This window comes from Neorhizobium galegae (assembly GCF_017877055.1).
Lineage (GTDB): Bacteria > Pseudomonadota > Alphaproteobacteria > Rhizobiales > Rhizobiaceae > Neorhizobium > Neorhizobium galegae_D.
Genome location: NZ_JAGIPG010000001.1, coordinates 1,646,940 through 1,870,941, shown reverse-complemented (window position 1 = coordinate 1,870,941; position 224,002 = coordinate 1,646,940). Strand labels below are relative to the sequence as shown.

Here is a 224,002-nt window from a genome sequence, read left to right as displayed (position 1 = left end):
CCGATTCCTGCAGAACGGCGGTCCGGACGCTGACGACGGTGACGTTGCCGCGGATATGTAAGCGGTCCAGCCGCTTCCGGAATTTCTCCCACCGCTGATTTTGAACCGGCTGCGCATGCAAAGATGCGCGGCCGGTTTCTCGTTCGGTTAGGCGGTCGGCGGCTGGACAGTTGTGGGTGTGGGCGATACAAGCCTTTGGTTTTCGAATAATAGGACCGCATCCGGCGGTAAAAAGGGCGTAGCATGAGCGGCGTGAATGAAATCCGGTCGACCTTCCTCGACTATTTCCGAAAGAACGGACACGAGGTCGTCTCCTCCAGTCCGCTGGTGCCGCGCAACGATCCGACGCTGATGTTCACCAATGCCGGCATGGTGCAATTCAAGAACGTGTTCACCGGCCTCGAGAAGCGCCCCTATTCGACGGCGGCAACGGCACAGAAATGCGTTCGCGCCGGCGGCAAGCACAACGACCTCGACAATGTGGGCTATACCGCCCGCCACCATACCTTCTTCGAAATGCTCGGCAATTTCTCCTTCGGCGATTATTTCAAGGAGCGTGCCATCGAGCTTGCCTGGAACCTGATCACCAAGGAGTTCGGCCTCGACGCCAAGCGTCTCCTGGTGACGGTTTATCACACCGACGATGAGGCTTTCGGCCTCTGGAAGAAGATCGCCGGCCTTTCGGACGACAGGATCATCCGCATTCCGACCAGCGACAATTTCTGGGCGATGGGCGATACCGGTCCCTGCGGCCCGTGCTCGGAAATCTTCTATGACCATGGCGACCATATCTGGGGCGGCCCTCCCGGTTCGCCGGAAGAGGACGGCGACCGGTTCATCGAGATCTGGAACCTCGTCTTCATGCAGTATGAGCAGGTGACGAAGGAAGAGCGCATCGACCTGCCGCGCCCGTCGATCGATACCGGCATGGGCCTGGAGCGTGTTGCGGCCGTGCTGCAGGGCCAGCACGACAATTACGACATCGACCTGTTCCGCGCGCTGATCTCGGCCTCGGAAGAGGCGACCGGCGTCAAGGCGGAAGGCGAGCATCGCGGCAGCCACCGCGTCATCGCCGACCACCTGCGGTCTTCCGCATTCCTGATCGCCGACGGCGTGCTGCCGTCGAACGAGGGCCGTGGTTATGTGCTTCGCCGCATCATGCGCCGCGCCATGCGCCATGCGCAGCTGCTCGGCGCCCGCGATCCGCTGCTCTGGAAACTGCTGCCGGCCCTGATCCAGCAGATGGGACGCGCCTATCCGGAACTGGTGCGTGCGGAATCGCTGATTTCGGAAACGCTGAAGCTCGAGGAAAACCGCTTCCGCAAGACGCTGGAGCGCGGTCTTTCACTGCTCTCGGATGCGACGAACACCCTTCACAAGGGCGACATGCTGGATGGCGAGACGGCCTTCAAGCTCTATGATACCTATGGCTTCCCGCTCGATCTGACGCAGGATGCCTTGCGCGCCCGCGAGATTGGCGTCGATATTTCCGGCTTTACGGACGCCATGGAGCGCCAGAAGGCCGAAGCCCGCTCCCATTGGACCGGCTCCGGTGACAAGGCCACCGAGACGATCTGGTTCGAGCTCAAGGAAAAGCACGGCGCGACCGAATTCCTCGGCTACGACATGGAAATGGCCGAAGGCGTGGTGCAGGCGATCGTCCGCGACGGCAAGGCCGTCGACAGCGCTTCGGCCGGCGAGCAGGTGCAGGTCGTCGTCAACCAGACGCCGTTCTACGGCGAATCCGGCGGCCAAATGGGCGATACCGGGGTGATCTCGACCGACAATGGCAAGCTCGATGTCTCTGATACCCAGAAAAAGGGCGAGGGCCTGTTCGTCCACGTCGCGACCGTCGCTGAGGGCACGTTGAAGGTCGGCGACGCGGTGGCGCTGACGGTCGATCATGCCCGCCGTTCCCGCCTGCGTTCCAACCATTCGGCTACTCACCTTCTGCATGAGGCGCTGCGTGAAGTGCTCGGCACCCATGTGGCCCAGAAGGGTTCGCTGGTTGCGCCCGAGCGGCTACGCTTCGACGTCTCGCATCCGAAGCCGATGTCGGCAGAGGAGTTGCAGAAGGTCGAGGACATGGCAAATGCCATCATCCTGCAGAATGCGCCGGTCACGACCCGGCTGATGAGCGTCGACGACGCGATCGCGGAGGGCGCCATGGCGCTGTTCGGCGAAAAATACGGTGATGAAGTTCGCGTCGTTGCGATGGGCAAGGCGATCGAAGGCCCCAAGGCCGGCAAGCCCTATTCGGTCGAACTCTGCGGCGGCACGCATGTCAACGCGACCGGCGATATCGGCCTTGTCCGCATTCTCGGCGAAAGCGCCGTCGGCGCCGGTGTTCGCCGCGTCGAGGCGGTGACGGGCGAGGCGGCGCGGACCTATCTCGCCGAACAGGACGAGCGCGTGAAGACGCTCGCAGGTGCCTTGAAGGTGCAGCCGGCGGAATTGGTTTCGCGCGTCGAAGCGCTGATCGACGAACGCCGCAAGCTCGAGAAGGAACTGGCGGACGCCAGGCGCAGGCTTGCCATGGGCGGCGGGCAGGGCGGTTCGGCCGGTGATTTCAAGGAGATCGGCGGCATCAAGTTCATGGGCAAGGCGCTGAACGGCATCGACGCCAAGGACCTGAAGGGCCTGGCGGATGAAGGCAAGGCGAGCCTCGGCTCCGGCGTCGTCACGCTGATCGGCGTTTCGGAAGACGGCAAGGCAAGCGCCGTGGTTGCGGTCACGCCTGACCTGGTCGATCGCTTCAGCGCCGTGGACCTGGTCCGCATCGCATCCGTGGCTCTCGGCGGCAAGGGCGGCGGTGGCCGTCCCGACATGGCCCAGGCCGGTGGACCCGATGGCGCCAAGGCGAGCGAGGCGCTCGACGCGGTGGCGGCCGCTCTCGACGCCTGACGTCAAACACCGGAAGCGGGCATTGCCCGCTTTTCGGTTTCAAAGGAAGACCAATGGGCGTGATGGCCAAGATCGACGACGAACTGGACGAGGTCGAAAACGGCCTCGTGCCTGCGCTCTTTCGGGACGCGCCGAGTTCCGTCTCGTTCAACAAGCTGCGCAAGCGCCTGCTCCGGCAGGTCCGCCAGGCCTTCGATGATTTCGGCATGCTGAATGGCCAGAAGCGCTGGCTGGTCGGCCTGTCCGGCGGCAAGGATTCCTATTCGCTGCTCGCCGTGCTGCTCGACCTGCAATGGCGCGGCCTGCTGCCAGTCGAGCTGATTGCCTGCAATCTCGACCAGGGCCAGCCGAACTTCCCGAAGCATATATTGCCGGAATACCTCGCCTCGATCGGCGTGAAGCACCGCATCGAATATCGCGATACCTATTCGATCGTGAAGGAAAAGGTGCCGGAAGGCGCCACCTATTGCTCGCTCTGTTCAAGGCTGCGGCGCGGCAACCTTTACCGCATCGCCCGCGAAGAGGGCTGTGACGCCTTGGTGCTCGGCCACCACCGCGAAGATATCCTCGAGACCTTCTTCATGAATTTCTTCCACGGTGGCAGGCTTGCCGGCATGCCGGCCAAGCTGTTGAACGACGAAGGCAATGTGATGGTGCTGAGGCCGCTCGCCTATTGCGCCGAGGACGATCTGGCGAAATTCGCCGCCGCCATGCAGTTCCCGATCATCCCGTGTGATCTCTGCGGCTCGCAGGATGGCCTGCAGCGCAATGCGATGAAGGCGATGCTTGCCGACATCGAGGCGCGCATGCCGGGCCGCAAGGATACGATGTTGCGCGCACTCGGCCACGTGAACCCGTCGCACCTGCTTGATCCGAAACTCTTCGATTTCTCCGGCCTGCAAGCCGTTCAAAGCCTCTGAATTCCTCTCGAACCCCGCCTTCACGTACCAATCCCCCAAGAGACCGTTGTCATGACCCTTCCGCTCGACATCACGAAGCTTGCCGATCTTCTGCGCCTTGCCGCCAAGGCCGAAATCCTGCCGCGTTTCCGGCGGCTCGGCAGCGGCGATGTCCGTTCAAAGAGCGAGCCGTCCGACCTGGTAACCGAGGCCGACGAGGCCGCCGAGCGGATGATCCGCCGGGAGCTGGAGGCCTTTGCGCCCGGTGCGCTCTTCGTCGGCGAGGAATCGGTGGCGGCCGATCCGTCGCTGCTCGCCAAGCTCGCCGATGCGGAATTCGCGGTGGTCGTCGATCCGGTCGACGGCACGTTCAATTTCGCTTCCGGCATCCCGGCCTTCGGCGTCATGGCCTCGGTCGTCTGGAAGGGCGAGACGGTCGCCGGCATCATCTACGATCCGATGGGCGACGACTGGGTCATGGCGGAAAGGGGCGCCGGCGCGTTCATGAGGCGGCCTGACGGCGAGGCGATCCGGCTTTCGGTCGCCGACGCCCGGCCGATAGAAGCCATGATCGGCATGGCGTCGCCCGGATATTTCTTCGGCGGCGAGCGGGAGCGGATCCTTGGCAATCTCGCCAAGGTCCGGTTCTTCGCCAACTATCGCTGCTCGGCCCATGAATACCGCACCTTTGCCGGTGGGCACGTGCAGTTCGTGCTCTACAACAAGCTGATGCCCTGGGACCATCTGGCCGGCACGCTGATCGGCACGGAGGCGGGCGGTTACGTGGCGCGCTTCGACGGTTCGCCCTATATGCCGCACCATGTCGACGGGGGCCTGCTGCTCGCCACCGACAAGGAAAGCTGGCAGATGCTGCGCCACGAGATCATCGGCCACTGAAACAACACCACCGACAAGAAAAAGGCCGGATCGCTCCGGCCTTTTTCGTTGGGGACTGTATCTCAGATCTTCGGATTATGCGGCTGGAAGAGTTTTCCCTTTTCGGCGATCAGCACGAAGATCAGTCCGATGATCGAGACGGTGAAGAAGCCTGCGACCAGGGGCAGTGCCGTACCGTTGAAGGCCTGGCCGATCGCGACGCCGATCAGCGCGCCCCCGACTGTGCTCATGAAGCCGAGCACGGCGGACGCCGTTCCGGCGACATGGCCGAGCGGCTCCATGGCGAGCGAATTGAAGTTCGAGCCGATCCAGCCGAACTGGAACATGGCAAGCCCGAAAAACACGATGAAGATCACGAGCGGCATGGGTTGAGGCCCGAAGATCTGCACGAGCATCCAGACGAATGTGATGCCGATAAAGCCAAGCAGCGAGCCGTGCGAAAGGCGCCGCATGCCGAAGCGCCCGACAAACCGGGCGTTCAGGAAGGATGCGGCAGACATGAACACCGCCACGCAGGCGAAGACCAGCGGAAACCAGACGCCCACGTCGTAGATCCCGACATAAATCTGTTGGGCCGAATTGATGAAGCCGAACATGGCGCCGAAAATGAATGTACTGGCAATCGTGTAGCAGAGGGCGAGACGATTGGTCAGAACCATCTGGAAGGCGTGCAAAATCGAGGAAATGGTGAAGGGACGCACATCGGCCGGATCAAGCGTTTCCGGAAGGCGCGAATACATCCAGAAGCCGATACAGAGCGAGGCGACTGCCATGAACACGAAGATCAGGTGCCAGTTGCCGAACAGCATGATGACCTGGCCCGTGGCCGGCGCGATGACCGGCACGACCATGAAGACCATCATGATCAGCGACATGACTTCCGCCATGGCGCGGCCACCGTATACGTCGCGCACGATCGAAATGGAAATCACCCGGGTTGCGGCCGCTCCTGCACCCTGGATGAAGCGAAGGACCAGCAGCGCTCCGAATGATGGCGCGATGACGGCGCCGACCGCGCAGACGAAATAGAGGCCGAGGCCGAAGAGCATCGGGTTCCTGCGACCGAAACGGTCGGAGATCGATCCATAGATGATCTGCGCGGCGCCGAGGCCGAAGAGATAGGCCGAAACGACATATTGCCGATGGTTTTCATTGACGACGCCGAGCGAGGCGCCGATTTCCTGCAGGCCGGGGAGCATGATGTCGATGGCAAGCGAATTGATGGCCATCAGCATCGCCATCATCGCGATGAATTCGACCCGACCCATGCCGCGCAGGCGGGCCGGGGCCGGTTGTGAAGAATTGGTCACAGCAGTTTCCTAAAACAACGTGAAAGGCGCCGTTGGGGGCGGCGCCTTGAAAATGTCTTCTAAAAATCCCGGGCCGGAGCCCGGAAAATCTCAGGCCGCGCCGCGGACGCTGATGCCCTGTTCCTGCAGATGAGTCTGCAGTTCGCCGGATTGGAACATCTCGCGGACGATATCGCAACCGCCGATGAACTCGCCCTTGACGTAAAGCTGCGGAATGGTCGGCCAGTTGGAATAGTCCTTGATGCCCTGGCGGATTTCCGCATCGGCGAGGACGTTGACGCCCTTGTAGTCCAGGCCGAGATAGTCGAGAATCTGCACGACCTGGCCCGAGAAACCACACTGCGGGAACTGCGGGGTGCCCTTCATGAAGAGAACCACGTCATTGGTCTTCACTTCGTTGGCGATAAAATCGGTAATTCCGCTCATGTCCTATCCTTTCACATGCGGTTTCAAGGGCCGCTGCGCTGCGTCATTTCCCTTAAATAGCAATGTGGCATCGGGAATTCCAGCGGAATAGTCCGCAGGAACGCTGCTTATTGCTTAGCATCGCTGCCGTCTACCCGGAAGCCGGGTACATCGGGGTCACCGGCTGCGCTGCTTGCTGCGGCTTGCCGTCGTGCGCCGGCGGCTCACCTGTTTCGTCGCCGGCTTCGCCGCACGGCTGCTTGTGGCCTTGGTGTGTACGGTCTTCTTGGCGAAACGTCCGGTCGTGGCCGAGCGGATCTGCCGCTTCTTGCGTTTGGCCGGTGTGCGGCCATGCGACTTGCCGAGAAGTTCCTTCAGGGCAGTTTCGACGAGGCCGGTAACGATCTCCTTGATCAGGTCAGCCATCGCTCACTCCGCCGGAGCCGAAGTCTGCAATGCCAGCGCATGCAGAACGCCGCCCATATTGCCCTTCAGAGCCTCGTAGACCATCTGGTGCTGCTGCACCCGGCTTTTCCCCCGGAACGCTTCCGCCACCACTTCCGCGGCATAGTGGTCGCCGTCGCCGGCAAGATCCCGGATGGTGACCTTGGCACCGGGAATGCCGGCCTTGATCAGGTCTTCGATTTCACCGGGTCTCATAGCCATGACGTCATCCCTTTTCTCTCCGCGGGACTCAAAACCGCGGAACCTTTTGTCAGGATACACTGCCTCAAAGCTGCTCTCCGGTCAAAGCTGGATCGAAGAGCTCCGCCTCAATGGTGCAAGAATACGTGTTTCATCTTATGGAGGCTGGCTTTGGCTCGGGTTCTGAGCGGTGGAAGGTGCTGCGTGCGGGAGAAGCGGAAAAGCCAGACGGAACTCAGGGTCAGGATCATGAAACCGTAGGATTCAATGCTCTCCTCCATCACGACAATGTCGAAATGCTCGGCAAGCTGGCTGCAGGCGAGAACGGCGGCAACCAGGCCCAGCGGCCAGGAAAGGCGCGGATGAATGGCCCGCAGGATGCCGCCTCTGTGACGGTATTCGAACACGATGGTCGCAATCAGCAGGACGAGAACAGCAGCGGCGATAATAATCGGCAGCCATGTCTTCGACACACAATAAACTGTCATACTTCCACGGCATACTGGCATCTCGCGCATGAAGAAGACGACGGAGATGCAGGCCGTCGTAATTGCGACGAAACGCGCAAGTATCCTCGTCCCCAAGGCCGCCATCACGGCAAAGAGGGCGGTGATGGCAAGCGATGCAGACTGAAGGTCTTCGATGGGGCCATCCTCATCGAAGATGTCGTGGGTGGTCATCCCCATCTTCGAAAAAATCATCCAGGCCAGAACGTTCAGGCAAAGGGTGATGATCAATGCATCGAGCCAGATGCGCCTGTAGTGCCAGGCCGGGCCCGATGACCTCAACCAGGTCAAAATCGGCATAAGCATTTTTGCGCGCTTAGTTCCTATGTCAGAAAACAGCGATGCTTACCCGGACAGCCCGAGTCCATCAATCCCTTGCGCTTCACGTTTGTTCACGCGTGCAGATAAACCGCGATCCCTGGACCGCGGCAAATCGCCCCGATACGTTGGTCCGGGTATCAGGCCATGAAGGCCGGGAACCAGCTTTCGTGCGCCTCCGTGAGCTGCAAGACCGCAACGTTGACGAGGTCGTCGACCACGAGGCTGTCGCCCGCGACCGTACCGAGCGTGCGGAAGGGCACACCCGCGCCTTCGGCATTCGCCTGCACGAAATTGGCGAGATCGGCCGGTACTGCGATCACGTAGCGGGCCTGGTCTTCGCCAAACAACAGCCCGTGCGCCGGGCCGCGCTGTTCCTTGAGGCTGACCTTCATGCCCTTGGCCGACGCCATCGCCATTTCGGCAAGCGTGATCGCAAGGCCGCCCGAGGAAATGTCGTGGCAGGCCGTCACCTGGCCATTGCGGATGAGCGAACGGACGAAATCGCCGTTGCGGCGCTCGGCCTTCAGATCGACTTCCGGGGCCGGGCCGTCGATCGTGTCGAGAATGTCGCGCAGATAGACCGACGAGCCGAGATGGCTGCCGTCAGTGCCGATCATGATCAGCTTGTCGCCGTCATTGGCAGAACCGATCTTCGCCATCTTCTGCCAGTCGGGCAGCAGGCCGACGCCGGCAATCGTCGGGGTCGGCAGGATTGCGACGCCGTTGGTCTCGTTGTAGAGCGACACGTTGCCGGAAACGATCGGGAAATCGAGCGCCCTGCAGGCCTCGCCGATGCCCTTGATGGCGCCGACCAGCTGGCCCATGATTTCCGGCTTTTCCGGATTGCCGAAATTGAGGTTGTCGGTGGCCGCGAGCGGCTCGGCGCCGGTAGCGACGATATTGCGCCAGCATTCGGCGACCGCCTGCTTGCCGCCTTCGAACGGATCGGCCTCGACATAACGCGGAGTGACGTCGGAGGAGAAGGCGAGTGCCTTGGTTGGATGGGTCTCGATACGCACGACGCCGGCATCGCCGCCCGGGCGCTGCAGCGAATTGCCCTGGATCAGCGTGTCATACTGCTCCCAGACCCAGCGGCGGCTGGACTGGTTGGCCGAACCGATGAGCTTCAACAAGGCTTGGTTATAGTCAGCGGGTGCCGCGACCTGCGAGGCGGGCAGGGGCGCACGAACACTCGACTGGACCCACGGCCGATCGTATTCCGGGGCCTGGTCGCCGAGATCCTTGATCGGCAGGTCGGCGACTTCTTCGCCCTGATGCAGGACGCGGAAGCGCAGGTCGTCGGTGGTCTTGCCGACGATGGCGAAATCGAGGCCCCACTTGACGAAGATCGCCTTGGCCTGATCTTCCTTTTCCGGCTGCAGCACCATGAGCATGCGCTCCTGGCTTTCCGACAGCATCATTTCGTAGGCCGTCATCCGGTCCTCGCGCACCGGCACCTTGTCGAGGTCGAGTTCGATGCCGAGATCGCCCTTGGCACCCATTTCGACGGCCGAGCAGGTGAGACCGGCGGCACCCATGTCCTGGATGGCGATCACCGCGCCGGTCGCCATCAGTTCGAGGCAGGCTTCCAGCAGGCACTTTTCGGTGAAGGGGTCGCCGACCTGAACGGTCGGGCGCTTCTCCTCGATGGATTCGTCGAATTCGGCTGATGCCATCGTGGCTCCGCCGACACCGTCGCGGCCGGTCTTGGCGCCGAGATAGACGACCGGCAGACCGACGCCCTTGGCTTCCGACAGGAAGATCGCGTTGGACTTGGCAAGCCCGGCCGCAAACGCATTGACCAGGATATTGCCGTTGTAGCGCGGATCGAACTCCACTTCGCCGCCGACCGTCGGCACACCGAAGGAATTGCCGTAACCGCCGACGCCGGCAACGACGCCGGACACAAGATGCTTGGTTTTCGGGTGATCGGGCGCACCGAAGCGCAGCGCGTTCATCGCCGCGATCGGGCGGGCGCCCATCGTGAAGACGTCACGCAGGATGCCGCCGACACCCGTCGCGGCGCCCTGGTAGGGCTCGATATAGGACGGGTGGTTGTGGCTCTCCATCTTGAAGACGACGCAATCGCCATCGTCGATGTCGACGACGCCGGCATTCTCGCCTGGCCCTTGGATGACGCGCGGCCCCTTGGTCGGCAGCGTTCGCAGCCACTTCTTGGAGGATTTGTAGGAGCAGTGTTCGTTCCACATGGCCGAGAAGATGCCGAGTTCCGTGAAAGTTGGCTCACGACCGATCAGATCGAGAATCCGCTGATATTCGTCGGGCTTCAGGCCATGCGAGGCGACGAGTTCGGGGGTGATCGCGATACTGTTCGGAATGGTCATGATCTTCTCTGGATTGAAGGGCCAAGCTCTTGGCGCTCTTTAACCTATGTCGTTAAGCGGCGCGACAGGAAAATACTGCTATGCAGCACTACCGCGTTGCGGCCGGAAAACAAAAAGCGCCGGAAAACCGGCGCCTCAGTTAGAAAATACACTATCTGGATCAGAACTTGTAGCCGACCGCGATGCCTGCGTAGGAGAGGCCGTCGTTGTGATCGCACAGATCGGCGTTCGAAGAGTGCTCGACGGTCGCAAGAACGCGCCAGTTGTTGGTGATGTTGTAACCGAGGCCGAGCGACTCATGGAAGAGCACATGGCAGCCGAGCTTCGGACCGTCGTTCGGCTTGTCGAGGTTGCCGTTGTTGAAGGCGCCGCCGAAGCCGAGATCGACGAAGATCTTGTCGGTGATCGGTGCCGTCCAGGTGAAGCCCGCAAAGACCTGGCTCGCTTCGCCCGCCGTCGACACGATCGCGCCGACATGGACGCGCGGACGCAGCATGTGGTCCATGAAGCTCTGGGCATGGCGCTGGTCGAAGGGGTCGAAGAAGACGGTGGCGGACGGGAATGCGCCTTTCTCGAACGTGCTCTTGCTCTGGATGGAACCGGAAACGCCGATTCGCACTTCGTCGAACAGCCGCTCCTGCGCAAAGGCCGTAGAAGACAGCGTCGACGCCGCCAGGACTGCACCGACCACGGATCCGAAAAATGCCTTGTTCATTCCATCGCCCTCATACGCGCCGCGATTTTTGCGGCTGGCGCGATCCCGATACGGGCCGCCCGCTTCTCGATGACGAAAGTGGTACAATGGCGGGTGGCGCCCGTCCAGCGCCGGTTCACAGACCGTTATGACTTGTGGCGAAAAAACGCAAAGATTCGGGCGGGCCGGTGCAGAGCTGCAACAGATTGTTTACAGAGGTGTAAATTCAAATGGTTAATATCAGCAGCCACTCGCGCCGCGGGCCCAGCGCAACACGTCGCGCTTGATTCTCTCGCCATCCGGGCCGCTCATCATCGGACCGAACGCATCGAGGCGGGCCGGATTGCCTTCCGCCTGCACCACCAGCATCGGGCGCGACTCGGGACTGTTGCGCGGCACGGCGAGAATGCGCGGCCGGCCGGAGAAGGAGTTGAGTTCCGGTGCCAGCCGATAGGGCTTGAAGGCCGCGTCGCCCGACTTGAACCAGCAGCTATTGGCGGCGAGCGCCACGCGCTCCATCGTCGGCAGCGCCGCACGGTTCGCCGTCACCGCCGCCGGGCGTTCCGATTGGCAGGCGGAAAGCGCCACGCCAAGGGCGGCGAGAGGAAATGCACAGAGCAGGCGATAAGTGAACGGCATCAAGCGTCCTGACGTGGTTTCGATCGTTCGGGGATCGATCCGGATAAGATGAAGGTTCAGGCAGTCGCGGCGATCACATCGAGCGCCGAGGCGAAAATCCCGCGCCCGTCATTGCCGCCATGAGCGGCTTCGATCAGGTTTTCCGGATGCGGCATCATGCCGAGCACGTTGCCGCGAGTGTTCATGACGCCTGCGATGTCGTTGAGCGAGCCGTTCGGGTTGGTGCCTTCGGCATAACGGAAGACGATTTCGCCGCGATCTTCCATGCCAGCCAGGGTGTCCGGATCGACGAAATAGTTGCCATCGTGATGGGCGACCGGGCAGCGTAGCACCTGGCCCTTCTCATAGGCCCGGGTGAAATCCGTATCGGCATTCACCACTTCGAGCTTCACTTCCTTGCAGACGAATTTCAGCGAGGAATTGCGCATCAATGCGCCGGGCAGCATGCCGGCTTCGACCAAAATCTGGAAGCCGTTGCAGACACCGAGCACCTTGACGCCCTTGTCGGCCTTGTCCCTGATCGCCTGCATGACCGGCATGCGGGCCGCGATCGCTCCGCAGCGCAGGTAGTCGCCATAGGAGAAACCGCCCGGGATGACGATCAGGTCGACATCATCCGGAATATTGGTCTCTGTCTGCCAGATGGTGATCGGCGCCTTGCCTGAAATCTTGGTGAGGGCGGCGATCATGTCGCGATCGCGATTGAGACCGGGAAGCTGAACGACGGCGGATTTCATGGGTGCGGTTCAAACCTTGCCTGGGCCTCGGCGAGCTCGCGCAGTTCGAGGCGGTTTTCGATACGGTCGAGTCGATTTTCAATATGCCCAACGGTGACGCGAAGATTGTTCATATCCCCTTGGAGAACGTGAAGTTGTCCTCTTAAGGTCATGTGGTCGGCTCGCAACTCACCAATTGATAGTTCGACTTTATCAAATCGCTGATGAATCTTCTTGAGAAGCTCATACATCAATTCACTTGTGATCTCGGCCATCACATACTCCGCAACCGTCAGTCGAGAGCGATAGTATAATTCTCAATCACAGTGTTTGCCAGAAGCTTCTCGCACATGGCTTTCAGGTCCGCCTCGGCCTTCGCCTTGTCGGCGCCTTCGAGTTCCAGGTCGAAGACCTTGCCCTGGCGGACATGGCCGACGCCGGAAAAACCGAGACTGCCGAGCGCACCTTCGATGGCCTTGCCCTGCGGATCGAGAACGCCATTCTTGAGCGTGACCGTTACGCGTGCCTTGATCACTGATCCAACCCCCAGATTTACTTGACGAGAACCGGCCCGGTCCCGCGGATCGGTTCGTTTTCATTGATGATGCCAAGACGCCGCGCGACTTCCGAATAGGCTTCCACGAGCCCGCCGAGATCGCGCCGGAAACGGTCCTTGTCCATCTTTTCGCGGGTCTCGATATCCCAGAGGCGGCAGCTGTCCGGCGAGATTTCGTCGGCAAGGATGATGCGCATCATGTCGCCTTCGAACAGGCGGCCGCATTCTATCTTGAAGTCGACGAGCTGGATGCCGACGCCGAGGAAGAGCCCCGTGAGGAAGTCGTTGACCCGGATGGCGAGCCCCATGATGTCGTCGAGTTCGGCGGGGTTTGCCCAGCCGAAAGCGGTGATGTGTTCCTCGGAGACCATCGGGTCGGCGAGCGCATCGGACTTATAGTAGAACTCGATGATCGAGCGCGGCAGGACCATGCCTTCCTCGATGCCGAGGCGGGTCGAGAGGGAGCCGGCGGCGACGTTGCGCACCACGATCTCGAGCGGAATCATCTCCACTTCCTTGATCAGCTGTTCGCGCATGTTCAGCCGGCGGATGAAATGCGTCGGGATGCCGATCTTGTTCAGGTGGGTGAAGAGGTATTCCGAGATACGGTTGTTGAGGACGCCCTTGCCGTCGATGACGTCATGTTTCTTCTTGTTGAAGGCGGTGGCGTCGTCCTTGAAAAACTGGATGAGCGTGCCGGGCTCGGGGCCTTCATAAAGGATTTTGGCCTTGCCTTCGTAGATACGGCGGCGACGGTTCATGATTCTTGTCTCGTTGTTGGCGCCCCTGATGGACGCAATGGATGATGTTGAGCGGTCCCTTATCGGAAAAGAACGGGTTTCACAATGCGGGGCTCCAAAACCTTTGTGGGCGAGGGGTTGGCGAAGCTCAACCAGGAATCAGTGAGCTTCAGATTACACGGGTTCTCGAAGGTTTTGCTCTAACAACTGGGGTGTCCGGGCCGAAAGGGCGGTAATAAACAGGAAAAGCAGGGACCCATGACATATATGCTCTTTGTGACAGGACCAAAGCCGTTGAGGACCGATTTACCTGTAACCAAAGCTTGCGGTTTCGCGCGCAAACTCGCCGCAGGGGCTGATGGGCCTCTAGGCCGCATCGAGGCGCCTATGCCCACGATTTGGGATTTTCCACCCTCGACGGCAAGGCTCGGCAGGACTTAGCCATCAAATTGCGTCATGATTTCGACGCGGCCGGTGTCGCAATTCCAGGTGACGAGCTGCGCGTGGCGATGCCAGACCTGCTTCCCTCAAGGCAGAATTCGCATTCGTCAATTGCCTGCCACGATTCCGCTTCCGTCTGGACCGGAATCGACAGCCCGCCGATTGCGCTTGGCTCGTCTTTTGATTAATGGGTCCCATATAAGTTCACTTTGGGAGACCCGAGATGAGTGGCCTCAGCGATCGCGAAAAAGCCTTTGAAAACAAGTTTGCCCTGGACCAGGAATTGAAGTTCAAGGCGCTCGCCCGCCGCAACAAGCTCGTCGGCCTCTGGGCTGCCGGTCTGCTTGGCAAGGCGGATGCTGACGCTTATGCAAAGGAAGTCGTCGTTGCTGACTTCGAGGAAGCGGGCGACGAGGACGTATTCCGCAAGCTGCGCAGCGATCTCGATGCCGCCGGCGTCTCCATCTCCGACCAGGATATCCGCACCAAGATGGTGGAGCTTCTGGCTCAGGCAGTCGATCAGATCGAGAACCAGTAAGCTGCATTTCATCAGCTTTTCTTTCTGCGCATAAAATCGGGTTCTCAGCCGCCGGTGGGATGCCGCTTGCGGCTGTCTGGCTGTGGGCTTTCGTTGAGACGCCAGCGGCCGGAAAGGACGAAATCCGGAATGCCACCGCGCGGCATCGGCCTTGCGAGCGCATACCCCTGCAGGACGTCGCAGCCGAGATCGCGCAGGATACGAATCTGTTCCGTTGTCTCGACGCCTTCCGCGACAACCTCGATATTCAGCGATTTGCCGATCTCGATGATCGATCCGACCATCTTCCGCCGCTTTCGCGACTGCGAGACAAGGCGGACCAGTTCGCGGTCGATCTTCAGAGCACGCGGATTGAGCCGCAGGAGACCGATGATCGAGGCGTGACCGGTGCCGAAATCGTCGATTTCGATCTCGATGCCGAGCTTCCTGATGTGTGCCAGGTTCCTCAGGACATCCTCGTCGCAGTCGTCGAGGAAGATCGATTCGAGCAGCTCGAAGGATACCGTGCCCGGCTCGATCTTGAGTTTCTTGAGCTTGCGCGACAGCGAGGCATCGCGCAGCCGCCGGTAGGAAACGTTGACCGAAAGTTTTGGGATCGAAAGGCCATGCGCGCGCCATTCCCGGAAATCGGCAAGTGCCCTGTCGAGTATGGTCCCGTCGATCACCGAGACGACGTCGAGCTCCTCGGCCATATCGAGGAACTTGTCGGGCGAGAGGATGCCGCGTACCGGGTGCATCCATCGCGCCAGCGTTTCGACGCCGGTGATCTCCAGCGTCTGCGCATCGAACTGCAGCTGATAATACGGGATGAATTCGTCGCGCTCGAGAGCAAGAAGGATCTCGTCTGAAATGCGCTTGGTGCTGATGATCTCGTTCTGGGTCTCGGCTGAGAAGAATTCATGCCGGTTGCGGCCGCGGTTCTTGGCCCTGTAGAGGGCGATATCGGCGTTGAGGAGAAGCTGTCTCGCATCGATATCCGCTCCCGTGTGGCAGGCGATGCCGATGCTGGCGCCGAAACGGCAGTCGTGGCCCTCGTAGGATACCGGCTTGCGCAATTCCCTGATGATGCGGTCGGCCAGATGCGAAAGCTTGCGCGGCGATCCTTCGAATTTCGACAGGATGACGAATTCGTCGCCGCCAATACGGGCGACGAAATCCCCCTTGCGGATCGTGCCCTTGAGGATTTTGGCTGCATGCTTCAGCATCATGTCGCCGGCACTGTGGCCAAGTGTGTCGTTGATCTGCTTGAAGCGGTCGAGGTCGATGTGGAGGATCGCGATACCGTGTCCGTCGCGAGCGCATTCCGCCGCCACGCGGTCCAGCATCTCGTCGAGGTAACGCCTGTTCGGAAGATCGGTCAGGTAGTCGTGCATCGCATTGTGCTCGATGCTGGTGCGGGCGTCCTCAAGTTCGCGGTTGCGGGCCTCGGCAAGGGTCTTTGCCCGTTCGAGTTCGCGGTGAAGCGTCACATCGGCCGTCACGTCCCAGTTGGCGCCGACCATTTTCTGGTGACCGTTGCCGTCGACGAAAGACATGGTGCGCGTGCGCACGACGCGTTCGGAGCCGTCCCGCAGTATCACGCGGTATTGGTCCGAGAAGCGTTTGCCTTCCTCGATATTGGCGAGGACGTTTGCCTGAACGCGTGCGGCATCGTCCGGATGCAGGAAACTCTCCCAGAGCCCGCCGATCTTCACTTCCTCGCTTTTTGCCAGCCCATAGATCCGGAACATCCGTTCGTCCCAGTCGACCTCGCCGGTGGAGAAGTCGGATTCGTAGACGCCGATGCCGGATATTTCGAGCGCCATGTCGAGTCGCCGCGACATCTGCGCGGTCTGCTCTTCCGAGGCCTTGCGTGCCGTAATGTCCGTGTCCGTTCCAACGACACGGGTCGCCTTGCCGTTTGCGTCCCATTCGACGCAGGCACCTCGGCATTCGATCCAGACCCAATGCCCCTGCTTGTGGCGTTCGCGATAGTCGAAGACGGCATAGGCCGGGTCGCCGGCATTCTGCCGATCCATCGCGTGGATGACCCGCTCACGGTCGTCAGGATGCACAAGCTTCAGCCATTCCTCGGTGCTGGCGGCCAGCGGATCTTCCGGCGACATTCCGCGGATCTGCCGCCACACTGGCGAGTAATATTTCTGGCCCGTCGCGTAGTTATGGTCCCAGACACCTGAGACAGAGCTGACCAGCGCGTTGTTCCAGCGGCTTTCGCGTTCTGCAAGTTCTTCGAACTGCAGCCTTTGGTCGGTGATGTCCGTCAGGTGTGCCGCAAACAGGCACTGGCCTTTGAAATTTCTTCCGAGCGGCGTGATGGTCGCCACCACCCATCGCTGCGAATCGGCCGGGCTCATGACGCGCAGTTCGAGGCGTTCCGCCGGGGAATCGATGTTCAGGCCCTGGATCGCCCGGAGGATCCTGTCTTGGTCATCGCGATGCAGGAGGGCCGACAAGGCAGTCGGTGGCCGGCCTTCGCCGATCCATTCGCGTTTGAATGTGCTGTTTGCGAACAGCAGCCGAGCAGCATGATCGATGATGGCAATCGGGAAAGGAGCTGCCTGGAATACCGTCTCAAGAACGCCGATCTCGTCTCCCGGGCCGGAGTCCAATAGGCGTGAGAGAACATTTGACGGCATCGGCACAGCCTGGCGCGCTAGAAAACGAGCGCGCACCTTAGCAAGTGTCAATTAAGTCCAGCTTAAAAATGCTGTTCGAATTGACGCACCCGGAAATTATGGGTCAACGCCTATTCCGTCGTATTTTCAAGACTTCAGGCGGCTGATGAACTGGGCAAATACCATCGTGCCTTCCGGCCAAGGGCCGTGGCCGGAATCCTGGTTGATGTGACCCGCTTCCCCGGCATCGACCAGCATCGAACCCCAGGCGGAAGCGATGTCGTCGGCGTGTTCGTAGGAGCCGAAGGGATCGTTGCGGCTTGCGACGGTCAGCGACGGGAAGGGAAGCGGATCACGCGGGTAGGGGCCGAACGTCTGCAGGTGCTTGGGCCGGATGGACGGATTGTCCACTTCCGGCGGGGCCACGAAAAAAGCGCCGGCCACCGGTTTCGTGAACAGCGGAACTGCATGAATGACGGTCGGGATGCCGAGCGAATGGGCGACGATGACGACCGGCCGCGTCGCACGGTTCACCTCTTCGGCGACACGTGTGACCCAGTTCTCGCGCACCGGCTTCGACCATTCCTCCTGCTCGACCCGGCGGGCCGTCGTGAGTTTCTGCTCCCAACGGGTCTGCCAGTGATGCGGCCCGGAATTGGTATAGCCGGGGACGATCAATATGTCTGCTTCAGATGCCTTCATGACGCCTATCTGTGTTCGCAGAGGGTCAAGATCAAGCCTCGCCGAAGACCCGGCGGAAGATCGTGTCCACGTGTTTGGTGTGATAGCCGAGGTCGAATTTTTCGCGCAGGTCTTCTTCGGAAAGTGCGGCACGGACTTCCTGGTCCGCCAGCAGCTCCTCGAGGAAATCCTTGCCTTCTTCCCAGACCTTCATCGCGTTGCGCTGCACGAGACGATAGGCGTCCTCTCGGGAGACGCCGGCCTGCGTAAGGGCAAGCAGAACCCGCTGAGAGTGAACAAGTCCACGGAACTTGTTCATGTTCTTCATCATGTTCTCGGGATAGACGAGCAGCTTGTCGATCACGCTGGTCATGCGCGCCAGGGCGAAATCGAGCGTTACCGTCGCGTCCGGGCCGATCATCCGCTCGACCGAGGAATGGGAAATGTCCCGCTCGTGCCAGAGTGCCACGTTCTCCATGGCCGGCAACGCGTAGGAGCGCACCATGCGGGCAAGGCCCGTCAGGTTTTCGGTCAGCACCGGATTGCGCTTGTGCGGCATGGCCGACGAGCCCTTCTGGCCCGGCGAGAAAAACTCTTCCGCTTCGAGGACTTCGGTGCGCTGCAGGTGGCGGACCTCGATCGACAGCCGTTCGATCGACGAGGCGATGACGCCGAGGATCGCAAAATACATGGCGTGGCGGTCGCGCGGGATGACCTGGGTGGAGACCGGTTCCGGCTTCAGGCCCAGGGCGGCGGCGACGTGTTCCTCGACACGGGGGTCGATGTTGGCGAAGGTACCGACGGCGCCGGAAATCGCGCAGGTGGCGATCTCGTCGCGGGCCTCGAGCAGGCGGGTCTTGTTGCGGTCGAATTCCGCATAGGCCTGTGCGAGCTTGACGCCAAACGTCGTGGGCTCGGCATGAATGCCATGGCTGCGGCCGATCGTGACCGTGTCCTTGTGCTCGAAGGCGCGGCGCTTCAGCGCTTCGAGCAGCTTGTCGATATCGGCCAGCAGGAGGTCCGTGGCGCGCACCAGCTGGACGCTGAAGCAGGTGTCGAGCACGTCGGAGGACGTCATGCCCTGATGGATGAAGCGGCTGTCGGGACCGACGAATTCGGCAAGATGGGTGAGGAAGGCGATGACGTCATGCTTGGTGACGGCTTCGATCTCGTCGATGCGCGCGACGTCGAACGTGGCCGATCCACCCTTTGCCCAGATCGTCTCCGCTGCCGACTTCGGGATCACGCCGATCGCCGCCAGCGCGTCGCAGGCGTGAGCCTCGATCTCGAACCAGATGCGGAACTTGGTTTCGGGCGACCAGATGGCGACCATTTCGGGCCGCGAGTAACGGGGGATCATGGGCTTGTCGTTTCCTTCACGTGTGTTGGCTGCGCTGTAGCAAGAAGCGCGGCCAAGCTCAAGTTTTTGAGGCAATCAAACAGGATCAGGGCGCGGTCTTGACCGGAACGGCGATCCAGCGTCCGTTCTGGCCCTCGAAGCCGGCGCTGAGGACCATGATGAACGCGACTTCGACCGGAGCGCCTTCGAGCGAAGAGCCGCTGACGACACCAGCGAGCCGGTAACCGGTGACGCAGCCGCGTGAGGCCGGAATGCGCTGGTCTTCGTGGACCACGTCGTTGACGGGCTTCCCGTTCCGTTCGGTAAAGCGAAGGCGCAAGGAGACCGTCTTTTCGACTATGCCTTCACATTGCGGGCCGAGCGGCTGCGGGACCTCGTCGAGGACGAGCGTATTGGCTTCTCCGACCGGCGGGACGGCCGCAACGCTGCGATAGCGCAGCTGATGGGGATCGTTGCCGATCTCGGTGATCGGGTTGAAGGCCACGAGTTCACCTGGATGATTGGCGAGCTCGTGGGTTTCGACCATCACATCCGCGTCGTTGTGGACCTGCCAGCGGGCTTTGGCGATCGTCGCCCCATCCTCCTCCAGCCGGACCCGGAACGGTGTTCCCGGCAGGTAGGTATCCTTGTTGAGGTCGAGCGCGTAGATATTGGCATAGGGAAAGCCGGATCCGTCCTGGATGCCGTATTCCTCGAAGGCGAAAACGGCGCCGTCGGAGGAAAAGCCGATCGGGCGGACGCTTGCGATATCGGCAGCGGATGTGGAACCGGCGAACAACATCGCCGCAAATGCCGGAACCGAAGATCGCAAGGCTGATATCATCTGCGTCCGTCCTCCGCCGCGGCTTTCAGCCGCGCGATGTTCTCACGATAGGCCGCGATTCCATCGCCTTTGTAAACCGCTGATCCTGCAACGAAGACATTGGCGCCCGCAGCGGTTGCGGCGCCGATCGTCTCGGCGGTAATGCCGCCATCGACTTCCAGCTCGATCGGCCGGCTGCCGATCATCGCCTTGGCAGCGCGTATCTTGTCGGTCATCGCGGGAATGAACTTCTGGCCGCCGAAGCCCGGATTGACGCTCATGATCAGGATCAGGTCGATATCGTCCAGCACGTTTTCGATCGCCGAGAGCGGCGTTGCCGGGTTGAGCGTGACGCCGACCTTCTTGCCGAGCGAGCGGATCGTCTGAAGCGAGCGGTGCAGGTGCGGCCCGGCCTCGACATGCACGGTAATGCCGTCGCATCCGGCCTTGGCGAAGGCTTCGAGGTAAGGATCGGCCGGCGAGATCATCAGGTGGCAGTCGAAAAAGGCGGTGGTGTAAGGTCGCAGAGACTTGATGACGTCAGGTCCGAACGAGATGTTCGGCACGAAATGCCCGTCCATCACGTCGAGATGGACCCATTCGGCTCCCGCATCGACGGCGTCGCGCACTTCCTGGCCAAGCTTTGAAAAATCGGCCGCGAGAATGGACGGGGCGATACGGATCGGCAGGGCGGTGGCGAGCGTCATGGGTCGAAAGTCTCCGGTTGTCGACGGTCCCTCTAACATCGCGGCGTGGGCGGAACAATCGTTAGTCTGTCGCCGGACGCGAGAGGACGAACGTGGATCCCCGCCATTCGAGCAGGCGGAACGGATTGTCCTTCAGTTCATGACCGCGATCGAAGGCGATCGGGCCGATCACGGTATTGAAGGAGCGGCTGCCGATCGTCTGTGCCAGGGGCTGGCCTGCCGCCGCAGTCACCGCCTGGTGAACAAGCTCGGTCGCGGCATAGGCTGGCAACATGTAGCCGTCCGCGTCGATATTTTTCGCGCGCAAGGCTGCGACAGCGGGAGCCGCGGATGGCAAGGCGGCATAATCCGGGAGCGCGACTGCCAGAACCCCGTCGCGTAAGGGCACCGGACGGTTGGCCGCACGCAGGTTATCGCCGCCCAGCAAGGTGAGGGGAAAGTTTTCGGAAGCGCCGTCGCGGGCGATGATCGCCATGTCGTTGCGGTCGCCGCCGACGAACACATGGCTTGCACCCGCCTTGGCGAGACGACGCACCAGCGCCACCTGCTGTTCCTGGCCAGGTCGGAACGTGTCGGTGAAGATCGGCGTGATGCCCATTGGTTCGAGATGCTGGCGGATTGCGCTGGCAAGCTCGCGGCCGTAGATCGTGCCGTCCTCGACCAGGGCGATCGGCTCCGCCTTCCAGATGCCGAGGATGGTTTCGGACAGTTTCTTCGCCTCGTCGCCTTCGGCCGGCGCCATGCGGAAGAACGGCCAGCCGTTGCGCAGCGTGTCTTCCATCAGGATCTTCGAGCGTACAGAGATGGTAATGGCCGGGATCCGTGCGGCCTTCAGCAGCGGCAATGCTGTGGAGAGCGTCTCGACGCAGAGGAAGCCGACAGCGGCGGACACTTTCGCGTTGGTGAGGCTCCTGGCGGCGGCAGTGCCACCGTTTTCGTCACAGCTTTCGTCGATCTCGATGAGGGTGTCGCCGCCGGCTTCCGCGGCTGCACGTGCGCCCTGAAAGACCTGGGTGCCGAGCGGTGCGTATGGGCCGGAGCGCGGCGCGACGACTCCGATCACTGCCGCCGGTGCCGATCCGCATCCGAGAAACGAAGCCAGCAGTCCGGCGATGATGAAACGTCGTGCTGTCATGTTTTTCCTGGGATTCTCTCTCGAAGGGACATTTAGCTTTCTCATCGCAGCCGTCAAAGAGAATCGGCTTTTGAAAGTAAAAAGCCGCAACTCCGGTGGACATCAAGGGTTTTTGCCACCATATCTCGAAGAGTAATGCGGGACTGACAGCAGCCCCCGGATGCCTTTCAAGAGATGCCTTTGACGGACCAGCCTTTCCTCGACCCCGTCCACTATCGGAACGGCATGGCACGATATGCTGGCCACGTCCAGGTTGTAACGACGGAATTCGAAGGCGTGCGGCGCGGCGTAACAGTGACGGCAGCCTGCTCGGTCTCGGACAATCCTCCGACCGTGCTTGTCTGCCTCAACGGCAGCAACGTGAACAATGCCATCTTCGAAAGGAGCGGCGTCTTTGCTTTGAATTCGCTCGCGGCGCATCATCAGGCGCTTGCGACGGGCTTTGCGGGGTTGAGCGGCATTCCCGCCGAAGAGCGGTTTGCACTCGGAGATTGGAAGACGCTGGTGACCGGCGCTCCTGTTCTTGCCGATGCCGTCGTCAGCTTCGATTGCCGGCTGACCGACATAAAACGGGTTTCGACCCATTTCGTCATGTTCGGCGAGGTGAGGGCCATGCATTTCGGCGAGGCGAACCCCTCGCTCATCTATCTGGATCGCGGCTTTCGTAGCTTATAGGATGCCGTTTGAAAGGGTGTGATCATGCCTGAAGGAAAAACGAGCTCTCTACCAACCTCGATCGACGAGACGATCGCGCTTTTGGGCGCCGAGGACTATCTTGCCGGGCGCTCGCTCGGCACGGTGATCTTCCTGGCGCTGAAGATGAAACGCCCGCTCTTCCTCGAAGGCGAAGCCGGCGTCGGCAAGACCGAGATCGCCAAGACGCTGGCCAAGGCTCTGAACCGGCCGCTGATCCGGCTGCAATGCTACGAGGGCCTCGATATCTCCTCGGCGGTCTACGAATGGAATTATCCGGCCCAGATGTTGGACATCCGCCTTTCGGAGGCCTCCGGTATCAGGGATCGCACCCGCATCGAGGCGGACCTCTTTTCCGAACGCCACCTGATCCGTCGGCCGGTGCTGCAGGCGCTTGGCCAGCCGGGCGGCCCGGCGCCGGTCTTCCTGATCGACGAGCTCGACCGCACGGACGAGGCCTTCGAAGCCTTCCTGCTGGAGGTGCTATCGGATTTCCAGGTGACGATCCCGGAACTTGGGACGATCAAGGCCGCAGAGCCGCCGATCGTCATCATCACCACCAACCGCACCCGTGAAATCCACGATGCGCTGAAGCGGCGCTGCCTCTATCACTGGGTCGATTATCCGGATGCGGCACAGGAACTGGAGATCATCCGCCGCAAGGTGCCGCAATGCTCCGAAACCCTGTCGCGGCAGGTGGTCGCCTATGTGCAGAGGCTGCGGACAGTCGACCTCTTCAAGAACCCGGGCGTGGCCGAAACCATCGACTGGGCGACGGCGCTGACCGAGCTCGACCGGATCGCGCTCGATCCGGAGACGATCGCCGATACGCTTGGGACTCTTTTGAAATATCAGGACGATATCGCCCGAATCAAAGGCGGAGAAGGCGAACGGGTGCTTTCCGAAGTGAAGGCCGAATTGCTGGCGGCAGGATAGGGGCCATGGCAGGCTTGAGCGACGACGGAATGATCGTGCCCCCGGTTCCGGCCGGCGCTGACGGGTTCGGTGTGGGGAGATCAGGCGATGATGGCCGGCTCGCCGACAACCTCGTCTATTTTTCCCGCGTACTGCGCCGTGCCGGGCTGAAGACTGGCCCTGCCGCTGCCGCCGATGCGATAGCAGCGGTCGATGCGATCGGCATCGGTTCGCGCGAGGAATTCCACGCGGCGCTGTCTGCAGTCTTCGTCAGGCGCCACGAGGACCAGCCGGTCTTCGACGAGGCCTTTCGCCTGTTCTGGCGTTCCCGCGATCTGGTCGGCAAGATGATCGCGATGATGTCGCCGAAGGCAGCCGACAATCGCGAAAGGGAAAAGCAGAAGGCCGGCGCCACCCGCGTCAGCGAGGCGCTGACGGCCGACCAGCCGGAGACCCCAAACCGCAAGAAACCGCCGGAGATCGAAGTAGACTCCCGATTCACGACCTCCGCAGGCGAAATCCTCAAGCGCATGGATTTCGCCCAGATGAGCGCGGCCGAGCTGACTGAGGCCCGGCGCCAGCTGATGAAGCTCGCTCTGCCCCTGGACAAGGTGGCGACGCGGCGGTTCCGGCCGTCAAGCCGCCCGCCGAGGATCGACCCGCGCGCCACCATGCGCCAGGCGATGAAGAGTGGCGGCGATCTCATTCTGCCGCGGTTCCGCGAGCGAAAGACGGCCCCGCCGCCACTGGTCGTGCTTGCCGATATTTCCGGCTCGATGAGCCAGTACACCCGCATCTTCCTGCATTTCCTGCATGCGTTGACCGAAAAGCGCGCCCGGGTGCATACCTTCCTGTTCGGCACTCGGCTGACCAACGTCACCCGTCAGATGCGCCGCCGCGATCCGGACGAGGCGCTGGCCGGCTGCACTGATGCGGTGCGCGACTGGTCCGGCGGAACGAGGATCGGCGCGACGCTTGCCGAATTCAACCGGCTCTGGTCCCGCCGCGTGCTGGGGCAGGGGGCCGTCGTGCTGCTCATCACCGACGGTCTTGAGCGGGAGGGCGTCGAGGAACTGGAACGGGAGATGGACAGGCTGCATCGCTCCTGCCGCCGACTGATCTGGCTGAACCCGCTGTTGCGGTTCGATGGTTTCGAGGCACGGGCGCGTGGCGTGCGCGCCATGCTGCCGCATGTGGACGAGTTTCGCGCCGTCCATAATCTGCAGTCGCTCGCCGATTTGGCGATTGCGTTGTCGGGTGATCACACAAAGGCCGCGGACCCGCGGCGCTATATTGACATGAGGAGGGTCGCATGACTGTTTCCGAAATTCTGGACCCGTTGCTGACCGCCGAGAGCTGGAAGCAGGCCGGCCGCAACGTGGCGATTGCAACCGTGATCGAGACCTGGGGCTCGGCTCCGCGGCCGACCGGAAGCCATCTTGTCATCGACGGCGATGGCAATTTCGAAGGCTCCGTCTCCGGCGGATGCGTTGAGGGCGCTGTCATCACGGAGGCGCTCGACGTGATCGAGAGCGGCGCCCCGAAGATGCTGGAATTCGGCGTTGCCGACGAGACCGCGTGGCGGGTCGGCCTGTCCTGCGGCGGCCGAATCCGGGTTTACGTGGAAAGGCTCGGCTGATGCAGCTCGAAGCACTGACGAAGCTTAACGCCGCCAGGCGTTCCCGCAGGGCTGCCGTGGTCGTGACCGATCTTGCCGGCGATGATGCGCGGGTGATCCTCGAAGGCGAGGCCACATCCGGCCCGCTCGGAGAGGAGATCGCCAAGGCGTTCCGCAGCGGCAAGGCGGGAACGGTCGAGGTCGAAGGGCAGTCGCTGTTCCTCAACGTCCATCTGCCGCCGCCGCGCATCGTGGTGATCGGGGCCGTGCATATCAGCCAGGCGCTCGCCCGCCTGGCCCCGGTTGCAGGATATGACCTGACGATCATCGATCCGCGTACGGCTTTTGCGACCGAAGAACGTTTCGAGGGCGTCGCGCTGATTGCCGACTGGCCGGAAGACGTGTTGAAGGATCGCCCGCTTGACGCCTATACAGCACTGGCGGCCGTCACCCACGATCCGAAGATCGATGATTTCCCGCTCTCGGAAGCGCTGCGGGTCGGGTGCTTCTACGTCGGCGCGCTCGGCAGCCGGAAGACCCATGCGAAGCGTGTGGAGCGGCTGAAGGAATTGGGCCGCACCGACAACGAGATCGGCCGCATTGCCGCACCGATCGGCCTTGACATAGGCGCCGCGAGCCCCGCCGAGATCGCGCTCGCCACGCTTGCCCAGATCGTCCAGGCTTTTCGCCGGCGCGATCTCGTCACCGTAGGGTGACCCTATGAAATACGGGACGTTCGTGCTCGGTGAAGCGGAAGGCGTAGTGCTGGCGCACAGCATCAGACTGCCCGCCGGCCGCATGTCGAAGGGGCAGATACTGTCGCGGGAGGATATCGCCCGGCTTTCGGAAGAAGGCGTCGCATCGGTCGTCGCGGTCCGGCTCGATCCCGGCGACATGCTGGAGGATGATGCGGCCCAGGCGATTGCCGATGCGATCACGCCGGACAATCTGCGGTTCTCGGAGGCGACGACTGGCCGCGTCAACATCTATGCCAGGCTGGATGGTCTTTTTGTCGCCGACAAGAGGGTGGTCGACGCGCTGAACCGCATCGATCCGGCGATCACGCTTGCCTGTCTTGCCGACCATGTGGCGGTGCGCGCCGGCGACATGGTGGCGACCGTCAAGATCATCCCGCTTGCCGTCGGCGGCGTGAAGGTCGCTGAAGCCGTGGCACTGCTGGCAGAATCGGTCGCCTTCGAGGTAAAAGCCTTCAGTCCCCGTGCGGTGACGCTGGTCGCAACCGAGCTTCCTTCGCTGAAAGTGTCGGTCATGGATCGGACCGCGAAGCTGCTGGAGCAGAGGCTCGCGCCATCCGGTAGCCGGCTAATAAAAGAAATCCGCATTCCCCATTCCACCGAACGCCTTGCCGAGGTTCTTCAACAGCTTCGACCCGAAGAAATTGATGAGCCGGCTATGATTATCGTCTTCGGCGCCTCGGCGGTGGCCGATCCGGACGATGTCATTCCCGCAGCCATCCGACGCGCGGGCGGTGAGGTGGACCAGGTCGGCATGCCCGTCGACCCCGGAAATCTTCTGGTTCTCGGGCGGATCGGCAAGGTCCCGGTGCTGGGTGCCCCGGGCTGTGCCCGTTCGCCGAAGGAAAACGGTTTCGACTGGGTGCTGAACCGACTGACGGCCGGCGAGACGCCGACCTCCTTCGATATTACCGGCATGGGCGTCGGCGGGCTGTTGATGGAGATCCCGACCCGCCCGCGCCCGCGCGATGCCACGGCGGAAAAGGCAGCGACCCTATCGGTCGGCGCCTTGATGCTCGCTGCCGGTCAGGCGCGGCGCATGGGCAAGGACGGGCCGCACAAGCTGCTCGCCGAATTCGACGGCATTCCGCTTGTCCGCCGCACGGCAGAGAGGGTGCTGGCGTCGGAGGCTTCGCCGGTCGTCGCGGTGACCGGCCATCGGCGCGATGAGATCGAGACGGCGCTTGCCGGCCTCGATCTGCGCCCTCATTTCAATCCGGACTATGGGTCCGGCATGGCAAGCTCGCTGGTTGCCGGGTTTTCAAGCTCGGAATTGGCCTCGAAGGACGGCATCCTGGTCATGCTTGCCGACATGCCGGGCGTCACCACGGAGCATCTGAACATGCTGATCGCCGCTTTCCGGGAGGCTGGCGGCGGTGTCGTGGTCCGTTCGGTATCGGACGGGAAACGCGGCAACCCGATCATTCTTCCGCGGATCGCCTATGATGCCGTGTTGCGGCTGGAAGGCGATGTCGGCGCCCGTGCGATCATCGAGACCTCCGGACTTTCGGTGATCGACGTGGATATAGGCCCCGCAGCGCATCTGGACGTGGATACGCCGGAAGCGGTGACAGCCGCCGGCGGGATTTTGAAAAGGTAGCCGAATGGACAATTCCGACATCGAGGACATGTTCGAGGGGCTCGGCCCGGTCTCGATTCGCCGCATGTTCGGTGGCAAGGGCATCTATCACGATGGTTTGATCGTCGCGATCGATCTGCGCGGCGAGGTCATGCTGAAGGCGGATGCGGTCAGCGCGCCGGAATTCGAAGCGGCCGGTGCCAGGCAGTGGTTCTATGAGGGAAAGAAGGGGAAACCGGTGCTGATGCCCTATTGGTCGGTGCCGGAGGACGCTTTCGACGATCCCGACGAGATGCGCAAATGGGTGCGGCTCGCATTCGACGCGGCCGTGCGTGCCAACTCGAAATCCTGAACCTAGCCCCCCAGTGCTAGATTTAGCATCTTGCTCGACAGAATGCGAAGCGCATACCGTCAGCCTCGTATTGAGGGGCGTGGCTGCCGAATCTCTCGATCAGGGACACGCCCGGAAATTTTGTCAAAATGATTTCATCAAGATGGCCGCTTCGGTTCTCCGGGGCGGCTTTCGTTCATGATCACTTGGGGAGATGCGCGAAGGCCCTGGCGGAAAAGGCCGAAAGTGGCTGAGGCGGGTTGTGGGGATCGAACCAACCGATGTCCGACAGTTTGTCGGGCTCTGTGAGCGAAGGCTCGCCCGCGAAATCTCGGGTAATATAAATCAGCGAAATCCAGTGCTGCCGGTCGGCCTGGATGATCTCTTCGGTCATGCAGAGAAAGTCGACCTTGCCGATCGTAAGGCCGGTTTCCTCTTGCCCCTCGCGGCGGGCTGCTTCCGACGAAGGCTCCATCGCGTCGACCTTGCCGCCGACAATGTTCCAGAAGCCCGCTTCCGGCGCCTTGAGGCGACGGCAAAGCAGGACTTTGCCGTCGCCGCGCAGGATGACAAGCCCGGCACCGACGCCAGGGAAATCAATGCCGGGTGTGGCCACGGAAATTTAAGCCTTGGCGGCGTTCGCGACGATCAGCATGAAGGCCGGGATATCGTCGCCGAAACCGACCGGGGTCGGGCCGTCGTCGTGGTCGCGGTGGTAACGCTGGCGACGCTCGCGATTGTCGTCGTTTGCGGGTGCCGGTGCAGGCGTCGGCCGCGAATTGCGGTTGCCGCCGTTGTTCTGCGGCTTCCTGTCTGCCTTGCGTTCCGGTTTCACGGTTTCCACCCTAGCTTCCACAAATGCCTCTTCGACTGCTTCAATCGGATTATCTTGGATTCTCGTGTCAGCCTTGTGACTCGATTCGCCGCGCCCAGAATCCGCGCGTCCCGAATCGCTTCGTCTGCCGCGGCCGCGCTCCTTATCACGATCGCGGCCCTTGCGGCCACCGCGTTCGCTCTCATGGCTTTCCATCGGCGCCGGCAGGGCGGAGATGTCGCCGTTCAGCCATTCGATCTTCTCGTTGATGAGCTTCTCGATGGCGTCGAGATATTTGGTGTCGGAGCGAGTGACGAGTGTGAAGGCGCGGCCAGAGCGGCCGGCGCGTCCGGTCCGGCCGATGCGGTGGACATAGTCCTCCGCATGGATCGGGACGTCGAAATTGAAGACATGGCCGACATCCGGCAGGTCGAGGCCGCGTGCGGCAACATCGGAGGCGACCAGCAGCTGGATATTGCCGTCGCGGAAATTCTGCAGCATCGTCGTGCGCGAACGCTGGTCCATGTCGCCATGCAGCGCGCCGACCGAGAAACCGTGCCGTTCGAGCGAACGGAAAAGATCTGCCACGTCGACCTTGCGATTGCAGAAGATGATCGCGTTCTTGAGATCGTCCTGCGCCTTGATGAGCTCGCGCAGCACGGCGCGCTTCTCATAATCCTTGTTGTGCGAAGCGACGAGGCGCTGCGTCACCGTCTTGGCGGTCGATGAAGGCTTGGCGACTTCGATCCGCTCCGGGTTCTGCAGGAAGCGGTCGGCGAGCTTCTGGATTTCCGGAGGCATGGTCGCTGAGAAGAACAGCGTCTGGCGGGTGAACGGGATCATCTTGGCGATCCGCTCGATATCCGGGATGAAGCCCATGTCGAGCATGCGGTCGGCTTCGTCGATGACGAGAATTTCCACGCCGGTCATCAGCAGCTTGCCGCGCTCGCAATGGTCGAGCAGGCGGCCGGGCGTGCAGATCAGCACGTCGGCGCCACGTTCCAGCTTGCGGTCCTGATCGTCGAAGGACACGCCACCGATCAGAAGGGCGACGTTGAGCTTGTGGTTCTTGCCGTATTTTTCGAAATTTTCGGCGACCTGAGCGGCGAGCTCGCGGGTCGGCTCAAGGATCAGCGTGCGCGGCATGCGGGCGCGGGCGCGGCCCTTTTCCAGAAGCGTCAGCATCGGGAGAACGAAGGAGGCGGTCTTGCCCGTGCCTGTCTGCGCGATGCCGCAGATATCGCGGCGCTGCAGCGCATGCGGGATTGCCCCTGCCTGGATCGGCGTGGGGATCGTATAACCCGCGTCTGTGACAGCGGAGAGGACTTTCTGGCTCAGGCCAAGATCAGCAAATGTGGTCAAAGGGAATTCTGTTTCCGTTCCGGTTCTATACGAACACTATGGGAGTCGGCGCATGCTGGCCGGCAACTGGCCCGCGACATAGGACCAAAATGTCCAAAAGTCAAGGAAAGCAAGGCGATTGGCGACGGGATTGGTGAATGAAGATACTCGCTGAGCAAGCCGGCTACCGTTCCGGTGGCAAAGAATTGCCTTTTGAGGGGGAGCTTCCCTCAATTCAGATAGGTCGTGAGCTTCATGCCGGCGTTGAGGAAGTGAACGGGATCGATCGGATTGCCATCGCGGCGGACTTCGTAATGGACGTGCGGTCCGGTGGAGCGGCCGGTGGAGCCTGCTCTGCCGATGACATCACCCGCGGCCACTTCGTCGCCTTCCTTTACCAGAATTTTGGACATATGGCCGTAGCGCGTTGTGATGCCCTGGCCATGGTCGATCTCGACCATATTGCCATAACCACTGGCGGGACCGGCTGAAATCACCGTGCCGGAGCCGGTGCTTTTTACGTCGTCGCCGGTCGAGGCCTGAAAATCGATGCCCGCATGCAGCGCCAGCCGGCCAAGAAAGGGGTCAATACGGTTTCCGTAACGGCTGGTGACCGGACGGCCGGGAGCGGGATTGCCAAAGGGCAGGTCGCGCGCCGTCTCGCGCACGGCTTCCAGCCGGCTGAGTGCGGCATCGAGCTCGTCGAGCGAAGCATCGAAGGCACCGATATTGGTTTGCGGCGCGACATACGGGCCGCCAACGCCGTTCGTGGCCTCTTCCGTCACCTTGTCTGCGGATGCAACCTCGACGCCGGTCCGCTTCAGGATTGCGGCGATCGCGTCTGCGGTTTCCGAGGCGCCCGTCGTCAGGTTGGCGATCTTGGCAAGCTGTTCCTTCTCGATGGTCTTCAGTGACAGCGTCACTTTGGAAAAGACCCGGTCGGCCCTGTCGGCGATGTTTTCGCGCAACGGCGCATAACCGAGAGCGGTCGACGTCTGGAGCGGCGTTGCGGCGGTTTCGCCGGAAAGGAGTTTCTCGATCGCCTTGACGCCGCCGTTGCCACCGATAAGCGAGGCCTGACGTTCCTTGGCCGGAGGCTGGAGCATGGTCGGTGCCGGCGTCTCCGGTGCCGTGAGGCCGGACTCCTCGGCGCGGTTCAGAAGCGAGCCCAGTTTGCCGTGGCGCGAAAAGAGGGCGTTCTGCTGTTCCAGCAGCTTTTCGACCTTCTGCTCGACCACCTGCTGGTCGAGAAGCTGGCGCGAGGTGATGCGATCGACTTGCGCACGCAGCGCGGCGATCCGATCCTCGTAATCGTGCTGCATGCGAGCCTGCCGCGCCATGGTCGCGCCGATCAGGTCGTCGCGGATCACCAGATAGGAGGTCGCACCGAGATAGCCGATTGCGAAAACACCGAGGAAGCAGAAGGTCAATGCGGCCATCCACGGCCGGATGGTCATGTGGCGGATCGTTTCACCGCTGGCGAAAATGAGAACGTGCTGAGGTGCCCGTTTCCCAAACACCCGGTTTTCGGTTCCCTTCGCCACGCGGATCTCCCGGAGATGCGACTCGTTCGGCCGCTGTTCCTTTCGTGGGATTACACATGGATATGGTTAACGAACGCTTTAATCTGGCGCGTTCAGGCGTAGCTGGTGGACGTGAGAGACCGGTAGAACGACGGCGTCAAGCCGGCTTCCGCCCGGGCGATATCGTTGAACGGTGCCTTCAGCGCGCCGCGGAAGTTGGCACGCACGAGTTGCTGGAACGTCGCTGCCGGATCCTTGCGCTCGCGGGCGCAGAGAAAGCGGAACCATTTGGCGCCGATCGCCACATGACCCTTCTCGTCGTTGTAGATGACGTCGAGGATGGCAGCGCTTTCGAGATCACCGGTCTCGCGCATCTTGGCCTGCAGCGACGGCGTCACGTCGAGCCCGCGGGCTTCCAGAATGAGCGGCACGACGGCGAGGCGGGCGGTGAGGTCGTTACGGGTGGAGTGGGCCGCCTGCCAAAGGCCGTCATGGGCGGGCATGTCGCCATAGTCGGCTCCCATGTCGTTCAGCCGAGCCCGCACCATCCGGAAATGTTTCGCCTCTTCGAACGCCACCTGCATCCATCCGTCGAAGAAGGAATTCGGCACCGGCTCGGTCGCAAAGCGAGCAACGATGTCGAGCGCCAGGTCGACGGCATTGAGTTCGATATGGGCGATCGCATGCAGCGTCGCGATACGGCCGCTGGCGGTGTGCAGGGATCGTTTTCCCACAGCCTTCGGCGGCACGAGTTCGGGCTTTGCCGGCCGGCCGGGACGCCCGGGCAGGGGCGGATCGAGTGGAGAGCGCAGGGACAGCCGCCGCTCGAACCAGCGGGTGGCGGTCTCCTGCGCGAGCCGCGTCTTGATATCGAGATCGGCCGACAGGATTGCCGCCGTTGCGCCGCCTCTCAACGAGGTGATCGAAAACTCGCCGGCCATCGATTTGTCTCCTGCCTAAAGCGCCTTGAGGCTTTCGAGTACCGCCTCGGCATGGCCCGCCACCTTCACTTTCGGCCAGATCCGGGCGATGCGCCCGTCGGTTCCGATCAGGAAGGTCGTGCGCTCCACACCCATATAGGTGCGGCCATACATGCTCTTCTCCTTCCAGACCCCGTAGAGATTGGCAAGGGAGGTGTCCTCGTCGGCGGCGAGGATGATCGAAAGCGAGTGCTTCTTTGCGAACTTGTCATGCTTCTTGACGCTGTCGGGTGACACGCCGATGACCGGCGCACCCGCCTTTTCGAAATCGGCCAGGAGGCCCGTAAACGAGATCGCCTCCTTGGTGCAGGCCTCCGTGTCGTCCTTGGGATAGAAGTAGAGGACGACGGGTTTTCCCGAAAACGCCTTGAGGGAAACGGTGCCGCCGCCGTCGCGCGGAAGTTCGAAGTCCGGTGCGATGTCGCCAATGGTCAGGTCGGCCATGGATTTCCTTTCTTTCGCCGGTATCTTGAGTGATATTCGCCGCAATCGGTATATAGTAGCCCGCGCGACGTCCAGATCGGTCGCACCCGGATTTATCGCGAAAAGCAGAAAGATGAGTTCTCAACCTGATGTCGGAAATTCGCGGAGAAAGGGTCAGTTTCAGCCGGAAAGAACTCGTTCCGCTGCATGAATTGCCCTCCGCGCAGGTCGAGGATCCGCTCATCGTCCATTGCCCGCCACCAAGCCGGCGGGGCAGGCGATTCGGCAAGACGGTGCTGCTTTTCCTCCTGCTGGTGTTTCTCGCGGTCGGCAGCGCCGTTTTCGCGATCGAGGGCGGCATGGTCGACAGCATGCTTTCGTCGCGAGCCCAGAGCGCAATCAACAATGCCATCGGTCCGCGGTACGTCGCCACCGTCGGCTCGACCGCCATCCGGTTCGATTCGGGGTTGCGCCTTGCACTGGAGGCACGTGACGTCGATATCGTCGAACAGGCGACCGGCGAACACCTGAGCCGCGCCGGCGCCATGCGCATGGCGGTCGATCCGCTGGCGCTTCTCGGCGGTCGCGTGTCGATCAAGCATATGGAGGCGGAGCATATCCGTCTCGACACTGCGCAATTGCCATCCGGCGATCCGTTGCCGATCTCGGAAGTCCGCATCGACGCCATGCCGGCGCTGCTGGAAGAGATTTTCCAGCGCCTCGACGAAGCTCGTGCGCTCATCGAGCGAACCGGGACGGGCTCCGTCAGCATCGCCGGCATCGAAATCCTGCTGCCGGCAGCACCGGGGCGCAAGCCGATCGTGCTGGTCGTCGACGATCTCGAGCTGACGCAGAGCGTCGAAGGCGAGGTCGAGATCAACGGTGCGATCAGCCTCAACGGCCGCAAAGCGGTTCTCGTTGCAGCGTCGAAGACCGTCGAAGGGGTCACGTCGTCACTCTCGGCCAAACTGACCGGCCTCGAGGTGACATCTTTCATGCTGCAGCGAACCGAGGACGGTCGGCCGCGCGAGGGGATCGAAGGATCCCTCGATCTCGATCTTTCGGCGGTTCGTTCACGCGAGGCCGTAAAGCCGGCTATCACCGCGACGCTTCGCCAGTCCCCCGGCCACTTCTATTTCGACGGCATCCAGCAGACCTTGAGCGGCGCCAATATCAATGTGGCCTACGACTTCTCGAAGAATTCGATCGAGCTGTTGAAATCCGAGGCCCGTTTCGGACCGACCATCCTGCCGTTTACAGGCGCGGTGATCGATCTCAACCGGCTCAATCCGGACGACAAGCGTCCCGGTTTCGGTCTGGACGTTCTGATCAGCGGGGCAACAGCCGTTGGCGCCTCGACAAGCGAGCAGCCGGCGCGCTTCGATCTCAAGGCGAACGGGCGCTACCTGTCGGCCGATCGCGAGCTTCAGTTCGATGAAATGGCCGTTTCCAGTCCTCTCGGCCGTATGGCCGGCGCCCTGAAGGTGCGGTTCGGCAACCAGTCTCCCGAGATCAGTTTCGGGGCGCAGCTGCCGCATATGGAAGTCACCGGCGTCAAGCAGCTCTGGCCCTTCTGGATGGCGCGAAAACCGCGTGACTGGGTGATGGACAATATGTTCGGCGGCACCATTACCAACGGTTCGATCGCCGTCTTCATTCCGGCAGGCCGGATGAAGGGACCCGGCATTCCGATGGAACTCGACAAGAACGAGCTGCAGATCGGCTTTGATCTCGCCAATGCCCGTATCAATCTTCCCGGCGACGTGCCGCCGCTGCGTGATATCGACGGACGTTTCGACCTGAAGGGGGAGGTGATGCGGGTCGATGTCGCGCGCGCCTCCTCCTTCTTCCCGTCCGGTCGGTTCGTCGCCATCGAAGGCGGACGGTTCTCGATCCCGTCCACCTACGCCAAGCCGCTGATGGCGGACCTTTCGCTGAAGATTGCGGGGCCTGCCGATGCTATAACGGAGCTTGCGAATTTCCGGCCGATCAATGCGTTGAAGGGGACCGAGTTCAAGCCGGAGGATTTTTCCGGCCATGCACGCGTCGACCTCAAGGCCCGCATGGGCCTGATATTGGCTCACAACCCGCCAAAGCCCACCTGGAATGCCCATATCGAACTGGACGACGTCACGCTCGGCCCGCAGTTTTCCGGTCGCAAGATCGCCGGTCTGGATGGCACGCTCGATATCGACAACCAGACGGCGCGACTCGGAGCCAAGGGCACGATCGATAATGTACCGGCTGACATTACGCTGGTCGAACCGGTCGACCCGGCATCTCCGACAAAGCGCGAGCGGATCATCAAGGCCGTTCTCAACAACGATCAGCGGGAGAAACTCGCACCCGGTCTTTCCGAGGTGATCGACGGAACGGTGACGGCTCAGTTGACGCGGATCGACGAAACCCGCCAGGCGGTATCGCTCGACCTCAGCCGGGCCACTCTTTCCGTGCCATGGCTTGGCTGGACCAAGGGCGGGGGCATTCCGGCCAAGGCTCAATTCGAGCTGACCGATACAGGAGAGCGTACCGATATCCGCAATTTCGAACTCTCGGGCGACGGTTTTGGCGCGCGTGGCAGCCTTGCGCTCAATGGCGGCAGCCTGACGTCGGCGGACTTCTCGCATATGCAGCTCTCGCCATCCGACAACTATGCGGTGAGCGTCAAGCGTGCCAAGGGTAATTTCGACGTCTCGATCAGCGGCTCCGTCGTCGATATGCGACCTGTCGTCACCAAGATACGCGGAGGCGGAAAGAGCGGCAGCGGCGCCAAGCGCGGTGACGACGATACGAGCAACGCCACCGTGCGCGGCAAGCTCGACCGCATGATCGGATTCAACGACCAGACCCTCTCGAACGTGTCGTTCCTGTTTTCAAGCCGCGGCGGCAATATCTCGACGGCCGATTTTTCCGGGTCGACGGAAAGCGGGCAGGCGGTCGTCAGCGAGATGAATGCAGGCGACACGATCTCGATCACCAGCGGCGACGCCGGCGCCATCATCCGCTTCATGAACCTCTACGACAACATGCGCGGCGGGCTCTTGAACCTGCGCCTGAAGGCGCAGGGCGATGCCTGGACCGGTGCTATCGACCTGCGCAATTTCGCGCTGGTCAACGAGGCCAAGCTCCAGTCTCTCGTCGCGACGCCTGACCAGGAGGGTCGCACCCTGAGCACGGCCACGAAAAAGAACATCGACGTCAATTCGGCAAAATTCCAGCGCGGTTTTGCAAGCCTGCTTTATCGGAATGGCGCGTTCGCCATAGAAAACGGCGTGGTGCGCGGCGAGCAGATCGGTGCGACCTTCCAGGGCATGGTGCGCGATTCCAAGGGCAATATGGACATGACCGGGACGTTCATGCCGGCTTACGGCCTGAACCGTCTTTTCGGCGAGCTGCCGCTGATCGGCGCCATTCTCGGCAATGGCCGCGACCGCGGCCTGCTCGGCATTACCTTCAAGCTCGAAGGCCCTTTCGAGAAACCGAGGCTGACCGTCAATCCGCTGTCGCTGATCGCACCCGGCATCTTCCGGCAGATTTTCGAATTCCAATAAAAGGGGCCGCGAAAGCGGCCCGTTTCAATTCGCTGTCGAGACGCCCGGTTCAGGCCGGGCGCACCAGGATGTGCTTCTTCTTGCCGAGCGAAAGCTTGATGACGCCGTCGCCGGTGATTTCGCCGGTGCCGATGGTCATGCGTTCGTCGCTGACGGCCTGGTCGTTGATGCGCACGGCGCCGCCCTGGACGTGACGGCGTGCTTCGCCGTTCGAGCCGGCAAGGCCGGCGCGCACGATCAGCGACAGCAGGCCGATCCCGGCTTCGAGATCGGCAGTGGGAACCTCGACCGACGGCAGGTTTTCGGAAAGCCCGCCTTCCTCGAACGTCTTGCGGGCGGTCTCTGCTGCTTCTTCCGCAGCTGTGCGACCGTGCAGGATGGCCGTGATCTCGGTTGCGAGGATCTTCTTGACTTCGTTGATCTCCGAGCCGCCGAGCGCCGAAAGCCTGGCGATCTCGTCCATCGGCAGGGTCGTGTAAAGCTTCAGGAAGCGCGGGACGTCAGCATCCTCGGTGTTGCGCCAGTACTGCCAGAAATCATAGGCCGACAGCATGTCCGGGTTGAGCCAGATGGCGCCCGTCGCCGACTTGCCCATCTTGGCGCCGGAAGACGTGGTCAGGAGCGGCGAAGTCAGCGCGAAAAGCTGCTGCGTCCCCATGCGGTGACCGAGGTCGATGCCGTTGACGATATTGCCCCATTGGTCCGAGCCGCCCATCTGCAGCCGGCAGCCGGTCCGCTTGGCCAGTTCCACGAAGTCATAGGCCTGGAGGATCATGTAGTTGAATTCCAGGAAGGACAGCGACTGCTCGCGGTCGAGGCGCGTCTTGACGCTCTCGAACGACAACATCCGGTTGACCGAGAAGTGCCGGCCGACGTCGCGCAGGAATTCGAGGTAGTTGAGGCTGCGCAGCCAGTCTGCATTGTTGATCATCAGCGCTTGCCTCGGACCTTCGCCATAGGCGAGATAGTTCGAGAAGACGCGCTTGATCGAAGCGATATTGCTTTCGATCGTGTCGATGGTCATCAGCTGGCGTGCTTCGTCCTTGAACGAGGGGTCGCCGACCATGCCGGTGCCGCCGCCCATCAGGGAGATCGGCCGGTGGCCGGTCTTCTGCATCCAGTGCAGCATCATGATCTGGATCAGGCTGCCGGCGTGCAGGCTCGGCGCCGTTGGGTCGAAGCCGATATAGCCGGTGACGATTTCCTTCGAAAACAGTTCGTCGAGCCCGGTCTCGTCGGAGACCTGGTGGATGAAACCGCGCTCGTCGAGCGTGCGGAGGAAATCGGACTTGAACCTGGACATGATCTAACTCTGGCAGGATGGGTTTGGAATATGTGGCGCGCCTCTAGCACTGTTTTTGCCGGTAATCACTTCAAAAGTGATGTTGGATGTGATCAGCGCGACGAATGGACGGCGACCAACAAGAGGCCAGGCAATTTTCGCGGGACGCAATAGCGGGTGCGAGAAGGACAGGTTATGCATTAACGGTTTCTTGTTTCATGCGCTTTTAACATCCGGCCCGGACACGGTAACCGGGTGGTGTGCAGGTCTCCTGTGCTGATGGGCTGATGAACGGGGCTGCCTTTTTCCTCGCGGTGAATTTTATCATCGCCATATGCTTCGGCGCGGTTTTCGTTGTGGTTTCCACGCGTAGCCGCTCGCGGACGGCTGCCCTCTGGTTCGCTGCCGGTTTTACCGTCGCCTCGCTATCGGCAGTCTGTGAGTTGCTGGTGGCTTATGCGTACCTCACGAAATTCTGGGCAATCTGCGCCTTCGCATCGGTGATCGGCGGCATGACCTTGCTCAGGGTCGGTATCGGTACTCTCTACGGGCGGAAGATCGCGCCCGTCTGGGCGGGCTGTTTCCTGGTGACGGGCATCTGCCTCGACCTGCTGATCTACGACCTGCCGCGGGGAACGGCCGCTCATGCCTTTTCCTACCAGACACCCTTTGCATTGGCGCTCCTTTCGGGCGCGGCGGCGGTCTTTTCATCGACGCGCCGGCTGTTGATCGACCGGGCGCTCGGTTATCTGCTACTGGCGACCGGCCTGCATTTCTTCGCCAAGGCGAGTTTTGCCGTGATTGCGGGGGCGGGCACGACCGCCAAGGATTATATCGGTACCAACTACGCGCTGATCTCGCAAAGCTCGACGGCCGTGCTGATGGTCGCGGTCGGACTGACGCTGCTGTCGGTCCTTGTCCTGGAGATCATGGCGGACGAGCGCAGCAATTCGGAAAAGGATGCGCTTTCAGGTCTCGCCAATCGCCGCGGCTTCGAGAATGGCGTCAAGGCCGCCATGGCGCTGGCGCCGAAGGCCGCGCACGCGGTCATCATCTGCGATCTCGATCATTTCAAGCGCATCAACGATACCTATGGCCACCACGGTGGCGACCTGGTGATCCAGGCCTTCGGCGATCTGTTGCGGGCAAATGTTGCCAAGAATGCCGTGGTCGGCCGTATTGGCGGCGAGGAGTTCGCGATCTTCCTGCCGAGCACGACGCTCGATATGGCGACACTGTCTGCGCAGGCGCTCCGGGGCGGGACGATGGAGATTGCTGTAAGCGGGCTTCCGTCCACCTTCGCGTTGACCGCGAGTTTCGGCGTGGCGGAGCTTGCGCCGGGCGGCGATCTTGCAGGGGCGATGCGGGACGCCGATGCCGCTCTCTACGAGGCCAAGCGCTCCGGCCGCAACCGCGTCAGGCAGGCGCGGCATATCGGCTCTCCGCAACCGAAATCGATCAAAGCCGTCAAATGAAAATGGCCGCCGAGGCGGCCATTCCGACAGTTTTTACCAACAGTTCTCGAAGGCGATCAGCGAATGCGCTTGGCTGCCGGCTCCGGCACCAGTTCGCCGTTGAGACGGCGGTCGAGATAATCCTCGCATTCGCTCATCAGCGTGTCCACCTGACCGTTGAAGAAGTGATTGGCGCCGTCGACCATCCGATGGGTGATCAGAATGCCCTTCTGCGTCTTCAGCTTTTCCACGAGCCCGTTGACGTCCTTTTCGGGTGCCACCTTGTCGCTGTCGCCGTTGATGATCAGGCCGGATGACGGGCAGGGGGCGAGGAACGAGAAGTCGTAGATGTTCGGCTGCGGCGCGATCGACATGAAACCCTCGATCTCGGGACGGCGCATCAGCAGCTGCATGCCGATCCAGGCGCCGAAGGAATAACCGGCGACCCAACAGCTCTTCGAATCGGGATGCAGGCTCTGCACCCAGTCGAGCGCCGACGCTGCGTCCGAAAGCTCTCCGGCGCCGTGGTCGAATTCGCCCTGGCTGCGCCCGATACCGCGGAAATTGAACCGGAGTGTCGTAAAACCGCGCTTCTGGAACATGTAAAAGAGCTGGTAGACGATCTGGTTGTTCATCGTGCCGCCGAACTGCGGATGCGGGTGCAGGATGATGGCGATCGGGGCGCTCTTTTCCTTGGATGGCTGGTAACGACCTTCAAGGCGGCCGGCTGGGCCGTTGAAAATGACTTCGGGCATCGGTACTCCGGTCAATATGTTCAGGTTCCAAACGAGTATCACGTCGAGTTTGACTTGACGAAGACGCTCAGCTTTTCTAAACTCAGTTTAGAACCATTCGAAACTTTGGGCGGCATTCAGATGCGCGCCCGATGCGATGTCTCTTACGGCAAGGCTGACGGAAATTTCAAGGAAAATGCGGGTCCCCCGTCCGCCCATGTGTAATTCAACCTCTATCTAGAAACGGAAGCCGATCAGGCAATGGCGCTGAACCGCACATATCTGGACTGGAATGCGACCGCGCCCTTGAGTGCGCCGGCCCGCGCCGCCATGCTGGATGCGCTGCAATTGCCCGGCAATGCCTCGTCGGTCCACGGCGAGGGCAGGGCGGCCCGGGCCGCGGTCGACAAGGCGCGCCGGCAGGTTGCGGCGCTGGTCGGTGCGGAGCCTGCGCATGTGACGTTTGTCAGTGGCGCGACGGAAGCGGCCAATCATGTTCTGACCCCGGATTTCCGCATGGGCCGGGCGCCGCTGACGATGGGCCGTGTCTATGTCTCCGCGATCGAGCATCCGGCGATCCGGGAGGGCGGGCGTTTCGATCCTTCCCAGGTGACCGAAGTGCCGGTCACGCCAGCGGGTATCGTCGATCTTTCCGCACTTGAGGCGCTGCTGGCCGAACACGACCGAAGCGTCGGCATGCCGATGGTCGCCGTCATGCTGGTCAACAACGAGACCGGCATCGTCCAGCCCGTCGCAGAAGCAGGGGCCATCGCCCATGCCCATGGTGGCTTGATGGTGGTGGACGTTGTCCAGGCCGTCGGGCGCATTCCGGTGGACATCAATGTGCTGGATGCGGATTTTCTGATCCTGTCGTCGCACAAGATCGGTGGCCCGAAGGGCGTTGGCGCACTCGTCTCGCGTGGCGAAGTGCTGATGCCGAAGCCGTTGATCCGCGGCGGCGGCCAGGAAAAGGGTCATCGCTCCGGTACCGAGAATTTCCATGCCATTGTCGGCTTCGGCGCCGCGGCCCAGGCTGCCCGCGAGGATCTCGATGAACGCAATGCGGTGATAGAAGAGCTCCGCCACCGGCTGGAAGCGGGAATGCGTGAGGCTGCCCCCGATGCCATCATTCATGGCGAGGGAGTTTTGCGCGTAGCGAATACCTGCTTTTTTACTTTGCCGGGGCTGAAATCCGAAACAGGGCAGATCGCTTTCGATCTCGAAGGTATCGCGCTGTCCGCCGGCTCCGCTTGCTCGGCGGGAAAAGTCGGCGAGAGCCATGTTTTGACGGCGATGGGGCATGATCCGAAGCTCGGGGCCCTGCGGATTTCGCTCGGGGTCGGCACGACGCAAGACGATATCGCGCGGGCGCTTGCCGCCTTCGCCAAGATTGCCGGCCGGCGAAAACCGGCGGGCGAGGCGGCGTGACCGCCTTCAAAATTGCGCTTGCGCAAATTTCCGCTTGCCAAAAGGTGTGAAAACCGCCTTCTGGCGCCTACATAAGGGAGGCAATTGTCCCCCCGGATTGATGACAAGAATTGCCGGAATTTGAACCGGCAAGAATTGGAGTATGAACATGGCTGCCGTGCAGGAAACAATCGATCAGGTTCGCCTAATCGATGTGGACCAGTACAAATACGGTTTCGAGACCGTCATCGAAGTGGACAAGGCGCCAAAAGGTCTTTCGGAAGAGATCATCCGTTTCATCTCGGCCAAGAAGCAGGAGCCGGATTGGATGCTGGAATGGCGTCTCGACGCCTATCGCCGCTGGCTGACCATGGAAGAGCCCACCTGGGCGCGCGTCGAATATCCGAAGATCGATTTCAACGACCTCTATTATTACGCCGCGCCGAAAAGCACCGCTGGCCCGAAATCGCTTGAGGAAGTCGATCCGGAGCTGTTGAAGGTCTACGAGAAGCTCGGCATTCCGCTGCGCGAACAGGAAATTCTGGCTGGCGTGGAAACGCCGCGGGTCGCCGTCGACGCCGTCTTCGACTCCGTTTCGGTCGTCACCACCTTCAAGAAGGAACTGCAGAAGGCCGGCGTGATCTTCATGTCGATCTCCGAAGCGATCCGCGAGCACCCCGAACTCATCAAGAAGTACCTGGGCTCGGTCGTGCCGACTTCGGACAATTTCTATGCGACGCTGAACGCCGCCGTGTTCACCGACGGATCCTTCGTCTTCGTGCCGAAGGGCGTGCGGTGCCCGATGGAGCTTTCGACCTATTTCCGCATCAACGAGAAGAACACCGGCCAGTTCGAGCGCACGCTCATCATCGCCGAGGAAGGTTCTTACGTCTCCTATCTGGAAGGCTGCACGGCGCCGCAGCGCGACGAAAACCAGCTGCACGCCGCCGTGGTTGAACTGATCGCCCTCGACGACGCGGAGATCAAGTATTCGACGGTGCAGAATTGGTATCCGGGCGATGCCCAGGGCAAGGGCGGCATCTACAACTTCGTCACCAAGCGCGGCGATTGCCGTGGTGCCCGTTCGAAGATCTCCTGGACGCAGGTCGAGACCGGTTCGGCGATCACCTGGAAATATCCGAGCTGCATTCTTCGCGGCGACGACAGCCGCGGCGAGTTCTATTCGATCGCCGTTTCCAACGGTTATCAGCAGATCGACAGTGGCACCAAGATGATCCATCTCGGCAAGAACACGTCGAGCCGCATCATCTCCAAGGGCATTTCCGCCGGCAATTCGAACAACACCTATCGCGGTCAGGTCTCGATCAACCGCCGGGCCTCGAATGCCCGCAACTTCACCAATTGCGATAGTCTTCTGATCGGCGACCAGTGCGGTGCCCATACCGTGCCCTATATCGACGTGAAGAACGCATCGGCGCAGATCGAGCACGAGGCGACCACCTCGAAGATTTCCGAGGACCAGAAGTTCTACGTCATGCAGCGCGGCATTCCCGAAGAGGAGGCCATCGCGCTCATCGTCAACGGCTTCGTCAAGGACGTCATCCAGCAGTTGCCGATGGAATTCGCCGTCGAGGCCCAGAAGCTGATTGGCATCTCGCTCGAAGGCTCCGTGGGCTGATGGCCCGCTGTCCGAATATCGCGCACTGACGCGTCATCGAATAAATCCGGAAGGATAAGAAACATGCTTGAGATCAAGAACCTGCACGCCCGCATCGCCGAAGACGGCACCGAAATCATCCGCGGCCTGAACCTCACCGTGAAGGCCGGCGAAATCGCCGCCATCATGGGCCCGAACGGTTCCGGCAAGTCGACGCTCTCCTATATCCTGTCGGGCCGCCAGGATTACGAAGTCACCGAGGGCGATATCCTCTATAACGGCGAGAGCATTCTCGAACTCGACCCCGCTGAACGGGCCTCCAAGGGCATCTTCCTCGCCTTCCAGTATCCGCTCGAAATTCCGGGCGTCGCCACCATGCAGTTTCTGAAAGTAGCGATGAACGAGCAGCGCAAGGCGCGCGGCGAAGCGGAACTGACGACGCCGGACTTCATCCGCCGCGTCAAGGACGCTGCCGAAAAGCTGAAGATCGACCAGGCCATGCTGCGCCGTCCGCTGAACGTCGGTTTCTCCGGCGGCGAGAAGAAGCGCGCTGAGATCCTGCAGATGGCGCTGCTCGAGCCGAAACTTTGCATCCTCGACGAGACCGACAGCGGCCTCGACATCGATGCGCTGAAGATCGTCGCCGACGGTGTCAACGCGCTGAAGTCGCCGGATCGCGCCACGATCGTCATCACCCACTACCAGCGCCTGCTCGACTACATCGTGCCGGACACGGTCCACGTTCTCTACAAGGGCCAGATCATCCGCTCCGGCGACAAGGCGCTTGCGCTTGAGCTGGAAGAGAACGGCTATGCCGATATCATCGGAGAAGCGGCTTAAGCGGCCCAAGGGAAGGATGTTGTCATGAACATGCAGACGACAAGCCGTCTCACGGCTGCCGAAACCGCGTTGGTCGAAGCCTTCGGCGCCCAGATCGGCGAATTGCCGGGCAATGGCGCTGTCATCGGCACGCGTGACCGGCTTCTGGACGAGCTCAAGAAGGCCGGCCTGCCGACCCGCCGCATCGAGGCCTGGCATTATACCGACCTCAAGAACCTGCTGCGCAGCGTCCCCGACGCCGCGCTGGTTTCCGCCATCGATCCGATCGCGCCGCTGGTCGAGGGTTCGAAGGTCCTTTCGATCCTCCAGGGTGCGGCCGATGCGAAGGCTGCCGTGGACGGCGTCGAAATTGCGCTCTTCAAGGACAGGCTCGCCGACGGTTCGGCCGTTGCCGGCCTGACGGCGCTCGACAAGGATGACGCGATCGGCCGCATCAACGGCAGCTTCGTGCGCGATGGTTATGCGATCACGGTTCCGGCCAACGCCGAACTCGAAGCGCCGATCGAACTGCAGGCCCTGCATGCCGCGGGCCAGGTCCATACGCGCTTCCCGGTTTCGTTCGGTGCCGCATCCAGGGCGACGATCATTGAACGTCACCGGTCGGTGACGGAGGATGCCGCATTCGTGTCTTCGATCAGTGACATCACGCTGGAAGACGGCGCCGACATCACCTGGATCATCCTGCAGACCCAGGGTGCGGCGGACACCCATCTTGGCCAGATCCGAGTCCAGCTCGGCACCGACGCCAAGCTGCGCCTGTTTGTCATCAATGCCGGTGGCAAGCTGGTGCGCCAGGAACTGCGGATCGACGTGGTGGGCGAGGGCGCCGAACTGACGCTGCGCGGCGTCAACCTGCTCGGTGCCGAAAGCCATACCGACGTCACGCTGGTTCTCGGCCATAACGTGCCGAACACCAACTCGACGGAAATCATCCGCAACGTCGTGTTCGATCGCGCCAACGGCGTCTTCCAGGGCATGATCCGGGTCGCTCCCGACGCCCAGAAGACCGACGCCAAGATGTCCTGCAACACGCTGCTTCTGACCGACGATGGCGGGTTTTCGGCCAAGCCCGAGCTCGAAATCTTCGCCGACGACGTCGTTTGCGGCCATGGCGCGACGGTTGCCGATATCGAGAGCAGCCATCTCTTCTACCTGATGGCGCGCGGCGTTCCTGAAAACAAGGCGCGAGCCATGCTGGTCAACGCTTTCGTCGCCGAGATCGTCGAGGAACTCGAGGAAGAAAAGCTGGTCGAGGCGCTGGAAGGCGTCATCTCGGCCTGGCTTGAAAAGCATGCGTAAGATAGGGGCCTGACATGGACCAGAGCGCGCCGTCAACGACCTACGATGTGGAAGCGATCCGCCGGGATTTTCCGATCCTGTCGACGATGGTGCACGGCAAACCGCTGGTCTATCTCGACAACGGCGCCTCGGCCCAGAAACCGCAGGTGGTGATCGATGCGATCAGCCACGCCTATTCCAGCGAATATGCGAACGTCCATCGCGGCCTGCATTTCCTCTCGAATGCGGCGACCGAAGCCTATGAGGCGTCGCGCGAAAAGGTGCGCCGGTTCCTGAATGCCGGTTCGGTGGACGAGATCGTCTTCACCAAGAATTCGACCGAGGCGATCAACACGGTCGCCTACGGCTGGGGCATGCCGAATATCGGTGCCGACGACGAGATCGTCGTGACGATCATGGAGCACCATTCCAACATCGTGCCCTGGCATTTCATCCGCGAGCGGCAGGGCGCCAAGCTGGTCTGGGTGCCGGTCGACGACGAGGGTGCCTTCCATATCGAGGATTTCGAAAAATCTCTCACCGAAAAGACCAAGCTGGTCGCCATCACCCATATGTCGAACGCGCTCGGCACCGTGGTCCCGGTCAAGGAAGTCTGCCGCATTGCCCATGAGCGCGGTATTCCGGTGCTGATCGACGGCAGCCAAGGGGCCGTGCACATGCCGGTCGATGTGCGCGACATCGATTGCGACTGGTACGTGATGACCGGCCACAAGCTCTACGGCCCGTCAGGCATCGGCGTGCTCTACGGCAAGTCGGATCGGTTGAGGCAGATGCGGCCCTTCCAGGGCGGCGGCGAGATGATCGTCGAGGTCACCGAGGATATCGTCACCTACAACGACCCGCCGCACCGTTTCGAAGCCGGCACGCCGCCTATCGTCCAGGCGATCGGGCTCGGTTACGCGCTCGACTACATGGACAAGATCGGCCGCGCCGCGATCGCCCGCCACGAGGCGGATCTCGCCGCTTACGCAGCGGAACGCCTGCGCGCCATCAACTCGCTGCGCATCATCGGCAACGCGCCGGGCAAGGGTGGCATCTTCTCCTTCGAGCTTGCCGGCATCCATGCCCATGACGTGTCGATGGTGATCGACCGCAGGGGCGTGGCGGTTCGCGCCGGTACCCATTGTGCTATGCCGCTCTTGAAGCGGTTCGGTGTCACCTCCACATGCAGGGCATCGTTCGGCATGTACAATACCCGTGCCGAAGTGGATGCGCTGGCCGACGCGCTCGACTACGCCCGCAATTTCTTTGGCTAATTTCTTGTTTGGGGAGCCTTGTGATGGCTGTCGACGAAACGGAACTGAAATGGGATGCCCGGGAAGGGATCATCCAATCCGCCATCCCGGCCGATGAACTGGCGCGCCTGAGCGACGACATCATCGGAGCGCTGAAAACGGTCTACGATCCGGAAATCCCTGCCGACATTTTCGAGCTCGGTTTGATCTACAAGATCGACATCGAAGACGACCGCATGGTGAAGATCATGATGACGCTGACGGCACCCGGCTGCCCGGTCGCCGGCGAAATGCCGGGCTGGGTGGAAAACGCCGTCGGCGCCGTCGAAGGCGTGTCCGGCGTCGAAGTCGAGATGACCTTCGATCCGCCGTGGACGCCGGAGCGTATGTCCGAAGAAGCCCAGGTGGCTGTCGGCTGGTATTGATCGATTAATCGGTCGGTACTACATTTGAATCGTGAAACACCGGACCTTGAATCCGCGTGCGGAAGGAGAATGAGCCCATGGGCTTTGCAGTGATGACGATGACCGATGCCGCCGCGACCCGCGTCAAGCAGCTCGTCACCAATTCCGGGGCGGAGGCCAAGGGCCTGCGTGTCGGGATCAAGAAGGGCGGCTGCGCCGGCATGGAATACACGGTCGATCTCGTCACCGAGCCCAATGCCAAGGACGACATGATCGAGCATGACGGCGCGAACGTCTGGATCGAGCCGTCCGCCGTGCTTTATCTCCTCGGCACCCAGATGGATTTCGAAGTCACGCAGATGCGCTCAGGCTTCATCTTCGTCAATCCGAACCAGACGTCTGCCTGCGGTTGCGGCGAGTCGGTCGAGCTGAAGCCTGCGGATCTCGCTGCGCTCGCAAAGCAGCGCGAAGCCGAAGCCCGCGTCTGATTTCCCTTATGAATTGGTAAGATAGGCGAGGAGCGTTTCCATCGCTCTTCGCGCCGTGTCGACGTCGCCCGTCCGGATGGCGCGGATGACGGCGACATGCAGCGTGACCGCCTGGTCCATCCGCTCGACGGAGGCAGTCGAGAACCACTGCCGTCTGGAATGGGTCTGGAGCGGCGCCAGCGCAGACGTCAGAAACCGGTTGGGGCAGGCGTCCTCGAGAATATCGTCGAAACGCTTGTCGGCCTCCAGAAATCCGGGGATGTCTCCGGTCGCCGCAGCGGCGCCCATTGCCTTGGCGCAGTCGAGCAGGGCCGTGCGTTGTTCGTCGCTGGCATGCTCTGTGACCAGCGCTGCGACGACCGGTTCGAGCTGGCGCCGCACCTGCATGATGCTGTCGTGGTCGCTCTCGATGATCTCGCTGACCTGCAGTCCAACGCGCGGCCGCACCCGAATCAATCCCTGCCATTCAAGCTTCTGAATCGCTTCGCGCACCGGCGTCCGGCCCTGGCCCGCCAGACCGATGAGCTGCTTTTCCGTGACCAGCGCACCGGGCTGCAGCTTCATGGTGACGATCAGGTTTTCGAGCCGGTGATAGGCTTGCCGGCTGAGCGATTCCGCCTCGGATGCCATGCGCCTCACCTTTGCTGATATATCATAGCGTGCCATGTCGCATTGGGAATGGCAAGCGCGGGTGATATATCAGGAAAAGATATACAGTTGAATGGCATCGCTGCCGAAGGCCAAGCGACGCCTGATCATTCGTGGCGGAGCGCCTCGATCGGGTTGAGCTGCGCTGCGCGGCGGGCCGGAAAGTAGCCGAACACCATGCCAATCATTGCCGAGAAGGCAAACGCGAGCAGGATGATCGTCGGGCTGGCGACGAAGGGCACGCCGAGGAAGCTCACGACGCCATAGGCAAGCGCAAGGCCGGCAATGATGCCGCTGATGCCGCCGAAGATCGACAGCATCACCGCCTCGACGAGAAACTGGGTCAGCACCTGCCGCTCAAGGGCACCGATCGCGAGGCGAATGCCGATCTCGCGGGTGCGCTCGGTGACCGACACCAGCATGATGTTCATGATGCCGATGCCGCCAACCAGCAGGCTGACGGCCGCGACGGCGCCGAGGAGGCCGGTCAGAAGCACAGTCGTGCCGGTCATCGCCGCGGCGATCTGCGACATGTCGTTGACCGAGAAATCGTCCTCGCGGCCGATCGCGATCCTGCGCCGTTCGCGCAGCAGGCTTTCGACGTCCGACTGGACTTTTGTGGTCGCCACGCCGTCCTGCGCCGACAGGATGATGCTGCTGATCGTCGTCGTGCCGCCGATCCGCCGCTGGTGCAGCTTCAGCGGCATGATGACCGTGTCGTCCTGGTCGTCGCCCATGCCGGACTGACCCTTGACGGCAAGCACGCCGACGACCGGGCAGGCGACATTGCTGACGCGGATACTCTGCCCGACCGGGTTGGCCGCGCCAAACAGTTCCTTGCGCACCGTCTCCCCGATCATGCAGGCAGCCTGGCCGCCACGGTCCTCGTTGGCGAGGAATGACCGGCCGAGCGACAGATCCCAGTCCTGGGCGATCAGGTAGTCGTTGGTGGTGCCGATCACGCTCGAGGAATGGTTTGCGCCGCCCGCGATCACGGTCGCCGTTCCGCGGTTCAGCGGCGCCACGGCGCGAAGCCCGGTCACCTGTTCCTGGATCGCCAGGACATCCTTGTCGTTGAAGCGCTTGGCCTCGCTGCTGGCGCGTCCCGGTCCCCATTGGCCCGGACGGACGAAAAGCGTGTTGGTGCCGAGGCGGGAAAGCTCGGCCTGGACCTTCGCCGTCGTGCCATTGCCGACGGTCACCATGGCGATCACGGCCGCGACGCCGATCACCACGCCGAGCACGGTCAGGAAGGAGCGCAGCATGTTGCGGCTGATCGCCCGCCAGGCCAGTTTCGCCGTCTCAAAGAACATGGGTATGCTCCTTCACCTGCGCCTGGTCGGAGGCGAGATGGCCGTCGACGAACCGCAGGAGCCGCTTGCCATAGGCCGCGATGTCCTCCTCGTGAGTGACCATGATGACGGTAATGCCGTTGTCGCGATTGAGCCGGGTGATCAGTTCCATGATCTCGGCGCTGGTTCTGGTGTCGAGATTGCCGGTCGGTTCGTCGGCGAGCAGCACGGCGGGATCGGTGACGATGGCGCGTGCGATCGCCACGCGCTGCTGCTGACCTCCGGAAAGTTCCTGGCTCGTATGGCCTTCGCGGCCCTTGAGGCCCACCTGTTCCAGCGCGGTCATTGCCCGGCTGCGTCGCTCGCGGTGATCCATGCCGCGATAGACGAGAGGCAGTTCGACATTTTCAACGGCGGATGTGCGGGCGAGAAGGTTGAATCCCTGGAACACGAATCCGAGCATGTGACGCCGCAGCAGCGTCAGTTGCGCGCGGTCGAAGCCGCTCGTCGGAATGCCCTGGAACAGATATTCGCCGGATGAAGGGACGTCGAGCCCGCCGATAATGTTCATCGCCGTGGATTTGCCCGAGCCGGACGGACCCATGATCGATACGAACTCGCCCGCCGTGATCGACAGGTCTATACGGTCGAGAGCACGGATCGTCGCTTCGCCGTGCCCGTAGAATTTCGAGACCTGTCTGAAGGTGATGATGGGAGGGAGCGTCACCAAAACCCTCCTCAGTTCGCCCGGGCGACGGCGTCCGTGATCAGCAGATCGCCTTGCTTGACCTCGCCGGATTTCAGCACCGTGAACTGGCCGTCGGTCGGGCCCGTTTCGACCTGCACCCGCGTCGGCACGCCTGCGCGCAGGACCCAGACGGCACGGCCTGTACTCGAAGTAGCGTCGCCACCGCGATTGCCGCGCGGACGGGGCGGCGTGAACAGCCGGGTGAGGAAATTGCCGCGGCTGCGCGCGGTCGTCGGCGGCGAATAGCGCAGCGCCGCATTCGGCACGAGGAGCGCGTCGGTGACCGATTGCACGGTGATGTCCGCGGTTGCCGTCATGCCGGGGCGCAGCAGCAGATCGGCGTTGTCGACCGTCAGGATCGCCTTGTAGGTGACGACGTTGGAGACGGTTTCGGATGCAAAGCGCACCGCCTGGATGGTGGCCGGAAAATTACGATCGGGATAGGCGTCGACCGAGAATTTCGCCGTCTGGCCTTCCCGGACATGGCCGACATCCGCCTCGTCGACAGCGACCTGCAGTTCCATGCGCTTCAGGTCGCCGGCGATGGTAAAGAGCACCGGTGCATTCAGCGAGGAGGCGACGGTCGCGCCGGGGTCCACGTCGCGGGTCAGCACGATGCCATCGATGGGCGACACGATCTTGAGCTTCAGAAGGTTGAGCTCCGAGAGCCGTAGATTGGCTTCGGCTGAAAGAACGGAGGCCTCGTTGACGGCTTTGGTGGCAAGTGCCGAATCATAGGTGAATTTCGCCGCATCCAGTTCCTGCTGGGTCGAAATGCGGTTGCTGACGAGGCCGGTCAGGCGGTCGAGCGAATTCTTGGCCGAAGCCGCTTCCGCTTCGGCCTTCAGCACGTTGGCCTTTGCCGAAGCAAGTTGGGCGCGGGCGCTCTGAACGTCCGCTTCCTGCTTGTTGGTGTCGAGTTCGGCGAGCACGTCGCCCTGTTTGACCGCGCTGTTATAGCTGACATTGACCTTGCGGACGGTGCCGGACAGTTCGCTCGATATATCCACCTGATCCGTCGGCTGGACCGACCCGGTCGCCGTGACGATGACCGAGAGGCCCCCGCTCTTCGCCGGCTGGGTGGTGTAGTCGTAGCGCGGGCCGCTGCTGCCGAAATAGCTGTAGGCGACTGCCGCCGCAGCAACCAGTACGATAAGGACCGTCGGCCAGATCCAGCGGCGCTTCTTGCGCTGGTTTCCCGAAGCGGCCAGGATCGCGGCGAGATCGGGCGTGCCGCTGGTCTTTGTTGCCGGGTCGGATGTGTTCTGCACGTTCAACGGTTTGTCCTTTGCTGGGTAGCGATACAACCGGGGCTAAACTTCCCGCCGCGCCGTCATGCGGCGCAAATCCGTCGGAAGCGTGGTCGCCAGACGGAATTCGTCTTCTCTCTCAATGGCATAAAACCGGAAGCGGTAAAACTTAAATATCGGTAACCTGCGGCATTTAAGAATACCTGCCGTTTCACCATGCCTTAAGAGCCGGGTGGTAGTAATAACGCATCCAATGACGGGTAGAGGAGTAATGTTATGATTAAGAAATTCTCGGTGTTAGCTGGCGTTTACGCAGCTATTCTGATGTCAGCCGGTGCATCCAACGCCGCAGACGATCTTGTGTTCACCCTGATCAATAAAACCAAGGGTACACTCGAGCGCTTTTATACGTCGCCGGAAGGCGTGGATAACTGGGAAGAAGACGTTTTCGGCGATGACGTACTGGAGCCGGGCCAGAGCATCAAGATCACCATCCGCGATGGCCGCCGTTCCTGCAAATACGACATGCGCTTCGAATTCTCGGAGGATTCCAAGCTTGAAGACATGGAAGATACGCAGGACTTCTGCAAGATGGGCACTTATACCCTGCACCAATAGACCGGTTGTTCTCCGCGGGGGAGTTCGTGAATAGCTCCCACATTTTCGAAGAGCATGCATCGATATCTTCATTCACGCGTTGTCGAAACGCAGAAAAAGGAGATTTCCCATGATCGATGCTGCAAGAATCAAGGAACACGCCGAAGTCATCGGCGCGGATGGCGTTCATGTTGGAACGGTCGATCGCGTCGAAGGCAGCCGTATCAAGCTGACCAAAAAGGACAGCGGTGAGGGCGGCCATCGAGGCCACCATCACTTCATTCCGCTGGAACTGGTTGCCGATATCGAAGGCGACAGAGTTCGCCTGTCGGCAGACGGCGATGTCGCCGTGACATTCGAAGAGGAACAGGGCGGCAAGGCCGTTCACTGATCGGGTACAATGAAAAAGGCCGGCGCCTGGAAAGAGACACCGGCCTTTCGTATTTCAAATCCCGCGCGATCACTGCGTCGAGCCGGGAACGCCGAACCGTTCCGGCAGGAAGGCGGTCTCCGCCGGAGGGCCGTCGAGGCGATCCGACTTCGTGGTGGCGGTTGGTCCGGCGGGATGCATCAGAAGGGCAACGACAAGGCCGCCCGCAATGGCAGATCCCAAGGCAATCAGGACATTTCGGGCGTTCATGGCAACAGCTCCTCTATAGCCTGACAACACCCGGAAAACCGGAAAGTTCCGGCCGGTACCGAAGCCTTGAGATCAATGGCGCGCGACGGCAAATCAGGCCTTTTCCCGGGCCGTCTTGAGGGCGGTGGCCCACCAGGAAAGGTCGTCCAGCATCGTCTTCACGCCGGGTTCCAGATGGGCGAGTTCCGAGAGCGCCTTGCCCTGCTGCCAGACCGCGAAGAAGTCGGCGCCCTGGATGTGCACGCCCGGGCGGGTCGGGACCATCTGGAGTTCGACCGCGATCGTGCGGAAGTGTTCGACCGCACGGGCGCCGCCGACGCTGCCGTACCCGACGGCTGCCGCCGGCTTGCGGTTCCATTCCGGATAGGAATAGTCGAGCGCATTCTTGAGCGCTGCCGTGATCGAGCGGTTGTATTCGGCGATCACGAAGATATAGCCGTCAAATTCGGCAACCTTCTTCTGCCAGCGCTGGCCGACTTCGTTTTCGGTGGGAACCCAGGCATTCGATGCCTTTTCGTTGAAGAAAGGCAACGGGAAGTCGCGCAGATCGACGATCTCGAATTCCATGTCGTCGCGCTTGGACGCCGTATCATAGATCCAATGTGCCGGCTTGTCGCCGAACCGCGTGTCACGTGTGCTGCTGATGATAATCGCAATCTTTGGCTTGGCCATGAAAACCTCTCGTGTTTGGAAAATGGGTTGGGGCGGGACCGCAGGAATATGGCGGTGAGGCCGGAGCGGTCAAGCCGATCCGGGGGGCAGGCGGAAAAGATCAACCGCCTCACGCGATCGTGTCAGTTCTGGGACGAGAGCTCCATGGGAGAGGCTAGGATGTCGCCACCACCAAGCGACTGGTCGGCATATTTGAATGCCAGGATGCTGAGCACCGAAACGATCATGACCACGAATATTATGCGCATAAAGATGCTCCTTCGGCCGGGCAAACGTCCTTTGTCCACGAAGGTTCCGGCGCCGATTTCATCAGCAAATGGTAATTCACGCTTAAGTTTTGGTTAAGGCGAGATTGACTCTACCGTTACGGCGCACCTGACTTTCCGCAGGCGGCTCCCATCTAAGCCCGCATGACTGAGTTCCATAGGACGTGGATGAGGGCGGCCGCCGAAGCAAGGAGCTATCGGCGAATGTATATCTTGGCAGGCGAGATCGTGAGCAGCCAAGCCGCTCCCGGCGAATTGAAGAGAGCGGCCCGTCGGGTGTCTCGGGCTCTGGAGGACGTTGTCGACAAACCGATCGCCGATGCGCTGGTGCTTGCTCGGGCGAGGGCGAGGTTTGCAGAACTCGCCGCCGCCTTGGAGGGGAGTGTGGGCGGGACCAAACGACCTCCGCCCGGTCGCGACAACCGGGCGGCGCCAAGAAGATAGGGCGAGTCCGATGTTCAGCCGATCGAGAAGGGGACCGCGACGAAGGTCTGGTTCTCGCCACGCTGGATCAGCAGCAGGACGGACTTGCGCCCGGATTTGCCGGCTTCCGCGACCGCCGCCTTGGCTTCCTTCGCCGACTTCACAGGCTGCTGGTTGATCGAGACAATGATATCCCCGGGCTGCAGGCCGGCGTCGGCAGCCGGCTTGTCGGGTGCGACGCTCTCGATCACGGCACCGTTTTCCCGGCGCTGCAAGTTGAGCGCCTCGCGAATATCCGGCGTGAGGTCTGCAAGACCGATACCGATGGTCGGAACGCGCTGCGCACCCTGCGTGGACTTGTCACCATTGTCGGCGGAAGCCTGCTGCTGGTTGGGCTCGTTGCCGCCGACCGTGATGCTCAGAGTGCGGCTTTGACCCTGACGCCAGACTGTCAGGCCTTCTTTGGCGCCGGGCGTGAGGTCGGCGACCATGCGCGACAGGTCGCGAGGAGATTTGATCGCCTGTCCGCCGAGCGCGGTGATGACGTCGCCGGTCTGGATACCGGCCTTGGAAGCCGGCGTGTCGTCGTTGACATTGGCAACCAGCGCGCCTTCAGGCCTGTCGAGGCCTATGGCGCTTGCCACATCCGCCGTCACCGGCTGGATCTGTACTCCGATGAAGCCATGCTCGATCGTACCGTCCTTCATCAGCTTGGCGACGACTTTTTGAGCCTGGTCGGACGGGATGGCAAAGCCGACGCCGACGCTGCCGCCGTTCGGGGAATAGATCGCCGTGTTGATACCGACGACCTTGCCTTCGAGATCGACCAGCGGGCCACCGGAATTGCCGTGATTGATCGGCGCATCGATCTGGATGAAGTCGTCATAGGGGCCGCTGTGGAGATCGCGGCCGCGGGCCGAAACGATGCCGGCGGTGACGGTCGTGCCGATGCCGAACGGATTGCCGATCGCCAGAATCTGGTCGCCGGCATTGAGCTTGTCCGAATCGCCCCAGGCGATCGTCGCCAGCGGCTTCGGCGCGTTGATCTTGATGACGGCGAGATCGGATTTCGGATCGGCGCCAACGAGCTTGGCGGGGACTTCCGTTCCGTCGTCGAGGGTCACCTTGATATCGATCGCGTTGTCGATCACGTGGTTGTTGGTGACGATGTAGCCGTCGGCCGTGACGACAAAGCCGGAGCCGAGGGCTTCGGTTCTGGGGGCCTGACGCTGCTGCGGCATATGGCGCGGCATGGGAATGCCCTGCTGGCCGAAGAACTGCCGGAACTGCTCGTCGAACGGCGAGTTGTCGTCCGAGGCAACGTTCTGGGCCTTCATCGTGGTGGTGATGGTGACGACGGCCGGCTTGTCGGCCGAAACGATCGGCGCGAACGAACCACCCGGAGCGACGATGCCGGAAACGGAGCCGGCAGCAGCCGTTGCCGTAGTTGCAGCATGCGCCGCGTTGGTGCCGAGAATGACCGGCACGGAGAGCGGGACCGCAACGATGGCAGCGCTAAGAAGTGCCGCGATCCGATGTTTGCGAAGGATATTGGACATGGAGGTCTTCCTTTCAAATCTGCAGCCCTTGCGCCGGCAGGCGGCGCATTGGGGCGAAGAGGATCGAAGCTGCGCGATGAGCGCGGGCCGATCGGTTGGGGTTCTGGAGGTTTACGAAGCTGAAAAGCCAGCTTTGCGGGCAAGCCGTTGCATCGGAAAAACGATACACCGGGCAGCTGACGCGGCTTCGAACGCCTGGCTATCGAAGTCGAACGCCGGGCGGTCCGGTGAGGTGCATGACCGGGCAGGGCGCCGGCGACACGGGGGAAGGCTGGTTTATCGGGACGAGCGGGCGCATATCTGAGCTCCACCTTCGGCAAACGGTTGTGAAACTGGCTCTGCCGTCACGGCCTCTCCGGCCGTCGGCGTCATTCAGTCTTGAAGATAGAAATACGCCCCGAAGCCTCGAAGGTCAGCTTAATAATAAATAAGGTTTGGAAGGCCCCATCTGCCGAATTTTAGGCCAAATGCTCCGCTCCGGAGCCATCCTTCATCTCACGAGATAAGATATTTCAATGGTTTGGCGCCGCACCCGGAGTTTTCTTCCCACCGCAATTTGCTGCTGCAAACATAACCTGGCTGTAATGAATGGCGTTCGCCCTGAAGATGAGCAAATTGTAATGGGTGAAGGCGGGGCTTTTGGCGATGCAATTCAGCGTGCCGGATCTAAGGAAGGACGGCCGACGTGATCTCGTGGCAGCGACGTGACGTCAATCGGTCGCCCGACCCCGTTCTAAAGTTAACGGCAGTCGCGTCCTGATCGGCTTGTGACAGACCGGCCGGACTTCGTCCACCCACATTGTGACGAAGCAGGCGCAGCGATACCACCCGCCACGGGAACGAGACAGCGTGCGGAGCATTGGCCCATGCGCATCAGGCCACTGCAATCGCATTGATGTCTGGTTAAGTATCCGATTTAATTATGAATGTGGTGAGAGCGCAGGGATTCGAACCCTGGACCTACTGATTAAAAGTCAGTTGCTCTACCGACTGAGCTACGCTCTCCCGCGGCCGCGGGTGAGCGCGTCCTTGAAAGTGCGCGGAACATAGGCAGGTGCCCCCTTGCGGTCAACCCGCAAAAACAGCAAAAATGCGGCTATCTGCCGCTTTTCTGCGGCCATGCGAAAAGGTGATTGGCATTCGCCGCGTCCGGCCATTACCTCAAGCCTAAGACGCGGGCTCCCCGAAAGCCCGCCATCCGGAGCCACATGTGTCGATTGCCGAAATATCCCTGCTGAGCGCGCTTCTTGCCGGCGCATTGTCGTTTCTCTCTCCTTGCGTGCTGCCGCTCGTGCCACCCTATCTCTGTTATATGGCGGGCATTTCGGTCGAGCAGTTCCGCGGTGGTAGAGGGGCGGCGGTCATCGATTCGGGGGCCGGGACACGGCGGGCGGTACTCAAGTCGGCGCTGTTCTTCACGCTCGGTTTTGCGACCGTCTTCGTGGCGCTCGGGGCCGGCGCGTCGACGATCGGCGTGCTCCTGCGTCAGCATCTCGATCTCCTGTCGAAGCTCGGCGGCCTGATCATCATCGTCATGGGCCTGAATTTTCTGGGCGTCTTCCGGATAGGCCTTCTCGCCCGCGAGGCACGCTTCCAGGGCGGCGGCCAGCCGGCGACGCTCTCCGGCGCCTATGTCATGGGACTTGCCTTCGCTTTCGGCTGGACACCCTGTATCGGCCCGGTGCTCGGCGCGATCCTCGGCGTTGCCGCATCCCGCGATACAGTCGGCGAGGGGGCGGCACTGCTCGCCATCTATTCGCTGGGTCTCGCCGTGCCGTTCTGGATCGCCGCCGGCTTCTCGGGTGCCTTCATGCGGTTCCTCACTCGCTTCCGCCGCCATCTCGGCATGGTCGAGAAGGTCATGGGAGTCTTCCTGATTCTGACCGGGCTCGCTTTCATCTTCGGTTTCGTCACTTCGGCCGCAATCTGGTTCCAGCAGACCTTTCCAATCCTGATGCAAATCGGCTAACGGAAAGCGTCTTCCAATACGACCCGGTCTGCGGGCAGGGAACCGATGGCCGATATCATTGCATTGCTGTTGCCCTTCTTCGGCCTGATCTTCATCGGCTATCTGGCCGCGAGAGTGACGAAACAGCCGGCCGAAGCGCTCGGCTGGATGAATACGTTCATCATCTACGCGGCTCTGCCGGCGCTGTTCTTCAAGCTCGTTTCCCGCACGCCGGTCGAGCAGCTGACGCGAGCCGACTTCATCTTCGGCGAGATCGGCGCGACCTACCTGGTCTTCTTCGTTCTCTTCCTGATCGGCTTCTTTTTGCGTCGCAATTCGTTTGCCGATTGCACCATCCAGTCGTTTGCCGGCGCCTACGGCAATATCGGCTATATGGGGCCGGGCCTGGCGCTGCTGGCTTTCGGTGAGGCGGCAGCTGTGCCGGTGGCGCTGATCGTCTGCTTCGAGAACGCCGCGCATTTCATCGTCGCACCTGCGATGATGGCGGTGGCCGGCGGCGACAAACGCCCCGTCAGCCACGTGGTCGGCGATATCCTCCGGAAAGTCGTGCTGCACCCGTTCATCATCTCGACGGCGCTTGGATTCTGCTTCGCGGCATTTGCCGTCCAGCCCCCCGCCGCCTTCCAGCGGCTCATCGACTACCTCGCCCAGGCCGCGGCCCCTTGCGCGCTGTTTGCCATGGGGGTGACGCTGGCGCTCCGGCCGATCAAGCGCGTGCCGGTGGAGATCAGCTATATCGCGGTCTCCAAGCTGGTCGTGCTGCCGATGACCACCTATGCGGTCCTGTCGCTGATCGGCAATTTCGATCCCGTGTGGATCTATTCCGCGACCTTGCTTTCGGCGCTGCCGACGGCGACCAACGTTTTCGTCATCAGCCAGCAATACGGCGTCTGGCAGGAGAGGGCGTCGGCGAGCATCCTGATCATTACGGTCGCATCGGTGGCAACGCTGCCGGTGCTGCTTTACCTCATCAATTCCGGCACCTTACCGCCGGATCTCTTTCCGTAAGGCATCGACGACGGCCCGCAGGCCACGACCCGGTTCAATACCTTCCCGCATCAGCAGGTTGCGAAGCGGCGGGGCGTTGGTGAGGATGTGCAGTCCGGCGGCACGCAGCATCTGCACCGGCAGGAAATCCGACAGCAGCGAGCGGTTGAGGAGGTCGACGCCGACGGTGCGGCTGACGATGTCCGGCCCGCGGCGCCGGTTGAAGCGATCGCCTGCATCCGCCGGGATCGGGCGGTCGCCGGTAGCAACGAGCAGTTCCGAAAGCGCGATGATGTCGCGGAGTGAAAGGTTGAGGCCCTGCGCTCCGATCGGCGGAAAGGCATGCGCGGCCTCGCCGATCAGCGCCAGTCGACCCTTGCCGAACCTCTCCGCCATCAGGCTGGAAAGCGGCCACGCCTGTGCCTTGCCTTCAACCTTCACCTTGCCGAGCATCGACTGCATGCGGTCTTCGACCAGCCGCGACAAGTCCTCGGTTGGAAGCTCGACGAGACGGCGGGCTTCCTCCGGCTTCACCACCCAGACGAGGCTGGAGCGCAGGCCGGGCAGGGGAACCTGGGTGAACGGTCCGCTTTCCGTATGGACTTCGGTCGAAACATTGCCGTGCGGCAGGGTATGGGCGAAATTCAATACCACGGCCGACTGCGGATAGGACCAGCGGCGCACGCCGATGCCGGCCGTCTCCCGCGCCTTCGACTGACGTCCGTCCGCCCCCACGACGAAATCGGCGCTGGCAGTCGTGCCGTTCGACAGTGTCAGGATCACTCTTTCGGCCGAAAAATCGAAGGTTTCGACGATTTGAGCGACGTTGGTAACGTTGCGTTCTACTGCCACCGCCGCATCCAGCGTTTCCGACAGTGCCCGGTTCGGTATGTTGTAGCCGAAGGCGTAGAGGCCGACGTCTTGCGCCCGGAACTGCGCCGTCGGCGCGCGCAGCAGCCGCTTGGTACCGTCGACGATCTGCATGACCGAAAGCGGCGCGGCGGAAGGCGCGATCTCCTCCCAGACGCCAAGTCGTTCAAGAAAGCGAATGGAGTGATCCATCAGTGCGGTCGTACGCTCATCGGTTTTCTCGGGAGAAGGTGCGATGATCGCCACCTTGCGACCGGCACGCGCAAGCGCCAGTGCGGCAACCGATCCGGCCAGTCCCCCGCCCACCACGGCGATCTCGAAATGCTGCATGTCCGTCGTCCTGCTCTGCAAAATATACCTTCGATTATCTAGAGCTTCGCGGCGGGCATATCCATGGGGCACGGCAGCGCAGCATGGAAAAAGCAATGCTCTATGGCTTGCGACGGGGCCAAGCCGGTTGCAATGCGCGGTGATTGGCCGCATACCTCGCCCAATGTGGGAAAGGCGGGACTGACGTGTGATCAGACGAATCTTCAATTACAGAAAAGTTCCGTATGCCGAAATTCGCGCCTTCTCGGTTCACCTCCTGACGGCATCCGGTTCGTTTCTCGCTTTCCTCGGGGTCGTCGCGGCGGCCGAGCATCGCTTTGTCGACATGTTCTGGTGGCTGGGGCTGGCGCTCCTCGTCGATGGCATCGACGGACCGATCGCCCGCAAGGTGCGGGTCAAGGAGGTTCTGCCCAACTGGTCCGGCGATACGCTCGACAACATCATCGACTACGTGACCTACGTGCTGTTGCCGGCGTTTGCGCTTTACCAGAGCGGCATGATCGGCGAGCCCTGGTCCTTCGTCGCCGCGGGCGCGATCGTCGTATCGAGCGCGGTTTATTATGCCGACACGGGCATGAAGACGGACGAATACTTTTTCTCCGGCTTTCCGGTCGTCTGGAACATGGTCGTGTTCACGTTGTTCGTCATCGATGCGAGCGCAACGGCGGCTCTGGTCCTGGTCTCTGTATCGGTCGTCTTGACCTTCCTGCCGATCAATTTCCTGCATCCTGTCCGCGTTAAGCGGCTCCGACCGCTTAATCTGGCCATCTGCCTCATCTGGTGCGCGCTCGGCGGCTACTCGCTGCTCCTGCATTTCGAAACACCCGACTGGGTCGTCTACGGTGTCGTATTGAGCGGCATCTACCTCTATTGCTTTGGCGGTGTTCTGCAGCTTTTCCCTAGTCTTGGAAAATAGTTGGGCGGTCCGGAAACCCCCTTTTTTAATGTTGTGCGAAGCAACAAAAACGGTATCAATATCAGTCGAATGTCCGGAGTGATCGCCGGATGTCGTCAAAGTCAATACGCCGCGTTGCCCTGAAAAACCTCGAAGAAGGTAGGCCCGCGGTGAACGAGGGGGTTCAGTGACGTTATCCGAGGGTCCGGCGGCCGTTCCGCTTCTGTCGGTTCGAGGTTTGACCAAGCTTTTCGGCAGCTTCGCGGCTTGCAACGCGATCGATTTGGATATCGGCTCCGGTGAAATTCACGCATTGCTCGGTGAAAACGGCGCCGGCAAGTCCACGCTGGTAAAGATGCTCTTCGGCGTGTTGCAGCCAAGCGCCGGCCAGATCCTCTGGCAAGGTGCGCCGGTGACGATCGCCTCGCCGGGTGAGGCCCGTCATCTTGGCATCGGCATGGTCTTCCAGCATTTCTCGCTGTTCGAGGCGTTGACGGTGGCGGAAAACATCGCGCTGTCGCTCGACCCGAAGATTTCGCTTGCCAGGATATCGGACGAAGCGGCGTCGCTTTCCAAGGCATACGGCCTGCCGCTCGATCCTCAGGCGCATGTGGCGGACCTGTCCGTGGGCGAGCGCCAGCGCATCGAGATCGTCCGGGCGCTGCTTCAGAATCCCAAGCTGATCATTCTCGACGAGCCGACTTCGGTCTTGACCCCCCAGGAGGCCGACCGGCTGTTCGAGACGCTGTTCAAGCTGAAGGCCGAGGGCCGATCGGTTCTCTATATCAGCCACAGGCTGGAGGAAGTGCGCCGCATCTGCGACCGCGCCACGGTCCTGCGCCACGGCAAGGTTACCGGCGCCTGCGATCCCAAACAGGAAACCCCAGCCTCGCTCGCCCGCATGATGGTGGGCTCCGACGTCGCCGAAGTCCATCGGGACAATGCGGCAGCACTCGGCGATATCTGCGTCGAGGTCAGCAATCTTTCGGTTCCGGCGCGTACACCCTTTGCCGTATCGCTCAAGAAAATCACCATGAAGGTTCGCGCCGGAGAGGTGCTGGCGATCGCCGGCGTTGCGGGCAATGGCCAGGGCGAACTCTTCGATGCGCTCTCGGGCGAATATCCGGTCGCCGAGGACGAGGCGATCCGCATCCGCGGCAAGGCGGTCGGCCGCACCGGGATCAACGGCCGCCGGCTGCTTGGCGCCGGGTTCGTGCCGGAAGAGCGCCATGGACACGCCGCCGTCTCCGCCATGGCGCTTTCGGACAATCTCCTGCTTGCCCGCAGCCAATCGGACAAGAAGGCCTTCCTGTCCGGCGGCGCCTTTTCCGTCATCCGCTTCGATGCGATCCGCTCCGCCACCCGCCGCATCTGCGAGGCGATGGACGTCCGCAAGAGCGGCGAGGATCCCCAGGCAGGCTCGCTCTCGGGGGGCAATCTCCAGAAATTCATCGTCGGGCGCGAGCTCGACCGGCAGCCCTCCGTGCTCGTCGTCAACCAGCCGACCTGGGGCGTCGACGCCGGTGCCGCAAGCCGCATCCGCCAGGCGTTGATCGATCTTGCCAAGTCGGGCTCGGCAGTCGTGGTGATCAGCCAGGACCTCGACGAGATTTTCGAAGTGGCAACCAATATCGCCGTGATCTCGGAAGGCTGCCTCTCCGAGCCCCATCCGGCCGGCACGCTGACGCTGGAACGCATCGGTCTGCTGATGGGCGGCGTCCATGAAAGCCACTCTGTTCCGGAGGCGGCGAATGCGCATTGAGCTCCAGAAGCGCGCCCGCGTCTCGACGCTGTTTTCGGTCCTGTCGCCGCTGCTGGCGCTCGCGCTGACGCTCGCCTTCGGCGCCATCATGTTCTGGCTGCTCGGCAAGAACCCGGTGAGCGCTCTCTACAGTTTCTTCGTCGAGCCGCTGCTGGAAGTCTGGTCGCTGCACGAACTGGCGATCAAGGCAGCACCCTTGATCCTGATCGCGGTCGGCCTGTCGGTCTGCTACCGGTCCAACAACTGGAATATCGGCGCCGAAGGCCAGTTCACCATCGGCGCGATCACCGGCTCGATCCTGCCCGTCATGTATCCCGCCTGGCACTCGCCGATCATCCTGCCGCTGATGCTGATCCTTGGCATGCTGGGCGGCGCGCTTTACGCCGGCATACCGGCGCTCCTGAAGACCCGTTTCAACACCAACGAGATTCTGACCAGCCTGATGCTGGTCTATATTGCCCAACTCTATCTCGACTGGTTGGTGCGCGGTCCCTGGCGCGATCCGCAGGGCAATAATTTCCCGATCACCAAGACGTTTCAGATCGAAGCCGTCGTGCCGGAAATTCTGTCCTCGTCCGGCCGTGCCCACTGGGCATTCATCTTTGCGATCGTGGCGGCCGTGGCGCTGTGGTTCATGATGCGCTTCATGCTGAAGGGCTTCGAGGTCTCGGTGCTCGGCCAGTCGGAGCGGGCAGGGCGCTTTGCCGGCTTTTCCGCCCGCCGCATGGTGTGGTTCTCGATGCTGCTGTCGGGTGCGCTCGCCGGCCTTGCCGGCATTTCGGAGGTTTCCGGCTCGATCGGTCATGTCCAGCCGGTCATCTCGCCTGGCTATGGTTTCACGGCGATCATCGTTGCCTTCCTTGGGCGGCTCAACCCTCTTGGGATCATCGCTTCAGGGCTCGTGCTGGCGCTGACCTATCTCGGCGGCGAGGCGGCGCAGCTGTCGATCGGCATTTCGGACAAGGTCAGCCGTGTCTTTCAAGGGTTGCTGCTCTTTTTCGTGCTCTCCTGCGATACGCTGATCCACTACAGGGTCCGACTGATCTTTGCGGGCACAAAAACGGCGGAGGTAAGGGGCTGATGTTCGAGGCGATCCTTCTCACCGTCATCACCGCATCGACCCCGCTGGTTCTCGCAGCCCTCGGCGAACTGGTGACCGAGCGCTCCGGCGTGCTGAACCTCGGCGTCGAGGGCATGATGATCATCGGCGCGGCCTGCGCCTTCGTGGCCGCGCAACTGACGGGCTCCCCTTATATCGGCATCCTCGCCGGCATTTTTGGGGGCGGGGTCTTCTCGCTGCTCTTCGGTTTCCTGACGCTGACGCTGGTGGCCAACCAGGTCGCGACCGGCCTTGCGCTCACCATCCTCGGTCTCGGGCTTTCCGGCCAGATCGGCGAGGCCTTCGTCGGCCAGCCGGGCATCAAGCTGCAGCCGATCGTTTTTCCGTTCCTTTCGGATATCCCGTTTTTCGGTCGCGTCCTCTTTCGCCAGGACCTGATCTTCTACGTATCGATCGCGCTTGTCGTCGGCATCAACTGGTTCCTGTTCAGGAGCCGGACCGGACTGAAGCTGCGGGCGATCGGCGACAGCCATGCCTCCGCCCATGCGCTCGGCATCAACGTCATCCGCACCCGCTACCTGGCGGTCATGTTCGGCGGCGCCTGTGCCGGACTTGCCGGGGCTCAGCTTTCGCTCGTCTACACGCCGCAATGGGTGGAGAACATGTCGGCCGGCCGTGGCTGGATCGCGCTGGCGCTCGTCGTGTTCGCCTCCTGGCGGCCATGGCGGATTTTGGCCGGCGGGTACCTATTCGGCGCCGTCGGGATCGGCCAGCTGCACGCGCAGATCGTGGCGCAGAACCTCGGCATCGTCATCCCGTCGCAGTTCCTGTCCGCACTTCCTTATGCGGCGACTATTGTGGTGCTGATCATCATTTCGCATAATCGTCGCACGACGCTGATCAATACGCCGGCCGCGCTCGGGAAACCCTTTGTCCCCGACCGGTGACCACGGAACCAAAAACAAAACGTCTTCAAGCCAATAGAGGTTAGGAAATGAAGAAGCTGATTATCGCCCTTGCCGCATCGGCCGCCCTGATGGGCGGTTTTTCGACCGGCGCCGAGGCCCAGGAGAAGAAGAAGGTCTGTTTCATCTACGTCGGTTCGAAGACGGATGGTGGCTGGACCCAGGCCCATGACCTCGGTCGCCAGCAGCTCGACAAGGCACTCGGCGCCAAGGTCGAAACGCCCTTCCTCGAAAACGTGCCGGAAGGCCCGGATGCAGAACGCGCCATCGAGCGCATGGCCCGCTCCGGCTGCTCGCTGGTCTTCACCACGTCCTTCGGCTTCATGGATGCCACCGTCAAGGTCGCCGCAAAATTCCCTGACATCAAGTTCGAGCATGCGACCGGTTTCAAGGCCGGGCCGAACCTCGCGACCTACAATTCGCGCTTCTACGAAGGCCGCTATATCCAGGGCCAGATCGCCGCGAAAATGTCGAAGAAGGGCGTCGCCGGCTACATCGCCTCCTTCCCGATCCCGGAAGTGGTGATGGGCATCAACGCCTTCGAACTCGGCGCCAAGTCGATCAACCCGAACTTCAAGCTGAAGGTCGTCTGGGCCAATACCTGGTTCGACCCCGGCAAGGAAGCCGATGCCGCCAAGGCGCTGATCGACCAGGGCGTCGACATCCTGACCCAGCACACGGACACCACCGCTCCGATGCAGGTCGCCGCCGAGCGCGGTATCCTCGCCTTCGGCCAGGCCTCCGACATGATCGCGGCAGGCCCGAAGACGCAGCTGACCGCGATCGTCGATACCTGGGGTGCCTACTACATCAAACGCACCAAGGCGCTGCTCGACGGTACCTGGAAGTCCGAGCAGATCTGGGACGGCCTGAAGGATGGCATCCTGACCATGGCGCCCTATACCAACATGCCGGACGACGTGAAGGCCATGGCGGAAGAGACCGAAGCCAAGATCAAGTCGGGCGAACTGCATCCGTTCACCGGCCCGATCAACAAGCAGGACGGCACGGCGTGGCTGGCCGCCGGCGAAAAGGCTCAGGACGGCGTTCTGCTCGGCATGAATTTCTACATCGAGGGTGTGGACGACAAGCTGCCGAAGTAAGGCGAAGCGGCCGGCGCAGCCGAGGAAACGATCAGGGAATCGGTTCGAACGCCGAGCGCCGGCATCTCAGCGCCGGCAATGGCGGGCATAGCAAGAAGGGGCGGTCCTCGGACCGCCCCTTCTGTTTCGACGTTTTTGATTTCAGGCTGCCAGCGAAGCGATATCGATGACGAAGCGGTAGCGCACGTCGCTCTTGATGACGCGCTCATAGGCTTCGTTGATATCCTGGATGTTGATCTTCTCGATTTCCGAAACGATGTTGTGTTCGCCGCAGAAATCCAGCATTTCCTGGGTTTCCTTGATCGAGCCGATCATCGAGCCGGACAGGCTCTTGCGGCCGCCGATGACCGAGAAGGCATGGACCGGGACCGCGTGTTCCGGGACGCCGACCAGCACCATCGAACCGTCGAATTTCAGAAGGCCGAGATAGGCGTTCCAGTCGATCGTCGTGCCGACCGTGCAGATGATCAGGTCGAACGTGCCCGCGAGCTTGGTGAAGGTCTCGGCGTCGCTGGTGGCGTAATAGGCGTCGGCGCCGAGCTTCAGGCCGTCGTCCTTCTTCGACAGGGTCTGGCTGAGGACCGTGACGTCGGCGCCCATTGCATGCGCCAGCTTGACGCCCATATGGCCGAGCCCGCCCATGCCGACGATCGCGACCTTCTTGCCGGGGCCGGCATTCCAGTGGCGCAGCGGCGAATAGAGAGTGATGCCGGCGCAGAGCAACGGGGCTGCGGCATCGAGCGGCAGGTTGTCCGGGATCGACAGGACATAACCTTCCTTGACGACCACGGAGTCGGAATAGCCGCCATAGGTCGGCGTCGAGCCGTCACCTTCGACGTCGTTATAGGTCTGCACGAGACCCGGCATGTAGTGTTCGTTGTCGAGGTCGCGGGTCGCGCAGCCGACGCAGCTGTCGACGAAGCAGCCGACGCCGACCTTGTCGCCGACCTTGTACTTCGAGACAGCCGAGCCGACCGCCGTCACCGTGCCGACGATCTCGTGGCCGGGAACCATCGGGTATTTCGAGAAACCCCATTCGTTGCGGGCCTGGTGGATGTCGGAATGGCAGACGCCGCAATACTGGATCGAGATGACGACGTCGTCGGCATTCGGTTCACGGCGCTCGAAGGTGAAGGGCGTCAGGGGTTTCGACGCGTCGGTCGCGGCATAGCCTTTTGCGATAGCCATGGGAGCTCCATTCATCTGTTGGGTTGGGAGGAAATTGGACGGCCGGACTATGCTCCGCCTACCCGCAAGGGTGTTAGACCGATCCTCTGAGCTTTTTGCATGATCCTGCAAAAAAATGAGGCGGCACGCTATTTGTGCGGCACGAAAGGCATCCTAACTAGGGCCAGTCGAGACGCCGTTCCACTTCCAGAAAGAGCCGCCAGCATGACCCTGCCTTTCAACCGCTATCAGGAGATCGCCTCGATTGCGGCACGTTTCGTGCCGGATGAAGGGGAATATCAGACCGATGTCGAGGGGCTGGTGATCAGCCGGCGCTCCACCCCCAGCGCCCCGTGCCACGGCAGTTACCGTCCCTGCCTCGCCATGGTCGTGCAGGGCAAGAAGAGCGTGCAGCTCGGCAGCGACAGGATCGATTACGGGCCGGGGTCCTATCTTCTGACGTCGCTCGATCTGCCCGTGACATGGCGCGTGGTCGAGGCAAGTCCGGAACTGCCGCATTTCTGCATGACGCTTGCGATCAACAGCGAAAAACTGCTCGACCTCCTGAGCCGCATCAACATGCAGAGGCCTTCGGCCGCCGCCGCGGCCCAGCGCGGCATCGTTGTCAACGACGCCACGCCGGAAATGTCCGATGCCGCCGTCCGGTTGCTGCGTTTGCTCGATAGTCCGAGCGACATCGCCGCGATGGCGCCGCTGATCGAGCAGGAGATCCTCTACCGCGTTCTTATCGGACCCGCCGGGGACCAGCTGGTCAACATGGCGATCGCCGACAGCCAGGGCAATCGCATCGCCCGCGCCATCGGATGGCTGCGCGAGAACTTTGCAAAGACGCTGCGCATCGAGGAGCTCGCCGAGCATGTCAACATGAGCGCCTCCTCGTTCCATCATCACTTCAAGTCGATCACGGCAATGACGCCGGTCCAGTATCAGAAACAGCTTCGGCTGCACGAGGCACGGCGGCTGATGTTGTTCGAGCGGCTGGATGCCGGCACGGCCGGGCATCGCGTCGGTTACCAGAGCCCGTCGCAATTCAGCCGCGAATACAGCCGCCTCTACGGCGCCTCGCCTGCGAGGGACGTAGAGGCTTTACTCGAGACCGCGGCTGCCGGCTGATCAGCCGGGGGAGCCGAGCGTCCTGTCGCTCCTGCATTGCGACAGCTTCACCTGCCTGAACGACAGGATTTCGACTATGTGTACATCATCCGTTTCGACGCGCATGCAGCCGCAGGCATAACCGTAATTCCCGTTCGTTCGCACATAGTCCCGCTCGGAAATATCCGGGATCAGATCCATGCCTTTCGGCTCGTCTTCGCTGCCCTGCGAACGGATGACCCACGTGCCTTCGGCATCGTCCAGCCACCAGTTGCCTGGCGTCGGGTTCTGGATCCAGCCGCAGCGGTTTTCGGCAGCATGGGCGAAGGCCGGCAGGGCAAGGAAAGCCAAGGCGGGGACGGTGCCGTATATCCGCTTCATGAAGGATCTCCTCTGATCATTCGGGCGCCTTGCATCGCCCTCAAGAAGCTCTAGCGCAAAATCGTTCCTCCTTGATGACCGCCCCCGAAGAACGGACTTGACGGCGGCGGCGGATGCTTTATACGGGCAGAACCGTACCGTACGGTACGCAAAAGGATTTAAAAACCGTGAGAGCCGATACCACCGACATGCCCGAATTTTCGCCGCGCCAGAACGCCGTTCTGGAGCAGGCGCTTCGGCTGCTCGTGGAAGGCGGCGAGAAGGCGCTGACGACGTCCGGTCTTGCCCGCGCCGCCAACTGCTCCAAGGAAAGCCTCTACAAATGGTTCGGCGACCGTGAAGGCCTGCTGGCGGCGATGATCGCCCATCAGGCGAGCAAGGTACGCACCTTCGAGCGCTCCGGCGAACGGCTGACCGCCGATCTCCTGCGTGACCACCTCGAACTTTTTGCCTGCGATCTGCTGCAAGTTCTGGCCGGCGACGTTTCGCTGGCGCTGAACCGGCTGGCGATCGGCCAGGCGGCCCGAGACGGATCGAAGCTCGGCAAGCTTCTGCTCGAACACGGCCGCCGACAGATCGACCGCCGCGCCATGGCGCTGATCGACCAGGGAAAAAGGGCAGGGCTGCTGCGTTTCGACAATGCGGACGCCGCCTATCATACGCTTTACGGCCTGATCGTTTCCGACCTGCATGTACGCATGCTGCTCGGCGAGCCAGGCCTCAAGGACAATGCGCGCCAGGCGGAGAGGGCGGTAGTTGCCTTTCTCGCGTTGCACGGCACGCAAAAACAATCGGCGGACACGCTCGGCGTCTCCGCTGGGCGATGACAGACATCAACAAACCTCAGCATAGGGAAGGGAAAAACGATGCGCGTTTATTATGATCGGGATGCCGACATCAATCTCATCAAGGCGAAGAACGTCGCCATCATCGGCTACGGGAGCCAGGGTCGTGCGCATGCGCTGAACCTCAAGGATTCGGGCGCCAAGAATGTCGTGATCGCGCTGAAAGCCGGTTCCGCGACCATCAAGAAGGCTGAAGCCGACGGCTTCAAGGTGATGACCGTCGCCGAAGCCGCCAAGTGGGCCGACCTGATGATGATGGCGACCCCGGACGAACTGCAGGCCGACATCTACAAGGCCGAGATTGCTGGCAACATCCGCGATGGCGCAGCCATCGCGTTTGCCCACGGTCTCAACATCCACTTCGGCCTGATCGAGCCGAAGGCTTCCGTCGACGTTGTGATGATCGCGCCGAAGGGCCCGGGCCACACGGTTCGCGGCGAATACCAGAAGGGCGGCGGCGTTCCCTGCCTCGTTGCCGTTCACCAGAACGCTTCCGGCAACGCGCTTGAACTCGCTCTCTCCTACGCCTGTGGCGTCGGCGGCGGCCGTTCCGGCATCATCGAAACCAACTTCCGAGAAGAATGCGAAACCGATCTCTTCGGCGAACAGGTCGTTCTCTGCGGCGGTCTCGTCGAACTGATCCGCGCCGGTTTCGAAACCCTGACTGAAGCCGGCTATGCGCCGGAAATGGCCTATTTCGAATGCCTGCACGAAGTGAAGCTGATCGTCGACCTGATCTATGAAGGCGGCATCGCCAACATGAACTACTCGATCTCGAACACAGCCGAGTGGGGCGAATACGTCACCGGTCCGCGCATCATCACCGAAGAAACCAAGGCCGAGATGAAGCGCGTCCTCAAGGATATCCAGACCGGCAAGTTCACCTCGGACTGGATGCAGGAATACCGCGCCGGCGGCTCGCGCTTCAAGGGCATCCGCCGCATGAACGACAGCCACCAGATCGAGGAAGTCGGCGCCAAGCTGCGCGGCATGATGCCCTGGATCGGCAAGAACAAGCTGGTCGATAAGAGCGTCAACTAAGACGAGTGCTCCGGGGCGGAATCATATTTCCGCCCCGGATTTTGAAATATACGTGACGTGCGGCAGGTTTTCGAAATGCCGGTCGCAGGTCAACAGATCGGCGTCCAGGAGCCTTGCTGTCGCGTAGATGATGGCGTCTGCGGTCGAGAGCTTGAAACGGAGAGAAGCTTCGGCGGCATCCCAGGCTATCTCGGTGCCGAGTTCAACGACGATGCATTCGGTCGTATAGGACATGAAGCGTTCGGCAGATTCCTCGCCCTTCTCCCTTGTCAACCATTTGCACATTTCCATTTGAACGATCGTCGGCACGATCAATTCGTGCGGTTCAGGTATCTCGTCCGCCAAGCGTGAAGCCAGGGAACTGTCGATCAGCCACTCGATCCATGCGGAACTGTCGACGATGCGCATTAGTAGCGATCGTTCCTGTCCCGATAATTGCTCGTGTCGGCGCCCTTTGCTATTCCTCTCAACTCGTCTCGCGTCGGCACCGGAACGAGAACGACGCTCTTGCCCTTAGGGATGAAGGCAAATTGCTGGCCAGCTTGCCAATTATGCTTTTCGCGAATCTCCTTGGGGATGGAGATCTGGAATTTGGAGGACAAGGTTGCTGTCGTCATAATCTTACCTTCGGTGGATCGATATGGTATCCGTAAGATAATGCCGTTGCGGGCAAAATCAAAGGCGAAAAAATCGCCGCAACTTAATAGGTCAGTCTTGCTGACCTATCGATCTTTGTGTAAAGATGGCGCATAGAAAATTGAAATAAGAGGAAACATCCCGTGCTTGATTGGGAACAACTCTTTGCGACGCGCTCCAGCCGCATGCGCGCCTCTGAAATCCGTGAACTGCTGAAGCTGCTCGACCAGCCGGATATCATCTCCTTCGCCGGCGGCATTCCGGATCCGGCGCTGTTTCCGGACGCGGCGTTCAAGGAAGCCTATTCGGATATTTTTTCCGGCCAGCAGGTCAACGCCGCGCTGCAATATTCTGTCAGCGAAGGCTACAAGCCGCTGCGCGAGTGGATCGCCAAGGACGTTGCCAAGATCGGCATCGACTGCACGCCTGACAACGTTTTCATCACCTCGGGTTCGCAGCAGGCGCTGGACTATCTCGGCAAGCTGTTCCTGTCGCCGAAGGATACGGCGCTGGTTACCTGGCCGACCTATCTCGGCGCACTTTCGGCTTTCAATGCCTATGAACCGAATTACGACCAGCTGTCGCTGAACGGCAATCGCACGCCGGAGGCTTACCGCGACACTGCGGCCAAGATCGGCGGCAGCGTCAAGTTCGCTTATTTGTCTGCGGATTTCTCCAATCCGACCGGCGAGACGGTTGATCTGGCCGGCCGCGAAAAGCTGCTGGCACTTGCCGACGAGCTCGATATCGCGATCCTCGAAGATGCCGCCTATCAGCATCTTCGGTATGACGGTGAGGCCATTCCGCCGATCATGGCGCTCGACATCGCCCGCCGGGGCGGTATCGAAAACACCCGCACCATCTACAGCGGCAGCTTCTCGAAGACGCTGGCGCCCGGTCTGCGCGTCGGCTTCGTGATCGCGGCGATGCCGGTCATCCGCAAGCTGGTGCTGATGAAGCAGGCCGCCGACCTGCATTCCTCGACGATCAACCAGATCGCTATCGAGCACGTCGCCTCGCGCGGTTTCGACGCCCAGGTCGCCAAGATCAGGGCAGTCTACAGCAAGCGTCGCGATGCGATGCTGGCGGCACTCGACAAGTATATGCCGAAGAACGCCACTTGGACGCGCCCGGAAGGCGGCATGTTCGTGTGGGTGACCTTGCCGGAAGGCATGGACGGCGCCGAACTGCTGGCAAAATCGATTGCCACGGAAAAGGTCGCCTTCGTTCCGGGCAAGGCGTTTTATGCGGACGGCAGCAATGCCAATACGCTGCGCATGAGCTTCTCCTGCGCCGACGAGACGATGATCGACGAGGGCATCAAGCGGCTCGGCCGCCTGATCTCCAACGCGATCCGCGCTGCTGCCTGATCGGTCGAAACATTCGAGCGTAAAAAAGCCTGCCGCAGAACGGCAGGCTTTTTGTTTACCGGACCTGCTTGTTCGGCAGTCCGTCAGTCGGCGGCCAGGACGATAAGCATGTCGCTGTCGGTATAGGTGGTCATTTCGGTGCGGGGCGGATTGACGACGACGCCGCCGAGGTTTCTGGCATCGGCATCGCCCGGGCGCTGGCGGCGATGGCCGATGGCGATTTCGCCGCGGCGAAGGGCCGCGAGCGCCACGGTGAAGAAGTTCACCGGCTTCGAGATATCGACATAGTCGCCCATCGGCCGCATGTAGATTTCGGAACCGGCCTCATCCAGAAGCTCGTCAAAGATCGCCGCCATGGATTCGTTTTCGGAGGCCTGGGCAAGCATAAGGCTGACAAGCTTGTTGCTGACGACGAAATCCTCGGCACGGGTGACTTCCGCAAGCTCGCGGTTACGCACGTCGATCATCTCGCTGACGACGCTGATATGCTTTCCGGCCGTCTCGCCGATCTTGCGGAGTTGCAGCAGAGTAATCAGCGTGCGGGTATCGGCCGATTGCGCCATCATACTGTCGCTATAGCCGAGCACCAGGACGTGGTCGTAGGAGGGGATATCGAGTGCGTCGAGCGCCGAACGGCTGCTGGTGTCGATCACCCGGTGTTCGACGGCGAGCAGAGCCTTGTCGAGGTCGAGCGATGCGATTTCGCCTTCGAATTCCGGTGTGTCGGCCGCAATCGTCAGCCGCGAGCCCGGCGCCACGTAGCGGGCAAGCTCGGTGGCGATGATCGGGCCGCGGCGGTTCCAGCCGAGGATCAGCGTACGCTCCGCGGTCTTGGTTCGCTTGACGATCGCCTTGATGGCGTTCTTGTCGATGCCCATGTCGCCGGACCAGGTTTTGATCGCACCATCGTCTTCGGCGATGATGACCGCGCGGTCGCTGGCGACGATCACCTGATTCGGGTTGGGGTTGAGATGAATGGCGCCGTCCTTGTCGCAGAGGCCGATCAGAGTGCTGTTCTCGTAGGCGAGGACGGCATTGCCGAAGGATTTTCCGACGAGATCGGGCTGTTCGAGCGTGTAGATCTCGCAGCCGTCGAAATCGAGCAGCTCGGAATAGACCGCACTCAGGCCCGCCTGGCGGCTGGTATGAACGACGATGCGGGCGATCAGGTCGTCGGCAAGCACGAGCTGCATCTCGCCGCCGCCGACGATCCTTGCCACTTCGGCATTGTCGGCGTTGCGGATTTCCGCAGCGATCATGTATTTCTCCGCCCGGCGGTTCGGATCGTTGACCAGTGCCAGCACGGTCTTGATCACTTGCGGGTCCGCGTCTTCACCTTCCGGTGACAGCACGATGATCGACCGCGACGTCTGCGGGTTGACGATCCCGAGGTCGTAGAGATCGGTCGGGTCGCCGCTGCGGCAGATGATCTTGGTGTTCTTGCGGTCGGCGACCTTGGTGGCGATCTCGTCTTCCATCTCCACCTTGTCCTTGTTCGCCATGATGACGATGCGGGGATTGCGGCGGCTCTGGTTGGCGATGACGAGCTCCGAGATGACGTCGAAGATCGAGGGCGACCAGTTGAGGATGATCGTGTGCTCGGTTTCGAGCACCCGCGAGCGGCCCTTGCGAAGCTCGTCGAGCTTTTCCTCGAGGCCGGACGAGATGACGCCGATCAATGCGGAGAAGACGAAGATGCCGGCGAGCGTCACCAGCAGCATGATGATGCGGAAGCTCCAGCCCTGGTCTGCGCCCATGGTGCCGGCATCGAAGGTGCGCATCAGCGATTCCCACGTGCCTTCTATGAAGCCAAGCGGCTCGCCGCCTTCCGGCGCGATCCCGGTGGCCGCGAGGATCGCCCCCGCGATCATGATCACGACCAGCGATATCAACGCCAGCCAGCCGATCAGCGCGATCGCGCCCCCCGCCATGCTCTTGTCGAAACCATAGCGCAGTCGCGCACCCAAGTTTTCCCGGCTTTTCATCTTCCATCCCCGAACTATACCCTGGTGCAGGGGATGGCAGGATTTGGTTGCGAAACAATTGAAGGGGCGGGTTTTGCGCCGTCGTTGTGCCGGAATGATCTGAGCACAGTAAATTTAGTCTTCGAATTTTGTTTGCCGCTGTTAAAACACGCCGCAAGATCGGCGTTGCCCCCAGCCTGTCACATGGCTGTCAAGCAGGAATGCTTATCGTCCGCAGCTTATGTTCGAACAGGGATGCTCCGATGAAGAACCTTCTTTCCGCTTTCACCGCCCTCGTGGCCTTTGGCATGATTGCCGGCGCCGCTGAGGCCGCCGACCTCGTGCTCTATACCAGCCAGCCGAACGAGGACGCACAGGCGACCGTCGATGGCTTCAAGGCTGCCAATCCGGGCCTGGACGTACAGTGGGTGCGCGATGGGACGCCGCAGATCATGGCGAAGCTCAATGCCGAGATCCAGGCGGGCAATCCGGCAGCCGACGTTCTCCTGATCGCCGACACGGTGACGCTCGAGCGCATGAAGCAGGCAGGCCAGCTGATGGCCTACAAGTCCCCGGAAGCCGCCAATTACGACAAGGCCCTCTATGACGCCGACGGCTTCTACCATTCGACCAAGCTGATCACCACCGGCATCATCTACAACACCCAGGCCGCCATGAAGCCGACCAGCTGGGCAGATCTTGCCAAGCCGGAAGCCAAGGGCCTCGTCACCATGCCGAGCCCGCTCGCTTCGGGTGCAGCGCTCATCCACGCGCAGACGCTCGCCGGCGTTCCCGGCCTTGGCTGGGACTACTACAAGAACCTCAAGGCAAACGGCGCGATTGCCGCCGGCGGCAACGGCGCGATCCTGAAGTCCGTCGCTTCCGGCGAGAAGGCCTACGGCTTCGTCGTCGATTACCTGCCGATCCGCGAAAAGGCGAAGGGTGCTCCCGTCGAGTTCGTCTTCCCGAAGGAAGGCGTGTCCGCGGTCACCGAGCCGGCAGCGATCCTTGCCTCCACCAAGCATGCGGACAATGCCAAGAAGTTCATCGACTACGTCCTCTCTCAGAAGGGCCAGGAAGGCTTCCTGAAGCTCGGCTACATCCCGGCCCGCAACGGCATGGCCGTGCCGGCAGGCTTCCCGGCGCGCGAGACGATCAAGGTCCTGCCGATCAATGCCCCCGAAGCGCTCAAGAACTCCGAGAAGGACGTCAAGGGCTTCGCGGATATCTTTGGCATCAAGGGCTGATATAAGCGCCATATGACGCGACCTCAAAAACAGGGAAACAGCCAGCCACGCTGGCTGTTTCCTTTTGTCGTAACCGTGATCTTCTGCCTGAGCGTGCTGCCGCTCGGCCGGCTCGCCGCGACCGGAATCATGTCCGCAGTTCGGGGCGGGGCGAGCGAACTTCTGTCCGACCCGGGCCTGTGGCGGTCGGTCTATGACACGCTGTCCACCTCGTTCTTCGGCATGATTGCGGCCGTCGTTCTGGGCGGCGGCTTCGCGCTGCTGCTGACGTTGTTCGACATCCGCGGCAAGGCTTTCCTCGGTTTCCTGTTCATGCTGCCGACGATGATCCCGCCGCAGGTGACGGCGCTCGCCTGGATCGGAATGACCGGGCCTTCCAGCGCGCTCCTGAAGGCGCTGGGGCTCGCGCCGCCGCTCGGTTCGCCGCAGCCGCTCTATTCGATCGGAGGCATCGCGCTGCTCTACGGCGTGCAGAATGCGGCCCTCGTCTACCTGTCGTTGCGGGCCGGGCTCTTGGCGCTGCCGCGCGATGCGGTGGAGGCGGCGCGGCTCTCCGGCGCATCGTCCTTTCAGGTGCTGAAAGATGTCATTCTGCCTTTGTCGCTGCCGGGTCTTGCGGCCGGCGCGGCGATCGCCTTCGTGTCCTGCGTCGGCAATTTCGGCATTCCGGCAATTCTGGGCATCCCCGCCGGGATCTATACGCTGCCGACCCTCATCTATTCGAAATTCGCGGCTTTCGGTCCCCGCACGTTCGCGGACATCTCGGTCCTGTCCGGCCTGATTGCGATCCTGTCGGTCATCGGGCTGATGGTCGAGGCACGGGTACTGCGCGGCCGCGACTATCGCGTCATCGGCCTGTCGGGGCAGGTCGCCGTCTTCCGGCTCGGCGCCTGGCGCTGGCTTGCCGAACTGCTTTTGTGGCTGACGATCTTCCTGATCCTCGCCATGCCGCTGATCGCGCTCGTCGCAAGCTCGCTGGCGCCGGCCTATGGCGTGCCGCTCAGCCCCGCGACCGTCACCATCAAGGCCTATGAGGAAATCCTCCTGCGCCAGGCGGCGACGCGCATCGCGTTCACCAATTCCCTGTCGCTGTCGCTTGCCACCGCCTTCGGTCTCCTGGTGGTGACAGTGCTGACCGGCTATTTCCTGGTGCGCAGCAAGAGCCGCTTCGTGGGCGTCATCTCGGCGCTGGCGGAAATCCCCTATGCGCTGCCGGGGATCGTGCTGGCAGTCGCCTTCATCCTGCTGTTCGCCGCGCCCATTCCGGTGATCGGCATCTCGATCTACGGAACGATCTGGATCATTCTGATCGCCTATTTCTCGAGCTTCTTCGCCGTCAGCCTGAAACCGGTGGTCAGCGCCTTCCGCCAGCTCGATCCTTCGCTCGAGGAGGCGGCGCGGCTTTCCGGAGCAGGGTTCGCGCGCCGGCTCGTCGATATTCTTGTGCCCCTGGTGGCACCGGCCGCGGGCGCCTCGGTAATCCTCGTCTTCCTGATCGCCTGCAACGAGCTGACGGTCTCCGCGCTCCTCTGGTCGGCGGGCACCCAGACGCTCGGCGTGCTGATCTACAATCTCGATGACAGTGGCAGCTTCAACATCGCGGCGGCACTCTCCGTCCTTGTCGTCATCATGGTGATCGCAATGATGGTCGTGCTGGAACTGATGGCGAAACGACTGCCGAAAGGTGTGGTACCGTGGCGAAGCTGATCCTCAACCGCCTCTCCAAGACGTTTGATACCGGCGGCCGTGCGGCGGTCAACGATGTGTCCCTGACCGTACGCGAAGGTGGTTTCCTGGCGTTGCTTGGGCCTTCCGGCTGCGGCAAGACGACGGTGCTCAGGATGATCGCCGGTTTCGAACAGCCGAGCGACGGCTCGATCCTGCTCGGTGAGCGGGTTCTTGCCGATGCCGGCGAGATGGTGGCCCCGGAACATCGCAACATGGCGATGGTCTTCCAGTCCTATGCGCTCTGGCCGCATATGAGCGTCGCGGAAAATGTCGGCTATCCGCTGAAGGTGCGCGGCATTTCCGGCGAGAAACGGGGGCGCAAGGTCAGGCAGGCGCTCGCCGCCGTTCATCTCGAAACCTATGCGGACCGCCGCCCGGCGGATCTTTCCGGCGGCCAGAGGCAGCGCGTCGCGCTCGCCCGCTGCCTCGTCACCGAGCCGGACGTCGTGCTGCTTGACGAGCCGCTCGCCAATCTCGACCGGCACCTGCGCCAGGAGATGGAAGAGACGTTCCGGGAGTTTCACGCCCGGTCGGGCGCGACGATGATCTATGTCACCCACGACCAGTCGGAGGCGATGGCGCTTGCGACCGACGTTGCCGTGATGTCCGAGGGCCGGCTGCTGCAGGTGGCGACACCGGAGGAAGTCTATGCGCGCCCGGAGGGCCGGTTGGTCGGTGGCCTCGTGGGGCAGGGGGCGATCCTCTCACTTCCGTCACCCTTCGGTGACAGGCGGCTTTTCGACTGGCCCGCCATGCAGGAGATCCTCGCCGGACCGGCGCAGGAGCCGCGTGCCGATATCCTCGTCCGCCCGCAGGACGTCGAAATCGCGGCGGAAGGACAGGTGGCCACCGTCCTCTCGGTGCTGTTCGAGGGCGAGCGTTATGCGCTGCGTCTTGCCCTGCCGGACGGACAGGCATTGCGCGCTTTCAGCCGTCAGCCGGTCAAGGCTGGCGATCGTCTGTCGATCGTGATCCGCGCCGCCTGGAGATTGTAGCCAGGCGTTGCCATGGTTATGGTGTTCGCAGGAAAAGGAATCCCTCCCATGTCGCTGCGTCTCGGCACCTTCAACATCGAAAACCTGATGACGCGCTTCGATTTCTCCGGCTGGCGCAATCAGCTCCGGCAGGACCGGGTGCTGCGGCTCTACGACGTGCAGGACAAGGCGGTCTACCAGCAGCTCGAGCAGGCCCGGATGATCGCCGAGACCGACGACACGCGACAGCTTTCGGCGCTGGCGATCGCCGACGCGGACGCCGACATCCTCTGCCTGCAGGAGGTCGACAGCATGCCGGCCCTGCAGGCCTTCGAATACGGGTATCTCTACCGCATGGTCGGCAACGGCTACCGCCAGAAATATCTGGTCGAGGGCAATGATTCGCGCGGCATCGATGTCGCCGTGCTGATGCGCGAGGAGACCCGCAGCGGCGAGAAGATCGAGGTGCAGGACGTGCGCAGCCACGCCATGCTGACCTATCAGGATCTCGGCCTCTTCAACGACGAACTGGCGCTCAGCAACCAGGCGCATGACAAGATCTTCAAGCGCGATTGCCTCGAACTGGAGCTGACGATCGGGGCCAAGCCCTTCACGCTGTTCGTCGTGCATTTCAAATCCATGGGCAATGCCCGCGACGGTCAGGACGGCCGTACCGGCACGATGGCGATCCGCATGGCGGAGGCGAAAGCGGTGCGCCAGATCGTCGAGCGCCGCTTCGGTGCGGGCCGAACGGCGGACAAGAACTTCGCCATCTGCGGCGACATGAACGACTATCAGGAAAAGGTGCAGGTGATCGGCACCCGCCGCGAAGGCTATCGATTCGAGCCGCGGCGCGAAGAGGTGAGTGCGCTGAATGTCTTCACCGATGACAGCTTCGTGGTGAACCCGGTTACGCGCCGCGAGGTGATGGATCGCTGGACGCTCTATCATGCGCGCGGGCCGGAGGAACAGCATCTCTGCCAGCTCGATTATATCTGGCTGTCGCCGGCACTTGCCGAGCACAACCGGGACAGCGTGCCGGAGATCATCCGCGGCGGCCAGCCCTATCGCACCGTCTTTCCGCCGGGACAGGAGGTCGAGCGTTTTCCGCGCATCGGCTGGGACCGGCCAAAGGCATCGGACCATTGCCCTGTCGTGATGTCGCTGGAGCTTCGATGACCATCCAGACGATCAGCGGCTGGCCTGCCGAAAACACTGTCTTCGAAGTCGAGGCTTTCGATCTTTCGGTCCTGCCCGGAGCGCATCCCGTCTACGTCGCCCACCGGGACGAGATCGAGGAGAACTGGGCGCGCGAGGTGGCGGCCAATCCGCATCTCTTCAACGGCCAGATGGTGCTGCAGAACAGGCTTTCGTTTCGCGACGGCGTGATCATCGGCGAGGCGCATGTCATCCCTTATTCGACGCTTTTGTGGTGGCGGAGACAGCCTGACCCGGCCGGAGCTTTCCATCTCTTCGGCTTTGCCGTGCCCGTTTCCTCCGATGGGGCGATCATCGCCGTCCGGATGAGCGAAAGGACCGCCAATCCGGGTCAGGTCTATTGCGCCGCCGGCTCGCTCGATCTTCTGGACATCGTCGACGGCAAGCTCGATCTCGAGGCCAATATGCACCGTGAAGTTCGGGAGGAAACCGGCCTCGACCTCGCAGAAGCGAAGGCGGACCGGCAACTCTTCGCCAGCTACGGCGGGCACCGGGTCGTCGGCTTTCGCTTCTATCGCTTCGACCTTACGGCGCAGGAGATGCTGGCGCGCATCGCCGACCATATGGTGCATGACGAGGAAAAGGAGATCGCCGGTGCGGTGGCGATCCACTCGGCTGACCGTGGCGCGCATCCCTACAGCCCGTTGATGTTCCCGATTCTCGACCTGTTTTTCGGCCCTTCGATGCGCTGAACAGGGGTTGCTTTGAGCCGACCGGTCGGGCAGTTTGGCGCCATCGAAACACGGGGAGGTGTGGTTGGCCCGTCGTTACAGCATCTATGACGTCTTCACCGACAGACGACTTGCCGGCAATCCGCTGGCGGTGATTCTCGACGGAGACGACCTTGCCGACGACAAAATGCAGTCGATCGCCAGGGAGATGAATCTCTCCGAGACGGTGTTCGTTCAGTCTTCCGCGAATGCCGCCTATGCGGCCCGCCTGCGCATCTTCACGCCGGGCCGGGAATTGCCTTTCGCGGGGCATCCGACCGTCGGAACGGCGGTGGCTCTGGCCGAACTCAATCACCGGTCCGGACAGCCCGACATGGATATTGTCTGCGTGCTGGAGGAAAATGTCGGCCCTGTGCGCTGCGCCGTGCGGCTTCGTGCCGGCGAGGCGGGATTTGCCGAATTCGACCTGCCGAGAAAGCCGGTGCAGATCGAGCTTCCGCTCGACCGGCAGGGGCTCGCCGATGCGTTGAGCGTAAAATCGACGGATATCGGCTTCGAGAACCATGCCGCCTCCATCTGGAGTGCCGGCGTACCGTTCCTGATGATTCCGCTGCACAATCTGGCGACGGTGCAGAACCTCGAATTCGACACGACTTTGTGGGAAAAGGCAGCACCGTTCGTCGAGGGATCGCTTGCGTCGGCTTACGTCTATTGCCGCAGCGGCGTGAACCATCAGGCGAAATTCCATGCCCGGATGTTCTCGCCGGACATGGGGATTTCGGAGGACCCGGCAACGGGCGCCGCCGTTGCCGCACTCTCCGGCGCGATCCGGCATTTCGATGCACTCCCGGACGGCCATCACCCGGTGCTGGTGGAGCAGGGGGTGGAGATGGGGCGGCCGTCCTTGATCCATCTGCATATCGACGTGAAGGAGGGAGAGATCGCCAGGGCCCGCATTGGCGGCCAGGCAATCAAGGTCGCGGAAGGCACGCTCTATCTTTGAATTTCGCTGTCTGTCGAAGATTGCGATATTGTGACGCACTAAGACCTTGAAGTTTTTCGCTTTCCCGCCGTTTGTCGAGGTTCGGCGAGGGTTCTGTCAGACGTAAAATCCGCCCCGACGGATTTTTTGCCCGGTCGGGCGAATAATTTTGGCCCAGCCGCTGGACAAGCCGAACGATCCCCTTTATACGCCCCTCACACCGCTGGCGAGTACGCCTCGCACAGCCGGTTCTTGGGTGATTAGCTCAGTTGGTAGAGCAGCTGACTCTTAATCAGCGGGTCGTAGGTTCGAGCCCTACATCACCCACCATCTCCTCTTTCGAAGAGTTGGATGAAGAGGGGCGCATGTCGCCCTGTTACCATCCGTGATCTCCAATCCTGTTTCTTTTGATCCTTCGGCGGGAACTCCGGCGCCTGAACGGCATTTGGACTGCAAAACCAAATGGGAGCGCGGTCATGAAGACTATTCTTTTGCTTCTGGGGAGCCTTGTCCTGGTCGTTCTGGTGTTCCTGAGCGGCGTGATCATCACCGCCAACGTGATCGCCGAACCTGAACCCCATAAATTCGCCCATATGGATACGCCGGACCTGTGGACTTCCCAGCCGAAGGCCGTTGACACCGTCAAGCAGGATTACCAGCGACTGCCCGCTGAAACGTCTCCGGTTTCAGTTGCGGCCGATAAGCAGGAAACGCCCGACGTCCGCCAGACCCCTGCCGGGGCAGCCGTCGATAACACCGTGACCGCCTCCATCAGTCCGCAGCAGCCGGCCACGGTGCCGCAGCCGCAGGAAGAACGGAAAGCCATTGTTGAGCCCCAGCAGGCCGACTGGTGCTTCGCCCGATACAAGTCCTATCGCATCGAAGACAACAGCTACCAGCCCTTCAGCGGCGGCCCTCGTCGGCAATGCCAGGCACCAGGCGCTATGGCGACCGAGACTGTTGCCGCTGCCTCGATGCCTGGCCAGCCGCAAGCCCCGCGGATGCAGAACGAATTGCAGCCGCTTCCGGAGAGACCGGCCGCCCGCGCCAATCAGCGAGCCGACGACGGTGCGGAAGGTTATGCACGGTCGCAGGCGATCGATACCGAGGCTTCGGCCGGATCCCATGAGGAATGGTGTTTTGCCCGTTACCGGTCCTACCAGGCCGAGGACAACAGCTACCAGCCTTTTGCTGGCGGCCCGCGCCGCCAGTGCCAATCACCTTTCGGCTGACCATCCGCTCAGGCGGCGCGGTCGACGAGGTTCTTTGCCATCATCATATGCACCCCCTTGCAGCCGTTGACGGTCTGGGTGATCCGAAGGTCGCCGGCAAGGCTGCAGAGCGTGTAGGCATCTTCCCGCGACAGGCCGCCTTTTTCACCGAGCAGCACGATCATGTCGCGCAGTGCCATCACGGCGCATTGGTCGAGATCCGGATCCATGCCCATGGTGATGTAATGCGTCGGCGTTTCAGCCCGTGGATAGACGAAATCGAGATCGTCGCGCACGGTAAGCTGAAATGTCCCGCGCAATGCCGTCTCGATCGCGGTGATGCAAACCTCGCCGTCGCCCTGCGCGCCATGGCCGTCACCACAGGAAAACAGCGCGCCCTCGTTGAAGATCGGCAGATAGAGGGTGGTCCCGGCGACCAGTTCCTTGTTGTCGATATTACCGGCGTGCGAACGCGGCATGATCGAGGTGATGCGGCCCCAGTTCGGTGGCGGAGCGACGCCCATGACCCCGAAAAAGGGCGCCAGCGGCAGGTCGAGACCCCAGGGCAGGCGGCCGACATTCCTCTGCTTGTCGAGCGGGATGGTGATCATCCGAGGCGTCTCGAAATCGTAAGGGAGGGTGCCGGCAAGCGGACGGATGACGTTATAGCCCCAGTCCTGGCGCAGCTCGACATCGAGGATCTTCACTTCCAGGACCTGTCCGGGCTTGGCGCCGCGCACGGCGACCGGGCCAGTCAGGATATGTCCCTGCATGATCGGCCGGCAGTTTTCGTGGATTTCGAGATGTTCGGGAAGAATGATGAACCCTTGCCTGGGCAGAACTTCCGCAGGGCCGGACACAGAATCGATCACCACCGTGTCGCCGCTGTCGATGGTCAGCACCGGCTCCCGGTCAGCGTCGAAATAACCCCAGGCGCAGGTTTTGGAAGAGGCGGAGACGTGATGTTTCATGACTGGCTCTCTTGTTTTGATCAGGCGGGAGACTAGCCGATTTTACTTTGCACGCCAGTCCGCAAATCTTGCCCGGCTGGCTCGCGACGCCTGATCTGGTGGATCGGTCGTTCTTACGCCGTTCTGGCGGTTTCCGGCCCCGTCGCTGCGATGCGGCGTTCGGTCTGGCGCAGGCAGAGCGCCAGGATGACGCCGAGGCCAGTCGCGGCGGCGATGTAGAACGGAGCGCCTTGCCAGCCTGATGCCGCGACGATCGAGGCGAGCAGCATCGGTCCGAAGACCTGGCCAATATTGGAACCCTGCATGACAAAACCGCTGAACGTACCGACGAGGTCGCGGCGCGGCGCATAAACGGGCAGCGAGCCCATGATGGTGGCCGGCAGGACACCGCCCGACACGGCGTAAAGCACCGAGGCTCCGTAGCGCATCCAAAGCGGGAAACTATGGCCGAAGACGACGAAGGCGGTGAGCGTCAGCATCACACAGGGGCCGGCGATCAGTACCCAACGCGGGGCGCCCCAACGCGCGAAAACGCCGCCGACTACGTTGCCGACGCCGTTCGCGAGCACTGCGAAGGCGGTCATGATGGATGCAGCCGCGAGGCCGATCCCCATTTCCTCGATCAGCAGGGTCGGCAGGAAACCGAAGACCGACATGAAGCTGGCGCTGTAGGCGGCAAAAATACCTGACAGTATCCATGACATCGGCCGGGAGGCGGTGAGGCTGACGGCCGTCAGCAGCGAGGTTGCCGGATGTCCTGCAGCTTGCGGTTTCGGCACGCTCATCGTCAGCAGCGCGACCATCGGGATGACGCTGAGCATGGCGGCGAAAATCCATGAGCCCTGCCAGCCGAAGCTCGGCAGCAGGATGGGCGAGATCATCATCATCGCCGCGACGCCGACCGGCATCCAGATACCCCAGAGCGCAAAGGCAAGGCCGATGTCGCGCGGCTCGACCGAGGCTGCGATCAGGCCGGGGGCGGCGACCGAGACCATGATCAGACCGACGCTCTCGAGCACGCGGCTGGCGAAGATCACGGTTTCCGAATGGGTGAAGGCGCCGGTCAGGCTCCCGGCGATCAGCAGGGCAAGACCAAGGACCATGGCGCGACGATGGGTCAGGTAATCGGTGAAACGGCCGATCAGAATGCCGCAGGCGGCGCCGAGCGCACTTGAAAGCCCCATCAGCCAGCCAGCCGCCACGAGATCGATGCCGAGTTCGGAACGCAGGAGCGGGATGGCGGGCGGCACCTTGCCCACATGCAGGGCAGCGGCGATACCGCCGAGAACAGCGATTGTGACATGTCCCCAACGAGTCATGCTGTCGGTATTCCAATCATCGAACAAACTCCCCAAGGCTTTATCATCCCCGTACGTGTCGAGGCATAAATTCCTGCGCGGAGAGCATGATTTTTTGGCCGCTTTACCGCCCTGGCGGAATTCTCGTCTCTCGCGGCGGGCCGCTCAGGAATCGCGTACCCGGCGGGGGCCCCGAAAGCCGGTCAGGGTCGACGGCAAGACGTGGCAACTCTTCCGGCGGCCTCGACGAAGGCTGGATCGCGTTCAGGGCATGCGCGGTTTTGGTGAGGCAACGACTGAGGGTCGTCGCCTCATTGGTAAGTGGCGCCTAACTTGCCTTGCGCATCTGCTCGCGGCTTTCCTCGACCTTGAGGTTCTGAACCAGCTTGGCAAGCCAATCGACGAAGACCCGCACCTTGTTGGAGAGGTGGCGGGTTTGCGGATAGACGATGTAGAGGGGCAGGGATCCGCAGTGCCAGTCGGAGAGCACTTCGACAAGTTCGCCCTTCTCCACCGCCTCCTTGACCATGAATCGGGGCGATTGCGCGATACCCATGCCGGATATGGCCGCGTTCACGTAGGTCCGGGCATCGTTGACTGAGACCACGTAACGGGGGGTGATTTCCACGGTTTCATCGTCCCGATGGAATTCCAGTGACCTCACCCGGCTGGACTGGGCATTCAGGTAACCGACCGCTAGATGGTCTTCCTCCAGATCCTGCGGGCGTTCAGGTGCGCCGAATTTGCGGATGTAGAGCGGTGCCGCATAGGCTGACATGCTGATCTCACCGACCTTGCGGGCAATCAGCGACTGGTCGGTCAGGGTGCCGGCGCGCAGAGCGCAGTCGACGTTTTCGGCGATATAATCGACCAGCCGGTCGCCGACGCCGATATCGAGCCTGATTTGCGGAAAACGGGTATGGAAATCGCATAAGTTCGGAATCACCAGCAAATCGGCAAAGGCGCCGGCCATTTCCACCCGCAGCCGCCCGGACGGCTGGCTCTGCGAATTCGACATGCTGCCGTCGAGTTCGTCAAGTTCGGAGATTATCTGCATCGCCCGCTCATAGTAGAGCGCGCCGTCGGTCGTCACCATCACCTTGCGGGTCGTCCGGTTGAGCAGCGTCGTGCGCAGATGGCTCTCGAGGCTCTGGACGAGATTGGTCACCGTCGTTTTGGGCATATTGAGGGTCGCCGCAGCCCGGGTGAAATTACCGGTTTCCACGACGCGGACGAATACGCGCATTGCCGAAAGCTGATCCATTGTCTTGATTCCTGCTGCGCCGCAACATTGTTCCGAAATATGGAATAGTGTTGTCGAATGCCGTGAACTTGTGTGTTTTCACCCGAATAATAATATCAGGTTCAAGATTGACGGCAAGTACCCCGCTTTTACTAGGGGTTTGTCCGAGGAATTTTCAATGACCGCGCAGTGGGAAAACATCGCATTTGACAAGTCGGCTTTGCCGGCTGTGCCGATGCGTGTCTACGAAGGAGCCGCCAAGGCCAAGGCTCCGCCGCTGGTTCTTTATCTGCGTGGCGGGGCGTTTCTCAATGAGCAGCGCGGCGAAAACGAACGTCCAGTTGCAAAAGCACTGGCCGAATCCGGGGCCGTGGTACTCGAAGCTGATTACAGCAGCGTCTCGCAAAACATGTTTCCGCAAGCGATGGAATGCGCATTTGCGGCGCTTCAGTGCCTGGCCGGCCGGCGCAAGCAGTTCGGCAGCGCGAAGTCCCTGCTTTTCGTCGCGGGTGACGAGGCGGGCGGCAATGTCGCAGCGGGCGTGGCGCTGAAGGCGCGCGACCTGATGCCGGGCGAACTGAGCGGCCAGATCCTGCTGTCGCCGATGATCGACCCGATGATGACGACGCAGTCTTTCCGCAAGGCGGACGCGATCGGCATGGGCGAACGCTGGGCGGAAGGCTGGAGCCATTATCTCGGTTCTCATTGCGGGTTCCAGCATCCCTATGCGGCACCCTGTCTCTGTTCGCGGCTTTCGGGTGTCGCGCCGGCGCTCGTCGTGACATCGGAAGACGATCCGCTGCGCGATGAAACGCTCGGTTATGCGGCGCGTCTGAGTGAGGCCGGCGTTTCGGTCAGGCAGAAGATTTTCCCGGCCAGCTGCGGCTGGACGGGTATTTATAGAGAAGGAGACGGCGAGTGGATGAAGGCGCTCTGTGCCGAATTCACCGATTTCGTCCAAGAATTAAGTCCGAAGCATAGCATATTTGAAGGTAAATAACGGCTAACTCCCAAGGCCGTAAGGAGACTACAGATGACATCGAAGATCAAAAGCTGGGCCCTTTGGGGCACTGGATTGAGCACGGCTGCACTGATTGCCGGCGCCTCGGTTTATCTCGATCTGCCGCAGGGCGCCCATGCCGCGCCTGCGACGGCTGCTGCTGCGGCTCCGGCCGTCCCCGTGACGGTCGCCACCGTCGAGCCGCGCAACGTTTCCACCTGGCAGGAGTTTTCCGGACGGTTGGAAGCCGTGGACCGCGTCCAGGTCCGGCCGCGGGTCACCGGCACCATCCAGTCGGTACATTTCCGCGAAGGCGGGTTGGTGAAGCAGGGCGACCTGCTCGTCAGCATCGATCCGGAGCCCTACCAGGCGGCGGTCGCTCAGGCCGAAGGCCAGGTGGCCTCGGCGCAGGCGAGGGTCGAACTTGCCAATACCGAACTCGATCGCGGTAAGAACCTCGTTTCCAAGAATACCATCTCTCAGAGCGATCTTGCCCAGCGCCAGAGCGCCCAGAGCGAGGCGCTGGCCAATCTCCAGTCCGCCAAAGCGGCATTGAAGACGGCGCAGCTCAATCTCGACTATACCGAGATCCGGGCACCGATCGCCGGCCGGGCCGGCAGGCTGGAGATCACGGTCGGCAATCTGGTCGCGGCAGGTTCCGCCTCCGCACCGCTGACGACGCTGGTTTCCGCCGATCCGATCTATGCGAGCTTCGATGCCGGTGAAGAACTGGTGTCCCGTACGCTCGCCGACCTTCCGCTCGTCGATGGCGTGCCGGCGATCGAACAGGTACCGGTCGAGGTGAGCACGCTCGCCGCCAACGGCACCCCGATCCGCGGCAAGCTGCAGCTCATCGACAACGAAGTGAACGCCTCGAGCGGCACGATCCGCGTGCGCGCCGTCTTCGACAATCCGGGCGGCAAGCTGATCCCGGGCCAGTTCGTGCGGGTCCGCATGGGCCAGCCGAAGGCGCAGGATCACCTGATGGTCAGCGAAAAGGCCGTCGGCACCGACCAGGACAAGAAGTTCGTCTTCGTGGTCGATGCGGCCAATACCGTTGCGTACCGGCAGGTGGAGCTGGGCACGGCGGTCGATGGCATGCGGATCGTCGAGAAGGGCCTCAATCCGGGCGACCGGATCGTCGTCAACGGCCTGCAGCGCATCCGTCCGGGCGCGGTTGTCCAGCCCCAGGAAGAGGCGAAGGTCGCCAACAAGTAATGCTCTGAGCGGCGGCTAGTCCGCCGCTTTCCAACACTCATCCAGTTCCGGTTCGTGGAGCTTGCGGCCTTGTCGGCCGCGAGCCGGGGCCGTTTCGCCTCTTGTTCAACCCCGGAGAGAGGGCTTTGACATGAATATTTCCAGGTTTTTCATCGACAGACCGGTCTTTGCGGCCGTGCTGTCGATCCTCATCGTGATCGCAGGCTTGATCGGCATGCGGTCGCTGCCGATTTCCGAATATCCGGAAGTCGTGCCGCCATCGATCGTCGTGCGCGCCGTCTATCCTGGCGCCAACCCGACCGTCATCGCCGAGACCGTCGCAACGCCGCTCGAAGAGCAGGTGAACGGCGTCGAGGACATGCTCTACATGTCGAGCCAGGCAACGTCTGACGGCGTACTGACGCTCACCGTCACTTTCAAGCTCGGCACCGATCCCGACAAGGCGCAGCAGCTGGTGCAGAATCGCGTCAGCCAAGCGGAACCGCGCCTGCCGGCGGAAGTGCGTGCGCTCGGCGTCACGACCGTCAAGAGCTCGCCCGACTTCATCATGGTCGTCAATCTCGTCTCCGACCGCTACGATATCACCTACCTGCGCAACTATGCGACGCTGAACGTCAAGGACAGGCTCACCCGCATCCAGGGCGTCGGACAGGTTCAGGTATTCGGCGCCGGCGACTATTCGATGCGTGTCTGGATCGACCCGCAGAAGGCGGCCGAACATTCGCTTGCCGCAAGCGACATCTCGAACGCGATCCGGAGCCAGAACGTCCAGGCCGCCGCCGGCATTATCGGCGCGTCGCCCAGCCGGCCCGGTGTCGATCTGCAGCTCAACGTGAATGCCCAGGGGCGCCTGCGCACCCCGGAGGAATTCGGCAACATCATCGTCAAGAGTGGTGAAAACGGCGAGATCACGCGGTTGCGCGACGTCGCCCGTATCGAACTCGGCGCGGCCGATTATACCCTGCGCTCGCTGCTCGACGGCCAGCCGGCTGTCGCCGTTGCCGTTCTTCAGGCGCCCGGTTCCAACGCGATCGAGATTGCCGACAACGTCCGTGCGACGATGGATGAACTTCAGAAGGCGATGCCGGAAGGGGTCAAATACGAGATCGTCTACGATACGACCAAGTTCGTGCGCGCCTCGATCGAGAAGGTCATCGAGACCTTGCTTGAAGCGATCGCGCTTGTCGTTCTCGTCGTCATCCTCTTCCTGCAAACCTGGCGCGCCTCGATCATTCCTCTGATTGCCGTTCCAGTCTCGATCATCGGTACGTTCGCGGTGATGTACGCCTTCGGCTTCTCGATCAACGCATTGACGTTGTTCGGGTTGGTGCTGGCGATCGGTATCGTCGTCGACGATGCGATCGTCGTGGTCGAAAACGTCGAACGCAATATCGAGAACGGCCTTAGCCCCCGCGACGCGACCTATCGCGCCATGAAGGAAGTGTCCGGCCCGATCATCGCGATCGCGCTGGTTCTGGTCGCGGTCTTCGTGCCGCTCGCCTTCATCAGCGGCCTCTCCGGCCAGTTCTACCGGCAGTTCGCACTGACGATCGCGATTTCGACGGTCATCTCCGCGCTCAATTCGCTCACCCTGTCGCCGGCGCTGGCAGCCCTTCTGCTGAAGGACCATCACGCCAAGAAGGACTGGCTGACGCGGTTCATGGACGCGATCTTCGGCTGGTTCTTCCGCGGCTTCAACCGCGCCTTCGGCGCCGCCTCGAACGGCTACGGACGCACGGTCGGCGGACTGCTTTCCCGCAAGAGCCTGGTGATGATCATCTACCTCGCGCTTGTCGCGATGACCTACAGCATGTTCAACGCGGTGCCGGGTGGTTTCGTACCGGCACAGGACAAACAGTACCTGATCGGCTTCGCTCAGCTTCCGGACGGCGCGACCCTCGACCGCACAGAAGACGTGATCAAGCGGATGAGCGACATTGCCCTGGCACAGCCGGGCGTCGAACATGCGATCGCCTTCCCGGGCCTGTCGATCAACGGCTTCACGATCGGCTCGAACGCCGGCATCGTCTTCGCGGTGCTCGACGATTTCGAGAAGCGCGAGACGCCGGAGCTTTCGGGTGGTGCCATCGCCATGGCCCTGAACCAGAAGTATGCCGGCATCCAGGATGCGTTCATCGCCATGTTCCCGCCGCCGCCGGTCAATGGCCTCGGCCAGACGGGTGGTTTCAAGCTGCAGATCGAGGATCGCGCGGGCTTGGGCAACCAGACGCTCGACGAGGCAGCCAAGGCGGCTATCGCCAAGGCCTACCAGACGCCGGAACTCGCCGGCATCTTCTCAAGCTTCCAGATCAACGTGCCGCAGCTCTATGCCGATCTTGACCGCGCCAAGGCAGAACAGCTCGGCGTTTCGGTAACCGACGTCTTCGAAACGCTGCAGGTCTATCTGGGTTCGCTCTATGTCAACGACTTCAACGCTTTCGGCCGCACCTACAGCGTCCGGGTGCAGGCGGATGCGCAATTCCGTGCCAAGCCGGAGGATATCGGCCAGTTGAAGGTCCGTTCGCAGTCCGGCCAGATGATCCCGCTTTCGGCCCTCCTGAAGGTGGACGCCCAGACCGGTCCGGAACGCACGACGCGCTACAACGGCTTCCTCTCCGCCGATATCAATGGCGGGCCGGCACCGGGGTTCTCGTCGGGCCAGGCCCAGGCCGCGATCGAAAAGATCATGGCGGAGACGTTGCCTTCGGGGATCGACTACGAATGGACGGACCTGACCTACCAGCAGATCCTCGCCGGCAATTCCAGCATCGTGGTCTTTCCGCTGGCGCTGCTGCTTGTCTACCTCGTGCTCGCTGCCCAGTATGAGAGCCTGACGCTGCCGCTCGCGATCATCATGATCGTGCCGATGGGTGTCCTTGCCGCCTTGACCGGGGTCTGGCTCACCGGTGGAGACAACAACATCTTCACCCAGATCGGGCTCGTGGTCCTTGTGGGTCTCTCGGCGAAGAACGCGATCCTGATCGTGGAATTCGCCCGGGAACTGGAGTTCCAGGGGAGGACGCCGTTCCAGGCGGCGGTTGAGGCAAGCCGGCTGCGCCTGCGTCCGATCCTAATGACGTCCATGGCCTTCATCATGGGTGTCGTACCGCTCGTCGTATCGACCGGTGCGGGTGCGGAAATGCGCTCCGCCATGGGTATCGCGGTGTTCTCCGGCATGATCGGCGTGACGTTCTTCGGCATCTTCATGACGCCGGTCTTCTACATGCTGGCACGTTTGCTTACCGGCAGCCGCCCCCTGCGGCAGCACGGTACGGAGGAGGCGGCTCCCGCTCTCTCTCCAGCGGAGTAAGGTCTACCTCCGGCGCCGCGCGGGTTCTTTCCACCGGGAACCCGCGCGGTATTTTTGTGCCCAAACCAATAGAGCGAACCCTCTGGATTCGCTCGATTGGTTTGGGTCTTTGTTTTGCGTGACCTGCGTCAGAGAGCGCCGCCATCGATGATCAGGGTCTGGGCCGTCATGGCCGCGGAAGCGTCCGAGGCGAGGAACAGGCAGGGGCCGACCAGGTCTTCAGCCACCAGCACCCGCTTCAGGGACTGGCGCGCGACCATCGCCGTGATGCTGTCGTCATTCAACCAGAGTTTCTTCTGCCGTTCGGTGACGATCATGCCCGGCAGGATGGCGTTGACGCGGATGTTTTCCGGCCCGAGCTTTCCAGCGAGGCTCTTGGTCAGGCCGATGATCCCGGCCTTGGCGGTCGCATAGGCGGGCAGCCCGCCCATGTTGAGCAGATAGGCGATCGAGGAGAAATTGACGACGGCTCCGCCGCCGGCCTTGCGCAGGTACGGGACCGCCGCCTGCGAGACGAAGAACATCTGCTTGATGTTGATCGCCTGGGCATTGTCCCAATATTCCTCGGTCACCGTCTCGAATTCATGGCGGTCGTCCCAGCCGGCATTGTTGACCAGCACCGAGAGCGACCCGAGTTCTTGCGCAGCCCTGTCGACGGCGGCTTTCGTTTCCGCGACGTTGCGCAGATCGGCCTTCAGATAGAGGACCGGATGGCGGGCGGATTGTGAGAGCCGTTCGGCCAGCTCGCGGCTCGGTTCGTCCGCGATGTCGATGAATGCGACTTTGGCGCCCTGCGCTGCAAAACCTTCGACCAGGGCCGCGCCGATTCCAGAACCACCCCCGGTGATCAGCACGCCACGATCGGCCAGATCCGCGTGCGTTATAGAAATTTCGGCCAAAACACCCTCCTTGTCCGGCTTGGTCGCCAAGTTCTAACGCTTCGAGGCGCGAAGACAAGGACGCCCGACAAACTCTCGCCATCTGAAGACGCGATGGTCGAACCATGACCATTGCGACAGGAATAGCCGTCGGCGTCGGGCTTGGCACAGTGCTCGGGACAGCCGTTTTCGACAACATTGGTATCGGTTTTGCCGTCGGCATCGCGATCGGCGTCGCTGTCTCCCAATTCCTGCGTTCGCGATCGAAATAGCGTCCCCCGGATCGGAGGTTCTTTGGGAGGAATTGCCTTTCCGCATCATTGCATCTACTCGGAAAGGGTAGTTCCGGCCATCTCCCGAGTCGGAATGCGACGCCAAAGGAATTTTCCGTGCCTCTTCCTGCCGCCGAACTCTCCCTTCCCGAAAAGACCTATGCCGCATTCCTGTTCGACATGGACGGCACGATCCTGAATTCGATCGCATCCGCCGAACGAGTCTGGGGACGCTGGGCGGCAAAGATGGGTTTCGACGTGGAGGCGTTCCTGCCGACCATGCATGGCAAGCGCGGGATCGACACGATCAGCGCACTGAACCTGCCCGGCATCGATCCGGCCGCCGAAGCCGAGGGGATCCTGCGCGGCGAGATCGAGGATGTCGAAGGGGTCGTGCCCATCCCCGGCGCGGTGGAATTTCTCTCCGCGCTGCCGCCGGAGCGGTGGGCGATCGTCACGTCGTCGCCGATCGAGCTCGCCAAAGTGCGGCTTGCCGCAGCCGGCATTCCGCAGCCGCGCTACATGGTGACCGCTGAAGACGTCACCGTCGGCAAGCCCAATCCGCAAGGTTATATCCTCGGCGCGGAACGGCTCGGGGTAAGCCCGTCGGACGTGCTGGTATTCGAGGACGTGCCTGCGGGCATCCAGGCGGGCGAGGCAGCCGGCGCCGACGTCATGGTCATCACCGCCACCCATTCCCACCCGATTGAAACCGGGCATTCGAAAATACCCGGCTACCTCGATGTGGTGCCGCATATCGGCGAGGACGGGCGGCTTTCGGTCCGCCTCAAGGGCTAGGCGTCAGGCGGGCCGGGTCGATGCCCGCATGATGCTGACTGTTGCGAGCCACAGGACGACGCCGAGGCCGAGCAGGCAGGCGGCGATCAGATACTGGACCGGATCGCGGCCGGTCCACGGGCCTGCCAGGAAGGCGCAGGAGATGGCGCCGAGTACCGGCAGGATGGTCGGCGTACGAAAATGCTTGTGCTCGACCGTGTCCTTGCGCAGAACCAGCACTGCGACGTTGACGATCGCAAAGACGCAGAGAAGCAGCAGCGCCGTCGTACCGCCGAGCGCCGGAACGCCGCCGGCAAACAGGATCAGCGCGACCGCCAGCAGCGACGTGAAGCCGATCGCGATATAGGGCGTGCGACGGCCCGCATGGACCTTGCCGAGCACCTGCGGCAGAACCCCCTCGCGGCTCATGCCGTAGATCAGGCGGCTCGCCATCATCATGTTGATCAGTGCTGAATTGGCCACCGCGAACATGGTGATGACGGCGAAGATGCCGATCGGGAAGCCCGGCGCGCCGGCCTGCACGACCTTCAGCAGCGGCGTTTCCCCCTGGCCGAGTTCATTGGCCGGTACCAGCGTGATCGCCGAGATCGCCACCAGGACATAGATCAGGCCCGTTACCGCCAGGCCGGTCAGTAGCACCTTCGGGAACATCCGGCTCGGCTCCTTGCATTCCTCGGCCATGTTGACCGAGTCCTCGAAGCCGACCATGGCGAAAAAGGCGAGGGTGGTGGCTGCGACGACTGGCCAGAAGACACCGCCATTGTCAGGCGCCGCAAAGGTCCAGGCGCGGGAAACGTCGCCCTGGCCGCCGGCGATCGCCCAGAAGCCGATGCCGATGATGATCAGCAGGCCGGTCAGTTCGACCACGGTCAGCAGCACGTTCATCTTGACGCTTTCCCCGACGCCTCGAAAGTTGATGGCGGCAACCAGGGCGATGAAACCGACCGCGATCAATGGTACGCCCCAGGCGCCGAGATCGAGGTCGAGCGAGGTCGAGAAGTTGGAGGCGAAGGCACGCGATGCGGTTGCCGCAGAAGTAATGCCTGATGACATCACCGCAAAGGCCACCAGGAAGGTGACGAAGTGGATGCCGAAGGCCTTGTGGGTATAAAGGGCGGCACCGGCAGCGCGCGGATATTTGGTGACCAGTTCGAGATAGCTGAAGGCGGTGAGAAGGGCGACGACGAAGGCGATGAGAAAGGGCAGCCAGACCACCCCTCCGACCCGCGCGGCCACCTGGCCCGTCAGGGCATAGATGCCCGTCCCGAGAATATCCCCCACAATGAACAGCAGCAGCAATCCGGGTCCCATAACCCGGTGGAGTTCCGTTTTCTGTTCGCCCAATTCGGTGACCGGCTTTTTCATAAACTCCTCCTGATGTTATCGACTTCCCCGGCAGATTGCACAATGGAAACAAGCGCCGGTTGTTCCCGAAAAAATATAGAAGTTTCAGGCCGTTCCGTCTCCAGGCCGAAGGCGTAATTTAAAACTCTCGTTAAAATCTTGCACTCGGTGCAAATATATCCTAAATGTAACGGTGTAGGTGCCGCACTGCACAAATTCTGCGGCCGATATGTGTAATTTTCTCGAGCGGAGGTTCCCATGCCTTGGAATTGCCACGCGGGCTGTGAAGGTCGGCGGAATACTCGATTGCATTTTCAAACCGGTGAGTCTCTGACCATGACAGCAGATGCCGCATTCTCCGATTTCCTGCACTTCTTCCGTTCCTGGATAAGCAATCCATTGCGGGTCGCGGCGGTGGCGCCTTCGGGGGATTCGCTCGCGCGGCTGATGACCCAGGAGATTGCGCCGCTGGACGGTCCGGTCATCGAACTCGGTCCGGGCACCGGCGTATTCACCCGCGCGCTTTTGGCGCGCGGCGTTGCCCAATCCGACCTCACCCTGGTCGAATACGGTCCGGAATTCGTGCCCGGCCTGCAGCGGCGGTTTCCGGAAGCGCGGGTGCTGCAGATGGATGCGGCGAAGCTCGCCCATGAGGATATTTTCGAGGGCGAACCGGTCGGCGCGGTCATCAGCGGTCTGCCGCTGCTCTCCATGTCGCCGCGCAAGATTACCGCGATCCTCGGCGGTGCCTTTACCTATATCCGTCCGGGCGGTTCCTTCTATCAGTTCACCTACGGTCCGCGTTGCCCGGTGCCGCGGCCGATCCTCGACCGGCTGGGTCTGAAGGCCGTGCATATCGGCCACACCGTGCGCAACCTGCCACCGGCTGCCGTCTATCGGATTTCCCGCCGCAAGCCGCTGGACCTGACGCGGGAGCGTTCCAGATATCGTGCCGAGGCAGAGGCTGGCCCGGTCCACAATGCCGACGAAGCGGGCGGCTGAAAAAAATCGGATGCAATGACCAAGGCGATTGATGGCGCGAAGGAAGGCCGGCGGGAAATCAAGCGCAGGCAAACCCGGGAACGCATTGAGGAATCGGCGATGAGCCTGTTCCTCGAGCGCGGCTTCGACGCCACGACGATCGAGGACATTGCCGAGCGCGCCGAAGTCTCGAAGCGCAGTTTCTTTGATTATTTTCCTTCCAAGGAAGAGGTTGTGTTCGCCTGGCAGGACGGCTTTGCCGATCGCATGATGGCGACCATCGCGTCGAGACCGGCGGACGAGCCGGCGGTGAAGGCCGTGCAACACGGACTCATTGAGGCCATCGTCTCGGCGACTGACGAAAGAACAATGGCACTTGGAGAACTCATCCGTCGCACGCCGACGCTGAAGGCCCGCGACCAGCTCAAATATGCCAAGCTCGAGATGAAACTCACTGAAGCGCTCCAGGCTCGAAGCCGGAGCGACGAAGAGCGGCTACGGATGCGGTTGCTGGCCGCGGTCGTGATGGGCGCGCTGCGGGCCGGCGGAGAGATCTGGAACGAACAGCCGCCGGGCACGTCGCTCGAAACCTTCGCGCATCAGTTCTTCGGCGATTTCTGGAAGGCGCTTGCCGATTTCGGCAACGAGGGCAGGGTTCCCTGATCAGATCACGCTGAGCGTCGCGGCCGCGAGCACCACGTAGCGCAGCGCCTTGCCGATGAAAACCAGGATCAGGAAAGTCGCAAGCGGTTCCTTCAGCACGCCCGCCGCGACAGTGATGGCATCGCCGCCGATCGGCAGCCAGCTCAGCAACAGCGACCATTTTCCATATCTTCGATACCAGGCCTGCGCCTTGTCCAGCTTCTCCTCGCCGACCGGAAACCAGCGGCTGTCCCGAAACCGCTCGACACCCCGGCCAAGCAGCCAGTTGACCGCGGCTCCCGCCGTGTTGCCGACCGAAGCGACCAGCAGCAGACCGACGAGCGAATACCGGTCGGCCAGGATAAGGCCGACCAGGATCGCCTCCGACTGCATCGGAAAGATCGTGGCTGCAATGAACGCGGCGGAGAACAGTCCCGCATAGGCGGCGAAATCGAACATGGTCGACCTATAGCGGAGCCAACGAAAAAGGGCGGATGAAAAACCGCCCTTTCTTGCATTTCGGGATCGTCGATCAAGCCTTGGTGGCGTTTTCGACCTCTTCAGCAGCCGTCTCCGCCTTCTTGGCATGACGTTTGCGCCAGTCGCCGAGGAAGAGCAGGATCGGAGCCGCGATGAATACCGACGATGCGCCGGCGACGAGAATGCCGAACGCCATCGGCACCGCGAAGCTTTCCACCGCGCTGCCGCCCCAGATCGCCATCGGCAGAAGCGACAGGAAGGCGGTGGCGTTGGTGTAGAGGCTTCGGGCCAGCGTTTCGTTGATCGACTTGTCGATCAGCTCGCGCAGCGGCATCGACTTGTAGAGCCGCATGTTTTCACGCATGCGGTCATAGACGACGACCTTGTCGTTGACCGAATAGCCGACCATCGTCAGCACCGCGGCGATGGCCGTCAGATTGAAGTCGAGGCCGGTGATGGCAAAGAAGCCCACCAGCTTGGTGACGTCAAGCACAAGGGTGACGATGGCGCCGACCGCGAACGGCCATTCGAACCGCACCCAGATATAGATCAGCATCGCGACGCTGGCGATGAAGACCGACAGGAAGCCGGCAATGGCAAGCTCGCCGGAAACCTTCGGACCGATGACGTCTGTGCCCTGGACGGTGGCGGTCGAATCGATCTTGACGACCTCGTCCTTCAGCTTGGTGACGGCCGCCGTCTGCGCTTCTTCGCCGCCTTCCTGGCGCTGGGCGCGCACCAGGATGGTGTTCGGATCGCCGAAGGACTGCAGCGTGATTTCGCCGAGATCGAGCGTATTCAGGCCTTCGCGGAACTTGGCGAGGTCAGCCGGCCCTTGAGTCTTGACCGACATCTGGATGCCGCCGCGGAAGTCGACGCCGTAGTTCAGGCCCGGATAGAAAAACAGTCCGACCGAGGCGATCGACAGGATAGCGGAGACCGCTACGCCAAAGAAACGCGCTTTCATGAACTGGATGTGCTTGTCATAGGGGCTGAACCGGAACATCGACTGGATGTTGATGACCTTCAGCTTGTAGCGGCGCGCGATGGCGATCATTGTGACGCGAACGAAGGCGACCGACGTAAACATCGAGATGATCAGGCCGAGACCCATGGTGACGGCGAAGCCGCGCACCGGACCGGAGCCGAAGTAGAACAGGATGGCTGCGGCGATGAGCGCGGTCATGTTGCCGTCGACGATGGTCGAATAGGCGCGGTTGAAGCCGACGTCGATGGCGGCGAAGGCGCCGCGACCTTTACGCGTTTCTTCGCGGATGCGCTCGTTGATGAGAACGTTCGCGTCGACGGCAAGGCCGATGCCGAGCACGATACCGGCGATACCGGGCAGCGTCAGAGTCGCACCGACCAGCGTGAGCGCCGAGAAGGTCAGGATCGTGTGGATCAGCAGCGCGACATTCGCCAGGATGCCCCAGGTGCCGTAGAGGACCAGGATGAAGACGGCGACGAGGACGAAGCCGACGAGGCCGGAATAGAGGCCCATCTGGATCGCGTCGGCGCCCAGGTCGGCGCCGACGGTGCGTTCTTCGATGACGGTGAGCTTGGCCGGCAGTGCACCGGCGCGCAGCAGCGCAGACAGCGTATTGGCTTCCGACACCGAGAAGCCGCCGGAAATCTGGCCCGAACCACCGGTGATCGGCGTGCGGATGACCGGCGCGCTCAGCACCTTGTTGTCGAGCACGATCGCGAAGGGACGGCCGACGTTCTGCTGGGTGATCTGGGCAAAGCGGTTGGCACCGGCCGAATCGAAGCGGAAGTTGACGACCGGTTCGTTGGTCTGCTGGTCGAAGGCAGCGCGGGCGTCCGTCAGGCGGTCGCCGGAAAGCTCGACGCGGTCGAGGACCGGATACTGGTTGCCGCGCTCGTCGGAAAGCATGGTGACACCGGCCTCGCCCTGCTGGCCGAGCAGATGGAAGCTCATCTTGGCGGTCGAACCGAGAAGCTGGCGCAGACGTGCCGGATCCTGTTCGCCCGGAAGCTGGACGAGAACGCGGTCGGAGCCGATGCGCTGGATGGTCGGTTCGGCGACGCCCACCTGGTCGACGCGCTGGCGGATGATTTCAAGCGACTGATCGACGGCGGCGGTGATGTGCGAATTGATGCCGGCTTCGGTCTGGGCGACCGAGATCGTGTTGTCGGAAGGCGTGGTGATGGCGAGGTCGCTGGCGCCGACGGTCGTGCCGAAGCTGACCGGGTTGGCCAGCGTCTGAAGCTCGGTCACGGCTGCACCGCGCTGGGCTGCGTCGCGCAGCGCGATCGTCACGGTGTCGCCTGCGCGGCGGATGGCCGTGGTCGTGATGTTCTTTTCACGCAATACGCGGCGGGATTCCTGCAGCAGGCTCTGGACGCGCTCGTTGATCAGGTCGGCACGGTCGACTTCCAGCACGAGGTGCGAGCCGCCGCGCAGGTCGAGGCCGAGCGAGACGCGGCTGTGCGGCAGCCAGGCGGGAAGGCGGTCAAGCGTCGACTGCGGAATGACGTTCGGCAGCGCCACCAGAATGCCGAGGAAGATGATGACGAGATAGGTCGTCACCAGCCACGGGGAATTTCTCATATTTCTAATCCTGCTGAGCCCATGGCGCGCGCGGGGCGATCGGCATGGGTGGTCTTTAATGGGTGATCAGGCGGGCGCCATGAGACGCGATATCTCAGGCGCGGGCCGGCGGCGCACGCGGCAGCGATCCGTGCCAGAACGGGGATTCTGCCGAACCGGAAGACGGCTTCGAGGCAAAGGCCGGGACGAAAATCGGAAAACTGATCTCAACGGCGCTGGCTTCCAGCGCACCGCCGCCCGTGTGCCAATGGGCGCCTGTTGCGTCCTTGCGGTCCGTGGCAGCAAGCGCACGCAGGGGCTCGCGCTTGGTCAGGTTAGGAGCGTCGCTGGTCCTGTCGGCCGACAGAATGCCGCGCGGAAACTGGACGTCCTTGACGACGCCGGAGAGCAGACCAAACAGGGCGGCGATCAGCAGGGCGGCGGCAAAGACCGGCCAGCGCGACAGGTGGCTTTCCTGTTCACGTCCGTCTCTCGTCCGCTTGTCCTGCGGAAACAGCGCCATCCGCATCAGCTCCGGAGCATTAAAAATCCCGAAGTCTTTGCTTCGGAACGGAATGCCGCCTTCTAAAGGAGAGGTTCGAGGCGGTCAATCTCCAGTAGGCCGGGAGCGTAACGGCAGATTGCGGCGGCATTTGCGCCGGTCAAGGCATTGCGGGCCTGAAAACGGCGCTTTTTCTGGTCTGCCTGCATGAAACTACGAAGATGCCGTCCCTATTTGTGGATCGGGTCCTTCCACAAGACTTCTTCCGGCTTCTCGATCGGTTCGATATCGAGGTTGACGACGACCGGGTCCTGGCCGGAGCGGCAGAGCACGCATTCCAGCGTTTCGTCCGGACTGGCATTGATCTCCTGGTGCGGCACATAAGGCGGCACGTAGATGAAATCGCCAGGGCCTGCCTCCGCCACGAACTCGAGATTGTCGCCCCAGCGCATCCGCGCTTTTCCCTTCAGCACGTAGATGATGCTTTCGAGATCGCCGTGGTGATGGGCGCCGGTCTTGGCGTTGGCATGGATGGTCACTGTGCCGGCCCAGATCTTCTCGGCGCCCGCGCGGGCGTTGTTGATCGCGGTCGCACGGTTCATGCCCGGTGTCTGAGCGGTGTTGGGATCGAGCGAATTGCCTGGAATGACCTTCACGCCGTGCTCGCGCCAATCGACGTTGGAATGACCGTCATGGTCATTGTCATGAGGGTGGTGATGATCGTTGTGGCTATGGCTCAAGATCGTTCTCATTGACTAGGACGGGGCTCACCAACTCTTGCGAGTAGGGGGTCCGCGAGCCCCTGACCGGCTTCATGCCGGCTGGAGGCCACGTAGCTTTGCTTGAGGAACATGATCAATGGGAACGTCACAAATGTCAAAGACTTGGTGAGAAAAGTATAACTTTCCTGTTTCAAATCAACGCACTGTCACGCGCCGATGACCCTCTTTACCCTCTCCCGCGTGAGTGGCGGATCAAACAGCCGCTTACCGGTTGCATCCCGGTACACGTTAGCCGTTGCGGCCGAGATCGGTCCCTGAAGGAGCCTTAAACGCCCTGGATCAGCGGCAGGACTTCAATCGAGCCCTGGTAGATCATGTCGAGCGCCACGTAGACGATGACTGCCAGGCCCACATAGGCGATCCAGCGGAAACGGGAGAGCAGTTTGGCGACGAAGTTGGCCGCCACGCCCATCAGTGCGATCGAGACGATCAGGCCGATGATCAGCACCGTGGAGTGCTCTTTGGCGGCGCCCGCGACGGCCAGCACATTGTCGAGCGACATGGAGACGTCGGCGACGACGATCTGGGTGGCGGCCTGGAAAAAGGTCTTGTTGGCAGCCTTTTGCTCCGCATCGGCCGCGGCATGTGCATCGTCGCTCTGGTCTACGCGCAGTTCGCTCCACATCTTCCAGCAGACCCAACCGAGCAGCAGGCCCCCCGCAAGCTGGAGCCCCTTGATCGCCAGTAGATAGGTGGCGACGACGGCAAAGACGAGGCGAAGCACGGTGGCGGCGGAAATGCCGAAGAGGATCGCTTTCTTGCGGAGTGCCGCAGGAAGGCCGGCGGCAGCAAGGCCGATGACGATGGCGTTGTCGCCGGAAAGAACGAGGTTGATGGCAATGACCTCGAGAAGCGCCGCAAAACCGGCTGCGGTAAAGAGTTCCATCATGAAGCTTGAACCTGAATCGGGAGTGGGATGAGATATGCGGCCGTGCTGATCTGCTAGTCACGTTTGTGCAGATTGCTACAGGATATTTCGGGGCGCTTGGCAAGCCCATTTTCGCATTCTGTCAAATGGCATTGTCCATTATTGAAACAGCCGATTGTCGGGGAAGACCGTAAGTGAGAGCGGCCTTCCCCGGCGTCGCCTCCACTTGCCGCGACTCACCTGTCTCCTATATGGCCTTACGGCGGAGCGGGTCCCAACCTGCCACTCACGAAGCGTTTGCGCCTGTTGGAGCGTTTGCGCCTGTTGAAGCGTTTGCGCCTGTTGAAGCTGTGGGGCAAGGTCCAAAGGATGAAGGAGACGTTATGGCGCAGAAGGCCGTTGTGCTTGTCGTCGAGGATGAACCGCTGATCCGCTTCACCACGCTCGATGCGCTGGAAGAGGTCGGGCATCACGTGCTGGAAGCCGGCAATGCCGACGAGGCGATGGTGCTGTTCCGCAACCGTGACGATATCGACATAATCTTCACCGACGTCAATATGGCCGGGTCCATGGATGGCATTCAGCTTGCCCAGCGCATCCGGGCAATCCGCCCGAGCGTCGGCATCATCATCACGTCGGGCGTTGTCAGCCTGGATCCGATGCTTCTACCGGCCAACACGGTGTTCCTGCCCAAACCCTACCAGCACGACCTGCTGCTGTCCTCGATTCACGAGATGATGCCGGGCTGAAGGTGCCGGGCCGAAGACGGGCCGCCGGAACCAAGTGGCATGGCTTCCGGTTATCTCCTCCGATCAACCGGAGGAATTTTCAGATGCTGAAGAGGCTCATCGCGTTTTCCGCCCTCTCGCTGTCGTTTGCCGCCCCCGTCTTGGCCCAGACATCCGGTGCGGCGGCTACTCCCACCTTTCCCCAGACGACAACGATCCCACCCGATGCCAATTCCGGCACTTCGACGGTCACGACGCTTCCCGGGGTTACCGATCCGACGACGACCAACAGCACGACGGGCACCGTCGACCAGGAAGATCGCTGCCAGCCGCCGGGGACGCCCAGCAATACCAATCCAAGCGCGGAATCTCCTACGCTGCCGCGGCCTGAACAGGCGTGCAACTGACAGAGACGCGAAAATGCCTTTACTCTTCGTCAATCTCTATTAAGTTGGTAGACATTGAAGCGACCACGGAAGCGGATCCAAAACCGGCTTCCCGTGGCGTCCAACACAGCCTTTCGCCCAAAGCAACGAGGACGAGGAGTGTGCTTGATGACTTATGATGTCGCCGTCGTCGGTTCGGGTTTTTCTGCAATTGCCCTTACCATCAATCTCCTTCGCATCCTGCCGGCTTCCGCCTCGATCGCTGTCGTCGGCGATGATCCCGGCTTCGGGCGGGGCACGGCCTATCGCACCGAATTTTATCTGCACCGCCTCAATGTGCCGGCGGCCCGGATGAGCGTGTTTCCGGATAGGCCGGACGATTTCGTCGAATGGCTGCGCCGCCAGGGCAGGGCGGCCTTCCCGGAGGATTTCGCCTCTCGCGGTGATTACGGCCTCTATCTGCGCGACACGCTGGCCTCGCTGCTGAGGCCCCGCGAGCGGCGCGCGCATGTGGATTTCATCCGGGCCAAGGCGACCGCCTGCATCCAGTGCGAACAGGATGGACTCGTCTTCCATCTCGACAACGCCGGCGAACTGCGCGCCCGTACCGTTATTCTTGCACTCGGCGTCGGCAATGCCGATCTGCCTCTGCCGAAGGATCGGATCGATCCGGGCGTCGGTGGGCGAACCATCGACAATCCCTGGCGGTTAGGCTGGCTGTCGCGCGTCGGCCGTACCGATGAACTCTGTATCTTCGGCTCCGGCCTGACGATGATCGACCAGGTCCTGTCGCTGCGCGCCCAGGGACATCGCGGCCGCATCCATGTCCTGTCGCGGCGCGGACTGGTGCCGCACCCGCATCCGACCCGGCGCGCGGCTCCCGTCACGCCGGATCTGCCCGATAGCCGCGAAATCAGTGCGCTGCTGCACGCCTTGCGGCGACAGGTGGAGAACGGCGCCGACTGGCGGGGCGTCGTCGACGGCCTGCGACCGCAGACACAGGCTTTGTGGCAGAGCCTCAGTGCCGATCAGCGCTCCCGTTTCCTTCGGCACGCGCTGGCCTGGTGGAATGTCCACCGTCACCGTATCGCGCCGGAGGTGTTTGCGCGCTTCGACGCGCTTCTGAAGGATGGCACGGTGACCGTGCATGCAGGCTTCCTCCGCTCGATCGACAGGGATGGCGAGGGTGCGCGTGTCCAGTTCAGGCAGCGCGGCACGCCGGACATCGTCTCCTTCCATGCGGATTGGATCGTCAACTGCACCGGTATGGAGCGCGCCGGAATCGGCCATTCGCCGCTGCTGACCGAGATGCGCAATCGACAGATGATCTCCATGGACGAGCTCGGACTTGGCATTTCCGTAGACCGTCAGTCTCGGGTTCTCGATCCGGACGGCCGGCCGCAGCCGGGCCTGTTTGCAGCCGGAGCGCTCACGGCCGGCCAGTTCTGGGAGATCACGGCGGTGCCAGATATCCGGGTTCAGGCGAAGGCGCTGGCCGAAGAGATCACCGCCCAGATCGCCCGCGCTGCGCCGCGGACGGCCCGCATCGCGTGATCAAGCATTCTCTGAGCATGATTTTCTCCTGACGGGATATCTGCGGCAGGTTCCTTGCTTTCATGCTGCGGTACCCACGCTAATCTGGGGAAAGTCATTGCGCAGAGAGGAATTTCCATGGTCCTGAAACTCGTCGGTCTTGCGGGTAGCTATAACCGCCCGTCCAAGACCTTTGCGCTGGTCGAACACATCGCCTCGGTCGCCGCCGAACGGTATGGCTTCGACGTCCGGCTTCACGACCTCACCGATGTCGGGCCGTCTCTCGGTCAGGCGCAACGCCAGGGCGATCTCGACGAAGCGGCCGCCAGGGTGCTTACCGATGTCGTGGAGGCCGATTTCCTCATCGTCGGTTCACCGACCTACAAGGGCAGCTATCCCGGCCTCTTCAAACATTTCATCGATCTGATCGATCCGGAACAACTGCGTGCCAAGCCGATCCTGATCACCGCAACTGGCGGCGGCGACCGGCACGCGCTGATGGTCGAACATCAGCTTCGGCCGCTCTTCGGTTTCTTCATGGCCCATACATTGCCGACGGCCGTCTACGCGTCCGATCGAGATTTCGCCGACTATCGGGTCGTCTCGGAGTCCTTGCAGCAGCGGATCGGCTTCGCCGTCGACGAGCTTGCCGCCTTCTTCCCCGTCCGGGAACTCGCCGCCGCCGAGTAACTTTACTTTCGCCGGATTTGTCGTCATCAATCCCCGCCATCGCAATCCGGAGGGGAACGCATGACGATCGAAGAAGACATGGCGAAGATCGCGGAACAGGAGAGGGCACTCGTCTTCGACCGGTTCGACCTGAGCACCGCCTGGGATCTCGGATCGCTGCTTCGCCATATGGCCGTCGAGCGGGGCCTGAGCGTCGTCATTGATGTGCGGCTGCATTCGATGTCGGCTTTTTACACGGCATTGCCGGGCACGACCGCAGACAACGAAAACTGGGTACGCCGTAAGCGCAATCTGGTGCTCCGCTTTTTCCAATCGAGCTACGGGATCGGACGGAAGCTCGATCTCCAGGGCGATACGGTGGAAAACCGATACGGTATTTCCGCGGCGGACCACGCGCCGCATGGCGGCAGCTTTCCGATCCAGGTCGCCGGTGTCGGCTGCATCGGGGCGGTGACTGTATCCGGCCTGCCGCAGCGCGAGGATCACAATATGGTCGTCGAAGCCCTTGCCCGGATGACCGGCAAGGATATCTCCACACTCCGTCTCGGCTAAGGAGATATGCTGTGGCACAGGCCGACATCAAAACCCCCGAGGAAGTTTTCACCTTCTGGTTCAGGGAGCTGACCCGCAAGGACTGGTTCGAGAAGAACGAGGCGCTCGACGAGGCGATGCGCAGGCATTTCGCCGCTACCCATCTTTCGCTTGCCCGCGGTGGGCTCGACGCCTGGCGGACGTCGCCGGAAGATCGCCTCGCGGCGGTGATCGTGCTCGACCAGCTTTCCCGCAACCTCTATCGCGGCACCCCGCTTGCCTTCGCAACGGATTGGCTGGCTTTGCGCGAGGCCAGGCTGGCGGTCGAGGCCGGCGCAGATATGGCGGTTCTGCCCGAGCAGCGTGGCTTCTTCTATCTTCCCTTCGAACACTCGGAAACGCTCGCCGATCAGGATCGGTCGGTTGAACTCTTCGCCTTGCTGGGTGATGCGGAATATCTGGATTATGCGGAACGTCACCGTGCGGTGATCCGCGAATTTGGCCGTTTCCCGCATCGCAATGCGCTGCTCGGCCGGGAATCGACCGCCGCCGAACTCGAATATCTGGCCAAGCCCGGCGCCGGTTTCTGAGCTTGTCGTAACTATCGGCGGAACATGCGTGCGACGGCGATCAGGATGCATGCCCCGATGAAGCCGGCGATCAGGTAGCCGATCCAGCCGCCGAGCGCGACGCCGAAGACGCCGAGAATGGCATTGGCGATGATGGCGCCGACGATGCCGAGAATGATGTTCATGATCAAGCCCATGTCGCTTTTCATGAACTTTTCGGCGAGCCAGCCGGCAATACCGCCGATGATGATGGCTGCGATCCAGCCGATACCTGCCTGTTCCATGACTTACCCTCAGTGGTTGTTGGGACGGGGAAACGCGAAAAAATGGTCCAGGTTCCAGGAATTGTTCCAATTCCTGGAACCTGGACCGCAGCATTCCTTTTCTTCGCCCAGAAGTCACTCTATTTTCGCGGACGAATCCGATCGAAAGACAAAAGAGCAGACATTTGACAGAACTTCCCACGACCGGCCCTTCAACCCTTCGGCAGATAATCCGCGTGCTGGTCGCAGCACTCATGATCGCCGCCGCCCAGCTGGGCTCGTCGTCGCATGGGTTCGCCCAGGCGCAACAGCAGGCGCAGGGACAGCGCCAGGAGCAGGTGCCGCCCGACGTCACCCTCGATTCGATCAATTCGGACATGAAGGGTAAGATCGACACGATCCGTCAGCAGCTCGATAGCTTCCGCAACCGGATCCAAAGCGACGCCGATGATGATGCACGTCTTGCGGAACTCAGGGTCCAGGCGGAAACGATCGTCGGCGAAATGCGCTCGGCCTCGGATGCCATGCGCACCCGCGTCGAACAGATCCAGGCCCGGCTCAAGAGCCTCGGCGAGCCGCCGGCCGCCGGCCAGCCTGCGGAAGCGCCCGCGGTCGTTGAAGAGCGCAACCGGCTGCTGAACGAGCGCTCGGAGCTCAATCTTATCGTCGACGACGCCGGCCAGCTTTCGAACAGCGCGAACCAAGTCGCCAACACGATCACCAATCTGCGCCGCACGCTGTTTACCCAGACGCTGTTCCGCCACACCGAGCTATCGGGCGAATTGTTCGCCGATGCTGGCAACGCGTTCGTCGCCGAAGTCCGGAATTTCGGCTCCACCTTCAGCGGCTGGATCAGTTTCGTCTGGAAATTCAAGAAGCTGCAGCTGTTGGGCGCTCTGGCGCTGTCGCTGGGCGCGGCCATGCTCTTCCTGTCCGGAGGATACCGCCTGTTCGGGCGCTTCATCCGGCGGAACGACTATGAGCATCCTTCCTACATTCGCCGTTTGTCGGTGGCGTTCTGGTCGACGGTCATCCAGACCGTGTCTCTGGCGGCCTTCCTGGTCGCCTCCTTTCTGTTCCTCGACGGCTTCAACGTCCTGCGGACAGATATCACGCCGATCGTGGTGACCTTCTTCGGCTTCGTCTGGTTCGTCAACTTCGTCTGGAAGCTCACGTATGGCGTATTGGCGCCGGGTGAGCCGGAGTGGCGGCTCGTCCGCATCACCAATCGCGGTGCCCGCCTGCTGACGCTGGCCGTACTCGCCATGGCGATCGTCAACGGCCTCGACTATCTGCTCGGCGCAATCAGCGAGGCGCTGAATTCGCCGCTGGTTTTGACCATCGTCAAGAGCCTGCTCGCGTCGGTGATCATCGGCCTGATCCTGATCGCCATCTCCTTCGTCCAGCCTCGGCTTGTCGAGGGTGAGGATCCCGATGGTCCCGGGCATCGGTGGCCGCGCTTCTTTCCGCTGCTCCTTCGTATCATGGGCCTGCTCCTGATCCTGTCGGTGCTGACGGGATATGTAGGGCTTGCCCGGTTCGCCTCGACCCAGATCGTGCTGACCGGTGCGGTGATCGTGCTGATCTATATCGGACTCCTGTCGGGCAGGGCGATTTCGAAACAGGGGTCGTTCACGGATACGGCTGTCGGCCGCCGGCTCGCCGAGCGTTTCGATTTCGGCGAGGTTTCGCTCGACCAGGCCGGGCTTGTCGCGGGACTTGGCATATATGCCTTTGCGCTGATCCTCGGCATCCCCCTCATCCTGCTGACCTGGGGTTTCCAGATCGCCGATATCGAAGCCTGGATCTACAGCTTCTTCACGCAGATTCGGATCGGCAACATCTCGATCTCGATCGTCGGCATTCTCGGCGGCATTCTGCTTTTCGGCCTCGGTTTCGTCGTCACGCGCTGGATACAGAAGTGGATCGACGGCAACGTGCTGGCGCGCAGCCAGGTGGATCTCGGCGTCCGCAATTCGGTCAAGACCGGCATCGGTTACCTCGGTATCGGGCTTGCGGTGATCGTCGGAGTCTCGGCCGCGGGCATCGATCTCTCGAGCTTCGCGCTGGTCGCGTCCGCCCTGTCGGTCGGCATCGGTTTTGGTCTCCAGAATATCGTCTCGAACTTCGTGTCCGGTCTGATCCTGCTCGTCGAACGGCCGTTCAAGGTGGGCGACCATGTGGTGACCGGGACGACGGAAGGTATCGTCAAGCGCATCTCCGTGCGTGCGACCGAGATCGAGACGTTCCGCAAGCAGTCGATCATCGTGCCGAATTCCGACCTCATCAATTCGCCGGTCGGCAACTGGACGCATCGCAACAGGATCGGGCGTTCCGAAGTACCGGTCGCGGTGAGCCACCATGCCGACCCGCAGAAGGTGATGGATATCCTTCTGGAACTGGTCGATCAGGTGCCGGAAGTGCTGCGCAATCCGGAACCGCACGTGGAGTTTCTGAGCTTCGGGCCGTCTTCGCTCAATTTCGAACTGAGGTTCCATCTGGCCGACATGGGCGAGGGCCTGAGAATCCGCAACAATCTCAGGATCGCCATCCTCAGGCGGTTCAAGGAGGAGGGAATCGAGATCCCGTTTCCGCAGCAGGAGATCATCTTTCATCGCGGCAAGCCGATCCTGCCGGTGGAGAACGATGCAAGAGGGGGCGCATAACCGTCCCGCCCCTCGAGCCCGCCCGGCCATTCTGACGACCGTCGCGGGCTGGCTCTTGCCATGTCGTAATCAGGCGTTTGGCTCGCCTGCCGGAATTGCATAGTCCCTTCAGTTTGCGAAAAGGCCGCACGAGGCCGAAGAGGGGTTCTTTCCATGAAGACACATGCACGGGCGGTGGTGATCGGCGGCGGCGTGGTCGGTGTTTCGACGCTTTATCATCTGGCGAAAAAGGGCTGGAGCGACGCGGTCCTGATCGAGCGCAAGGAACTGACCTCCGGTTCGACCTGGCATGCGGCGGGCCTCCTGCCGCTCTTCAACCTTTCCTATTCGGTCGGCCAGCTGCATAAATATTCGGTGCGTTTCTATCAGGAACTACAGGAAGAAACCGGCATGAATGTCGGTTTTTCGAAAGTCTCGAACATCCGCCTTGCCCGCACCAAGGACCGCTGGGAAGAGTACATGTATTATGCCGGGATCGCCGAGACGATCGGCGTCAAGGTCAATATCCTGACGGCGGAACAGGTGAAGGAGATCTGGCCGCTCTGCGAAACGGACGGCATTCTCGGCGCCATCCAGCATCCGGACGACGGCTACATCCAGCCGGCCGACCTTACCCAGGCGCTCGCCAAGGGTGCGCGCGACCTCGGCGCCACGATCTATCGCAACACGGCCGTCACCGCCATCGAGCAGCAGCCGGACGGGCTCTGGAAGGTGACGACCGACAAGGGCGAGATCACGGCCGAGCACATCATTTCCTGCACCGGCAACTTCGCCCGCAAGACCGGCGAGATGGTCGGCATCAACATCCCGGTCATCCCGGTCGAGCACCAGTACATCGTTACCGAGCCGCATCCGGCGATCCAGGAGCGCAAGGCCAAGGGCCTGCCGGAAATGGGGGTCTTACGCGAATCTGACTCCTCCTGGTACATGCGCGAGGAGAATGGCGGCCTGCTGCTCGGGCCTTACGAGGTCGGAGCACCCGTCTGTTACGTCGACGGTCCGTCCGACGAGAGCGAGTACGAGCTCTTCAACGAGGAACTCGACCGGCTGATGCCCTATATCGAGACAGCCATCGTGCGCGTGCCGGCGTTTGGGGAGGTCGGTATCAAGAAGGTCTACAATGGCGCGATCGCCTATACCCCGGACGGATCGCCGATCGTCGGCCCGGCGCCGGGCCTCAAGAACTTCTGGCTGAACGAAGGCCATTCCTTCGGCATCACCGCCGCCGGCGGCGCCGGCTGGCAGCTGGCGGAATGGATCGTCGACGGCGAGCCGACCGTCGACATGATGGGCGTCGATCCGCGCCGCTTCGGTCCTTACGCAACGGAAGGCTATCTCATCGAGAAGAACGAAGAGGCCTATGCCAATGTTTTCACGATGCATTATCCTGACGAAGAGCGTTCCGCCGCGCGTCCCTTGAAGACGACGCCAGTCTATGACCGGCTGAAGAAGATGGGCGCCGTGTTCGGCTCCGTCTACGGCTGGGAACGCGCCAACTGGTTCGCGCCCGAAGGGTATGAAGTGCCGGCGGAAGACCTCGGTGTCGGCGTCGACGTGCTGACCGCCCACAATCACGCGCCGGCGCTGGAAGATGGCCGGATCGTCGAAAAATGGTCCTTCCGCCGCTCGAACTATTTCGACCACGTCGGCAACGAGGTCAAAAATGTCCACGAGAATGTCGGCGTGCTCGACATGTCGGCTTTCGCCAAGATGGAAGTCTCAGGGCCGGGAGCCCGCGCCTTCCTCGACTCGATCTTTGCCAATGCGATCCCGAAGAAGCGCGGCCGCATCGCGCTCTGCCACCTTCTGACAAAACAGGGTGGTGTGCGCGCCGAATTCACCGTCTACGAATGGGCACCCAATCGTTTCTATCTCGTGTCGGCGGGTGCCTACGAGGCGCATGACCAGGACTACTTGCGTAAGCTCGCGCCGACAGATGGCTCGGTCAAACTGACCCAGATCACCCAAAAGCTCGGCGTGCTGGTTCTGGCCGGCCCGAAGTCCCGCCAGGTCTTGAAGAAGCTCACCCGCACCAGCCTCGACAACAAGGATTTCCCCTGGCTTTCCGGCAAGGAGATTTCCGTCGGCATGGCCTCCGCCCATGCGCTGCGCGTCAATTTCGTCGGCGAACTGGGCTGGGAACTGCATCACCCGATCGAGATGCAGAACTACATCTTCGACAAGCTGATGGAAGCCGGTGCCGAATTCGGCATCAAGCCTTTCGGCATCCGGGCCATGCTCTCGATGTCGGTCGAAAAATCCTACCGGCTCATCCCGCGCGAAATGTCGATCGAGTACAATGCCTATGAATCCGGCCTCGACCGGTTCATCAAGACCGACAAGGAGTTCCTCGGCAGAGAGGGCCTGCTTTCCTACAGGGAAAAGGGGCTGAAGTGGAATTTCTGCACGCTGGTCATCGAGGGCGCCAATGATGTCGACGCCCGCGGGTCGGAGGCGATCTACAACGAAGATGGCGAATTGATCGGTCGCGCCACCAACGGCGCCTACGGCTGGCGTATCGGCAAGTCGTTGGCGCTTGCGATGGTCAAGCCGGGCTATGCAGAGACCGGCACCAGGCTCAAGATCAAGATTCTCGGCAGCCTCTACAATGCCAGCGTTGTGCCGGAAAGCCCGTTCGACGCCGACAACACGGCGCTACGGGCCTGAAAACCGGCTTCAAGTAACAAGTCGTTGACATTAGTGGGCGGTCCTCGGGCCGCCCGTCCCGTTTTGATACCGTAGCGCCGCTCCGATTAACGGTTCTGCAAACCGTTTCCACTACGGATGTTATCAGAGGGGATAATATCTTATTCGATAAGGGGCACCATGACATTCCTCGGTATCTCCGGGATGCAGTATTCCGGCCAATCACTGGCAAACTCCCGCATCCTGCTTGCGGAGGATTCCAACGTCTTCACTTCGATGATCGGGACCCGGCTCAAGGAGCTGTTCGGCATCGAGGTCGAGATCTGCCGCAACTTCGAGGAATTGCAGTTCGCTTATGACCGCTCCGCCGAGCCGGTGATGCTGGCGATTTCCAATATCAACCTGCCAGGCGCGGAAAACGGCGAAGCGTTGGAGTATCTCGTCGATCTGTCGATCCCGACCATCGTGTTTACCGGGACCTTCCATGAGGAAACCCGCGACAAGCTTCTGACCAAGGACATCGTCGACTATATCCTCAAGGACAATGTCTTTGCGGTTGAGATGCTGGCCGAGTCAGTCTGCCGGTTCCTCACCAATCATCGCCACCACGTGCTGATCGTCGACGATAGCCCGACCGCACGGGCGCTGCTCTCGAGCCGTCTGAAGCGTTACAATTTCCGCGTCAGCGTTGCGGAGAACGGTGCCAAGGCCTTGGATATCCTCAAGAAGAACCCGGATATCGGCCTCGTCGTTACCGACTACAACATGCCCGATATCGATGGTTTCGAACTCACCCGCCGCATCCGCTCGGTGCGCGGTTCGCACGAGCTCAGGATCATCGGCGTCTCGTCCTCTTCGAACCGCCTGCTTTCGGCCCGTTTCCTGAAGGCCGGCGGCAATGATTTCATGCTGCGCCCCTTCATCGACGAGGAGTTTTACTGCCGCGTCAATCAGAACCTGGATACGCTCATCCAGATCCGGTCGATGCAGGCAAGACGTCAAGAATCGGCGGTGAAGAACGTCGCCTGATCCCCGAGGAATTCTGCATGCCGTACCTTCGAAGCCAGCATTTCCGGGAGACGGAGCGCCTGACCTACGGTCGGGCGGCGCCGTCACCGATTCAGATGGAGGCGGCCAGTCCGGTTGCCGATCCGTTGACCGGTCTGGTCAATCTGAAGGAATTTTATCGGCTCGGAGAACCGTTGGTGAGGGAGTGCCTTTCAGAGGGAATATTCTGCGCCGTCGCGATCGCAGACATCGACCACTTCCGGCGGTTGAACGCTGTCCATTGCGAAGAAACCGTCGCCCAGGTCGTCAAGACCACCGCCGCCAGGCTTGGTTCCGCGTGCGGCGGCGGCCGGAATCTTCTTGCCCGGCTGGGTGAGGAAGAGTTCGGCATGCTGTTGGTCGGTCTCGACGCACCCGCCGCGACCGAATTGTGCGAGAAGCTGAGGCATGAGATCGCCGGCATCAGGATCGTTTCCGGCGATATCGATTTTTCGATCACCGTTTCGATCGGGCTGGCGGAGGTCTGCGGCCCGGAAACGTTCGACAATTATCTTAATGCTGCAGAACAATTCCTGTTCATGGCGAAAAGCCATGGCCGGAACAGAGTGTTTTCGGACTATACGATCGTCCTGCAGGCGGCAGGCTGACCCGCCGCAATCACACGGGCTCAGGCCACTACGCCGGTGCGGGACGTATTCATATTGAGCTTGCGCTCGGCCCGTTCCTGTTGCGGCGAACGGTTATAGACCTCACGATAACATTTCGAGAAATGCGACGCGGACACGAAACCGCAGGCAACCGCCACCTCGACCACGGGCATCGAGGACTGCACGAGCAGGTGCCGCGCCCGGTCGAGCCGGATTTCCAGATAATAGCGCGCCGGCGAGCGGCCCATTTCCTGGCGGAACAGGCGTTCGATCTGGCGCCGGGAGAGGCCCGCATCGTCGGCAATCTCGACCAGCGACAGCGGTTCGGAGAGGTTGTTTTCCATGACCTCGATGATCGACAGGACCTTGGCGTTCTGGACGCCCAGGCGGGCCCGCAGCGGCAGGCGCTGGCGATCGTGCGGATTGCGGACTCGGTCTGTCAGCTGTTGTTCGCAGACCCGGTTGACGAGGTTCTCGCCGAAATCCTGGCTGATCAGGTTCAGCATCATGTCGAGCGAGGCGGTGCCGCCGGCGCAGGTATAGAGGTTTGAATCGACCTCGTAGAGATCCGCATAGACTTCCGCCTGCGGGAATGCCTCGGCAAAGCCCGGCAGGTTCTCCCAGTGGATCGCACAACGCTTGCCGTTCAGCAGCCCGGCCTGGGCGAGCACGTGCGCCCCGGTGCACAGACTTCCAACGGCAATGCCGCGGTTATAGGTTTCTCTCAGCCAGGCGTTGACCGACTTGTTGTTGAACTCCTCGACGTAGACGCCCGAGCAGACCAGAACCATATTGGGGCGGTTTTCGCCGGAGAGGTTGCGGCGTTCCTCGGCGAGCGAGGAGTTGACCTCGATGCCGATGCCGCTCGAGGAATAGACTTTCTCGCCATCGGCGGAACAGAGCCGCCAGGTATAGGCCGAGTAGCCGAGCATGCGATTGGCGATTCGCAGCGTCTCCACCGCCGCCGCAAAAGGCAGCATGGTGAAATGGGGAACAAGAAAAAAGACAAGAGAGCGCTTTGCCGCCGGGCTTTTGGTCATCACATTCATGCCGTCATTCCCCTTGTTCGTGGCCGTACATTGCGGCCTGCTTTTCTTCAAAAGCGACATTGGCACGGGGAAAGTCGGCGGAGAAGGGCTTTTGGCGACAGGCTGATAACATTTTTGCGACATGGGCGGGTCGCAGACGCAATTGGCGGGGGGAGCGGGCTAAAAGCGTGTCGCAGACACCATGGCCCGCCTCATTGATGCGAGGGCGGGCCATGGTGCGGGAGGGTTATCGGCGATGCGGTGCGGCATTGGTCGTCGGCCATCCGATGTCCTTGCGGATTTCTGCCGGCAAACCTTCCAGCATTCTTTCGGTCTGGCGGCGACGCCATTGATCGCGAAGCCGTACCACCACAGTCAGGACAGGGTGGATGAGCGAGGCGAACGAGGACGGCCGGAACCGGGAGCGATCGCTCTCCTGATAGGTGATCATAGTCATGTCGGTTCTCCTTGGGTGTCTCACGGGACAACGCTCAATCGGGACAATGAACGCCATCAATCCATCAATCAATCGGATGTGTGTTATGCGTCTCATGAAATTCTGTGTTGTATCGACGCTCACTTCCGATGCTTTTGACTATGCCGCTCGTTTGACATTCAATCAAACGAAATGATATGGTCTTTAGGTTCAGAATTATTGATAGAGGCTGATATGACTGTTCCATTCCGCCCGCCGCTTCCGCTGCTCGATAACGATGTATTGCGCACGTTCGTGGCGATTGCCGAAACCGGCAATTTCTCGACCGCCGCCGATGCGGTTCTGCGCACGCCCTCGGCCGTTTCGATGCAGATCAAGAAGCTGGAAGAGCAGTTGAAGACGGTGCTCTTCCTGCGCGATGCCCGCTCGGTGTCGCTGACGCAGCACGGCGAGATGCTGCTCTCCTATGCGCGGCGCATGCTGGCGCTCTCCAACGAAGCCGTGTCACGTTTCGTCATGCCGGAACTTTCCGGCGTGGTGCGCCTGGGCGCGCCGGACGATATCGCCGAACGCCTTCTGCCGAAGGTGCTCAAGGATTTCGGCGAGAGCTTTCCGGGCATCATGGTCGATGTCACCGTCGATATGAGCCTGGCGCTCAAGAAGCGTATGGACGAGCAGCGGCTGGATCTGGCGCTGATCAACTGTGCCACCCGGCCTTTTTCGACGGCCGGAGAGATGATTCACACCGAACGACTGGTCTGGGCCGGCGCAAAATGCGGCACGGCCTATCTGCGCGATCCGCTGCCGATTTCGGTCTGGGAGGACGGCTGTGTCTGGCGGCAGGATGCGATCGCCCAGCTCGAGAAGCACAAGCGGACCTATCGCATCGCCTATGCGAGCGCCCATACGATGGCGCAGCGCGCCGCCGTGCTGTCCGACCTTGCAATCGCGCCGTTCCCGCGCTCCTACGTGACCGAGGACATGCAGATACTCGGCCCGAAGGAAGGCCTGCCCGAGCTGATCAACTTCGATATCCGCCTGTTGACGGCACCGCAGCTTTCCGTACCCGGCAAGGCCGTGGCAGAAAGCATCCGCGAGGCGTTCGGCTCGATGGTCGCCGCGGCGGCCTGATATTACTCGCGGCCGCGGCGACGCCTGCGGCCGCCATCTCCCGAAGCCTCCGCCAGCGCCTTGCGCTCGGGCAAGGTTACGACCGTGCTGAGGTTCGGGAAGCCATCGACCTTGTTCGGTAGCGCCATGGCATAGACGAAATGCTCCTGGAATTTCGGTTCCAGAGCCGTCTCTATCTTCTCGATCCTGCGGACGGTCTCCTCGATCTCGCGGCGGTAGCTACGATTGAGAAGGCACATGCGCGCGCCGGTTCCGGCGGCATTGCCGACCGACTTGACGCGGGCAAGGTCGCAATCCGGGATGAGGCCCAGCACCATCGCATATTTCGGATCGATGAACGTGCCGAAGGCGCCGGCAAGGCCAATGCGATCGACATGGTCGACGCCCTGCTTGTCCATCAACAGCTTCACGCCCGCATAAAGCGCCGCCTTGGCGAGCTGGATGGCCCGCACGTCGTTCTGGGTGACGGTGATGCGCTGCTCGCCGTCATGGACGAGATAGGAGAAGGTCCGGCCGTTCTGGAGGATGCGCGGTGAGCGGTCCGCCATCGCGCCATCCACCACGCCGTCCTCCGAAATCAATCCTGCGAGGAACATTTCGGCAATCACTTCGATGATGGCCGAGCCGCAGATGCCGGTAATGCCGGTCGCGGCGGCGGCCTCCGCAAAACCCGGCTCGTCCGACCAGGGCTCGATGCCGATCACCCGGAAGCGCGGCTCAAGGGTTTCGGCGTCGATGCGGATACGCTCGATGGCGCCGGGTGCTGCCCGCTGGCCCGACGAGATTTCGGCACCTTCGAAGGCCGGACCGGTCGGCGAGGAGGCCGCGACGACCCGGGTCGAATTTCCGAGCACGATTTCCGCATTTGTGCCGATATCGACCAGCAGCATCATCTCCTCCTGCCGGTGCGGGCCTTCCGACAGGGTGGCCGCCGCGGCATCGGCACCGACATGGCCGGCGATGCAGGGCAGGAGATAGGTGCGGGTGCCTTCGTTCATCGGCAAGCCGATCTCGGAGGATCTGACCTGAACCGCTCCGGAAACGGCAAGCGCGAAGGGGGCGCCGCCAAGTTCGGTCGGATCGATGCCGAGGAAGAGGTGGTGCATGATCGGATTGCCTACGAAGACGCTGTCGAGAATGTCGCTCCTCGAAACGCCGCCTTCAGCGCAGACCTTGTCGATCAATCCGTTCAGCGCCTCGCGCACGGCTAACGTCATCGCCTCGCGGCCGTCCGGGTTCATCATCACATAGGAGACGCGGCTCATCAGATCCTCGCCGAAGCGGATCTGCGGGTTCGACGTGCCGGCCGATGCCACGGTGCGGCCCGACAGCAGCGACGACAGGTGCATGGCGATCGTCGTCGAGCCGATATCGCAGGCAATCCCGTAGGCCTCGTTCTTGAGGCCTGAGTAGAGCGCGACGAGGCGGGCGCGGTCGTCGTCGCGATCCTTGTGGATCGCCGCGGTGACCTTCCATTCGCCCTTGCGCAGGATCTGCTGCACTTTCGGAATCAGGTGGAAATCGACATCCAGATCGTCGAAATGCCACTCGGCGGCAAGTGCTGCCTTCAGCCGGTCAAGATCGCCGAGCGGTTTTTCCATGTCGGGTTCCTCGACCTCGACATAACACATGCGTATCGCCGGATTGCGGTCGAAGACCCGCTCGTCGGCCGCCTTGCGGACCACCTGGGCATTGATCACCGTATCCTGCGGCACGTCGACGACGAGATCGCCGAGTATCTGGGTCGAGCAGGAGAGGCGGCGTCCCTCGGGAAGCCCCCGCACGCGGTCGTAGCGCTCCTCCTTCGGGCCGAACGGCGACAGGTGGTCGTTCGCCGAGGTAATGCCGTGCTTGGCGAAATGTCCCTCCTGGACCGAGACCTGGCATCGCCCGCAGGTCGCCCGCCCGCCGCAGACGCTCTCCACATAGACGCCGAGCTGGCGCGCGGCATCGAGCACCGGCGTGCCGACCGGAAACCGGCCGCGCTTGCCGGATGGCATGAAAAGGACAAGGGGATCAGTTTTCATTGCTTGCTTTCAGCTTGAGCCCCAAAAGGGCCTCAAGCAGATGATCCAGGTCATTGAGCTTTCTGAAAGCCGATGGCGGGACATCCCGGTGATTTTCGCGAATAGGCTTCAAGCCTTGGCTGTTGGCTGTTGCCCTTTTTGTGGTTTTCAATCCTTCGATATCAGGAAGAGGTGCGCCAGGATCTGCCCCATAGAACATGAATGAAGTCATGTTCAGCATATCGTCGAGCACTATGAACACGATGCATCCGCTCGGACGTTCGGCAAGAAATCTCGATACCGAGATCTTCTTAGGCGATGTCCCTGATTTTATCTGGACGTGGCGTACAAGGTCACCCCGGCTAATAACGAGGTCGTATCCGTAGGCGTCGAATTCTGACCGCAGAATCTCGACGTCAACAATACCGTGCTCCCATAGTTTTTTGAGAGCTAAGCCGACGAACAGATGCTCGACGATGTTTTCTCTCAGGGACGAGAACCTATAGTGTTGAGTTCCGTCGAACATCTCTTCCTGTCACTCCGTCCGCGCTCCGGCGCCAGCCCGTGCGGCCCGGCCGCCGCGTCGGCCGCTGGCAGCCGACGGTGCGGCCGTTGCCGCGGCTCCACCGCCTTCGACCGGCTTATAGTCCCGATAGGTCATGATCCAGTTACCGCAATTCTGATCCGTGCCGTTCAGCACGTTGGCGGCGCGCACCGCTTCCATCTCCTGCGGCCGGCAGGGGTTCATGATCGCCGACGTCATTCCGGCGCCGATCACCATCGGGATGAAGCCGGCATTGATGCCATGGCGGTGCGGCAGGCCGAAGGAGATGTTGGAGAGCCCGCAGGTGGTGTTGACCTTCAGCTCCTCGCGCAGGCGCCGCAGGAGGGCAAAGACCTGCAGGCCGGCGGTACCGAGCGCGCCGATCGGCATGACCAGCGGATCGACGACGATGTCGTGCGGTTTGATGCCGTAGTCGGCGGCGCGTTCGACGATCTTCTTGGCGACTGCGAAACGCACGTCGGGATCCATCGAAATGCCGGTTTCGTCGTTGGAGATCGCCACGACCGGCACGTCGTATTTCTTGCAGAGTGGAAGGATCGCCTCGAGCTTTTCCTCCTCGCCGGTGACCGAGTTGATCAGCGGCCGGCCCCTGGCGACCTTCAGCGCCGCCTCGATCGCGGCCGTTACGGAACTGTCGATCGACAGCGGCACGTCGACAAGGCCCTGGACGATTTCCAACGTCTGGACGAGCAGGCCGGGTTCGGTTTCGTTGGGATTGACCGAGGTGACCCCGGCATTGACGTCGAGCATGGTGGCGCCGGCCGCGACCTGTTCCAGCGCATCCCTGATGACCGTGTCGAAATTGCCCTCGATCATTTCGGCCGCGAGCTTCTTGCGGCCCGTCGGGTTGATGCGTTCGCCGATCACGCAAAAGGGCTGGTCGAAGCCGATCACGATCTCCCGGGTTGCGGATGCGACGATGGTGCGGGTCATTTCTTCCTCCAGGCGCGCGACGCGGCGCCAAACGATGTGGCAGTCTGAACGTCAGGCGATGTCACGGCCGCCCGTCTTCACCAGCGCGACGAGTTTTTCCCTGTCGTAGGCCGCCTCGAGCTCGGCGGCCGCCCTGTCGGCTTCGGCTTCAAGATCGTCGGAAACGACGGTCGGCTCGGCCTTGCGCCATTCTGCAAGGTAGTCGTCCGTGCCGGCGGCGCCGCTGCGCATCGCGCACATGTCGATCGCCTCGGTGAAGCGCAGCGACAATTCCCGCTTGGCAGTCTGGCGGCCCTTCTTGATGATCACCTGAGCCGGAATATCCCGCCAGAAGACGACGATGCGGTCGGCCATGAATTCCTCCGTATTGAGGCGCAGCATGCACGGCTGCGGGCGACAAGACTGCGCTTGCGACGACGTCGCACCCAGCAAAATACGACGCGGCGATGGGATTGCCTTGCGGGATGCGGGGCCGGATGCCGGTTACCAGATCTTCCGGGTCAGCCCGTGGTATAGCCAGGTCCAGATCGGCGGCGGGAAACGCAGTGCGGACGGGCCTTGCGGCTGGTACGGCTTCAAGGTGCCGTCGATGGCGTCCTGAAGAGCATGGACGCTGATATCGACGGAAGAGGCGGTCATCAGCAGCGGATAGGTGGCGAGCGTATCGGCGCGCGCCGGCGTCACGCGGTTCTCGTAGAGCGTCCCGCCGGTATCGATGCCCTTGTCGACCAGATGCACGGTCGCCCCAAAATTCTTCTCGTCACCTTCCACACGCGACCAGTAACCACCCATCTGGCCGCGATACATCGGGTTGATACCCGCATGGAAATTGATGACGGGGCAGGGCATTGCGGCAAGTGTAGCGGGCGACAGGATGCCGCAGGATATGGTGAAGATCGCTGCCGGCTTCAGGCTTGTCACCGCTGCGTGACAGGCCGGATCGTTGAGTGATGCTACGCGCGTCACGGGGATTGCCGGGTTCAGTTCGGCGGAATGGCCGTAGTCGCGGATGATCTCGGCGGAGCGCCTTGCCGCCACGCTCTTGGTGAGCCTCGATGCGATCATCGTAGCGAGCTGACCGAGCGCGGTGAACCAGCCGAATCGTCGGGCGCGGCGTTTCAGCAGCGTGCCCTTCGATTCCGGCTGTTCCTCGATGACATGCAGGTCGGGAAAATGTTTTGCCAATGCGTTGATCATCACCTGCGGGTTCACCCCGCCCGATGTCATCACCACGATCCGAGAATTCCCGTCCTGCATCGATCCCTCCGCAAAAAGCGCAGGACCGCACTCTTCCGACGAAGGCCCGAAGAAACGGTTAAACCGAGCGTAACGCCTGCGTGAGGTCGCCATAACCGGTGAAGCGGTATTCGTATTCCAGGCCGAGATATTCGGCGGCGCCACGCGCCTTGTCCTGGAGGACCTTGTCTTCTTCCTGGCTGAGATAGACGAGTTTTCGGTAATTGCCGAAATACATGTCCTTCAGCTGCGGGTGGCGGTCGAGGCCGAGCGGTTCGATGACGAAGGCCTCGAACTGGCGGGCAAGGAAGTCCGTCAGGAAAAACGAGAACAGGTCTTCGTCCGCTTTCGCGGCAAAAACGTCGTTTCCGGCGAAGAAGGAATAACAGTGTGGGCCCTCGATGCGGGCTATGCCCTCGCGCTCGCAGAGCCGGTCGATCTCGCCGCCGGTTCCGCAATCCGCATAGGCGAAAAAGATCTTTTCGAAACCCGCTTGCCGCGCCTCGGCTACGGCTTTCTCTAGCCCCGGAACGATCTTTTGCGGATAGGCATGCCAGATGGCCGGAAGACAGTTGAGGTCGATATGGCCGAGGCCCTGCTGCCTGGAAACGGCGAGAATTTCCCGCGCGATCGCTCCGCACGCGATCACGTGAACTTTTTCGCGAGTTGAACGTTCCTTTGCCGGAAATTCAATTTCCGTCACAAATTCCTTCCTCTTCATCGGAGTATTCTATCATGACGGCCAAGACAGTCACGGTGATCGCGGCACTTCTCGCGACGATGGTTTCACTTACATCCTGCGGCAATACCATTCGCGGCATAGGCAAGGACACGGCCAATACCGTCAACGCCACGCAGGACGCGGGCCGCCGGGTCGATCGCGCCGCGCGCTAAGGCGTCGCCGTCAGCAAGCCCTCCGGCGCCTCAGGCGCCGGCGGCAAGGCTGTTGTGCTTGCGGCGGATATATTCCTTTGCCGTTTCGACGGCGACCGCCGCATCGCGGCAATAGGCATCGGCACCGACCGCCTTGCCGAACTCCTCGTTGAGCGGCGCGCCGCCGACCAGGACGATATAGTCGTCGCGCATGCCCTTTTCCTTCAGGGTGTCGATGACGACCTTCATATAGGGCATGGTCGTGGTTAGAAGTGCCGACATTCCAAGAATATCCGGCTGTTCCCGCTCGATCGCCTCAAGATAGTTTTCGACCGGATTGTTGATGCCGAGATCGACGACGTCGAAGCCCGCACCCTCCATCATCATGCCGACGAGGTTCTTGCCGATGTCATGGATGTCGCCCTTGACGGTGCCGATCACCATCTTGCCGAGTTTCGGAGCACCGGTCTCGACCAGAAGCGGCCGCAGGATGAACATGCCGGCCTTCATGGCATTCGCCGAGAGCAGCACTTCCGGCACGAACAGGATGCCATCGCGAAAATCGATGCCGACGATGCGCATGCCTTCGACCAGCGCCTTCGTGAGGACGTCATAGGGCGTCCAGCCGCGCGCGAGCAGGATGTTGGTCGCCTCCTCGATCTCCTCCTTCAAGCCGTCGTAAAGGTCGTCGTGCATCTGCTGCACGAGTTCCTCGTCGGAAAGTTCCGCCAGGATGATTTCGTCGTCGGACATGCAATGCTTCCCTTCGTTCGAGGGGCCGGCGGTTTCAAGCCGGCAAATCAGACGCTGACCGTCTCGACTATCTGTACCTTTATTTCGCTTGGCAATTTCTTTCGTATGCGACAGCGGCGCGTCGGAAAAACGACGGCGTGACGAGGTCGGAATGTCTGTCCTGCGCAAACCCGTGACGCAGAAAGGCAGGGCTCGGCTTGCAGTTGAGCCTAGCATGGCGCATCAGAACAAAGGCGCCAACAAAAGGCGAGGTGAGGACACATGGACGATTTGACCCCAGAGACGGAACCGGCAGGCGGTGGAGCAAGACGCGGCCGCGGCGAGCGGGGCGCGGCAGGCCGCCGGGCGGCGCGTGCGGGCAACGGTCCCGGCCTCTCCTTGCCCTATATCACCCGCAAGATAGGTGTTTACGAGGTGCTGGACGAGGAGGGACTGGCTCTCATCGAGCGCAATGCGGATCTCATCCTCGAAGAGATCGGCATCGAATTCCGCGACGACGACGAAGCACTCGATCTCTGGGCGAAGGCGGGTGCCGATGTCCAGGGCCACCGGGTGCATTTCCCCAAGGGGCTCTGCCGCGAACTCCTGAAGACCGCACCGAGCGAATTCACCTGGCATGCCCGCAATCCGGAACGCAATGTCCAGATCGGCGGCAAGGCGACCGTGTTCGCGCCGGTCTACGGGCCTCCCTTCGTGCGCGATCTCGACGGCAAGCGCCGTTATGCGACGATCGAGGATTTCCGCAATTTCGTGAAGCTCGCCTACATGGCGCCGTCGATGCATTCGTCGGGCGGCACGGTCTGCGAGCCGGTCGATGTGCCGGTCAACAAGCGGCATCTCGACATGGTCTACAGCCATATCAAATATTCCGACAAGCCGTTCATGGGATCGGTCACCGCGCCGGAGCGCGCCGAGGACACGGTCGCCATGACGAAGCTGGTGTTCGGCGACGAGTTCGTCGAGAACAACTGCGTCACCCTGAACCTCATCAACGCCAACTCGCCGATGGTGTTCGACGGAACCATGCTCGGCGCGCTCAAGGTCTACGCCCGGCATAACCAGGCCTCCGTCGTGTCACCCTTCATCCTGTCCGGCGCCATGAGCCCGGTGACGGTGACGGGCACGCTGACGCAGATCCTTGCCGAAGTGCTGGCAGGAGCTGCGCTGACGCAGCTGATCCGCAAGGGCTCGCCGGTTCTGTTCGGCACCTTCGCGGCGTCGATCTCGATGCAGTCGGGTGCCCCGACCTTCGGGACTCCCGAACCGTCGCTGGTCTCCTATGGCGCCGCACAACTCGCCCGCCGCCTCGGCCTGCCGTTCCGCACCGGCGGTTCGCTCTGCGGCTCGAAAGTGCCCGATGCGCAGGCGGCGCATGAATCGGCCAATACGCTCAATACGACCCTGCTTGCAGGCACCAATTTCGTGCTGCATGCCGCCGGCTGGCTGGAAGGCGGCCTGGTGTCTTCGTATGAGAAGTTCATGATCGACCAGGACCAGCTCGGCATGATGCAGAAGATGGCGCAGGGTGTCGATTTGTCCGAAGAAGGCCAGGCGCTCGATGCCATCCGCGAAGTCGGCCCCGGCAGCCATTATCTCGGTTGTGCCCATACGCAGGCGCATTTCCAGACGGCCTTCTATCGTTCGGCGCTGATGGACAATAATTCCTTCGAACAGTGGGAGATCGAGGGCGAGAAGCGGATCGAGCAGCGCGCCAACGCGCTCTGCCGCTCCTGGCTCGACAGCTACGAAGCGCCGCCGCTCGATCCCGCGATCGACGAGGCGTTGCTCGCCTTCATCCGGGATCGCAAGGATTCGATGCCCGACGCCTTCACCTGAAGAGAGCCCGATGCCGCCAGGGAGCAAGGCGGCGCCAGACTGGTCGCCGATTTCATCCAGGAGGGGGTCTGGCGACCGCATTACAGATACCAGGGGCCCCGGTGAGGCCGCCTTCACCAGTTCTCGACGAGATTGCCGCGTCGCTCGAACCCCACGGCATCCTGATCCGCGGCGTGGTGAATTTCGGACCGGGCGAGGGGCCGTTGCTGGGCGACGGTACCCTTGCACGGGCCGTCGTACTACTCGGCAATGTCGGAGGTTCGATCTGGCCGGAGTTTACGGAATGGCGAAAAGTCCATGACTGTCCCGATCCCCTCGATACGTGGTCGAAGACGCTGATCCGGCCGCTCGCCGAACAACTCGGAGCCGCCGCCTATTTTCCGTCCGATCCGCCCTGGCAGCCGTTCCAGCAATGGGCGATGAAGGCCGAAGGGCTGAAGTCGTCGCCGCTCGGCATCCTCATCCATCCGCAGTTCGGGCTCTGGCACGGTTATCGCGGCGCTCTCGGTTTTCCGTTTGCGATCGAGAAATCGCCCGATGAGGCCAGGCATCCTTGCGAGAGCTGCGCGGATAAGCCCTGCCTGTCGGCCTGTCCCGTCAATGCGGTCAGCCTGTCGGGCTTCGACATTCCCCGATGCCGAGCCTATCTTGCGGGCGACGCGGGCAAGGCGACGTGCATGGTTTCCGGCTGTGTCGCTCGCAATGCCTGTCCGGTCGGTGCAAGGTATCGCTACCCGCCGAAGCAGCTCGAATTCCATATGGAAGCGCTGATGCGCTGAACTTAAAATTTTTTCTTGCCCCCCAAGGAATTCTCCGAGGGAAACGTCTAAGTTTTCAAGCGACGGAAAAGCGGGCGGATAAGTGAGCGCGGAAATCCTCGATAAGGCATGCCAGGGCGACCGCAATGCGTTCTCAGCGCTCGTCGAGACGCATTACGATTTCATTCATGCCGTCGCCTGGCGCTGGTGCGGCTCACAAAGCGATGCGGAAGACATTGCCCAGGACGTCTGCATCCGTCTTGGCAAGGCGATCCGCGGCTTCAAGGGACAGTCCGCGTTCCGCACCTGGCTCTACACGCTGACACTGAATGCGGTGCGCGACCATCAGCGCCGATTATCCCGGCAGCGGCGCGACCATGACCGGCTCGCAAACGATCCGATCTTCTTTTCGCATCTGGAATCGGAGGAAGACGACCGCGGCGACTGGCTGTGGGCCGCGGTGCGCCGCCTGCCGGAAAAGCAGCGGGATGCAGTCCTTTTGGTTCATAGCGAGGGCCTCTCCCATGCGGCTGCGGCGGGCATTCTCGACTGCAGCGAAAACACGGTCTCCTGGCATCTGCACGAGGCTCGCAAACGATTGAAGGACCTTCTGAAGAAGGAGGTGGTCTGACCATGACGGACGAATTCGACCAGCTCGGCAACCTGCCCCCGGCGCCCCGCGCTTCCAGCACGGCACACGCCCGTGCGCTTGCCGCCGCCATGCAGGCGTTCGACGAGACGGAAAAAAATGCAGCGCGCAGCAAAGGAAGTTCCTGGTGGCGGCGTCAAAACTCCGTTCTCAACCGGATCTGGAGCACCCCCATGGTCACCCAACACCGTTATCTCGCCGGCTCGGCGCTTGCGACGATGCTGATCATTCCTGCAGCCGCCCTGCTGACCTTCGAACTGACGCGCGGTAACCTGCCAAACTCGGGTCAGGTCAACCTGCCGCAAGTCCTGGACGCGCCGAAGCCGACCCTGGAAAAAGTGCCGGTGCCGTCAATCGCGACACCGGCTGCGCCGCGGCAGCGGGAAGCGGATCGAAAGACCGATGCCCCACAGCCGGCTCAATCCCCGAAGCAGAGCGATCCGAGCGTGGCGGATGGTGCTCGGCTGCTGAACAGGCAGGAGACAGCTGGCGGTGCGGTTAAGCGGAGCGGTGCGCCTGCCGCTTCCACGGCTCCCGGTCCCATGCCCGCACCGCCAGCCATGGCGGAACGCGCGGCGCCGTTGGCGGTCGCTCCACGTTATGCGCCCACTGAGCACGGAATCCTGCCGCCGCTCGAAGAAAGCCGCGACCGCTTCGCCAATGCACAAACCAACCCGGTGAAAAGCGTTGCGACGGATCCGGTCTCGACCTTCTCCGTCGACGTCGATACAGCGTCCTATGCCCTCGTCCGCCGCGCGCTGATGGAAGGGCGGCTGCCCGATCCGGACAGCGTGCGGGTGGAGGAGATGATCAACTACTTCCCATATGACTGGCCGCGGCCGCAGACGGTTGACGAGCCGTTCCGTACCACCGTCACCGTCACGCCGACGCCGTGGAATACCGGCACGCGGCTGATGCATGTGGCGATCAAGGGCTTCGAGACAGCGCCGGCTTCTCAGCCTGCCGCCAATCTTGTTTTCCTGATCGACGTTTCGGGTTCGATGAACGCGCCGGACAAGCTGCCGCTCCTGAAAAGCGCCTTCCGCCTGCTGGTCGGCAAATTGAAGCCGGAGGACAAGGTCTCGATCGTCACCTATGCCGGCAACGCCGGGACGGTGCTGGAGCCGACATCCGCCCGGGAACGGGACAGGATCCTCGCCGCGATCGACAATCTGAGGCCGGGCGGCTCGACGGCTGGCGCGGAAGGGATCGATGCGGCCTATCGGCTGGCCCGCCAGGCCTTCATCCAGGGCGGCGTCAATCGGGTGATGCTGGCGACCGACGGCGATTTCAATGTGGGTGCCTCCAGCGACGAAGAGCTCAAGCGGATCATCGAGCAGCGCCGCAAGGACGGCATTTTTCTGTCGGTTCTTGGCTTCGGCAAGGGCAATCTCAACGACAGCCTGATGCAGACGCTCGCCCAGAACGGCAACGGCACGGCTGCCTATATCGACACCCTTGCCGAGGCGCAGAAGTCGCTTGTCGACGAGGCCGGCTCGACGCTTTTCCCGATCGCCAAGGACGTCAAGATCCAGGTGGAGTTCAACCCGCAGCAGATCTCCGAATACCGCCTGGTCGGCTACGAGACCCGGGCGCTGAAGCGCGAGGATTTCAACAACGACCGGGTGGATGCCGGCGATATTGGTTCCGGCCATGCGGTGACGGCAATCTACGAGGTGACGCCGAAGGGGAGTGCCTCGGCGCTCAACGAGCCACTACGTTACGGCCCGGCAGCGCCCTCCGCGCCGGTTGCGATCAGCGATGAAATGGCCTTCGTCAAAATCCGCTACAAGCAGCCGGATGGCGACACCAGCAAGCTGATCACCACTGTTGTCACCGAGATGAATGCGGTGCGCGACTTCTCGGCGGCGCCTCAGGACGTGCGTTTCGCCACGGCCGTCGCCGCCTTCGGCCAGAAACTGCGCGGCGCCGATGCGCTCGACGCCTATCCCTACCGCCTGATCCTCGACATGGCGCGCAATGCCCGCGGCGAGGATGCGTTCGGATATCGGGGTGGTTTCCTCGACCTGGTGCGGCTCGCCGAAACGCTCGACCGCCGATAAATCAGGCCTTGGGGTAGGCCCGCTCCAGCCCCCCGGAGCGGGTCAGTCCGTCGCGAAACGCCGAATAAGCCGGATGCTGGCTGGACTTCGCCGCTTCCATCAGCCGGATCTGCAGCCGGGCAGGGGCGGCGTTGCCGATCCATTCGCCGCATTTCTGCAGCTTTAGCGAGTTCAGGAATTTTGCTTCGGAGGCCTGGTCGAGATAGAGATGCAGGCCATCGAGCAGCAGCTCGTCGGATGTCGGATTGTCCATCAGCAGCGTCAGCCAAGACTGGTTCTCGGCCGAGAAATTCGAAAGGCTTTCCGCTACCGTTTCCCGGCTGCCGATCGGGGATATGTTTGCCATGTCTGTGTCCTTCAGCCCAACGGGTCAGCCGCGGCGGCGGCGTCTTTCCCGGCCGGAATCTCCGCCCGATTCACTGGCGGTCTTATTGCGCAGCGGGCCGATCTTGTCGACGATTTCCTCGATCGTCGGACGCGGCCGAGGGGTATAATCGTCGAGTGCTGCGCGCATGGCGGCCAGATGTTCGCAGGACGTGCCGCAGCATCCGCCGATGATCCTTGCGCCGGCATCGCGGGCAAGCCGTGCATATTCGGCCATCAGCGGCGGCGTACCCGAATAGAAGATTTCGGAGCCGCGAAATTCCGGAATGCCGCAATTGCCCTTGACGATGGTCACCGCATGGGGATCGGCCGCCGTCATGTCGAGCAGGCTCGACAGGATATCGGAGGCGCCGACGCCGCAATTGGCGCCGGCCGCCACCGGGCCTTCGCCGACATCCTTCGCCACGCCGTGGATCTGCTTGGGATCGAGCCCCATCATCGTCCTGCCGGCCGTGTCGAAAGAGCCGGTATAGGTATAGGGCAACCCGACCTTGACGGCAGCTTCGGCCGCCGCGCGGATTTCTTCCGGCGCGGACATGGTTTCGATCCAGGCGATATCGGCCCCGCCGGCCTTCAGGCCTTCGATCTGTTCCGAAAAGGCGGCGACTGCATCGTCATAGGTCATGGCACCGAGCGGCGCGAGCAGCTCGCCGGTCGGTCCGACCGAACCCGCGACGATCACTTTGCGACCCGCTCCGTCTGCCACCTTGCGGGCAATCTCGGCGGCAAGCCTGTTGAGCTCGTGCACCCGGCCTTCCGCCCTGTGCAGCTTCAGCCGCTGGCGCGTGCCGCCGAAGGAATTGGTAAGGATGATGTCGGCGCCCGCATCGACGAAATCCTGATGCAGCTTCTCGATCTTTTCAGGCGCGGCCTCGTTCCACAGTTCCGGCGCCTCGCCGGCCTCCAGGCCCATGGCAAAGAGATTGGTGCCGGTCGCGCCGTCGGCCAGCAGCACGCCCTTTTCAGCCAGAAGTTCGGTCAGTGCGTTGGCGGTCGGCATGGCGGCGCTCCTTGCAATGGAAATATCATATAAAGAAACCTTTATATGATTGCAACTCGCAGCCACCTGCCTCTTCGCGACGCCCACGGCTTCAGCAACGCCGGTTCGAACAATCGCGTCAGAGCGATGCCTTGATCTTGTCGGCGACGTCGGGAGCGACCCACTTGGTCCAGATATCCGGACTGGTTTCCAGAAAATGTTTGGCGGCAGCTTCGTTGGTGCTCTTGTTCGCTTCCTGCCAGGCAAGCAAGCTGTTGACCGCCGTATTGGTCCACTTGCGCCTCTTGATATAGTCCATCGCCACCTCCGCCTTCTGGGGGAATTGTTTGGTGACCAGAGTGAAGGCCTGGGACGTCGGATAGGAGTTGACCTTCGGGTTCGGGCAGTTCGCCACGGCGGTGCAGGCGTCCCAATCGGCCTTGTCGTGCGGGACGTTGAAGGAGAGCTTCACCATCTCGTATTTGCCGAGAAAGGCCGTCGGAGCCCAGTAGTAGCCGAGCCAGCCGGTCTTTTTCTCGAAGGCGTTGGTGATCGAACCGTCAAGGCCGGCGGCCGTGCCGGTATCGATCAGATCGAATTTCTTTTCTTCGGCGCCAAGCGCGCGGAACAGGTTGGCGGTCGAAACCTGGCAGCTCCAGCCGGACGGGCAGTTATAGACGGCACCCCTTCCGGATTTCTGCGGCGCGGGGAAAAGATCCGGATGGGTCAACGCCTGTTGCACGGTCTTGATGTCGGGATGGGCGTCGGCGAGGAATTTCGGGATCCACCAGCCTTCGACAGCCCCGTCGGAGAGAATCTCCGCGCCGACGATCATTCGGCCCTCGGCAACGGCCTTGTCGAGTGTGGTGCGCACGGAGTTGATCCAGAACTCCGGCGCCAGATCCGGCTGGCTTCTTTCGTTCATGGACGTGAAGGTCGGAAGCGTGTCGCCCGGGACGAGCTGGACCGTGCAGCCGAAGCCTTGTTCGAGGATGACCTTGTCGAGATTGGCCGCAATGCCGGCCGAGGCCCAGTTCATTTCGGCGATCGAGACCGTACCGCAATCCGCCGAGGCTGACCCTGCGAAAGCATAGAGACCGGCAGCAAAGACCGTGGAAGCGAGGATTTTTTTCATTCAGGGACCTCCCGGTCTTTCCTTTCACTGCTTACTTCAATCGAGCGCGAGGTGGTGGCCACTGTTGGATCCAGTCTGAGCAGGCCTGCGAGTATAGGTCTCGTTCGCATCTGCGACAGCATTCCATGGATAGTGTGCATTTATTATGTCAGTTCAAATCACGGTACGTCTTCCTCATCAGAAATCAACACGCGCAGGATGGCGCAATCTGCGCTGGTCAACGATTTAGCCTCCTAAGACCACCACTTCCAAGGACGCAGACATTCACTGATTGCGAAGCCGTATCGCGTCAGGCTGGGCCTTTTTCCGGTAGCCCCCGCTATCCACTCCGTCATTCTTTCGGAAAGAACGGAAAAATGGGAAAAACACACAGCTCACGGAGTTCACTAACCATCCGGTAAGAATGTGGCGTTATTGCTTTTCATGCGGGCGGTTAGCTCGCGCTTGGCGCCGGATCAGGTAGTGCGTACCGGTCGCCCTTGCCGTCCGATGGCAGGCCCAGTTTGTTGGCCCGCGGACACCTCATCTTCCGATCGTTGTCAAACTCGCGACTGTCAAATATGGGGCCACGGCCTCCTTTGCCAAATGTGCGGGTTTGCGGCCGAAATCGGCTGGCCCGACCCGGTCAGCCGAGGCTGCCTTCGTCGATGAAGCCGAGCAAAGGCCAACGGGTGTTGGTTGACACTCGGCGTATATAGCTGCACCATTTATCGGCAATGCGAATCCAGAGACATCATCACCAACAGGGCCGGACGCCTCCTGTCTACGAATCGTCCGGTCCCCTCTGGTTCAGGCCGTTTTCTCCATGACACGCACCGGTCACGTCACCCTCGTCCTCGGCGGCGCCCGCTCGGGCAAATCCGGCTTTTCGGAAAGGCTTGCCAAGGAGAGCGGCCTGGAACGGCACTACGTCGCCACCGGTCGTGCCTATGACGACGAGATGCGCGAGCGCATCGCCCGGCATCGTGTCGATCGCGGAGACGGCTGGACCACGCATGAAGTGCCGCTCGATCTGGTGGAGCGACTGAGCGATATCGATGCGCCGGGCAGGGTCATCCTCGTCGATTGCCTGACGCTCTGGCTCACCAACCTGATGATGGACGAGCGCGATATCGACATTGCAGCCGCCGCCTTCGTGCGCCGGTTCGAAAGCCTCTCGGCGAAGCTGATCCTCGTCTCCAACGAGGTCGGCCTCGGCATCGTGCCGGACAACAAGATGGCGCGGGAGTTCCGAGACCATGCCGGAAGGCTGCATCAGCGGATCGCGGCATCGGCCGACGAGGTCTTCTTCATCGCAGCCGGCCTGCCCCTCAGGATGAAGGGCTAGAAGCCGAGCCAGACGCGGACGGGATGGGCTGGATCGGCGAGCAGTTTCAGCGCCAGCGCCAGGCAGGACACGACCAGAAGCGGCTTGATCAGTTTCGCGCCGTTCTTCATGGCCAGCCGCGAACCCACCTGGGCGCCGAGGAACTGGCCAACGCCCATGATCAGGCCAATCTTCCAAAGCACCGACCCGGTTGCCGCAAAGACCAGGAACGAGCCGAAATTCGAGCCGAGATTGATCAGCTTGGTATGAGCGGTCGCCTTCAGCATGCCGAAGCCCGCGAGCAGCACGAAACCCAGCATGTAGAACGAGCCTGCGCCAGGCCCGAATATGCCGTCGTAGAGGCCGACCAACGGCACGACCGTCACGCCGAACACGAAGGGCGTCACCCGCCGGTGACTGTCGATGTCGTTGAGGTTGGGCTTGACCGCGAAGAACAGCGCGATGGCGATCAGCAGGAACGGGATTGCCGCCGCAAGCCAGCCTGCCGGCACCAGCGACGCGAGGGTGGCGCCGACGGCCCCGCCGATCAGTGACATCGCCGCCATCGGCAACTGGCTTTTGAGGTTCACGTGACCTCGCCGCGCATAGGCGATCGTCGCTGACGCCGACCCGAACTGCGACTGCAGCTTGTTGGTGGCAAGCGATTCGAGCGGCGGAATGCCTGCGATCAGCATGACCGGGATGGTGATGAGCCCGCCACCGCCGGCAATCGAATCGACGAAACCGGCAAAAATCGCGGCAAGAAACAGTAGGAAGAGAAATTGGAATGCGAGGTCGGTCAAGGGGAGGAGACTCTGTAAGCGGAAGCGGACCCGGACGGGCACGGCGGGCTTTTCGCATCGAACCGTCGTCACCGCAATCGCCTTCCGCGAACCGCAGCCATGTCGCTTCCGGGATTGCGCATCATCGGTTTGGCGTTATTGTGCGCCGCTTTCGAAGAGCCGAAATGAGGAAAAGCATATGCACAAGGTGATTTTCGACACGGATCCCGGCGTTGACGACGCAATGGCGCTGCTCTTTCTGCACCGGCACCCGGAGATCGACCTTCTTGGCGTGACGACCGTTTTCGGCAATGTTCCGCTCGATCTCACCACCCGCAATGCGCAGTTCCTGCATCAGGAGTGGGGGATTTCAGCCCCCATCGCCAAAGGCGCCGACAGGACGATCGATCCGTTGCGCAGCGACGATCGCGCCGCTTCCGTCGTGCATGGCCTTGACGGTCTCGGCAATATCGGTCTGCCGGAGACGATCGACTGGCCGCTCGATCCGCGTCCCGCCTACCAGTTCATAATCGACACCGTCCGCGACAATCCGGGGGAGGTGACGCTGATCGCCGTCGGCCGGATGACCAACCTGGCGCTGGCGCTGCAGGCCGATCCGGATTTCGCCGGTCTCGTCAAGGAAGTCATCGTCATGGGCGGCGCCTTCGATGTGAACGGCAACGTCACGCCGGCAGCGGAAGCCAATATCCATGGCGATCCGGAAGCCGCCGACATCATATTCACCACGCCGTGGAAGGTCACGATCGTCGGTCTGGACGTGACGATGAAGACGATCATGACGGGGGAGTATCTCGCCGACATGGCCAAGTCGGGTGAAAAGTCGGTGCAGCTACTCTCCGACCTGTCGCAATATTATATCGAATTCTACAAGAGCCGTGTTGGCATTTCCGGCATGGCGGTGCATGACAGCACGGCCTGCGTCTATCTGGTGCGGCCTGACCTCTTCATCCTCCGCACCGGTCCGGTGCGAGTCGTCTGCGGCGGCATTGCGGATGGCGAAACCATCCAGGCGCCGGACAACGCCCGCAAGTTCGTCGGCACGGCCTGGGACGGCCAGCCGAGCCAGTGGGTGTGCACCGATGTCCGATCGGGCGAGGTTCTGGAGGTGATCCGGGCCGCGCTGGTCGAGAGCCGGGCCTCCGGAGCCTAGGCGATTGCTGTTTAGGCAACAGTTCCGGTGCAAATTTTCATGCGGGAACACGAGGCCATTGGCATTTGTGATCGATTTCCCTATGTGGAACCTTGATTTTGATATTCGACAAAGGACATGGGCGTGACAGCTACATTCGATAAAGTTGCCGACATCATCGCTGAAACCAGCGAAATCGATCGCGAAACCATCACGCCGGAAAGCCACACGATCGATGACCTGGGCATCGACAGCCTGGACTTCCTGGATATCGTATTCGCCATCGACAAGGAATTCGGGATCAAGATTCCGCTGGAACAGTGGACCCAGGAAGTGAACGAGGGCAAGGTTTCGACCGAAGAGTACTTCGTTCTGAAGAACCTGTGTGCCAAGATCGACGAGCTGAAGGCGGCCAAGGGCTGATCGTCACTGATCATCCCGGGCCGGCAAACTCATGCTGCTCGAATATTTCCAGATGATCGACCGCGTCGAAGCGGTCGATCTTGGGGCCAAGGTGTTGAAGGCGCGGTCTGTCGTGCCGTCCAAAAGCCCTGTCTTCGAAGGCCATTTTCCCGGAATGCCGCTGGTGCCGGGCGTGCTCCTGATCGAGACCATGGCGCAGGCCTCCGGTTTCCTGGTGCTTGCCGCCACCGATTTCGCCGCCATGCCGTTTTTGATGTCGGTCGACGGTGCCAAGATGCGCGCCTTTGTGGAACCCGACGCGGTTCTCGACATCGAGGCGTTTCTGGAGCATGAGGGATCCGGTTACGCGGTGACCAAGGCAAAGATCACGTGTAACGGCAAGAAGGTCTGCGATGCGCAGCTCAAACTGCGCACCATGCCGTTCAGCGAAATCCCGCTGGCGCCGGTCATCCGCAAGCGCGCGGAAGAGGTCGGCCTGATGGATGCGATTGCCGCAGGCGCATAAAAACCCGCCCGTTCAGTCCGGTGGGTCAAAGAGGACATTATGAAGTCTGACAATGATGTCGTGATCACCGGTATCGGGATCGTCACCAGCCAGGGCGTTGGCAAGGAGCCGCATATCGCGCTGCTGTCGTCGGCGGAAGCGGGCGTCCCGAAAGTCGAGACCGATCGTTTCGCGCCGTATCCGGTGCATCCGATGCCCGAGATCGACTGGTCGGCGCAGATCGCCAAGCGTGGCGACCAGCGCCAGATGGAGAACTGGCAGCGGCTCGGCGTGTTTTCCGCAGGCCTCGCGCTCGACGACGCCGGCCTGAAGACGGATGCGGACGCCTGCGCTTCCATGGACATGATCGTGGCCGCCGGCGGCGGCGAACGCGACATCAAGGTCGATTCGCTGATCGTCGACGAAGCGCTGAAGCGCAACGACCGCGAAATGCTTTTGAACGAGAAGCTGACGACCGAGCTCCGCCCGACGCTGTTTCTGGCGCAGCTTTCCAATCTGGTCGCCGGCAATATCTCGATCGTCCACAAGGTCACCGGTTCGTCGCGCACGTTCATGGGCGAAGAGGCGGCCGGCATCTCAGCCGTCGAGACCGCCTTCCACCGCATTAAAGCCGGCCAATCGACCCACAGCCTGGTCGGCGGCGCATTCGTCGCCGAACGCGCCGACATCATTCTTCTTGTCGAGGGTATTCGTGCGCATGCGACCGGCGGCTGGCATCCGCTGTGGTCGCGTTCCACTGAGGATGGCGGCGGCATGATCATGGGCACGGTCGGCGCCTTCCTGGTGCTCGAATCGCGCGCCCATGCGCAAGCACGCGGCGCGCATGTCTACGCTGTCATCGATGCCATCGAAGGCGATCGCGGCAATCGCGACGAGGGCAGGCTCGAAAAGCGCCTCACCCGTCTTGCCGGCCATGCCTCTGGCATTTCCAAGGCCGATACGGTCGTCTTTTCGGGCGCCAGCGGCGTCGTGGATCTGGCGTCGCGCGAAAAGGCGCTGCTGGAGACGGAGTTTCCCGGTGCTGCGATCCGCGGTTTCGGCGGCGTTACCGGACATGGCATGGAAGCGCAGTTCCCGCTTGGTCTGGCACTTGCCGCACTGACCTTGGATGGAGCCGCAAAGGTTCCCACATTCGATGCCCAGAACGAACGGCCGATGGCGGCGCCCGCAAAGCATGCGGTGGTGACATCAGTCGGTTATACGCGCGGCGAGGGCCTTGCTGTCCTCTCGGCCGCGTAAAGGAGATTTTGATGAGCGACAACCGCTTCAAGGATCATCTCGGCCGTCCGATCATCGCGATCACCGGCATGGGCGTCATCACCTCGCTCGGCCAGGGACTTGCCGACAACTGGGCTGCGCTGACGTCCGGCACTTCCGGAATCCACAAGGTGACCCGTTTCCCGACCGAGGGCCTGTCCACCCGGATCAGCGGCACGGTGGATTTCATCGCCGTTCCGGCCGAAAATTCCGTGGAGCGTTCCTTCGCCTTCGCCCGCGAGACCACCACCGAGGCGCTCGCCCAGTCGGGCCTTTCCGGCGATTTCGACGGACCGCTCTTCCTCGCCGCACCGCCGGTCGAGCCGGAATGGAGCGATCGTTTTGCGCTTGCCGACCGCGCTCCGCCGTCAAAGACCGAAGGTGACGCCTATGACCGCTTCCTTGCCGCCATGCGCGAACGTCCGGACCCGGTCTTCCTCGAAGCCGTCCAGTTCGGCTCGATCTCCGAACGCCTTGCCGACAAGTTCGGCACACGCGGACTGCCGGTGACGCTCTCGACCGCCTGCGCCTCCGGTGTCACCGCCATCCAGCTCGGCGTCGAAGCGATCCGCCAGGGCCGTACCGACCGGTCGCTGGTGGTAGCGACCGACGGTTCGGTCAGCGCCGAAGCGCTGATCCGCTTCTCGCTCCTTTCCGCGCTCTCCACCCAGAACGACCCGCCGGAAAAGGCTTCCAAGCCGTTCAGCAAGGATCGCGACGGGTTCGTCATCGCAGAAGGTGCCGCGACGCTGGTGCTCGAATCGCTCGAATCGGCGATCGCCCGCGGCGCCAAGGTGCTCGGCATCATGAAGGGCTGCGGCGAAAAGGCCGACCATTTCCACCGCACCCGTTCCTCGCCGGACGGCGGCCCGGCGATCGCCACGATTCGTGCTGCGCTGGCGGATGCCGGCATGGACGAAAGCGGCATCGGCTATATCAATGCGCACGGCACCTCGACGCCGGAAAACGACAAGATGGAATATGGCGCGATGCTCGCCGTCTTCGGCGATCGACTGAAGGAAATTCCGGTTTCCTCCAACAAGTCGATGATAGGCCATACGCTGACCGCGGCCGGCGCCGTCGAGGCCGTCTTCTCGATCCAGACGATGCTGACCGGAACCCTGCCGCCGACCATCAACTACACCAACCCCGATCCGACGATCGTGCTTGATGTGGTGCCGAACAAAAAGCGGGACGGGCAGCCGAAGGCGGTCCTTTCCAACTCATTCGGCTTCGGCGGACAGAACGCCAGCCTTGTCATGACGCTGGAACCGGCTTAGAGACCGTCGCCAATCACGTTTGACGAATTGGGACGCCTCCGGGCGAAGGAAGACTATATGCGCGCTCTGCAACTGATCGATGACCGGAAGCTCGAAGCGGTGGACATTCCCGAGCCGGAAGCTCCGGGCCCGGGTGAGGTAACGCTGCGGGTCAAGGCGGTCGCGCTCAACCATATCGACGTCTGGGGCTGGCGCGGCATGGCATTCGCCAAGCGCAAGATGCCGCTGACGATCGGCGCGGAAGCTTCCGGCGTCGTCGAGGCGATCGGGCCGGGCGTATCGAACGTGCTGCCGGGCCAGCTCGTGTCGATCTATGGTGCGCGCACCTGTGGTCTCTGCAAACCCTGCCGCGAGAAGCGCGACAATCTCTGCGAACACGTTTCGGGCGTTCACGGCTTCCATCTGGACGGCTTTGCGCAGGAGAAGGCCAACCTGCCGGCCCGCCTGCTGGTGCCGGCACCTCCGGGCGTCGATGCGGTCGCGGCAGCCCTTGCACCGGTCACGTTCGGCACCGTCGAGCACATGTTGTTCGACAACGCCAAGCTGCAGCCGGGCGAAACCATTCTCGTCCATGCGGGTGGCTCGGGCATCGGCACGGCGGCGATCCAGCTCGCCAAGAAGATCGGCTGCACCGTCATCACGACCGTTGGCTCGGACGACAAGATCGAACGGGCCAAGGCGCTCGGCGCCGATCACGTCATCAACTACCGCACCGACCGCTTCGAGGGCGTCGTGCGCAAGCTCACCAAGAAGAAGGGCGTCGACGTCGTCTTCGAACATGTCGGCAAGGATACCTGGGCGGGCTCGATGCTGTCCATGAAGCGCGGCGGCCGCCTCGTGACCTGCGGTTCCACGTCCGGCGTCTCGACCGACATGAACCTGATGATGCTCTTCCAGCAGCAGCTGAAGCTATTCGGCTCCTTCGGCTGCCGCATGGAGAACATGGCAAATGCCATGCAGAAGATGGCCCAGGGCATCGTTCATCCGGTGATCGACACGGAAGTCACCTTCGCCGAGATCGACAAGGCGCTGGAGCGGATGGAAACCCGCCAGGTGTTCGGCAAGATCGTCCTCCGGATGGACTGAGGCGTCTCCCGTGAAGATGTTCATCACCCGGATCGCCCTGGCGCTCCTCCACTTCCAGCAATGGGTGGTGGCGCAGAGCGCGTTCGGGCTCCTGAATTTCCTGAAGATTTTTCCGGCGGATCCGGGCATTCGGTTCGCCGACCGTATGGCGCGGCGCATCGGGCCGAAGCTCGGCCGCCACAAGCTGATGCTCGTCAACCTGCGCAACGCTTATCCGGAAAAGACCGACGAGGAGCTTGAGGAGATCGCCATAGCGAGCTGGGGCCATATGGGCCGGCTCGCCGCCGAATACGTCTTCCTCGACAGGCTGTTCGATTTCGATCCCGAACAGGACAAACCGGGCAGGGTGGAAGTCTCGGGCGTGCCGATCTTCGTGGACCTGCGCGACAATCCGCGCCCGTTCATCGTCTTCACGGCCCATACAGGCAATTTCGAACTGCTGCCGGTCGCCGGTAACGCGTTCGGCCTCGAAGTGACGGTTCTCTTCCGGCCGCCGAACAATCCTTACATCGCCGACAAGGTTTTTGCCTTCCGCAGCGCCCGTATGGGGCAGCTCGTGCCTTCGCATGCCGGCTCGTCCTTTGCTTTGGCGCGCAAGCTCGAAACGGGCGGCGGCGTTGGCGTCCTTGTGGATCAGAAATTCCGCAAAGGGCTCAAGACCAGCTTTTTCGGACAGCCCGTCCAGACGAGCCCCTTGCTCGCAAAGCTGGTTCGGCAGTTCGATGCGGAAGTTTATCCGGCCCGCTGCATCCGACTGCCGGGCAATCGCTTCCGGCTCGAGATCGAGCCGAAGATCGAACTGCCGCGCGATGCGAAAGGCAAACTCGACCTCCAGGCCACCGGGCAGCTCCTCAACGACAAGGTGGAAGCCTGGGTTCGCGAATACCCGGAACAATGGCTCTGGTACCACGACCGGTGGCATATCAAACGGTATCTGTAACCGGATAATATTTTATATTTTATCGCGTCTCCGCGTTGCATGACAGGACTTATACGTTAAGTCACCGGCCAAATATTGGCTCTGCTTTTTGAGGGATAAATTAATCTGAATCGCATTTAATACCCGAGGCGTCGATCATGGGAAAGGATCGGCGATATCTCCGGACGAGGGGGAGGGCATTTTGGAAGCGTTGATCGATCTGTTCTGGTCAAAATACGCCGATCTGCGACAGGCGGTCGAGCGTAACGATGCATCCGCGACCGCTTCGCTCGATCGCGAACTCGATCCGCTTCTGCTGGCCGTCTTTTCGAGCCAGAGCAAGGATCCGGCCAGCATCCAGGCGCAATTCCGCTTCGCGCTCGACCTCCTGAACGAAGAGGCCGATGACCGCGGCTGCGTCCGCCGCAACGGACATTTGCTGCAGATGCTTGTGGAGCGTTATGTCGTCCCGGAAATGGGTCTGTCGGCCAATCGCCGCCCAGAGCCGGAGCCGCCCGAGCACGCGGTGATCGCCGATGCGACAGTTGACGGTTTTCTCGACGACGCCCTGCTCAACCGCATTTCCGACCGTATCGTTGTGATCGCGCCGGGCTATCGGATCTTCTATTCCAACGAGACCAACGCCCGCCGACTCGACCTCGCACGCGACGAACTGATCGGCCGGCATTTCGCGGAATTTGTCGGCCTCCGTCGTTTCAAGAACGATTTCAAGCCGAACCTTGACCGGTGTTTTGCCGGCGAGAGCATATCGCTCACCTACGCGGATCAGATCAACGGCCAGACGGTCGTCTTTCGCTGCCGCATGTCGCCCTGCGTTTCGGGATCGTCACAGCTGATCGGCGCGCTCCTGGTGATGCAGGAAACCGCCGACCGGCGCCGGCGCCCCGCTGCCTGACCCTTACCTGTCGGACCAGGTGGCCAGTTCGTAGCCCTCCGGATCGGTAAAGTGGAATCGCCGCCCGCCGGGGAATGAGAAGATCGGCTTGACGATGCTGCCGCCGGCTTTCTCGATCCGCCCAAGGGCGTCTTCCAGACCGGCCGCGAAGAGGATAACGAGTGGCCCCCCTTTGACTGCCACATCCGTCGATTTCGCAAATCCACCTGTCAGCCTTCCGTCCTGAAATTCGCAATAGTCCGGGCCGTAGTCCGTGAAAGTCCAGCCGAAGGCCGAGCCGTAAAAAGCCTTGGCGGCTTCGATATCCTTCACGTTGAACTCGATATAGTCGATCTTGCGATCCGCTCCCTTGGTTCCCATCGGACCCTCCTATTTCTTTTCTTCCAGCAGGTCTTTCAGCGCCCGGAGATCCTTCCGCACATGGGCGGCGTCTGCCTCGAAAGCCGCGTCGTCGAGGTCCGGGCGCTGGAACAGCGTGAACATGACTTCCGCCCCGTCTCCGTTCGCCACGACGCGCAACGGGTTTTCGACGACGAGGCCGTTTTCCATCGTCACAGTGTGGTCGAGGATGCCGAACGGATTGTCAGGCGAGAACCGCACCCGCACCAGGCCGACCGGTCCGCCGTCGCCGATCCAGTCTTTACCGTCCTGGGTAAGCCCGGCTGCAAGGCCGGATGCCCAGAGCGGCATGTTTTCAGGCTGGCTCGCGAAGGCATAGACCTGCTGCCAAGGTCTCTCGATGCCGATATGAACGATACGGGCGGACAGGGTGGCCATGGTGGAATCCTCGATTTTCCCTCGGTCTAGCCGATGAGAGACAGCGGTTCTTGAACAAAACGGACAATCAGCCGCAAAGTTGCCCGCGGATCTCTCTCGGCGTCAAAGTGGTCAGATCCTTCACGTCGCGCGTCATATGCGCCTGATCGGCATAACCGGCTTCAAGCGCGAGAAGAGCGAGGTTTCCGGATGCAGGCTGGCGCACCATGCGAAGAAAGCGCTGTAGGCGAAGGATGCGCTCGAGTGTCTTCGGCCCGTACCCGAAGTGATCGTGGCTCCGACGGCGCAAGGTGCGCTCGCCGAGTGCCTGCGTCGCCGATGAGCCATGCAGCATGCCCCTGCCGAGCTCTTCGAAGAGCGTTCCCGCCAGGTGTTGGGGCTCGGCAGCCAGTGATGCCTCTCCTGCCGCCCAGGCCTTCAACAGCCTGCGCCTCTCCATTGCACAGTTCTCCCCGGCAAGCCGCTCTTCTATCGTCCGGACGTCGTCGCGGAACTCGCGGAGCGGCACGGCTCGTCCGACCAGTTCGCTCAACGGGACGTCGAGCCAACGCAAAGCCGCGCCGGGCCTGAAGCGCAGGCCGAAAATAATCTCTCCAGGCCGGAGGGCAGGGAAGGCGGCGGTGCGGTCGGGACCGATCACCATCAGTTGACCGCCAGCCCAGATCAGGTCCGAGCAGCCGTCCGGCACGACGGCAATCTGCCCCTCGAATTCCTGCGGCAGGTGATGGGACCAGACACGGCAAAACAGCCTCGAAAGCGGCCCGTCCGCCGGCCGCTCTCGGTAAGTGCCGGCGCGCATAGCCAGTATCGGCAAATCCCTGCGCATATCTCTGGTCGTGTTCATACCCTCGTTGTCGCATCCGAATTGAGCAGTCGCAAGACGCGGTCCCGCTCGGACAAAACAGGTCGCTGCTTTGCCACGGAGTGTCATTGAAATTTAATCGTTTAGCGTCGCCATCGCCTTGCCGTTTGCCTATATGAGTGCGACAACATCCTCGAATCTCAATATGGAGGCACATCCGTGGAACAGGCAGAAATCGGCCTTATCGGGCTCGGCGTCATGGGCTCTAACCTCTCCCTCAACATTGCCGAAAAAGGCAACAAGATCGCCGTCTTCAACCGGTCTCCGGAAGCGACCCGCAAGTTCTACGCCGAGGCCGGCGAGCTGCAGGGCCAGCTTATCCCGTGCGAAACGCTGGAAGAATTCGTCGCCGCCATCCGTCCGCCGCGGCCGATCATCATCATGATCAAGGCCGGCGATCCGGTCGACCAGCAGATGGAGCTCCTGAAGCCCTACCTTTCGGCCGGTGACATCATGATCGATGCCGGCAATGCGAATTTCCGCGACACAATGCGCCGCTTCGACAATCTGAAGGACAGCGGCCTGACCTTCATCGGCATGGGCGTTTCCGGCGGTGAAGAAGGTGCGCGCCACGGCCCGTCGATCATGGTCGGCGGTACCGAGGACAGCTGGAAGCGCGTCGAGAAGGTGCTGACCTCGATCTCGGCGAAATTCAACGACGAGCCCTGCGTCGCCTGGCTCGGTGAAAACGGCGCCGGCCATTTCGTCAAGACCATCCATAACGGCATCGAATATGCCGACATGCAGATGATCGCCGAAATCTACGGCATCCTGCGCGACGGCCTCGGCATGAGCGCGACCGAAATCGGCGGCGTATTCGGCAAGTGGAACGAGGGCCGCCTGAATTCCTATCTGATCGAGATCAGCCAGACGGTCCTGACCGCCGCCGATCCGATTTCCGGCAAGCCGATGGTCGATGTCATCGTCGATGCCGCCGGCCAGAAGGGCACCGGCAAGTGGTCGGTCATTGAAGCCCAGAACATGGGCGTTGCTGCGACCGCCATCGAGGCTGCCGTCGCCGGCCGTGTCCTCTCGTCCCAGAGAACCGAACGCCTGGCTGCCGAAAAGATCTTCGGCCTCCCAAAGGTCGCGGAAGCGCCGAAGGACAGAGCTGCGTTCATCGCCGACCTCGAAAGCGCACTGCTCGCCGCCAAGATCGCCGCCTATGCGCAGGGCTTCGCCGTCATGTCGGCAGCGTCCGCGGAATATAACTGGAACCTGCCGATGCCGACGATCGCCAAGATCTGGCGTGCCGGCTGCATCATCCGCTCGGCCTTCCTCGACGAGATTACTTCGGCCTTCACCAAGGATCCGCATGTGCCGAACCTGATCGTCACGCCGGCTTTCGCGCAGATGGTCAAGGATACCGACGCGCCGCTGCGTCGCGTCGTTTCCTACGCCGCTCTCTCCGGCCTGCCGGTTCCGGCGCTTTCCTCGGCGCTCTCCTATTTCGACGCCTATCGTCGCGGTCGCGGCACGGCGAACCTCATCCAGGCGCAGCGCGACTTCTTCGGGGCCCATGGCTTCGACCGCCTCGACGGCGTCGACAAGCATCACGGCCCGTGGGGCAGCGGCCTTAGCGAATTTGCCTGATCGTTGATCCACGCAAAGCAAAACGCCCGCCAATCCGGCGGGCGTTTTCGTTTCAGTCCTTTGGCGCCATCTTCGACCAGGCGGGCTTTGCGACACTCTGCAGCAGCTCGGGGCCGACGCCGTCGATGCGCGCCATCAGGGCCTTGGCGAGCTCGCGCCCGGCCTGGCGGATATCCTCGCTGACCGTATAGATCTCCGGGCGGATCCAGTTGAGAAAGTCGGCCGACTGTTTCGATACCATGTCGACGTCGTGGCCCAGTTTTCTGCCCGCGGCCTCGAGGCCGGCCACCAGGGCGATCGTCGCCGATCCGCTGATCGAAATGATGCCATCCGGCGGCTCGGTCGCGCGCATCATCCGTTCCGCATAGGCGCGAATCTCTTCGAGCGGCGTCTCGCTGGTCACCCGGCCCATCGGCACTTCAGTTGCCCCGAAATCGGCAAGCCCGCGTTCGAAGCCGATGCGGCTGTGGACGTAGAACGAGAAGCGGCTTCCCGGCGATAGGAACGCGATCCTCCGGCGGCCTTTTTCGACCAGTTTCTGAACGGCCTTGTAGGCATAGGCCTCGTTGTCATAATCGTGATAGGGATGGACTATCCCCATGTCGGTGCGGCCGTGGGTGACGAACGGCAGGTTCCGCTCCGTCATCAGCCGTACCCGCGCGTCGTCTGGCTCGATGCGTGAGATAATCACTCCGTCGGCCGAGCCGGTATCGAGGATATAGCGCACCGGCACCATCGGGTCCTTCTGGAAGGAATGCGGCGTCACCACGAGGTGATATTGCGTGCCGCCCAGGACCTCGGAAATGCCATGCACCATCTGGCTGGTAAAGCCCATCAGCTCCTCGTCGATGCTGAGCACCAGCGCGATGACATTGGTCTTGCCGGTTCTGAGGCGCACGCCTGCGCGGTTCGGCTGGTAACCGAGCTGGTTGGCGACGAGCCGGACGCGTTCCTTGGTGTCGGCGCCGATATCCGGCGCATCCTTCAGCGCCCGCGAGACGGTGGTGATACCGAGGCCCGTCATATAGGCGATCGTTTTCAAGGTTGGACGTTCACGGACCGCCGTCTGCGTTCCTCCCGTCCTTGGTCTTCCGCTGTCATCCATGATTTGCCGTCGCTGCCCGAGTCAGGTGACCACTATAAAGGGCCGAAGCTTGCCCGGAAACGTCGCGACACCTCCCTGTCCTCCGATGCGAAATTAATAACTGAAACGATACAGGTAAAATGTCGAGAGGAATTTTGACGATTGGAAAATTCCCGTTCCTCAGAGTTGTACAACGCAGATGCGAAATGAAGTTTTGCAAATGCGAAAATCAGACTTCCTGATATTGACTGTAAATGGCTCAAATGCTGGAACCAGAACTTTGTTTCGGGCGAATGAATACGCCCGAAAATTCTCCAGAACTCATCTTTTGATTGTATTTTCTCGACTGGCGAATTTTTTCGGACAAAACCGGTTGCGTCATATCAGCGATTGCCTTACGTTTTTACGGCAACGTTTCAGTGAGGGAGGAGACTCATGAATATTCGTTCTATGGCGGCTGTACTTGCCGCAACCGTGATGCTGCCGTTAGGCGCGGCTCATGCCACAGATCTCGAAGTCACCCATTGGTGGACATCCGGAGGCGAGGCTGCGGCAGTCGCGGAGCTTGCCAAGGCCTTTAACGCAACCGGGAACAAATGGGTCGACGGCGCAATCGCCGGCTCCGGCGGTACCGCCCGTCCGATCATGATCAGCCGTATCACCGGCGGCGATCCGATGGCGGCCACCCAGTTCAACCATGGCCGTCAGGCCGAGGAACTGGTCCAGGCGGGCCTGATGCGCGATTTCACCGATCTCGCCAAGAAGGAGGGCTGGGACAAGATCGTCCGCCCCGCGGGCCTGCTGAAATCCTGCACCTTCGAGGGCAAGATCTACTGCGTTCCGCTCAACATCCATTCCTGGCAATGGCTGTGGCTTTCGAACGACGCCTTCAAGAAGGCGGGCGTAGCAGTTCCGAAGAACTGGGACGAATATGTCGCAGCCGCTCCGGCGCTTGAAAAGGCCGGCATCGTGCCGCTCGCAGTCGGCGGCCAGGCCTGGCAGTCGACTGGTTTGTTCGCCGTGCTGACGGTCGCGATCGGCGGCAAGGACATCTACCAGAAGGTCTATGGCGACAAGGACGCAAAGGTCGCCGCAGGTCCCGAAATGGCCAAGGTCTTCAAGGCAGCCGACGATGCCCGCAAGATGTCGAAGGGCACCAACGTTCAGGATTGGAACCAGGCCACCAACATGGTGATCACCGGCAAGGCCGGCGGCCAGATCATGGGTGACTGGGCGCAGGGCGAGTTCCAGCTTGCCGGCAAGAAGGCCGGCGTCGACTATACCTGCCTGCCTGGCCTCGGCGTGAACGAGGTGATCTCGACGGCCGGCGACGCCTTCTACTTCCCGGTCCTCAAGGACGCGGCGAAGACGAAGGCACAGGAAGCGCTCGCCTCGACGCTTCTCGATGCCAAGACGCAGGTTGCCTTCAACCTCAAAAAGGGCTCGCTGCCGGTGCGCGGCGACGTCGATCTTGCGGCCGCCAACGACTGCATGAAGAAGGGCCTCGAAATCCTCGCCAAGGGCAATGTCGTCACCAGCACCGACCAGCTCATCACGCAGGATACGCAGAAGCAGCTGGAAGATCTGATGTCGCAGTTCTTCGCCAATACGTCGATCACGGCCGAGGAAGCGCAGAAACGCTTCGTCGCCATTTTCTCCAAGGCCGGTTGATCCGACAGACAGCGATCCAACAGCCGGCTCCGCGTCCGAGAGGGGCGGGGCCGGTGGTGGCTTGCTTCCAGCAGCCTTTGTTATCCAGAGGAGTTGACCATGGCGGCGCACACTCAGCCCGGCCGACCCAACCAGTTGTTCCGCAATCTCAATTCGAAGATTGCCTCGATCCCGATGATGCTGACGGCCGTGGTGATCTTCCTCGGCGGCACGATCTGGACCGTCGTTTATTCCTTCACCAATTCCAAGCTCCTGCCACGCCTGTCCTTCGTCGGCCTGGAACAGTATGAGCGGCTCTGGGATACGCCGCGCTGGCTCGTCTCGATCCAGAATCTCGCGACCTACGGATGCCTGTCGCTGATCTTCAGCCTGACGATCGGTTTCCTGCTGGCCGCGCTGATGGACCAGAAGATCCGTTTCGAAAACACGTTCCGGACCATCTTCCTCTATCCGTTCGCGCTGTCCTTCATCGTCACCGGCCTTGTCTGGCAATGGATCCTCAACCCTGAATTCGGGGTGCAGTCGGTGGTGCGCTCTCTCGGCTGGACGACCTTCACCTTCGATCCGCTCTACAATTCCGATATCGTCATCTACGGCATCCTGATTGCCGCGCTCTGGCAGGGGACGGGCCTCGTCATGTGCCTGATGCTTGCCGGCCTTCGCGGCATCGACGAGGATATCTGGAAGGCCGCGCGGGTCGACGGCATCCCGATGTGGAAGACCTATCTCTTCATCATCATCCCGATGATGCGGCCGGTCTTCGTCACCACGCTGGTCATCATCGCTAGCGGCATCGTCAGGATCTACGACCTTGTCGTGGCGCAGACGAGCGGCGGCCCCGGCATCGCCTCCGACGTGCCTGCCAAATACGTCTACGACTACATGTTCTTCGCCCAGAACCTCGGCCAGGGCTTTGCGGCATCCACCATGATGCTGCTCGCCGTCGCCATCATCATCGTGCCCTGGGCCTACCTCGAATTCGGAGGACGCAAGCGTGGATAAATCGCTCACGATGCCCATCTCTGGGCCTGCCATCTCCGGCTCCAACGGTTCCCGGCTGCAAGCCGGTCCGCAGGGAAAACGGCCCCGCAAGGTGCTCTCGCCGCGCAATATCATCGTCTACGGTGCGCTCGGCCTTGCAGCAATTTATTACCTTATTCCTCTCTATGTGATGGTCGTCACGTCGCTGAAGGGCATGCCGGAAATCCGCCTCGGCAACATCTTTTCGCCGCCGATGGAGATCACCTTCGAGCCTTGGGTGAAGGCCTGGGCGCAAGCCTGCACGGGCTTGAACTGCGACGGCCTTTCGCGCGGCTTCTGGAACTCGGTTCGCATCACCGTGCCGTCGGTGATGGTGTCGATCGCGATCGCTTCGGTCAACGGTTATGCGCTCGCCAACTGGCGGTTCAAGGGCTCCGAGATCTTCTTCACGATCCTGATCGTCGGCGCCTTCATCCCCTATCAGGTGATGATCTATCCGATCGTCATCGTGCTGCGCGAAATGGGCCTTTACGGCACGCTCTACGGTCTCATCCTGGTGCATTCGATCTTCGGCATGCCGATCCAGACGCTGCTGTTCCGCAACTATTTCGTCTCGCTGCCGGAGGAGCTGTTCAAGGCTGCCCGCATCGACGGTGCAGGGTTCTGGCAGATCTATTTCAGGATCATGCTGCCCATGTCGCTGCCGATCTTCGTCGTTTCGATGATCCTGCAGACCACCGGCATCTGGAACGACTTCCTGTTCGGCGTGGTGTTCACCCGGCCGGATACCTATCCGATGACCGTGCAGCTCAACAACATCGTCAACTCCGTCCAGGGCGTGAAGGAATACAACGTCAACATGGCGGCGACGCTGTTGACCGGTGCAGTTCCGCTGATCGTCTATTTCGTTTCCGGCCGGCTTTTCGTCCGCGGCATCGCGGCCGGCGCAGTCAAAGGGTAAGCCTGATGCTCAACAATGTTTCCGCGCGCACTCAGAGCAGCGTTTCCATCCGCGACCTGTCGCTGTCCTTCGGCTCGGTGAAGGTGCTCGAAAACCTCAACCTCGACATCCATGACGGCGAATTCCTGGTCCTGCTTGGCTCGTCCGGCTGCGGCAAATCCACGCTGCTGAACTGCATCGCCGGCCTCCTGGAGCCGACCGAGGGGCAGATATTCATCAAGGACAAGAACGTCACCTGGGAAGAGCCCAAGGACCGCGGCATCGGCATGGTGTTCCAGTCCTACGCGCTCTATCCGCAGATGACGGTCGAGAAGAACCTCTCCTTCGGCCTGCGCGTCGCCAAGATCCCGAAGGACGAGATCGACCGACGCGTGGCACGCGCCTCCGGCATCCTGCAGATCGAGCCGCTTCTCAAGCGCAAGCCCTCCGAGCTCTCCGGCGGCCAGCGCCAGCGCGTCGCGATCGGCCGAGCGCTGGTGCGTGATGTCGACGTCTTCCTGTTCGACGAGCCGTTGTCGAACCTCGACGCAAAACTGCGCTCCGAACTGCGCGTCGAGATCAAGCGGCTGCATCAGGCGCTTAAGAACACGATGATCTACGTCACCCACGACCAGATCGAAGCGCTGACGCTGGCCGACCGCATCGCCATCATGAAGAGCGGCGTCATCCAGCAGCTCGACGACCCGGTGACGATCTACAACAAGCCGAAGAACCGTTTCGTGGCGGCCTTCATCGGTTCGCCGGCGATGAATTTTCTCACCGGAGAGCTGGCGGAGGAGGGCGGTCGCGCCGTCTTCAGGACCAATGGGGTCAGCTTCTCTCTCGCCGGTTATGATGCTTCCGAGCCGCTGAAGGCTGGACGCAAGGTGACCCTCGGCGTCCGTCCGGAGCATATCAAGGTGGACGGCGACATCGCCGGCGGCGAAGTGCACGAGGCGGTGGTCGATATCGAGGAGCCCATGGGCGCCGACAACCTGCTCTGGCTGAAACATGCGGGCCACGTGATGTCGGTTCGCATCGGCGGCGCACGGCGTTATGCCGTCGGCGCCAAGGTGCGCCTCGCCTTCGACATGACCATGGCTTCGCTGTTCGACGCGGGAACGGAAGAGCGGATCTGATGGTTGGCGCGAGCGGGTTTTGCGGGGAACGGTTACGTTTGCGCCAGGCGTTACCCCCCTCTGGCCTGTTGGCCATCTCCCCCTCAAGGGGGGAGATCGACTCGTGGCAACGTCTCGCCCACCTCTACGTTTGCAAGGGAAGTGGCGCTGGTGCCACCAGCCAATCTCCCCCCTTGAGGGGGAGATGTCCGGCAGGACAGAGGGGGGCTGGCGCGGCACGCCGTAAATTTTGCGGACCGGTGCAATGACCACGATCGACCTGTCCGGCCCCTGGCAGCTCGCCTCTGCCGACGGAACGCATCGCACGGAGATGCCGCTCCCGGGCGACGTTCACACTGCGCTGAAGACGGCCGGCATCATCCCCGACCCGTATTTCGGGCGCAACGAGAACGCCGTGCAATGGGTCGCAAATGCAGACTGGACGATCGAGCGGCACTTCACGCTCGATGAGCCCGCGGGCTCCTGGTATCTCGACATCACCTATCTCGATACGGTCGCGACCGTCTTCGTCAACGATGTTCCTGTCCTTCAGGCTGACAACTGTTTCCGCCGTTACCGCCCGGACGTGTCGAAGGCGCTGAAGGCTGGTGAGAACACGATCCGCATCCTCTTCCACTCGAGTATCGCCGAAGGCGCGGAGCGGCAGGCGCGACAGCCATTCTACATTCCCTATTCCACGACCAATTCGCCGATTCCGAACGGCAACATGCTGCGCAAACCGCAATGCCATTTCGGCTGGGATTGGAACATCGCTTTAGCGCCGCTCGGCCTCTACGGTGAGATCGCCCTGAAGCGGCTCGAAACCGCCCGTATCGAACACATCGTCACCAGCCAGAGACATGAGGCAGGCGCGGTCGATCTCGTCGTCACGGTCACGCTCTACGCCGAAGGGCAGGGTGTCCTGCCGGTCTTCTTTTCGCTCGGCGAAGAGCGGGTTCGGCTCGATTGCGGCGTGCGCGCCGGCGAAATCACGGTCACCCACGTTTTTCATATCGAGGAGCCGGAATTCTGGTGGCCGTCCGGCAGCGGCAAACAGGCTCTTTACCGGCTGACGGTGGAACATCCGGCCGAGACCATCACCCGCCAGATCGGCATCAGGACGGTCGAACTGCTGACTGATTCGGACGAAGCGGGCAGCCGTTTCGCCTTCCGCATCAACGGCCGCGAAATCTTCTGCCGCGGCGCCAACTGGATCCCCGCCGACGCGCTGTTTTCCTTGTCCAGCCGGGAGAAGACCGAGGACCTGTTGCGCTCGGCCGTCGATGCCAACATGAACATGATCCGGGTCTGGGGCGGCGGTTTTTACGAACCTGACTGGTTCTACGACCTCTGCGACGAACTCGGCCTGATGGTCTGGCAGGACTTCCAGTTCGCCTGCAATCTCTATCCCTCGACGCCCGGCTTCCTCGAAAACGTCGCGGCCGAAGTCGATTATCAGGCCCGGCGCCTCGTCTCGCACCCATCGATCATGCTCTGGTGCGGTGACAACGAACTGGTCGGTGCGCTGACATGGTTTCCGGAATCCCGCGAAAACCGCGACCGTTACCTGGTCTCCTACGACCGGCTGAATCGGGTGATCGAACAGGCGCTGAGCAAAGCCGCGCCCGACGCCATCTGGTGGCCGTCCAGCCCCGCATCCGGCTATCTCGACTACGGCGATGCCTGGCATGCGGACGGTTCGGGCGACATGCATTACTGGTCCGTATGGCACGAGAACAAACCGTTTGCAGACTACCGCTCCGTTCGCCCGCGCTTCTGCTCGGAATTCGGCTTCCAGTCCTATACGTCGCTGCCGGTCATCGAGACCTATGCCGCCGTCAGGGATATGAATATCGCCTCGCCGGTCATGGAGCATCACCAGAAGAATGCCGGCGGCAACGAGCGCATCGCCGGGACGATGTTCCGCAATTTCCGCTTCCCGACGGATTTTCCCAATTTCGTCTATCTGAGCCAGGTGCAGCAGGGATTGGCGATCAAGACGGCGGTCGATTTCTGGCGGTCGCTGAAGCCCCATAACATGGGCACGCTTTACTGGCAGCTCAACGACACCTGGCCAGTCGCCTCCTGGTCGAGCCTCGATTATGGCGGCAGCTGGAAGGTGCTGCATTACATGGCACGGCGCTTTTTCCAGCCCGTGGCGGTCGCTGCGATTCCGTCGGACGACGGCCGTGAAATTCGCTTCTCGGTCGTCAATGACACGGCGGAAGATGTGACGGTGACGCTCAACCTGTCGCTGCTGACCCTCAGGGGCTACCGTAGCTCGCTTCGGAGCCTCGAAGCTCGCTGCACGCCGGATGCCGCAGTTACCGTGCTCACCTTGCCGGCTGCGGATGTTCCGGATGGAACGATCCTCGCCTGGAACTTCACCGCATCGAACGGCATGGGCGGCGAGGGGCATCATGCCCCGGGCAGTTACAAGGCGCTGGAACTCGAACCGGCAGGTCTCGAACTTTCCGTGTCTCCGTCCGGCGATGGCGCCTTCGACCTCAAGATCGCCGCCCAGGGCCTGGCCCTTTTCATGCTGGTCGAGAGCGACACGCCCGGCCGTTATTCCGACAACGCCTTCGATCTTGCCGCCGGCGAAAGCCGCAGCATCCGCTTCACGCCCGCCGGACCGACGGACGCGACCCCGCAATTCCGCATCTACGACCTCTATTCCTGCCAGGCAGCAGGCTGAGGTCTTTATCAAGGGAGTAACACCATGACGAAACTCGGTTTTCAGCTTTATTGCGCCCGCAACTTTCCGCCGCTTTCCGATGTCCTGAAGAAGGTCGCCCAGGCGGGTTACACCGAGGTGGAAGGTTACGGCGGCATCTATGCGACGCTCGACGAGGCAGGTCTGAAGGCGCTCAAGGGTGATCTCGATGCCAACGGGCTGATCATGCCGACCGGTCATTTCGGCATCGACCTTCTTGAAAAGGAGCCCGAACAGGCGCTGCTGATCGCAAAGACGCTCGGCGTCCAGGCGATCTATTGCCCGCATCTCGTCGCCGACCAGCGCCCGACCGACGCTGCCGGCTGGTTCGCCTTCGGCCAGCGGCTGCAGAGTGTCGGCAAGCGATATTGGGATGCCGGCTACACGTTCGGCTGGCATAACCATGACTTCGAGTTCAAGACGCTGCCGGACGGTTCGACGCCGCAGGAGCAGATCCTCGCCGGCGGTCCCGATCTCGCCTGGGAAGCGGATATCGCCTGGGTCATCCGCGGCGGCGCCGATCCGTTCGCCTGGATCGAGAGCTATGCCAAGCGGATCACCGCCGTTCACGTCAAGGACATCGCACCGGCCGGCGAGAACAAGGATGAGGACGGCTGGGCCGATGTCGGCCACGGCACCGTTCCATGGAAGGACCTGATGGCGGCGCTGAAAAAGACGTCCGCAAAACATTATGTGCTCGAACACGACAATCCGAAGGATCTCGATCGGCTGCTGACGCGCTCGATCGCTTCCTTCAAGACCTATTGATCACAGCATTTTTGGAGTTTTCCATGCCCAAGGAACTTGGCGTCGGCATCATGGGATGCGGCAATATTTCCACCACCTACTTCAAGCTGTCGCCGCTCTTCAAAGGCCTGAAGGTTCTCGCCTGCGCGGATCTCAACGAACAGGCGGCCCAGATGCGCGCCGAGGAATACAGCGTCAAGGCACAGTCGATCGAAGGGCTGCTTGCCAATGATGAACTCGACGTGATCGTCAATTTGACCATCCCGGCGGCGCATTTTGCCGTCTCCAAGGCGATCCTCGAAGCCGGCAAACACGTCTATTCGGAAAAGCCGCTCGTCATCACGCTCGAAGAGGGCAAGGCGCTGCAGGCACTCGCCAAGGCAAAGGGCCTGTCGGTCGGCTGCGCGCCGGACACCTTCCTCGGCGGCGCGCATCAGCTTGCCCGCAAATATATCGACGAGGGCGGAGTCGGGCGCATTACCTCCGGCACCTGCCACGTGATGAGCCCCGGCATGGAAATGTGGCATCCCAATCCCGGCTTCTTCTTCCTGGAAGGCGGCGGGCCGATCCTCGATCTGGGGCCTTATTACATTGCCAACCTGATCAACCTGATCGGCCCGGTGAAGCGTGTCGGCGCGCTCACCTCCATGGCGAACCCAACCCGCACGGTCACCAGCGAGGGACCGTTCAAAGGACAATCGATCCCGGTCGAGACGCCGACCAACATCCATGCGCTGCTCGAATTCGTCAGTGGCGCGACGATCACGCTCACGGCCAGCTGGGATGTCTGGTCGCACCGCCACGCCAACATGGAACTCTATGGCACCGAGGGCTCGATCTTCGTGCCCGACCCGAATTTCTTCGGCGGCACCGTCGAGGCGAGCGGCCGCAACAAGGATATCCAGCCGCTGGAGCCCTGGGACCACCCGTTCGGCATCAACAACCAGGAACATTCGCAGGGACCGCGCGCCAACTATCGCACGGCGGGTCTGGCGGACATGGCGATGGCGCTGATCGAAGGCCGAGACGCCCGCTGCTCGCTCGAACGCACGCTCCATGGCGTCGACGTGATGACCTCGATCCTGAAATCCGGCGAGGAAGGGCGGTTCATCGAGCTTTCGACCACCTGCACCCAGCCGGCCGCACTCGGCATCGACGAGGCGCTGGCGCTTCTGCGCTGATCGGCTATGAATGCGGCGCGCACCGTTTGAGACCAGGCGCGCCGCATTTCATTCGGAGGATTTCGATCATGACCTGGCAACCAGCGTCCAACCGCTACGAAACCATGAAGTACAACCGCTGCGGCCGTTCGGGACTGAAGCTCCCGGCGATCTCGCTCGGCCTCTGGCACAATTTCGGCGACGACACGCCGCACGACCGCAAGGTCGCGATCGTCCGCAAGGCCTTCGATCTCGGCATCACCCATTTCGATCTCGCCAACAACTATGGCCCGCTGCCGGGCAGCGCCGAGACCGCCTTCGGCCAGATTCTGCGCGAGGATTTCAAGGGATATCGTGACGAACTGATCATCTCGTCGAAGGCCGGCTACAACATGTGGCCGGGTCCCTATGGCGAATGGGGCAGCCGCAAATACCTGATCTCCTCCTGCGACCAGAGCCTGAAGCGGATGGGTCTCGACTATGTCGATATCTTCTATTCGCATCGCTTCGACCCGGATACGCCGCTCGAAGAGACTTGCGGCGCGCTCGATCATATCGTCCGATCGGGCAGGGCGCTTTACGTCGGCATCTCGTCCTACAATTCGAAGCGCACCCAGGAAGCGACGGCGATCCTGAAGGAACTCGGCACGCCGGTCCTCATCCACCAGCCAAGCTATTCGATGATCAACCGCTGGGTCGAGGAAGACGGACTGCTCGATACGCTTGAAAACCTCGGCATCGGCTCGATTGTCTTTTCGCCGCTCGCGCAAGGCATGCTGACGTCGAAATATCTCGGCGGCATTCCGGAGGGCAGCCGAGCCGCGCAGGGCAAGTCGCTGCGCCCGGCCTTTCTCAACGACCGGAACATCGCCAACCTCAAGGCGCTCAACGCCATCGCCGAAAAGCGCGGCCAGACGCTGGCGCAGATGGCGCTCGCCTGGGTGCTTCGCGGCGGCCGGGTGACCACGGCGCTGATCGGCGCCAGCCGCCCGGAACAGGTCGAGGATTGCGTCAGGTCGCTCGACAATCTCGAGTTCACGGCAGCCGAACTCGCCGAGATCGACACCTATGCCAAGGACGCCGACATCAACCTCTGGGCCAAGTCGGCCGAGCGGGCAGGGCCGCAACGCTGATCCCGCTGCCCGGCGGCGCCGGCCGCCGGGCATTTTTACATGTCATTGGGAGGAAGACAGGACATGATTCACAACCCCATCCTGCCGGGCTTCAATCCCGATCCGTCCATCTGCCGCGTCGGCGAGGACTATTATATCGCCACCTCGACCTTCGAATGGTATCCCGGTGTGCAGATCCATCATTCGCGCGATCTGGTGAACTGGACGCTCAAGCGCCGGCCCTTGGAGCGGGCAAGCCAGCTCGACATGCGTGGCAATCCCGACAGCTGCGGCATCTGGGCGCCGTGCCTCTCCTATTCCGACGGGCTGTTTTTCCTGGTCTATACGGACGTCAAGCGCTTCGACGGCAACTTCAAGGATGCGCATAACTACATCGTCACCTCGCCGACCATCGAGGGAGAATGGTCCGATCCGATCTATGTGAATTCCTCCGGCTTCGATCCGACGCTTTTCCACGACGATGACGGCCGCAAGTGGTTCCTCAACATGCTGTGGAACCATCGCACCGAAAGTTACGGTGGCGCGCCGAAACATCCGGCCTTCGACGGTATCCTGCTGCAGGAATGGGATTTCGAGACGAGGGCGCTCAAGGGTCCGATCAAGAACGTCTTTGCCGGCAGCCCGCTCGGCCTGGTCGAGGGACCGCATGTCTTCAAGCGCAACGGCTGGTATTACCTGACCACGGCCGAGGGCGGCACAGGGTATGACCATGCCGTCACCATGGCCCGCTCCCGATCGATCGATGGACCCTATGAGATGCATCCGCAGACGCATCTCATCACTTCCAAGGACCATCCGAACGCGGTGCTGCAGCGCGCCGGTCATGGCCAATACGTCGAAACGCCGGATGGCCAGGCGTACCACACCCATCTCTGCGGCCGGCCTTTGGCGCCGCAGCGCCGCTGCACGCTCGGCCGCGAAACGGCGCTGCAGCGCTGCATCTGGGAAGACGACTGGCTCTATCTCGGCCAGGGCGGCGTCGTGCCGGATGTCGATGTGCCGGCACCGGGCAATGCCAAGCCTATCGAACAGCCCGTCCGCATCGAGCGGTCATTCGACGACCCGGTGCTGCCGGCGGAATTCCAGTGGCTGCGCACGCCGCATCCGGAACGTCTGCTCAGCCTGGCCGACCGCCCAGGGCATCTGCGCCTTTTCGGCCGCGAAAGCATCGGTTCCTGGTTCGAGCAATCGCTGGTCGCCCGCCGCCAGGAGCATCATTCCTTCCGGGCGGAGACGGTGGTGGATTTCTCACCCGACACCTATCAGCAGGTCGCGGGCCTGACCCATTATTACAATCGCCACAAGTTCCATTCGTTGGTGGTGACCCTGCACGAAAAGCTCGGCCGCGTGGTGACGATCTTCTCCTGCCCGGGTGATTTTCCCCATGGGCGCATGAGCTTTCCGGTGGGAAGCGGCGTTTCCATCCCCGAAGGTCCGGTGCATCTCGCCATGGAGATCCGTGACAACGACCTGCAGTTCCTCTGGCGCGCCGGCGGCTCCAATGACTGGCAGGCGCTCGGGCCTAAGCTCGATGCCGGGGTCATCTCGGACGAGGGCGGCCGCGGCGAACACGGGTCTTTCACCGGCGCTTTTGCAGGCATGTTTGCCTTCGACACGTCGGGGCGGGCGAAGGCTGCGGATTTCGGACACTTCGTTTATGAGGCGCTAATATAGAAAATCCAGAATATCAAAAAATTGACCCAACCATATAATTTCATTACGAAAATGTAATGCTGAAATTCAGATGCGGTTCATCGTTCGGGTCCTAATTTCCGGCCGTGGTCAACACGAGGAGACACCCGATGAAAAAGTTCTTTGCCGTCCTTCTTTCCGCAACCGTGCTTGCCGCTCCGCTTGCCGCCCAGGCGCAGGATCGTCATTCCGGTCCGGATCGTCACCGCGCGGTGCAGCGCAACGTGGTCATTCAGAAGAAGGTCGTGGTCGTGAAGCCGCGTTGGTCGAAGGGGCATCGCATGACGGCCGGCGAGCGTCGTCGCATGGCGGAGATCCGGGATTACCGCCGTTACCGCCTGTCGGCGCCGCCGCGCGGTTATCACTGGGTCAAGGTCGACAACGACTTTTTGCTGGTCGGCGTCGCAAGCGGCGTGATTTCGAGCTTCATCGCGGCTCGCTGAGAAAGATCGGCCTGCGGGGGGTATTTGCCTTCCCTCCCGCAGGCCTCACACATTCGCCGCTATGCGACCGGCGATCGTGTTTCTCGGTGCCGGGCCTCAGGTCCCTTGCGACAGGCATTCCTTCATCGAGCGGGCAAGTCCGCGCATCAGCTCGAAATAAAGGCCGGGACCCGACTTCAGCGTCGCTGCTTCCGGATCGAGCGTGCCTGAGCGGGCAGGCGTGCCTTCGGTCACGACCGTCACCAGCTTCGGCTCGAACTGCGGTTCGGCGAAGACACAGGTGGTTCCAAGTTCCTTCACCTTCTTGTGGATTTGGTCGACGCGTTCGGCGCCGGGCATGGTTTCCGGACTGACGGTGATCGACCCCGCGACGCTCACTCCATAACGATGCTCGAAATATTGATAGGCATCGTGGAAGACGATGAAAGGTTTGTCCTTGACCGGAGCGATCGTCGCCTTGAGCTCGGTATCGAGCGCGTCGAGGTCCTTCATCAGCGCGGCGCCGTTTGCCTGATAAGCGGCGGCATTCGCCGGGTCGGCACTGACCAGCGTCTTTTCGATTTCCGCCGCCATCGCCTTGGCATTCATCGGATCGAGCCAGAGATGCGTGTCGAAGCCGCCGTGATCATGGTGGTCATCGTCGTGGTCGGCATGATCGGCGGCGGGCTGGTCATGGTCGCCATGTGGATGGTCGTCATCTTCGTGTGCCTCCGCCCCTTGATGCCCGTCGTCATGGGCCTCGAAGGCGCCGCTTTCGCGGAAGGGCAGTTTTTGCAGTCCAGGTGCATCCTCCAGCTCGACAACCGTTGCCGAGGCCGCCAGCGCATCCAGGGGCTTTTCGAGAAAGGCCTCGATGCCGGGGCCGACCCAGAAGATGACGTCGGCGCCTTCGATGGCGGCTGCATTGGAGGGCTTCAGCGAGAACGTATGTGGCGAAGCGGCACCATCGACGATCAGTTTCGGCTCGCCGACGCCCTTCATGATCGAGGCGACGAGCGAGTGGATCGGCTTGATCGAAACCACCACGTCCGGCGCTGCAAAGCCGGGGCCGGCGCCCACGGAAAACACCGCGGCGGAGAGGAGGGAAATCGAAGCCGGCTTCATGTCGCGTCCTTGCATTGCATCGTAATGTTATTACATCAATTGCGTTATGCTATAACGTGTGTCATAGCCACTGACAACAGGGAATCTGGAAAAACATGCTGATGTCCAATCGGGCTCACGCCGCCAAAACCGAAAGCCAGTTGGTGTCGCTTGCCGATGCCGGCATTCGCCGGGATGGCCGATGGTTGGTGCGGGGCGTCGATTTTTCGATCCGCCGCGGCGAGGTGGTGACGCTGATCGGCCCGAACGGCGCCGGCAAGTCCACGACCGCAAAGCTCGCGATCGGTGTGCTGCGCCCGGACGAAGGATCGGTCGCAAGATTGTCCGGCTTGCGCGTGGGCTATGTCCCGCAGAAACTGTCGATCGACTGGACCATGCCGCTTTCCGTGCGTCGGCTGATGCGGTTGACCGCCCCGCTTGACGACGCCGATCTTCTGGCGGCGCTCGCATCGACGGGCATTTCCCACCTCATCGATGCCGAGGTCCGTCACCTCTCCGGTGGCGAGTTCCAGCGGGCGCTGCTTGCCCGGGCGATCGCCCGCAAGCCGGATCTGATGGTGCTCGACGAGCCGGTGCAGGGTGTCGATTTTGCCGGCGAGAGTGCGCTTTACGATCTGATCCGGTCGATCCGCAATTCCACCGGCTGCGGCATCCTGATGATCTCGCACGACCTGCATATGGTGATGGCGGGAACCGACACCGTCATCTGCCTCAACGGCCACGTCTGCTGCCGCGGCACGCCGGAAGTGGTGAGCCAGAGCGCCGACTACCTGAAACTCTTCGGCAATTCGCGGTCGCTCGCGGTCTACAGCCATCATCACGATCACACGCATCTGCCGGATGGCCGGGTGATGCACGGCGACGGATCGGTGACCGATCACTGCCATCCCGATGACGGGCACCATCATCAGGATGCGCACCACCATGCGCATGATCACGACCATTCGCACCACCATCACGGCGATCATGCCGAGGCGAAGGGAGAGGGTCGTGTTTGACGATTTTTTCACCCGCGCCCTTGTCGCCGGCATCGGCGTGGCGCTGACCGCCGGGCCGCTCGGCTGTTTCGTCGTCTGGCGGCGGATGGCCTATTTCGGCGATACGATGGCACATTCGGCGCTGCTCGGGGTGGCGCTGTCGCTGTTCTTCCAGATCAACCTGCTGATCGCCGTCTTCGGCGTCGCGGTCGTCGTGTCGCTGCTGCTTCTGGCGCTGCAAAGACGCCAGTCACTGTCGGCGGATGCGCTGCTCGGCATTCTCTCCCATTCGGCTTTGGCGATCGGCCTCGTGCTCGTCGCCTTCATGACCTGGGTCAGGATCGACCTGATCGCCTTCCTGTTCGGCGATATCCTCGCTGTGACCCGTACCGATATCGCGCTGATCTGGGGCGGCGGCGTGCTGGTGCTCGCGGCTCTCGCCTGGCTCTGGCGACCGCTGATCGCATCCACCGTCAGCGAGGACGTGGCGGAAGCGGAGGGGATGAAACCGGCGCAGACGCGGCTTCTCTTCATGCTGCTGATGGCGCTGGTGATCGCCATCGCCATGAAGATCGTCGGCATCATGCTGATCACCGCGCTTCTGATCATCCCGGCCGCGACGGCCCGGCGGTTTTCCGCAAGCCCGGAACTGATGGCGGTGCTTGCCTCGGTGATCGGCGCGCTCGCCGTGATCGGCGGCCTGTTCGGCTCGCTGCACTACGATACGCCGTCCGGCCCTTCCATTGTGGTGGCCGCGCTCTTACTTTTCATTTTAAGCCTGCTCCCGGCAGCGGGTAAAAACACGGCCGAGAAGGCCGGCAACCAAGGAGTGCGATGATGAACGCACCAGTCTCGACACCGACCTCCGCTCCGGCGCTGACCAAGAACCAGTCGCTCGTCTTCGACGTTCTGACCCGGTCCGATGCGCCGATGAGCGCCTATACGATCCTCGACCGGCTGCGCGATCACGGTTTTCGCGCGCCCCTTCAGGTCTACCGGGCGCTCGACAAGCTCCTGGAGTTCGGCATGGTGCATCGGCTCGAGAGCCTCAACGCCTTCGTCGCCTGCGCCCATCCGGAAAGCGAATGCTGCGGCCAGGGGCATGGCCACGGGCACGGCACGGTCGCGTTTGCCATTTGCGAGAGTTGCGGCCACGTATCGGAATTCCACGATCACGAGGTCGATCACCGGCTCGGCGACTGGGCGAAGGCGAAGAATTTCAAGCCTGCCAAGACGACGATCGAAATCCGCGGATTGTGCGGCGCCTGCGGCGCCTAGAGCTGACGCAGGTCGCGGGCGAACCGCTTCCAGTTGGCGACGTAACGAACCGCCGACTGTTTCAGCTTCTCGACCGCCTCATCGTCCAGCACCCGCATGACCTTTGCGGGTGAGCCGACGATCAGGGAGTTGTCGGGAAATTCCTTGCCTTCCGTCACCAGCGCATTGGCGCCAACGAGGCAGTTCCGGCCGATCTTCGCGCCGTTCAGGATCGTTGCACCCATGCCGATCAGCGAATTGTCGCCGATCGTGCAACCGTGGATGATGGCGTGGTGGCCGATCGTGCAGTTCTCGCCCAATGTCACAGGATAGCGCGGATCAGTGTGGATCATCACGCCTTCCTGGATGTTGGTTCCCGCACCCACCACGATTGGCTCGTTATCACCGCGCAGCACCGAGCCGAACCAGATGCCGACATCCTCGCCGAGTTCGACTTTGCCGATGATGGTCGCATCCGGCGCCAGCCAGAAGCGGTCGGGGGCAGGGGTTTTCGGTTCGAATTCTCCGAGTGCATAGATCGGCATGGTTTCCTCCCTGTCGCGGTCTCGTCAGGCGACCGTGAGCGACAGCTTTCCGACGCCCTCGATGCCGCAGTTGACCTTGTCGCCGCGCACCACCGTGCCGACGCCGGCGGGGGTGCCCGTCATGATCACGTCGCCGGGGGCGAGCACGAACAGTTTCGACAGTTCGGCGATGATCTCCGGCAGTTTCCAGATCAGCTGATTGAGATCGCCGGACTGCTTGCGGGCGCCGTTGACGTCGAGCCAGACGCCGCCTGCCGAGGGATGGCCGATTTTCGCGGCCGGGACGAGGGCTGAGACGGGAGCCGATTTCTCGAAGGCCTTGGCGGCCTCCCAGGGGCGGCTCATCTTCTTGGCCACGTCCTGCAGGTCGCGGCGGGTGAAGTCGATGCCGACGGCGTAGCCATAGACCTTGGATAACGCGTCTTCGACCGAAATATCGGCGCCTCCGCCGGATAGAGCCACGACCAGTTCCACTTCGTGATGGACGCTGGAGGAAAGCGGCGGGTAGGGAAAGGTTTCGCCGTTATAGACGTTGTCGGCATTCTTCTGGAAAAAGAACGGCGGCTCGCGCGACGGATCGCCGCCCATTTCGATCGCGTGGTCGGCATAGTTGCGGCCGACGCAATAGACCCGGCGCACCGGGAACTGTTCCGCGACGCCCTCGACGTCGAGAAGGACGGTTTCGGGAGCGGGGATCACGGTCGCAAGCATGGGGAGTATCCTGGAAAACTGTCGGAACGGGGCGATAAAGACGGTGCCCTTTGTCTCCCAATTCGTCGGCTAATCCTAGTACTTTTTCGGAACCACCGGAAAAGTCGCGGTAGGGGCAATCTGTAAGCTTCCACCGCATATCTTCGCAGCCAAGCGCGCGCCTTCAGAACCGGTGTCCCGATCAGGGAGCTGCCTGGAACCGTTTTGATTTCGCCGTCATCCCGGCACGCAATGGAGAGCTATCGTCGAGCTCAATTTCAACCCTTGATGGTTCATGCTAGGCTATTTTAGTGATTCGTTGAGTGCACCGGGTAGGCCCTTTTGCTTCTGCGACGACCTCTCTCGTCAGGAATGATGCCATGGATCCATGGCATTGAGGCGACCCCACGAACAACAATGGGATATTGCAACGGCTGAGCTGCGGGGCTCATTGTATCGAGTGTTAGGTTCCCAAGCCGATGCGAGAATGGGGGCTATTGGTTGTCGACACAACAGATACTCACCGGCGACTTCCTGGCGGGCGGCGGCGAAATGGCCGAGCTCGTTCGAACAAAGGACTGGAGCAAAACGCCGCTCGGGCCTATCGATCAATGGCCCCAAAGCCTCAGGACAACCGTCAGCCTCTGCCTTGCCTCTAACTTCCCGATCAACGTGATCTGGGGCGAGGAAAACACCCAGATCTACAACGACGGCTATCGCACGGCGTGCGGCGACGCTCACCCCAGGGCTCTGGGGGAGGACTATAGCGTCACTTGGGCAAGTGCCTGGCCGGCGATCGGCGAGCCGTTTCGCCAGGCGCGTCAAGGCAATACGTCGTTCCTCGAGAACCAGCGGATGTTCCTGACCCGCAACGGCTATTGGGAGGAAACGTTTTTCACCTTCTCGCTTTCACCGATCCGGGACGAGACGGGCGGGATTGGCGGCCTGTTTCATCCTGTGACGGAGACGACGGCGACGATGCTGTCGGAACGCCGAACCCGGGCGCTCCGGGATCTGAACGCCAGCGTGGCTTTGGCGGAAGACATGGACGACCTGTTGCGGCGCATAGTCGACGTGCTCGCCCAGTTCGAATTCGATCTGCCGGTTCTTCTTCTCTACAAGTTGTCTGCAGATGGAAGTACCTATGTGCTGGGGGGCCATCACGGTCTGCCGGCTGGGCGCTTAGCGTCCATCACCGCCATCGACGCGCATTCCAATACGCCCTGGCTGATGGCGAAAGCGCTGACGACTGATAGTACTCTGGGGATCACGGAGCTTTCCCATCTCTTCGAAGGCGCCGGGCCCTATGAGGAGCCCCCGGAGCGCGTGCTCCTTCTTCCCATCACCGTCCCCGGCCTGGACCTGCCTTCGGTCTTCGTGGTGGCCGGCGCATCGCCGCGCCTGCCTTTCGACGACACCTACATGGGCTTCTACGAGCTGCTTGCGACCGCGATCACCGCCGCCGTCAGCGCCGTGCGTGCACGAGCGGACGAGCGGCGGCGGGCCGAAGCGCTGGCGGAAATCGACCGCAGCAAGACCATGTTCTTTTCGAACGTCAGCCATGAGTTCCGCACCCCGTTGACGCTGATGCTCGGGCCGCTCGCGGACGTGCTTCAACAGCCTGAGGGGCTGTCATCCGACGACAGGGAGCGGATTCTAGTCGCCCAGCGCAATGGCCATCGCCTGTTGAAACTGGTCAATACGCTCCTGGATTTTTCGAGGATCGAGGCACAGCGCGTGTCAGCCTCCTTCGAACCGGTCGACATCGGCAGCCTGACCGCAGAGCTGGCGTCGAATTTCCGATCCGCGACCGAGCAGGCCGGGTTGGCCCTCGTCATCGACATCGCCGCCTTGCCCCAGCCGGTCTATCTCGACCGGGATCTCTGGGAAAAAATCGTCCTGAACCTGCTTTCCAACGCATTCAAATTCACCTTCGAGGGCGAGATACGCATCAGCGTTCGAGCGTCGGACGACATGGAACGTGCCGAAGTCACGATCCGCGACACCGGCACGGGAATAGCGGCCGAAGAATTGCCGCGCCTGTTCGAGCGCTTTCATCGCATCGAGGGGGCAAAAGGAAGGTCATTCGAGGGCTCCGGCATTGGCCTCGCCCTGGTGCAGGAACTGGTGCATCTCCAGGGCGGAGAAATCCGTGCCGAAAGCCGGCTTGGCGAAGGCACGTCTTTCTCGATCTCGATGCCTTTCGGAAAGGCGCATATCCCTTCGGAACAGATGCGGACTTCCCAGCCGGTCGAGAGCAATGCCGGCAGAACCCAGGCCTTCGTCGATGAAGCCATGTCGTGGCTCTCGGCGGGCGCTGCCGCGGGCGCCGTGTCGATATCGCCAACCGCGGGCGCCGAGGCGGCCGAAACGTTCGCTCCGACCGGGCATATCCTCTTGGCGGACGACAATGCAGATATGCGTGCCTATGTGCAGCGGCTGCTGTCGGTATCCGGCTTTACGGTCGAGACAGCGAGTGATGGCGAGGCGGCCCTTGACGCGGCGCGCCTCAGGCGGCCGGACCTCATCCTTTCCGACGTCATGATGCCTGGGCTCGACGGCTTTGGTCTGCTGTCGAGGATACGGGCGGATGGCGACCTCAAGGACACGCCCTTCATCCTGCTGTCCGCCCGTGCCGGCGAAGAGGCCAGGCTTGAGGGTATTGCTGCCGGCGCAGACGACTACCTGGTGAAGCCTTTTTCGGCCCGGGAACTGGTGGCGCGCATTGCGGCGTTGATCAGGCTATCGCGGGATCGACGCGAAATGCTTTTGAGAGAAACCGCCACGCGCCTTCATGAGCTGAATGCGGATCTGGAGCGCCGCGTTCTCGAACATTCGCGCGAGCGGGGGCGGACCTGGCAATATAGCCAGGACCTGCTCTCGGTGATCGACTTCGAGACAGGCGTATTCGAAAAGACCAATCCCGCCTGGAAGAAAACCCTCGGCATGGACGAGGAGGAACTTCTGGGCACGCCTTTGCGGGCGCTTCTTCATCCGGACGACATTGTCGCGAGCGAAACTACGCTGCAGGCGGCGCGACGCGGCGTGCCGGTGCTTCACTTCGAAAACCGATGTCTGACCCGGGAAGGCGACTATCGCTGGCTCTCCTGGGTGGCTGTCGTCGTCGATGACAAGCTCTATTCCAGCGCTCGCGACGTCACCGACCACAAGACGCGCGACGACGAGCTGAGGAAGACGCAGGAAACGCTGCGCCAGGCTCAAAAGATGGAGGTGATCGGTCAACTCACCGGCGGTGTCGCGCACGATTTCAACAACCTCCTGATGGTCATCTCCGGTGGATTGGATGTCCTCGACAAACGCGACGATCCGGTGCGGCGGGAGCGTATCAAAAGCGGCATGTTGCAGGCAGTCAATCGCGGAGCGTCGCTCACAAGGCAATTGCTGACCTTTGCCCGACGGCAGCCATTGAAGCCGCAGCCTGTCGATCTCCGCCACCAGATTTCCCAGATGCGCGAACTTCTCGACCGGACGCTTGGCGGAGATATTACCATCGACGTCGATGTCGATACGGGAGTGTGGCCGGTACAGGCCGATCCGGCAGAACTCGAGCTCGTGCTTTTGAACCTTTGCGTCAACGCGCGCGACGCGATGCCGACGGGAGGTACGATTGTCATCAGTGCTTCCAATTCTGTCGTCGATGCGTTGGGCAAAAAAGGTGACGTCGTGAAGATCACCGTCGCCGATGGCGGCGTCGGCATGCAGCCCGAGGTTCTCAAGCGGGTGTTCGAGCCGTTCTTCACCACCAAGGAAGTCGGCAAAGGATCAGGATTGGGGCTCGCGCAGGTTTATGGTTTTGTCGAGGCCTCCAGCGGATCGGTCGAGATCAACAGCGAGCCGGGGATCGGAACGGTCGTCGACCTCTGGCTTCCCCGGTCGATCGAGGCGTCTGTGGAGGTGAGTGGCGACCATTCGTCCCGTGCCCACGGGGAGGCGGACAGAAGCGTAGCCGGAAAGATCCTGGTCGTGGAAGACGACGACAGCGTTGCCATGCTGGTCAACGACATGCTCGACCAGCTCGGATATTCGGTCACCCGCGTCGACGGGGCCGCCGCTGCGCTGACCGCACTCGCGTCCGATGCCGAGCCGGACTTGATGTTTTCCGACATCATGATGCCTGGCGGCATCAATGGGGTGGATCTCGCCAAGGAGGTCAAGCAAAGACATCCAAAACTGCCGATCCTGCTCACATCCGGTTATGCGGACGCCCTCAAGAGCGCCGCCACCGCGGAAGGCGTAGAGATTTTGCCAAAACCCTACAGTCTGCGGCAGCTTTCGGAGGCTCTTCGGGCAACCATCCCGGATGCCAGGGAATAACGTGGGCCAACTGCAATTACTGCAGCAGATCCGCGAGGCCGTAGAACGCCGCCGATATCGCTGCAGCTGTCGGCATCGTCACGATCCAGGCGATCACGATGTTGCCGGCGAGCCCCCAACGTACCGCCGAAACCCGGCGGGCGGCGCCCACGCCGACGATCGCTCCGGTGATCGTGTGTGTTGTGGAGACAGGAATGCCGAGCCAGGTCGCGCCGAACAGTGTCAACGCGCCGCCCGTCTCGGCGCAGAAACCCTGCATCGGGTTGAGCCTCGTGATCTTGGAGCCCATCGTATGGACGATCCGCCATCCCCCGAAGAGCGTGCCGAGAGCCATTGCGGACTGGCAGGAGATCACCACCCAGAAGGGAACGTAGAAAGTGGAGCCGAGATATCCCTGGCTGAACAGAAGTACGGCGATGATACCCATCGTTTTCTGGGCGTCATTGCCGCCATGGCCGAGGGAATAGAGCGAGGCGGAGATGAACTGCATCACACGAAACGTCCGGTCGACCGCGAACGGCGTTTGTCGGACGAAGAGCCAGGACACGAGGAGCACGAGCAGCAGCGCCAGCAGGAAGCCGATGGCCGGCGACAGGAAGATTGCTCCGATGGTCTTCCCGAGACCACTCCAGACAATCGAGCTTGAGCCGACCTTTGCAAGACCGGCGCCCACCAGCCCGCCGACGAGCGCATGCGAGGAACTGGATGGTATTCCGAAAATCCAGGTGATGATATTCCAGATGATTGCCCCCATGAGGGCGGCAAAGATCACCTGGGGTGAAACGATCCCAGGATCGATGATGCCTGTGCCCAGCGTTTCCGCCACGTGCAGGCCGAAGAAAAGGAAGGCGATGAAATTGAAGAACGCAGCCCAGGCGACGGCATATTGCGGCCGCAGGACGCGGGTCGATACGATCGTCGCGATGGAATTGGCCGCGTCATGAAGGCCGTTGAGAAAATCGAAGAACAGGGCGAGTGCGATCAGGGCGAAGAGAAGTGGCAGGGCGAGAGAGATATCCATCAAACGTTCTCGATAACGATGCCGCTGATCTCGTTGGCGACGTCCTCGAAACGGTCGACAACCTTCTCCAACTCGCCATAGATCTCGCTGCCGATCATGTAGGCCATCGCATCGCCGCTCGCCCCGTGACGCCGGTACAGGTGTTTCAGGCCCTGGTCATGAAGGTCGTCCGACCGGCCTTCTACGCGGGTAACCTCCTCAGCGATTGCCGCAAGGCGTTGAGCATTGGAGCCAACCTTGTTGAGAAGGGGGATTGCTTCCGAAATGAGATTCGCCGCCTTGACGATTTCGCCACCCATCTGCTGCATGAGCGGATCGAATCCGGATTGCTCGAACAGCCTGATCGTCTTGACCGTTTTGTGCATCATGTCGATCGCGTCATCCATCGACTGGATGAGGTCCTTGATGTCACCGCGATCGAAGGGCGTGATAAAGCTCCGCCGGACGGCAAGTAGGACGTCCCGGGTGATATCGTCGGCCTCATTCTCCAATGTGACGATCAGCTCGCAATTTTTCTCGACCTCATTGCCTTTGAGGAGCTGATCAAGCGCGTGGGCTGCTGCAACGACAGTTTTTGAGTGCTGGTAAAACATTTCAAAGAATCTGTCTTCACGCGGCATCAGCTTCCGAAAAATACTCATCATACCATGTGACCTTCCATGCGGCTGACTGTCATAAATGTGTCATAAACGTGCTCGGGCAATTGAAGCAACACGCAAAATCGACAGTTTGATCCACATGAAATCGACAAAAAAACGCGACAAGCCGCGACCGGACAGATCCCAGACGCTGCTCAAGCAACTCGCGGCAGTTCCCGGCAGCCTGTTCGCCGGTGCGTTTCGCCAGCAATATGGCGCCTTGTGCTTTCGATATCAGGGGAACGGCGTTGAAATCCTGGTAATCACCTCGCGCGAGGCCGGGCGGTGGGTCATCCCGAAAGGCTGGCCGATGAAGGGAAAAAAGCCATTCGAGGCGGCGGCGACCGAAGCCTGGGAAGAAGCCGGCGTCAGCGGGACGGTGAAGAAGAAGCCGGTCGGCCGATACACCTACCTGAAAGAACTCGACAACGGCGATGTGGTCCCCTGTATCGTCGACGTGTTCCAGATCGAAGTCACGGAGGTCACGCGTGGCTTCAAGGAACAGGGCCAGCGTATGCTCGAATGGGTCAGCACCGATGAGGCGGCACGACGGGTTCGCGAAATCGAGCTCAAGTCGCTGCTCGTCGAATTTGAGCCGCAGCGCCGCAAGAAGCGCAGTCGCGGCTAGCTCTGAACCTGCTCGCCGACGCTTTGATGGATGGTCCTGCTTTGCAGCAGCTCACCTTGCCGTTCCAGAACCGGATAGGCGGTCGCTGCGACGAGGTGCGAATTGATCTGCTTGAAATCCCGCAGCAGGTCCAGGTGGAGAGAACTGGTTTCCGCCGTATCGAAATCGCCCTCGCGCAGCCGCTGGAAATGAGCGTTGGTTCCGTCACGTTCCGCCCGCCGGAAGACGATTTTTTCGTCGGCGAGCATGCGTGCGACACGCTCGTCCTGCGACATGAAAAGCGCAGCGGCGGTGCGCAGGTTGTTGGAGAGACGGTCCAGCAGGCCGCTGAGCTCATGCTGCCCTTCCTTCGAAAAGGTCATGCCGCGGCGCAGTCTTTTGACAAGGTGAGGAAGTACGTTTTGATCGACGACGTCGCCCGCATGTTCCAGGCCGGTCGAGAACAGCAGAATCTCGTCGAGGCGTCTCCGGTCGATATCGCTGAGTTCCTCCGGGTCGATGGATGTAAGGTACCGTTTGACTGCCGTATTCAGGCGGTCGAGGACGTTGTCCTTCCGCCGCAGTTCCGCCAGGGCGCGGCGATCGGTGCTCGTCAAGGCAGCCTTCGTTCCCGCCAGCATTTCCTCCAGCACATCGACCAGCCGCAGGACTTCCCGCGCCGCGCCCTGCAGCGCGACGACCGGCGTTTCCTTCGCTGACGGATCGAGATATCGCGGATGGCCGGGATCGCTCTCGTCGATCCGCCGGGGCAGCAGCCTCACGAGAGCGTTTGCGAACGGCGAGAGGAACGGCATGAAGACGACCGCGACTAGGAGATTGAATGCCGTGTGGAAATTCGCGACCAACCGGGCACCATCGCCCTCGATCTGGATCATCAGCGCCGTAATCGGGGAAAGGAGCGCAAACGCTGCCAAAACGCCCAGAATTCTGGTAATCAGATTACCGATCGGAAGCCGTCTGGCCGAAAGATCATTTGCGGACTGCCCCTCGACGACAGGATTGATCGCCGTCCCGAGGTTGGCGCCGAGGGTCAGTGCGAAAGCCTGATAGGGATCGATCAGCCCCTGGCTCGCAAGCGACATGACGAGCAGCACCACCGCGACGCTCGAATGGGCGGCCCAGGTCAGTGCGGCGGCAAGCAGAAGGCTGAGGAGCGGCGTGCTCGATATGGCTGAAAGAACTGCGGCAAAGGCGGGTGTATCGGCATATTCCGTCAGCACACCGAGCAGTTGATGCAGGGCGAGCAACATGAAGCCGAGGCCGATAAAAACACGACCGAGGTCATGGACCTGTGGGTTTTGGGTGCGGCGGAACATCAGGACGCCGAGCAACACGAGAGCCGGAGACGCGGCTGCCACGTCAAACGACAGAACCTGCACGATGAGCGTACTGCCGACATTGGCGCCCAGCATGACGGCAAGCGCCGGGACTAGATCGACCAGCCCGTCGGCCGCGAACCCCGAGGCCATCAGCCCGGTCGCCGTACTGCTCTGAAGAATTGCGGTGACGCCCAGTCCGGACAGAAAGGCTTTTATCCGGTTGTTCAGCGCCCGACCGAGAAAAGATCGGAGATTGGGGCCGAAAGCACGCTGGATGCCCGTCTGCACCATCCGAGTTCCCCATAAAAGGAGGGCTATGTGTCCGGCAAGGGTAATGATTGCAATAATGAAGGGCATGGCATTTCCGTAAATAATCAGCCGGCCGGAGAATCGAACTGGCGCCGCAAGATGTTAGCCAGCTAACATAATTGCCGGGATCTGTTGCTTTTTCAAGGCCGAGGTTTGACCGGCAGGTATTGGTGGCCACCGTCCGGTGTTGCTGGAAGGCGGAACATTTTTTTCGAAACGAGACATGAGATGTCGGATCGGCAAAGTCTCGTTCGTCCTTAGAGTCGTCTAATCACCAATCAGAAGGATCACGACCATGCCGAGCACCATACGCCTTCATCGCGTTCTGGCAACCAGCCCGGAGAAGATCTATCGCGCGTTCATCGAGGCGGACGCGCTCGCCAAATGGCTTCCGCCCAACGGCTTCTTGTGCACTGTGCATCACTTGGAGCCGACGGTGGGCGGCAAGTTCAGGATGTCCTTCAGGAACTTCACGACAGGCAACAGCCATGCCTTCGGCGGCGAATTTGTCGAACTCGTCCCAGGTGAACGCGTCCGCTACACGGACAAATTCGACGATCCCAACCTGCCGGGCGAAATGGAAGTCACCTTGACGCTGAAGAAGGTTTCGGTCGGCACCGAGGTGAACATAACCCAGGCAGGCGTGCCGGACATCATCCCGCCCGAAGCGTGTTATCTCGGCTGGCAGGAGTCGCTTCGGAATCTGGCCAGAGTCGTCGAGCCCGAGATCAACGAATGATGTATATCACGGCGCAAAGCCGGGAGATCGGATCGCGTCAGCGACCTTTCGCGATCCGGGCGAGACGCAGGTTACCTGCGTTTCCAACCTGATCTGGTTCTCGTTGGTGGATGCCGCCGGAACCGCCATGCCGACGGCCGTTCACTCCAAATTGAGCCCTGTGGACGCTCGCCCGAACGTCGTTTCGGGAACCAACGCAGGCCTGCCTTGTTGACATTCCGAAAGAGAAGGAAGTCATGCAGCAGCCACCGATGAAATCCGCCCCGGACCGGCAGCCTCCCGGGCCGTCGCGATCCAATCCGGTCCCGCCGGCCGCCGAAGCCCGATCTGACGGTCCGCCGGATGAGGCGCCCGATCCCGATCTGCGCCGGAAACCGAAATATGCGCCACAGGATCTCGTGAAGAACTATGGCCTGAGCGCGCAGGAAGCGCAGCGTCTCATCGACCGGTTCGGGCCGTCCGCCGCCGGGCTGGATTTCATTCTGGCCGGGAAGGGGCGTCCCAGGAGGCATCGCCGGCAGGATATGGAACGTTCAGCCGAAGAAATCGCCTTTGGTTGACCGTTGTCGCGGGCTGATCCTGGAGGGAGATGGATCACGACGCCTTTCGGCTATCACGCTTCCCATGAACAGTTTTCGCCCAGCGAGCTTGTCGGGCATGTCCAGGCCGCCGAGGCCGCAGGACTTGAACAAGTAATCGCCGGTGCGCGGTTTCAGACGACGGCTGTCGCCTGTGCGGCGACCGTCGAGGCGTGCGCGAAAAACCAGACAGCGGGGTAAACCGCGGGCCACGCCGCAGCCGGATTGTGTTACCATTCCAGCGGTCTCAAAGCGGAAAGGTCGAATGCCCCTTCAACGCATCAGTTTCTATGTGCTTCTGGTCCTGGTGACCATTGCGTTCGTCGCAGTCGTCCTGCCGTTTTATTCAGCGATATTCTGGGCAATCGTCCTCGCGATCATCTTCTTCCCCCTTCATGCTCGCATCGAGGCCTGGCTGGGTGGGCGCAGAAACATCGCGGCGGCGCTCTCCGTCCTGATCTGCCTTTGCGTCGTCATCATTCCAGGGCTGATCGTCCTCAGCTCGCTCGTCCAGCAGGGTAACCTTCTTTATGCGCGTATCGACAACGGCGAGATCGACGTGCGGAGGTTTTTCCAGGAGCTGCAGGAGGCGCTGCCCGTGTTCGTCCGCGGCTGGATCGAGCGGATCGAGCTGGAGGGCTTCGACACGTTTCGGGAGCGCGTCTCCACGGCACTGATGCAGGGCGGCGGTTTCTTTGCCGGACGCGCCCTGAGCCTCGGCCAGAACACCCTGCAGTTCTTCGTCGCCTTCGGCGTGATGCTCTATCTGCTGTTTTTCATGTTCCGGGACGGGCAGGTGCTCGCCCGTACAATCAGAAAGGCACTGCCTCTCAGCGACGCGCATACCCGTCGCTTCACCTCCAAATTCACCGCCGTCATCCACGCCACCGTGCGGGGCAACATCATCATCGCCATCATCCAGGGCTCGATCGGCGGTATCGCATTCTGGGCGCTCGGGGTGGAGCCGGCCTTGCTGTGGGGCGTTCTGATGAGCGTCCTGTCGCTGCTGCCGGCGATCGGTGCTGCATTGATCTGGATGCCCACGGCCATCTACCTGGCGCTTGCCGGCTTCTGGGTGAAGGCCATCGTGCTGGTCGCGGTCGGCGCTCTGGTCATCGGTCTTGTCGACAATCTTCTGAGACCGCGTTTGGTCGGCAGGGAAACCAAGCTTCCCGACTACGTCGTCCTTATTTCTACCATTGGGGGAATCTCTCTGATCGGTATCAACGGGTTCGTAATCGGACCGCTCGTCGCTGCTCTCTTCATTGCCGCCTGGGGAATATTCGTCGAGGAGGAGGGCATTTCGGATGCCTGACGAGGGCAACGGCCCCTCCCATGTATTTAACGACGGTCTCCGATTTCTCCCGCAGATCCCGCACAGCTCGGAAATTGACCCCGATAGGGTCGATGGAGTAGGGAAAGCCGACGCGGTATGCCTGCGTTTGCTTGGGCGCAGTGGTGCCGATGAGCGATTGTTCGTTTGGCCCATCGCAATTCCATTTGCCGGATTGCGCCGGATCCAAGCCCGAAACGGCGCATCCGGGCGAGGCCGAGCGTCAAGAAGACGGTGAAAAAAGTGACACAAACAGCTAAGAAAGCTGAATATTTCAAGGCTCCAGTTTTTGCCGTCGCGCCTATGATCGACTGGACGGACCGGCATTGCCGTTTCCTGCATCGGCAATTGTCGAAGTCGGCGCTGCTCTATACCGAGATGGTGGTGGCCGATGCGATCATCCATGGGCCGCGCGACCGGCTCCTGTCCTATTCGCCGCAGGAACATCCCGTTGCGCTTCAGCTCGGTGGTTCGGATCCGGCAAAGCTCGCCGAGGCGGTGCGGATCGCTGCCGATTTCGGCTATGACGAGATCAACCTCAATGTCGGCTGCCCGTCCGACCGGGTTCAGTCGGGCACGTTCGGCGCCTGCCTGATGCGCGATCCGGCGCATGTGGCCGACCTCGTTTCGGCGATGAAGCGGGTCGCGAGTGTGCCGGTCACCGTGAAATGCCGGATCGGAGTCGACGACCAGGAGCCGGCGCAGGTGCTGCCGGATTTTCTCGCCCGGGTGATCGGCGCCGGCGCCGATGGCGTCTGGATCCATGCCCGCAAGGCCTGGCTGCAGGGACTGTCCCCGAAGGAAAACCGCGAAATCCCGCCGCTCGACTGCGACCTCGTTTATGCCATGAAGCGGGAAAACCCGAACGTGTTCATCGGCATCAACGGCGGCATCGCCGACCTCGAACAGGCGGCCCGGCATCTCGCCCATATGGACGGCGTGATGCTCGGCCGCGCCGCCTATCACAATACCGGTATGCTCGCCGGGGTGGATGACCTTTTGAAATTTGGTGCGGTCGAGAAGGCTCGAGCCCCCGACGTCGACTGGCTGGCGCTCAACGATACGATGATGGACTATGCGGCGGAACTGATCGGCCGGGGCGGGCGGCTGCATCACGTCACCCGGCACATGGTCGGTCTGTTCCAGGGTTTTGCCGGCGCAAGGCGGTTTCGCCAGATCCTCTCCACCGACGCCACCCGGCCGGGCGCCGGACCGGAGGTCATCGCGGCCGCCTTCGCTGCGGTGGATATCGCTGGCGGTCCTCGGGTCCGACCCGAGGAGCAGAAGATGGCTGGGTGAGGGCGGAGATTGTCGAGCTCCCATTGGACACACTCCTCCCTTGGCGATCCTCGGTTTCTTTTCGTCATCCTCGGGCGGGCAAAGCGAGACCCGAGGATCGGACGGGGCGCTGAAAGCTGCCTCGTAAGTAAGTAATAGGTGACACCTCTCGGCGCCCCGTTCGGCTAACGCCCCCAAAACTATAATCCACGCAGAAAGCCAATGCCAAATGGATAAGATCACGGCTGCTTTGCGCCAATACCGGACATTGCGGCCGGCGTAGAACACCCTATGCTGTGATGTCGGAAACCTCTGGAAAACAAGTGGCGCTTTAATCGGGAGGTTTGCGACCACCCATGGCTAGGATTACGTTTCCCGAGGATGGGGACCGATTGGATACCTTACTGGAGATGAAGCATGTTCACCCACGTCATGATTGGAAGCAACGATTTGGAGCGGGCCAGAAGCTTCTATGATGCCACGTTCGCAGCATTGGGAGGCAAGCCCGGCGAGATGGATGCGAGAGGCAGACTGATCTATGCGCATGAGGGCGGTCGTCTGATGGTCACGAAACCAATCGACGGTAAGCCGGCGACCGCGGCCAACGGTGGGACCATAGGTATCGCCGCCGCGAGCCCCAACCACGTTCTGGCGTGGCATGCCGCGGGTACCGCGCATGGTGGCACAGCGATCGAAAGCCCGCCCGCGGAGCGTCCGAACGGGTCGTTCGTCGCATATCTTCGCGATCCTGACGGAAACAAACTGACCGCGCGGTCTCAGCCGACGAAATGAGATAGGCGTCAGCAGCGCCCCCTGAACAGCGCGATCGACGTTCAAGAGGCAAGTAGGCGTGGGAATGTCGGCTTCGGGCCGACAGCAGTCACATCGGTGCCAGACTCTCGCCCAACGCCGTCTGCGTGAAGCGGGCGGCTCCCTCAATCCCGCTTGATGCTCATCAGCACATCCCACATATCCGCTCCCGTCTCGAACGCCGCGGCGTTGGCCGCAAAGCCCTGCGCCGAGGCGAGCGCGTCGAGCATCTCGCTGGCCATATCGACATTCGAGCTGTCGGGGAAAGTGACCGAGGTGGAAGGGGTGACGGTGGTGGTGACGCCGCCGGGGTTGGGGAGGGAAGAGACCTGGGTGTCGAGGCGATCATAACCGGACGTATCGGCATTGGCGATGTTGTGCGCCGCGGTCGCAAGCCGTTTCACCTGGGCCTGCATGCCCGAAAACGCAATGCTCATCACAGCCGACAGACCCATCAACATCATCTCCCAAACGCCGATGGGACGGTTCTACGGCAAGAGCTTCAAGGAAGACTGAACGGGAAGGGTAAGGGAAGCGTAGCGCGGTACGGCACAGATGTGCCGGAACGGGGCGGGGGGCGGAAATGCAGGCGCATAGGTCAGGCCTCTCTCTTGGAATTTCCGACACCTAGTCGCGCTAAGGTGTTGAAAGCCTTCCCGCGGGGACGCGCTCAGGCCTTCGTTCGCTGAAATCGCCTTCGTCGTTTTCTGGTCTGCGGCCATCGCTCCGAAGTCTCCCCCGCAAGGGGGAGATAGGCTTCGCGGCCCTCTTGGCGTCCGGGGATCAACCCGAGAAGGCGTGGTGACGGTCGGACAGCGTTTACTCCGCCGCCTCCGCATAAGCTTCCAGCGGAGGGCAGGTGCAGACGAGGTTGCGGTCGCCGTAGACATTATCGACGCGGTTGACCGGGGACCAGTATTTGTCGACGCGGAAGGCGCCCGGCGGGTAGCAGGCCTGTTCGCGGGAATAGGGACGGTCCCATTCGCCGACCAGGTCTTCCACCGTGTGCGGGGCGTTCTTCAGCGGGTTGTTCGTCCGGTCCATGCGGCCTTCCTCGATGGCGCGGGCTTCCTCGCGGATCGCCAGCATCGCTTCGCAGAAGCGGTCGAGCTCGGCCTTGGTTTCCGACTCGGTCGGCTCGATCATCAGCGTGCCGGCGACCGGCCAGCTCATGGTGGGCGCGTGGAAACCGCAGTCGATCAGGCGTTTGGCGACATCATCGACGCTGACGCCGGCCGACGCGTTGAGCGGGCGCGTGTCGATGATGCATTCATGCGCGACGCGGCCTGCCTCCGACTTGTAGAGCACGTCATAGGAACCTTTAAGGCGTGCCGCGATGTAGTTGGCGTTGAGGATCGCCACCTTGGTCGCCTGGGTGAGACCCTCGCCGCCCATCATCAGGCAGTAGGACCAGGAGATCGGCAGGATCGACGGCGAGCCGAAGGGGGCGGCCGAGACGGCGCCTTCGCGGCCGTCCGTCGCCGGGTGGCCGGGGAGGTGCGGGGCAAGATGCGACTTGACGCCGATCGGGCCCATGCCGGGACCGCCGCCGCCATGCGGGATGCAGAAGGTCTTGTGGAGGTTGAGGTGGCTGACGTCGGAGCCGATGTCACCGGGGCGGGACAGGCCGACCATGGCGTTCATGTTGGCGCCGTCGAGATAGACCTGGCCGCCATGGGCATGGGTGATCTCGCAGATCTCGCGCACCGTTTCCTCGAAGACGCCGTGGGTCGAGGGGTAGGTGATCATGCAGCAGGAAAGGTTCGCTGCATGTTGCTCGGCCTTGGCGCGGAAATCGTCGAGGTCGATATCGCCGTTGTCGCGGACTTTGACGACGACCACTTTCATGCCGACCATCTGGGCCGAGGCCGGGTTGGTGCCGTGCGCGGAGGTGGGGATGAGGCAGACGTCGCGGTGGGTGTCGCCCTTGGCGAGGTGGTAGTTGCGGATCGTGAGCAGGCCGGCATATTCGCCTTGCGCGCCGGAATTCGGCTGCATGGAGAAGGCGTCGTAACCGGTGATCTGGCAGAGCTTCTGCGACAGGTCGTCGATCATCTCCTTGTAGCCAAGCGCCTGGTCGGCGGGCACGAAGGGGTGGATGTCGGAAAATTCCGGCCAGGTGATCGGCAGCATTTCGGCTGTCGCATTGAGTTTCATCGTGCAGGAGCCGAGCGGGATCATCGCCCGGTCGAGCGCCAGATCCCGGTCCGAGAGCCGGCGGATATAGCGGGTCATCTCGCTTTCGGCGCGGTTCATGTGGAAGATCGGGTGGGTCATGTAGTCGGATTTGCGCAGCAGCGCGGTCGGCAGGCGCCAGGTGGGCTCGAAATCAGAGACCTTGAAATTGCCGCCGAAGGCACGCCAGACGGCTTCGAGGGTGGCCGGCCGGGTGCGCTCGTCGAGTGACATGCCGATGCGGGTTTCGCCGACCTTCCTGAGGTTGACGCCCTCGGCGACCGCGGCGCGCATGATCAGGCCCTGCATATGGCCGACCTCGACGGTGATCGTGTCGAAGAAGGTGTCGGGCTCAATGACATAGCCGAGCTTCTCGAGGCCCTTGGCCATCAGCACGGCCTTGCGGTGGACCTGCTGGGCGATCGCCTTCAAACCGTCCGGGCCGTGGAAGACGCCGTACATGGAGGCCATGACGGCCAGCAGCACCTGGGCGGTGCAGATGTTCGAGGTCGCCTTTTCGCGGCGGATATGCTGTTCGCGGGTCTGCAGCGACAGGCGGTAGGCGCGGTTGCCGCGGCTGTCGACCGAGACGCCGACCAGGCGGCCGGGCATGGCGCGCTTGTGGGCATCCTTGACCGCCATATAGGCCGCATGCGGGCCGCCGTAACCGACCGGCACGCCGAAACGCTGGCTTGAGCCGATGGCGATGTCGGCACCCATTTCGCCGGGGGATTTGAGCAGCGTCAGCGCCAGCGGGTCGGCGGCGACGGCAGCGACCGCGCCGGTCTGGTGCAGGCGGGAGATCAGGCCGGTGAAATCGCGGACATGGCCGTTGGTGCCGGGATACTGGAAGATCGCGCCAAAAACATCGACGGGATCGAGATCGGTCATCGGGTCGCCGATGATGACGCTCCAGCCGAGGGGGGCGGCGCGGGTTTCGATCAGCGCGATGGTCTGCGGGTGGCAGGCGGCGTCGACGAAGAAGGCCGTCGCCTTCGATTTCGCCTGGCGCTGGCAGAGCGCCATGGCTTCGGCGGCGGCGGTCGCCTCGTCGAGCAGCGAGGCGTTGGCGACGTCGAGGCCGGTGAGGTCGCAGATCATCGTCTGGAAATTGAGGAGCGCTTCGAGGCGGCCTTGCGAGATTTCCGGCTGGTAGGGCGTGTAGGCCGTGTACCAGGCGGGGTTTTCAAGGATGTTGCGCTGGACGACCGGCGGGGTGATCGTGCCGTAATAACCCTGGCCGATCAGCGAGACGAGCGCCTTGTTGCGGTTCGCCGTGTCGCGCAGCTTGTCGAGCGCCTCGCGTTCGGTGAGCGCCGGACCCCAGGCAAGGGGTGCCGTCTGGCGGATCGAGGATGGCACGGTGGCGTCGATCAGGGCGTCGAGGTTCTTGTAGCCGACGACCTTCAGCATCTCGGCCATTTCGGCGGGCGACGGGCCGATATGGCGGCGGTTGGCGAAATCGTAGGGCTGGTAGTCGGTGAAATGGAAATCGGTGCTGTCGGTGGTCATGCGATCAGGTCCTGGTAGGCGGCCTCGTCCATCAGCGCGTCGGCGTCGGAGGAGTTCTTCAGCTTCAGCTTGAAGAACCAGCCCTTGCCCTGCGGATCGGAATTGACGATCGAGGGGTCGTCGACGATCGCCTGGTTGACCTCGGTGACTTCGCCGTCCAGCGGACAATAGACGTCGGAGGCGGCCTTGACGCTCTCGACGGTCGCGGCATTGCCATCCTTCGAAAGCTCGGCGCCGACTTCCGGCAGTTCCACGAAAACGAGATCGCCGAGCTGTTCGGCAGCGTGAGAGGTGATGCCGACGGTCGCGACACCGTCCTCGAGCTTCAGCCATTCGTGTTCGGCGGTGAATTTCAACATGGTTCTCTCCGGAGGATTATCGTTTGTAGGTGGGGGTGATGAAGGGAAGGGCCGCGACCGTGAGCGGAAGGTATTTTCCGCGCACTTCCGCGAAGATCTGGCAGCCGGGTTCGGCAAAGCGGGTCGGGACATAGCCCATGGCGACAGGCCCTTCGACCGAGGGGCCGAACGTGCCGGAGGTGACTTCGCCGAGTTCGGCCTTCCCCTCCGCATCCGCATAAAGCTTGGCGTGGGCGCGGACGGGCGCCTTGCCTTCCGGCTTCAGGCCGACGCGGCGGCGGGAGGTGCCATTCGCGAGTTCACCGAGGATGCGGTCGGCGCCCGGAAAACCGCCGGCGCGGGCGCCGCCTGTGCGGCGGGGCTTCTGGATCGCCCATTCCAGCGCTGCCTCGATCGGCGAGGTGGTGGTGTCGATGTCGTTGCCGTAGAGGCAGAGGCCGGCTTCGAGCCGCAGCGAATCGCGGGCGCCGAGCCCGATCGGCCGGCAGTGCAGGTCTTCGAGCAGCGCCTTGGCGATCTGCTCGGCCTGGTCTGCCGGAACCGAGATCTCGAACCCGTCCTCGCCGGAATAACCGGAGCGGGAGATGATGCAGGGCGCGTCGTGGAGAGATGCGTCTCGGACGTCCATGAACTTCATCTCGACGACATCCGGCCAGAGAGCCGCCAGGACCTCTTCCGCGCGCGGGCCTTGGAGGGCGAGAAGGGCGCGGTCTTCGAGGAGTTCCACGTCGCAACCGGTCAGCTGCGCCTGCATATGGGCGAGGTCGGCATCCTTGCACGACGCGTTGACGACGACGAACAGGTGGTCGCCGCGGTTGGTGATCATCAGGTCGTCGAGGATGCCGCCATTGTCGTCGGTGAAGAAACCGTAGCGCTGGCGGCCGGGTTTCAGGCCGAGGATATCGACGGGCACCAGGGTTTCCAGCGCAAACGCTGCGTCTTCGTAGGTCCCGGATTTCGCACGGATGACGACCTGGCCCATATGGGAGACGTCGAACAGGCCGCTAGCGGTGCGGGTGTGCAGATGTTCCTTCAGCACGCCGGCCGGATATTGCACCGGCATGTCGTAGCCGGCAAACGGCACCATCCTGGCGCCGAGCGACAGATGGAGGGCGTGAAGCGGGGTGGTCTTGAGAACGGTCTGATCGTCCAAGGACGCCTCCAGGGTTGGCGCATTTCAAGCGCCGGCTCAGATTCAGGCGCAGTGACGCACCGGTTTATGAGCCCCCTCTGTCCTTTTCGCCTGAGATTGTTATCCCTTCGGCGAGCCCTTTAAAGGCTTCTCTCCAGAGTTCCTGTCGGTCGACTGCTGGTCCTTTTGCCTGAGAGTTTCCGGGGCGGTTGCTCCTTCGGCACCGCATTGAAGCGGCTTCTCCCAGCGAGTCTGGGCGGTATTATCGGCCTCGCTCGCCATTTGGCAAGCCCTCCATGTCGCATGGAACACTATTTTTGTCGCAACGCAGCAAACGCGATTTGACCTAATGCAACGGCTGGCGAAATGAGCGAAAAATCCGCGGCAAAAAGGGCTTTTGCGCTTTGCCGGGATTTGGGTTATTCCGGCAGGCATTCGGACAGGCGAGACGATGACGGCACGGCTCAACACGGCGGCGAACTCAACGCGCATTTTCTGCGCGATGCTGCTGCTTTTGCTGGGATTTGCCCATCAGCCGGTCCAGGCGGCAGCGCCGCTCGATTCCTACAGCGAAGCCTATCGCCTGCCGGACGGCACGTTTGCCGACATCTGCTCGGAAGGCGACCACGGCCGTCAGATGCCGGAGGCAAAGCCGCTCTGCGAAGTCTGCCTGCTCTCCGCATCGGTCATCCTGCCCCCGCCGAGGGATGAAATCTGGCCTGGTCGCGAGCGCGCCTCGCTCGCCAACCCGCTGCGCCAATTTTCCCGACTGCTCGGCACCACCGCCGTCGCCCGTCCGAAATCCCGCGCGCCCCCGATTTCGATCTGATGCTTTGCCACTCTCAGATCAATCGCGGTCGACCGGCACCGATGCTGTCACCGTATGGGGATATTCCATGAAGACCTTCACCAAACTCGCTTTCCTCGGCATTTTCGCTGCCACCGGCATTGTTATTGCGGGAGCTACGGCCGCTCAAGATGCGCCCGCCAAGGTCGCCGACCTCGAAATCACCAGTGCCTTCACCAAGGCGATGCTGCCCGGCCAGCCGGTTGGCGGCGGTTATCTCACCATCAAGAACACCGGCAAGGCCGACGACATGCTGGTTTCGGTCTCGTCCCCGGCGTCGGGCACCGTGGAGATGCACGAGATGGCGATGCAGGGCCAGGTGATGAAAATGCGCAAGCTCGATACCGGCATAGCCATCCCGGCGGGCAAAACCGTCGAACTGACGCCCGGCGGGCTGCATCTGATGTTCATCAAGGTCAAGGAACCCTTCAAGCAGGGTAGCAAGGTGCCGGTGACGCTGACCTTCGAAAAGGCCGGCAAGGTAGACATCACGCTACCGGTCGAGGCGGCTGGGCCGGGCGGCCACGAGCACAAGTGAGTATGATAGAGCCCGCTCGCCAGAGCGGGCTCTTCGTCTCTAGCGCAGCAGTTTGAGGCTGCCGGTCAGCGACTTTATCCATTTCGAAGGGCCTGCGAGGCCAAGGCCGTCGATCTCTTCCTCCGCCAGATCACGGGCGGGGAAGGCGTTCTCGTAGTCGCGATAGTCATGCAGCGACCTGGCGAAGGCCGGAAAAGGCACGATGGCGTGGTTCTGGAGTTGCTCCACAGCCCTCAGCATCAAGGATCGGATCGTGTCGGGCTGCGCCTGCAAAATGGGCACCGGCAGTGCGGAACTGATATCGATCGTGCGGCCCTAGCGATCGGTCAGCCGGCGAGCCGCGAGCGCAGGCAGGCGGGCGCCGAGGCCGATCGAGATGGCGCCGGCCGTATTGGCGACGAGGCCGAGCGGCAGGAAAGGGTTGACGATGATGGCGATGCGAATGTCGTCGGTCATAGGTGGCAAGATATCCATCAGTGGAAGAGGACCTGCAGATTACTCCGCATCGTCCGGTCGATCCTGCCTTTTGCTTCCAGATTTTCTAATCCTGGGGTAGAGTCTACCTCTTGAGAGGGAAATAAAGGTAGATTTTGATGGCGAACGACGTCGAACTGGCGGATATAAGAATTCTGGAGGCTTTGCAGGGCGATGGCCGCCTGACCAATCAGGCGCTGGCCGACAAGATCGGGCTTTCAACCTCTCCAAGCTGGCGGCGCGTGCGGCATCTCGAGGAGACGGGCGTCATCCAGGGCTACAAGGCGGTGCTGAACCGAAAGGCGATCGGCCTCGGCGTACTTGCCTTCATCCGCGTCAAGATCGACAGCCATAGCGAAGAAGAAGCCGAAGCGTTCGCAGCGGAAGTGATCGGCCTGGACGAGGTCGTCGCCTGCTACAGTATCGCGGGTGACGCGGATTTCCTGCTGCAGGTCGTCTCACCCGATCTCGACGCCTATGCGGATTTCGCCATGTCGACGCTGCGGCGGCTGCCGCGCATCAAGGAAATGCAGACGACCTTCGTCCTGAAGGAAATCAAAGCTTTCGACGGGCTTCCGCTGCGTTTCGCGGGCAGGCGAACATAAACATGCTGCCTAGGTTTCCTGGGCGGAGATGCGCATTCGGCCCGATTTGCGTCGGCGGCCCGCAACCGGCAGGGTTTTAGGAGTTGCTTCGATACAACCTGATCGAGTTGTATCAAGGAATCTTAACAGAAGTCGGCGATGAATGTCGCCCAAGACCTCTCATCAAAGGTTTCGGCAATGGAACTGCGACGTTCTCGGGTGATTGCGGCGGCCATTTTCCTCGGCCTGCTCGGGGCAATCGTTCCGATTGTCGCGATGGTCTATATTTCGTGGATCATCACGGTCGAGAAACAGCAGAACAATCTCGAACGGCTCGCCGAGCAGACGATCATGCGTGCGAGCAGGACGTTCGAGGATGCGCGGGCGGCGCTCGATTCGCTCGCCTATCCGCGCCTGGTGCCCTGCTCGGACCAGCATATCGCCCGCATGCGGGTGATCGCCTTCAATACGCCCTCGGTCAAGGAAGTCGGTTATTTCGAGAACGGACTGTTGAAATGCACCTCCTGGGGGATCGAGGAGCGCAAGGTCGACAGGCCGTGGATCGACTACATGACGCCTGACGGTGTGGAAGTGGCCACCCGCGTGCAGCCGGCGGTCAGCATGGGCAATCCCATGATGGCGCTCCACTACGGCCCCTACAACGTGCTGGTCGATCCGGCCCGTTTCGTCGATATCCTGGTGGACCCCGACATATCCCTGGCGCTCGCCAACCAGCGAGGCATGGTCCTCAACGAACTCAATTCCCCCGAAACAGACCTCGTCAAGGCGCTGATCGACGAGCCCAGAAACGGCATGACCTCCTCGGCGCTCTATGCGGTGGCGCACGACAAGGGATTGATCGCGATCGCGATGGAGCCGCGCTCCAACCTGGCGGGCAGGCTGCGGGAGGAACAATTCCTGCTGCTGCCGGTCGGCGCCTTCGTCGCCATCTTCGTCGTCGGCGTGGTAGTGTGGCTGTCCAAGAAAAGACTGTCGCCGCTCGGTGAGCTGGCGATCGCGGTGCGCAAGCGCGAATTCATCGTCCACTACCAGCCGATCATCGAGCTCAAGACCGGCATCTGCGTTGGCGCCGAGGCACTGGTGCGGTGGCGGCGGCCGGATGGCTCGCTGGTGCGCCCGGACCTGTTCATTCCGCTTGCGGAGGAGAGCGGGCTCATTCAGCCAATCACCGACCAGGTCATCGAAGCGATCATTACCGATCTCGGGGGATTGCTGAAGGCGGAAAGTTCGCTGCATATCGCCGTCAACCTTTCCGCCGCCGATGTCACATCCGGTCGCATTCTCGACATGCTCGACAAGAAACTCGCGAAGACGGAGATAAGGGCAGGGCAGATCTGGCTGGAGGCCACCGAACGCGGCTTCATCGACATCGAGGCTGCGCGGACGACATTGACAGAGGCTCGGCGGAGAGGCCACTCGGTGGCGATCGACGATTTCGGCACGGGATATTCCAGCCTGCAATACCTGCAGGGGCTACCGATGGATGCGCTGAAGATCGACAAGTCCTTCATCGACACGATCGGCCGCAATAGCGCCACCAGCTCGGTCACCGGCCACATCATCGAAATGGCAAAGACGCTTGACCTGCAGATCGTCGCCGAAGGCGTGGAGACGGAAGAGCAGGCGGACTATCTGAAGGCTCACGACGTCAGTTTCGGCCAGGGCTGGCTGTTTTCGAAACCGCTGCCGGCCGGGGATTTCATCGACTATCACCGGAATGCAAAAGCCCGCTCGGGGAGCGGGCGGGAGAATTTCCGGTGCGTGGCGGCCTGAGGGTTCGCCGGGTGAGATCAGTCTTCCAGATCGCGATAGGCCGACTGGGCCTGGTGGAACGTGACCTGCTGGCGCGGCTTCTGGTCGGCGGTGAGCATGTCGAGCGAAACGGTGGTGGCGGGGATCATGAATTCGGTATCCCCGGGGTCGCCGGCGTTTTCGGCGCGGCGCTGGTTACGGTCCGCATCGGCCTTGATGTCCTTGACCTGGTCCTTGGCCGAGATGCGCCGACCGGGCTTCAGGGCCTCGATGGCGAGGGCGGCGGTGCTCGCCGATATGCTGACCAGTTGTGTCATCGCGCCTATCACTCTTTTTTCTCAGAATATGATAATTACGGCGGCCCTGATTTGTTCCCCTTTAAACAAAACATCGGCATTTTATCGATTTGACGATTCTCGCTTCTGTCCTAGAGAAAGTTCCATGACCAACCTGCTTCTCGTCGCCATCGGCGGAGCGATCGGCTCCGTCTGCCGCTATCTCGTCGGGCTCTGGGCGCTGCGCCTGTGGGGGCCAGCGTTTCCGTGGGGGACGCTTGCCGTCAACATCGCCGGCTCGTTCGCGATCGGCTTTCTGGCCGAACTCATCGTCCGGCGGTTCGATGCGTCGCCGGAGATGCGGTTGCTGATCATTACCGGCTTTCTCGGCGGCTTCACGACCTTCTCGGCCTTTTCGCTGGATGTCGTGTCGCTCCTGGAGCGGGGCGCGACCATGGTGGGCGTCACCTATATCGTCGCCAGCGTTGCAATCTCGCTCGGTGCGGTTTTCGCCGGACTGGCGCTCGGGCGGGCAATGCTCTAAAGACCGGGCAAAGGCCGTTGGCCCACATCCAGATATGAAAGAGCTTTGATGGCAGGCATCGAGCATATCCGCGTCGAAGCGGACGAAGCGGGCATGCGGCTCGACCGTTGGTTCAAGATCCACTATCCGGGCCTCGGCTTCGGGCCGCTGCAGAAACTGCTGCGCTCCGGCCAGGTGCGCGTCGATGGCGGACGGGTAAAATCCGACGCCCGCGTGCAGCCGGGCCAGACGGTGCGCATTCCGCCGATGGAGGTCGATGCGAAAAAGACCGGGCCGATCGCCGGCAAGGACCTCAAGCATTCCAGCGATTTCGAACTTCTGTCGCGGATGGTGCTGCACGAGGACGAGAAGGTCATCGTGCTCAACAAGCCGGCCGGCCTTGCGGTGCAGGGCGGATCAGGCGTCTCGCGCCATATCGACCAGATGCTCGACAGCTGGATAAGCCCGAAGGGCGAAAAGCCGCGGCTGGTGCACAGGCTCGACCGCGACACATCCGGCGTGCTGGTGATCGCCCGCACCCGCGGTGCTGCTCAGAAGCTGACGGCCGCATTTCGCGAGCGCGACACCAAGAAGACCTATTGGGCGCTGGTCAAGGGCGTGCCGCGCAAACACGAGGACAAGATTTCCACCTGGCTGGTGAAGGAACAGACGCCGGATGGCGACCGCATGCGGATCGCGAAACACGGCGAGGACGGCGCCGACCACGCGGTGTCCTATTACCGGGTGCTGGAAATGGCGGCGCAGACGCTCTGCTGGCTGGAGATGGAGCCCTATACCGGCCGTACCCACCAGTTGCGCGTCCATGCGCTGCATATCGGCCATCCGATCATCGGCGACCCGAAATATTTCGACGACGACCATAACTGGGATTTTCCGGGCGGTATCCAGAAGAAGCTGCATCTGCACGCGCGCCATATCGACATTCCGCATCCGAATGGCGGGCGGCTGAAGGTCACGGCACCTTTGCCGCCGCATATGGTGCAGAGCTGGAACCTTCTCGGCTTCGACATGGAAAACGGCCGCAGGGAAGACGACGAAGAATGAAACTGGTCCTTTTCGATTGCGACGGCACGCTGGTCGACAGCGCAAACCTGATCCATGAAACCATGCGCCGCACCTTCGCCCATTTCGGCAAGCCGGAACCGATGGTGGAAGACACCAAGGCAATCATCGGGCTCACGCTCGACATCGCGATCGCCCGCATGCAGGGCAAGCCGCATGCGGACGACGAAGCCGTCGAGATGATGACCTATTACAAGACGCTGTTTGCCGTCGTCCGCCAGGATCTCGGCTTCAAGGAGCCGTTGTTCGGAGGGATCCGCGAGCTGATCGACACGATCGGTCCGCGCGCGGACCTGGTGATCGGCGCGGTGACCGGAAAATCACGGCGGGGCCTGAAGCTCGTGATGGAGACGCATGGTTTCGACAGGTATTTTACCGTGTCGCGCACCGCCGACGATTGCCCGTCGAAGCCGCACCCGGCGATGGTGGCCGAATGCTGCGACGAGACCGGCATGCAGCCTTCCGACACCCTTGTCATCGGCGATGCCATTTACGATATGCAGATGGCGAAGGCGGCCGGCGCCACGGCGATCGGCGTCGCATGGGGTTACGCCTCGGTGGACGAGCTGAACAAGGCCGGAGCCGACGCCATCATCCATCATCCGAGCGAATTGCTGAGCCATATCGGCTGAGGTTTTATTTCCATGCGTGACATGTTTCCCGATCCCTCCGAAGCACTGAGCCATCCGGACCCGACGCGGCGGGCTCAGATCCAGATGCACAAGCCGCTGCCGAAACGCTTCTATAAGGAAGTGTCGGTTGCCGAAGGCGAGGGCGGCCACGCCATCCATCTCGATGGACGACCGGTCAGGACGCCTGCCAAGAACGGGCTGGTCGCTCCGACCGCCCGGCTTGCAGAACTGATCCGCGACGAGTGGGCGAACCAGGTGGATGTCATCGATCCCGGCACCATGCCGGTGACGCGGCTCGTCAATACCGCGATCGACGGCATCGCCACCGACCGCCAAGCGGTGTTCGAGGATATCCTGCGGTTCTCCTCGAGCGACATGCTCTGCTATCGCGCCGAGGCGCCGGAAAACCTGGTCGCGCGCCAGAACGAACTCTGGGATCCGATCATCGATTGGGCCGCGAACGAACGCGGCGCGCGCTTCATCCTGGTCGAGGGTGTGATGCCCCAGGAGCAGCCGAAGGAGGCGACCGCCGCCTTCGCGGTGACGCTGAAGAAATACGATACGCCGATCGAACTCGCCGTCCTCCACACGGTAACGACGCTGACCGGTTCGGCGATCCTGGCGCTCGCCTTCGCGGAAGGCCGGCTCACTGCCGACGAGGCCTGGGCGCTCGCCCATCTCGACGAGGACTGGACGAACGAACATTGGGGTACGGACGCGGAGGCCGAACATCGTCGAGCAAAACGGCTTGAAGAAATGCGGGCCGCAACCGAAACTTTTCTTGCTTTGAAGCCCGCCGTTTAATGCTTCTATAACCCTGTTCGTTGGAACATCGGAACGTGCCGTTTTCCGGGTCCGTTCATGTTCCGTCGCCTGTTTCGTTTCGCTTTCATTGTGCTGACGGCCTTGCCGCTGATGTCGTTCCGTCTGGAACAGGCAAACACGGCGCAGGAGAAGCTTCTTTACGACGTGCGCGGCGCCTTCGTGACCGCACGGCCCGACGTGCCGAAAGGACTGGTGATCGCCACCGACATGCTGGTCGACGAGGCGATCCGGGCAACCACCAGATCGATCGCCCTGCCACGGACGATCATTTCGGTGCGGATCGACGAGATGTCGCATGTTCCGATGCTGATCGGCAGCCGGCATGAGGCGAAGGTGACGGTGCAGGCAATTTCGGTCAACAGCGGCGAACCGGTCGCCAAGGGGACGTTCAAGACCTCGATCTACCTGCTGGACGGGGACACCGCGGACCGTGACCTCGCCGAAAAGATCGCCGACCGCATCTCCGGCGAATTCCGCCTCGACGGCCAGCGCCGCCCAACCATGGCGACCGCGCTGTTTCCGTGAGACTTAGGACACGTATTTGTGCAGGATCGAATTGATCAGCGTCTGATAGGGCATGCCCTGTTCAAGCGCCTTGGCTTTCAGGCGCGCGAGATCTCTTTCCGGAATGGAAATGGAAATCCTCTGCCGCTTGCCATCGATCGCGTTGCGCGCAGCATCCTGCCAGAGACGTTTGCGTTCTTCGATTTCATCAACCGGCACCCATTCGTCGGTCTCCGAGAGCGCGATGATTTCCTGCTCGCTCAGTTCACTGCCAAGTTTGCCCTTGCTCACGGCTTCTCACCCCTCAGATAGTCTCAGGTTGCCTTGCGGCTGGGGAAAAAGGTTTTCAGAAAAACCCCTTCCTCCGTTTCGACATAAGGTACTATGAAGGCATAGCCTTCGATTTCCACGACCATTTGACGCTGATGCGCATACCGCTCGATATTCACGTGGCGGCGGTCATCAAGGAGCATGCCCTCACTCAAGGCGATCACGATCCTCTCGAAGCCGAACCCGAACTTCTGTTTGAGAAGATCATTCTTTTCGTCCGACCAGTGAATCTCCATGCATATGGAATATATCCGAGCCTGCTGTTGATCAAGCTTAGCCCAGCCGTTCCGCGTGCCAGCGGAGATGGTCGTCCATGAAGGTCGAGATGAAATAATAGGAGTGGTCGTAGCGCTCGTGCAGGCGCAGCGTCACGTCGATATCCGTTCCCTTGACCGCCTCCTCGAACAGCCAGGGGCGCAGGCCGTTTTCCAAAAAGCCGTCCGCCTTGCCCTGGTCGATCAGGAACTCAGGGAAGCGGGCGCCGTCTTCGACCAGGGCACAGGCATCGTATTGCCGCCAGGCTGCGCGGTCCGGGCCAAGATATTTCTCGAAGGCCGGCGCCGACCAGTCGGCCGTCGATGGCTCGACGATCGGCGCGAAGGCGGAGCAGCTCTTGAAGCGCTCCGGGTTCTTCAGCGCGATGGTCATGGCGCCGTGACCGCCCATGGAATGGCCGAAAATACCCTGGCGGTCCATGTCCATGCGAAAATGCTGGCTGGCGAAATTCGGCAGTTCCTCGGTGATGTAGGTGTACATCTGGTAGTGTTCGGCCCAGGGCTTCTCCGTGGCGTCGAGATAGAATCCGGCGCCCTTGCCCATCTGCCAGTTGGTGAGCTCGTCGGGCACGTCATTGCCGCGCGGGCTGGTATCCGGGCAGATGACGATGAGGCCGAGCTCGGCGGCCATCCGCCGGTATTCGCCCTTTTCCATGACATTGGCATGGGTGCAGGTGAGGCCTGACAGATACCAGACAACCGGGCAGGGCTCCTTGATCGCCTGCGGCGGCACGAAGACGGCAAACGTCATCTCGCAGTTGCAGGCCTCGGACGGGTGCATGAACACGCCCTGCATGCCGCCGAAGGCGGTGTTCTGGGAAAGGACCTTCATCGGTGCTCCTTGGATGGCATCAGTTGCCCATCGACACGACGGCGTTGACGGCCGCGGCGACAAGGACGGTGTTGAAAAAGAAGGATACGACCGCATGCAGCAGGTTGATGCGGCGCATGCCGGTCGTGGTGATCTGGACGTCCGACGTCTGGGCGGTCATGCCGATCACGAAGGAAAAATACAGAAAATCATAGGCGCCGGGCTCGTCCGTTTCGGGGAAATCGAGGCCGCCGCGCTTTCCTTCGTTCTCTTGCGCCTGCTCGTCAGGCCGCCAGAAAAGATGGGCATAGTGCATGGCGAACATGGTGTGGATGGTCAGCCAGCCGAGCACGACGGATCCGAAGGCGAGCGAGACGGCGGCAAGACCCGCCGGTTGCGAACGGTTCAACGCCTCGAACAGCGAAACGACGGCAGCGGCAACCGCAAGCAACGTCACGGCGAGGATGACCGGGGCCGGTTCGTCGTCGTTCTGCCCCTTGCCCCGCAGCGTGCCGCCATCGAGTTTCGGGATGCGCACCGCCATCAAGACAAGATAGATCAGGAAGAAGACGATGACCGTGATGCCGGGTGCGAGCTCCGGCACATAGAGGATCAGGAACGGCAGGCAGGCGAGCGAGGCGATCGTGCCCGCGAAGAACGGTCCATGCCTGTGATAGTTCAGTCTGCGCCAGGGGCTCGGCATCAAGGTCTTCCGATCGCTCACGTGGCTGATTTGGCGCGGCGGCAGAGCCTGTCCAGCGTTTCCAGGAATTTCGATCGGTCGCGCGGTGAAAAGGCGGCGTTGTAGCCCTTGCTCTCGCCGGTTTCCCGCAAATGTGCCCCAAGATCGCGCATGGCACTCGCCATGCCGATATTGGTTTCGTCGAAGACGCGGCCGGTCGGTCCGGTCACCAGCGCACCGGCCGCAACACAGCGTACCGCCAGCGGCACGTCGGCGGTGACGACGATATCGGCGGGTCCGGCGCGTTCGGCGATCCAGTTGTCGGCGGCATCGAAACCGGCCGAGACGATGACGTTGTGGACCATCGGGTCGCGGGAGGGGCGAAGGCCGGAATTGGCGACGAAGGTCACTTCCAGGCCATGGCGTTCCGCCACTTTCAGGATCTCCGGTTTGACCGGGCAGGCATCGGCGTCGACATAGATCATGGATGGATATTCCGGCCCCAGCCCGATCGGCGCCTCAAACTGCGGGAAGCCACGCAGCCCGACAGGGCGGGCTGCGTGCAGGAAGCCGTCTCAGGCTACGGCGGTCGTCTGGTCGTCGATCGCTGCGCCGGGCGCGTTCTTCTGGATCGATTCTATGGCCGAAACGGCGGAAGCCTTGGCCGAATAGCCTTCGGACGAGAACATGGTCTGACCGTTCGCAGCCTTGAAGCGGAAACGGTATTCCCCGGCCTTGTCCTTGTAGATTTCGAATTTGTACATCTCTGCGTCCCTCACATTAAACGGAGTTAAATCCTAGGTCTATTCGCAGTATCGGAGCGTGTTGGAACATCGCTCAATAAATCACTACGCTGCGAATCGATTCGCCGCCATGCATCAGCTCAAAACCTCTGTTGATGTCTTCGAGCGGCATGGTGTGGGTGATCATCGGATCGATCTCGATCTTGCCCTCCATATACCAATCGACGATCTTTGGCACGTCGGTACGGCCGCGGGCGCCGCCGAACGCCGTGCCCATCCAGCTGCGGCCGGTGACGAGCTGGAACGGACGGGTGGATATTTCCTGGCCGGCGCCGGCAACGCCGATCACTACCGACTTGCCCCAGCCGCGATGCGAGGCCTCCAGCGCCTGGCGCATGACCTTGGTATTGCCGGTGCAGTCGAACGTGTAGTCGGCCCCGCCTATGTGGTCGGCGCCACGCCTGGTCAGATTGACGAGATAGGGAACGATGTCGCCGTCGACTTCCTTCGGGTTGACGAAATGGGTCATGCCGAAGCGTTCGCCCCAGGCCTTCTTGTCACTGTTCAGATCGACACCGATGATCATGTCGGCGCCGGCAAGGCGAAGCCCCTGGATGACGTTGAGCCCGATGCCGCCGAGACCGAAGACGACGGCGGTGGCGCCGATCTCGACCTTGGCGGTGTTGATGACGGCACCGATGCCCGTCGTCACGCCGCAGCCGATATAGCAGACCTTGTCGAAAGGTGCGTCCGGGTTGATCTTGGCAAGCGCGATCTCCGGCAGCACGGTGTAATTCGCGAAAGTCGAGCAGCCCATATAGTGGTGGATCTTGTCCTTGCCGATCGAAAAGCGCGAGGTGCCGTCCGGCATCAGGCCCTGGCCCTGGGTGGAGCGGATCGCGGTACACAGATTGGTCTTGCGCGACAGGCAGGAATAACATTCGCGGCATTCGGGCGTGTAGAGCGGGATGACGTGGTCGCCCTTCTTCACCGAGGTGACGCCGGGGCCGACATCGACGACGACGCCCGCACCCTCATGGCCGAGGATCGCCGGAAACAGGCCTTCCGGGTCGGCACCGGACAGGGTGAAGTCGTCGGTATGGCAGATGCCGGTCGCCTTCACCTCGATCAGCACTTCGCCGGCGCGGGGGCCTTCGAGCTGGACGGTCATGACTTCGAGCGGTTTGCCAGCCTGAACGGCGACGGCGGCGCGGATATCCATGATGTTCTCCCTTGAGGCGTATAGATTCGGCGCGACCTTGGCACGGGCAAGGGGGCCGGCTCAAGTCGGAACGAGCCGTTCGGGGTCGCATTTCGGCGAGCGGATCAAAGTCCGATGAGCGGCACCTGCGGCGAGGTCGTACGCGGCGTCAGGCCGGTCAGGCGTGGATCGTCGAGCACTTCGACCATCAGGGCGTAGGGCGTGAACCCGGACCGCTGGTAGAACTGCATGGCGGCCGGGTGGTCGAAATGACAGGTATGTACCCAAAAACGGCGGATCGGATGCGCCCAGGCCCTCTCGATTGCCCAGTTCATCATGAAACGGCCGGCGCCCTTGCCGATCGCACCGGCGACGAGACCGAAATAGACGAGCTCGCATTCGCCCTTTTCCCGGAAATCGAGCTCCAACAGGCCGATGCGGCGGCCGCCGTCGAGAAGCACGTAAATCTCGACCTGCGGATCATTGAGGACCGAGGCAAGTTCGTCATCCCCCATGACCAGCCGGGAGACCCACATCCAGTTCTCGCCGACCGCCCGAAACAGCGCGCGGTATTCGTCGAGTGCGGGAGACTGCCAGCGCTCCAGGGTGAGGGTGTCCGGCGCCGGCGTGGTTTTCCTGCGCGGCCTGCCCAGCATTTCGAGGCAGGTCACGACGGTCGCGATCTTGCCTGGAGGTACGGCGGAATAGCCGGATGGTAGAGTGGGGTTTTCGCTTTTCATGCAACCTTTGGAGCCCCTGGGCGGGCCGATGTCAATGGGCGGAGACGTCGATGGCAAGTGATATCGAGAGCAGGTGATCAGCCGAAAAGGCGGTCGCAAGCATATATGATACCGTAGGAGTGGATGGCGACGGCTGCATAGAGGCCGAGTCCCGCCATCAGCCGCTCGCCCGGATGCATGGGGTCGAGGCTTTCGCGCGGTTTGACCGACGAAAAGCCCATCAGGCTCATCAGCGTGAAGACCGCAAGTGCCGCGATGAGGGCGGTCGGCGGCAGCCCGATCCGGTAACCGACCCAGAGCATCAGGAGCGTGATGCCGAAACTGCCGGCAACGAGCAGGCTGCGGGTCGGAAAGATCTGCCTTAGAATCCTGCCGCCGTCGAACCGGTACATGGGCAGAAGGTTGAGGAGGTTGAAGGCCCCGAGGATCAGCAGGAAAACCAGCGCCGGCTCCCGCAATGCCACGGGAAGTATGCGGCTGTTTGCCAGGTGACTAGCGGAAACCACGACCGGGACCAGGAATGCCGACATGCCGGCGCCCATCAGCGCGCAGGTCGCCACTTCGAATCGGCTCTTATAGGGCCTGCCGCCGATCGCCAGGCCGCCGAGCAGCGGCACGAAGATCATCCGGACCGTCTCATGCCCGAAGGCGCGATAAGCCGCCAGATGTCCGAGTTCGTGCAGCACGATGACCAGGGTGAGGATGACCGAGATCGTCAGGCCGGCAGGAGTGAGCCCGAAAAACGGCCAGAGCAGCAGCGTAGAAAGGACGGCCAGGCCTATCTGGGTGACGGGGTGCTCGATCATGCCTCCCGCCTTCGGCCGGCCGCTCTTCAGCCAGGCGGTCAGCGACGAAAGTTCGCGACGGATCATGAAATAGCGAAACAGGTAGACTGCCAGTCCGCGATAGGTGTCCGTCTGGGCAAGCGTGAGCGTCGAGCCGCCGGACGCCGCCGACACCGCGCGATATTCCTCGAAATTGCGCCAGACGGAAATATCGAGTGCGGTATCGTCGATCACGCGTGCACGGCTCTCGTAACTGTGCCTGAAGTGATCGACATTCTCCTCCACCTTGAAGACCCTCCGGATCGGCGCGCCGTGGCGGTCGGGATGGCTGTAGGCGATCTCGATGCCGCCGCAGTTCTGTTCCACCCCTGAGGAGAGGACCGAAGGGTTCCAACTCGCCTCCTCGCCGCCCGGGTGAAAGGCGCTCCAAAGGCGCTCCGGGGAGATTTCGAGTGTCCGGTGCAGCGTGATGGTGCGGCGGCCGACGGGTGCGGCCATCAGCAGCCAGAGAAAGCCGAGATTGATCGTCAGCAGCAAGACGGCTGAAACAATGGGCGTCATGTCGACCTCCGGAGCCTGTCGGCTTGGCATTGGCCGATCATCACAGACACCATTAGGCCGATTGATTTTCCACGGGGTTTAGCCAATCGCTAAAATGCGAATGAGCAGCCGTGCGAGGGTTGCGACCCGACGGTTCGTCAGGCCGCCACTTCCTGCGTCAGGCGATGCCCTGCATCGGTCACCAGCCACGGGCCGGAGCGCAGCACCTCCCTCGGCCTTTCATAGGTCGCCACCGCCGCCATCATCTCCCGCCAGGCGGGATGATTGGCCTCAGGATCGGCCAGTTCGTCGATCTCGCACAGGACCCGCGCTTCGAGCGGCGAAAGCATCAGCCGGCCACGCTCCATCGCACCGCGCAACACCCGCCAGACATAGGCGAGATCGAAGGCGGTGATGCCGGCAGAGGCCGGGCGGGTGGCATGGTAGGCGCCGCGCGCGCCCGGCTCGAGGGCCATGCGAATCTGGTCGAGGGCGAAGGCCGAGAGGTTTTCCGGCACTTCGGACGCGACTTCCATGGCATGCAGCAGCAGTTCGAGCTCGACGGCCGAATGAACGGCGCCGTCGCCAGCGATCGTGCGCATCAGCCAGCTGGCTTTCGCGTCGTCGATGCGTCCCGGCGGCTTCGTGCCACGCACGAGATATGCCGTCAGGCTTTCGACGAAATAGGTCGACCATTCGGGGCTTTGTTCGGAACAGGAATCATTCAGCGCAAGAAGGGCGAGCGCATCTTCGGAGGAGCAAATGCCATCCGGGAACGCGTATTTGCGCAGCATCAGAATATCGTCGGCCACAATCCGACCCTTCCCGGCGATGACACATGCCGGAAAAGAAAAGCGGAATCCGCTCATCTTCATTTCTCCGTTTCATCATGAAACTGAATGTGGGGGATAATAAATGAGAGAAGTTGAGGGGTAGCAAAGAAGCGGGGTTAATACGCGGGAAACAAGGTCGTCAAACCGTCTCCAGCTGCTTCGATTTGGAACGCTCCCGCCAGATGATGAACAGGCCGGAGGCGACGATGACGGTAATGCCGAGCCATTTGGAAGCGCTCGGGAAATCGCCGAACAGCGCGTAACCGAGCACCGTCGCCGAGATGATCTCGAAATACTGGAAGGGCGCAAGCAGTGAAAGCGGCGCCAGCCGGAAGGCCCGGACCACGAGCAGATGCATGTAGCCTGAGATCGAGCCGAGCAGTATCAGCAGGACGAGACCGAGCCAGGAGGCGGGCAGCGACGGCGTAAAATCCTGAGCCCCTGCGGCATCCCCGATCACCAGGGCTGCTGCCATCAACAGCGTTCCTCCGACGCCTGCCACGGTCTGCATGACGAGCGGCGAATCGGCTTCGCCGATCGCGCGGTTGAGGAAGAGGTAGAGCGTGAAGAGGAAGGCGCAGGCGACCGGCAGCAGCGCCGTCCAGCCGAAGATCGCATAGCTCGGCTGGATGACGATCATGGCACCACCGAAACCGACGATAATCGCCAGCCACCGCCGCCAGCCGACCTTTTCGCGCAAGAAGATCGCCGACATCATGGTGAGCATGAAGGGCTCGACAAAATAGATGGCGAAGACATCGGCGAGCGGCATGTATTTGACCGCCGCGAAAAACATCAGGCTGGCCGCCGCATGCAGCACGCCGCGCAAAAGGTTCATCCAGGGGCGCTTCGGCCGGAAGATGGCGGCCCCCGTGAGGACGACGAGCGGCAGGATGCAGACGAGCTGGAAAAAGAACCGGTAGAAGGTTACCTGGCCAGGCGACATCGCCTCGAAGGTCGCCATGTATTTGGCGATGGCATCCATCAGCGGCAGGATGACCATGCAGGTGGCCATGATGGCCATGCCCTTCAGCGGATTTTCAGACGTGGAAGAGCGCATGCCCGGCACTTTCGTGAAACCGGGTCCTTCAACCACAGCGTTCGGCAATGTTCAAGGCGTGATCAGGAGGAGGCGCTATGGGAAGCTGTGGCTCCAAAAATTTCCTCGAAGGCTTCGCGCAGGCGCATGTCGACATCGGCCATCATCACGGGAAGGCCAAGATCGACGAGGCTCGTGACGCCATAGGCGCTGATGCCGCAGGGCACGATGCCGGTGAAATGCGTCAGGTCCGGATCGACGTTGAGCGACAGGCCGTGGAAGCTGACCCAGCGGCGCAGGCGGATGCCGAGCGCGGCCACCTTGTCCTCCGCCATCGAGCCATCCGGCAGCAGCGGTTTTTCCGGCCGGCGCACCCAGACGCCGACGCGGTCCTCGCGCCGCTCGCCGCGCACGTTCATCATGCCGAGGGTGCGGATCACCAGTTCCTCGAGCGCCGCCACATAGGCGCGCACGTCCTGGCGCCGGCGTTTGAGGTCGAGCATCACGTAGGCCACCCGCTGGCCGGGGCCATGATAGGTGTATTCGCCGCCACGGCCTGTAGAAAATACCGGGAACCGGTCCGGCTCGATCAGGTCGGCCGTGTCGGCGCTGGTGCCGGCGGTATAGAGCGGCGGGTGTTCGAGCAGCCAGACGAGCTCGTCGGCGCTGCCATCGGCGATCGCCGCCACCTCGCGCTCCATTTCCGCCACCGCCTCCTCATAGGGAACCAGGCCATCGGAGATTCGCCAGCGCACGGGCGGAGAACCGGCCTGCGGCAGCATGGAGAGATCGAGATCGGTGCGCGTGAGCATGGAAAATCTTCTGGCAAAAACAAAAGGGGGCGGCAAGAGGCCGGTTTCGGCCCGGTTTATATAGGCATTCGGACCTGGAATTTTTATCCTTCAAAAATCTGTCACGGCGCACTTGTGCACCCCAAATGCTTTTGCTACATGCAGCCCCGCCGGCGCAAGTCGGCATCTACCACGATGCGGTCGTGGCGGAATTGGTAGACGCGCAGCGTTGAGGTCGCTGTGTCGCAAGACGTGGAAGTTCGAGTCTTCTCGACCGCACCAAAATAAGAAACCCGCTTCGGCGGGTTTTTTGTTGCCCGGATCACGACGGACAGAACCGGCCGGTAAAAATTTAGCGACCAAGCTCCCGTTCCTTTTAGATTTTTCCCTTAATCCCGTCGATCGGGACATCTGGGGAAAGACATGAACAATCTCATTTTTCCAAAGGCATTTGCCTGCCTTCTGGCAACTACGGTCGCCGTTTCCGCCGAGACGATCTCCATAGAGACTCATTCGCCGGAGCTTTCCGTGAAAGCGGCGGAGGGGATCGGTACGGCCAATGCCCATATCCTCGCCGAGATGACGCCCAAGGACGCCAGCGACTATTGCTCAAACTGGTTTCTAGGGCGCGGCAAGGCGGTGATCAACGACTGCATCAAGACCAGCCTGGACGGTGACAATACCAAGGCGGAGATAGGCGCCGACTGCGATGCCGGCTCACTCACCGACCCTCGCGGGCGAAAATTTACCTTTGCCGGGGTCTGGGAGAAACATGACGATATTCGAGCGCCCGGACGGTTCCGTTTCAAGGACGAAACCGGCTCGATCGTCGAGCCCAACAATGCGGCAGGCGGGCTTACCCTTGCGCACCTCTGGACGACGCTTTGCCCGCAGGGCTTTCCCACGCTGGACACGGAATTCAACCCATATGGCAAGAGGCGGGATTTCGCGCTCGCCTCTGCCAAAGACACGGACCACCCGCTCAACAACAGCCTGAATATCGAGCCGTTCATCCACAACGACTCCTTCATGCATGTGAGCTACAAGTATGGGCTCATCACCTATCATGATCCGAAACCATCGATCGCCGGTACGATCCCGCCGAACACGCTGCTGTTCCAAGGCAGGATCGAGCATATGGGCGAAGCGATCGGCGTCGCCTACACGTTCAAGAAGGGCTGCGAACCGGCACCCTATTTCGTGATCGGCTATTACCAGGCCCAAACATCCACCTATTTCCTGCATGGCAAGGCGCCGTTGCGCAGCAAGACGAATTGCGATGTCATCGGCTATAGCGACAAAAGTCCGAATGCGACCTTGAAATTGCAGGCCTATCTGATGGACTGATCCCGGTGCATATGCTGCAAGGTAAGGACAAGCCCATGGTCGAACTGAAAGTAAAGACACGGCCGGTCGGCGCGACCGCCGTCCTCGGACGCCTCGGTCACCCGCAGGTGACAAGCGAGACGGGTGGTCGGGTTGAGGTGGTGACGGGCGCTTCCGAGCCGGGGTTCAATCCGCTCGACCTGATGTTTTCATCGCTTGCCGCCTGCCTCGTGCTCAGCGGCCGGATCGCGGCGAGCAAGCTCGGCATTCTCGACAGGCTGAGCGAGGTGAGGGTGCATGTGACCGGCGAAAAAGCCCATGAAGGACCGTCCCGGATCACCAAATTTATCGTGGATTTCCGTGTCGAAGGGGACTTCGACGACGAACAGAAAAGTCAGATCGCCCATATGGCCGAGGACATCTGCACCGTCAGCAATACGCTGAAAAACTCACCGGATATCGTGCTGACGAACGCCTAGTCGCCGTCCAGCCTCAATCGTCGTCGGGTATGTGGCTGTCGACGCCCTCGAGCCGAAGGTTGTTGACCAGTTCGCGGACGCCGGCGACCCGTTGGATCCGGCGGACGATCCTGCGTGCCGTTGTCGCATCATCGACCGCGCCTTCGAGCGTGACGGTTCCGTCCTCGACATGCACGTCGATCGACGCCATGTCGATCACATCCAAATCCTCGATCGCGTCGGTGATCCGCTCTTCGAGGTCGTCGGCCTCCTCGATACCCTTCGTTCCGGGACGAACGCTGTCGACCAGCCGCTCTTCCGATCCGTCACGCTCGACGCTGTCCACCTGATAGCCCCGATTGCGTTCCGTATCGAAATTGGCCTTGGGATCGCCGTAAGCGGCGTTATCGACGGGACGGGCACCGGCCGCATCGTCGTAGGGCCAGCCTTCGTCGATATTCCGGTCATCATAATCGCGGAAATCTTCCTCGCGGGAAATATCGTCAGCTTTCTTCTTGCCCGGCACCACGGTCTCCTATCATTCCCCTACGGACCCAGCGCACCCCTCCTGAAAGGCCGATGCGCCGGGTATTTTCGCCTCAGTGGCTCGCGGATGCGCCATTCCCATGACCCGTCAGGGTCAGGTGGCTTTCGACATCATGTACACCATCCACGGTCTCCGCGCTCAACACCGCCTTGCGGGCCGAGAACACGGTATCGACAGAACCCTCGAGGATGACCTTGGTTCCCTCGGCATGCGGTTCGATCATCGACGAATCGACGTCCGGCAGTGCAGCCAGACGCTCGGATACTTTTCGCTCGAGTTCAGTTGGGGTCTTGTCTGCTGTCGTCATGGTTGTAGATCCTCGCTGGACTTGCGACCTGACAACGGGCGAACACGAATTTGGTTCGGCCGCACTCTTATTTTCCCTTGTCCCATTTGCGCAGCAGCCGGTCGCGCTTCAGGCGGGACAGCCGTTTCAGCCAGAAGATGCCGTCGAGCTGGTCGATCTCATGCTGCATGCAGATGGAATAAAAGCCTTCAGCATCCTCTTCCTGGACGACACCGGTGAGATCTTGGTAGCGGAACCTGATCCGTTTCGGGCGTTCTACCTCGTCATTGGCGCCGGGCAGGGAGACGCTGCCCTCGATATGACGCATCAACTCCTCCGAGGAGGCCAGGATTTCCGGGTTGGCGTAGAAGCGCGGGCCACTCTCCCTCGATAGTTCCAGCACCACGAGCCGTATGAAGACGCCGACATGCGCGGCGGTGATGCCGACGCCGGGTGCCGCCCGCGTCGTATCGAGAAGGTCGTGGGCGAGGGCAGTCAGGCTCGCATCGAAGATGGTGACCGGTTCGCAGGGTTTGGACAGACCTGGATCGGGATATTTCAGGATGGTTCGGATGGCCACTTTTCGAACTCCTCTCGCTGCTCTTCGGGCTTTTTCCGCATCGTTTCGCCATGCGCTCTGGACCCGGAACGGCAATTGTTCTAGCAGGAAAACCGGTGGCATGAACAATAGAGCCGGATGCGGCTATCCGGTTGTTGACAATATGTTTTTTGCCGCCATTCTCCTTTTGTCAAATACCAGCAGCGAGGGCGGCAGATGAGCGATATCGGCGAGGACCACCGCCTGCGCACAAAGACCGACGATGCCGGTGACGACATCTATTCCGAGGACGGCTCGATCCGTGCCGATTTCCTGGCCATGGTCGGGGCGGCGATCGCCGATCGCGACACGCTTTTCCTGCGCAGCCATGTGGCGCGCCTGCACGAATCCGAACTCGGCGACCTGCTCGAAGCCATCCTGCCCGACCAGCGCCACGCGCTTGTGCGGTTGCTCGGCGACGATTTCGACCTGACCGCGCTGACCGAAGTCGACGAAAAGATCCGCATGGAGATCGTCGACCAGATGTCGAACGCGCAGATCGCGGCGGCGATCGGCGAACTCGATTCGGACGACGCGGTCTACATTCTGGAAGACCTCGACCACGAGGACCGGGAAGAAATTCTCGCGCAGCTGCCGTTCACCGAGCGGGTGAGGCTGCGCCGCGCGCTCGACTATCCCGAACAGTCGGCCGGCCGCCGCATGCAGACGGAATTCGTCGCGGTGCCGCCGTTCTGGACCGTCGGCCAGACGATCGACTACATGCGTGACGAGGAGGACCTGCCGGAGAGCTTTACCCAGATCTTCGTCATCGACCCGACCTTCAAGCTGCTCGGCGTGCTCGACCTCGACCGCATCCTGCGCGCCAAGCGGCAGGTGAAGATCGAGACGATCATGCGGGAGACGAATTACCCGATTCCGGCCGACATGGACCAGGAAGAGGCAGCCCGGCTCTTCGAGCAATACGACCTGCTCTCGGCCGCCGTCGTCGACGAGAACGGCCGGCTGGTCGGCGTGCTTACCATCGACGACGTGGTCGACGTCATCCAGGAAGAGGCGGAAGAGGACATCATGCGCCTCTCGGGCGTCGGCGACGAAGAACTGTCCGACTCGGTCCGCGAAACCTCGCGGTCGCGGGTGCCGTGGCTGCTGGTCAATCTGTTCACCGCCTTCATTTCCGCCTCGGTGATCTCGCTGTTCGAGGCGACGATCGAACAGGTGGTGGCGCTCGCCATCCTGATGCCGATCGTCGCCGGCATGGGCGGCAATGCCGGCTCGCAGACCATGACCGTGACGGTGCGGGCGCTCGCGACCCGCAATCTCGACATCCACAATGCCTGGCGCGTCGCGCGACGCGAGGCGGGGGTGGGCCTGATCAACGGCGTGGTGATCGGCTGTCTCGTCGGCATGGTGGCGGGCCTGTGGTTCCACGACGTCCATATCGGCGGGCTGATCGCCACCGCCATGCTGATCAACATGTTTGCGGCTGCCATGGCCGGCATCATGATCCCGCTGCTTCTCGACCGTGCCGGGGCGGATCCAGCGGTATCATCCGCCGTGTTCGTGACCGCGATTACCGATACGACGGGTTTCTTCTCGTTTCTTGGCCTCGCGACCTGGTGGTTCATGCTCCGCTGAGCGCCAAAATTGACTGTTACGTAAAAGTCAATTAGTTTGGCTGACGAGTAGCAGGACATGATCGTGAACAAATATTATAGCATTACGGAGCTGACGCGTGAATTCGGGGTCTCGACCCGCACGCTGCGCTTCTATGAGGACGAGGGGCTGATCCACCCCGAACGCCGGGGTCGCACGCGGCTTTTCCGGGCGACGGATCGCCGGCTGATCCAGGAAATCCTGCGCGGCCGCCGGATCGGCTTCACGATCGCCGAGATCCGCGAAATCATCCAGGTCTACAAGGAACCGCCGGGAGAGCTGGGGCAGCTCAAGCTCCTGATGACGCGCTTGGACGAGAAGCGCAACGACCTGCGCCAGAAGCGCAAGGATATCGATGACACGCTGAGCGAACTCGACAATGTCGAGGAAGCCTGCCTGACCCGGCTTGCCGAAATCGGCGTCGGCACCTGATCTCCCACAAACCCGGCTATTGCGCCTCGATCGAGCATTGTTCGGCGAGCGACTGCACCCGGTCGTCCTGCGGAGCGATGGCGCCGGATTGCAGCGGCGTCATCAGGGATTGGGCGATCAGCTTGTCGGCGGTGCAGCCGCAGAATTTCTGGCAGAGGCCGGCGTCGTTGCCTTGGCCGGTGCAGCCGGCCTCGCAGCTTCTGACATAGCCGATCCGCGGGTCCGGCGGCGGAGCTGGATGCACCAGCGAAAAGAGGTAGACGAGCGCGATCAGCACCGGCTGGTGGACGAGATAGATGATCAGGCTGTGGCGGCCGGCCCTGGAGAGCAGGTTCGGCTCCGTCTGGACTGCCGCGAGCCTCGGCAACCATTTCCTCGATAGCGCGATGCGTCCGACCGTCACCCCGGCCAGCAGGGCGGCGATCCAGGGAAACAGCGGCACATAATCGTTCGAGCGCGGCGGAATTTCAGCAAGGCCAAGCCAGCTCAGGTACCGGGCGTTGAACAGGGCCGAATCCAGGACGCCGGGAAAAAGGCTGTAGTCGACGATCATTGCGACGACGACCAGAAGCACGACAGCTCCGGTGAGCAATGGGGATAACCGCAGGAAGGCGAGGCCGATCAGGCTCGACAGCGCGATATTGTGCAGGATGCCGAAATAGATCCACTCGCTCGGAAAGGCGATCAGGGTCGCGATGCTGATCGCGGCCGCGGCACCTGCGACCATGCCAAAACGCTTCCAGAAGGATTGCCAGCGGATCTTCGGGAAATGCGCGAGGACGAGGCTGACGCCGGCCAGGAACAGGAAGGAACTGGCGATGGCGCGGGCATAGGCCTTGAAAAAGCCCTGGGTGGCCGTGCCGGGATCGACATAACCGAAAAATTCGAGATCCCAGGTGAAATGGTAGGTCGCCATGGCGATCAAAGCGACGCCGCGCAGCGTGTCGATCAGCGTGACGCGGGGCATGCGCGGGGCGGGGGTCTGGGCTTCGGCAACAGTCACTGCGTGTCTTTCCGGATCCAATTTCAGGGCGTCCCGCGGTCCATGATCGCCAGCCGCGCCTCGGAGAAATACTGGCGGCGGGTGAGGACCACGACCACGACAACGGTCATGGCGATGAACATATAGGGCCCGATGAACCAACCGAGATAGCCGACCGACAAAAACAGCGCCCGCAGGCCCGAATTGAAATGGCCGGCCGCGATCGTGTTCATCCGCACCACCTGATCGGCCGCCCGCTCCGCCGCCGCCCGGTCGGCATGGGTGTCGTGCATCATCGGCAGGGCGCCGAAGAGGATGGTGCAGTAGTTGAACAGCCGGTAGGACCAGCCGAACTTGAAGAAGGAATATCCGAACAGGAAGGTGAGACCGGCGACCTTGAGTTCGAAGGCGGTGCGGCCGCCGTAGGCGACGAAGGGCAGGTCGCGGAAGACCGCCTCCACCTGTTCGGTGGCACCCAGCAGCGCGAAACAGCCGCCGATCGCGAAGATCGACGTGGAGGCGAAGAAAGCGGTGCCGTTCTGCAGGCCCGCCAAAATCTGAGTGTCGATCATCTTCAGGTCGCGACGGAGCGAATTGTAGATCCATTCCTTCCGCCGTTCGGCCATCGCCCGGTTGAGGCTGGCTCGCGGAAAGAGCCGCGAGCCGGAGCCGGCGGTCACCCAGGAGTAGAGGGACCAAAGGACGGCAAAGAGGGCAAGCGCGATATAGTCAGCGTTCGTCATAGGCTTCACCGGTCTGGAATCGGTCTCCGTCTCGTCATGCTTTGTTTCCGTTTCGGCGGCAAGCCTCCTGCACACGGATGGAACCTCAAACAGCGCGCAACGTTACGAAAGCCACCACTTAAGGGCCTCCGCCATGTTTTTGCCATTTTCCGGATTGCGAAGCCGATGGGATTTTAATAGACCATTAGGGATGACGATCCCGAGCGGACGTTGATCGATGCGGCAGGAACCTGGAGATCACATGGAAGATACGGTGCAGAAGTCCTGCTGGGGCGTGACCTTCAAGGCACTCCTGGGATTTGCAGGGGTTTTGGCTCTCGCGTATCTGTTCGGCGCTATCTGATCGTCCCATGATCCGATTGTCGCGGTGAAATTCCGGAATTTCGGTCCTCGGCGTGGTATTCGTACCTCGCCGTTTCTATTTTAAGATCATGTCGCGGCCGTTTCACCGGATGTCGGCCACCCGCCAAGGCATGGCGGCGGTCTGACATAGGCTGGACCATCACCTCATTACCGCACGGATTCTCATGTTCCTGTCCGTTTTCGATGTCTTCAAGATTGGTATCGGCCCTTCGAGCTCGCACACGATGGGACCGATGTCGGCCGCCAACCGGTTCCTGGAGCTCATCCTGTCCAGCGACTGGCCCAGGCCGACCGGCGCGCATGTCGCGGCACTGAAGGTGAGCCTGCATGGTTCGCTGGCGTTTACCGGGATCGGGCACGGGACGGGCAGGGCGGTGATATTGGGCCTGGTCGGCGAAATGCCGAACAAGGTCGATCCGGACCGGATGGACGAGATCATCGCCGAGGTGGAACGCGCCGGCCGTGTGGCGCCGCCCGGCCATCCCGCTTACGAATTCCAGCCGAAGACCGACCTGATCTTCGACAAGAAACAGCCTCTGCCGGGCCATGCCAACGGCATGAGTTTCTCAGCCTTCGACCGGGATGGCCGGCTTCTCCTGAAGCGGATCTATTATTCGATCGGCGGCGGTTTCGTGGTGACGGACACCGAGCTCGAGGCGATGCGCGCGCCCAAGAAATCCGCGGGCGACGCGCGCATTCCCTATCCCTTCGCCACCGCCAAGCAGATGCTTGACATGGCGCGGGGTTCGGGCCTGACGATCGCCCAGATGAAGCGTGCCAACGAAGAAACGAAGATGGGCACCGCCGAGCTCGATGCTGGCCTCGACAGCATCTGGGAGGCGATGTCGAGCTGTATCGACCGTGGCCTCAAGGTCGACGGCATCATGCCGGGCGGATTGAAGGTGAAGCGCCGGGCGCGGGCGATCCACGACAAGTTGAACGAGGAATGGCGCAGCAACCGGCTGAACCCGCTGCTCGCCAACGACTGGCTCTCAGTCTATGCGATGGCGGTCAACGAGGAGAATGCCGGCGGTGGGCGGGTGGTCACGGCGCCGACCAATGGTGCTGCGGGCGTCATTCCGGCGACGGTGCGTTATTACCTGCATTTCCACGACGACGCGACCCGGGCGGACATCCACAACTTCCTGCTGACCGCTGCCGCAATCGGCGGCATCATCAAGCACAATGCCTCGATCTCGGGCGCCGAAGTCGGCTGTCAGGGCGAGGTGGGGTCGGCCGCCGCCATGGCTGCGGCAGGGCTTGCCGCCGTCATGGGCGGCTCGCCGGAGCAGATCGAGAATGCCGCCGAGATCGCGCTGGAACACCATCTCGGCATGACCTGCGACCCGATCGCCGGCCTCGTGCAGGTGCCCTGCATCGAGCGCAATGCGCTCGGGGCCGTCAAGGCGGTGACCGCTGCCTCGCTTGCTCTCAAGGGCGACGGGACACATTTCGTGCCGCTCGACGCCTGTATCGAGACGATGCGCCAGACCGGCAATGACATGAGCGAGAAATACAAGGAAACCTCGACCGGCGGCCTCGCCGTCAACGTCGTGGAATGCTGAGTCGTTTTGCCGCTGTGGAGGGGGCCGAGCAAACGCTTGACCTCGCCCCCGGATAGGTTTTCAACCAAACCATGGCTCTTCATCTTATCAAACTCTGCGTCGGCGCCGACTCGATCCAGGATCTCCAGGATTGGGTTGCCGAGCGCTCGCTCAATGCGATCGCCGCGGGCCTCGAACCGCACAGTATCCATACGACCCGCATGGTGCCGAAGCGCATGGACGAACTGCTCGACGACGGATCGCTCTACTGGGTGATCAAGGGGCAGGTGATGGCGCGGCAGAAGCTGCTCGACATCCGCACGGTCACCGGTGGCGACGGCATCCAGCGCTGCCAGCTGGTGCTCGGGCCGGAGGTCATCGAAACTGCGCCGCAGCCGAAGCGACCCTTCCAGGGATGGCGGTATCTGAAAAACGAAGAAGCGCCGCGGGACCTCGGCAAACTGGGCGAGGACGTGGCGGCGCTTCCGGAAGATCTGCGGCGGGAACTCGCCGAGCTTGGGCTTCTATAACGGCAAGGCTCGGCTGATCGGCCCTGCTTGATCCTGATCAGCGAAGCTTGATGCGGACCGGCGCGCGGCCGGCGCGGATACCGATATGCAGGTGGATATTGGCTTCCGGCTGGGAATGACGCCAGGCGCGCGCACCATGGCTGAGCAGCATGGAGACCAGGTCACGGGTCTTTTCCTTGGAGCGATTCAAGCCGAGACCGGCAAGCCGCATGGCCGCCTCGTGAAGCGGATTGAGGGCGACGCCCTTCGCTCTGGATTTTTGCGCCGGCTTGAAGGCCAGTTCTGCGCTGTTTTCATTCATCATCATCGGAAACCCCGTCTACGCGTTACTTTCGAGATCCCTCCGCGCCGCAGAATCGGCGCGGGCATTTCCTTGATTGCCGGAACGGCCGCTCACTGAAGCGACGCCCAGCAGCTGATGCCCTTCTTCTTCAGCACGTTGCAGGCATCGATGGCCGTCTTCTGGTCGTCGAAGCCGCCGAAGCGGGCACGGTAGATCTGTTCGCCATTGTTGCTGAAGGCGACAGTGAAGGGTTTGGCGGAACGCAATACCTTGCCGCCTTTATCCTGCGCATTCTGCAGGAGATCCTGAGCTTGTTTCTGGTTCGGCGAAGCGCCGATCTGGATGACCCAGCCGTTGGAGGCGATCGAAGCCGCCGCGGCGGACTGGGTGGCCTTCGCGGACACGGCAGACACCTTGGTGGAGGCGGTTGTCACGTCGTCGACGGTCGAACGGCCGGCGCGGTGCGCCACGGCTTCCTCGGTGCGGGCCGGCATATATTCCGGAGCCGGCGTCGGCACGGCGGAAACACCTGCCATGGCCGAACTCATCGCCTGGGTGATGACCTTCTTCTGCTCCGGCTCAGCGGCATAGGCCGATGCGGCAGCAGGAGCCAAGGCTGCGACCTGCTGTTCGCCATAACGGGCGCCCGGCAGCGGGCCGCTCGGCGGCAGGTCGAGGGCGGCCATCTGGCGCACGTCGGATTGCGTCGCGGCAACCGACGGAGCGACCCGGACCGGCGCTGAAGGAGCGGGTGCGACCGGGGCAGCGGGAGCGGCCTGGGCGATCAGGTTGCTGTTGCCGCCGCGGGACGCTTCCGGCAGGTAGTCGGCGACCAGCTTGCGCATCGTCGCATCACGGGCCGCACTGGAGCGGCCACCGAGCACGACGGCGACGATCGAGCGGCCGTCGAGCTGGGCCGAGGTGGCAAGATTGCTGCCGGCGGCGCGTGTGTAGCCCGTCTTGATGCCGTCGACGCCCTTGACGTTGCCAACCAGGCGATTGTGATTACCGATCGTCTGCTTGCCGAAATTGAAGCTGCGGATCGCGAAATAACCGTAATACTGCGGAAAGTGCTGGCGCAGCGCCATGCCGAGACGGGCCTGGTCGCGTGCCGTCGTCATCTGCGCTGTGTTCGGCAGGCCGTTGGCATTGCGATAGGTGGTGCGGGTCATGCCGAGCGCACGCGCCTTGCCGGTCATCAACGATGCAAAGCGCTCTTCGGAGCCACCGATGAATTCACCAAGAGCGGTGGCAATGTCGTTGGCGGAGCGGGTGACGAGTGCGCGGATGGCCTGGTCGACCGAGACAGAGCCACCGGCGCGGACGCCGAGCTTGGAAGGCGGCTCGGACGCGGCGTGAGCGGAGACCGGGACCTGCGTATCGAGGCTGATACGGCCGGATTCGAGCGCCTCGAAGGTCAGGTAGAGCGTCATCATCTTGGTGAGCGACGCGGGATAACGCAGACCATCCGGATCCTCGGAATAGAGAACCCTACCGGTCTTTGCATCGACGACGATACCAGCAAATTTCGGATCGGCAGCTGCAGGCGTCGAAAACATCGAAATCGCCACAGCCAATGTGAGGAGAAAACCGAGAAACCGTCCCGGAACCGTCGCATCACCTTTCGGAAGGGATGCAGAGAACATTTTTTTCGACACTGCCGCACTCATCGCTTGCATCACATTAGTCATATCCGGACGCGCCCCCGCCACGACCGTTACCCGTCAATCTAGGGGATTAGCGTTACCAAGAGGTTTATGATGAACAGCAGCTTGCTTAGATATGCTGCATTTTAGACATCAACTCAGGCTTGGACCCCGACCCGTCCGCGGCCGCTTATTTCGCCAGCCGGTTTTCGACAAAGAGGCGAACTGCGGCATCAATATGTTGCCAATCCTTCAAAAGCACGCTGGAGAAGCGATAGAGTATCGTCAGGTCCTGCCCGATGTGGATATCCCGCTGGCAGTCGCCGCTGGTCGCCTTGTCTCCGGCAGCCGGCAGCACGCAGCGCACGACGTAATCCGGTGCGCCGGCGACCCGCCCCGTCAGCACGACTTCGCTGCCGTAACCCGAGTCGGCGCGCAGCCGGTGAAGCGTCAGTCCGAAGGCCGCCGGTTGCGGCTCGCCGTCGAACAGTTTGGAGTATATCGGCTCCAGCCGCCCGGACATGTCGCGCGACATCGTGCTCTGCGACAATTGCAGGAAAATCAACGAGGAAGACTGGCCGACATCATCGAAGCGCGACCGCAGGCCGGCACTGTAACCTTCGAGCTCCGGCCATGTGAGATAGAGGTCGACGCGCTCGGCGATACCCGCCCGGCGCTGGTCGCGGAAGCGGATCGTGTTGGCCGGCAGTTCGATCTTGTCCTGGCCGATCCGGATCAGGAATTTTTCGGTACTGTCGGTATGGCCGGCAAGCGCGATACGCTGGCCGAACCAGTGACCACTGATGCTGATCCCCGCCGTCAACAGGGCAAGGACGGCGATGACGACAGTCAGGCGATAGACGAAGCGATTGGACAGGAGCGGCGCATCTTCTGCAGCCGAGAGGTTCCGGGCCGGACCTGCCATGACGTGCGCTCCATGTTCTCATTCGAGAGGGATTCGCCAGCGCCGGAATGGGACAGGAATACGGGAAGAGGCCAAGCGATTTGGCGGCAGTCTGGATCGTTATGATTAACGTTTCGTAAAGCAAGTCGGGACCGGGACAGTTCGGCAATCGCCTGCAGATGCGCGGTCCCTCAGATTGACCGCGGCTCGGGTCGCCGCGGTCTCCCAGCCATCGTGCAGGCGGGATTATTGGCCGACGGAGCCCACGGCGGTGGCGCGACCGTCCTGCAGCTTTACCCAGCGGGCAGGGTCATCGTTCGCCTGGCGCTTCAGAAAGGTGTATTCGGTATCCGACCAGACCATCACCTTGTTGCGCATGTTGTCGAGCACGAAGTCGCCGCGATCGGTGCGGACCGTCAGGACGGCGTGACCCTCGCCATTCGGCTGCAGGACGACGGTAATCAGCAGGTCGGACGGCGAAAAGCCCTTCGCCATCAGCATCTTCCGCTTCAGAAGCACGAAGTCTTCGCAGTCGCCGACGGTGCGGGGATAGGCCCAGCGTTCTTCGACGCCGTAGATTTCCTGATCGGTCATCGGCGTGATGGAGGAATTGACCGTGTAGTTGACATCCAGAAGCGTGCGCCACTTGTCTTCGGTCAAGGCCAGCGGGCCGGCGTCCTTGTAGGTCGCGGCGCATTCGCTGACATAGGTCTTGCAAAACTCATAATGGCCGAGCGGCGGATTGGCCTGGCCGAGAACACGCACGGAGCCGGCCTGCATGCCGAACGCACTTCCGGCGGTAAAGATTGCGATGACGGCGGTGATGGCGGCGAGGCCCAGTCCCTTGCTGTACTTCATTTTTATGTCTCCCCGTTGTGGGAAGAACACTGCCAGACAGCGCTTGATTGACCGGAAAATATCGCAGTAAAATCAATATCTTATTTGAATTCAATTCGTCTAAAACACAGATCAAATACATCTCGAACTTTCATAAAATTAGAGACGAATTTGCCGTTGGTTTTCATAAAATGGGCTCTACCGGCATTGGCCGGCATTGCCGCCGTCCCGCTATCCAACTGTAATTCAAGGATTTTCAGCGGTGGGCAGGCATAGCCGACGGAGCGTCGGAAGTCTGGAAATGACGACGGTTGGCCGTGTTCGAGCAGAAGAGGAAGGTGCAGACGGAGGCGCGCCACAGTCAAATCGGGCTCATCGGGGCCGATTCTCGGGCTCGAAAAAAGTGCCGAAAGGGGACATTTTCTTGAAAAAAAAGTTCGTTTCGGCACAGACCGCCACCGTTCCCCGGTCTGTCCAGCAATGAAACAGGCTGGCTGGCGGAGATGGACAACAAAAAAGCGCCCCGGGCGGGACGCTTTTGGATCGTGGTGGCAAGAACGCTTTTAGAGGAATTCGGTGAGCGTTTCGCGCGATTGGACCGAATTGAACTCGATCGCCACGCCTTCCATGAAGTGGCGCACGACGCGGCCGCGCATGTTGCCGAGCCGGAGCGGGGTGCCGAGCGCCGGGCGAATATCGATATCGATCGCGGCGCCCGACAGCGAAAGGTCCACGATGCGGCAGGCATAACGCCGGCCGTCGTCGAGCGTGATCTCCGTGCGGGTATTGCGCGGCGCCAAGCGATCATGGCGGCGATCTTCCGGCAGGCCGAGTTCATGCTTGTTGGCGATCCAGGTCAGCTGGGCGGCCAATTTCTCGCGCTTGCGGTCCGTCGCATTGATCGACATCACGAAGCCGGTGCCCGACAGGCTGACGACCATGCCTTCCAGCCGGCCGATATGATCGAGATAGGCGATCACCCGTTCGCCGACGAGGGGACGACCGACGCAGGCGAAGCTGACGTCGCCCGGCGACATGTCCACGACGTTGCAGGGAAATTCCTCATGCGTCGCCAGCATCAGCCGTCCTTGAATATTGACGGACACGCGCTGAAAGGAACGCTGCGCAGGAACGTTGGGGGTCGATGAAGTATGAGCCGGCTGAAATGAATACATTTGAGAGAGCTTTTCTCTTCTAAGTCTATCGTTAAGAGTATTAGCGCGCCGCGGTTAACAGAAGGTTTTGGAAGGCAGCGTCGCTGCTGCCTGCTGCGACCGGCATTCGCTCTCATGAGGGAGGGTGATCGGTCGGAAGGCGACCTGGCGTGTTGTGGAAAATCCCGCGATCGCCTGTGACCGGTACGCCGAAATGCGAACCGCTGCCGGTGAGGAACGTCCAGTTCTCGAGCGTCAGGAAGGCGGCCGGCGTTGCTGTTACGGGATAGGGAGAGAGCCGGGGCAGGAGGGCACCGAAGATGCGGTCGCTCGCCGCCGCCTCCGCCGACCGGATCGGCAGAAGCAGCATCTCGTAGGCATGACGGATGTGGCCATTCGAGGCCAGAACGTCCAGAAGCGCCGGCTGTTGCGAATGAATGACGCTATGGGCGATTTCCACCGGCTGCAGGTGATCTGTCTGCGGCCAGACATTCGCGAAAGCCTGACCTCGGAATTCACGGTCGAACAGGTCGCAGATGCGGGTACCCGCCAGGCGGAATGCCAGCGTGCCGGCAGGGTCCATGGCGGCCATGAAAAGATGCGGGAGAAGATGACGCAAGGCGACTGGATCGATCTCGGTCTTGAGGGGAACTGCCCCGTCCTGCTTGAGATTGATCCAGTAGTCGAAGATCGCTCGGCTGGCCTGGTTGCGCATTCATCTTACCTGTTACATTTCGAGACAGATCGCGCTTCATGCGCGGCTGGTCCTTCTCCAGCAGCGAAATCCATGCCACGGCGAAGGGCTCATGGTTAATGTTCCATGACCTGTCAATCTGCTGGCGTTACTGTGATCCTGGTGCGCTTTCCTTTGAACGGCCGCTCCTATATGGCTGTCGACCATTCGGCAGGGGAATGAGAAGACAGAAGGGACTGGCATGAACGACGGGCCGGATATGGCAAACGAACAGCCCGAGGCGGATGAGGGCGCCGAGCGTTCGCAACCGATTTTCAATCTTCCGCGCAGCCTTGTCGTGACGCTGGCCCTGCTTGCGGTCATCTACATCGTGCAGGACTACGTGCTGGACGAGGACATGCGGACCTATGTGATCGTGAATCTGGCGTTCACGCCGTTGCGCTACGTCTATCCGCTCGGCGAGCAGGGTTTTGCATGGGCGTGGACGCCGGTCACCTACTCGCTTCTGCACGGTGGCATCGAACACATCCTCTTCAATGCGCTTTGGCTGATGGCCTTCGGGGCGCCGGTCGTGCGGCGGATCGGCACCCTGCGCTACGTGATCTTCTGGATCCTTTCGGCGGTGGCCGCCGCCTTCTTCCATGCCGCGCTTAACTGGGGCAACGAGACCCTGCTGATCGGTGCGTCGGGGGTCGTCTCGGCGCTGATGGGGGCCGCCTGCCGTTTCGCCTTCCCGGAACGTCGCGGTTATGACAGAACCCATGGGCATCTCTATCCGCGCCAGTCGATCCTCGGCTCCTTCCGCAACCGCACCGTGGTGATCTTCACCGCTATGTGGTTCGCCGGCAACCTGCTGATCGCCTTCGGGGTGACGCTGTTCGGCGCGGACATGGGGCCGATCGCCTGGGACGCGCATATCGGCGGCTTCCTGTTCGGCTTCCTGCTGTTCGGCTTTTTCGATCCCTTGCCGCGCCGCGTCGTGCCGCTCGCGCGTCCTTGATCTCTTTCTTGATCTCTTTCCCGCCTCGCTCTACACTTCAGCAGACGTGCAGGGACGGTTCCTCCACCCGGGCGCTTTGCTTTTCGGGAATGGACGATGTCCAAGCCGAACTGGTTGCGAGGAGAGAGCCATGGCAATAATCGTCAAGAACATGCTGGATGCGAAGGGGCGTGACGTGGTGACCGTCGGTCCCGACAAGACGCTGCTCGAAGTCGCCGGGATCCTCAACGACAAGAAGATCGGTGCTGTCGTGGTAACCGGCATGGAAGGCCGTATCGCCGGCATCTTTACCGAACGCGACCTGGTGCGCGCCGTCGCCGGCAAGGGTGCCGCCGTGCTCGATCAGCCGGTCAAGTCGGCGATGACCACCTCGGTGCAGCGCTGCAAGGACGACACGACCGTCGATGAACTGATGGGCATGATGAGCAGCGGCCGTTTCCGTCACGTGCCCGTCGAACAGGACGGCAAGCTCGCCGGCATCATCTCGATCGGCGACGTGGTGAAATCGCGCATCCGCGAGATCGAACTCGAGGCCGAACAGATTAAGGCTTATATCGCCGGCTGAGTGTTTTCGGCTGCGCCTCGCCGCAAGGCGAGGCCTGCGCCTTAGCGAGCGAAAACTTCCTGCATGCGTTTCAGCGCGGAGATCTGCGCCATAGTTTCCGTATAGCCGCGGTCGATCGCTTCGCCGGCGCGGTGGAATTCGGACAGTCCGATATCGGCAAGCCGCGGATGCAGCGCCAGGTCCGGCGGATCGCCCGCCAGACGCGCCCGGGAAATGCGTTCCTGGATGATGTTGAAAGCCTGCACCATGGTGCCGGTCAGACCGACGCGAACGTCCTCGGGTTTCTTGCGGCCATCGTCCATGGGCTGGACGCTGGCATTGTGCTTGACGACAGCCGACCGTCCAAAAATCTCGTAGTTCAGGTTGACGGCGACCACCAGCGGCTGCTCGTAAGCGCGGCACACGGAGGTCGGCACCGGATTGACGAGGGCGCCATCGACCAGCGTCCGGTTGTTGCATTTCACCGGTTCGAAAATGCCCGGCAGGGCGTAGGAAGCGCGAAGCCCGGTGATCAACGAGCCGCTCGAGATCCACACTTCGTGGCCGGTGTGAAGTTCGGTCGCAACCGATACGAAAGGCCGATCGAGATCCTCGATCGACAGGCCTTCGAGATGTTCCTGCATCCGCTTGGTCAGCCGCATGCCGCCAAGAAGACCGCCGCCGCCGATCGTCAGATCGAGCAGGCCGGCGATGCGGCGCATGGTAAGCGAGCGGGCGAAGTTTTCGAGCTCGTCGAGCTTGCCTGCGAGATAACAGCCGCCGACCAAAGCGCCGATCGAGGTGCCGGCAATCATGCCGACTTCGATGCCGGCCTCGTCGAGCGCCCGCAATACACCGATATGCGCCCAGCCGCGCGCGGCGCCGCCGCCAAGGGCGAGAGAGAGCTTTGCTTTTTTGGGGGCTTCGATGATGGGAGGAGGTGTGGGTTCGAGAACTTGCGCTTCGCCGCCTTCGGCGGGTGCCGCAAGCGGATCGTGACGGTTCCAACTCCAGTTCAGCATCGATCAACACCCTCCACAGCTGAACAAACCCCGGTCTGTCGATTAGCGCACCAACAGATTTCGAAATCGTTTATTCAGTCGAGACATGCCGAAAAACAAGGCAAATCCCTAAATAGTTCCTTGATCTGAATAGACGACACCTGGGTCAAAATGACGCGTATCGTCGGTGATTTCAAGAACCGCCCTGCCATCACTTTGGGTAACAACCCGATAGAAACAGGAGCGGCGGCCGGTATGACATGTGGCGTCATGCCCGGCGACCGAGACCTTCAGCCAGACGGCATCCTGATCGCAGTCGGTGCGCAGTTCATGAACGGTCTGGAGATTGCCGGAGGATTCGCCCTTTTTCCAGATTTTGGCACGCGAACGGCTGTAGTAGTGGGCGATGCCGGTCTTAACCGTCAGCGCCAGCGCCTCGGCATCCATATGCGCGACCATCAGCAGTTCGCCGTCACGCACGTCGGTGACGACGGCGGTGACGAGACCGTTCTGATCGAAGCGGGGCGTGAAGGCGCCAGCGCCTTCGAGTTCCGTCTTGTCGGCGGAAGGCTGGTCGAAAGAAAGCGGCATCGGGAAACTCCGCCCGGACAACCGAATGTCAGCGGTTGCGGGCCAGCGTGAAGAAACGGGCCTGTTCGGCGGCGTTCGCCTTGAACTCGCCGGTAAACGTCGTCGTCATCGTATGCGAGCCCTGCTTCAGCACGCCGCGCATCTCCATGCACAGGTGCTCGGCCTCGATCATGACGGCGACGCCGCGCGGCTTCAGCGTTTCCTCGATCGCATTGGCAATCTGCGCCGTCAGGTTTTCCTGGGTCTGCAGGCGACGGCCGAAGATTTCGACGACACGGGCAATCTTCGAGAGGCCGAGGACGCGGCCGTTCGGCAGATAGGCGACATGCGCCTTGCCGATGATCGGCAACATGTGGTGTTCGCAATGGGAGAAGAACGGGATGTCGCGCACCAGTACGATATCGTCATAACCCGAGACTTCCTCGAAGGTGCGGCCGAGCACGTCTTCCGGCGACTGTTCGTAACCTGCAAACAGTTCACGGTAGGCGGCGGCGACGCGCTTCGGGGTGTCGAGCAGGCCTTCGCGGGCCGGATCGTCACCGGCCCATCGCAGCAGCACGCGCACGGCTTCTTCGGCTTCGTGCTGCGACGGGCGGACCTGCTTCTCTTTCGAAGCCGGGAAATTCTTCACTATGGCATCCATCTATCGTCTCCTGATGCGGTTCAAGGCCGCATCCGACTGGCGTTACTCACGGACTGACCAGCCGCTGGGCACCTGCGGCTGATTTTTTGGGCAATCCGGCGATATCTGACCTTCGGCGAACGTTTTTACAAGATATCCTATTCCGTTTTCGGTAGGATTTCGTGAAAACATCCTTTCTTGATGATCTCGCCTGGACATCACATATAATGGCAGGAACCCTTTTATGGTAGTCCGCTGGCCGTGACACAGTGTTCAACGCGCGACGGCGGGTTCAAAGCGAGCCTTGATGGACGACATCTATAACAGCAAGATCCTCGAATTCGCCGGCAATATTACCCATACGGGCGTGTTGCCCGATGCGGACGCGAGTTCCGAAAAACATTCGAAGCTCTGCGGCTCGAAAGTACGCGTGCATCTGAAGATGGACGGCGACCGGGTTACGGATTTCGCCCATGAGGTGCGCGCCTGCGCGCTCGGCCAGGCCTCGTCCTCGATCATGGCGCGGCACGTGATCGGAGCGACGACTGCCGAAATCCGCAGGGCACGCCAGGACATGCTCGCCATGCTGAAGGAAGGCGGCGAGGGGCCGGACGGCCGGTTCGAGGAGATGCGCTACCTGAAGCCGGTCAAGGACTACAAGGCCCGGCATGCCTCCACCATGCTGACCTTCGAGGCGGTCGTCGATGCGATCGACCAGATCGAGGCGAAGGAACGGGCCGAAGCGGCCACGGTCTGATCCGATGTGCGACACTCCCGACTGCGGGCATCGCCATTCCAAGCCCAAGCCCGGCTTTTCCCGCAACTGGTCCGGACCTTTCGCCAAGACGCCCGGCCGGCTGCTCGGCATGGGGCTGATCCGCTTCTACCAGCTGACGCTGTCCGGCTTCATCGGCAATTCCTGCCGGCATATCCCGACCTGTTCGGAATACGGCTACGAGGCGGTGGCGAGGCATGGGCTGTGGCCCGGTGGGTGGATGGCGCTGTTTCGGGTGGCCCGTTGCGGGCCGGGCGGCAGGGGCGGGCTCGATCCGGTGCCGGAAGCGCTGGAAGTGCGGCAGCATTGGTGGACGCCGTGGCGATACTGGCGACGTCATGCTGACCCGGCAGCGCATCCATGAGGGCTCCGATGAGTACATATGTCGCGCTGCTTTACAGCATCGTTCTCGGCGGCGGCAAACGGGTCGTCATGGCCGACCTGCGCGGCATGGCGGAAGATCTCGGCTACCGGAACTGCCGAACGCTGGCCTCGACCGGCAACCTGGTGTTCGAAACCGACCGGTTACCGATTGGTGACATCGAGCAGGCGTTGGAAACCGCGTTCGAGAAGAGGTTCGGCAAACATGTCGATATCATCGCCAGGACCGGCGCCGACTGGCTGAAGCTCGCGGACGGCAATCCGTTTCCGGCGCGGGAAGGCTCGGAGGTCGGTGTGCGGGTAATGCGGGCACCGCTCGACGAGGGCGTGCTCAACCTGCTCGAACGCCATCGCGGCGAGGAAAAGATCGCCATCGTTGCCGGAGACCTCTGGGTCGATTTCGGCGGCAAGGCGAGCGAGACTCGGCTCCTGTCGGCGATGACCACGGTTAAGCTCGGGATCGGCACGATCCGCAATGCCAATACGGTTGCCGGGCTTGCCGAAATGATCGGCTGATCGGCCGCTCGCCTTTACTCAAACGCGAAAAACATTTATCAGCCACGCCGGCTGCGCCCGAAGGGCTAACCGCCGCCATTTATTCCAACACCACCCGCATTCGTTGGCGGGACTGGACAGGAGAAAGACATGTCCCAATCCGTTTCCCTTACATTTCCCGATGGCTCCGTCCGCGTTTTTGACGCCGGCACGACCGGCCGTGACGTTGCCGAGGGCATTTCCAAGTCGCTCGCCAAGAAAGCCGTCGCCGTTACCATCAACGGCACGCTGCAGGACCTTGCCGATCCCGTCACCGACGGTTCGATCGCAATCGTCACCCGCACTGATCCGCAGGCGCTGGAACTGATCCGCCACGACGCCGCCCACGTGATGGCGGAGGCCGTGCAGGAGCTTTGGCCCGGCACGCAAGTCACCATCGGCCCGGTGATCGAGAACGGATTCTATTATGATTTCGCCCGCAACGCGCCTTTCACGCCCGACGATCTGCCGAAGATCGAGGCGAAGATGAAGGAAATCATCGGCCGCAACAAGCCGTTCACCAAACAGGTCTGGTCTCGTGAGAAGGCCCGCGAAGTCTTCGCCGCCAAGGGCGAAGGCTACAAGGTCGAACTGATCGATGCGATCCCGGAGGACCAGGATCTCAAGATCTATTATCAAGGCGACTGGTTCGACCTTTGCCGCGGTCCGCATATGGCCTCGACCGGCCAGATCGGTACGGCCTTCAAGCTGATGAAGGTTGCCGGCGCCTATTGGCGCGGTGACTCCAACAACGCCATGCTGACCCGCATCTACGGCACCGCCTGGGCGACGCAGGAAGAACTCGACCAGTACCTGCATGTGCTGGCCGAAGCTGAAAAGCGCGACCACCGCAAGCTCGGCCGGGAAATGGACCTCTTCCATTTCCAGGAAGAAGGCCCGGGCGTCGTGTTCTGGCACGGCAAGGGCTGGCGCATGTTCCAGACGCTGACCGCCTATATGCGCCGCCGCCTGGCCGGCACCTACGAGGAAGTCAATGCACCGCAGGTTCTCGATGCCTCGCTCTGGGAGACTTCCGGCCACTGGGGCTGGTACCAGGAGAACATGTTCGCGGTGAAGTCTGCCTATGCATTCACGCATCCGGAAGACAAGGAAGCGGACAACCGCGTCTTTGCACTGAAGCCGATGAACTGCCCAGGTCACGTGCAGATCTTCAAGCATGGTCTGAAGTCTTACCGTGAACTCCCTATCCGGCTTGCGGAATTTGGGCTCGTGCATCGCTACGAGGCATCCGGCGCTTTGCACGGCCTCATGCGCGTCCGCGGTTTCACTCAGGACGACGCGCACGTCTTCTGCACCGATGAGCAGATGGCCGCCGAATGCCTGCGGATCAACGACCTGATCCTGTCGGTCTACGAGGATTTCGGCTTCCAGGAAGTGGTCGTCAAGCTGTCGACCCGGCCGGACAAGCGCGTCGGCACCGACGCGCTTTGGGATCGTGCCGAATCCGTCATGCTCGATGTGCTGAAGACGATCGAGGCGCAGTCGGAAGGCCGCATCAAGACCGGCATCCTGCCGGGCGAGGGCGCGTTCTACGGTCCGAAGTTCGAATATACGCTGAAGGACGCAATCGGCCGCGAATGGCAGTGCGGCACCACGCAGGTCGACTTCAACCTGCCGGAGCGGTTCGGCGCCTTCTACATCGACCAGAACTCGGAAAAGACCCAGCCGGTGATGATCCATCGCGCCATCTGCGGCTCGATGGAGCGTTTTCTCGGCATCCTGATCGAGAACTTTGCCGGCCACATGCCGCTGTGGATCGCCCCGATGCAGGTGGTGGTGGCGACGATCACCTCGGATGCCGACGATTACGGCCGTGAGGTGGCGGAAGCGCTCCGCGATGCGGGCATGGTCGTGGAGACCGATTTCCGCAACGAGAAGATCAACTACAAGATCCGCGAGCATTCGGTCACCAAGGTGCCGGTGATCATCGTCTGCGGCAAAAAGGAAGCCGAAGAACGTTCAGTCAACATCCGCCGTCTCGGCTCGCAGGCCCAGACGTCGATGACGCTGGACGAGGCGATCGCCTCGCTCAGCCTCGAGGCAACGCCGCCGGATGTGCTGCGTCGCCTCGAAGCCAGGAAGGCGGCAAAGGCAGCAGCCTGACCGCAGCAGACTGAGTCAAGTCATGACGGCGCCAGTGAACGCAGGCGCCGTCATACAATATGCCAGCGATAAGACGGAATGGTTTTGCCAGGCTGGCTGAGGTTTGGCGATGCCTGCGGAAACCCGGCTAGTTCCTGTCATTGGCGACAGTGCCAGCCACCTGAGGCGTATCGCGCATCAGCACTTCCACCTCGGTATTATGGCCGGCTTTGACGGTGAACGAGCGCTGGTAGATCTTGGTCTTGTTGCGGGCGACGGCGAGATATTCGCCCTCCGACAGGACCATTGTCGAGAAAGCACTGACGCTTTCGTTGACGACGTCGCCGGCAGCCGTCAGCACCGACCAGGCCGTATCGGCGATCGCTTCGCCGCCTGCCTGTGAGACGAGCTTCAGCGTGATCTGGGCGGCGCGATGCTGCAGCACTGCCTGAGTGAGCTTGCCCGCCTCCACCTGGATATCGGCCCGCACCACCGCATTGACGTCGCCATATTCGGAAACGACATGATAGGTGCCGGCATTCAGCCGCACGACCGTGTTCGGCTTCACGTCCGACATCACCAGCGCCCGATCGCCGTTATCGCGCACTTCCGCCGAATAGACCGAAAAGCTCAGCTCCTTGGGCGGAATGCGCTGGTCGGTACCGGCAACCGCGTTCAAAACGAAACCGCCGGCATCGAGCACCAGCGTCTGTTTCGGCACGTTGCCGCTTTCAGGGACTTTCAGTTTCTTGGTGACGCCGGCGCGGCCGAACGCGCAATTGACGAAATAGTCGCCGGGGGCGAGCTGGAACGACGCGGAGCCACCTTCGGAACTGGCCACCAGAGGCAATTTACCGTCTTCGCCGGCGATCGGGCTGAAGACACGCCAGGTGAGGCCTTCCTGCATGGGCTGGCCGTCGGACGTCAGTTTGGCGTCGAATTGCACGTCCCTCGAGAGGGCACCGGGCGGGCCACCCGGCAAAGCCGAGAAGGCGTTGAGCTTGGGCATCTTCGCCGTGCTGTCCAGCGCACGAAAATTCTTGAAGGCGTCTTCCTGAGCGGATGCGCTGAAAGCTGTGCCGAGAGCCATCGCTCCGGCAAGGAACCAGCGTGCCGCAAGGGAAGTGCCTGCCATCTGTTGTACCGGTTGACTCTTGTTTTCCGAGACGTCACTTGAAGACCAATGACAAGGCAATTTCAAGACCTTCCCGACCGCCAGTTCCAAATGAAAGCTTTGACCATGCAAAATGACGTTAAACTCATCGATTTCCTGCGCGACAGGCATTCCACGCCGGTCGCCCAGATGAAGGAGCCGGCTCCCTCGCAGGAGGAACTGGAGGCGATTCTCACCTTTGCGACCCGCATCCCTGATCACGGCAAGCTGGCGCCGTGGCGGGTCGTCGTCTATCGCGGCGACGTGCGCAGGACGCTCGGCGAACAGTTTCTGGCGCTGTCGCTCAAGAAGATGCCCGACATGACCGACGCCGCAAGGCAGGCGGAGCTGACGCGCTTCACCCGCGCGCCGCTGGTCGTGGCCGTCGTCAGCACCGCGGCACCGCATCCGAAAATCCCCGAATGGGAACAGGTGCTCTCGGCCGGCGCCGTCTGCTTCAACATGCTGATGGCCGCAAGCGCGCATGGCTACGTCGCCAACTGGCGTACCGAGTGGGTCGCCTACGACGACGAGGCGCTGGCTTTCCTCGGCATCAAGCCGGGCGAAAAGGTGGCCGGGTTCATCCATATCGGTTCGAGTGATTTCCCGACGCCGGACCGCCCTCGGCCGGAACTGTCGCAGATCGTCACCTACGCCGGCGAATAGGGTTTTCGATGTTCTACACAACCGACACCAACCAGCATGGACTGAAGCACGATCCCTTCAAGGCGATCGTCGCGCCGCGCCCGATCGGCTGGATCGGCACGAAGGGCAGGGACGGGTCGATGAACCTGTCGCCCTATTCCTTCTTCAACGCCATTTCCGACAACCCCAAACTGGTGATGTTCTCCTCCAGCGGCCGCAAGCACAGCCTGAAGAACGCCGAGGAAACCGGCGTCTTCACTGCAAGCCTTGCAAGCCGTCACCTGGCCGCGCAGATGAACGCCTCGTCGGAGGCCGTGCCCTACGGCGTCAGCGAGTTCGAGGTGGCGGGGCTGACCGCCAAGATGGCGGAACTCATCGACGCGCCTTACGTCGCGGAAGCCTATACCGTGCTGGAATGCCGCGTCACGCAGGTGATCCAGCCGGTCGGATTGGACGGCAAGCCGGCGGAGGCCCACATGGTTTTCGGCCAGGTGGTCGGAATCCATATCAGCGAGGAGATTCTCCGTAACGGGCGGATCGACATGGGGCTAGCACGGCCGATCGCCCGCATGGGCTATCGCGACTACTCCGACGGCGGGGCAGACGTGTTCGAAATGACCCGGCCGGCGGGCGCCGATCCTAAAAACTGAAAATCCGATTGATGCTCGGAATTTGATCGGGACGGCGGCAGAGCTTGCCCGAGAAACCGTTTGCTCTCGCTCTTTCGCAGTCAGACTGGAGGGGAGCCGCGCTCCCCTTGGGCGAGACGGCGTCGATGGCCGCTATGCCTGCGGCAGCGGCGGCGAGCGCGATGGCCCCCGCCGCAAGACGCGCGGTATCGGAGGAGGGATCGTAGCCACCTTCCCAGCCGAGGGCCGCCAGGCGATTGCTGCAGCGCTCGAAGCCGGAGGCGGCGAGGATGCCGGCCCCATCGGCTAGCGCGACGATCGCCGTCTTGCCCGGTGCCAGCCCTGTCCGGATTTCCGCCACGCGCAAAGCCATGTCCAGCCTCTGCACTTCGCCGCCGCTGCGGGCGCCCGAGAGCACGACCGAGCTGGCGTCATGTCGGATGACCAGATCGACGGCGGTCTCCGTTCTTGCCGAAGAAAAAGCCGGCAGCAGGAAAGCCAGGTCCGCGGCCGGCGCCAAGTCGGCCCATGCCCGGCAGAAATCCCCAACCCCGTTCCACGACTCAGGGGCGCCTGTCAGGTCGAGCACAGTCACATCCGCGCCCGCTGAATGGACCTTTGCGGCTTTCGCGGAGGGGGCAACGATAAACCAGGACCGTATTTTCAAGGACTTCGCCATGGTTAAGGAACGTGGTGAACCAATCTTAAACTTTTTGACACTAGCGTGACCTAACAAGCCAGCCAGGATCTGAACCTGGCATGTGTAGTCGAGGCCGAGTGTGATCGTACAGGCATTTCTTCGTTGGGCTGAAACAGCAAGAGCAGGCGAGAGGGCGAAGGCGGCCAATGCTCTCGGCCGGGCCTATCTCCGCTCACCCATGGGTGGCGAGCAGCATCGGGCGGCGGCGCTTGCCATGACCTATCTCCTCGACGATCCCTCGCCGCAGGTGCGCCTGGCGCTCGCGGAGGCTCTGGCGGATTCCCCCGATTCCCCACGCGCCGTCATCGTGTGCCTTGCAGAAGATCAGCCGGAGATCGCCTGCACGGTCATCGCCCGCTCGCCGGTGCTCACCGAAAACGACCTCGTCGATCTTGCCGGGCGCAGCGACAGCCTGACCCGCGGAATGATCGCAGCAAGGCCGAACCTTTCGCGCGGGATCGCTGCCGCCATCGCCGAGATCGGCGACGAATGCGAAGTCACAATTCTTCTGGAAAACGGGACCGCCTCGATCACCCGGGTTTCGCTCAGGCGGATCGCCGAGCGGTTCGGGCATTGCTGCGAAATCCGCAACCTGCTGCTGGAGCGCGACGCGCTGCCGGCGGATGCCCGCCACATGCTGGTCAACCACATTGCCGCAGCGCTTGCCGGCTCCGGACTGGTGCGGACCAGCATGGCGCCGGCCCGGATCGAGCACATGACCCGCGAGGCAGGAGAGGCCGCAGCTGTCGCCATCGCAGGCGCCGTCCTGCAGGAGGAGATCCCCGGCCTGGTGGAACATTTGCGCACCGCCGGACGGCTGACGCCCGCCTTTCTCATCCATGCGCTCTGCAGCGGCAAGGTCGATTTTTTCGCAGGCGCGATGGTTTCGCTGTCCGGCCTGGACGACCGCCGGGTGCGGGCGATCCTTGCGACCGGCCGTATGCATGCGGTGCGGGCGCTCTTCGAAGCCTCGGGCCTCGGACGGGATATCGCAGCCGTCTTCGTCGAAGCGGTCTTCCTCTGGCGCAAGGCGGCGGCAAACGGCACGCTCGACAATATCGCCGGCCTCCTGCTCGAAAAGTTCCAGCGATCGGACATGCAGCTTTCGCCGGTCTGCGACCTCCTCGAGATGATCGAGAAGCTGCATCGGCTGGAAGTCCGGCTCAGCGCGCGATCCTACGCAAACGGGGTGTCGCTGGCGGCGTAACCGCCGGCTTAGCGCTGGAATTTCTTGGCGACCCAGGAATAGCCGTTCTCGACCAGCCGCACCGGACTGGTCATCAGTGTTTTCACCCCTTCGGTGGTCGGAAGCACCGTCTTGACCCGCTGGATGGCCCGGCCCGCAAGCGTTTCCTTCTCCTGCTGGGTCACCGGCTCCTGAGCAGGCACCGCGGCCTGCTGCCCGGATGAGGCGGGCGGTGCCGTCTCGGGTCGAGCCTGCGGAACCGGCGCGTTGGCGATCTCGGCGGCTTCCGGCTTCTGGCAGACGGCGATCAGCATCGGAAAGGGCTGGTTTGCATAACCGGACAGCTGTTGCTCCGACACCGAATTGCACATCTCGATGCTCGGCCAGCGGTTTTCAGCGGTGGCGATATAGTGGCAATCCGTTCCGGCGTCGTTGCAGCCGAGAATGGTCATGACGATCAGCGCAGGATTCATGTCGTCCCCTGGAATATGGCCAGCGACTTAGAGCGGGCAATCTTGACCCAACCAAGGCAGGTTTTACACATATACCGTCTCAGCCAAGCCATGCTCTTACCGAAGACTCCCGGAGGCCGAAAATGACCGTCACCATTGCGATCGAACCGCCGCGCCAGGCGGGCGTGCTGAAGCTTCTCGAACTCTCCGATGCCTATGCGGCCTCGCTCTACCCCACCGAAAGCAATCACATGGTGGATGCCGCGACCCTCGAAGGCCCCGGCGTTTCCTTTTTCGTGGCGCGTGACGGCGACACAATTTTGGGCTGCGGAGCGCTGGTCGAGGCGGGCGACGGCATCGGGGAGATCAAACGGATGTTCGTCGACGAGGCGGCACGGGGCCTGAAGCTCGGCCGGCGACTGATGGATGCGATCCTGCAACGCGGCGGCGAGCTTAACCTGGCGGCGATCCGGCTGGAGACTGGCATCCATCAACCGCAGGCGATCGGGCTTTATCGCGCCTGCGGCTTTTCAGAGATCGGGCCGTTCTCGAACTACCGGGCCGATCCGCTCAGCATCTTCATGGAGAAGAGACTTTCCTGACCACGGGAAGCTCGGGCGGAAGGTCCGGAGGTGCCGCCGGCCCTTTGGCCAAATCGGTCGATTCGACCTCGGTCACGTCGGCCATCTTCACTTCCCGGATCCATTCGCGCCAGATCGACACCAGCAGCGCCATCAGCACCGGGCCGATGAACAGGCCGAGAAAACCCATGGTGCTGACGCCGCCGACGAGACCGAAGAATGTCGGCAGGAAGGGAAGCTTGATCGGGCCGCCGACCAGGCGCGGCCGCAGCGTCTTGTCGACGATGAAGAGCTCGACCGTGCCCCAGAGGAAAAGGCCGCCGCCGGCGACATAGGCGCCGTTGGCGACCAGATAAAACGAGATGAGCGAGAAAGACAGCGGTGCGCCACCCGGGATGAGCGCCATCAGTCCGGTCAATACGCCGAGGGTGACAGGCGAGGGGACGCCTGCGATCCAGTAGGCGATGCCGAGCACGATGCCTTCGCCGATTGCAATCAGCGTCTGGCCGGTCACGGTCGAACTGATCGTCCTTGGAACGACACGCGAGATGCGCTCCCAACGGGTCGGCAGGATGCGCTCTCCGAGAAGGTCGATCTGCTCGCTGAAGGAGCCGCCGTCGCGATAGACGAAGAACAGCGCAATCAGCATGAAGAGCAGCGTCAGCACGAGATGGAAGGCGCCGTCGCCCGCCGCCACGATGGCGCGGTAGATATTGCCGATATTGGCGCCCGAGACGATCTGGATCAGTTCGCCGACCGCAC

General features: G+C 61.9%; 228 protein-coding genes, 3 tRNA genes, 2 pseudogenes and 2 riboswitches (2 of these 235 only partly in view). Of the genes and pseudogenes, 121 read left to right on the top strand and 112 right to left on the bottom strand.

Annotation, left to right across the window (positions count from 1 at the left end; translation table 11 throughout):
* From recA to J2857_RS08780, 4 genes are all read left to right on the top strand, one after another.
* On the top strand, window positions 1–61 hold the end of the coding sequence (gene recA, locus J2857_RS08795) for a recombinase RecA (RefSeq protein WP_210009721.1). The gene continues 1,028 nt to the left of window position 1, outside the view; the window shows 61 of its 1,089 coding nt (coding positions 1,029–1,089); its start codon lies off the left edge, out of view; its stop codon occupies window positions 59–61.
* A 182-nt stretch (window positions 62–243) separates the two neighbouring features.
* Complete coding sequence (alaS, locus tag J2857_RS08790) at window positions 244–2,904, top strand: alanine--tRNA ligase (protein ID WP_210009720.1); 2,661 nt, start codon at window positions 244–246, stop codon at window positions 2,902–2,904.
* 53 nt (window positions 2,905–2,957) lie between these two features.
* Window positions 2,958–3,824 carry a tRNA 2-thiocytidine(32) synthetase TtcA gene (gene ttcA / locus J2857_RS08785; RefSeq protein ID WP_210009719.1) on the top strand — a complete coding sequence of 289 codons (867 nt, stop codon included), beginning with the start codon at window positions 2,958–2,960 and terminating at the stop codon, window positions 3,822–3,824.
* A 51-nt stretch (window positions 3,825–3,875) separates the two neighbouring features.
* Window positions 3,876–4,700, top strand: a complete 825-nt coding sequence (locus J2857_RS08780; protein WP_210009718.1) for an inositol monophosphatase family protein — start codon at window positions 3,876–3,878, stop codon at window positions 4,698–4,700.
* Window positions 4,701–4,762: 62 nt separating this feature from the next.
* Here J2857_RS08780 and J2857_RS08775 read toward each other — a convergent pair whose 3' ends face one another.
* The 12 genes from J2857_RS08775 to purC form a co-directional block, all read right to left on the bottom strand.
* Window positions 4,763–6,010 (bottom strand): multidrug effflux MFS transporter, encoded by a 1,248-nt coding sequence (locus J2857_RS08775; protein ID WP_432420145.1) that lies wholly within the window; start codon window positions 6,008–6,010, stop codon window positions 4,763–4,765.
* A gap of 90 nt (window positions 6,011–6,100) precedes the next feature.
* The gene (grxD, locus tag J2857_RS08770) at window positions 6,101–6,436 is read right to left on the bottom strand and encodes a Grx4 family monothiol glutaredoxin (RefSeq protein WP_007770088.1); all 336 of its coding nucleotides are present in this window, start codon (window positions 6,434–6,436) and stop codon (window positions 6,101–6,103) included.
* 156 nt (window positions 6,437–6,592) lie between these two features.
* Window positions 6,593–6,841: a hypothetical protein gene (locus tag J2857_RS08765; RefSeq protein WP_210009717.1), complete on the bottom strand. Its 249-nt coding sequence runs from the start codon at window positions 6,839–6,841 to the stop codon at window positions 6,593–6,595.
* A gap of 3 nt (window positions 6,842–6,844) precedes the next feature.
* Entirely contained in the window at window positions 6,845–7,081 is a 237-nt protein-coding gene (locus J2857_RS08760) for a BolA family protein (protein ID WP_007770085.1), read from the bottom strand.
* 107 nt (window positions 7,082–7,188) lie between these two features.
* Window positions 7,189–7,866 (bottom strand): hypothetical protein, encoded by a 678-nt coding sequence (locus J2857_RS08755; RefSeq protein ID WP_210009716.1) that lies wholly within the window; start codon window positions 7,864–7,866, stop codon window positions 7,189–7,191.
* A 158-nt stretch (window positions 7,867–8,024) separates the two neighbouring features.
* Window positions 8,025–10,232 carry a phosphoribosylformylglycinamidine synthase subunit PurL gene (purL, locus tag J2857_RS08750; protein WP_210009715.1) on the bottom strand — a complete coding sequence of 736 codons (2,208 nt, stop codon included), beginning with the start codon at window positions 10,230–10,232 and terminating at the stop codon, window positions 8,025–8,027.
* A 160-nt stretch (window positions 10,233–10,392) separates the two neighbouring features.
* Window positions 10,393–10,947 (bottom strand): acyloxyacyl hydrolase, encoded by a 555-nt coding sequence (locus J2857_RS08745; RefSeq protein ID WP_210009714.1) that lies wholly within the window; start codon window positions 10,945–10,947, stop codon window positions 10,393–10,395.
* A 219-nt stretch (window positions 10,948–11,166) separates the two neighbouring features.
* Window positions 11,167–11,565, bottom strand: a complete 399-nt coding sequence (locus J2857_RS08740; protein WP_210009713.1) for a hypothetical protein — start codon at window positions 11,563–11,565, stop codon at window positions 11,167–11,169.
* Window positions 11,566–11,621: 56 nt separating this feature from the next.
* Window positions 11,622–12,302 carry a phosphoribosylformylglycinamidine synthase subunit PurQ gene (purQ, locus tag J2857_RS08735; RefSeq protein WP_210009712.1) on the bottom strand — a complete coding sequence of 227 codons (681 nt, stop codon included), beginning with the start codon at window positions 12,300–12,302 and terminating at the stop codon, window positions 11,622–11,624.
* Window positions 12,299–12,556 (bottom strand): hypothetical protein, encoded by a 258-nt coding sequence (locus J2857_RS08730; protein ID WP_046640348.1) that lies wholly within the window; start codon window positions 12,554–12,556, stop codon window positions 12,299–12,301. The genes purQ and J2857_RS08730 overlap by 4 nt, the downstream gene beginning before the upstream one ends.
* A 17-nt stretch (window positions 12,557–12,573) precedes the next feature.
* The gene (gene purS / locus J2857_RS08725; protein ID WP_046626597.1) at window positions 12,574–12,816 is read right to left on the bottom strand and encodes a phosphoribosylformylglycinamidine synthase subunit PurS; all 243 of its coding nucleotides are present in this window, start codon (window positions 12,814–12,816) and stop codon (window positions 12,574–12,576) included.
* Window positions 12,817–12,833: 17 nt separating this feature from the next.
* On the bottom strand, window positions 12,834–13,598 hold the full coding sequence (purC, locus tag J2857_RS08720; protein WP_210009711.1) for a phosphoribosylaminoimidazolesuccinocarboxamide synthase: 765 nt from the start codon (window positions 13,596–13,598) through the stop codon (window positions 12,834–12,836).
* Window positions 13,599–13,975: 377 nt separating this feature from the next.
* Between purC and J2857_RS08715 the strand changes: the two genes are divergently transcribed.
* Window positions 13,976–14,206 (top strand): hypothetical protein, encoded by a 231-nt coding sequence (locus tag J2857_RS08715; RefSeq protein WP_210009710.1) that lies wholly within the window; start codon window positions 13,976–13,978, stop codon window positions 14,204–14,206.
* Between the two features lie 35 nt (window positions 14,207–14,241).
* Window positions 14,242–14,556: a DUF1476 domain-containing protein gene (locus J2857_RS08710; RefSeq protein WP_210009709.1), complete on the top strand. Its 315-nt coding sequence runs from the start codon at window positions 14,242–14,244 to the stop codon at window positions 14,554–14,556.
* 44 nt (window positions 14,557–14,600) lie between these two features.
* On the opposite strand, the gene J2857_RS08705 is transcribed toward J2857_RS08710, so the two are convergent.
* The 6 genes from J2857_RS08705 to J2857_RS08680 form a co-directional block, all read right to left on the bottom strand.
* Complete coding sequence (locus tag J2857_RS08705) at window positions 14,601–17,192, bottom strand: sensor domain-containing protein (protein WP_210009708.1); 2,592 nt, start codon at window positions 17,190–17,192, stop codon at window positions 14,601–14,603.
* Window positions 17,193–17,318: 126 nt separating this feature from the next.
* Entirely contained in the window at window positions 17,319–17,873 is a 555-nt protein-coding gene (locus tag J2857_RS08700; RefSeq protein WP_210009707.1) for an RBBP9/YdeN family alpha/beta hydrolase, read from the bottom strand.
* Between the two features lie 31 nt (window positions 17,874–17,904).
* A complete protein-coding gene (purB, locus tag J2857_RS08695; RefSeq protein WP_210009706.1) occupies window positions 17,905–19,212 on the bottom strand; it encodes an adenylosuccinate lyase in 1,308 nt (435 codons plus the stop codon).
* Window positions 19,213–19,297: 85 nt separating this feature from the next.
* A complete protein-coding gene (locus J2857_RS08690) occupies window positions 19,298–20,035 on the bottom strand; it encodes a DUF2259 domain-containing protein (protein WP_210009705.1) in 738 nt (245 codons plus the stop codon).
* Window positions 20,032–20,721, bottom strand: coding sequence for a ribulose-phosphate 3-epimerase (rpe, locus tag J2857_RS08685; RefSeq protein ID WP_210009704.1), 690 nt, complete (start codon window positions 20,719–20,721; stop codon window positions 20,032–20,034). The genes J2857_RS08690 and rpe overlap by 4 nt, the downstream gene beginning before the upstream one ends.
* A 61-nt stretch (window positions 20,722–20,782) precedes the next feature.
* The gene (locus J2857_RS08680; RefSeq protein ID WP_210009703.1) at window positions 20,783–21,856 is read right to left on the bottom strand and encodes a branched-chain amino acid ABC transporter substrate-binding protein; all 1,074 of its coding nucleotides are present in this window, start codon (window positions 21,854–21,856) and stop codon (window positions 20,783–20,785) included.
* Between the two features lie 174 nt (window positions 21,857–22,030).
* On the opposite strand from J2857_RS08680, the gene J2857_RS08675 reads away from it, so the two are divergent.
* Genes J2857_RS08675 through J2857_RS08645 form a run of 7 tightly spaced genes read left to right on the top strand, consistent with a single transcriptional unit; the run spans window position 22,031 to window position 27,768 of the window.
* Entirely contained in the window at window positions 22,031–22,531 is a 501-nt protein-coding gene (locus J2857_RS08675; RefSeq protein WP_210009702.1) for a flavin reductase, read from the top strand.
* A gap of 24 nt (window positions 22,532–22,555) precedes the next feature.
* Window positions 22,556–23,485, top strand: coding sequence for an AAA family ATPase (locus tag J2857_RS08670; RefSeq protein WP_210009701.1), 930 nt, complete (start codon window positions 22,556–22,558; stop codon window positions 23,483–23,485).
* A 29-nt stretch (window positions 23,486–23,514) separates the two neighbouring features.
* Entirely contained in the window at window positions 23,515–24,780 is a 1,266-nt protein-coding gene (locus J2857_RS08665) for a vWA domain-containing protein (RefSeq protein ID WP_245363208.1), read from the top strand.
* Entirely contained in the window at window positions 24,777–25,103 is a 327-nt protein-coding gene (locus tag J2857_RS08660; protein ID WP_210009699.1) for an XdhC family protein, read from the top strand. Before J2857_RS08665 ends, J2857_RS08660 begins: the two co-directional genes overlap by 4 nt.
* Window positions 25,103–25,798, top strand: coding sequence for an XdhC family protein (locus tag J2857_RS08655; RefSeq protein WP_210009698.1), 696 nt, complete (start codon window positions 25,103–25,105; stop codon window positions 25,796–25,798). The genes J2857_RS08660 and J2857_RS08655 overlap by 1 nt, the downstream gene beginning before the upstream one ends.
* A 4-nt stretch (window positions 25,799–25,802) precedes the next feature.
* Entirely contained in the window at window positions 25,803–27,437 is a 1,635-nt protein-coding gene (locus tag J2857_RS08650) for an NTP transferase domain-containing protein (RefSeq protein ID WP_210009697.1), read from the top strand.
* A 4-nt stretch (window positions 27,438–27,441) separates the two neighbouring features.
* Entirely contained in the window at window positions 27,442–27,768 is a 327-nt protein-coding gene (locus tag J2857_RS08645) for a TfoX/Sxy family protein (RefSeq protein ID WP_210009696.1), read from the top strand.
* Window positions 27,769–27,949: 181 nt separating this feature from the next.
* On the opposite strand, the gene J2857_RS08640 is transcribed toward J2857_RS08645, so the two are convergent.
* From J2857_RS08640 to bcp, 5 genes are all read right to left on the bottom strand, one after another.
* Window positions 27,950–28,363, bottom strand: coding sequence for an NUDIX domain-containing protein (locus J2857_RS08640; RefSeq protein WP_210009695.1), 414 nt, complete (start codon window positions 28,361–28,363; stop codon window positions 27,950–27,952).
* Between the two features lie 6 nt (window positions 28,364–28,369).
* Window positions 28,370–29,923, bottom strand: coding sequence for a DEAD/DEAH box helicase (locus tag J2857_RS08635; protein WP_210009694.1), 1,554 nt, complete (start codon window positions 29,921–29,923; stop codon window positions 28,370–28,372).
* Window positions 29,924–30,132: 209 nt separating this feature from the next.
* Window positions 30,133–31,446: a M23 family metallopeptidase gene (locus tag J2857_RS08630; protein WP_210009693.1), complete on the bottom strand. Its 1,314-nt coding sequence runs from the start codon at window positions 31,444–31,446 to the stop codon at window positions 30,133–30,135.
* 92 nt (window positions 31,447–31,538) lie between these two features.
* Window positions 31,539–32,366, bottom strand: a complete 828-nt coding sequence (locus tag J2857_RS08625; RefSeq protein ID WP_210009692.1) for a ferritin-like domain-containing protein — start codon at window positions 32,364–32,366, stop codon at window positions 31,539–31,541.
* Between the two features lie 15 nt (window positions 32,367–32,381).
* A complete protein-coding gene (gene bcp, locus J2857_RS08620) occupies window positions 32,382–32,849 on the bottom strand; it encodes a thioredoxin-dependent thiol peroxidase (protein WP_210009691.1) in 468 nt (155 codons plus the stop codon).
* A gap of 128 nt (window positions 32,850–32,977) precedes the next feature.
* On the opposite strand from bcp, the gene J2857_RS08615 reads away from it, so the two are divergent.
* Complete coding sequence (locus J2857_RS08615) at window positions 32,978–36,379, top strand: DUF3971 domain-containing protein (protein ID WP_210009690.1); 3,402 nt, start codon at window positions 32,978–32,980, stop codon at window positions 36,377–36,379.
* A 49-nt stretch (window positions 36,380–36,428) separates the two neighbouring features.
* Here the strand turns inward: J2857_RS08615 and tyrS are convergent, their stop codons facing one another.
* Window positions 36,429–37,682, bottom strand: a complete 1,254-nt coding sequence (gene tyrS, locus J2857_RS08610; RefSeq protein WP_210009689.1) for a tyrosine--tRNA ligase — start codon at window positions 37,680–37,682, stop codon at window positions 36,429–36,431.
* 266 nt (window positions 37,683–37,948) lie between these two features.
* Here tyrS and J2857_RS08605 point away from each other — a divergent pair, with 266 nt between their 5' ends.
* Window positions 37,949–39,136: a GGDEF domain-containing protein gene (locus J2857_RS08605; protein ID WP_210009688.1), complete on the top strand. Its 1,188-nt coding sequence runs from the start codon at window positions 37,949–37,951 to the stop codon at window positions 39,134–39,136.
* A 56-nt stretch (window positions 39,137–39,192) separates the two neighbouring features.
* Here the strand turns inward: J2857_RS08605 and J2857_RS08600 are convergent, their stop codons facing one another.
* Window positions 39,193–39,870: an alpha/beta hydrolase gene (locus J2857_RS08600; protein ID WP_210009687.1), complete on the bottom strand. Its 678-nt coding sequence runs from the start codon at window positions 39,868–39,870 to the stop codon at window positions 39,193–39,195.
* 240 nt (window positions 39,871–40,110) lie between these two features.
* Between J2857_RS08600 and J2857_RS08595 the strand changes: the two genes are divergently transcribed.
* The 7 genes from J2857_RS08595 to sufA all read left to right on the top strand — a co-directional run bounded on the left by J2857_RS08595 (window position 40,111) and on the right by sufA (window position 47,140).
* Window positions 40,111–41,277: a cysteine desulfurase family protein gene (locus J2857_RS08595; RefSeq protein ID WP_210009686.1), complete on the top strand. Its 1,167-nt coding sequence runs from the start codon at window positions 40,111–40,113 to the stop codon at window positions 41,275–41,277.
* A 148-nt stretch (window positions 41,278–41,425) separates the two neighbouring features.
* Window positions 41,426–42,895, top strand: a complete 1,470-nt coding sequence (gene sufB / locus J2857_RS08590) for a Fe-S cluster assembly protein SufB (RefSeq protein ID WP_210009685.1) — start codon at window positions 41,426–41,428, stop codon at window positions 42,893–42,895.
* A 63-nt stretch (window positions 42,896–42,958) separates the two neighbouring features.
* A complete protein-coding gene (sufC, locus tag J2857_RS08585) occupies window positions 42,959–43,714 on the top strand; it encodes a Fe-S cluster assembly ATPase SufC (RefSeq protein ID WP_007752089.1) in 756 nt (251 codons plus the stop codon).
* Between the two features lie 24 nt (window positions 43,715–43,738).
* Window positions 43,739–45,013 (top strand): Fe-S cluster assembly protein SufD, encoded by a 1,275-nt coding sequence (sufD, locus tag J2857_RS08580; protein WP_210009684.1) that lies wholly within the window; start codon window positions 43,739–43,741, stop codon window positions 45,011–45,013.
* Between the two features lie 14 nt (window positions 45,014–45,027).
* A complete protein-coding gene (locus tag J2857_RS08575; protein WP_210009683.1) occupies window positions 45,028–46,269 on the top strand; it encodes a cysteine desulfurase in 1,242 nt (413 codons plus the stop codon).
* Window positions 46,270–46,292: 23 nt separating this feature from the next.
* Window positions 46,293–46,673, top strand: a complete 381-nt coding sequence (locus tag J2857_RS08570; RefSeq protein WP_046626546.1) for an SUF system Fe-S cluster assembly protein — start codon at window positions 46,293–46,295, stop codon at window positions 46,671–46,673.
* Window positions 46,674–46,750: 77 nt separating this feature from the next.
* Window positions 46,751–47,140, top strand: a complete 390-nt coding sequence (gene sufA, locus J2857_RS08565; protein WP_210009682.1) for a Fe-S cluster assembly scaffold SufA — start codon at window positions 46,751–46,753, stop codon at window positions 47,138–47,140.
* Window positions 47,141–47,146: 6 nt separating this feature from the next.
* Here the strand turns inward: sufA and J2857_RS08560 are convergent, their stop codons facing one another.
* From J2857_RS08560 to J2857_RS08545, 4 genes are all read right to left on the bottom strand, one after another.
* A complete protein-coding gene (locus tag J2857_RS08560) occupies window positions 47,147–47,770 on the bottom strand; it encodes a GntR family transcriptional regulator (RefSeq protein ID WP_210009681.1) in 624 nt (207 codons plus the stop codon).
* A 125-nt stretch (window positions 47,771–47,895) separates the two neighbouring features.
* Window positions 47,896–49,101 (bottom strand): ABC transporter permease, encoded by a 1,206-nt coding sequence (locus J2857_RS08555; protein WP_210009680.1) that lies wholly within the window; start codon window positions 49,099–49,101, stop codon window positions 47,896–47,898.
* Window positions 49,091–49,807 carry an ABC transporter ATP-binding protein gene (locus tag J2857_RS08550; protein WP_210009679.1) on the bottom strand — a complete coding sequence of 239 codons (717 nt, stop codon included), beginning with the start codon at window positions 49,805–49,807 and terminating at the stop codon, window positions 49,091–49,093. Before J2857_RS08550 ends, J2857_RS08555 begins: the two co-directional genes overlap by 11 nt.
* 11 nt (window positions 49,808–49,818) lie before the next feature.
* Window positions 49,819–51,105 carry an efflux RND transporter periplasmic adaptor subunit gene (locus J2857_RS08545; protein WP_210009678.1) on the bottom strand — a complete coding sequence of 429 codons (1,287 nt, stop codon included), beginning with the start codon at window positions 51,103–51,105 and terminating at the stop codon, window positions 49,819–49,821.
* 249 nt (window positions 51,106–51,354) lie between these two features.
* Between J2857_RS08545 and J2857_RS08540 the strand changes: the two genes are divergently transcribed.
* Window positions 51,355–51,696 (top strand): hypothetical protein, encoded by a 342-nt coding sequence (locus tag J2857_RS08540; protein ID WP_210009677.1) that lies wholly within the window; start codon window positions 51,355–51,357, stop codon window positions 51,694–51,696.
* Window positions 51,697–51,805: 109 nt separating this feature from the next.
* Window positions 51,806–52,066, top strand: coding sequence for a DUF2171 domain-containing protein (locus J2857_RS08535; RefSeq protein ID WP_210009676.1), 261 nt, complete (start codon window positions 51,806–51,808; stop codon window positions 52,064–52,066).
* Window positions 52,067–52,135: 69 nt separating this feature from the next.
* Here J2857_RS08535 and J2857_RS08530 read toward each other — a convergent pair whose 3' ends face one another.
* The 5 genes from J2857_RS08530 to J2857_RS08515 all read right to left on the bottom strand — a co-directional run bounded on the left by J2857_RS08530 (window position 52,136) and on the right by J2857_RS08515 (window position 56,240).
* Window positions 52,136–52,315 (bottom strand): hypothetical protein, encoded by a 180-nt coding sequence (locus tag J2857_RS08530; RefSeq protein ID WP_210009675.1) that lies wholly within the window; start codon window positions 52,313–52,315, stop codon window positions 52,136–52,138.
* A gap of 93 nt (window positions 52,316–52,408) precedes the next feature.
* A complete protein-coding gene (locus J2857_RS08525; protein WP_210009674.1) occupies window positions 52,409–52,987 on the bottom strand; it encodes an NADPH-dependent FMN reductase in 579 nt (192 codons plus the stop codon).
* 122 nt (window positions 52,988–53,109) lie between these two features.
* Complete coding sequence (locus J2857_RS31235) at window positions 53,110–53,235, bottom strand: hypothetical protein (RefSeq protein WP_281068601.1); 126 nt, start codon at window positions 53,233–53,235, stop codon at window positions 53,110–53,112.
* A gap of 476 nt (window positions 53,236–53,711) precedes the next feature.
* Window positions 53,712–55,235: a DegQ family serine endoprotease gene (locus J2857_RS08520; RefSeq protein WP_210009673.1), complete on the bottom strand. Its 1,524-nt coding sequence runs from the start codon at window positions 55,233–55,235 to the stop codon at window positions 53,712–53,714.
* Between the two features lie 929 nt (window positions 55,236–56,164).
* Window positions 56,165–56,240 (bottom strand) — tRNA-Lys (locus J2857_RS08515).
* Between the two features lie 205 nt (window positions 56,241–56,445).
* Here J2857_RS08515 and J2857_RS08510 point away from each other — a divergent pair.
* Window positions 56,446–57,204: a cytochrome c biogenesis CcdA family protein gene (locus J2857_RS08510; protein WP_210009672.1), complete on the top strand. Its 759-nt coding sequence runs from the start codon at window positions 56,446–56,448 to the stop codon at window positions 57,202–57,204.
* Between the two features lie 45 nt (window positions 57,205–57,249).
* Window positions 57,250–58,212, top strand: a complete 963-nt coding sequence (locus J2857_RS08505; protein ID WP_210009671.1) for an AEC family transporter — start codon at window positions 57,250–57,252, stop codon at window positions 58,210–58,212.
* Here J2857_RS08505 and J2857_RS08500 read toward each other — a convergent pair.
* On the bottom strand, window positions 58,189–59,391 hold the full coding sequence (locus tag J2857_RS08500; protein WP_210009670.1) for a UbiH/UbiF family hydroxylase: 1,203 nt from the start codon (window positions 59,389–59,391) through the stop codon (window positions 58,189–58,191). The genes J2857_RS08505 and J2857_RS08500 overlap by 24 nt on opposite strands.
* A gap of 187 nt (window positions 59,392–59,578) precedes the next feature.
* Between J2857_RS08500 and pcsA the strand changes: the two genes are divergently transcribed.
* The 5 genes from pcsA to J2857_RS08475 all read left to right on the top strand — a co-directional run bounded on the left by pcsA (window position 59,579) and on the right by J2857_RS08475 (window position 65,176).
* Window positions 59,579–60,307 (top strand): phosphatidylcholine synthase, encoded by a 729-nt coding sequence (gene pcsA, locus J2857_RS08495; protein WP_210009669.1) that lies wholly within the window; start codon window positions 59,579–59,581, stop codon window positions 60,305–60,307.
* A gap of 166 nt (window positions 60,308–60,473) precedes the next feature.
* Window positions 60,474–62,048 (top strand): ABC transporter ATP-binding protein, encoded by a 1,575-nt coding sequence (locus tag J2857_RS08490; protein ID WP_210009668.1) that lies wholly within the window; start codon window positions 60,474–60,476, stop codon window positions 62,046–62,048.
* Window positions 62,038–63,129, top strand: coding sequence for an ABC transporter permease (locus tag J2857_RS08485; RefSeq protein WP_210009667.1), 1,092 nt, complete (start codon window positions 62,038–62,040; stop codon window positions 63,127–63,129). The genes J2857_RS08490 and J2857_RS08485 overlap by 11 nt, the downstream gene beginning before the upstream one ends.
* A complete protein-coding gene (locus J2857_RS08480; protein WP_210009666.1) occupies window positions 63,129–64,055 on the top strand; it encodes an ABC transporter permease in 927 nt (308 codons plus the stop codon). Before J2857_RS08485 ends, J2857_RS08480 begins: the two co-directional genes overlap by 1 nt.
* 47 nt (window positions 64,056–64,102) lie before the next feature.
* Entirely contained in the window at window positions 64,103–65,176 is a 1,074-nt protein-coding gene (locus tag J2857_RS08475) for a BMP family ABC transporter substrate-binding protein (protein WP_210009665.1), read from the top strand.
* Between the two features lie 141 nt (window positions 65,177–65,317).
* On the opposite strand, the gene J2857_RS08470 is transcribed toward J2857_RS08475, so the two are convergent.
* Window positions 65,318–66,364 carry an NAD(P)-dependent alcohol dehydrogenase gene (locus J2857_RS08470; protein ID WP_210009664.1) on the bottom strand — a complete coding sequence of 349 codons (1,047 nt, stop codon included), beginning with the start codon at window positions 66,362–66,364 and terminating at the stop codon, window positions 65,318–65,320.
* A gap of 204 nt (window positions 66,365–66,568) precedes the next feature.
* Between J2857_RS08470 and J2857_RS08465 the strand changes: the two genes are divergently transcribed.
* Window positions 66,569–67,477, top strand: coding sequence for an AraC family transcriptional regulator (locus J2857_RS08465; protein ID WP_210009663.1), 909 nt, complete (start codon window positions 66,569–66,571; stop codon window positions 67,475–67,477).
* Here the strand turns inward: J2857_RS08465 and J2857_RS08460 are convergent, their stop codons facing one another.
* The gene (locus tag J2857_RS08460; protein WP_210009661.1) at window positions 67,478–67,837 is read right to left on the bottom strand and encodes a DUF4087 domain-containing protein; all 360 of its coding nucleotides are present in this window, start codon (window positions 67,835–67,837) and stop codon (window positions 67,478–67,480) included.
* Window positions 67,838–68,025: 188 nt separating this feature from the next.
* Here J2857_RS08460 and J2857_RS08455 point away from each other — a divergent pair, with 188 nt between their 5' ends.
* The gene (locus J2857_RS08455; protein ID WP_210010087.1) at window positions 68,026–68,664 is read left to right on the top strand and encodes a TetR/AcrR family transcriptional regulator; all 639 of its coding nucleotides are present in this window, start codon (window positions 68,026–68,028) and stop codon (window positions 68,662–68,664) included.
* 39 nt (window positions 68,665–68,703) lie between these two features.
* Complete coding sequence (gene ilvC, locus J2857_RS08450; protein WP_210009659.1) at window positions 68,704–69,723, top strand: ketol-acid reductoisomerase; 1,020 nt, start codon at window positions 68,704–68,706, stop codon at window positions 69,721–69,723.
* Between the two features lie 21 nt (window positions 69,724–69,744).
* Here ilvC and J2857_RS08445 read toward each other — a convergent pair whose 3' ends face one another.
* Window positions 69,745–70,131, bottom strand: a complete 387-nt coding sequence (locus J2857_RS08445; protein ID WP_210009657.1) for a type II toxin-antitoxin system VapC family toxin — start codon at window positions 70,129–70,131, stop codon at window positions 69,745–69,747.
* Window positions 70,131–70,340 (bottom strand): AbrB/MazE/SpoVT family DNA-binding domain-containing protein, encoded by a 210-nt coding sequence (locus tag J2857_RS08440; protein ID WP_210009655.1) that lies wholly within the window; start codon window positions 70,338–70,340, stop codon window positions 70,131–70,133. The genes J2857_RS08445 and J2857_RS08440 overlap by 1 nt, the downstream gene beginning before the upstream one ends.
* A gap of 162 nt (window positions 70,341–70,502) precedes the next feature.
* Here J2857_RS08440 and J2857_RS08435 point away from each other — a divergent pair, with 162 nt between their 5' ends.
* Window positions 70,503–71,729 carry a PLP-dependent aminotransferase family protein gene (locus J2857_RS08435; protein ID WP_210009654.1) on the top strand — a complete coding sequence of 409 codons (1,227 nt, stop codon included), beginning with the start codon at window positions 70,503–70,505 and terminating at the stop codon, window positions 71,727–71,729.
* An 83-nt stretch (window positions 71,730–71,812) separates the two neighbouring features.
* On the opposite strand, the gene J2857_RS08430 is transcribed toward J2857_RS08435, so the two are convergent.
* Window positions 71,813–73,714: a CASTOR/POLLUX-related putative ion channel gene (locus tag J2857_RS08430; RefSeq protein ID WP_037082113.1), complete on the bottom strand. Its 1,902-nt coding sequence runs from the start codon at window positions 73,712–73,714 to the stop codon at window positions 71,813–71,815.
* 242 nt (window positions 73,715–73,956) lie between these two features.
* On the opposite strand from J2857_RS08430, the gene J2857_RS08425 reads away from it, so the two are divergent.
* From J2857_RS08425 to J2857_RS08390, 8 genes are all read left to right on the top strand, one after another.
* Complete coding sequence (locus tag J2857_RS08425; protein WP_037082114.1) at window positions 73,957–74,940, top strand: ABC transporter substrate-binding protein; 984 nt, start codon at window positions 73,957–73,959, stop codon at window positions 74,938–74,940.
* A 12-nt stretch (window positions 74,941–74,952) separates the two neighbouring features.
* Window positions 74,953–76,647 (top strand): ABC transporter permease, encoded by a 1,695-nt coding sequence (locus J2857_RS08420; RefSeq protein ID WP_210009652.1) that lies wholly within the window; start codon window positions 74,953–74,955, stop codon window positions 76,645–76,647.
* Window positions 76,635–77,663, top strand: coding sequence for an ABC transporter ATP-binding protein (locus J2857_RS08415; RefSeq protein WP_210009651.1), 1,029 nt, complete (start codon window positions 76,635–76,637; stop codon window positions 77,661–77,663). The genes J2857_RS08420 and J2857_RS08415 overlap by 13 nt, the downstream gene beginning before the upstream one ends.
* A gap of 48 nt (window positions 77,664–77,711) precedes the next feature.
* Window positions 77,712–78,821 (top strand): endonuclease/exonuclease/phosphatase family protein, encoded by a 1,110-nt coding sequence (locus tag J2857_RS08410; protein ID WP_210009650.1) that lies wholly within the window; start codon window positions 77,712–77,714, stop codon window positions 78,819–78,821.
* Window positions 78,818–79,552 carry an NUDIX hydrolase gene (locus J2857_RS08405; protein ID WP_210009649.1) on the top strand — a complete coding sequence of 245 codons (735 nt, stop codon included), beginning with the start codon at window positions 78,818–78,820 and terminating at the stop codon, window positions 79,550–79,552. Before J2857_RS08410 ends, J2857_RS08405 begins: the two co-directional genes overlap by 4 nt.
* Before the next feature lie 64 nt (window positions 79,553–79,616).
* The gene (locus tag J2857_RS08400; RefSeq protein WP_210009648.1) at window positions 79,617–80,534 is read left to right on the top strand and encodes a PhzF family phenazine biosynthesis protein; all 918 of its coding nucleotides are present in this window, start codon (window positions 79,617–79,619) and stop codon (window positions 80,532–80,534) included.
* A gap of 233 nt (window positions 80,535–80,767) precedes the next feature.
* Window positions 80,768–80,843, top strand: a tRNA-Lys gene (locus tag J2857_RS08395).
* A 146-nt stretch (window positions 80,844–80,989) separates the two neighbouring features.
* The gene (locus tag J2857_RS08390) at window positions 80,990–81,745 is read left to right on the top strand and encodes a BA14K family protein (RefSeq protein ID WP_210009647.1); all 756 of its coding nucleotides are present in this window, start codon (window positions 80,990–80,992) and stop codon (window positions 81,743–81,745) included.
* An 8-nt stretch (window positions 81,746–81,753) separates the two neighbouring features.
* Here J2857_RS08390 and J2857_RS08385 read toward each other — a convergent pair whose 3' ends face one another.
* The 3 genes from J2857_RS08385 to J2857_RS08375 all read right to left on the bottom strand — a co-directional run bounded on the left by J2857_RS08385 (window position 81,754) and on the right by J2857_RS08375 (window position 85,257).
* A complete protein-coding gene (locus J2857_RS08385; RefSeq protein WP_210009646.1) occupies window positions 81,754–82,695 on the bottom strand; it encodes an acetamidase/formamidase family protein in 942 nt (313 codons plus the stop codon).
* Window positions 82,696–82,808: 113 nt separating this feature from the next.
* On the bottom strand, window positions 82,809–84,014 hold the full coding sequence (locus tag J2857_RS08380; RefSeq protein ID WP_210009645.1) for an MFS transporter: 1,206 nt from the start codon (window positions 84,012–84,014) through the stop codon (window positions 82,809–82,811).
* A 307-nt stretch (window positions 84,015–84,321) separates the two neighbouring features.
* The gene (locus J2857_RS08375) at window positions 84,322–85,257 is read right to left on the bottom strand and encodes a LysR family transcriptional regulator (RefSeq protein WP_210009643.1); all 936 of its coding nucleotides are present in this window, start codon (window positions 85,255–85,257) and stop codon (window positions 84,322–84,324) included.
* 157 nt (window positions 85,258–85,414) lie between these two features.
* Here J2857_RS08375 and J2857_RS08370 point away from each other — a divergent pair, with 157 nt between their 5' ends.
* The 3 genes from J2857_RS08370 to J2857_RS08360 all read left to right on the top strand — a co-directional run bounded on the left by J2857_RS08370 (window position 85,415) and on the right by J2857_RS08360 (window position 90,764).
* Window positions 85,415–86,236 carry an alpha/beta hydrolase fold domain-containing protein gene (locus J2857_RS08370; protein ID WP_210010086.1) on the top strand — a complete coding sequence of 274 codons (822 nt, stop codon included), beginning with the start codon at window positions 85,415–85,417 and terminating at the stop codon, window positions 86,234–86,236.
* Between the two features lie 33 nt (window positions 86,237–86,269).
* Window positions 86,270–87,454: an efflux RND transporter periplasmic adaptor subunit gene (locus J2857_RS08365; RefSeq protein ID WP_210009642.1), complete on the top strand. Its 1,185-nt coding sequence runs from the start codon at window positions 86,270–86,272 to the stop codon at window positions 87,452–87,454.
* A 130-nt stretch (window positions 87,455–87,584) separates the two neighbouring features.
* Entirely contained in the window at window positions 87,585–90,764 is a 3,180-nt protein-coding gene (locus J2857_RS08360) for an efflux RND transporter permease subunit (protein ID WP_210009640.1), read from the top strand.
* A gap of 128 nt (window positions 90,765–90,892) precedes the next feature.
* Here J2857_RS08360 and J2857_RS08355 read toward each other — a convergent pair whose 3' ends face one another.
* On the bottom strand, window positions 90,893–91,663 hold the full coding sequence (locus tag J2857_RS08355) for an SDR family NAD(P)-dependent oxidoreductase (protein ID WP_210009638.1): 771 nt from the start codon (window positions 91,661–91,663) through the stop codon (window positions 90,893–90,895).
* Between the two features lie 104 nt (window positions 91,664–91,767).
* Between J2857_RS08355 and J2857_RS08350 the strand changes: the two genes are divergently transcribed.
* Both J2857_RS08350 and J2857_RS08345 read left to right on the top strand, forming a co-directional pair.
* Window positions 91,768–91,914, top strand: coding sequence for a hypothetical protein (locus J2857_RS08350; RefSeq protein WP_210010114.1), 147 nt, complete (start codon window positions 91,768–91,770; stop codon window positions 91,912–91,914).
* A 117-nt stretch (window positions 91,915–92,031) separates the two neighbouring features.
* Window positions 92,032–92,712: an HAD family hydrolase gene (locus J2857_RS08345; RefSeq protein WP_210009637.1), complete on the top strand. Its 681-nt coding sequence runs from the start codon at window positions 92,032–92,034 to the stop codon at window positions 92,710–92,712.
* Between the two features lie 3 nt (window positions 92,713–92,715).
* Here J2857_RS08345 and J2857_RS08340 read toward each other — a convergent pair whose 3' ends face one another.
* Window positions 92,716–94,077 (bottom strand): APC family permease, encoded by a 1,362-nt coding sequence (locus J2857_RS08340; protein ID WP_210009636.1) that lies wholly within the window; start codon window positions 94,075–94,077, stop codon window positions 92,716–92,718.
* Between the two features lie 315 nt (window positions 94,078–94,392).
* Between J2857_RS08340 and J2857_RS08335 the strand changes: the two genes are divergently transcribed.
* Together J2857_RS08335 and J2857_RS08330 are read left to right on the top strand one after the other, a co-directional pair.
* Window positions 94,393–95,058, top strand: a complete 666-nt coding sequence (locus J2857_RS08335) for a class I SAM-dependent methyltransferase (RefSeq protein WP_210009635.1) — start codon at window positions 94,393–94,395, stop codon at window positions 95,056–95,058.
* 15 nt (window positions 95,059–95,073) lie between these two features.
* A complete protein-coding gene (locus J2857_RS08330; RefSeq protein WP_210009634.1) occupies window positions 95,074–95,700 on the top strand; it encodes a TetR family transcriptional regulator in 627 nt (208 codons plus the stop codon).
* Here J2857_RS08330 and J2857_RS08325 read toward each other — a convergent pair whose 3' ends face one another.
* The 5 genes from J2857_RS08325 to J2857_RS08305 all read right to left on the bottom strand — a co-directional run bounded on the left by J2857_RS08325 (window position 95,701) and on the right by J2857_RS08305 (window position 100,880).
* A complete protein-coding gene (locus J2857_RS08325; protein WP_210009633.1) occupies window positions 95,701–96,138 on the bottom strand; it encodes a YqaA family protein in 438 nt (145 codons plus the stop codon). It lies immediately after the preceding gene.
* 73 nt (window positions 96,139–96,211) lie between these two features.
* Window positions 96,212–98,731 (bottom strand): protein translocase subunit SecD, encoded by a 2,520-nt coding sequence (gene secD, locus J2857_RS08320; RefSeq protein WP_210009632.1) that lies wholly within the window; start codon window positions 98,729–98,731, stop codon window positions 96,212–96,214.
* Between the two features lie 94 nt (window positions 98,732–98,825).
* Window positions 98,826–99,233 carry a hypothetical protein gene (locus J2857_RS08315; RefSeq protein WP_210009631.1) on the bottom strand — a complete coding sequence of 136 codons (408 nt, stop codon included), beginning with the start codon at window positions 99,231–99,233 and terminating at the stop codon, window positions 98,826–98,828.
* A gap of 209 nt (window positions 99,234–99,442) precedes the next feature.
* Window positions 99,443–99,952 carry a cupin domain-containing protein gene (locus J2857_RS08310; protein WP_245363052.1) on the bottom strand — a complete coding sequence of 170 codons (510 nt, stop codon included), beginning with the start codon at window positions 99,950–99,952 and terminating at the stop codon, window positions 99,443–99,445.
* A 307-nt stretch (window positions 99,953–100,259) separates the two neighbouring features.
* Window positions 100,260–100,880 carry a YjbE family putative metal transport protein gene (locus tag J2857_RS08305; protein ID WP_210010085.1) on the bottom strand — a complete coding sequence of 207 codons (621 nt, stop codon included), beginning with the start codon at window positions 100,878–100,880 and terminating at the stop codon, window positions 100,260–100,262.
* Between the two features lie 365 nt (window positions 100,881–101,245).
* Here J2857_RS08305 and J2857_RS08300 point away from each other — a divergent pair, with 365 nt between their 5' ends.
* A complete protein-coding gene (locus J2857_RS08300; protein WP_210009629.1) occupies window positions 101,246–101,611 on the top strand; it encodes a response regulator in 366 nt (121 codons plus the stop codon).
* Between the two features lie 79 nt (window positions 101,612–101,690).
* On the opposite strand, the gene J2857_RS08295 is transcribed toward J2857_RS08300, so the two are convergent.
* Window positions 101,691–101,939: a hypothetical protein gene (locus J2857_RS08295; protein ID WP_210009628.1), complete on the bottom strand. Its 249-nt coding sequence runs from the start codon at window positions 101,937–101,939 to the stop codon at window positions 101,691–101,693.
* A gap of 205 nt (window positions 101,940–102,144) precedes the next feature.
* Between J2857_RS08295 and J2857_RS08290 the strand changes: the two genes are divergently transcribed.
* The 4 genes from J2857_RS08290 to J2857_RS08275 all read left to right on the top strand — a co-directional run bounded on the left by J2857_RS08290 (window position 102,145) and on the right by J2857_RS08275 (window position 105,320).
* Window positions 102,145–103,530: an FAD/NAD(P)-binding protein gene (locus J2857_RS08290; RefSeq protein WP_210009627.1), complete on the top strand. Its 1,386-nt coding sequence runs from the start codon at window positions 102,145–102,147 to the stop codon at window positions 103,528–103,530.
* Between the two features lie 117 nt (window positions 103,531–103,647).
* On the top strand, window positions 103,648–104,199 hold the full coding sequence (msuE, locus tag J2857_RS08285) for an FMN reductase (protein ID WP_210009626.1): 552 nt from the start codon (window positions 103,648–103,650) through the stop codon (window positions 104,197–104,199).
* A 60-nt stretch (window positions 104,200–104,259) separates the two neighbouring features.
* Window positions 104,260–104,751 carry a heme-degrading domain-containing protein gene (locus J2857_RS08280; protein WP_210009625.1) on the top strand — a complete coding sequence of 164 codons (492 nt, stop codon included), beginning with the start codon at window positions 104,260–104,262 and terminating at the stop codon, window positions 104,749–104,751.
* Between the two features lie 11 nt (window positions 104,752–104,762).
* On the top strand, window positions 104,763–105,320 hold the full coding sequence (locus J2857_RS08275) for a DUF924 family protein (protein ID WP_210009624.1): 558 nt from the start codon (window positions 104,763–104,765) through the stop codon (window positions 105,318–105,320).
* 11 nt (window positions 105,321–105,331) lie between these two features.
* Here the strand turns inward: J2857_RS08275 and J2857_RS08270 are convergent, their stop codons facing one another.
* Window positions 105,332–105,583: a GlsB/YeaQ/YmgE family stress response membrane protein gene (locus J2857_RS08270; RefSeq protein ID WP_037082159.1), complete on the bottom strand. Its 252-nt coding sequence runs from the start codon at window positions 105,581–105,583 to the stop codon at window positions 105,332–105,334.
* Between the two features lie 164 nt (window positions 105,584–105,747).
* On the opposite strand from J2857_RS08270, the gene J2857_RS08265 reads away from it, so the two are divergent.
* From J2857_RS08265 to J2857_RS08250, 4 genes are all read left to right on the top strand, one after another.
* Complete coding sequence (locus J2857_RS08265) at window positions 105,748–108,228, top strand: mechanosensitive ion channel domain-containing protein (protein WP_245363051.1); 2,481 nt, start codon at window positions 105,748–105,750, stop codon at window positions 108,226–108,228.
* A 153-nt stretch (window positions 108,229–108,381) separates the two neighbouring features.
* On the top strand, window positions 108,382–110,895 hold the full coding sequence (locus J2857_RS08260; protein WP_210009622.1) for a GcvT family protein: 2,514 nt from the start codon (window positions 108,382–108,384) through the stop codon (window positions 110,893–110,895).
* A 159-nt stretch (window positions 110,896–111,054) separates the two neighbouring features.
* Window positions 111,055–111,903: a response regulator gene (locus J2857_RS08255; RefSeq protein ID WP_210009620.1), complete on the top strand. Its 849-nt coding sequence runs from the start codon at window positions 111,055–111,057 to the stop codon at window positions 111,901–111,903.
* 17 nt (window positions 111,904–111,920) lie between these two features.
* Window positions 111,921–112,529, top strand: a complete 609-nt coding sequence (locus J2857_RS08250; protein WP_210009618.1) for a GGDEF domain-containing protein — start codon at window positions 111,921–111,923, stop codon at window positions 112,527–112,529.
* 20 nt (window positions 112,530–112,549) lie between these two features.
* Here the strand turns inward: J2857_RS08250 and J2857_RS08245 are convergent, their stop codons facing one another.
* Together J2857_RS08245 and J2857_RS08240 are read right to left on the bottom strand one after the other, a co-directional pair.
* Window positions 112,550–113,569 (bottom strand): GlxA family transcriptional regulator, encoded by a 1,020-nt coding sequence (locus J2857_RS08245; RefSeq protein WP_245363193.1) that lies wholly within the window; start codon window positions 113,567–113,569, stop codon window positions 112,550–112,552.
* Window positions 113,570–113,804: 235 nt separating this feature from the next.
* Window positions 113,805–114,014, bottom strand: a complete 210-nt coding sequence (locus J2857_RS08240; protein ID WP_210009613.1) for a hypothetical protein — start codon at window positions 114,012–114,014, stop codon at window positions 113,805–113,807.
* Between the two features lie 171 nt (window positions 114,015–114,185).
* Between J2857_RS08240 and J2857_RS08235 the strand changes: the two genes are divergently transcribed.
* Window positions 114,186–115,124: a LysR family transcriptional regulator gene (locus tag J2857_RS08235; protein WP_210009612.1), complete on the top strand. Its 939-nt coding sequence runs from the start codon at window positions 114,186–114,188 to the stop codon at window positions 115,122–115,124.
* Between the two features lie 2 nt (window positions 115,125–115,126).
* Here the strand turns inward: J2857_RS08235 and J2857_RS08230 are convergent, their stop codons facing one another.
* The 6 genes from J2857_RS08230 to J2857_RS08205 form a co-directional block, all read right to left on the bottom strand.
* Window positions 115,127–117,151, bottom strand: coding sequence for an ASKHA domain-containing protein (locus J2857_RS08230; RefSeq protein ID WP_210009611.1), 2,025 nt, complete (start codon window positions 117,149–117,151; stop codon window positions 115,127–115,129).
* Window positions 117,141–117,656 (bottom strand): hypothetical protein, encoded by a 516-nt coding sequence (locus tag J2857_RS08225; protein ID WP_210009610.1) that lies wholly within the window; start codon window positions 117,654–117,656, stop codon window positions 117,141–117,143. Before J2857_RS08225 ends, J2857_RS08230 begins: the two co-directional genes overlap by 11 nt.
* A gap of 9 nt (window positions 117,657–117,665) precedes the next feature.
* Complete coding sequence (locus J2857_RS08220; protein WP_210009609.1) at window positions 117,666–118,628, bottom strand: methyltetrahydrofolate cobalamin methyltransferase; 963 nt, start codon at window positions 118,626–118,628, stop codon at window positions 117,666–117,668.
* A 51-nt stretch (window positions 118,629–118,679) separates the two neighbouring features.
* On the bottom strand, window positions 118,680–118,982 hold the full coding sequence (locus tag J2857_RS08215) for a virulence factor (RefSeq protein ID WP_210009608.1): 303 nt from the start codon (window positions 118,980–118,982) through the stop codon (window positions 118,680–118,682).
* 129 nt (window positions 118,983–119,111) lie between these two features.
* Window positions 119,112–119,885, bottom strand: a complete 774-nt coding sequence (locus tag J2857_RS08210; RefSeq protein WP_210009607.1) for a formyl transferase — start codon at window positions 119,883–119,885, stop codon at window positions 119,112–119,114.
* A gap of 58 nt (window positions 119,886–119,943) precedes the next feature.
* Window positions 119,944–120,585 carry a DUF1638 domain-containing protein gene (locus J2857_RS08205; protein WP_210009606.1) on the bottom strand — a complete coding sequence of 214 codons (642 nt, stop codon included), beginning with the start codon at window positions 120,583–120,585 and terminating at the stop codon, window positions 119,944–119,946.
* A 14-nt stretch (window positions 120,586–120,599) separates the two neighbouring features.
* Between J2857_RS08205 and J2857_RS08200 the strand changes: the two genes are divergently transcribed.
* Window positions 120,600–120,758 (top strand): entericidin, encoded by a 159-nt coding sequence (locus J2857_RS08200; RefSeq protein WP_007773962.1) that lies wholly within the window; start codon window positions 120,600–120,602, stop codon window positions 120,756–120,758.
* A gap of 30 nt (window positions 120,759–120,788) precedes the next feature.
* Here the strand turns inward: J2857_RS08200 and J2857_RS08195 are convergent, their stop codons facing one another.
* Entirely contained in the window at window positions 120,789–121,490 is a 702-nt protein-coding gene (locus tag J2857_RS08195) for a corrinoid protein (protein WP_210009604.1), read from the bottom strand.
* Between the two features lie 261 nt (window positions 121,491–121,751).
* Between J2857_RS08195 and J2857_RS08190 the strand changes: the two genes are divergently transcribed.
* From J2857_RS08190 to J2857_RS08175, 4 genes are all read left to right on the top strand, one after another.
* Complete coding sequence (locus J2857_RS08190) at window positions 121,752–123,326, top strand: trimethylamine methyltransferase family protein (RefSeq protein WP_210009602.1); 1,575 nt, start codon at window positions 121,752–121,754, stop codon at window positions 123,324–123,326.
* A 101-nt stretch (window positions 123,327–123,427) separates the two neighbouring features.
* Window positions 123,428–124,105, top strand: a complete 678-nt coding sequence (locus J2857_RS08185) for a ferredoxin (protein ID WP_210009601.1) — start codon at window positions 123,428–123,430, stop codon at window positions 124,103–124,105.
* An 82-nt stretch (window positions 124,106–124,187) separates the two neighbouring features.
* Window positions 124,188–124,715 (top strand): RNA polymerase sigma factor, encoded by a 528-nt coding sequence (locus J2857_RS08180; protein ID WP_210009600.1) that lies wholly within the window; start codon window positions 124,188–124,190, stop codon window positions 124,713–124,715.
* A 2-nt stretch (window positions 124,716–124,717) separates the two neighbouring features.
* A complete protein-coding gene (locus J2857_RS08175) occupies window positions 124,718–126,796 on the top strand; it encodes a VWA domain-containing protein (RefSeq protein ID WP_245363050.1) in 2,079 nt (692 codons plus the stop codon).
* Between the two features lies 1 nt (window position 126,797).
* On the opposite strand, the gene J2857_RS08170 is transcribed toward J2857_RS08175, so the two are convergent.
* The 3 genes from J2857_RS08170 to J2857_RS08160 form a co-directional block, all read right to left on the bottom strand.
* A complete protein-coding gene (locus J2857_RS08170) occupies window positions 126,798–127,142 on the bottom strand; it encodes a hypothetical protein (RefSeq protein WP_210009599.1) in 345 nt (114 codons plus the stop codon).
* A gap of 24 nt (window positions 127,143–127,166) precedes the next feature.
* Window positions 127,167–128,180 (bottom strand): betaine--homocysteine S-methyltransferase, encoded by a 1,014-nt coding sequence (gene bmt / locus J2857_RS08165; RefSeq protein ID WP_210009598.1) that lies wholly within the window; start codon window positions 128,178–128,180, stop codon window positions 127,167–127,169.
* Window positions 128,181–128,298: 118 nt separating this feature from the next.
* Window positions 128,299–129,294 (bottom strand): ABC transporter substrate-binding protein, encoded by a 996-nt coding sequence (locus J2857_RS08160; RefSeq protein ID WP_210009597.1) that lies wholly within the window; start codon window positions 129,292–129,294, stop codon window positions 128,299–128,301.
* A gap of 805 nt (window positions 129,295–130,099) precedes the next feature.
* Here J2857_RS08160 and cobU point away from each other — a divergent pair.
* Complete coding sequence (cobU, locus tag J2857_RS08155) at window positions 130,100–130,621, top strand: bifunctional adenosylcobinamide kinase/adenosylcobinamide-phosphate guanylyltransferase (protein WP_210009596.1); 522 nt, start codon at window positions 130,100–130,102, stop codon at window positions 130,619–130,621.
* On the opposite strand, the gene J2857_RS08150 is transcribed toward cobU, so the two are convergent.
* Window positions 130,618–131,403, bottom strand: a complete 786-nt coding sequence (locus tag J2857_RS08150; protein ID WP_210009595.1) for a TSUP family transporter — start codon at window positions 131,401–131,403, stop codon at window positions 130,618–130,620. The genes cobU and J2857_RS08150 overlap by 4 nt on opposite strands.
* A gap of 178 nt (window positions 131,404–131,581) precedes the next feature.
* On the opposite strand from J2857_RS08150, the gene J2857_RS08145 reads away from it, so the two are divergent.
* From J2857_RS08145 to J2857_RS08110, 8 genes are all read left to right on the top strand, one after another.
* Window positions 131,582–132,553, top strand: a complete 972-nt coding sequence (locus J2857_RS08145) for a nucleoside hydrolase (RefSeq protein WP_210009594.1) — start codon at window positions 131,582–131,584, stop codon at window positions 132,551–132,553.
* 117 nt (window positions 132,554–132,670) lie between these two features.
* The gene (locus tag J2857_RS08140) at window positions 132,671–132,955 is read left to right on the top strand and encodes an acyl carrier protein (protein ID WP_092662234.1); all 285 of its coding nucleotides are present in this window, start codon (window positions 132,671–132,673) and stop codon (window positions 132,953–132,955) included.
* 31 nt (window positions 132,956–132,986) lie between these two features.
* Window positions 132,987–133,460, top strand: coding sequence for a 3-hydroxyacyl-ACP dehydratase FabZ family protein (locus tag J2857_RS08135; protein WP_210009593.1), 474 nt, complete (start codon window positions 132,987–132,989; stop codon window positions 133,458–133,460).
* Window positions 133,461–133,499: 39 nt separating this feature from the next.
* Window positions 133,500–134,699, top strand: coding sequence for a beta-ketoacyl-ACP synthase (locus tag J2857_RS08130; RefSeq protein ID WP_210009592.1), 1,200 nt, complete (start codon window positions 133,500–133,502; stop codon window positions 134,697–134,699).
* Between the two features lie 11 nt (window positions 134,700–134,710).
* Window positions 134,711–135,997 carry a beta-ketoacyl-ACP synthase gene (locus J2857_RS08125; protein WP_210009591.1) on the top strand — a complete coding sequence of 429 codons (1,287 nt, stop codon included), beginning with the start codon at window positions 134,711–134,713 and terminating at the stop codon, window positions 135,995–135,997.
* A 57-nt stretch (window positions 135,998–136,054) separates the two neighbouring features.
* Window positions 136,055–137,083: a zinc-binding dehydrogenase gene (locus J2857_RS08120; protein ID WP_210009590.1), complete on the top strand. Its 1,029-nt coding sequence runs from the start codon at window positions 136,055–136,057 to the stop codon at window positions 137,081–137,083.
* A 10-nt stretch (window positions 137,084–137,093) separates the two neighbouring features.
* Window positions 137,094–138,023 (top strand): lipid A biosynthesis lauroyl acyltransferase, encoded by a 930-nt coding sequence (locus J2857_RS08115; RefSeq protein WP_210009589.1) that lies wholly within the window; start codon window positions 137,094–137,096, stop codon window positions 138,021–138,023.
* A gap of 181 nt (window positions 138,024–138,204) precedes the next feature.
* Entirely contained in the window at window positions 138,205–138,918 is a 714-nt protein-coding gene (locus J2857_RS08110) for a PAS domain-containing protein (RefSeq protein ID WP_210009588.1), read from the top strand.
* Window positions 138,919–138,921: 3 nt separating this feature from the next.
* Here J2857_RS08110 and J2857_RS08105 read toward each other — a convergent pair whose 3' ends face one another.
* The 3 genes from J2857_RS08105 to J2857_RS08095 all read right to left on the bottom strand — a co-directional run bounded on the left by J2857_RS08105 (window position 138,922) and on the right by J2857_RS08095 (window position 140,539).
* Entirely contained in the window at window positions 138,922–139,278 is a 357-nt protein-coding gene (locus J2857_RS08105; RefSeq protein ID WP_210009586.1) for a VOC family protein, read from the bottom strand.
* Window positions 139,279–139,287: 9 nt separating this feature from the next.
* On the bottom strand, window positions 139,288–139,695 hold the full coding sequence (locus J2857_RS08100; protein ID WP_210009585.1) for an SRPBCC family protein: 408 nt from the start codon (window positions 139,693–139,695) through the stop codon (window positions 139,288–139,290).
* 67 nt (window positions 139,696–139,762) lie between these two features.
* Window positions 139,763–140,539: a helix-turn-helix domain-containing protein gene (locus J2857_RS08095; protein WP_210009584.1), complete on the bottom strand. Its 777-nt coding sequence runs from the start codon at window positions 140,537–140,539 to the stop codon at window positions 139,763–139,765.
* Between the two features lie 177 nt (window positions 140,540–140,716).
* Here J2857_RS08095 and gndA point away from each other — a divergent pair, with 177 nt between their 5' ends.
* Window positions 140,717–142,150, top strand: coding sequence for an NADP-dependent phosphogluconate dehydrogenase (gene gndA / locus J2857_RS08090; RefSeq protein ID WP_210009583.1), 1,434 nt, complete (start codon window positions 140,717–140,719; stop codon window positions 142,148–142,150).
* Between the two features lie 52 nt (window positions 142,151–142,202).
* Here gndA and J2857_RS08085 read toward each other — a convergent pair whose 3' ends face one another.
* Window positions 142,203–143,255, bottom strand: a complete 1,053-nt coding sequence (locus J2857_RS08085; protein WP_210009582.1) for a LacI family transcriptional regulator — start codon at window positions 143,253–143,255, stop codon at window positions 142,203–142,205.
* 414 nt (window positions 143,256–143,669) lie between these two features.
* Between J2857_RS08085 and J2857_RS08080 the strand changes: the two genes are divergently transcribed.
* From J2857_RS08080 to J2857_RS08035, 10 genes are all read left to right on the top strand, one after another.
* The gene (locus J2857_RS08080) at window positions 143,670–144,905 is read left to right on the top strand and encodes an ABC transporter substrate-binding protein (protein ID WP_210009581.1); all 1,236 of its coding nucleotides are present in this window, start codon (window positions 143,670–143,672) and stop codon (window positions 144,903–144,905) included.
* Between the two features lie 99 nt (window positions 144,906–145,004).
* On the top strand, window positions 145,005–145,907 hold the full coding sequence (locus J2857_RS08075; protein WP_210009580.1) for a carbohydrate ABC transporter permease: 903 nt from the start codon (window positions 145,005–145,007) through the stop codon (window positions 145,905–145,907).
* Window positions 145,908–145,917: 10 nt separating this feature from the next.
* Window positions 145,918–146,847 carry a carbohydrate ABC transporter permease gene (locus J2857_RS08070; RefSeq protein WP_210010082.1) on the top strand — a complete coding sequence of 310 codons (930 nt, stop codon included), beginning with the start codon at window positions 145,918–145,920 and terminating at the stop codon, window positions 146,845–146,847.
* Window positions 146,848–146,852: 5 nt separating this feature from the next.
* Window positions 146,853–147,965 carry an ABC transporter ATP-binding protein gene (locus tag J2857_RS08065; protein ID WP_210009579.1) on the top strand — a complete coding sequence of 371 codons (1,113 nt, stop codon included), beginning with the start codon at window positions 146,853–146,855 and terminating at the stop codon, window positions 147,963–147,965.
* Between the two features lie 244 nt (window positions 147,966–148,209).
* On the top strand, window positions 148,210–150,642 hold the full coding sequence (locus tag J2857_RS08060) for a beta-mannosidase (protein WP_210009578.1): 2,433 nt from the start codon (window positions 148,210–148,212) through the stop codon (window positions 150,640–150,642).
* Between the two features lie 24 nt (window positions 150,643–150,666).
* Window positions 150,667–151,428, top strand: a complete 762-nt coding sequence (locus J2857_RS08055) for a sugar phosphate isomerase/epimerase family protein (protein ID WP_210009576.1) — start codon at window positions 150,667–150,669, stop codon at window positions 151,426–151,428.
* A 23-nt stretch (window positions 151,429–151,451) separates the two neighbouring features.
* On the top strand, window positions 151,452–152,588 hold the full coding sequence (locus tag J2857_RS08050; protein ID WP_210009575.1) for a Gfo/Idh/MocA family protein: 1,137 nt from the start codon (window positions 151,452–151,454) through the stop codon (window positions 152,586–152,588).
* Between the two features lie 68 nt (window positions 152,589–152,656).
* Window positions 152,657–153,700 (top strand): L-glyceraldehyde 3-phosphate reductase, encoded by a 1,044-nt coding sequence (gene mgrA / locus J2857_RS08045; RefSeq protein ID WP_210009574.1) that lies wholly within the window; start codon window positions 152,657–152,659, stop codon window positions 153,698–153,700.
* 63 nt (window positions 153,701–153,763) lie between these two features.
* Window positions 153,764–155,374 carry a glycoside hydrolase family 43 protein gene (locus tag J2857_RS08040; protein WP_210009573.1) on the top strand — a complete coding sequence of 537 codons (1,611 nt, stop codon included), beginning with the start codon at window positions 153,764–153,766 and terminating at the stop codon, window positions 155,372–155,374.
* Between the two features lie 128 nt (window positions 155,375–155,502).
* Window positions 155,503–155,835 carry an RcnB family protein gene (locus J2857_RS08035; protein ID WP_210009572.1) on the top strand — a complete coding sequence of 111 codons (333 nt, stop codon included), beginning with the start codon at window positions 155,503–155,505 and terminating at the stop codon, window positions 155,833–155,835.
* 96 nt (window positions 155,836–155,931) lie between these two features.
* On the opposite strand, the gene J2857_RS08030 is transcribed toward J2857_RS08035, so the two are convergent.
* Window positions 155,932–156,939: a zinc ABC transporter substrate-binding protein gene (locus J2857_RS08030; RefSeq protein WP_210009571.1), complete on the bottom strand. Its 1,008-nt coding sequence runs from the start codon at window positions 156,937–156,939 to the stop codon at window positions 155,932–155,934.
* 101 nt (window positions 156,940–157,040) lie between these two features.
* Between J2857_RS08030 and J2857_RS08025 the strand changes: the two genes are divergently transcribed.
* Genes J2857_RS08025 through J2857_RS08015 form a run of 3 tightly spaced genes read left to right on the top strand, consistent with a single transcriptional unit; the run spans window position 157,041 to window position 159,194 of the window.
* Window positions 157,041–157,937 carry an ATP-binding cassette domain-containing protein gene (locus J2857_RS08025; RefSeq protein ID WP_373426798.1) on the top strand — a complete coding sequence of 299 codons (897 nt, stop codon included), beginning with the start codon at window positions 157,041–157,043 and terminating at the stop codon, window positions 157,935–157,937.
* On the top strand, window positions 157,930–158,754 hold the full coding sequence (gene znuB / locus J2857_RS08020) for a zinc ABC transporter permease subunit ZnuB (RefSeq protein ID WP_210009569.1): 825 nt from the start codon (window positions 157,930–157,932) through the stop codon (window positions 158,752–158,754). The genes J2857_RS08025 and znuB overlap by 8 nt, the downstream gene beginning before the upstream one ends.
* The gene (locus J2857_RS08015) at window positions 158,754–159,194 is read left to right on the top strand and encodes a Fur family transcriptional regulator (RefSeq protein WP_210010081.1); all 441 of its coding nucleotides are present in this window, start codon (window positions 158,754–158,756) and stop codon (window positions 159,192–159,194) included. The genes znuB and J2857_RS08015 overlap by 1 nt, the downstream gene beginning before the upstream one ends.
* Here J2857_RS08015 and J2857_RS08010 read toward each other — a convergent pair.
* Together J2857_RS08010 and J2857_RS08005 are read right to left on the bottom strand one after the other, a co-directional pair.
* A complete protein-coding gene (locus tag J2857_RS08010) occupies window positions 159,191–159,718 on the bottom strand; it encodes a gamma carbonic anhydrase family protein (protein ID WP_210009568.1) in 528 nt (175 codons plus the stop codon). The two genes, J2857_RS08015 and J2857_RS08010, sit on opposite strands and share 4 nt — an antisense overlap.
* Window positions 159,719–159,742: 24 nt before the next feature.
* Entirely contained in the window at window positions 159,743–160,429 is a 687-nt protein-coding gene (locus J2857_RS08005; protein ID WP_210009567.1) for a fumarylacetoacetate hydrolase family protein, read from the bottom strand.
* 480 nt (window positions 160,430–160,909) lie between these two features.
* Between J2857_RS08005 and J2857_RS08000 the strand changes: the two genes are divergently transcribed.
* Complete coding sequence (locus J2857_RS08000; RefSeq protein WP_210009565.1) at window positions 160,910–164,743, top strand: ATP-binding response regulator; 3,834 nt, start codon at window positions 160,910–160,912, stop codon at window positions 164,741–164,743.
* Between the two features lie 16 nt (window positions 164,744–164,759).
* Here J2857_RS08000 and J2857_RS07995 read toward each other — a convergent pair whose 3' ends face one another.
* Window positions 164,760–165,764 carry an inorganic phosphate transporter gene (locus J2857_RS07995; RefSeq protein WP_210009564.1) on the bottom strand — a complete coding sequence of 335 codons (1,005 nt, stop codon included), beginning with the start codon at window positions 165,762–165,764 and terminating at the stop codon, window positions 164,760–164,762.
* Entirely contained in the window at window positions 165,764–166,408 is a 645-nt protein-coding gene (locus J2857_RS07990; protein WP_210009563.1) for a DUF47 domain-containing protein, read from the bottom strand. The genes J2857_RS07995 and J2857_RS07990 overlap by 1 nt, the downstream gene beginning before the upstream one ends.
* A gap of 94 nt (window positions 166,409–166,502) precedes the next feature.
* On the opposite strand from J2857_RS07990, the gene J2857_RS07985 reads away from it, so the two are divergent.
* The gene (locus J2857_RS07985) at window positions 166,503–167,030 is read left to right on the top strand and encodes an NUDIX hydrolase (protein WP_210009562.1); all 528 of its coding nucleotides are present in this window, start codon (window positions 166,503–166,505) and stop codon (window positions 167,028–167,030) included.
* Here the strand turns inward: J2857_RS07985 and J2857_RS07980 are convergent.
* Complete coding sequence (locus tag J2857_RS07980) at window positions 167,027–168,706, bottom strand: Na/Pi cotransporter family protein (RefSeq protein ID WP_210009561.1); 1,680 nt, start codon at window positions 168,704–168,706, stop codon at window positions 167,027–167,029. The genes J2857_RS07985 and J2857_RS07980 overlap by 4 nt on opposite strands.
* A gap of 247 nt (window positions 168,707–168,953) precedes the next feature.
* Here J2857_RS07980 and J2857_RS07975 point away from each other — a divergent pair, with 247 nt between their 5' ends.
* From J2857_RS07975 to J2857_RS07955, 5 genes are all read left to right on the top strand, one after another.
* Window positions 168,954–169,397 carry an SRPBCC family protein gene (locus J2857_RS07975; RefSeq protein ID WP_210009560.1) on the top strand — a complete coding sequence of 148 codons (444 nt, stop codon included), beginning with the start codon at window positions 168,954–168,956 and terminating at the stop codon, window positions 169,395–169,397.
* Window positions 169,398–169,633: 236 nt separating this feature from the next.
* On the top strand, window positions 169,634–169,957 hold the full coding sequence (locus tag J2857_RS07970) for a hypothetical protein (RefSeq protein ID WP_210009559.1): 324 nt from the start codon (window positions 169,634–169,636) through the stop codon (window positions 169,955–169,957).
* A 283-nt stretch (window positions 169,958–170,240) separates the two neighbouring features.
* Entirely contained in the window at window positions 170,241–171,290 is a 1,050-nt protein-coding gene (locus J2857_RS07965) for an AI-2E family transporter (protein WP_210009557.1), read from the top strand.
* 261 nt (window positions 171,291–171,551) lie between these two features.
* A complete protein-coding gene (gene dusA, locus J2857_RS07960) occupies window positions 171,552–172,607 on the top strand; it encodes a tRNA dihydrouridine(20/20a) synthase DusA (protein WP_210009556.1) in 1,056 nt (351 codons plus the stop codon).
* Window positions 172,608–173,003: 396 nt separating this feature from the next.
* On the top strand, window positions 173,004–173,378 hold the full coding sequence (locus J2857_RS07955) for a VOC family protein (RefSeq protein ID WP_210009555.1): 375 nt from the start codon (window positions 173,004–173,006) through the stop codon (window positions 173,376–173,378).
* A 143-nt stretch (window positions 173,379–173,521) separates the two neighbouring features.
* On the opposite strand, the gene J2857_RS07950 is transcribed toward J2857_RS07955, so the two are convergent.
* From J2857_RS07950 to gcvT, 4 genes are all read right to left on the bottom strand, one after another.
* The gene (locus tag J2857_RS07950; RefSeq protein ID WP_210009554.1) at window positions 173,522–173,851 is read right to left on the bottom strand and encodes a flagellar basal body protein; all 330 of its coding nucleotides are present in this window, start codon (window positions 173,849–173,851) and stop codon (window positions 173,522–173,524) included.
* Window positions 173,852–174,215: 364 nt separating this feature from the next.
* Complete coding sequence (gene gcvP, locus J2857_RS07945) at window positions 174,216–177,083, bottom strand: aminomethyl-transferring glycine dehydrogenase (protein WP_210009553.1); 2,868 nt, start codon at window positions 177,081–177,083, stop codon at window positions 174,216–174,218.
* Window positions 177,080–177,442, bottom strand: coding sequence for a glycine cleavage system protein GcvH (gcvH, locus tag J2857_RS07940; protein ID WP_210009552.1), 363 nt, complete (start codon window positions 177,440–177,442; stop codon window positions 177,080–177,082). The genes gcvP and gcvH overlap by 4 nt, the downstream gene beginning before the upstream one ends.
* A gap of 16 nt (window positions 177,443–177,458) precedes the next feature.
* The gene (gene gcvT / locus J2857_RS07935; RefSeq protein ID WP_210009551.1) at window positions 177,459–178,595 is read right to left on the bottom strand and encodes a glycine cleavage system aminomethyltransferase GcvT; all 1,137 of its coding nucleotides are present in this window, start codon (window positions 178,593–178,595) and stop codon (window positions 177,459–177,461) included.
* Between the two features lie 67 nt (window positions 178,596–178,662).
* Window positions 178,663–178,742, bottom strand: a riboswitch (glycine riboswitch).
* Window positions 178,743–178,830: riboswitch (glycine riboswitch) on the bottom strand.
* A gap of 195 nt (window positions 178,831–179,025) precedes the next feature.
* Between gcvT and J2857_RS07930 the strand changes: the two genes are divergently transcribed.
* Together J2857_RS07930 and J2857_RS07925 are read left to right on the top strand one after the other, a co-directional pair.
* Window positions 179,026–179,403: a hypothetical protein gene (locus J2857_RS07930; protein WP_210009550.1), complete on the top strand. Its 378-nt coding sequence runs from the start codon at window positions 179,026–179,028 to the stop codon at window positions 179,401–179,403.
* Window positions 179,404–179,563: 160 nt separating this feature from the next.
* Window positions 179,564–179,959 (top strand): annotated as a pseudogene (locus J2857_RS07925) (copper chaperone PCu(A)C); the annotation flags it as partial.
* A gap of 39 nt (window positions 179,960–179,998) precedes the next feature.
* On the opposite strand, the pseudogene J2857_RS07920 reads toward J2857_RS07925, so the two are convergent.
* Window positions 179,999–180,415 (bottom strand): annotated as a pseudogene (locus J2857_RS07920) (DUF2000 domain-containing protein).
* A gap of 137 nt (window positions 180,416–180,552) precedes the next feature.
* Between J2857_RS07920 and J2857_RS07915 the strand changes: the two are divergent.
* Both J2857_RS07915 and J2857_RS07910 read left to right on the top strand, forming a co-directional pair.
* Window positions 180,553–181,038, top strand: coding sequence for an Lrp/AsnC family transcriptional regulator (locus J2857_RS07915; RefSeq protein WP_210009546.1), 486 nt, complete (start codon window positions 180,553–180,555; stop codon window positions 181,036–181,038).
* A 177-nt stretch (window positions 181,039–181,215) separates the two neighbouring features.
* Window positions 181,216–182,811 carry an EAL domain-containing protein gene (locus tag J2857_RS07910; protein WP_210010080.1) on the top strand — a complete coding sequence of 532 codons (1,596 nt, stop codon included), beginning with the start codon at window positions 181,216–181,218 and terminating at the stop codon, window positions 182,809–182,811.
* A 17-nt stretch (window positions 182,812–182,828) separates the two neighbouring features.
* Here the strand turns inward: J2857_RS07910 and J2857_RS07905 are convergent, their stop codons facing one another.
* Window positions 182,829–183,107 carry a hypothetical protein gene (locus tag J2857_RS07905; protein WP_210009544.1) on the bottom strand — a complete coding sequence of 93 codons (279 nt, stop codon included), beginning with the start codon at window positions 183,105–183,107 and terminating at the stop codon, window positions 182,829–182,831.
* A 124-nt stretch (window positions 183,108–183,231) separates the two neighbouring features.
* Here J2857_RS07905 and crcB point away from each other — a divergent pair, with 124 nt between their 5' ends.
* Genes crcB through J2857_RS07880 form a run of 5 tightly spaced genes read left to right on the top strand, consistent with a single transcriptional unit; the run spans window position 183,232 to window position 186,653 of the window.
* A complete protein-coding gene (gene crcB, locus J2857_RS07900) occupies window positions 183,232–183,609 on the top strand; it encodes a fluoride efflux transporter CrcB (protein ID WP_210009542.1) in 378 nt (125 codons plus the stop codon).
* Window positions 183,610–183,657: 48 nt separating this feature from the next.
* Window positions 183,658–184,653, top strand: a complete 996-nt coding sequence (locus J2857_RS07895; protein ID WP_210009541.1) for an RluA family pseudouridine synthase — start codon at window positions 183,658–183,660, stop codon at window positions 184,651–184,653.
* Complete coding sequence (locus J2857_RS07890; protein ID WP_210009540.1) at window positions 184,650–185,303, top strand: HAD-IA family hydrolase; 654 nt, start codon at window positions 184,650–184,652, stop codon at window positions 185,301–185,303. Before J2857_RS07895 ends, J2857_RS07890 begins: the two co-directional genes overlap by 4 nt.
* A 12-nt stretch (window positions 185,304–185,315) precedes the next feature.
* Entirely contained in the window at window positions 185,316–186,107 is a 792-nt protein-coding gene (locus J2857_RS07885; RefSeq protein ID WP_210009539.1) for an ATP12 family chaperone protein, read from the top strand.
* 57 nt (window positions 186,108–186,164) lie between these two features.
* Window positions 186,165–186,653, top strand: coding sequence for a hypothetical protein (locus J2857_RS07880; RefSeq protein ID WP_210009538.1), 489 nt, complete (start codon window positions 186,165–186,167; stop codon window positions 186,651–186,653).
* 3 nt (window positions 186,654–186,656) lie between these two features.
* Here J2857_RS07880 and J2857_RS07875 read toward each other — a convergent pair whose 3' ends face one another.
* The 12 genes from J2857_RS07875 to lipB form a co-directional block, all read right to left on the bottom strand.
* Window positions 186,657–186,923 (bottom strand): CopG family antitoxin, encoded by a 267-nt coding sequence (locus J2857_RS07875; protein ID WP_210009537.1) that lies wholly within the window; start codon window positions 186,921–186,923, stop codon window positions 186,657–186,659.
* A 23-nt stretch (window positions 186,924–186,946) separates the two neighbouring features.
* Entirely contained in the window at window positions 186,947–187,198 is a 252-nt protein-coding gene (locus J2857_RS07870) for a toxin (protein WP_210009536.1), read from the bottom strand.
* A 37-nt stretch (window positions 187,199–187,235) separates the two neighbouring features.
* Window positions 187,236–188,069 (bottom strand): S-formylglutathione hydrolase, encoded by an 834-nt coding sequence (gene fghA / locus J2857_RS07865; protein ID WP_210009535.1) that lies wholly within the window; start codon window positions 188,067–188,069, stop codon window positions 187,236–187,238.
* 19 nt (window positions 188,070–188,088) lie between these two features.
* Window positions 188,089–188,751, bottom strand: coding sequence for a DUF1345 domain-containing protein (locus J2857_RS07860; protein WP_210009534.1), 663 nt, complete (start codon window positions 188,749–188,751; stop codon window positions 188,089–188,091).
* A gap of 17 nt (window positions 188,752–188,768) precedes the next feature.
* Window positions 188,769–189,215 (bottom strand): YaiI/YqxD family protein, encoded by a 447-nt coding sequence (locus tag J2857_RS07855; protein ID WP_210009532.1) that lies wholly within the window; start codon window positions 189,213–189,215, stop codon window positions 188,769–188,771.
* A 90-nt stretch (window positions 189,216–189,305) separates the two neighbouring features.
* Window positions 189,306–189,494 (bottom strand): YegP family protein, encoded by a 189-nt coding sequence (locus tag J2857_RS07850; RefSeq protein WP_210009530.1) that lies wholly within the window; start codon window positions 189,492–189,494, stop codon window positions 189,306–189,308.
* Window positions 189,495–189,567: 73 nt separating this feature from the next.
* A complete protein-coding gene (locus tag J2857_RS07845; RefSeq protein WP_210009529.1) occupies window positions 189,568–190,695 on the bottom strand; it encodes an S-(hydroxymethyl)glutathione dehydrogenase/class III alcohol dehydrogenase in 1,128 nt (375 codons plus the stop codon).
* 104 nt (window positions 190,696–190,799) lie between these two features.
* The gene (locus J2857_RS07840) at window positions 190,800–191,414 is read right to left on the bottom strand and encodes a GNAT family N-acetyltransferase (RefSeq protein ID WP_210009527.1); all 615 of its coding nucleotides are present in this window, start codon (window positions 191,412–191,414) and stop codon (window positions 190,800–190,802) included.
* Between the two features lie 77 nt (window positions 191,415–191,491).
* Window positions 191,492–192,760: a hypothetical protein gene (locus J2857_RS07835; RefSeq protein ID WP_210009525.1), complete on the bottom strand. Its 1,269-nt coding sequence runs from the start codon at window positions 192,758–192,760 to the stop codon at window positions 191,492–191,494.
* A 137-nt stretch (window positions 192,761–192,897) separates the two neighbouring features.
* Entirely contained in the window at window positions 192,898–193,551 is a 654-nt protein-coding gene (locus J2857_RS07830) for a hypothetical protein (RefSeq protein WP_210009524.1), read from the bottom strand.
* Window positions 193,552–193,711: 160 nt separating this feature from the next.
* On the bottom strand, window positions 193,712–194,632 hold the full coding sequence (locus J2857_RS07825; protein ID WP_210009523.1) for a DMT family transporter: 921 nt from the start codon (window positions 194,630–194,632) through the stop codon (window positions 193,712–193,714).
* Between the two features lie 62 nt (window positions 194,633–194,694).
* Window positions 194,695–195,423, bottom strand: coding sequence for a lipoyl(octanoyl) transferase LipB (lipB, locus tag J2857_RS07820; protein WP_210009522.1), 729 nt, complete (start codon window positions 195,421–195,423; stop codon window positions 194,695–194,697).
* Between the two features lie 176 nt (window positions 195,424–195,599).
* Between lipB and J2857_RS07815 the strand changes: the two genes are divergently transcribed.
* The 3 genes from J2857_RS07815 to J2857_RS07805 all read left to right on the top strand — a co-directional run bounded on the left by J2857_RS07815 (window position 195,600) and on the right by J2857_RS07805 (window position 197,207).
* Window positions 195,600–195,684 (top strand) — tRNA-Leu (locus tag J2857_RS07815).
* A gap of 141 nt (window positions 195,685–195,825) precedes the next feature.
* Window positions 195,826–196,749, top strand: coding sequence for a hypothetical protein (locus J2857_RS07810; RefSeq protein WP_210009521.1), 924 nt, complete (start codon window positions 195,826–195,828; stop codon window positions 196,747–196,749).
* Between the two features lie 35 nt (window positions 196,750–196,784).
* On the top strand, window positions 196,785–197,207 hold the full coding sequence (locus tag J2857_RS07805) for an OsmC family protein (RefSeq protein WP_210009520.1): 423 nt from the start codon (window positions 196,785–196,787) through the stop codon (window positions 197,205–197,207).
* 13 nt (window positions 197,208–197,220) lie between these two features.
* Here the strand turns inward: J2857_RS07805 and J2857_RS31370 are convergent, their stop codons facing one another.
* The 3 genes from J2857_RS31370 to J2857_RS07790 form a co-directional block, all read right to left on the bottom strand.
* Complete coding sequence (locus J2857_RS31370) at window positions 197,221–197,712, bottom strand: BON domain-containing protein (protein WP_210009519.1); 492 nt, start codon at window positions 197,710–197,712, stop codon at window positions 197,221–197,223.
* A 73-nt stretch (window positions 197,713–197,785) separates the two neighbouring features.
* Window positions 197,786–198,040 (bottom strand): BON domain-containing protein, encoded by a 255-nt coding sequence (locus J2857_RS07795; protein WP_210009518.1) that lies wholly within the window; start codon window positions 198,038–198,040, stop codon window positions 197,786–197,788.
* 67 nt (window positions 198,041–198,107) lie between these two features.
* Window positions 198,108–198,599, bottom strand: a complete 492-nt coding sequence (locus J2857_RS07790; protein WP_210009516.1) for a peptide deformylase — start codon at window positions 198,597–198,599, stop codon at window positions 198,108–198,110.
* A gap of 195 nt (window positions 198,600–198,794) precedes the next feature.
* On the opposite strand from J2857_RS07790, the gene mgtE reads away from it, so the two are divergent.
* Window positions 198,795–200,213, top strand: coding sequence for a magnesium transporter (mgtE, locus tag J2857_RS07785; protein ID WP_210009515.1), 1,419 nt, complete (start codon window positions 198,795–198,797; stop codon window positions 200,211–200,213).
* Window positions 200,214–200,270: 57 nt separating this feature from the next.
* Window positions 200,271–200,663 (top strand): MerR family transcriptional regulator, encoded by a 393-nt coding sequence (locus J2857_RS07780; protein ID WP_037082306.1) that lies wholly within the window; start codon window positions 200,271–200,273, stop codon window positions 200,661–200,663.
* 16 nt (window positions 200,664–200,679) lie between these two features.
* Here J2857_RS07780 and J2857_RS07775 read toward each other — a convergent pair whose 3' ends face one another.
* Both J2857_RS07775 and J2857_RS07770 read right to left on the bottom strand, forming a co-directional pair.
* Window positions 200,680–201,666 (bottom strand): DUF1624 domain-containing protein, encoded by a 987-nt coding sequence (locus J2857_RS07775; protein WP_432420144.1) that lies wholly within the window; start codon window positions 201,664–201,666, stop codon window positions 200,680–200,682.
* Between the two features lie 23 nt (window positions 201,667–201,689).
* Window positions 201,690–202,388 carry a DUF599 domain-containing protein gene (locus tag J2857_RS07770; protein WP_210009514.1) on the bottom strand — a complete coding sequence of 233 codons (699 nt, stop codon included), beginning with the start codon at window positions 202,386–202,388 and terminating at the stop codon, window positions 201,690–201,692.
* A 527-nt stretch (window positions 202,389–202,915) separates the two neighbouring features.
* On the opposite strand from J2857_RS07770, the gene J2857_RS07765 reads away from it, so the two are divergent.
* Together J2857_RS07765 and J2857_RS07760 are read left to right on the top strand one after the other, a co-directional pair.
* Window positions 202,916–204,316, top strand: a complete 1,401-nt coding sequence (locus J2857_RS07765) for an L-serine ammonia-lyase (protein ID WP_210009513.1) — start codon at window positions 202,916–202,918, stop codon at window positions 204,314–204,316.
* 71 nt (window positions 204,317–204,387) lie between these two features.
* Complete coding sequence (locus J2857_RS07760; RefSeq protein WP_210009512.1) at window positions 204,388–204,825, top strand: DUF1489 family protein; 438 nt, start codon at window positions 204,388–204,390, stop codon at window positions 204,823–204,825.
* 37 nt (window positions 204,826–204,862) lie between these two features.
* Here the strand turns inward: J2857_RS07760 and J2857_RS07755 are convergent, their stop codons facing one another.
* The 7 genes from J2857_RS07755 to J2857_RS07725 all read right to left on the bottom strand — a co-directional run bounded on the left by J2857_RS07755 (window position 204,863) and on the right by J2857_RS07725 (window position 210,364).
* Window positions 204,863–205,132 carry a hypothetical protein gene (locus tag J2857_RS07755; RefSeq protein WP_210009511.1) on the bottom strand — a complete coding sequence of 90 codons (270 nt, stop codon included), beginning with the start codon at window positions 205,130–205,132 and terminating at the stop codon, window positions 204,863–204,865.
* Between the two features lie 86 nt (window positions 205,133–205,218).
* Complete coding sequence (locus tag J2857_RS07750) at window positions 205,219–206,667, bottom strand: D-alanyl-D-alanine carboxypeptidase (protein WP_432420143.1); 1,449 nt, start codon at window positions 206,665–206,667, stop codon at window positions 205,219–205,221.
* 277 nt (window positions 206,668–206,944) lie between these two features.
* Window positions 206,945–207,679, bottom strand: coding sequence for a hypothetical protein (locus tag J2857_RS07745; protein WP_210009508.1), 735 nt, complete (start codon window positions 207,677–207,679; stop codon window positions 206,945–206,947).
* A gap of 225 nt (window positions 207,680–207,904) precedes the next feature.
* On the bottom strand, window positions 207,905–208,438 hold the full coding sequence (locus J2857_RS07740; protein ID WP_432420151.1) for a transglutaminase-like cysteine peptidase: 534 nt from the start codon (window positions 208,436–208,438) through the stop codon (window positions 207,905–207,907).
* A 158-nt stretch (window positions 208,439–208,596) separates the two neighbouring features.
* Window positions 208,597–208,860 carry a hypothetical protein gene (locus J2857_RS07735; protein ID WP_210009506.1) on the bottom strand — a complete coding sequence of 88 codons (264 nt, stop codon included), beginning with the start codon at window positions 208,858–208,860 and terminating at the stop codon, window positions 208,597–208,599.
* A gap of 198 nt (window positions 208,861–209,058) precedes the next feature.
* On the bottom strand, window positions 209,059–209,670 hold the full coding sequence (locus J2857_RS07730; protein ID WP_210009505.1) for a PilZ domain-containing protein: 612 nt from the start codon (window positions 209,668–209,670) through the stop codon (window positions 209,059–209,061).
* A 112-nt stretch (window positions 209,671–209,782) separates the two neighbouring features.
* Window positions 209,783–210,364, bottom strand: coding sequence for a PAS domain-containing protein (locus J2857_RS07725; protein WP_210009504.1), 582 nt, complete (start codon window positions 210,362–210,364; stop codon window positions 209,783–209,785).
* A 220-nt stretch (window positions 210,365–210,584) separates the two neighbouring features.
* Here J2857_RS07725 and J2857_RS07720 point away from each other — a divergent pair, with 220 nt between their 5' ends.
* Together J2857_RS07720 and J2857_RS07715 are read left to right on the top strand one after the other, a co-directional pair.
* Window positions 210,585–211,343: a rhomboid family intramembrane serine protease gene (locus J2857_RS07720; RefSeq protein ID WP_210009503.1), complete on the top strand. Its 759-nt coding sequence runs from the start codon at window positions 210,585–210,587 to the stop codon at window positions 211,341–211,343.
* Between the two features lie 130 nt (window positions 211,344–211,473).
* The gene (locus J2857_RS07715) at window positions 211,474–211,908 is read left to right on the top strand and encodes a CBS domain-containing protein (protein WP_210009502.1); all 435 of its coding nucleotides are present in this window, start codon (window positions 211,474–211,476) and stop codon (window positions 211,906–211,908) included.
* A 41-nt stretch (window positions 211,909–211,949) separates the two neighbouring features.
* Here the strand turns inward: J2857_RS07715 and J2857_RS07710 are convergent, their stop codons facing one another.
* From J2857_RS07710 to folE, 3 genes are all read right to left on the bottom strand, one after another.
* Complete coding sequence (locus J2857_RS07710) at window positions 211,950–212,909, bottom strand: patatin-like phospholipase family protein (protein WP_210009500.1); 960 nt, start codon at window positions 212,907–212,909, stop codon at window positions 211,950–211,952.
* Window positions 212,910–213,017: 108 nt separating this feature from the next.
* A complete protein-coding gene (gene hisI, locus J2857_RS07705) occupies window positions 213,018–213,479 on the bottom strand; it encodes a phosphoribosyl-AMP cyclohydrolase (RefSeq protein WP_210009498.1) in 462 nt (153 codons plus the stop codon).
* A gap of 28 nt (window positions 213,480–213,507) precedes the next feature.
* Entirely contained in the window at window positions 213,508–214,122 is a 615-nt protein-coding gene (gene folE / locus J2857_RS07700; RefSeq protein WP_210009496.1) for a GTP cyclohydrolase I FolE, read from the bottom strand.
* Between the two features lie 286 nt (window positions 214,123–214,408).
* On the opposite strand from folE, the gene J2857_RS07695 reads away from it, so the two are divergent.
* The 4 genes from J2857_RS07695 (at window position 214,409) to thrS (ending at window position 217,915) form a co-directional block, all read left to right on the top strand.
* On the top strand, window positions 214,409–214,858 hold the full coding sequence (locus tag J2857_RS07695; RefSeq protein ID WP_210009494.1) for an iron-sulfur cluster assembly scaffold protein: 450 nt from the start codon (window positions 214,409–214,411) through the stop codon (window positions 214,856–214,858).
* 4 nt (window positions 214,859–214,862) lie between these two features.
* A complete protein-coding gene (yidD, locus tag J2857_RS07690) occupies window positions 214,863–215,240 on the top strand; it encodes a membrane protein insertion efficiency factor YidD (RefSeq protein ID WP_210009492.1) in 378 nt (125 codons plus the stop codon).
* 8 nt (window positions 215,241–215,248) lie between these two features.
* Window positions 215,249–215,773: a DUF1697 domain-containing protein gene (locus J2857_RS07685; protein ID WP_210009490.1), complete on the top strand. Its 525-nt coding sequence runs from the start codon at window positions 215,249–215,251 to the stop codon at window positions 215,771–215,773.
* A 129-nt stretch (window positions 215,774–215,902) separates the two neighbouring features.
* Complete coding sequence (gene thrS / locus J2857_RS07680; protein ID WP_210009488.1) at window positions 215,903–217,915, top strand: threonine--tRNA ligase; 2,013 nt, start codon at window positions 215,903–215,905, stop codon at window positions 217,913–217,915.
* A 127-nt stretch (window positions 217,916–218,042) separates the two neighbouring features.
* Here the strand turns inward: thrS and J2857_RS07675 are convergent, their stop codons facing one another.
* Window positions 218,043–219,029 carry a hypothetical protein gene (locus J2857_RS07675; RefSeq protein ID WP_210009487.1) on the bottom strand — a complete coding sequence of 329 codons (987 nt, stop codon included), beginning with the start codon at window positions 219,027–219,029 and terminating at the stop codon, window positions 218,043–218,045.
* A gap of 105 nt (window positions 219,030–219,134) precedes the next feature.
* Between J2857_RS07675 and J2857_RS07670 the strand changes: the two genes are divergently transcribed.
* The gene (locus J2857_RS07670; RefSeq protein WP_210009486.1) at window positions 219,135–219,713 is read left to right on the top strand and encodes a nitroreductase family protein; all 579 of its coding nucleotides are present in this window, start codon (window positions 219,135–219,137) and stop codon (window positions 219,711–219,713) included.
* An 8-nt stretch (window positions 219,714–219,721) separates the two neighbouring features.
* A complete protein-coding gene (locus tag J2857_RS07665) occupies window positions 219,722–220,342 on the top strand; it encodes a flavin reductase family protein (protein ID WP_210009485.1) in 621 nt (206 codons plus the stop codon).
* On the opposite strand, the gene J2857_RS07660 is transcribed toward J2857_RS07665, so the two are convergent.
* A complete protein-coding gene (locus J2857_RS07660; RefSeq protein ID WP_210009484.1) occupies window positions 220,332–220,910 on the bottom strand; it encodes a hypothetical protein in 579 nt (192 codons plus the stop codon). The two genes, J2857_RS07665 and J2857_RS07660, sit on opposite strands and share 11 nt — an antisense overlap.
* 190 nt (window positions 220,911–221,100) lie before the next feature.
* On the opposite strand from J2857_RS07660, the gene J2857_RS07655 reads away from it, so the two are divergent.
* Window positions 221,101–222,228 (top strand): DUF2336 domain-containing protein, encoded by a 1,128-nt coding sequence (locus tag J2857_RS07655; RefSeq protein WP_210009483.1) that lies wholly within the window; start codon window positions 221,101–221,103, stop codon window positions 222,226–222,228.
* An 8-nt stretch (window positions 222,229–222,236) separates the two neighbouring features.
* Here J2857_RS07655 and J2857_RS07650 read toward each other — a convergent pair whose 3' ends face one another.
* Entirely contained in the window at window positions 222,237–222,680 is a 444-nt protein-coding gene (locus J2857_RS07650) for a hypothetical protein (protein ID WP_210009482.1), read from the bottom strand.
* Window positions 222,681–222,802: 122 nt separating this feature from the next.
* Here J2857_RS07650 and J2857_RS07645 point away from each other — a divergent pair, with 122 nt between their 5' ends.
* A complete protein-coding gene (locus J2857_RS07645) occupies window positions 222,803–223,261 on the top strand; it encodes a GNAT family N-acetyltransferase (protein ID WP_210009481.1) in 459 nt (152 codons plus the stop codon).
* On the opposite strand, the gene J2857_RS07640 is transcribed toward J2857_RS07645, so the two are convergent.
* Window positions 223,239–224,002, bottom strand: the 3' portion of a protein-coding gene (locus J2857_RS07640; protein WP_245363049.1) for an AI-2E family transporter. It continues 475 nt past the right edge of the window; 764 of the gene's 1,239 nt are visible here — the last part of the coding sequence; its start codon lies beyond the right edge, outside the window; it ends in the stop codon at window positions 223,239–223,241. The two genes, J2857_RS07645 and J2857_RS07640, sit on opposite strands and share 23 nt — an antisense overlap.

What these genes read in the sequence shown, in the direction of transcription:
- alaS (WP_210009720.1), top strand. Translation starts at nt 244, where the DNA reads ATGAGCGGCGTGAATGAAATCCGGTCGACCTTCCTCGACTATTTCCGA.
- ttcA (WP_210009719.1), top strand. Translation starts at nt 2,958, where the DNA reads ATGGGCGTGATGGCCAAGATCGACGACGAACTGGACGAGGTCGAAAAC.
- J2857_RS08780 (WP_210009718.1), top strand. Translation starts at nt 3,876, where the DNA reads ATGACCCTTCCGCTCGACATCACGAAGCTTGCCGATCTTCTGCGCCTT.
- grxD (WP_007770088.1), bottom strand. Translation starts at nt 6,436, where the DNA reads ATGAGCGGAATTACCGATTTTATCGCCAACGAAGTGAAGACCAATGAC.
- J2857_RS08765 (WP_210009717.1), bottom strand. Translation starts at nt 6,841, where the DNA reads ATGGCTGACCTGATCAAGGAGATCGTTACCGGCCTCGTCGAAACTGCC.
- J2857_RS08760 (WP_007770085.1), bottom strand. Translation starts at nt 7,081, where the DNA reads ATGGCTATGAGACCCGGTGAAATCGAAGACCTGATCAAGGCCGGCATT.
- J2857_RS08755 (WP_210009716.1), bottom strand. Translation starts at nt 7,866, where the DNA reads ATGCCGATTTTGACCTGGTTGAGGTCATCGGGCCCGGCCTGGCACTAC.
- purL (WP_210009715.1), bottom strand. Translation starts at nt 10,232, where the DNA reads ATGACCATTCCGAACAGTATCGCGATCACCCCCGAACTCGTCGCCTCG.
- J2857_RS08745 (WP_210009714.1), bottom strand. Translation starts at nt 10,947, where the DNA reads ATGAACAAGGCATTTTTCGGATCCGTGGTCGGTGCAGTCCTGGCGGCG.
- J2857_RS08740 (WP_210009713.1), bottom strand. Translation starts at nt 11,565, where the DNA reads ATGCCGTTCACTTATCGCCTGCTCTGTGCATTTCCTCTCGCCGCCCTT.
- purQ (WP_210009712.1), bottom strand. Translation starts at nt 12,302, where the DNA reads ATGAAATCCGCCGTCGTTCAGCTTCCCGGTCTCAATCGCGATCGCGAC.
- J2857_RS08730 (WP_046640348.1), bottom strand. Translation starts at nt 12,556, where the DNA reads ATGGCCGAGATCACAAGTGAATTGATGTATGAGCTTCTCAAGAAGATT.
- purC (WP_210009711.1), bottom strand. Translation starts at nt 13,598, where the DNA reads ATGAACCGTCGCCGCCGTATCTACGAAGGCAAGGCCAAAATCCTTTAT.
- J2857_RS08710 (WP_210009709.1), top strand. Translation starts at nt 14,242, where the DNA reads ATGAGTGGCCTCAGCGATCGCGAAAAAGCCTTTGAAAACAAGTTTGCC.
- J2857_RS08705 (WP_210009708.1), bottom strand. Translation starts at nt 17,192, where the DNA reads ATGCCGTCAAATGTTCTCTCACGCCTATTGGACTCCGGCCCGGGAGAC.
- J2857_RS08700 (WP_210009707.1), bottom strand. Translation starts at nt 17,873, where the DNA reads ATGAAGGCATCTGAAGCAGACATATTGATCGTCCCCGGCTATACCAAT.
- purB (WP_210009706.1), bottom strand. Translation starts at nt 19,212, where the DNA reads ATGATCCCCCGTTACTCGCGGCCCGAAATGGTCGCCATCTGGTCGCCC.
- J2857_RS08690 (WP_210009705.1), bottom strand. Translation starts at nt 20,035, where the DNA reads ATGATATCAGCCTTGCGATCTTCGGTTCCGGCATTTGCGGCGATGTTG.
- rpe (WP_210009704.1), bottom strand. Translation starts at nt 20,721, where the DNA reads ATGACGCTCGCCACCGCCCTGCCGATCCGTATCGCCCCGTCCATTCTC.
- J2857_RS08680 (WP_210009703.1), bottom strand. Translation starts at nt 21,856, where the DNA reads ATGACAGCACGACGTTTCATCATCGCCGGACTGCTGGCTTCGTTTCTC.
- J2857_RS08675 (WP_210009702.1), top strand. Translation starts at nt 22,031, where the DNA reads ATGCCTTTGACGGACCAGCCTTTCCTCGACCCCGTCCACTATCGGAAC.
- J2857_RS08670 (WP_210009701.1), top strand. Translation starts at nt 22,556, where the DNA reads ATGCCTGAAGGAAAAACGAGCTCTCTACCAACCTCGATCGACGAGACG.
- J2857_RS08665 (WP_245363208.1), top strand. Translation starts at nt 23,515, where the DNA reads ATGATCGTGCCCCCGGTTCCGGCCGGCGCTGACGGGTTCGGTGTGGGG.
- J2857_RS08660 (WP_210009699.1), top strand. Translation starts at nt 24,777, where the DNA reads ATGACTGTTTCCGAAATTCTGGACCCGTTGCTGACCGCCGAGAGCTGG.
- J2857_RS08655 (WP_210009698.1), top strand. Translation starts at nt 25,103, where the DNA reads ATGCAGCTCGAAGCACTGACGAAGCTTAACGCCGCCAGGCGTTCCCGC.
- J2857_RS08650 (WP_210009697.1), top strand. Translation starts at nt 25,803, where the DNA reads ATGAAATACGGGACGTTCGTGCTCGGTGAAGCGGAAGGCGTAGTGCTG.
- J2857_RS08645 (WP_210009696.1), top strand. Translation starts at nt 27,442, where the DNA reads ATGGACAATTCCGACATCGAGGACATGTTCGAGGGGCTCGGCCCGGTC.
- J2857_RS08625 (WP_210009692.1), bottom strand. Translation starts at nt 32,366, where the DNA reads ATGGCCGGCGAGTTTTCGATCACCTCGTTGAGAGGCGGCGCAACGGCG.
- bcp (WP_210009691.1), bottom strand. Translation starts at nt 32,849, where the DNA reads ATGGCCGACCTGACCATTGGCGACATCGCACCGGACTTCGAACTTCCG.
- J2857_RS08615 (WP_210009690.1), top strand. Translation starts at nt 32,978, where the DNA reads ATGTCGGAAATTCGCGGAGAAAGGGTCAGTTTCAGCCGGAAAGAACTC.
- tyrS (WP_210009689.1), bottom strand. Translation starts at nt 37,682, where the DNA reads ATGTCCAGGTTCAAGTCCGATTTCCTCCGCACGCTCGACGAGCGCGGT.
- J2857_RS08605 (WP_210009688.1), top strand. Translation starts at nt 37,949, where the DNA reads ATGAACGGGGCTGCCTTTTTCCTCGCGGTGAATTTTATCATCGCCATA.
- J2857_RS08600 (WP_210009687.1), bottom strand. Translation starts at nt 39,870, where the DNA reads ATGCCCGAAGTCATTTTCAACGGCCCAGCCGGCCGCCTTGAAGGTCGT.
- J2857_RS08595 (WP_210009686.1), top strand. Translation starts at nt 40,111, where the DNA reads ATGGCGCTGAACCGCACATATCTGGACTGGAATGCGACCGCGCCCTTG.
- sufB (WP_210009685.1), top strand. Translation starts at nt 41,426, where the DNA reads ATGGCTGCCGTGCAGGAAACAATCGATCAGGTTCGCCTAATCGATGTG.
- sufC (WP_007752089.1), top strand. Translation starts at nt 42,959, where the DNA reads ATGCTTGAGATCAAGAACCTGCACGCCCGCATCGCCGAAGACGGCACC.
- sufD (WP_210009684.1), top strand. Translation starts at nt 43,739, where the DNA reads ATGAACATGCAGACGACAAGCCGTCTCACGGCTGCCGAAACCGCGTTG.
- J2857_RS08575 (WP_210009683.1), top strand. Translation starts at nt 45,028, where the DNA reads ATGGACCAGAGCGCGCCGTCAACGACCTACGATGTGGAAGCGATCCGC.
- J2857_RS08570 (WP_046626546.1), top strand. Translation starts at nt 46,293, where the DNA reads ATGGCTGTCGACGAAACGGAACTGAAATGGGATGCCCGGGAAGGGATC.
- sufA (WP_210009682.1), top strand. Translation starts at nt 46,751, where the DNA reads ATGGGCTTTGCAGTGATGACGATGACCGATGCCGCCGCGACCCGCGTC.
- J2857_RS08560 (WP_210009681.1), bottom strand. Translation starts at nt 47,770, where the DNA reads ATGGCATCCGAGGCGGAATCGCTCAGCCGGCAAGCCTATCACCGGCTC.
- J2857_RS08555 (WP_210009680.1), bottom strand. Translation starts at nt 49,101, where the DNA reads ATGTTCTTTGAGACGGCGAAACTGGCCTGGCGGGCGATCAGCCGCAAC.
- J2857_RS08540 (WP_210009677.1), top strand. Translation starts at nt 51,355, where the DNA reads ATGATTAAGAAATTCTCGGTGTTAGCTGGCGTTTACGCAGCTATTCTG.
- J2857_RS08535 (WP_210009676.1), top strand. Translation starts at nt 51,806, where the DNA reads ATGATCGATGCTGCAAGAATCAAGGAACACGCCGAAGTCATCGGCGCG.
- J2857_RS08530 (WP_210009675.1), bottom strand. Translation starts at nt 52,315, where the DNA reads ATGAACGCCCGAAATGTCCTGATTGCCTTGGGATCTGCCATTGCGGGC.
- J2857_RS08525 (WP_210009674.1), bottom strand. Translation starts at nt 52,987, where the DNA reads ATGGCCAAGCCAAAGATTGCGATTATCATCAGCAGCACACGTGACACG.
- J2857_RS31235 (WP_281068601.1), bottom strand. Translation starts at nt 53,235, where the DNA reads ATGCGCATAATATTCGTGGTCATGATCGTTTCGGTGCTCAGCATCCTG.
- J2857_RS08520 (WP_210009673.1), bottom strand. Translation starts at nt 55,235, where the DNA reads ATGTCCAATATCCTTCGCAAACATCGGATCGCGGCACTTCTTAGCGCT.
- J2857_RS08505 (WP_210009671.1), top strand. Translation starts at nt 57,250, where the DNA reads ATGGCCGATATCATTGCATTGCTGTTGCCCTTCTTCGGCCTGATCTTC.
- J2857_RS08500 (WP_210009670.1), bottom strand. Translation starts at nt 59,391, where the DNA reads ATGCAGCATTTCGAGATCGCCGTGGTGGGCGGGGGACTGGCCGGATCG.
- J2857_RS08485 (WP_210009667.1), top strand. Translation starts at nt 62,038, where the DNA reads ATGCGCATTGAGCTCCAGAAGCGCGCCCGCGTCTCGACGCTGTTTTCG.
- J2857_RS08480 (WP_210009666.1), top strand. Translation starts at nt 63,129, where the DNA reads ATGTTCGAGGCGATCCTTCTCACCGTCATCACCGCATCGACCCCGCTG.
- J2857_RS08475 (WP_210009665.1), top strand. Translation starts at nt 64,103, where the DNA reads ATGAAGAAGCTGATTATCGCCCTTGCCGCATCGGCCGCCCTGATGGGC.
- J2857_RS08470 (WP_210009664.1), bottom strand. Translation starts at nt 66,364, where the DNA reads ATGGCTATCGCAAAAGGCTATGCCGCGACCGACGCGTCGAAACCCCTG.
- J2857_RS08465 (WP_210009663.1), top strand. Translation starts at nt 66,569, where the DNA reads ATGACCCTGCCTTTCAACCGCTATCAGGAGATCGCCTCGATTGCGGCA.
- J2857_RS08460 (WP_210009661.1), bottom strand. Translation starts at nt 67,837, where the DNA reads ATGAAGCGGATATACGGCACCGTCCCCGCCTTGGCTTTCCTTGCCCTG.
- J2857_RS08455 (WP_210010087.1), top strand. Translation starts at nt 68,026, where the DNA reads ATGCCCGAATTTTCGCCGCGCCAGAACGCCGTTCTGGAGCAGGCGCTT.
- ilvC (WP_210009659.1), top strand. Translation starts at nt 68,704, where the DNA reads ATGCGCGTTTATTATGATCGGGATGCCGACATCAATCTCATCAAGGCG.
- J2857_RS08445 (WP_210009657.1), bottom strand. Translation starts at nt 70,131, where the DNA reads ATGCGCATCGTCGACAGTTCCGCATGGATCGAGTGGCTGATCGACAGT.
- J2857_RS08440 (WP_210009655.1), bottom strand. Translation starts at nt 70,340, where the DNA reads ATGACGACAGCAACCTTGTCCTCCAAATTCCAGATCTCCATCCCCAAG.
- J2857_RS08430 (WP_037082113.1), bottom strand. Translation starts at nt 73,714, where the DNA reads ATGAAAAGCCGGGAAAACTTGGGTGCGCGACTGCGCTATGGTTTCGAC.
- J2857_RS08425 (WP_037082114.1), top strand. Translation starts at nt 73,957, where the DNA reads ATGAAGAACCTTCTTTCCGCTTTCACCGCCCTCGTGGCCTTTGGCATG.
- J2857_RS08420 (WP_210009652.1), top strand. Translation starts at nt 74,953, where the DNA reads ATGACGCGACCTCAAAAACAGGGAAACAGCCAGCCACGCTGGCTGTTT.
- J2857_RS08410 (WP_210009650.1), top strand. Translation starts at nt 77,712, where the DNA reads ATGTCGCTGCGTCTCGGCACCTTCAACATCGAAAACCTGATGACGCGC.
- J2857_RS08405 (WP_210009649.1), top strand. Translation starts at nt 78,818, where the DNA reads ATGACCATCCAGACGATCAGCGGCTGGCCTGCCGAAAACACTGTCTTC.
- J2857_RS08390 (WP_210009647.1), top strand. Translation starts at nt 80,990, where the DNA reads ATGAAGACTATTCTTTTGCTTCTGGGGAGCCTTGTCCTGGTCGTTCTG.
- J2857_RS08385 (WP_210009646.1), bottom strand. Translation starts at nt 82,695, where the DNA reads ATGAAACATCACGTCTCCGCCTCTTCCAAAACCTGCGCCTGGGGTTAT.
- J2857_RS08380 (WP_210009645.1), bottom strand. Translation starts at nt 84,014, where the DNA reads ATGACTCGTTGGGGACATGTCACAATCGCTGTTCTCGGCGGTATCGCC.
- J2857_RS08375 (WP_210009643.1), bottom strand. Translation starts at nt 85,257, where the DNA reads ATGGATCAGCTTTCGGCAATGCGCGTATTCGTCCGCGTCGTGGAAACC.
- J2857_RS08370 (WP_210010086.1), top strand. Translation starts at nt 85,415, where the DNA reads ATGACCGCGCAGTGGGAAAACATCGCATTTGACAAGTCGGCTTTGCCG.
- J2857_RS08365 (WP_210009642.1), top strand. Translation starts at nt 86,270, where the DNA reads ATGACATCGAAGATCAAAAGCTGGGCCCTTTGGGGCACTGGATTGAGC.
- J2857_RS08360 (WP_210009640.1), top strand. Translation starts at nt 87,585, where the DNA reads ATGAATATTTCCAGGTTTTTCATCGACAGACCGGTCTTTGCGGCCGTG.
- J2857_RS08350 (WP_210010114.1), top strand. Translation starts at nt 91,768, where the DNA reads ATGACCATTGCGACAGGAATAGCCGTCGGCGTCGGGCTTGGCACAGTG.
- J2857_RS08340 (WP_210009636.1), bottom strand. Translation starts at nt 94,077, where the DNA reads ATGAAAAAGCCGGTCACCGAATTGGGCGAACAGAAAACGGAACTCCAC.
- J2857_RS08335 (WP_210009635.1), top strand. Translation starts at nt 94,393, where the DNA reads ATGACAGCAGATGCCGCATTCTCCGATTTCCTGCACTTCTTCCGTTCC.
- J2857_RS08330 (WP_210009634.1), top strand. Translation starts at nt 95,074, where the DNA reads ATGACCAAGGCGATTGATGGCGCGAAGGAAGGCCGGCGGGAAATCAAG.
- J2857_RS08325 (WP_210009633.1), bottom strand. Translation starts at nt 96,138, where the DNA reads ATGTTCGATTTCGCCGCCTATGCGGGACTGTTCTCCGCCGCGTTCATT.
- secD (WP_210009632.1), bottom strand. Translation starts at nt 98,731, where the DNA reads ATGAGAAATTCCCCGTGGCTGGTGACGACCTATCTCGTCATCATCTTC.
- J2857_RS08315 (WP_210009631.1), bottom strand. Translation starts at nt 99,233, where the DNA reads ATGGCGCTGTTTCCGCAGGACAAGCGGACGAGAGACGGACGTGAACAG.
- J2857_RS08305 (WP_210010085.1), bottom strand. Translation starts at nt 100,880, where the DNA reads ATGGAACTCTTTACCGCAGCCGGTTTTGCGGCGCTTCTCGAGGTCATT.
- J2857_RS08300 (WP_210009629.1), top strand. Translation starts at nt 101,246, where the DNA reads ATGGCGCAGAAGGCCGTTGTGCTTGTCGTCGAGGATGAACCGCTGATC.
- J2857_RS08290 (WP_210009627.1), top strand. Translation starts at nt 102,145, where the DNA reads ATGACTTATGATGTCGCCGTCGTCGGTTCGGGTTTTTCTGCAATTGCC.
- msuE (WP_210009626.1), top strand. Translation starts at nt 103,648, where the DNA reads ATGGTCCTGAAACTCGTCGGTCTTGCGGGTAGCTATAACCGCCCGTCC.
- J2857_RS08280 (WP_210009625.1), top strand. Translation starts at nt 104,260, where the DNA reads ATGACGATCGAAGAAGACATGGCGAAGATCGCGGAACAGGAGAGGGCA.
- J2857_RS08270 (WP_037082159.1), bottom strand. Translation starts at nt 105,583, where the DNA reads ATGGAACAGGCAGGTATCGGCTGGATCGCAGCCATCATCATCGGCGGT.
- J2857_RS08260 (WP_210009622.1), top strand. Translation starts at nt 108,382, where the DNA reads ATGAAGACACATGCACGGGCGGTGGTGATCGGCGGCGGCGTGGTCGGT.
- J2857_RS08255 (WP_210009620.1), top strand. Translation starts at nt 111,055, where the DNA reads ATGACATTCCTCGGTATCTCCGGGATGCAGTATTCCGGCCAATCACTG.
- J2857_RS08250 (WP_210009618.1), top strand. Translation starts at nt 111,921, where the DNA reads ATGCCGTACCTTCGAAGCCAGCATTTCCGGGAGACGGAGCGCCTGACC.
- J2857_RS08245 (WP_245363193.1), bottom strand. Translation starts at nt 113,569, where the DNA reads ATGACCAAAAGCCCGGCGGCAAAGCGCTCTCTTGTCTTTTTTCTTGTT.
- J2857_RS08240 (WP_210009613.1), bottom strand. Translation starts at nt 114,014, where the DNA reads ATGACTATGATCACCTATCAGGAGAGCGATCGCTCCCGGTTCCGGCCG.
- J2857_RS08235 (WP_210009612.1), top strand. Translation starts at nt 114,186, where the DNA reads ATGATATGGTCTTTAGGTTCAGAATTATTGATAGAGGCTGATATGACT.
- J2857_RS08230 (WP_210009611.1), bottom strand. Translation starts at nt 117,151, where the DNA reads ATGAAAACTGATCCCCTTGTCCTTTTCATGCCATCCGGCAAGCGCGGC.
- J2857_RS08225 (WP_210009610.1), bottom strand. Translation starts at nt 117,656, where the DNA reads ATGTTCGACGGAACTCAACACTATAGGTTCTCGTCCCTGAGAGAAAAC.
- J2857_RS08220 (WP_210009609.1), bottom strand. Translation starts at nt 118,628, where the DNA reads ATGACCCGCACCATCGTCGCATCCGCAACCCGGGAGATCGTGATCGGC.
- J2857_RS08215 (WP_210009608.1), bottom strand. Translation starts at nt 118,982, where the DNA reads ATGGCCGACCGCATCGTCGTCTTCTGGCGGGATATTCCGGCTCAGGTG.
- J2857_RS08210 (WP_210009607.1), bottom strand. Translation starts at nt 119,885, where the DNA reads ATGCAGGACGGGAATTCTCGGATCGTGGTGATGACATCGGGCGGGGTG.
- J2857_RS08205 (WP_210009606.1), bottom strand. Translation starts at nt 120,585, where the DNA reads ATGAAGAGGAAGGAATTTGTGACGGAAATTGAATTTCCGGCAAAGGAA.
- J2857_RS08200 (WP_007773962.1), top strand. Translation starts at nt 120,600, where the DNA reads ATGACGGCCAAGACAGTCACGGTGATCGCGGCACTTCTCGCGACGATG.
- J2857_RS08195 (WP_210009604.1), bottom strand. Translation starts at nt 121,490, where the DNA reads ATGTCCGACGACGAAATCATCCTGGCGGAACTTTCCGACGAGGAACTC.
- J2857_RS08190 (WP_210009602.1), top strand. Translation starts at nt 121,752, where the DNA reads ATGGACGATTTGACCCCAGAGACGGAACCGGCAGGCGGTGGAGCAAGA.
- J2857_RS08175 (WP_245363050.1), top strand. Translation starts at nt 124,718, where the DNA reads ATGACGGACGAATTCGACCAGCTCGGCAACCTGCCCCCGGCGCCCCGC.
- J2857_RS08170 (WP_210009599.1), bottom strand. Translation starts at nt 127,142, where the DNA reads ATGGCAAACATATCCCCGATCGGCAGCCGGGAAACGGTAGCGGAAAGC.
- bmt (WP_210009598.1), bottom strand. Translation starts at nt 128,180, where the DNA reads ATGCCGACCGCCAACGCACTGACCGAACTTCTGGCTGAAAAGGGCGTG.
- J2857_RS08160 (WP_210009597.1), bottom strand. Translation starts at nt 129,294, where the DNA reads ATGAAAAAAATCCTCGCTTCCACGGTCTTTGCTGCCGGTCTCTATGCT.
- cobU (WP_210009596.1), top strand. Translation starts at nt 130,100, where the DNA reads ATGACACGCACCGGTCACGTCACCCTCGTCCTCGGCGGCGCCCGCTCG.
- J2857_RS08145 (WP_210009594.1), top strand. Translation starts at nt 131,582, where the DNA reads ATGCACAAGGTGATTTTCGACACGGATCCCGGCGTTGACGACGCAATG.
- J2857_RS08140 (WP_092662234.1), top strand. Translation starts at nt 132,671, where the DNA reads ATGGGCGTGACAGCTACATTCGATAAAGTTGCCGACATCATCGCTGAA.
- J2857_RS08135 (WP_210009593.1), top strand. Translation starts at nt 132,987, where the DNA reads ATGCTGCTCGAATATTTCCAGATGATCGACCGCGTCGAAGCGGTCGAT.
- J2857_RS08130 (WP_210009592.1), top strand. Translation starts at nt 133,500, where the DNA reads ATGAAGTCTGACAATGATGTCGTGATCACCGGTATCGGGATCGTCACC.
- J2857_RS08125 (WP_210009591.1), top strand. Translation starts at nt 134,711, where the DNA reads ATGAGCGACAACCGCTTCAAGGATCATCTCGGCCGTCCGATCATCGCG.
- J2857_RS08120 (WP_210009590.1), top strand. Translation starts at nt 136,055, where the DNA reads ATGCGCGCTCTGCAACTGATCGATGACCGGAAGCTCGAAGCGGTGGAC.
- J2857_RS08105 (WP_210009586.1), bottom strand. Translation starts at nt 139,278, where the DNA reads ATGGGAACCAAGGGAGCGGATCGCAAGATCGACTATATCGAGTTCAAC.
- J2857_RS08100 (WP_210009585.1), bottom strand. Translation starts at nt 139,695, where the DNA reads ATGGCCACCCTGTCCGCCCGTATCGTTCATATCGGCATCGAGAGACCT.
- J2857_RS08095 (WP_210009584.1), bottom strand. Translation starts at nt 140,539, where the DNA reads ATGAACACGACCAGAGATATGCGCAGGGATTTGCCGATACTGGCTATG.
- J2857_RS08085 (WP_210009582.1), bottom strand. Translation starts at nt 143,255, where the DNA reads ATGGATGACAGCGGAAGACCAAGGACGGGAGGAACGCAGACGGCGGTC.
- J2857_RS08080 (WP_210009581.1), top strand. Translation starts at nt 143,670, where the DNA reads ATGAATATTCGTTCTATGGCGGCTGTACTTGCCGCAACCGTGATGCTG.
- J2857_RS08075 (WP_210009580.1), top strand. Translation starts at nt 145,005, where the DNA reads ATGGCGGCGCACACTCAGCCCGGCCGACCCAACCAGTTGTTCCGCAAT.
- J2857_RS08070 (WP_210010082.1), top strand. Translation starts at nt 145,918, where the DNA reads ATGCCCATCTCTGGGCCTGCCATCTCCGGCTCCAACGGTTCCCGGCTG.
- J2857_RS08065 (WP_210009579.1), top strand. Translation starts at nt 146,853, where the DNA reads ATGCTCAACAATGTTTCCGCGCGCACTCAGAGCAGCGTTTCCATCCGC.
- J2857_RS08060 (WP_210009578.1), top strand. Translation starts at nt 148,210, where the DNA reads ATGACCACGATCGACCTGTCCGGCCCCTGGCAGCTCGCCTCTGCCGAC.
- J2857_RS08055 (WP_210009576.1), top strand. Translation starts at nt 150,667, where the DNA reads ATGACGAAACTCGGTTTTCAGCTTTATTGCGCCCGCAACTTTCCGCCG.
- J2857_RS08050 (WP_210009575.1), top strand. Translation starts at nt 151,452, where the DNA reads ATGCCCAAGGAACTTGGCGTCGGCATCATGGGATGCGGCAATATTTCC.
- mgrA (WP_210009574.1), top strand. Translation starts at nt 152,657, where the DNA reads ATGACCTGGCAACCAGCGTCCAACCGCTACGAAACCATGAAGTACAAC.
- J2857_RS08040 (WP_210009573.1), top strand. Translation starts at nt 153,764, where the DNA reads ATGATTCACAACCCCATCCTGCCGGGCTTCAATCCCGATCCGTCCATC.
- J2857_RS08035 (WP_210009572.1), top strand. Translation starts at nt 155,503, where the DNA reads ATGAAAAAGTTCTTTGCCGTCCTTCTTTCCGCAACCGTGCTTGCCGCT.
- J2857_RS08030 (WP_210009571.1), bottom strand. Translation starts at nt 156,939, where the DNA reads ATGAAGCCGGCTTCGATTTCCCTCCTCTCCGCCGCGGTGTTTTCCGTG.
- J2857_RS08025 (WP_373426798.1), top strand. Translation starts at nt 157,041, where the DNA reads ATGTCCAATCGGGCTCACGCCGCCAAAACCGAAAGCCAGTTGGTGTCG.
- J2857_RS08015 (WP_210010081.1), top strand. Translation starts at nt 158,754, where the DNA reads ATGAACGCACCAGTCTCGACACCGACCTCCGCTCCGGCGCTGACCAAG.
- J2857_RS08010 (WP_210009568.1), bottom strand. Translation starts at nt 159,718, where the DNA reads ATGCCGATCTATGCACTCGGAGAATTCGAACCGAAAACCCCTGCCCCC.
- J2857_RS08005 (WP_210009567.1), bottom strand. Translation starts at nt 160,429, where the DNA reads ATGCTTGCGACCGTGATCCCCGCTCCCGAAACCGTCCTTCTCGACGTC.
- J2857_RS07995 (WP_210009564.1), bottom strand. Translation starts at nt 165,764, where the DNA reads ATGGATATCTCTCTCGCCCTGCCACTTCTCTTCGCCCTGATCGCACTC.
- J2857_RS07990 (WP_210009563.1), bottom strand. Translation starts at nt 166,408, where the DNA reads ATGATGAGTATTTTTCGGAAGCTGATGCCGCGTGAAGACAGATTCTTT.
- J2857_RS07985 (WP_210009562.1), top strand. Translation starts at nt 166,503, where the DNA reads ATGAAATCGACAAAAAAACGCGACAAGCCGCGACCGGACAGATCCCAG.
- J2857_RS07980 (WP_210009561.1), bottom strand. Translation starts at nt 168,706, where the DNA reads ATGCCCTTCATTATTGCAATCATTACCCTTGCCGGACACATAGCCCTC.
- J2857_RS07975 (WP_210009560.1), top strand. Translation starts at nt 168,954, where the DNA reads ATGCCGAGCACCATACGCCTTCATCGCGTTCTGGCAACCAGCCCGGAG.
- J2857_RS07970 (WP_210009559.1), top strand. Translation starts at nt 169,634, where the DNA reads ATGCAGCAGCCACCGATGAAATCCGCCCCGGACCGGCAGCCTCCCGGG.
- J2857_RS07965 (WP_210009557.1), top strand. Translation starts at nt 170,241, where the DNA reads ATGCCCCTTCAACGCATCAGTTTCTATGTGCTTCTGGTCCTGGTGACC.
- J2857_RS07955 (WP_210009555.1), top strand. Translation starts at nt 173,004, where the DNA reads ATGTTCACCCACGTCATGATTGGAAGCAACGATTTGGAGCGGGCCAGA.
- J2857_RS07950 (WP_210009554.1), bottom strand. Translation starts at nt 173,851, where the DNA reads ATGGGTCTGTCGGCTGTGATGAGCATTGCGTTTTCGGGCATGCAGGCC.
- gcvP (WP_210009553.1), bottom strand. Translation starts at nt 177,083, where the DNA reads ATGACCACCGACAGCACCGATTTCCATTTCACCGACTACCAGCCCTAC.
- gcvH (WP_210009552.1), bottom strand. Translation starts at nt 177,442, where the DNA reads ATGTTGAAATTCACCGCCGAACACGAATGGCTGAAGCTCGAGGACGGT.
- J2857_RS07930 (WP_210009550.1), top strand. Translation starts at nt 179,026, where the DNA reads ATGACGGCACGGCTCAACACGGCGGCGAACTCAACGCGCATTTTCTGC.
- J2857_RS07915 (WP_210009546.1), top strand. Translation starts at nt 180,553, where the DNA reads ATGGCGAACGACGTCGAACTGGCGGATATAAGAATTCTGGAGGCTTTG.
- J2857_RS07910 (WP_210010080.1), top strand. Translation starts at nt 181,216, where the DNA reads ATGGAACTGCGACGTTCTCGGGTGATTGCGGCGGCCATTTTCCTCGGC.
- J2857_RS07905 (WP_210009544.1), bottom strand. Translation starts at nt 183,107, where the DNA reads ATGACACAACTGGTCAGCATATCGGCGAGCACCGCCGCCCTCGCCATC.
- crcB (WP_210009542.1), top strand. Translation starts at nt 183,232, where the DNA reads ATGACCAACCTGCTTCTCGTCGCCATCGGCGGAGCGATCGGCTCCGTC.
- J2857_RS07895 (WP_210009541.1), top strand. Translation starts at nt 183,658, where the DNA reads ATGGCAGGCATCGAGCATATCCGCGTCGAAGCGGACGAAGCGGGCATG.
- J2857_RS07890 (WP_210009540.1), top strand. Translation starts at nt 184,650, where the DNA reads ATGAAACTGGTCCTTTTCGATTGCGACGGCACGCTGGTCGACAGCGCA.
- J2857_RS07885 (WP_210009539.1), top strand. Translation starts at nt 185,316, where the DNA reads ATGCGTGACATGTTTCCCGATCCCTCCGAAGCACTGAGCCATCCGGAC.
- J2857_RS07880 (WP_210009538.1), top strand. Translation starts at nt 186,165, where the DNA reads ATGTTCCGTCGCCTGTTTCGTTTCGCTTTCATTGTGCTGACGGCCTTG.
- J2857_RS07870 (WP_210009536.1), bottom strand. Translation starts at nt 187,198, where the DNA reads ATGGAGATTCACTGGTCGGACGAAAAGAATGATCTTCTCAAACAGAAG.
- fghA (WP_210009535.1), bottom strand. Translation starts at nt 188,069, where the DNA reads ATGAAGGTCCTTTCCCAGAACACCGCCTTCGGCGGCATGCAGGGCGTG.
- J2857_RS07860 (WP_210009534.1), bottom strand. Translation starts at nt 188,751, where the DNA reads ATGCCGAGCCCCTGGCGCAGACTGAACTATCACAGGCATGGACCGTTC.
- J2857_RS07855 (WP_210009532.1), bottom strand. Translation starts at nt 189,215, where the DNA reads ATGATCTATGTCGACGCCGATGCCTGCCCGGTCAAACCGGAGATCCTG.
- J2857_RS07850 (WP_210009530.1), bottom strand. Translation starts at nt 189,494, where the DNA reads ATGTACAAATTCGAAATCTACAAGGACAAGGCCGGGGAATACCGTTTC.
- J2857_RS07845 (WP_210009529.1), bottom strand. Translation starts at nt 190,695, where the DNA reads ATGGATATCCGCGCCGCCGTCGCCGTTCAGGCTGGCAAACCGCTCGAA.
- J2857_RS07840 (WP_210009527.1), bottom strand. Translation starts at nt 191,414, where the DNA reads ATGAAAAGCGAAAACCCCACTCTACCATCCGGCTATTCCGCCGTACCT.
- J2857_RS07835 (WP_210009525.1), bottom strand. Translation starts at nt 192,760, where the DNA reads ATGACGCCCATTGTTTCAGCCGTCTTGCTGCTGACGATCAATCTCGGC.
- J2857_RS07825 (WP_210009523.1), bottom strand. Translation starts at nt 194,632, where the DNA reads ATGCGCTCTTCCACGTCTGAAAATCCGCTGAAGGGCATGGCCATCATG.
- lipB (WP_210009522.1), bottom strand. Translation starts at nt 195,423, where the DNA reads ATGCTCACGCGCACCGATCTCGATCTCTCCATGCTGCCGCAGGCCGGT.
- J2857_RS07810 (WP_210009521.1), top strand. Translation starts at nt 195,826, where the DNA reads ATGAACAATCTCATTTTTCCAAAGGCATTTGCCTGCCTTCTGGCAACT.
- J2857_RS07805 (WP_210009520.1), top strand. Translation starts at nt 196,785, where the DNA reads ATGGTCGAACTGAAAGTAAAGACACGGCCGGTCGGCGCGACCGCCGTC.
- J2857_RS07795 (WP_210009518.1), bottom strand. Translation starts at nt 198,040, where the DNA reads ATGACGACAGCAGACAAGACCCCAACTGAACTCGAGCGAAAAGTATCC.
- mgtE (WP_210009515.1), top strand. Translation starts at nt 198,795, where the DNA reads ATGAGCGATATCGGCGAGGACCACCGCCTGCGCACAAAGACCGACGAT.
- J2857_RS07780 (WP_037082306.1), top strand. Translation starts at nt 200,271, where the DNA reads ATGATCGTGAACAAATATTATAGCATTACGGAGCTGACGCGTGAATTC.
- J2857_RS07770 (WP_210009514.1), bottom strand. Translation starts at nt 202,388, where the DNA reads ATGACGAACGCTGACTATATCGCGCTTGCCCTCTTTGCCGTCCTTTGG.
- J2857_RS07765 (WP_210009513.1), top strand. Translation starts at nt 202,916, where the DNA reads ATGTTCCTGTCCGTTTTCGATGTCTTCAAGATTGGTATCGGCCCTTCG.
- J2857_RS07760 (WP_210009512.1), top strand. Translation starts at nt 204,388, where the DNA reads ATGGCTCTTCATCTTATCAAACTCTGCGTCGGCGCCGACTCGATCCAG.
- J2857_RS07755 (WP_210009511.1), bottom strand. Translation starts at nt 205,132, where the DNA reads ATGATGATGAATGAAAACAGCGCAGAACTGGCCTTCAAGCCGGCGCAA.
- J2857_RS07750 (WP_432420143.1), bottom strand. Translation starts at nt 206,667, where the DNA reads ATGTTTTCGACGCCTGCAGCTGCCGATCCGAAATTTGCTGGTATCGTC.
- J2857_RS07745 (WP_210009508.1), bottom strand. Translation starts at nt 207,679, where the DNA reads ATGGCAGGTCCGGCCCGGAACCTCTCGGCTGCAGAAGATGCGCCGCTC.
- J2857_RS07740 (WP_432420151.1), bottom strand. Translation starts at nt 208,438, where the DNA reads ATGCAGGCCGGCTCCGTGCGTGTTCTCGGCCAGGCCAATCCGCCGCTC.
- J2857_RS07730 (WP_210009505.1), bottom strand. Translation starts at nt 209,670, where the DNA reads ATGTATTCATTTCAGCCGGCTCATACTTCATCGACCCCCAACGTTCCT.
- J2857_RS07725 (WP_210009504.1), bottom strand. Translation starts at nt 210,364, where the DNA reads ATGCGCAACCAGGCCAGCCGAGCGATCTTCGACTACTGGATCAATCTC.
- J2857_RS07720 (WP_210009503.1), top strand. Translation starts at nt 210,585, where the DNA reads ATGAACGACGGGCCGGATATGGCAAACGAACAGCCCGAGGCGGATGAG.
- J2857_RS07715 (WP_210009502.1), top strand. Translation starts at nt 211,474, where the DNA reads ATGGCAATAATCGTCAAGAACATGCTGGATGCGAAGGGGCGTGACGTG.
- J2857_RS07710 (WP_210009500.1), bottom strand. Translation starts at nt 212,909, where the DNA reads ATGCTGAACTGGAGTTGGAACCGTCACGATCCGCTTGCGGCACCCGCC.
- hisI (WP_210009498.1), bottom strand. Translation starts at nt 213,479, where the DNA reads ATGCCGCTTTCTTTCGACCAGCCTTCCGCCGACAAGACGGAACTCGAA.
- folE (WP_210009496.1), bottom strand. Translation starts at nt 214,122, where the DNA reads ATGGATGCCATAGTGAAGAATTTCCCGGCTTCGAAAGAGAAGCAGGTC.
- J2857_RS07695 (WP_210009494.1), top strand. Translation starts at nt 214,409, where the DNA reads ATGGACGACATCTATAACAGCAAGATCCTCGAATTCGCCGGCAATATT.
- yidD (WP_210009492.1), top strand. Translation starts at nt 214,863, where the DNA reads ATGTGCGACACTCCCGACTGCGGGCATCGCCATTCCAAGCCCAAGCCC.
- J2857_RS07685 (WP_210009490.1), top strand. Translation starts at nt 215,249, where the DNA reads ATGAGTACATATGTCGCGCTGCTTTACAGCATCGTTCTCGGCGGCGGC.
- thrS (WP_210009488.1), top strand. Translation starts at nt 215,903, where the DNA reads ATGTCCCAATCCGTTTCCCTTACATTTCCCGATGGCTCCGTCCGCGTT.
- J2857_RS07675 (WP_210009487.1), bottom strand. Translation starts at nt 219,029, where the DNA reads ATGGCAGGCACTTCCCTTGCGGCACGCTGGTTCCTTGCCGGAGCGATG.
- J2857_RS07670 (WP_210009486.1), top strand. Translation starts at nt 219,135, where the DNA reads ATGCAAAATGACGTTAAACTCATCGATTTCCTGCGCGACAGGCATTCC.
- J2857_RS07665 (WP_210009485.1), top strand. Translation starts at nt 219,722, where the DNA reads ATGTTCTACACAACCGACACCAACCAGCATGGACTGAAGCACGATCCC.
- J2857_RS07650 (WP_210009482.1), bottom strand. Translation starts at nt 222,680, where the DNA reads ATGAATCCTGCGCTGATCGTCATGACCATTCTCGGCTGCAACGACGCC.
- J2857_RS07645 (WP_210009481.1), top strand. Translation starts at nt 222,803, where the DNA reads ATGACCGTCACCATTGCGATCGAACCGCCGCGCCAGGCGGGCGTGCTG.